Origin of the sequence: Candidatus Pantoea floridensis (assembly GCF_900215435.1) — a bacterium.
Taxonomy (GTDB): domain Bacteria; phylum Pseudomonadota; class Gammaproteobacteria; order Enterobacterales; family Enterobacteriaceae; genus Pantoea; species Pantoea floridensis.
Genome location: NZ_OCMY01000001.1, coordinates 342,209 through 572,894, shown reverse-complemented (window position 1 = coordinate 572,894; position 230,686 = coordinate 342,209). Strand labels below are relative to the sequence as shown.

Sequence of the window (230,686 nt, the reverse complement as noted above, 5' to 3'; positions counted from 1 at the left end):
TTCGCGATCGTTAGGCGCGGGCAGGGCGGCTACGCGGCAGGTTCGCGGATTCAGACGTTGAGTAATACGTTTGATCACGCCGCCTTTCCCCGCCGCATCGCGGCCTTCAAACAGAATCACCACGCGATGGCCGGTGCGCATCACCCAATCCTGCAGCTTCACTAGCTCGCCCTGCAGATGTAGCAGCTCGCGGAAATAGCGGCGGCGAAACGCTTTGTCGCCCTCGGCCTGCGTCTCACCGTTATCATTGAAGCGCAGGTCGTCCAGCTCCATTTCCAGCTCTTCGTCGTAGCTGTCGTAAAACTCCTGCAGCAGACGCTGATTAAAGGTCTCGCTGTGGAAGCTGTTGTCGTGTGTCGCCATCATTTTCTCCCATTACAGGTGGATAAACAGGGCGTAAAGGAGCCCCGAAAGTAAGACAGAAACCGGCAGCGTCAGTACCCAGGCCATCGCCAGATTGCGAATGGTGGCGAGTTGCAGACCTGAGCGGTTGGCGGCCATCGATCCGGCGACGCCAGAGGAGAGTACATGGGTGGTGGAAACCGGCAGGCCGAAGACGTCGGCTGCGCCGATGGTCGCCATTGCCACCAGCTCGGCGCTGGCACCTTGCGCGTAGGTGAGATGCGTTTTGCCGATGCGCTCACCCACGGTGACCACGATGCGGCGCCAGCCCACCATGGTGCCAAGGCCCAGCGCAATCGCCACCACCACCTTCACCCACATCGGGATAAAGCGCGTGGCGGCATCCAGTTCTTTTTTTACCGCCGTCAGATTGCGCGCGGTCTCTTCCGGCAATGCCACTTTGGCATTTTGCAGATGTTTAATGGTTTCCGACGCCAGATACATCTCGTTGCGCGTGTTGGTCACCGCCTGCACCGGGATGTTCTCCACCGCGCCATAGCGGCGAATCTGGTCACCGATATCGCCCAGCATCATGCCGAGTGCAGGTAATACCTGCGGACGGTTTTGGCTGGTGCGCACGAATTCGGTCAGTACCTCGCGCGGCGCAGGCATCGCGGCGGGCGCCGGTTGCAGCGTCAGCAGCTGCTGTTCGGTGACCTGTGTTAAGGCGGCGACGCGCGGGATTTGCTCCGGCGGCAGCGAGCGGTTCAGGGCATAGGCAATCGGCATGGTGCCGACCAGAATCAGCATGATTAAGCCCATGCCTTTCTGCCCGTCATTCGAACCGTGCGCGAAGGAGACGCCGGTGCAGGTGAGGATCAGCAAGCCGCGGATCCACACCGGCGGCGGCTGATTGCCTTTCGGCGCTTCATACAGTTGGCGATTGCGGATAAACGCTTTCATCGCCAGCAGCAACAACCCGGCGCAGATAAAGCCGACAACCGGCGACAGCAGCAGCGCGTAGCCCACTTTAATCGCCTGATCCCAATCGACACCGCTGGTGCCGCTGCGCCCGTGCAGCAACGCATTCGCCACGCCAACGCCGATGATCGAACCGATTAGCGTATGGGATGAAGAGGCGGGCAAGCCGAAATACCAGGTGCCGAGGTTCCAGATAATTGCCGAAAACAGCAGCGCATACACCATGGCAAAACCGTGGCCGCTGCCCGCTTGCAGAATCAGTTCTACCGGCAGCAGCGAAATGATGCCGAACGCCACCACGCCGCTGGAGAGCAGCACGCCGAGGAAATTACAAAAACCGGACCACATCACCGCCACGCCGGGCGACAGCGAATGGGTGTAAATCACCGTGGCGACGGCGTTGGCGGTATCGTGGAAACCGTTCACAAATTCAAAGCCGAGCGCAATAATCAGCGCCACGCCAAGCAGCAGGAATGGCGTGTAGCTGGTCACCGGTGCGCCAGTCTCTTCAACGTCGTTAAACAGGTTGATGCCCGCATACAGCAGGCCAGCCATCAGCAGCAGCACAAAGATCAGGCGTGAGGCAGGACCGTTGCCTCGATTAAGGTTCGGGCGTCCGTTATGGGACGAGGAGGTCGATGCGGGTAAACTGTTTTCAGCCATAAAACACCTCAGTGTTAAATCACGATGCTCGAACGGCACCCTTTGACTTCCAGTGTGATACGGGGTTTGTATGACAGAATGATGATGGTGAACGGCCAGTGTCATATTGCTGCAACATCCCTGTCGCACCCTGTGGATCTGACCGCTTCGGAATGACCTGCTGCTATGCTCCAGCCCGTGTTACCGCTTGCCTCCCTGCCGGACTTCAATAACGAAGTGGCCGGACTGATTCATGGTTATCTGTTTACCCCGGCGTCGCCGCCACAGCGGTTAAATGCGCGTGAAGCCTCACAATTGGCGCAGCAACAGCTGCCGGAATCGACCTTTCTTTGGCTGCACATAAATCTTAATCACGCACGTGCTGAACGTTGGGTTCAGGACCACTTTGGCGTAGACCGCGATTTTTTCGATGAGATACATTCAGCTTCACCGCGCACCCGTTTAGCCCATCAAAACGATGCGCTGCTGGCGGTGCTCAATGACGTCACCTTCAGTAAAGAGGAGCGCAGCACCCAGAATGCCACGCTGTGGATGTGGTGCTGCCCGCATGTGATTGTCACCGCGCGCTTTCGGCCCGTTGGCATGATTGAGCGTATGCATCAGCAGATCGACAAGCTGGTGTTTGCGGAGTCCGATGCGATGCTGCTGTGGCTGCTGGGCGAGCAGGAGGCGCAGCTGGAACAGGTGGTGCGTCGCTCCAGTCAGGCGGTGGACGCCATTGAAGAGCGCCTGTTGAGTGCGGCGATCAAAACTAACCGTCATGAACTGGGTCATTTACGCCGCATGCTGTTGCGCGTGCAGCGCCTGCTGGCACCCGAACCCGCGGCGCTGTTTCGTTTGCTAAATCGCCCGCCTCAATGGCTAAAGCGCGAACCGCTGGGTGAGCTGCGTATCTTCACCGAAGAGTTCAGCGTGGCGCTGAATGATTTGGCTGGGCTAATGGAGCGGATCCGTTTGTTGCAGGAAGAGATTGCCGCGCGTCTGATGGAGCAGAGCAACCGTACGCTGTTCTTGCTTACGGTGATAACCGTGCTGGCGCTGCCGATCAATATCGTGGCGGGTTTTTTTGGCATGAACGTCGGCGGCATTCCGCTGGCGAGCAATCCGCATGGCTTTCTGCTGCTGGTGTTAGTGGTGCTGGCGTTCACGTTAGTGGCGGGCTGGCTGGCATTTCGACGACCGCGTGATTGAGGTGGCCAGGTCGCCATAAATGGCGCCCCTACATAACCCTGATGATTTTTTCGTAGGGTCGCCATTCATGGCGACCTGGCTAATCGCACGCACAAAAAAGCCAGCCCGCAGGCTGGCTCATCACAACACGTAATTACAGGCTGGTAGCCGGCTGAGCAGCAGGCGCTGCGCCGTTAGCACCCTGCGGCGTCATCGGTTCTTCTTTCGGCGTTGCGTCAGAAGATTCTTGTACCGGCACCGGTGCTGGCTGGGCTTCACCTGCTGGGCCATTAATTTTGATCGGCATACCGTTACGCGCCTGGATTGCGTTATTCACCGCATCCTGGTTGGTGCTGGCATCGGCAATCACTTTGGTCACCGCAGACGTCAGGTTAATCGGCACCAGCTCACGAGAGTTGAACTGCTCTTCGGTGGTCGACAGCGGATTGTGGACTTCAATGTAGCGCGAACCGTCTGGCTCAACGCTCGCTTTCACCGGCTGATCGATGAACTGGACGCGGGTGCCGACTGGCACGTTGTCGAACAGCCATTTAATGTCGTCAGAGCGCAGACGCACACAGCCGTGGCTCACGCGCAGGCCGATGCCGAAGTTGGCATTAGTACCGTGAATGGCATACAGGCGGCCAATGTAGAGCGCATGCAGTCCCATCGGGTTATCTGGACCCGCCGGGAACACGGCTGGAATGCTTTCACCACGCGCTGCGTATTCCGCGTGCATCGCTTTGGTTGGCGTCCAGGTTGGGCCATCTTTCTTACGCTCAACCTTGGTGATCCAGTTCATTGGCGTATCTTTACCCAATTCGCCGATGCCGATTGGCAGCACGACCACGGTCTTGGTGCCTTTCGGGTAATAGTAAAGACGCATCTCAGCGCTGTTGATCACGATGCCTTCACGCGGCGCGTCAGGCAAAATCAGCTGCTGCGGGATGATCATTTTAGTGCCAGCTTTCGGCAGATAAACGTCAACACCCGGATTGGCTTCGAGCATATTGCTGAGGCCCATCTGATACTGCGCAGCAAAGGCTTCCAGCGGAAGTTTGCTGTCATCAGGAACGGTGATTTCAATATTTTCGCCGATCAGACGGCTATTAGCCGGCGGCAGCGGATAGACTACTGCAAATGCCGACTGGCTGAACGCCGCCAGTGCGAGGGCGAGTGAAGCGAACGCGCGAATGCTCATTTTCATGTTTTTCAAGTCGTTATGGCCATGTTTCAGGCTTGTCAGTGTGTCGAATCCATCGTGGTCAGTATGACCCGCTGCGCATTATATGTGCATTGGTGCATTGATGGAAATCAGGATTTTCGCTGGCTGAAGATACTTTACGCAATTCCTTGTGTTTACCAGACAATTCTCTTAGCTCCTCAGCCCAAAATGTGAATTTTTAAGGCTGCCACAGCGTCACTTCATTACTCAATTTACGATTGAGGAAAAAAGCGGCACTGATCAGCGCCAGATGCGACAGCGCCTGCGGCATATTACCCAATGCATTGCCGTGAGAGGTAAATTCTTCGGCGTACAGGCCAACCGGATTGGCGTAGCTCAGCAGCTTCTCAAACTCAAAATGTGCTTCATGCACCCGCCCGGCGCGCGCCAGACACTCTACGTACCAGAAGGAGCAGGCCGCAAAGGAGCCTTCTCCGCCACTTAATGCATCGGCAGGCGTCTCATGAATGTTATAGCGGCGCACTAAACCATCGCTCACTAAATGGGTTTTAATCGCATCCAGCGTGGCCAGCCAATCTGGATCGGTTGAGCTGACAAAGCGCACCAGCGGCATCAGCAGCATCGAGGCATCAAGGAAGTTTCCGCCACGTGTCGCGGTGAAGTGGCCCAGCTCAGGATTCCAGAAGTTTTGCCAGATATCATCGCGGATCTCGCTGCGCACGCGATCCCAGCGTTCATAGGGCATTGGCAGCGAACGCTTCATACCCAGCCGCAGTGCGCGATCGAGTGCCACCCAACACATTAAACGCGAATGCAGGAAATGCTCCGGTTCACCGCGCATCTCCCAAATGCCGGCATCGGGTTGATTCCAGTTCACGCAGACATAATCGATCATGTCGGAGACATACTTCCAGCCGCGCTGCGAAATCGCCTCGCCATATTTGTTGGCGAGATAAATGGCATCCATCAGCTCGCCGTAAATATCGAGTTGGGTTTGGCGCCAGGCATCATTGCCGATGCGCACCGGACGTGAATTAGCGTAGCCGGAAAGATTGAGCAGCTCGGTTTCATGCAGCTCGGTGCCGCTATCCAGGCGATACATCACCTGCAGATGTGGGGTGTCGTCGTGACTGTGCTCAACGCAGCGGCCGACCCACTTAGTGAAATCTCGCGCTTCTTCGGTGTAGCCAAGGCGCATCAGCGCATACATGCTGAACGAGGCGTCGCGAATCCATGAGGCGCGATAATCCCAGTTGCGCTCACCCCCCAATTCCTCCGGCAAACCAAAGGTGGCGGCGGCGGCAATCGAACCGTGCTGATGTGAGGTCAACAGCTTGAGCGCCAGCGCCGAACGCGTCACCTGTTCCTGCCAGCGCCCACGATACGAACTGTGGCTGCTCCAGCGTCGCCAATATTCCAGCGTGTCGCGGAAGCACTGTTCGGTGGCAATTTTCGCCACGTTTGGATCGTCATCGTTACCAAAAATAAACTCGGCGCACTCACCGGCTTTCAGGGTGAACTCCGCCACTGCGCTGTGGTTCTCGCGCGTCATCACCACCGTGGCGCTGAGGCGTAAAGCCGGTTGTCCTGCGGCCAGAAAAGCGATACCACCAGGACGCACTTCGGTGGTGGTTTCTGCGCGCGCATAATCGTGGCGCGGCGCGCACAGCAGATGGAACTTCGCCGTGCCGCGCACCATTTTCACGCGACGTACCAGACGCGGCACTTTGCTGTGCTCGTCGCAGATCGGCATGTAATCGGTGATCTCCGCCACGCCCGCATCGTCCAGCCAGCGGGTTTGCAGAATATTGGTATCGGGCAGATAGAGCTGCTGCTGGCGGGCATTTTTCCAGTCGGGGGCGAGAGAGAAGAGTCCGGCTTCGTCGCTATCGAGCAGCGCAGCAAATACCGAAGGGCTATCAAGCTCTGGCCAGCAGAGATAATCGATGGTGCCGTCGTTGGCGATCAGTGCGCAGGTGCGTAAATCACCAATCACACCGTGGTCGTCTATTCTGCGTTTAATGTCGCTCATCTTGCCCCCCTTTGCGGTATGTAATGGTTAACTATAGACGCAACGGCAGATTCGGCGGCACTGAGGCACAGAAGGATAACTTCTATACTGTTAAGACACCCTCAATCAGGAGAATGTTATGAGTTCAGGAAAACAGAAAGTCGCCGTGGTTACCGGTTCCAGTTCTGGCATTGGTCGCAGTTGTGCGGTGATGCTGGCCGAAGCGGGCTATACGCTTGGCATCACCTGGAGTTCGGATGAAGAGGGCGCCCAGGAAACCGCACGTATGGTGGAGAGTCGTGGACAGATGGCGCAGGTGCGGCAGGTTGCCCTTGCCGATCCGCAAGCCGGCGGGCAACAACTGGCGCAGCTGATCAACTCGCTGGGGCGCATTGACGTGCTGGTGTGCAACGCGGGCGTGATGACCAAAGCTGACTTTCTCGATGTCACTTTTGAGGATTGGCGCAAAGTGTTTAATGTGGATGTCGATGGTGCTTTTATCTGTGGGCAGATTGCCGCAAGGCATATGGTCGATCAGGGCGACGGTGGACGTATTATCAATATCACTTCGGTGCATGAACACACGCCGCTACCGGACGCCAGCGCCTATACCGCCGCGAAACATGCACTCGGTGGCCTGACCAAATCAATGGCGTTGAGCTTATTGCCGCACCATATTTTGGTCAACGCGGTGGCGCCGGGCGCAATTGCCACGGCGATGAATGATATGAAAGATGACGAGCAAGGCCGACGTATGCCGGAGATCCCGATTGGACGTCCCGGCGATACGCGTGAGGTGGCGAGCTTAGTGGCCTGGCTCTGCTCGGAATGGGCAACCTACACCACCGGACAATCTTTCATTGTCGACGGTGGTTTTATGCTGGCGAATCCGCAGTTTAAAGGTTATCACTCGTAATTAACCCGCGCGGCGGCGGTTCCAGTGGCGAATAATGTAGCGCAGCACGATGCCAAAAATAACCGCCGCCGCTAACCACAATACGGGTTTGAGGTGCTGATCGATCTTATGCAGCCACGGCGCAACGATCTCGCCAGCAAAGTAGCCGATAGAGACAAAAATCAGTGACCATAGCGCGGCGCCGATGACGTTAAGAATAAAGAAACGCAGCGGCTTAAGGCGGCTGGTGCCAATGATGATTGGCCCCACAATGCGGAAGCCATACATAAAGCGCACGCCGATGACGAATAAACTAGGGTGTTTCTGAATCAGCCGATTGGCTTTGCCAATGGTTTCCTGATGTTTGCGGAAACGGCGCAGAATGCGTGTACCGTAGCGGCGTCCCAGCCAAAACAACAGCTGATCGCCAATAATGCCGCCAATCATCGCGGCCAACACCACGCCGGTGAAGTGCAGCAAGCCTTCATGCGCCGCAACCCCGCCCAGTAAGGTGAAGGTTTCTCCTTCGGCGATACAGCCAATCAGCAGCGCCAGATAGCCGTATTGGCTAATTAATCCATTGATATCGAGATGCAAATCATCCTCCCTGTAAATGTTGAGACTGTTACCAGTTTATACGCCAGCGCCTTTATTTGTAGGGTTAGCCGCAAAAACAGCGGCGACGATTATACTTGAGAGACGCTGCCTGCGTTGTCGAGGTCTTTTGCTTTAGGGGCAGCCCCTTGCATTAGAGGAGTAACCGTATGAATCATGTCTGGGGTTTACTGGCGCATCCTGGTCAGGAAATGCGCGATATTAAACAGGAAAATGAGAGCGTTTCGCACCATTACACCCATCATGTTCTGCTAATGGCGGCGATCCCGGTGATCTGCGCCTTCATCGGCACCACGCAACTGGGCTGGAATCTGGGCGAAGGGCAGTTCGTACTACTCAACAGGCTGACCGGTATCGGTTTGGGCATTCTGTTCTACCTGATGATTCTTGGTGGCGTTGCCGTGATGGGGCGTGTGATTCACTGGATGGCGCGTAATTATCCGCAGCGCCCGAGCCTGCAACGCTGCACCGTGTTTGCGGGCTATGTGGCAACGCCGCTGTTCCTTAGTGGTTTGGTGGCGCTCTATCCGCTGGTGTGGCTGTGCGTATTGGTCGGCGCGATTGCGCTGGTTTACACCGGTTATCTGCTTTACGTCGGGATCCCGGTATTCCTGAGTATTGACCGTGATGAAAGTCTGCGCTTCTCCGGCTCAACATTGGCGATAGGGGTGCTGGTGTTCGAGGTGCTGCTGGCGCTGACGGTGGTTATCTGGGGATATGGTCCACGGTTATTCTGAGGCTATCCTGGTCGCCATGAATGGCGACCCTACAAAACCGCCCCCTTAAGGTCGCCATTCATGGCGACCGACAAACGAAATCGCACTCAACCCAAAAGGTCGCCATTCATGGCGGCCTTTTAACGCCTGGAAACAATCTCGTTAAGAAATTTCTCAGGGAAGTGCGTATGATACTGCAGCCAGCCCGCATCCCGTCTGGCTTGATGTGGGCGGCCTGTGTGTTTACACAGCGCAAAACTCCTGACCGGATTTTTTTGACACGATGTCTGCAAAAATGCGTATTTCCCTGCTGTCGCTGGCGCTGTTTGTCGCCGCGCCAGCCGCTGTGACACCCGCGCTCGCTGCGCCGGCCGTACTCTCAAACCTGGCGCCGATTGCCCAACCGCAAATCGCCTCCGGCAGCGCGATGATCGTCGATCTGGAAAACAACAAAGTGCTGTTTTCCAGTCATCCTAACCGCGTACGCCCAATTGCTTCGCTGACCAAGCTAATGACGGCGATGGTGGTACTGGATGCCAAACTGCCGATGGATGAAATGCTGTCGGTCGATATCAGCCACACGCCTGAAATGCGCGGCGTATTTTCCCGCGTCAAACTGAACAGTGAAATCAGCCGCCGCAACATGCTGCTGCTGGCGCTGATGTCGTCGGAGAACCGCGCGGCCGCCAGCCTGGCGCACCACTATCCGGGCGGTTACGATGCTTTTATTCGTGCCATGAATGCCAAAGCACGTGCGCTCGGTATGACGCATACGCGTTATGTGGAACCGACCGGCTTGTCGATTCAGAACGTTTCCAGCGCGGAAGACCTGATAAAGCTGGCGAAAGCTACACGTCAGTACCCGCTGATTGGTGAGTTAAGCACCACCAAAGAAGACACGGCGGTATTTAAACATCCGAATTATGCGCTGCCGTTCCGTAACACCAACCATTTGGTGTACAAAAACGACTGGCGTATCCAGCTGACCAAAACCGGTTATACCGATGAAGCGGGGCACTGCCTGGTGATGCGCACGGTGATCAATAACCGTCCGGTGGCGCTGGTGGTACTGGACGCGTTTGGAAAATACACCCATTTTGCCGATGCCAACCGTCTGCGTGACTGGCTGGAAACCGGTAAAGCCGCACCGGTTCCGGCCGCGGCGCTGGCGTACAAAAAGCAGAAGTCAGGCCTGACGGCCAGCAATAGCGAGGCGGAATAGCGCGCTTGTTTTGGTCGCCATGAATGGCGGCCCTACAGGTCATCGGCGGTATGTCGTAGGGTCGTCATTCATGGCGACTCCATTCACCTCGGTTTACCTGCAAAAACGCTTATCGTTAGCGCCAATGTTTTACACCTTCATTCCTATAGTTTCAGTGTCGGCAACGTCTTAAACTAGCCGCCATTCATCTGCACACGTGCGTTTATCGGCTGTTATTACGCTGGAATCTTATTAAACATGTTCAAGTTCCGTTCCTTACTTACGCCATTTTTACTGCTGCTGGTGCTGTTAACCCCGGCGCTGAGTTTTGCAGACGACAGCGCGGCCGCGAATCAGCAAGAGGACGCTGCCCCCAAAGTTAACGCCTTGGTCGAGCTGCCTAAAATGCAGAAAATCCTCGATAAAATTAAAGGCCAGGTCTCGGGCGATACCAACGAAAGCCAGCTCAACCAGCTCAATGAGATGGCGCTGGAGCTTTCGGGGAATGCCGAAACCCTTGGTCAGGCACTCATTCCGCAGCGTCAGCAGCTGGATGCACAGCTGGCGGTACTCGGTCCGGCGCCCAAAGCCGACAGCGGCGTGAAAGAGACGCCGGAGGTGACGCGCAAGCGTGCGGCGCTGGAGAACCAAAAAGGTAAGCTAGACGACCAAATCAAGCAGGCCGATGGCATCAAAAACGGTGCGCTGGTGCTGTCATCGCAGATCGTTAACCTGCGTCGTGACCAGTTAAAAAGCCAGCTGGCACTGAACTCGGGCAGTATTTTCGGCCCGCGTTTCTGGTCACCGATCTTCAGCAGCCAGGATCTCGACGCCGAGAAAATCAGTGATTTTCGCGATGAACTACAAGACACCGCCGCGCTATCGTGGGAATCGGGCTGGCGCTTTGGCACCATCGGTTGGCTGGTCGCCGCGATGCTGGTGATGACGCTCGGCCGTCGCTACGGCGAAGAGTTTCTGGCGTGGGTGAGCATTAACAAAATGCCGGAAGGGCGTTTACGTCGTAGCTTCCTGGCGGCCGCGATAGCCTTGACCACACTTGCGGCCGTTGTGCTCACCTTCAACTTCCTTGCGCTGGCCTTTACGCGCCGCGATGAGGTCTCTGGCGACGTGCAGGATTTTGTTGAGCGCCTGGTGCAGCTCAGCGTCTACTGCGGCTTAATTGCTGGATTGGGGCGGGCGTTTTTGTCTACGCGTCGTCCCAGCTGGCGTTTGCCTGCCATCTCCAATGAAGTGGCGCAGGCGCTGAAACCGTTCCCGCCCTTTACCGCGGCGCTGGTGTTTGTTTTCCAGACGGTTGAGGCGTTTAACTACAGCGTGGGAACCAGCCTCAATACCACGATTTTTGCAAACGGCTTGACCGCATTGCTGATTGGCTGCACCGGCCTTGCTATCAGCATGCGCGTGAACCGCGTGCGTCGTCGCATGGCGCAGGCCGGCCACCAGCCTGAAGCACGCTCCACTCTAGTTGGCTTAGTACAGCTGGCGTTGATGCTTACGGCGCTGGCGATCCTGATCTCTCTGATCATTGGCTACGTTACGCTGGCACGCTTCCTCAGCTACGAGGTGATTTGGTGCGGCATTCTGTTTGGCTCGTTCTACTTCCTCAGCCATCTGGTACAGGACGGCTGTGAAAGTCTGTTCTCCACCAGCAATGCAACGGGCAAGCGGCTGCAAAGCTCACTCAATATTGATGAGCGCCACTTGCAACAGGCGGCTACGCTGCTGAGCGCGTTGGGTAAAACCTTGCTGATTGCTATCCTCGCGCTGGCGCTGCTCAACGGCACCTTCGCCTCCTCAACGCCGATAGAGCTGATTCAGAAGGTGATTGAGTTCTGGGGCGGCAAAGGAATGGAGTCGCTGAACATTGTGCCGGCGCACATGGTTAACGCGATTCTCTGCCTGGTAGTGGGCATTTATGTGCTGCGCTCGGTGCGTCGCTGGCTGGATAAAGACTTCCTGCCAAAAACCACCATGGATGTCGGCATGCGCGTGTCGCTGGTGACGCTGTTCAGCAACATTGGTTACGTGCTGGTTATTCTGCTGACGCTGTCGATTATGGGCTTGCAGTGGAACAAGCTGGCGTGGATCGTCAGCGCCTTATCGGTCGGCATCGGTTTCGGCTTGCAGGAGATTGTGAAGAACTTCATCTCCGGTCTGATTTTGTTGACCGAGCGTCCGGTGAAGGTGGGCGATTTGGTGAGCATCAGCGGCATCGAGGGCGATATTCGTCGTATCAACGTGCGTGCCACGGAAATTCAGCTCAGCGATAAATCCACGGTGATTGTGCCGAACTCCCAGCTGATCTCGCAAAACGTGCGTAACGCCACCATGGGTAACGCGCAGGGCGTGGTGACCATTCTGCTGACGTTCCCATTGGATATTGATCCGGTGCGGGTGCGGGAAATTCTGCTGGAAGTGTATCAGGAGAACGAGCGCATCCTGGAAACGCCTGAGCCGTCCGTTTCGTTCAAAGATTTAACGCCAGCGGGGATCGTGTTGAGCGTCACCGGCAACGTTGCCAGCCAGCGCCAGATTTCCGGTGCCAAGAGTGATTTGCTGTTTGATATTCTCACGCGTCTGCGCAAGGAGGGTATTGTGCTTTCCACGCCGCAAACCATGATCATTGAACGCCGCGCGCTTCCGGCGGCCGCGCAAGAGCAGCAGGGCGAGCAACTGCCTTAATTTCAGCGCGTCATGTGACCAGGTCGGCATGAATGCCGACCCTACATGTAAGGTGGCCATTGATGGCCACTTTTTTAACAACCGCACTTAGATTTTTACCGCCCAACCCTTGTGCTTGCTGGTTTTACCAATTCCCGGATTGAAACTATTAGTAGGATCCAGCTGACGATAAAACGCCTGCAGCTGCGGTTTCGCCTGATACAGATGTCCAACGTTATGCTCAGCCGGATACTCCGCGCCGCGCTCGGCTAAAATCGCCAGCATCTTCTCTTTCAACGCATGCGCATCGACGCCCTTTCTGACGATGTAATCCTGATGGAACACATGGCAGAAGAAGTGGCCGTAATAGAGGCGGTGGCTGAGATCCTTATCAAACTCGGCGGGCAGGCGCTCAAACCACTCCTCATCGTTACGGCGCAGCGCAATATCCAACGCCAGAATATCTTCCACTTCGTCAGCATGCACCGCGTGATAGCGCACAGCCGCACCGGCAGCGGCAAAGCGATGCAGGAACGCGTGCGCGCCCTCTTTGGCATCGCAGGCGAAGAAGGCGCCGCCGCCTTCGCGGAAATATTCGGTCAGATACGCCTGCGCTTCAGCAACGCCGTCGCCGGACATCTTCAGCATCAGATGGTGTTCATATTTGTCGCGATACTGCTTAAGACGTTTGGGCAGATGCGCCGGTAACCAGCCGCTGACGCGCTGCAACAGGCGATCGGTAAGATGCGGTTTTACCCAACTCAGCTTGCTCAGCCAGGCATCAACGCGGCCCTTAAGGGTAAAAAACAGCGGCATTTTATCGGTGCCGAGCTTGTCGATCATCACGAAGGTATCTTTGCCATACACCTCAGCGATATCGAAAATGTCGCGGTGCATATATTCACCCGCCACCGGCAGATGCGTAAATTCTGCCAGAATATGACGGCGAATATCGCCCAGCTCAGCCGGATCGTTGGTGCCGATATAAAATACCTGCTGCTGCGGTTCGGTAGGGAAGGTGTCGAGACGCACGGCAAATACTGCCAGCTTGCCCGCGCAGCCAGACGCTTCGAACAGGCGGCGCTCATCGGCATTAAAGCGCGCCGGGGTGTCGGCAGTGATATCGCGCACGCGCTCGGCATATTCATGATCGGAGGCGTGGCGCTCATCCCAACGCACATCGTTCTGCTGCCAGCGATCGTCATCCAAACGCCCCAACATCTCCTCCGGCGAATGGCCAAGATCGATGCCAAGATGGTTTACCAGCTTGAGTTTGCCGCTGGCATCAATCTGCGCGTACAGGGCCATTTCACTGTAGGCCGGACCGCGTTTGATCAACGAACCGCCTGAGTTATTACAGATTCCGCCCATTACCGATGCGCCGATACAGGAGGAACCGATAACAGAATGCGGCTCACGTCCTAACGGTTTCAGCACTTTTTCCAACTGATACAGCGTGCTGCCAGGGAAGGCGAGGATCTGTTTGCCGTCATCGATCAGATGCAACTTATCCAGCCGCAAGGTGCTGATGATGACCACCGGACGATCGTAATCATTACCGTGCGGCGTGGAACCTTCCGTCAGACCGGTATTGGCGGCCTGCATTAAAATAATGGCATCGGCGCTAACCAGCGCTTGCAACGCACGCCATAACTCCAGCAGCGAGCCGGGAAAAATCACCGCCAGCGCGTCGCCTTCGCCCGAGCGAAAACCTTTGCGGTAGCGCGCGGTCTGTTCTGCATCGGTTAACAGGTGTGACGAACCCACCAGACGACGCAGTTCGGCGAGCAGAGTAGGGTGCGAAGTGTTGTTATTCATTGGCCTATCCTTGTCTTTAACATGGCGCTTCTACTGTAGCACGCGTCTGCGGTAGGGTCGCGGTGTGACATCGGCAGCTACCTGCTATCCTCATCTTGTGGCAAACTGCCCCGGTTATTTCGATATTGCGCAGTCACTTAAGAGAGCCCGACCTGATGAAATGGATTTACTCTGTTAGCCTCGCTGTTTCCTTAGCCATGCAACCTGCGTTTGCAGACGATTTGTTTGGCCCACATGCCATGACCGAGCAGGCGCGCGACGCCTTTGTTAATCAGCTGCTTAGCAAAATGACCCTTGATGAAAAAATCGGGCAGATGCGTTTGATTAGCGTCGGACCGGATACACCGAAAACGGCGGTTCGCGACATGATTCAACACGGTCAGGTCGGGGCCATTTTTAATACCGTAACGCGACAGGATATTCGCGCCATGCAGGATCAGGTGATGCAGCTCAGCCGCCTGAAAATCCCGCTGTTCTTTGCCTATGACGTGGTGCACGGTCAGCGCACCATCTTCCCGATTCCGCTTGGCCTGGCGGCCAGCTGGGATCTGGATGCGGTGGCGGAAGTCGGGCGCATATCGGCCTATGAAGCGGCGGATGACGGCCTGAACATGACGTGGGCACCGATGGTGGATGTATCACGCGAACCGCGCTGGGGTCGCGTTTCGGAAGGTTTCGGTGAAGACACCTTCCTGACGTCACAAATGGGCGGCACCATGGTGAAGGCCATGCAGGGCAAAAGCCCGGCGGATCGCTTCAATATCATGACCAGCGTAAAGCACTTTGCGCTTTACGGTGCGGTGGAAGGCGGGCGTGATTACAACACCGTCGACATGAGCCCGCAGCGCATGTTCCAGGATTATCTGCCGCCGTACAAAGCCTCGCTTGATGCGGGCAGCGGCGGCGTGATGGTGGCGCTTAACTCGATCAACGGCACCCCGGCTACGGCCGATAGCTGGTTGCTGAAAGATCTGCTGCGCGGTGACTGGAAGTTTAAAGGCATTACCATTAGCGATCACGGCGCGATCAAAGAGCTGCTGAAACATGGTGTGGCCAGCGATCCGCAGGACGCGGTACGCATCGCCGTGAAATCGGGCGTCGATATGAGCATGAGCGACGAGTACTACAGCAAATATCTGCCGGGCCTGGTGAAAAGCGGCGCGGTGAGCATGGCGGAAGTTGATGATGCCGCGCGTCATGTGCTGAACGTCAAATATGACATGGGGCTGTTTAACGATCCTTATAGCCATTTAGGGCCGAAAGGCAGCGATCCGCAGGATACTAACGCCGAAAGCCGTTTGCATCGCGCCGAAGCGCGTGATGTGGCGCGTAAAAGTATTGTGCTGTTAAAGAACTGGCATGAAACGTTGCCTCTGAAGAAGGACGCCACCGTGGCGTTAGTGGGGCCGCTGGCAGACAGTCAACGCGACATCATGGGCAGCTGGTCAGCGGCGGGCGTCGCCAAACAATCGATTCCGCTGCTGCAGGGCATGCGTAATGCGATGGCGGGCAAAGGCACCGTGCTGTATGCCAAGGGCGCAAACATCACTGACAACAAAGGCATTCAGGATTTCCTCAATCTGTACGAGCAGGCGGTGAGCGTGGATCAACGTTCGCCGCAGGCGCTGATTGACGAAGCGGTAGCACAGGCGAAAAAAGCCGATGTGGTGGTGGCTGCCGTCGGCGAAGCGCAGGGCATGGCGCATGAAGCCTCAAGCCGTAGCGATTTAGTGATCCCACCAAGCCAGCAAAAATTGCTGGCGGCGCTGAAAGCCACCGGCAAACCGCTGGTGATCGTGCTGATGAACGGCCGTCCGTTGACGGTGGTGAATGAAGATAAACAGGCTGATGCGATGCTGGAAACCTGGTTCAGCGGCACCGAAGGCGGTAACGCTATTGCCGATGTGCTGTTTGGTGACTACAACCCGTCGGGCAAACTGCCGGTTTCCTTCCCGCGTTCAGTGGGACAGATCCCGATTTATTACAACCATCTGCCAACCGGGCGTCCTTACAACTTCGCCAAGCCGAACAAGTATACGTCGCACTATTACGACGCCATCAACGGCCCGCTTTATCCGTTTGGCTATGGCCTGAGCTACACCACCTTTAGCGTATCGCCGGTGAAGATGTCATCGCGTACCATGCCGCGTAATGGCTCGGTGGAGGCGTCAGTTACCGTGACCAACACCGGTAAACGCGATGGTGCTACCGTGGTGCAGCTGTATCTCAACGATCCGGTCGCCAGCATCAGTCGCCCGGTGCAGGAGCTGCGTGGTTTCCAGCGCATTATGCTGAAAGCCGGCGAATCGCAGACGGTGAAGTTTAAGATCGATGTTGATGCGCTGAAGTTCTGGAATCAGAAGATGCAGCAGGTGGCGGAGCCAGGCAAAATCAACGTGATGATTGGCCTGGATTCGGTGCGTACGCAAGATGCGCAGTTTGATTATCTCTAAGTAAGGTTGTTGCGCTCTTTGGCCCGGTCAGCATGAATGCTGACCCTACGTGTTATGCTTCACTGATTTTGTAGGGTCGGCATTCATGCCGACCGGGTTAACGAGCACATAATTCAATGAACATCCGCGACCGCATCCAACAGCAAGTCTTCCGCCTCAACGGCTTATCCCTCAACGAATTTGATATCTCGCAGCCACCCGGCGATCCGGGATTATTTGGCCCAGACCACGTCATCTGGCGCGTGCATGGTGACTTTGCCTCGATGCTGTGCGGCGGCATCAGCGCTTTAATGCTGCAAATGCTGCATCCGGCTGCACTGGCCGGCGTATGGGATCACTCCAACTTCCGTCAGGACATGATGGGGCGTTTGCGCCGCACCAGCCAATTTATCGCCGTCACCACTTTCGGCAACACCGCTGATGCCCAAACCCTCATCGAACGCGTCAAACGTATTCATCTGCGCGTCACCGGCTGCGATAACGCGGGCAAGCCTTATGCCGCTAGCGATCCGCATCTGCTCACCTGGGTACACGTGGCGGAAACCAGCCGCTTTTTGGCGGCGCATCTGCGCTATAAAAATCCCCAGCTCAGCCAGGCCGAGCAGAATCGTTATTACCAGGAGGCGGCACGCGTTGCGGAAGCGCTTGGCGCTCAGCAGGTGCCGAAAAGCGTGCAGGCGGTAGAGGACTATTTACACATGATGCGCCCGGCGCTGATTTACGATGAACGAACGCGGGAAGTGTTGCAGCTATTAATCAACGCACCTGCGCCAAGCTGGCAGGCGAAACCCGCCATGCGCGTGATGCTAACAGCCGGTATGGGATTGCTGCCGCCGTGGGCGCAGCAGCAGATCCAGCGGCCGATTGGGCCAGCGCATCAATGGCTGGTGGATAAAGAAATGGCGGTGATTGGCGGGTTGCTGCGCTGGTCAATTCAGCGCGGCGCTTACTCACGCGCTATGCAGCGCATGGGGCGCTGAGCATCAAGGGTGCGCATGCACTTTGAGAGTTTTACCCTTGTGTCACATGGCGCGAGTGCCGATCCTGCTCTATTCTCGGGGAAAATGGATTCCTCCAGGTAATATCGAGGCGCTATGACCCACCAACCTCTGATTGCTGAGGTGCCGAATCAGCAACACACATTAACCGCGATCGTCGAGCAGGATGCGCGCACGGCCTATTTTTATATCTGGCCGAACGATCTGTTTCGCAGCCAGTATGCGGTGCGCGGCTGCTGGCTACGTAATCTACTGCCTGCGCCAGCGCAGGAGGATCGTGAAGCGATGGAGCAGGGCATTGCGCCGCTGCTGAGTGCCGAATATTGCCGTACGCTGGAAGCCGAGCCGATGCTCGATCCGGCCGGATTGCAGATTCTGTGGGAACCCAGTGATGACGGGGCGGCACTGTGGTATTACGGCCAGCTGCTGGCGGTGATCCCCGGCTGGAGCCTCTATCAGGACAAGCAGGTCAGTTTCTCCGCGGCCTGCATCAAAGAGAACCGCCTCACCGCGCCGCTCGGCTCCGCCTCCACCAATGATTACTACGCGCGTGCCGAACAGCAGCGCCACTTCTGGCGCGACTGGCACGATGGCCATCTATGGGATCGGGTGCAGCGCGAACTGATGCAGTGCTATCAGGCGCAGTTTGGCGAGTCGGTAAAATATTACGCCATCGATCAGGGCAGCTGGCCACCGATGGCCATTTCGCAGCACCTGCATCATGGCGTTTGGTACTTCGTGACCCTCGGCATGAGTATCCGGCCGATGCCGCAGGTGGATCATCTATTTGATGAGCTGGCACCGCAGTATCGTCGCGTTGAGCTGGCGATGGCGGTGGACGGCGAAGTGATGACCGAAGCCAATGCGGTGCAGATGGCCAGCGCGCTGGCGGAATTTGCACATTTACCGTGGGCGCGCCTCACCTGGATTGGTGAAGGGCATACGCTGGCGTCAGAAGTCGCGCCAGTGGGTTTTGAAAGCTTCCTGCTAGCCAATGATTTAGCGCCGGAAACCGCCCAGTTTCGTCTGCCGAAACGCGAGGGCGACCGGGTGAATCTGCTGTGGTCAACGCCGGTTACCGAAGCCGAACGCCAGTTTGCCCAGGCGGACGATCGCGGTGGCCAGCAGCTGTTACAGCGTTTGCTGACGGAAGGCAACAATCACGTGTTTCGCCCGCGCCAGGAAGTGGTAGCGCCGCCTGCACCGTAAACCAGGTCGGCATACATGCCGACCCTACAATTTTAAATTATCACTCAAATCAACTATTTCACTTCTTTGTGATCTCGCTCACCTCAAGATCCTCATTAACACGCCGTTAACCTCGATCAGGCAACTCGCCAACCAGGGTAAGGGCACACAACATGTTAAAAACGACACAATCCCGTTTCACCGCGACGCTGGTCGCCTTTTTTGCGGTGCTGATGCTGGTTACCGTGCTGGTGATCAATCAGTTTATCGCACCGCAGCTCACGCAAAACGAGAGCCGTTTAGTGCGTTACGAAGTGGATGGCCTGGCCGGACGCATCGTAGAGCAGATGAACCGCGTACAAGCGCAGCAGCGTGCTATCACCGAAGCCGCAGGCGTGATGGATAGCGCTGCCATCGACACCTTGCTGCCCGCCTTAGTTAACCAGTATCAGGATAGCAACGTGTTTGGCGGCGGCATCTGGCCGTTGCCCAACCGCCGCGATCCCGCCAAAGAGAAAAACAGCTCGTTCTTCGCGCGTAACGCCAGTAACCAGCTGCAGGTCAATACCTACTGGAACTCGGATGCCGCCGACAAATACTGGGAGCAATCCTGGTACAAAGACGGTTTAGCTGCGCCGAAAGGACAGTGTGCCTGGGCGAAAGCCTATCAGGATGCGGCCAGCCCGCAGCCGCGTACTAACTGCGCGATGGCGATCTATCGCGATGGCAACGCATGGGGCGTAGCGACAATTGACGTGACGCTCGGCTTCTTTAACCAGCTGGCAAAACAGATGGGTGAAGCGATTAAAGGGCGCGTGCTAATTGTTGAAGCCGACGGCAAAGTGGTTGGCAACGCCGCGCTGGTGGATGGCGCGCCGAAGCTGGAAAACCTTGCCGATACGCAGCTGCCGATGGCGGCGGCGCTGAAAGGTCTGTTAGCACAGGCGGGTAGCCAGCCGACGCAAACCACGTTTGCCGGTGAAGATGGCGAACACACGCTGTTCCTGCAGGCGATTGCCGGTAGTCCGTGGTATCTCGCCAGCGATGTGCCCTCCAGTTTGCTGGATGCGCAGACGCACAGCATGTTAACGCGCCTCGGCCTGGTGCAGATTCCGCTGGCGGTGATCCTGCTGCTGGTGCTGCTCGGTTTTGTGCGGGCGATGATGACGCGTCTTGCCTTGCTGCATCGCAACATTGAAACGCTTTCAACCGGCGGTGCCGATCTGACGCAGCGTCTGCCGGCCAGCAACAGCCCGGAATTTAACGCGGTGGCGCAAAGCTTTAACCAGTTCATCTCCTATCTGCAAGGGCTGATGCGCCAGGTGGGGGATAGCGCGCTGGCGATTACTGCGGCTTCACGTGAAATCGCCAGCGGCAACGCCGATCTCTCGGCGCGAACCGAATCTCAGGCCAGCTCTATTGTCGAAACCGCCGCGTCGATGGAAGAGCTCACCGGCACGGTGCGCCAGAACGCCGACAACGCCACTCATGCCAATCAGCTGGCGGATGGTGCGTCACAGGTGGCGGCGCGCGGTACCGAAGTGGTGCGTCAGGTGGTCACGACCATGGGCGCGATCAACCAATCCTCACGTAAAGTGGTCGATATCATCAGCGTCATTGATAGTATCGCCTTCCAGACCAATATCCTGGCGCTCAACGCCGCGGTAGAAGCGGCGCGAGCGGGCGAGCAGGGCCGTGGATTTGCCGTGGTGGCATCGGAGGTGCGTAATCTGGCGCAGCGTTCGGCCAACTCCGCACGTGAAATTAAGAAGCTGATTGAGGAGTCGGTGGCCAATATCGATACCGGCAGCGATCTGGTGCAGCAGGCCGGGCAAACCATGGATGAGCTGATGCAGGGGGTTAGCAGCGTTACCACGTTGATGAGTGAGATCATGTCGGCGAGCCGCGAGCAGAGCATGGGGATCGATCAGGTCAACGTGGCGATTACTCAGCTGGATGGCAGCACCCAGCAGAACGCCGCGCTGGTTGAGCAGGTTTCAGCCGCCGCTCAGGCGATGGAGCAGCAGAGCGTACAGCTGGAGCTGGTGGTGCAGAGCTTTAAACTTTAATCCTGTGCCAAACGGTGCGCATGGATGCGCACCCAACAATTGTAGGGTCGCCATTTATGGCATAATGTTGGGCAGTTAACAGATGAAAAACCTTCTTAACAAGCGCATATGCCGTAGCGGCGCAATTCATTGCGCGATAAATCGCGCCGCTACGGCATGTGCGGTGATTTGGTACCGTGCTTAACTGATTGATATTACGCCATGAATGGCGATCCGCTCACACTCTGCCCATATCTCCTCTGTTAACGCCTTTTTCCGCCTTTTTATGCTGAAACGCCCGCAGGCTGCTACGCTTTACGTTGCCCCCGTTAACGCACGGAATGTGCGCTATTTCCTCCATCAAACTTTTGGCGGTTGTGTACAATAGCTGCGAATTTTCCGAAGGAGTTGTCATGTCCGCCATTGAAGTTATTCTCGTTGACCACCTCGATCGTCCTATCGGCCAGATGGAAAAGCTGGAAGTGCATGAGAAAGGATTGCTGCATCGTGCGGTAACGGTTTACGTGTTCAATTCGCGCCATGAAGTGCTGTTACAACGCCGGGCCAGCGGTAAATATCACTGCGGTGGATTATGGAGTAACACCTGCTGCAGCCATCCTTATCCGCAGGAATCGACGCGCGATGCCGCCGAACGCCGTCTGCGTGAAGAGATGGGCATGAACCTGGCGCTGACGCCGGTGTTTGAGTTGAGCTATAACTTGCCGCTCAGCAACGGCTTAACTGAGCATGAGTATGGTCACGTGTTTTTTGCCATCAGCGATGAGCAACCGGAACTCAATCCGGATGAAGCCGATGCATGGTGCTATCGTTCGATTGCGCAAATTCAGCAGGAGATGGCAGAGAATCCCGAGCAGTTCACGCCGTGGTTCCTGCACACCTTCCCGCGCATCCCCAATACGCTCGGCGATTTCCGCCTGACCGCATAATGCTGGAGGTCGCCATCAATGGCGACCCTACGACGTGATGCAAGGTCGCCATTGATGGCGACTATGCGACGTGATGTAAGGTCGCCATTAATGGCGACTCTGCGACGTGATGTAAGGTCGCCATTAATGGCGACCTCTGTTAATCAATCACTGAAAATCTTCCGCATCCACGTCGTAACCCGACGGCTCCCAGCGAATCGCCAGCAGCGCCAGTAAGCCAATCAGCGGGGCGAGGAAAATCACCCAGAACACGCCGGTGCCAAAGGCGGCGACCAGCAGCGGGAAAGCAAACAGCGACACGGTTGAACTCCCGCGCATCAGCGTCTGATTGAAACCCACGCCAACGCCCCGCAGCGAAGCGGGATAGCTCAGCGAGGCAAAGGTCATCGTATGCGAGCCGGGACCAAAGCCCTGGCCAAACAAGAACAGCGCCAGCATGGCAATCGCCACCGCGGCCTGTTCGCCACCTTCTGGACGACCAATCAGCGCCAGGCCCAGCAGCGCTATGCACTGGCAGGCATAACCGGCAACCGACATTTTCCACGCGCCAAGCCGCGGCACCAGCCGCACCGCCAACAGACCGCCAACAAAAGCGAACAGCAGATTCAGCGCCAGCGACACCAGAATGGTGGTCAGCATCGATTGGGCAAAAAAGCTGGAGATTATCACCGGCAGGCCAAACGCCACCGCGTTATAGGCAAAGGAAGAAGCGATAGAGGTGACGGTCGCTAACAGGGTGCGACGGCGATAAACGCCCTGCAGCAGCGCGCCGTAGTTGCGCCAGCTGGCCTTACGCACCACCTTCTGCGGCGTTAAATCGGCATCCTCCGCCACCTGCGCGTTGATGTTGTAGGCGCTGCGCAGAATCTCCGCCGCACCTTTCAGGTTACCCTGATTGGCGGCCCAAATCGGCGATTCACTCATATAGCGGCTGCGAATGGCAATGATCAGTAGCGCGGGCACTGCGCCAAAACCCAGGATCAAGCGCCACAGCCAATCGGTGTGGGTTGCCGGCAGCAACGCATACAGCAGCAGTACCAGCAAATAGGAAATACTGATCGCCGCATACCATGTCGGGCACCACATCGCGATGCTGGCCGCTTTATTCCCTTGTCCGCGAAGCTTGGAGAACTCCGCCAGAAACGCCATCGCTACCGGTAAATCGATACCGACGCCCAGGCCCATCACGAAGCGCGCAGCGGCCAATACGTATTCGTTAGGTGCAAACGCACAGGCTAACGCCGCCACCACGAAGAAGAACATGTCGGCCATAAACACGCGATAGCGGCCAATTTTGTCGGTGAGATAGCCGCCGATCAAGGCACCGACTATCGCGCCAAATGTGATCGCCGAGGCCACCATGCCGGTGCCCGCTGGCGTGAGCTGGAACTCGCGCGTCACGTCTTTGATGCCAAAGGCGAGTGCGCCAAGATCGTAGGCGTCGAGGAACACGCCGCCCAGCGCAATGGCGATAACGATACGCGCATTGCTACGCGATTCGTTGCTGTTATTGACCAAACCAGAGACGTCGGCCGCGCTGCGGATCCATTTCGTCTCACCGCCTGGTGTATTCCCTGCCTGCGCGACATGCGCGGGAGAAGCTAAGTCGGACATGATGTTATGTAATTTATTGTAATGAGTGGGACTGTGAGAATAAGCCGCCGCCACGCCATTAAAAATTCCATTTGGTTATAAGTGCTGCGTTTGGGTTATAACCAGCGCGCTATTGATAGCAGAAAAAGAACGAAATGCAGCGCTTGACCGCACCCATCCGCTTTCGCCAGGCTACGCTTGATAGTCACACAATGAAAACAAATGAGGGAAGCACAATGATAAAGCAGGGGTTATTGGGGATGATGGCACTGGCGTTGAGCGTAAGTGCGGCACAGGCAGCGGACCCGGTAAAAGTCGGTTCCAAGATTGATACCGAAGGCTCGCTGCTGGGCAACATCATCCTGCAAGTGCTGGATAAGCATGGGGTGAAAACCGTCAATAAAATTCAGCTGGGGACCACTCAGGTGGTGCGCGGCGCCATTACGGCTGGTGAGCTGGATATCTATCCGGAGTATACCGGCAACGGTGCGTTCTTCTTCAACGATGAGAAAGACGCTGCGTGGAAAAACGCCCAGCAGGGCTATGAGAAGGTGAAAAAACTCGATAGCGAGAAAAATCACCTCGTGTGGCTGGCTCCTGCGCCCGCGAACAACACCTGGACGATTGCGGTGCGCGGCGACGTGGCGCAGAAGAATAACCTCAATTCACTCGACGATTTGAGCGCCTATCTGAAAAAAGGCGGCACCTTCAAACTGGCGGCCTCGGCGGAATTTATCGAACGCAGCGATGCGCTGCCAGCATTTGAAAAAGCCTACAACTTCAAGCTGGAGCAGTCGCAACTGCTGTCGCTGGCCGGTGGCGACACTGCGGTGACCATCAAAGCCGCTGCACAGCAAACCTCGGGCGTGAATGCGGCGATGGCGTACGGCACCGACGGTCCGGTGGCGGCGCTGGGCCTGCAAACCCTCAGCGATCCGAAAGGCGTGCAGCCAATTTATGCGCCTGCGCCGGTGATTCGCGAAAGCGTCCTCAAGCAATATCCCGACATTGGCAACTGGCTGCAGCCGGTATTCAGCAAGCTGGATGAGAAAACCCTGCAGCAGCTGAATGCGCAGATTGCTGTCGATGGCCAGGATGCCAGCCAGGTGGCGAAACAGTGGCTACAGCAGAATAAGTTGTTGTAAGCAGTGCTGTCGCTGTTACTCAGACCACGCCAGCAGCCGGTGCTGCTGGTGTTAACCACGCTTATCACGCTGGCGCTATTTGCCTTGCCGCTTCTGAGCTTTGCGGCCAATCGGCTGGTTTCCGGCCAGCCGCTGCTGTTTTGGCAGGTGTCGAACAGCTGGCTGGTATTGCTGCCGCTACTGTGGCTGTGGCAGGGATTATGGTGGCCCGCACGCCGCCTTAGCGCGGTGATGGTGCTGCTGGATGCCGAAATCCTGCTGGCGCTGCTCTTCTGGCTGGCGGGAAATCAGGCCACCGAGCTGGCCAACAGCGGCAGTCCGCTGGCGCGCACCGCGTTTGGCAGCGGCCTATGGTGCGCGGCTGCGCTGTCACTGCTGCTGGCGGCGGAAGCGGTGCGTCAGATCACGCGCAGTACGCCGTGGCGCATCGTACTCAACCTGCAACTCTGGCTGCTGCCGCTACTGCTTCTGCTCAGCGGTCATCTCGATCGACTCTCTCTCCTGAAAGAGTACGCCAACCGGACGGCGGTATTTGACGCGGCCTTCACTCAGCATTTGTGGCTGCTTGGCGGCACGCTGCTGCCAACAGTGCTCATCGGTTTGCCGCTCGGTCTGGCGATTGCTCGCCGTCCGCGCTGGCAAAATGCCGCCTTCAGCGTGCTTAATCTGATTCAGACTGTGCCATCGGTGGCGCTGTTTGGGTTGCTGATTGCGCCGCTGGCGGGCTTGGTGGCGCACTTTCCCGTGCTGGCGCGCTGGGGGATTAGCGGCATCGGCATTGCACCGGCGCTGATTGCCCTGGTGCTGTATGCGCTGCTGCCGCTGGTGCGCAGCGTAGTGGCCGGCTTGCAGCAGGTGCCGCAGGAGGTGCGTGAAACCGCACGCGGTATGGGCATGAGCGCGTGGCAGCAGTTCTGGCACGCCGAGCTGCCGCTGGCGCTGCCGGTGTGGCTTTCTGGCTTGCGCGTGGTCGTGGTGCAAACCGTTGGCCTGGCGGTGGTGGCGGCTTTGATTGGCGCGGGCGGGTTCGGTGCCATTGTTTTTCAGGGATTGCTCAGCAGCGCGCTGGATCTGGTGCTGCTTGGCGTGATTCCGGTTGTGGCGCTGGCGGTGATTTTTGATGCGCTGCTGCGTTTACTGTCGGCATTGCTGGAGAGACGTCATGATTGAATTTCACCAGGTGAGCAAAGTATTCGCCGGAAAAGAGGCGATACGTAACTTATCGCTAAAGATTGAGAAGGGCAGTTTTACCGTGTTGATTGGCACCTCGGGTTCCGGTAAATCCACCACGCTGAAGATGATCAACCGCCTGGTGGAGCACGATAGCGGGGAAATCCGCTTTGCCGGCGAACCCATTGAGCGCATGGATGCACGCGCCTTACGTCGCCGCATCGGTTACGCCATTCAGTCGATAGGCCTGTTCCCGCACTGGAACGTCGCCCGGAACATTGGCACCGTGCCGGCGCTGCTCGGCTGGCCGCAGGCGAAGATCAATCAACGCGTCGAGGAGCTGCTGGCGCTGCTCAATCTCGATAGCCATCTGGCAACGCGCATGCCGCATCAGCTTTCAGGCGGACAGCAGCAGCGCGTGGGGGTGGCGCGTGCGCTGGCGGCCGATCCGGAACTGCTGCTGATGGACGAACCGTTCGGCGCGCTCGATCCGGTCAATCGTCTGGCGCTGCAACACGAGATGCTGCGCATCCAGAAAATGACCGGCCGCACCGTGGTGCTGGTGACGCACGACATTGACGAAGCGCTCACGCTGGCCGATCAATTGGTGCTGATGGACGGTGGTGAAATTGTGCAGCAGGGCAGACCGATTGATTTGCTGACTCAGCCGGTGAATGACTTTGCCCGCGAATTCTTTGGTCGCAGCGAGTTGGGCGTACGTTTGCTGGCATTGGGGCGTGCAGGCAGTGCCGCCCGACGCGGCGAGTGGCTTGATGCCGAGCCGATAGCGGCATCACTGACGCTGCGTGAAGCGCTATCGCAGTTTATTGCGCGCCGCACCGACAAACTCCCGGTGGTTGATCAGCAGCAACAGCCGCTTGGCGTGCTGCACTTTAGCGATCTGCTGCGCCAGCGGGAGGCGAGCTGATGCGCCTGTTACGCGATCCGCTCTACTGGCTGCTGGCGGCCTTTCTGCTGTTGCTGTGGGGATTGCCGCACAGCGGTCCGCTGTTTGCGCACTGGTTCCCCCAGCTTGAGCGTCCACTCTATCAGCAGGAGAGTTTCTGGCGACTGGCACTGGCGCATCTGGCGCTGGTGGTGAGCGGCAGCCTGCTGGCATTGGTGGTGGGCGTGGGCTGCGCGGTGTTTGCCACTCGTCATGCCGGGCGCGCATTTCGTCCGTTACTGGAAACGGTGGCCGCGGCAGGTCAGACGTTTCCACCGGTGGCGGTGCTGGCGATTGCGGTGCCGGTGATGGGATTTGGCGCAACGCCCGCGATCATGGCGCTATTTCTCTACGCGCTGCTGCCGATCCTGCAGGGCACGCTGGCGGGATTAGATAGCGTTCCGGCCAGCAATCGCGAAATTGCCGTGGCCCTTGGCATGGGGCCGTGGCGACGTCTGTGGCAGATTGAGCTGGCGCTGGCTGCGCCGGTGATCATGGCGGGGGTGCGGACGTCGGTAATGATCAGCATCGGCACCGCGACCATCGCCTCCACGGTGGGAGCTGAGAGCCTGGGGTCGCCGGTGATTATTGGCCTGAGCGGTTTTAACACCGCGTACGTCATTCAGGGGGCGCTGCTGGTGGCGCTGCTGGCGTTGATTTGCGATCGCCTGCTAGAGCGCGTGCAGCGCAAACTTAGTTGGTATGCACAATAAGGCTGTAGCCGACCAGCATCATGCCGCCCATGCCGCCAATTGCCATAATGGCAAACAGAGAACCGACAAGCAGTTTATTCCAGTTCATAACGGGACCTGAAAAAAGAAATTGAGGGCGGCATGATAACGCGCACACCTGGCTAGGCAAAGGCCGTGTGTGCGATTTTTACTTACGCGGGATCGTGCAGGTGGATGGCAAAACCTTGTGCCTGCCAATGTTCAAACTGCTCAATCTGGCGACGCGTCGGCTTTTTACCGGTCCAGATAAACAGGTTTTGTCCGGGGAACAGTTCAGGCCGCGGCATGTCGAGCGGCTCTGCCAGCACATCCATACGCCAGCCCTGCTGCGACAAGCGCCAGGCCTCCAGCCAGATACGGGTGCGATCTTCCACGCCCCAGCCAATCATCAGCGCATCTTTTCCGGCTTTCTTGCGTGCGCCTGTCAAACAAAACGCCACATAATCAATCAAGGCGCCATCAAGCAGGCTGCACATTGTGCGCGCGGTGTTTTGATCTAAGCCCAGGCGCTGACGAACCGGCACGAACACGTGATCGATCAGCGCATCAACCGGATGTTCCCGGCCGATGGTGGCAATTTTCGCGCGCAGTTTTGCCGGACGAACGTGACGCAACACGCTCATCAACTCTTCCTGCAGGGCGCTCCAGCCGTCATGTGCATTAACGGTTTCGCCTTCCAGCAACGCTTTTACCTTGCCAACAGGCACGCCACTCTCTATCCAGCGTTTTATCTCTTCAATACGCTGAACATCTTCATCATCAAATTGCCGATGACCACCTTCGGTGCGCTGGGGTTTTAACAGACCGTAACGTCGCTGCCATGCGCGAAGCGTTACCGGGTTGATTCCACAGCGCTCGGCAACATCCCCGATACTGTATAAGGCCATAGTGCCCTCGAAAATTCTGACCTGCATTACAACACCTTAACCCCCCAATCTGGGTTGTACAACGATTTTTTAGTTGTACAACTTGACCGTGTGGCGGATTCGTAGTGTTATCTCATATATGAGATTTAATTCCCAAAAGTGAGAGGTTAACATGTCTGTGACGGATACCGACGACCGTTTGGCGTCGCGACTGGCCGAATTACGTGTACAACGCGGTTGGTCATTAGATGAATTAGCGATGGCGACCGGCATCAGTCGGGCATCATTGTCGCGCATTGAACGCGCCGAAACTAGCCCCACAGCCGCTTTGCTTAATCGGCTATGCGTGGCCTACGGATTGACCATGTCGCGCCTGCTAAGTGAAGTGGAAGAAGAGGCGGCGCTGCTGCTAAAAGCAGATCAACAGCCGGTATGGCATGACGATGCCAGCGGTTTCCAGCGCCGCAACGTATCGCCACCCGCCAACCACTTTAAAGCGGAGCTGGTGGAAGGCGTGCTTCGTCCCGGTGCGCGCATTGAATACGACGCGCCGCCGGTGCAGGGGCTGGAGCAGCATATCTGGCTGCAATCAGGCGAGCTTACCATCAGCATGGATGCTCAGCGCTGGACGCTACACGCGGGCGATTGCCTGCGCTTTCATCTCACTGGCAAATCCACCTTCGCAGCCCATCACGAAGGCGGTGCGCGCTACTTTTTAGTGGTATGCAAACCATGAATGATATCGAACTGTTAAGCGCCACCCAGGCGCAGCCGCTGCTGGCGGCATTGTGTGATGTATTACAGGCGTGCGTGGCCGATGGCGCCAGCGTGGGCTTTATTGATGCGCACGATCGCTCGGCGATTGAGCGCTTCTGGCAGGACAAAATCTTCAGCCTGGCGAGCGGCGACAATCAGCTGCTGGTGGCGTATCAGCAGGGTGTGATTATGGCAACGGTGCTGGTGGGTTTCAGCGCGATGCCAAATGGGCGTCATCGCGCTGAAATCAGCAAGTTGCTGGTGCATCCCCGCGCGCGACGTCAGGGCATTGCGCGTCGCCTGATGCAGCAGGCGGAACAGCTGGCAGCGCAGCAGGGGAAAACCCTGCTGGTGCTGGATACCCGCAGCGGTGACGTGGCAACCACATTGTATTTGTCGATGGATTGGCACATTGCCGGATCGATTCCGTTCTATGCGGAGTCAACCGAAGGTGTGCTGGATGCGACTACGGTGATGTATAAGGTGTTGCGCTGATTTTCCCCTCACCCTAACCCTCTCCCGCAAGCGGGCGAGGGAACCGATCGGAGCGAGCATGTGGCAGCATCTCCCTCTCCCTGTGGGAGAGGGCCGGGGTGAGGGCATCAGGCCGCACAATCCCAAAATGCACCAACTCAGTGCGCCGCATCCGCCTCAGCAATCCCCAGCGCCTGCATAAACAAACGGATAATCGGATTTATTTTGCGGCCCTTTTTCATGATCAAACAAAACGGGTTTTCGCGGCGAATCGACTCATCGCCCAGTTCGCACAATTGACCGCGCGCAATAAACGCGGCGGCATAATGCTCGGGTAAATAACCAATAAAATGGCCGGTTAAAATCAGCATTGCCACCGATTCAACCTGTACCGCTTGCGCACCGCTCTCCTGCAAAGGAATGATGCGACGATCGTCACGCGGGGTCACATATAAATGATTAATAATCTTCTGCTCACGTAATGTTTCCAGCGATATATTTTTATCATGTGATCCTGAATATAAAGGATGTGACATGGAGCAATATAATTTTGAATATTCCTTATAAAGCGGGAAGTAATCAAAGTCGCTTTTCATTTCATAAACCGGGGCAATGCCACAATGAAAACGACCTTCGCTGATGCCGCGCTCAATATCATCTAATTGCGCGGTTTGCAGGCGGATTTGTACCTTTGGCGCTTTCTGGTGCAGCTGTTGCACCGCCGCGGTGACCGGGGATTGCGCATCGGAAATGGTGTTATCGACGACGCAAATGGCAATATCGCCCAGCAGTTCGTTGCGGCTATTGTGCAGCCGCTCACGAAACAGATTCAGCGACACGAACAGCTCTAGCGTGGCTTGATACACGTTAATGCCGTATTGCGTCAGCTCAAAGCCTTCGCGCCCGCGGCTGCACAACGTCATGCCGAGACGTATCTCTAAATCGGAAACCTGTTTACTGATGGCCGCCAGACCAATATTCAATTCGTGACTGGCAGCGGTTAATCCGCCGGCTTCCACCACGCATTTAAATACGCGCAGCAATTTTAAATCGATATTACTCAGTGCCAGAACCGCATTATCACTACGATTATTTGCATTGTTTCCGGACTGGGAAACTTTACTTTCCATTTTTGCTATTCAACTCCGGAATAATTGCGGTAATTGTACAGTGAACCTGAAATGCGCGGTATTTACTAGTTTGTTCATAAAATAAGTTTTTATTATCGCTAGTGGCGCATTCATATCTTTTTCATATCGCTGATGATTATCTGTAAGGGGAAATAGCATGTCTGATAATGCCGAACTGTTATGGGGCGCGCGTTTTAAAGCGGCACCGGCGGCGAGTTTAACCGCGCTGTCTCGTAGCCCGGATTATTATTTTGCGCTGGCACCTTACGATCTGGCGGGCTGCCGGGCACATGCCCGTGAGCTGGCGCGCGGCGATCTGCTGAGCGCAGAAGAACTCAGCACCATGCTGGCAGCGATTGACGCATTGGATGCCGATTATCGTGCCGGTCAGCTGCATCCGATTGCCGCCGATGAAGATGTGCACACCTTTATCGAACGCGCGCTCACCGAACGCTTAGGGCCGCTCGGCGGCAAGCTACGCGCCGGACGTTCGCGTAACGATCAAACCGTTAACGATCTGCGTCTCTATCTGCGCGATAACGGCCGCAAGGTGGTGAGTGCACTGCTGGCGTTGCAGCAGGCGCTGGTGGAGCAGGCGGCAGCGCACACCGAAAGCGTCGCGCCCGGTTTTACCCATTTGCAGCAGGCGCAGCCGATTGTGTTTGGTCACCAGCTGTTGGCCCATGCGCAATCTTTTGCTCGCGACATCGAACGCATGCAGGATTGGGATCGCCGCAGCGCGCGCTGTCCGCTCGGCGCCGCCGCCATGGCCGGTTCCGCCATTGCGCGTCAGCCGGCGCAAGCCGCCGCCGATCTTGCCTACCTCGCGCCGTGCGAAAACTCGATTGATGCCGTTGCCAGCCGCGACTACGCCGCTGAATTCCTGTTTGTCACCAGCATGATCGGCATCAACCTGTCGCGCCTGTGCGAAGAGGTGTGCATGTGGGCCTCGCGCCAGTTCCGCTGGGTGGAGCTGCACGACAGCTACGCCACCGGCAGCTCAATCATGCCACAGAAGAAAAACCCGGATATCGCCGAGCTGACGCGTGGTCGCTCTGGCCGTTTGGTTGGCAACCTGATGGCGCTGCTGACCACCATGAAAGCGATGCCGCTCTCCTACAACCGCGATCTCAGCGATGACAAGCGCAACGTGATTGATGCGGTAGATACCCTGCTGCTGGTGCTGCCGGCGATGGCCGGGATGATGGCAACGCTAAAGTTCAATACCGAGGTGATGCGCGAGCAGGCGCCAGACGGCTTTACGCTGGCGACGGAAGTGGCCGACTGGCTGGCGATGCGCGGCGTGCCGTTCCGTGAGGCGCATGAAATAACCGGACAGCTGGTGCAGCTGTGCGAGCGCGAAAACTGCGGGTTGTCGGATCTCAGCGATGCGCAGCTGCAGACGGTAGACGCCCGCTTAACGCCCGAGGTGCGCCACGCCCTGACGCTGGAAGCCGCACTGGCGGCGCGCAGCGGTTACGGCGGCACCGCGCCGGCACGGGTGCGTGAGCAACTGGCGCGTCTGCAAACCCTGATGCAGGACCAGCAGCGCTGGACCGAAGATTACGCTGGCCCGCGCGCCTGAGGAGGCTTTTATGTCGTCAACGCCTATTGAGCCGAGTTTAAACAACAGCCGCGAGCAGACGCATTACGATCTCGATCGCTATCAGGTGGTGCCACGCCGCTACTACGGCCGCATAACGGCGTCGGCGGTGATTCTGATCCTGTTAGCGCTGCTGGTGAATGCGTTTGCCCACGGCAATATTGAGTGGTCATTTGTAGCGCAGTTCTTCACCGCGCAGGCGATTCTCAACGGCGTGGTGAATACGCTGATCATGTCGGTGCTGGCGATGGGGCTTGGCGTGCTGTTCGGCGTGATCACCGCCATCATGTATATGTCGCCGAATCCGGTGCTGCACTACATCGCCGTTGGCTATGCATGGATCTTCCGCGGTACGCCGCTGATTTTGCAGCTGCTGCTGTGGTTCAACCTCGCGCTGGTGTTTCCCACCATCAGCATTCCCGGTCTGTTCAGCGTGCAAACCGTCACCTTTATGACGCCATTCCTCGCCGCGCTGCTTGGGTTGAGCATCAATCAGGGGGCGTACACCTCGGAAGTGGTGCGTGCCGGATTGTTGTCAGTGGATACCGGACAGTACGAAGCGGCGAAAGCCATCGGCATGCCGCGTCTGCAGGCGCTGCACCGCATCATTCTGCCGCAGGCGATGCGCGTGATTCTGCCGCCGGTCGGCAACGAATTTATCAGCATGATCAAAACCACCAGTCTCGCCAGCATGATTCAGTACTCCGAATTGCTCTACAACACGCAAACCATCTACTTCGCCAACGCGCGCGTAATGGAGCTGCTGTTCGTGGCGGGCATCTGGTACCTGATAGTGGTCACGCTGCTGTCGTTTGGGCAAAGCAGACTGGAACGTTACTTCTCACGCGGCCATCGTCAGCGTCAGTAAGCAGGAGCCAAACATGAGAAACATCGTGCGCGCCGTGAAGGTGAACAAATATTTCGACCAGTTCCACGCCCTAAAGGATGTCAGCCTCGAAGTGAACTACGGCGAGGTGATGTGTATCCTCGGCCCGTCCGGTTCCGGCAAAAGCACCTTTTTGCGCTGTATCAATCAGCTGGAAAAGGTCGATAAAGGCGGGATTTGGGTCGACAACGAACTGGCGGGCTATCGCATCGCTGGCAACAAATTGCACGCCTTAAGCGACAAGCAGATTGCGCGTCAGCGCCTGCAAACCGGCATGGTTTTCCAGCGCTTCAATCTCTTTCCGCACAAAACCGCGCTGGAGAACATCATCGAAGGGCCGTGTCGCGTGCTGCTGCGCCCGAAGCGTGAAGCCTGCGAAGAGGCGATGGCGCTGCTGGAGCGCGTGGGCATGGCGCATAAAGCGCATGACTATCCGCAGTCGCTCTCCGGCGGCCAGCAGCAGCGCGTGGCGATTGCCCGCGCGCTGGCGATGAAACCCAAACTAATGCTGTTTGACGAACCCACTTCGGCACTGGATCCGGAGATGGTGGGCGAAGTGCTGGCGGTGATGCGTCAGCTGGCAAAAGAGGGCACCACCATGCTGGTGGTCACCCACGAAATGGGCTTTGCCCGTGAGGTGGCCAATCAGGTGGTGTTTATGGATGAGGGACGCATTATCGAGCAGGGCGCACCGGAAGACATTCTGCTGAACCCGCAAAATCCACGGATGAAAAACTTTATTAACGCGATTCTTCTTTAACGTGACCGGGGTGAATATGAAAAAGCTGTTATTGAGTGCCATCAGTGCCGCCGTGCTGCTGCAATCGTCTGCCTGGGCAGATATCGCCGTGCCTGCCGCCATCAAAGAGAAAGGGCTGACGGTAGCGATCATGCCGAACTATCCGCCAATGGATTTCAAAGATCCGGCCACTAACCAGCTAACCGGGGTGGATTACGATCTCGGCCAGGCGATTGGTGAAAAACTCGGTGTGAAGATCAACTGGCAGGAGATCGCCTTTGAACAGATGGTGAACGCGGTAGTAACCAAGCGCGTCGATCTGGTGATGTCCGGCATGACCGACACCAAAGAGCGCCAGCAGGTAGTGAATTTTATCGACTACTTCAAAACCGGCCCGCAGTTCTATACCCAAACCGCGCGCAGCGATATCAATAGCGCGATGGATCTGTGCGGTAAGAAAGTCGGCACCAGCCGTCGCACCACCTTCCCGTTAGAAATCGCCAACTGGTCTAAAGCCCACTGCGAGGCGGCCGGCAAGCCCGCCATCATCGTGGTGGGTGCGGAAGGTACCGCCGATGCGCGCACCCAGCTGCGTCAGAACCGTCTGGATGGCGTGGTGCAGGGCAGCGAAACCCTGCCGTACATCATGGATCTGGAGAAGGGCAAATATAAGCCGCTCGATAAAGCCTTCTCCTTCCAGTACACCGGCATGGCGGTGGGCAAAGATGCGGGCGAACTGACCACGGCAATTCAGGCAGCGATTGATGCCATGATCGCCGATGGCTCTTACCAGAAAATCCTCGGCAAATGGGGCCTGGCCGATAACGGCGTGACCAAGGCAACGGTCAACCAGGGCTAAAGGAGCGAGCAGATGCAACAACCGGGCGCAGTGCGCTGGCCGCAGGGAAAACGCGGCTGTATGGCGCTGGCGTTTGACCTCGACGGTCCCACCGGCGATGCCATGTTGAATGGCAGCCTGTGGTCAACGCCAGAGTATTTCACCTTTGGAGCCTACGGGCCGTACCGCGCGCTCGGGCGTCTGCTCGACCTGCTGCGCACCTTCCAGATTCCCGCCACCTTTTTCGTTCCGGCGTGGGTGGTGGAGCAGTGGCCGCAGCAGTGTCAGGCGATTATCGAACAGGGCCACGAAGTGGCCTATCACGGCTATCGCCACGAATCGTTCTGGTCAATCTCGCCGGATGAACAACGCGCAGTAATGGCGAAGTCCGCTGAGATTTTTAAACAGTATCTCGGCATCACCGCCTGCGGTTTTCGCACGCCATCGGGCGACTGGCATGCCGAAACGCCGCAGATTCTGCGCGACGCGGGTGTGATCTACTCCAGCAGCATGCGCGGTGACGATCGTCCCTACAGCATTCCGGTGGCGGGGTATACGCCGCTGGTGGAGATTCCCGGCAAGTGGGAGATGGACGATTACGCCTCGCTGGCTTATACGCGCCAGCCCGATTTCCCCAAAGGCGGCGATCGTATCGCCAGCTATGCGCACACGCGCGATAACTGGCAGCGCGAGTTTGATGGCGCGATGGATGAGGGCTTGTGCCTCACCACGCTGTTCCACCCGAAAATCTCCGGCCAGCCGGGACGACTTCTACTGTTGGAGCAGCTGTTTGAACAGATGACGGCGCGCGATGACGTGTGGTTTGCGCGCTGCGACGCAGTGGCGCAGTGGTATCTGCAGGAGCAACAGCATGACTGAACCTTCACGCTGGCCGCTGGGCTTCCAGTCGGCGGCGATCCTCACCATCGATTTCAACGATATCCACGGCATTCTCACCCAGGCACCGGCGGTGGCGGGGCGCGATAAAACCCTGTCGGTGTGGCGTTACGGCACGCTGCGCGGCGTCGATCGCCTGCTGGCGCTGCTGACGGAAAAGCAACTCAAAGCCAGCTGGTGCATGCCGGCGATGGTTGCCGAAGAGCAGCCGGAATTAGTGCAGCGCATGGTGGCGGATGGCCATGAAATCGCCTGTAGCGGCGATGGGCATGAAGATTTCTCGGCTTTAACGCTGGAGCAGCAGATCGCCAGCGTGACGCGCGGTTGTGACAAGCTGGCGCTGCTCACCGGTCGCGCCATCACCGGCTTTCGCACGCCCGCCGGACAGTGGAAACCGGGGCTGGCGCAGGCGCTGGTTGAGTGCGGCATTCGCTGGTCATCGAGCTGGCGCGGCGACGATTTGCCGTACTTCCATCCCGGCACGCGCTTAGTTGAGCTGCCGATGCACTACACGCTGGAAGATGAGCCGTACTTTGCTTTTAATCTCAGCCCGGCGATCCCGCCAGGCCAATCGCGCATCGCGCCCTACGGTGAAACGCTGGCGAACCTGACGCAGGATTTTCACGGCTTCCACCGCTTTGGTCTGTGCTATTTGCTGCGGCTGCATCCGGAAATCATCGGTACCGCCGGACGCATTGGCCTGCTGCGTTCGCTGCTCGACACGCTGCAACAGCATAACGTGTGGATCGCCACCGCTGAGCAGGTGGCGGCGCACTGGCAGACGCAGCCGGAGAACGATTTCTCGCATCCGGCGGAGGTGTTCAGCCGCATCATCGGAGGTACACATGGCGAGCACGCTTGATCAACTGGCAGCCTTTATCGCCGAAACCCGCTTTGCGCAATTGCCTGCGCCGCTGGTGGAGCAGGCGAAACGCCATCTGCTGGATACGCTCGGCGCTTCACTGGCGGGCTGCGATAGCCCGATTTGGCGTGAGTGTCTGGCACTGGTCAATGCTGAAGGGGGACGCGAAGAGGCGCAGGTTTGGGGCAGCGCGCAGCAGGTTAATGCGCGTCAGGCGGCGTGGCTGAACGGCGTGGCGGCGCACATGTATGAACTGGATGATACCGGCGGTTGCGATCACTCCGGTGCGGTGGTGATCCCGGCGCTGCTGGCGGCGCTGCCGCTGGCGACGCAGCCGGTGGATGGCCAGGCGCTGATCGTTGCGATGATAATTGGCTATGATGTTGGCCGCCGGGTGCTGGAAGCCTGCGGCGGCTATTCCGCCCACAACGGTGCGGGCTGGCATTCTACCGCCAGCTGCGGCGTATTTGGTGCGGCAGCGGCGGTCTGTTCGCTGCTGCAACTGGATCGCGCGCAGTGTGCTTCTGCGCTGGGCATTGCCGCCAGCTTTAGCGGCGGTTTATGGGGCTTTATCCACGACGGTTCGCACACCAAAAAACTGCATGCCGCGCGTGCCGCAGAAGGCGGCGTGCAGGCGGCATTGCTGGCGCAGCGCGGCATTAACGGGCCTGCCGCGGTATTCGAGGATCGCTGGGGCGGTTTTCTGCAAACCTTAGCGCCAGAGACGCAGCAGCCGCAGGCGCTGACGGCGGATCTTGGCGAGGTGTGGAAGCTGGCGCGCTGCTCAATCAAGCCGTACGCTTCGTGCCGTGGCACCCATGCGGCGATTGATGCGCTGAATATATTGCTGCAACAGCATGATGTGCGCGTGGAGCAGATTGCGCGCATCGTGGTGGGGGTGAATTCGTTCCTGCTGGAGATGTGCGGCGGACGCGAGCTGCGCAGTCTGGCAGCGGCGCAAATGAGCTTGCCCTATGCGCTGGCAGCGCGCGCGCTGTATGGCTCGGCGGAGCTGGCGAGCTATGACGACGCTAAACGTCTGCATCCGAATGTGGAAGCGCTGCTGGCGCGGATTGAGCTGGTGATTGATGAGCAGCAGAGCCGCGACGACGAGCCGTGGGTGAGGCTAGAAACGCAGCAGGGCGCACAGTGGCAGCAGCATGTACCGGTGCCATCGGGCGCGCCGACCAATCCGTTAAGCCTTGAGGCGCTGTTGACGAAGTACCGCAGTCTGGCGGGGCGCGTGCTGCCGCTGCCGCAGGTCGAACAGCTGGAAGCGGTGTGTCTGGAATTGGATGAGGTGGCCGACGTACGCGAAGTGGTGGGGCTGTTGGCGGTCAGGTAAAAACCAGGTCGGCATAAATGCCGACCCTACAACGTCAGCAATTACGTCAGTGCCGCCGACCCTACAATGACCGTAGGGTCGCCATTTATGGCGACCGCTATCAAATCCGTGCCGCCAACCTTTCAACCCGCTCAATCACCGCCAGCAAACGCGCCTCTGTCACCGCTTCGGCCATATTCGCCATATCCGGCGCGTGCACCGATTCACGTACAATCAGCGCCAGCTCACGCTCATCCAGTTCTGCAATCTCGCCCAGCGTCAGCGGCACGCCGCAGTCGCGCGCCAGGCGCATCTCATCCAGCACCTCTTCATCCGCGCGGTGCTCCAGCGCCAGCAAGCACAGGTTGCCGAAGCCCACCAGCAAACCGTGGCCAAATTCACGCGTTTTATCGCAGAAGGTGAAGCCTTCATAAATCGCATGCGAAGCCGCCGCGTGCGCGCCGTTGCTCATCAGCGAGGTCAATCCCGCCCAGGTAAAAATCGCATCCAGCACCTGATCCAGCGACGCGCTGCTCTCACTGCGCTGTACTGCGGCATAGGCCGCTGGGCCGTGTTCCGCAATCACGTCATAACAGATTTGGCTGTGCGCCAGAGAGGATAACGCATTGCCTGCGCGCGCCGGATGACGTGCACTGACCGCGCGGAACTCGTACCATTTCGCCAGCGTATCGCCCAAGCCAGCCGCCAGCCAGCGCGGCGGCGCGTTGGCCAGCAGTTCGCTGTCGATAATCACTGCCGCCGGTGCCTGCGGCAGCGGGAAGATATCGAAGAAATTGCCGTTATCGTCATAGCGAATACTCAGCGGCGTCACCGCTGAACAGGTGGCGGCGATGGTCGGCAGCGTCACCACCGGCAAGCCGAGCTGCGCGCCGACCGCTTTCACCGTATCCAGCGACTTACCGCCGCCAACGCCAATCAGTACCTCGGCGTGCAACTCGCTGGCGATGGCGGCCAGACGATTGATGTGTGTGATCGAGGTTTCGCCGCCAAACCATTCCTGTGCCAGCAGCGTGACGTTGGCCGTCAGCAGCTGCGCGCGTACCTGCGCTTCTACCGCCTGCAATGCCTGATGGCCGCCAATCAGCAGCGCACGCTGCCCGAGTCCGGCGCAAATCGCGCCCAGTTGATTGATCACGCCCGCACCGCGCAGCACGCGCGCCGGAAACACCAGATTCTGTTGTGTCATCACTTGTTCTCTGTGTAACGGACGCCGGGCAACACGCACAGCATCTCATAAAGGATATTGGCCGCCAGCTGTGAGGTCATGCCGCTGAGGTCATACGGCGGCGACACTTCCACCAGATCGCCGCCCACCAGGTTCAGCCCACGGCAGCCGCGCACGATCTCCAGCCCCTGCATTGAGGTCAAACCGCCCACTTCGGGCGTGCCGGTACCGGGCGCCCAGGCGGGATCGAAGCTGTCGATGTCGTAAGAGAGATACACCGGGCCATCGCCGATGCGCGCGCGCACCTCGGCCATCAGCGGCGTCATCGAGCGATACCAGCACTGCTCGGCAGGCACCAGATGGAAGCCTTGATCGACGCCCCATTGGAAATCGTCGGCGGCATAACCCTGCGCACGCTGGCCAATCTGCACCACGCGTTGGCAGTCAAGCAGCCCTTCTTCCACCGTGCGGCGGAAAGTGGTGCCGTGCGCGATCTTCTCGCCAAACATCTCGTCGTTGGTATCGGTATGCGCATCAATATGAATCAATCCCATTGGGCCATGCTTCTTCGCCAGCGCGCGTAAAATTGGCAGCGTTAGCGTGTGATCGCCGCCGAGCGTTAAGGGAATAATCGGCCAGTTATTCAGTTCGGTATAATAGTTTTCAATGATATCGACCGATTTCAGCAGGCTGTAAGTGTTAATCGGCACATCACCGAGATCGCCAACGCGCAGCGAATCAAACGGCGCTGCGCCGGTGGCCATGTTGTACGGACGAATCATCACCGAATCGGCGCGAATGGCGCGCGGACCATAGCGCGTGCCGCTGCGCTGCGAGGTGCCGATGTCCAGCGGGATACCGACAAAAGCGACGTCCAGATTGGCTGGGGACTCCACGGCGGGCAAACGCATCATGGTGCCGCGTCCGGCGAAACGGGGCATTTCATTGCCGCCTTGCGGCTGAGGGAAATCGGTCATCACGGGCTCCTGCGGCTAAGTGAAGCCCATCTTTACCCAGGCGTTGCGCAGGAAAAATCCTTGACAGCAGATAATCACTTCAGAGATTACTTAACTTTAGCCAGCAATCTCTGAAGGATAATCGGTGCAGACGCTTCCCAATCTCAAACTGCTGCAGGTGTTTGCCAGCGTGGTGGAACATCAGGGTTATTCGCGCGCGCAGCAGGCGCTGAACATGACCACCCCGGCCATCAGCGCCTACATGAGCGAACTGGAAACCCAGCTTGGTTTTATCATGTGTCAGCGCGGACGCGGCGGCTTTACGCTCACCAGCAAAGGCGAACAGTTTTATCGCTACAGCCAGGAGATGCTGGCGACGCTGGCGGGATGGCAGCAGCAGGTAGAAACGTTGAAAAGCGCGCAGGGCGGCACTTTTTCCCTTGGCGTAGTCGATGCGACCGTCACCGACGGCACGCTGGATCTGCCCGCCGCGATTGCCCGCTTCAACCAGCGCTTTCCGGCGGTATTCTTTAATCTGAGCGTGCGCGATCCCAATGAGTTGCAGCAGCAGTTGCTGGAAGATCGGCTCGACCTGGCGATTGGTCACTTTCCGCTGCGCGCCAGCAATCTGGTCACCGTTCCGCTGTATGAAGAGCAGCATTGGCTCTATTGCAGCCCTGAACATCCGCTGGCTGAGGGCCATCCAGATGTGCGTACCGTGCAGCAAACTGGCATGGTGACGCGGCGTTACTGGAATCAGCAGGAGCTGAACAAGCGCGGATTCCGCCAGAGCAACGCGTCGGTAGAGAGCATCGAAGCGCAGCTGACCTTAATACTCTCCGGTCGTTTTATCGGCTATTTGCCCGAACACTACGCACGCGGCTGGGAACAGCAAGGCGCGTTATGCCGCCTGTTGCCGCAGCATTTCCACTTCCGCGCGCCGTTTTCCTTTGCTTTTCGCCGCGGACGTGCGCGCGAAATGCTGATCCGCGCGATGCGTGAAATTCTGAATCCAGCGCGAAAAAATAGCAGCGAAAGCTGACGCTGCGCCAATACTGTGTAAAAATACAGGCCAATTCAGCAAACAGTAATGAATATGGCCCTGACAGCAGCGATAAAAAGCCAGATTGCGCAATGGTATAAGGCGCTGCAGCAGCAGGTTCCTGACTTTATCCCGCGCGCGCCGCAGCGCCAGATGATTGCCGAAGTGGCAAAAAGCCTGGCCGGTGACGAGGGGCGCCATCTGGCGATTGAAGCCCCAACCGGCGTGGGTAAAACGCTGTCTTACCTGATTCCCGGCATTGCGGTGAGTCGCGCCGAAGAAAAGCGCCTGGTGATCAGCACCGCCAATGTGGCATTGCAGGACCAAATCTTCAGCAAGGATCTGCCGCTGTTGAAGAAAATCATTCCCGATCTCACCTTCACCGCCGCCTTTGGCCGCGGACGCTATGTGTGCCCGCGTAATCTTGCGGCGCTGGCGGCCACCGAAGATCAACAGGGCGATTTATTGCTCTATCTTGATGAAGAGGCGGTGACCGGTTCGAAAGAGGAGCAGAAATTCTGCGCCAAATTAGAGAAACAGCTCAGTAGTTACCGCTGGGATGGCTTGCGCGATCACACCGATGTGAACATTGAAGACAGCTTATGGAAACGCCTCTCCACTGACAAAGCCAACTGCCTCGGCCATCACTGCCGCTGGTATCGCGAATGTCCGTTTTTCGTTGCACGTCGCGAAATTGAGCAGGCGGATGTGGTGGTCGCGAACCATGCGCTGGTGATGGCGGCGATGGAGAATGAATCGGTGCTGCCGCCGGCAAAAAACCTGATGCTGGTGCTGGACGAAGGCCATCATCTGCCAGAAGTGGCACGCGATGCGCTGGAGATGAGTGCAGAAATCACGCCGGGCTGGAGCAGTTTGCAGCTCGACCTGTTCGTACGGCTGGTGGAAACTATTATGGCGCAGTTTCGGCCAAAATCGCCGCCGCCGCTCACCAATCCGGAACGCCTCAAAGGCCACTGCGACGAAATGCGCGAGCTGTTGCAGATGCTTTGCGATGCCCTCAATCCTCTGCTGCCGGGCAACAATCAGCCGGGCGAATTCCGCTTTGTGCTGGGAGAGCTGCCCGAAGAATTGCTGACGATGTGCGCGCGGCTGTTCAAGCTTAGCGATGCACTGCGCGGCTTAAGCGAAGGCTTGCTTAATGAGCTCGGCGATCAAACCGGTAAAGCCGACATCATGCGGCTGCATAAAGCCATCATTCAGCTCAATCGCCATTTCGGCTGGTTCGAATCGATCAGCAAATTGTGGCGACTGGCGGCGATGGAGAAAGCCTCGAATGCGCCGGTATCGAAGTGGATCACGCGCGAAATCCGTGAAGGACAGGCGCATCTGCTGTTCCACTGCGCGGGCATTCGCGTTAGCGATCAGCTGGAAAAAATCCTGTGGCGCAAAATCCCGCACGTGGTAGTAACCTCGGCGACGCTGCGTTCGCTCAACAGCTTTAATCGATTGCAAGAGATGTCGGGGCTGAGCGAAAAAGCCGGCGACCGCTTTGTGGCGCTGGATTCACCGTTTAACCATATCGATCAGGGTAAGCTGGTTATCCCACAAATGCAGTTTGAGCCGCTGATGGCGCAGGAAGCCGAACACATCGCCGAGATGGCGCGTTTCTTCCGTCAGCAGATTGCCGAAGAGAAACACAAAGGCGTGCTGGTGCTGTTCGCCAGCGGACGCGCGATGCAGCAGTTTGTTAGCCACGTTACCGATTTGCGCTTGTCGATGCTGGTGCAGGGCGATCAACCACGTTCGCGCCTGGTGGCGCTGCATCGCGAACGTGTGGAAGCGGGCAAAACCAGCATTCTGGTCGGGCTGCAATCTTTTGCGGAAGGGCTGGATTTGAAGGGCGATCTGCTATCACAGGTGCATATCCACAAAATCGCTTTTCCGCCGGTGGACAGTCCGGTAATTTTGACCGAAGGCGAATGGCTGAAGAGCCTGAAACGTTATCCATTTGAGGTGCAGAGCTTGCCGAGCGCCTCGTTTACCTTGATTCAGCAGGTCGGGCGTTTGATTCGCAGCCACAGCTGCTTTGGCGAAATCGTGATTTACGATCGCCGCCTGCTCAACAAGGCTTACGGCAGTCGACTGCTGGCCGCATTACCGGTGTTCCCGATTGAGCAACCGCCGATGCCGGAAGCCAGCGGTGAAAAAGCAAAAAAACGCCGCAGTAAAAAAACCTAATTATCAATGTTGGCAGCCGCACTGCGGCGCGCCCTGGAAGCGGGAATGCCTGATGGAACTGAACAAAATCATTAAAGAGATTGGGCGTGGCAAAAATCACGCGCGCGATATCGATTTCGACACGGCGCAGGCGCTATACAGCGCGATGCTGGCGGGTGAAGTACCGGAACTGGAGTTGGGTGGCATCCTGATTGCGCTGCGCATTAAAGGCGAAGGTGAAGAGGAGATGCGTGGTTTTTATCACGCCATGCAGCAGCAGATGATGCCGCTGCAGGCGCCCGCTAATCGCCCAATGCCGATCGTCATTCCCAGCTACAATGGCGCGCGTCGTCAGGGCAATCTGACGCCGCTGCTGGCGCTGCTGCTGGTGAAACTCGGCTTCCCGGTGCTGCTGCACGGCGTGAGTGACGATCCGACGCGCGTCACCAGCGAAGCGGTGCTGGCGGCGCTGGATATCGCGCCCGTCACGACAGCAGAACAGGCGCAGGCGAAGCTGGATAACGGCGAGCTGGCGTTCATCACCATCGATCATTTGTGTGCGCCGATGGCGAAACAGCTGTCGCTGCGCTGGCGCATGGGCGTGCGCAACAGCGCGCATACGTTGGCGAAACTCGCTACTCCTTTTGCTGAGCGCGCCGCGCTGCGGCTGGCCAGCGTGTCGCATCCGGAATATGTGCCGCGCGTCGGTAAATTCTTCCAGGACATTGATGCACCGGCGATTTTGCTAAATGGCACGGAAGGTGAGGTGTATGCCAATCCGCAGCGCTGTCCGGCGATTAACCACATTCGCGGCGCAGGTGCCGAAGCGGAAGTGTGGGTTGAGCGCCAGCCGGAAGTGAGTATGGAGCTGCCGGAAAGTAAAAGCGCACCGGATACCGCCGCGTGGATCAAGCAGGTGTTAGCCGGTGAACGCGCCGTGCCGCAGGCACTGCGTTTGCAGCTGGCATGCTGTTTGGTGGCGACCGGTGAATCGGCCAACCTGGCAGACGCGGACGCGCGTTTACAATTGGCAGAGATTTAATCGAATGGGTGTCGCTGCCCGGTGCGCATTAATGCGCACCCTACAGGTTTCGTAGGGGCGCCATTTATGGCGCCCAAAAAACGTAATCATTGCTGTAGGGGCGCCATTTATGGCGCCCAAAAGGCGTAATCATTGTTGTAGGGGCGCCATTTATGGCGACCGCGATCAGGTTTTCGCCAGCACGCGCTCCACTAACTGCTGCCAGAAGGTAATACCAATCGGCAGCAGCTCATCATTAAAATCGTAATGAGCGTTGTGCAGTGGTGCGGACGGCGTCGCACCATCGGCACCCAGCCAGAAATAGGCGCCGGGGCAGGCTTCCAGCATGCAGGCAAAATCTTCTGATGCCATAGAAGGGTTAACCTGCCAGCTAACCTGCGCCTCGCCGAGCATATCCACGGCAACTGCGCGCACCTGCTCTGCCTGCTCGGCATGGTTGGCAGTAACCGGATAGCCGGGATACCAATGAATCTCGCCGCTGACGCCAAACGGGCGCGGCAATGTCGTCACAAAATCCTCAATCAGACCGCGCACGCGATTGCGCACGTCGGTCTGCAAACATCGCACCGTGCCGCGCAACACAATCTGCTCGGGGATAACGTTAATCGCTTCGCCACCGTGGATCTGCGTTACGCTCACTACCGCCGATGCCAGCGGCGACAGCCGACGTGACGGAATGGTTTGCAGCGCCAGAATCAGTTCCGCCGCCACCACCATTGGGTCGGCACCGCTTTCCGGCATCGCTGCATGGCAGCTTTTACCGTGCAGCGTAATTTCAAACGAGTCGAGTGACGCCATCATCGCATCAGGATTCACTGCCAGCGTACCCACCGGCATACCCGGCCAGTTGTGCATGGCGTAAACCGCATCCATCGGGAAGCGCTGAAGCAGACCTTCTTCCACCATCTTGCGCGCGCCGCCGAGATTCTCTTCGGCGGGCTGGAAGATAAAGTGAAGGGTGCCGCTAAAGTTACGCGTTGTCGCCAGATGACACGCCGCCGCCAGTAAGATAGCGGTGTGGCCATCGTGACCGCAGGCGTGCATCACCCCCGCTTGCTGTGACTTCCACTGGGGATCGCCTTTTTCGGTGATCGGCAGCGCATCCATATCAGCACGCAGACCAATTATTGGGCCGGGACCGTTTTCTAACGTGCCAATGACGCCGGTGCCCGCCAGGCCACGAAACACCTGTAATCCGGCATCAGCCAGAACGTTAGCGACCAGCTCGCTGGTTTGCTGCTCCTGGTAACCCAGTTCAGGATGTTGATGTAACTGACGACGCCAGTGCAGGGCGTTTTCCAGCAGGACAGCAGGCAGGCTCATAAGATAAGGCTCTCCATCAGCAGCAAGGGCTGCAAAATAATGTATTTACTGTAGTGGCAAGCGCATGGCGGCGTCTATCGTGGAGCGTAAGAATTTGGCTATAGGGTATAGCAGAATGGAATATAGCGAACGGGCTGTTACGCTCCTTCTCCCGCTTGCGGGAGAAGGCTGGGATGAGGGGAATGCTGCACAATGTTGAAAGGTGCGCGCTGTCCCTCACCCTAACCCTCTCCCGCAGGCGGGAGAGGGGATTGATCGGCGTGCGCGGGTTGGACGTTATTTCTGCATTGGCAGGTTCAGGCCGTGCTCATGTGCACAGGCCTGCGCCTGCTCGTAACCCGCATCCGCGTGACGCATCACGCCGGTCGCCGGGTCGTTCCACAGCACGCGTCCCAAGCGTGCATCGGCTTCTTTCGTGCCGTCACACACAATCACTACGCCGGAGTGCTGCGAGAAGCCCATACCGACGCCGCCGCCATGATGCAGGCTCACCCAGGTTGCGCCGCCTGCGGTGTTCAGCAGGGCATTCAGCAGCGGCCAATCCGATACCGCATCTGACCCGTCTTTCATCGCTTCGGTTTCACGGTTAGGTGATGCAACGGAACCACAATCCAGGTGATCGCGCCCAATCACGATAGGCGCTTTCAGCTCGCCGTTGCGCACCATTTCATTGAACGCCAGCGCCGCTTTATGACGTTCGCCAAGGCCGAGCCAGCAGATACGTGCCGGTAAGCCCTGGAAGGCGATGCGCTCCTGCGCCATATCCAGCCAGCGATGCAGGTTTTGATGGTCCGGGAACAGCTCCTTCAGTTTGGCATCGGTCTTGTAGATATCTTCTGGATCGCCCGACAGCGCCACCCAGCGGAACGGGCCTTTGCCTTCGCAGAACAGTGGACGTATATAGGCCGGTACAAAACCCGGGAAATCGAAGGCATTCTGCACGCCTTCTTCCAGCGCGACCTGACGGATGTTATTGCCGTAATCCACGGTTGGCACGCCCATATGATGGAAATCCAGCATCGCCTGCACATGCACCGCCATGGCGGCGCGCGCGGCTTTTTCTACCGCTTTCGGGTTGCTGATGCGCTCAGATTCCCAGCGTGCCACATCCCAACCGATCGGCAGATAGCCATTAATCGGATCGTGCGCCGAGGTCTGATCGGTAACAATATCCGGCTTCATGCCACCCGCCTTGGCGCGCTTAACCAGCTCTGGCACGATTTCAGCCGCGTTGCCCAGCAGGCCAACAGAAATAGCACGTTTCTCTTTATTTGCCTGATCAATCAGTTCCAGCGCGTCATCCAGCGTATAGGCTTTATGGTCGACGTAGCGAGTACGAATACGGAAATCGATGCGTGACTCCTGGCACTCAATCGCCAGCACGCTGGCACCGGCCAATACGCCCGCCAGCGGTTGGGCGCCGCCCATGCCGCCTAAACCGGCGGTGAGGATCCAGCGGCCGCGCAGATCGCTGGCGTAATGCTGGCGACCGGCTTCGGCAAAGGTCTCAAACGTACCCTGCACGATGCCCTGTGCGCCGATGTAGATCCACGATCCGGCCGTCATCTGGCCGTACATCATCAGGCCTTTTTTATCCAGCTCGTGGAAGTGATCCCACGTTGCCCAATGCGGCACGAGGTTGGAGTTAGCCAGCAGCACGCGCGGCGCATCGGCATGGGTGCGGAACACGCCAACCGGTTTACCAGACTGGATCAGCAGTGTCTCTTCCGGCTGTAATGCACGCAGCGAACGCAGAATTTGTTCAAAGCACTCCCAGTTACGCGCGGCTTTACCGATGCCGCCGTACACCACCAGATCTTCCGGGCGCTCTGCCACATCAGGATCGAGGTTGTTCTGGATCATGCGGTACGCCGCTTCAATCAACCAGTTGGCGCAGTGTAATTCATTACCGCGCGGTGCACGGATTTCACGGGCTACAGCCTGAGTCAAAGTTTCGCTCATCATCGATTCCTTAATTAACAGTCTTACGCTGACTTGGCAGCAGCGCGGTAAGGGAGTGTGGCCAGACAGAATCGCTGGCCCACAGGCGCATAGATTCAATATCCGGCGCCAGTAAACGGTCGTGATCGAGGAAGGCCACTTTTTCACGGATGCGGCTCATCTCCTGTTCCAGCGTCGGCGAACTCTGCAGCGGGCGATGGAAATCAATACCTTGTGCGGCAGCCATCGCTTCAATGCCCACCACGGCTGCGGTGTTGAAACACATGCTGCCGAGGCGGCGTGCCGCATAGGTCGCCATGGAGACGTGATCTTCCTGGTTCGCCGAGGTGGGCAGGCTGTCAACGCTGCCCGGATGCGCCAGCGATTTATTTTCGGAAGCCAGCGCCGCCGCGGTCACCTGGGCAATCATAAAGCCGGAGTTGACACCGCCATCGTGTACGAGGAACGGCGGCAGGCCTGAAAGACCGGTATCCAGCAGCAGCGCCAGGCGACGCTCAGAAATGGCACCGATCTCGGCAATCGCCAGGGCCAGAATATCGGCGGCAAAGGCCACCGGTTCGGCGTGGAAGTTACCGCCGGAAATCACATCGCCGCTGTCACTGAACACCAGCGGATTATCGGAGGCGGCGTTGGCTTCAATCTGCAATACCCGTGCAGCGTGCGTCAGGTTATCCAGGCAGGCGCCCATCACCTGCGGTACGCAGCGAATCGAGTAGGGATCCTGCACGCGACCACAGTGGGTGTGTGAGCTGAGAATTTCACTGCCGGATAATAAAGAAGAGACGGCGGCGGCGACGTTGATCTGTCCCACCTGACCGCGTGCTTCATGAATCCGCGCATCAAACGGTTTTACTGAGCCCTTGATCGCTTCCAGCGATAGCGCACCGGCCATCAAGCCCGCTGCGAACAGGTTTTCTGCTTCAAACAGACCGCGCAGCGCCAGCGCAGTCGAGACCTGGGTGCCGTTTAGCAGCGCCAGGCCCTCTTTAGGCCCCAGCACAATTGGCTGTAAGCCAACGCGCGCCAAACCTTCGGTGGCGGGGATCAATTCACCATTTACGCGCACCTGCCCTTCGCCCAGCAGCATCAGTGAAAGGTGTGCCAACGGCGCCAGATCGCCGGACGCGCCGACCGATCCTTTCTCCGGAATGCAGGGCATCACACCCGAGTTGAATAGCGCCAGCAGTGCTTCGATCAGTTCGATGCGCACGCCAGAATGGCCGCGCGCCAGGCTGATAATTTTGGTCGCTACCACCAGGCGTGCGACATTATCCGGCAACAAATCACCCAGGCCAACGCTGTGCGACAGCACCAGATTACGCTGCAGCTCCGCCAGCCGCGCCGAAGGAATCTGCGTCTGCGCCAGCTTGCCAAAACCGGTATTAATGCCGTACACCACGTTGCCGGATGCCACAATGGCATCAACGGTTTCATGGGCACGGTCGATGGCCGCACGCGCTTCATCTGCCAACGTAAGCGTCACCTTGCTCTGATAAATACTGCGCAAGGTCGCGAGGTCCACTTCACCGGGAATGAGGCGAATTTCCTGAACCGAACCTGACATGGTCTACTCCTGTCTATACAAGTGTGCTGGCAGGTATTGGACGCCGATACTTTGCGATGTAGCTGACCAATTTGCCGTGGATTGCGATGAGTGAAGCATAAGTGTCTAATCTTGTCTATACAAGTAGCAAGCGCTATGCCAGATTGATCGTATTCTGTGAAATGTGCCGCAATGCGCGATAACAGGCGAAACGGTAAACCGGTTGCACCAAACTGGATCGAAAGCTGCACCAGCGCTGGGCGCGCTGCACTATTGGATGTATATACATTTACGCCCTGAGACAGTAAACTTTAGACATTATTGGAAAAAGGAACAGGAAATGGCGGAGCAAACGGCAGTAGCACAGCTGGCTGCGGCGATGGGGGATGAACCCGCGCCAATTTACCAGCGGGTGAAGCAGGCGATCGTTAGCCAGATCCGTGAAGGTCACTGGAAAGCCAACCAGCGTGTGCCCTCTGAAAGTGAGCTGGTCAATGAGCTAGGCGTAAGCCGTATGACTATTAATCGCGCGCTGCGTGAGTTAACCAGCGAAGGTTTTCTGGTGCGCATGCAGGGAGTTGGCACCTTTGTCGCGGAGATGAAGGGCTACACCGCGATGCTGGAAGTGCACAACATCGCCGATGAAATTGCCCAACGTGGGCATCAGCACAGCTGCCAGATTTTGTCGATTGGGCAGATGAAGGCCGATCCGGAACAGGCGGCGGTGCTGGGCTTGTCTACCGGGCAAACGCTATTCCACTCGCTGATCGTGCATTACGAAAACGATCTGCCGGTACAGCTGGAAGACCGTTTGGTAAACCCGCTGGTGGCGCCGGATTATCTTAGCCAGGATTACCATCAGCTGACGCCCTATACCTATTTGATGCGCGTGGCGCCGCTGACGGCGGGTGAACATATTGTGGAAGCCGTATTGCCGGATCTGCGCCAGCGTAAGCATCTGGCGCTGGATGAGCACGAACCCTGCCTGCTGATTCGCCGTCAGACGTGGAGCGATAACAAGATTGTGACTTACGCACGTCTGCTTTATCCGGGCTCGCGCTATAAATTGCTGGGACGGTTTAGAGGTCACGGGTAAGCGCCACGAACAGCAGCCTGGCATCATGCGTTTGCGGTGCCAGCTGTAGCTTTTCATCCAGCCACCAAATCCCCTGATTCACTGCCAGCGTTTCCCCGGCTGGCGTTTGCCATGAGCCCGCTACCACCCACGCCACACCGTTTTCACCGCTGACCGCTGTTTGCGCAAGGCTGACCGCAGAGCGCCAGCTGCCGCGCCGCGTCATAATATTGAAGTCCTGACAGCTGCCGCTAATTTTGGCGTCAATCGCCCATTCACCGGGGAATGCCCACGGCTGCAGCGGCTGTAACCGCTGCTGAAGGTGGGCACTTTCCAGCAAGACGCTGTCGCCGTGCAGCAGGGTAATCACGCGATCAATGCCGGGGAAGGGGGAAAAGGGGCCGTCGGCGGAAATGGTCGCGATGCTGGCGCGCCACTCAAACTGCGCTTCGCCCGGCGGATAGCTGATAATTTCACGCGTCTCACCGCCGCCGTTGCGCCAGCGGCTCACCGGTAGCTGGTCATAGGCAAAGCGCGTTCTCATTGTAACGCCCTCATCGCTTCGGCAAAGTGCGCTGCCGCCTGGTGTTCTGCCGCATGATGGCCTTGATGAATGACCTGCTTGCCCGCCACAAACACGTCGCGAATCTGCTCGCGTTGCCCACCAAACAGCCAGCGATTCAGCAGCGAAGCGGTGCTAACGCTGCCGAGAAACGCATCTTCTGCCAGCACCAGCCAGTCGGCACGTTTGCCGATGGCTAATTCGCCAGCCTGCACGCCGCACGCCTGCGCGCCACCCTGCGCGGCTTGCTGCCACAGCAGATCGCCCACCGACGGCTGGTTCGGCAACGTAATGCGGTTGCGCCGACGATCGCGTAGTCGTTGGCCGTACTCCAGCCAGCGTAATTCCTCCAGCGCGCTAAGCGATACATGGCTGTCAGAACCAATGCCCCAGCGGCCACCGCGTGCAATGTACTCCACCGCCGGGAAAATGCCGTCGCCGAGATTGGCCTCGGTGGTTGGGCATAAACCTGCCACTGCGCCACTCATCGCCATGCGCTCAATCTCATCGTCATCCAGATGGGTGGCGTGAATCAAACACCAGCGTTGATCGACATCGAAGCGATTGAGTAGCCAGGCCACCGGACGTTCGCCGCTCCACGCCAGGCTGTCATTCACCTCTTTTTCCTGCTCGGCAACGTGGATGTGCACCGGCACATCCTGCGGGCAAGCGGCTAACACCTCGTGCATCTGCGCTTCATCCACCGCGCGCAGCGAATGGAAACAGATGCCATGATTAAGCAGCGGCTTATCCGCGCTCCAGCTCGCCACACGCTGCTGCTGTTGCAGGTAGGCCGCAGTTTGCTGGATAAAACGGCGCTGGCCGTCGCTGGCGGGCTGCGAACCAAAGCCGCTATAGCTGTACAACACCGGCAGCAGCGTTTGGCCAATGCCGGCGGTGTCGGCCGCAGCCATCAGGGCGAGCTGCATCGCATCATCAGCATAGGGTTGGCCGAGCGGATCGTGGTGCAAATAGTGGAATTCCGCCACCTGGCTGTAGCCACCTTTCAGCATATCGATGTAGAGATGGGTAGCGATAGCACCGACCTGCTCTGGCGACAGTCGCTGCACCATGCGATACATCAGATCGCGCCACGTCCAGAAGCTATCCTGCGGATCGCCCGCCACTTCGGCCAGCCCGGCCATCGCACGCTGGAAGGCGTGGGAATGCAGGTTGGCCATCGCCGGGATAACCGATCCAACCAGGCGCGTCGCCGTACCGGGCTCGCTGTTGGGTGTAAGGTCAGTGATGTGTCCGGTCGCGTTGGTGGCGATCAGCACGTGTTCGTGCCAGCCATCGGCCAGCAGCGCGCGGGGGGCAAAAAAAGTTGTCATGGTTGATCCTCCATGGCGGAAAGTTGTATATACATATACATACTTTGATGCGCAGTGTAAATCGCCGAACGTGAAGGGGAGTGGGATGGCAGAAACGAAGCAGATCGACAGCCTGTGGCTGGGGGCCGACATCGTTACGATGCGTGACGGGCACTACAATCTGATTGCCGACGGCGCGCTGGCGGTCGATCAAGGGAAACTGATTTGGCTAGGGCCGCGCAGCGAATGCCCGGCGTTTACTGCACGCGAAGAGCATGCATTTAGCGGCGGCATCATCACGCCCGGTCTGGTGGATTGCCATACGCATCTGGTGTTTGGCGGCGATCGCAGCCAGGAGTTTGAGCAGCGTTTGAATGGCGTAAGCTATGCGGAGATCGCGGCGCAGGGCGGCGGCATTCTCTCCACGGTGCGTGCTACCCGCGCTGCATCGCAGCAAGAGCTGGTGGCGAGCGCGCGCTGGCGGTTGGATCGGCTGCTGGCGGAAGGCGTGACCACGGTAGAGATCAAATCGGGTTACGGTCTTGATGAAGCCAGCGAGCTGACCATGCTGCGTGCCATCCGCGAGCTGGCGAAAACGGTACCCGCCGATGTGCAGGCCACCTGCTTAGCCGCGCACGGTTTCCCGCCGGAGTTTAAAGATAACCCGCAAGGCTGGATCGATATCATCTGCCAACGCCTGTTACCGCAGGTGAAAGCCGAAGGATTGGCGGATGCGGTGGATGCATTTTGTGAGCATTTAGCCTTTTCGCCGCAGCAGGTCCGCGCGGTATTTGATGCAGCTAAGGCACTGGATTTTCCGGTGAAACTGCATGCTGAACAGTTGTCGGCGCTGGGCGGCGCGGCGCTGGCGGCGCGTTACGGCGCGCTCTCCGCCGACCACCTCGAATACGCTACCGAAGAGGATGCGAAAGCCATGGCGCAGCACGGTACCGTTGCAGTACTGCTGCCGGGCGCGTTTTATCTGCTGCGTGAAACCCAGCGCCCGCCGGTGGAACTCTTCCGCCAGCACGGCGTGCCGATGGCGCTGGCCAGCGATGCCAATCCGGGCACTTCACCGGCATTATCGCTGCGCCTGATGCTCAACATGGGCTGCACGCTGTTTGGTTTAACGCCGGAAGAGGCGCTGGCAGGCGTGACCTTGTGGGGGGCCAAAGCGTTAGGACTTCAGCAGTCGCACGGTTCGCTGGAAGTGGGCAAGGTGGCGAATTTTGTCCACTGGCCGCTGGCGCGTCCGGCTGAGTTGGTTTATTGGCTGGGCGGCGAACTGCCGTGCCAGGTTATTTATCGTGGAGAAGCGCAATGACATCTTTTCATTTCACGGCCGGTAAGATTCCGCTGCTGGTCAGCATTCCGCATGCGGGCATCCAATTAACGCCAGAAGTGGAGGCCGGATTGAGCGACGCGGCGCGCGGTTTACCGGACACTGACTGGCATATTCCGCTGCTGTATGACTTTGTCCGCGATCTCGGCGCCAGCGTGTTAATTGGCCACTATTCGCGTTTTGTCATCGATCTTAATCGGCCGGCGGACAATCAACCGCTCTACGCCACGGCCACCACCGGTTTGTATCCGGAAACATTATTCGACGGCACGCCAACCTTTGCCGCCGGTAAAACGCCGAGTGCCGAGGCGCGGCAGGGCTATCTGGACACCATCTGGCAGCCGTATCACCAGCAGCTGCAGCAAGAGCTGACGCGCCTGAAAGCGCAGCACGGTTATGCATTATTGTTTGATGCGCACTCCATCGCTTCGGTGATTCCGCGCCTGTTTGAGGGACGCTTGCCGGATCTCAACATCGGGACTAATGATGGCGTCAGCTGCTCCAGCGCGGCGATCGATGCGATTAAACACGTGTGCAATGCGCAGAAGGATTACAGCTGGATCGTTAACGGTCGCTTTAAAGGTGGCTATATTACGCGCGCTTATGGTCAACCCGAGCAGGGCGTGCAGGCGGTGCAGCTGGAACTGGCGCAGCTCAATTATATGGATGAGACGCCGCCGTTTGCGTGGCAACAGGATCGTGCTGCGCAGCTACAGAAGGTGCTGAAACCGCTGCTGCAGGCGTTTATTGAAGCGGGTAAAACGGTTTAAACACGCTCCCAACATCTGTAGGGTCGCCATTTATGGCGACCGGTTTACCCTGTGCGTCATCCAGACGGTCGCCATGAATGGCGACCCTACGTGCACCATAGTGATGCGCGCCTCGCCTCCTTGTAGTGCACTATTTACGTTCATCGCGTGATTATCCCCCTGATTTTGCGGCTTTGCTATTTTGGCATAGCGCTTGCTAGGTTGTATGTACAAGTAAAGACCACGTAGCGATTATGTTTTTTTATAGTGGCTGGCTCACAAAAAGCTTATGCCGACAATGATCTGCCGCACGCTAACTTGTATATACATGAAAGGTCATCTGCAAATTCACCTTCAGCAGAGACCGCCTCATTCGATTAATGACCAGGAGAAGCCGCATGACGCACCGCGCTCAGATTCGCCGTTTTTGCCTCACGACCCTGTTTGCCAGCCTGATGATCAGCGGCGTTGCTGCACAGGCTAAAGAGTGGAAATCGATCACTATCGCTACCGAAGGCAGCTATGAACCCTGGAACCTGACGCTGCCGGGCGGCAAGTTAGGCGGTTTTGAACCTGAGCTGATGGAAGATCTGTGCAAGCGCATGGGTGTTCAATGCAAACTGGTGGTGCAGAACTGGGACGGTATGATCGCCGGCCTGAATGCCGGTAAATATGACGTAATCATGGATGCGATTGTCATCACGCCAGATCGTAAAAAAGTGGTCAACTTCACCGCGCCTTATGCTTCAACGCCCGCCACCTTTATCACCACTAAGGACAGCCCGCTGCTTCCGGCCGATCACAACATCATCAAGCTGCATGACGATGAAAAAGAGATCAACGCAGCAATTGCCCCGCTGAAAGCGGCGCTGAAGGGCAAAACCATCGGTATCGCCTCCGGCACCGTCTACACGCCGTTTATTGATAAGTACTTCAAAGGTGATGCCGACGTACGCGAGTACACCTCATCCGCGGATGCCATCCTCGATTTGCAATCAGGACGTATCGATGCGGTGTTTGATGACGTGACTTTTGCGCAATCGATGCTGGCGCGCAAAGAGAACAGCAACCTGATCTTCAGCGGTCCACAGCTCGGCGGCCCAATCTGGGGCGAGGGCGAAGCGATGGGCGTACGCATGGCGGATAACGATTTGAAAGCCAAACTCGATGAGGCCATTCATGCGGCGCTGGCTGACGGTACTGTCAAAAAGCTCAGCGAGAAGTGGTTTAAAACTGACGTAACCCCGTAAGTGAGGTGAAAGATGATGAGCCTGCTGAGTTTTGGTGCTGATGGCTGGGGCCGCCTGATCCTGAGTGCTGCCTGCACCACGCTGCTGCTGTCGCTGGCGGCGCTGATGATTGGTGCGGTAGTCGGTTCCGGGGTCGCGGCGGCTAAGTTATCGCCTCAGCGCTGGCTGCGCTGGTTGGGTGAAGGCTATTCGGTGGTGTTTCGTGGCATCCCGGAACTGCTGGTGATCTATCTGTTCTACTTTGGCGGATCGGGCCTGATTACGCTGGTGGGACAGATGTTCGGCGCGGATGGCTTCATTGAAGCGCCACCTTTTCTGATTGGTGCGCTAGCGATTGGGCTCATCTCCGGTTCATATCAGGGGGAAGTGTATCGCGCGGCACGTTTGGCGCTGGCCAAAGGTGAAGTTGAGGGGGCCGTGGCGATTGGTATGCCGCGTTGGCGTATTGCGCAGCGCATTCTGCTGCCGCAGGTGGTGCGCTATGCGCTGCCGGGCATGTCGAATGTGTGGCAGATGAGCCTGAAAGATTCAGCGCTGGTATCGGTGACCGGCATCGTTGAATTGATGCGCGCCAGCCAGGTCGCGGCCGGATCCACGCGCGATTACTTCACCTTTTATCTGGTCGGCGCTGCCTGCTATCTGGTGCTGACATTAGTGTCTAATCATGCGTTCCGTCGGGCGGAATCGCGCCTGGGTCGTGCGTGGCAAAGTCGCACTGCGGCACAGCATTAAGGAGCAGCAGCATGATCGATTTCGCCTTTCTCTCCGACACCTTTCTCAAGCTCAGTGCGGCGCTGCCGGTGACGCTCGGCCTGTTTATCAGCGCCTTTCTCTGCGGCGGCATTTTGGCGATTGGCATTTTGTCGCTGCGCATGAGTCGCTGGCGGGTGCTGAGCGGCTTTGCGCGCGGCTACATTTTAGTGTTTCGCGGCTCGCCGCTGATGATCCAACTGTTTCTGATCTATTACGGTCTCGGCCAATTTGGTGTGATTCGCCATAGCTTTGTCTGGCCGTTCCTGCGTGAGCCGTTCACCTGCGCGGTGCTGGCGTTGTCGCTGTGTACGGCGGCCTATACCGCGGAAATTCTGCGTGGGGCGCTGCTGGCAGTGCCTGCCGGACAAGTGGAAGCCGGGCTGGCCTGCGGCATGTCGCGCTGGCTGCTGCTGCGCCGCATCATCGCACCGATCATGCTGCGCTATGCGCTGCCGGCTTACTCCACCGAGGCGATTCTGCTGGTGAAATCCACCGCGTTAGCCAGCCTCGTTACCGTTTGGGACGTCACTGGCGTCGCACAGCAGATTATTCAGCGCACCTATCGCACCATGGAAGTGTTTATCTGCGCCGCGGCTATTTACCTGATTCTTAATTTTATTATCGTCCAGCTGTACGCGCTGTTAGAGCGCCGTCTGAGTGCGCAACATCGTGCCGCAAAAAAGCCGTTGCCCGCCGTTAAACCGCTTGCCGGAGAGTAATATGCACCACACATCACCCGTTACCTTATCCGCCACCGATATCCATAAATCTTTTGGCGCGATGGAAGTTCTGAAAGGCATTTCGCTGCAGGCCCATAAAGGCGATGTCATCTCGATTCTCGGTGCCAGCGGCTCGGGCAAAAGTACCTTGCTGCGCTGCATCAACCTGCTGGAAACACCGGATGCCGGTGTGGTGAGCGTCGGTGGTGAAACCATTGAGATGAAACACCATGCGCGTGGGCACCGCCTGGCGGCGAATCCCAAACAGATTGAGCGTCTGCGCTCGCGCCTTGGCATGGTATTCCAGAGTTTTAACCTGTGGTCGCACATGACGGTGCTGCAAAACGTCATTGAAGGCCCGCACTTTGTTCTGAAACGCGATAAGAAAAGCTGCATCGCACAAGCGGAGCAGCTGCTGGACCGCGTGGGTTTGCTGAATCGCAAAGATTTCTACCCGGCGCAGCTCTCCGGCGGCCAGCAGCAGCGTGTGGCGATTGCCCGCGCGCTGGCGATGGATCCGGAAGTGATGTTGTTCGATGAACCGACTTCTGCACTCGATCCTGAACTGGTAGGCGAAGTGCTGAAAGTGATGCGCAGCCTGGCAGAAGAGGGGCGCACTATGCTGGTGGTGACCCACGAAATGGGCTTTGCGCGTAATGTCTCTAACCGCGTGGTGTTTATGCATCAGGGCACCATTGATTGCCAGGGCGCGCCGGAAGAGATGTTTGGTGAACAGGGATCGCAGCGCTTCAAGCAGTTTATCTCCAGCCATCATGGCGCGGAGCCGCAAGCATGACCGTGGTGTGGGGCGATGGTCCCTTAACGTGGCAAGAACTGGTGCAGGTGGCGCGGCACGATGCGGAACTCGGTCTGAGCGTCAGCGCCTGGCAGCGCATCGCGCAAGGGCGCGCCATTGTTGATGAGATTGTGGCGAGCGGCCACATCGCTTACGGCATCAATACCGGATTGGGCGCACTGTGCAACATCACGCTGCCGGAAGATCAGCTCAGCCAGCTTTCACGCAATACGTTGCTGAGCCATGCGTGTGGCGTGGGCCCGCTGCTAACGCGTGAACAGGCGCGCGCCATTCTGTGCGCGGCGATTGCCAACTACAGCCATGGCAAATCTGGCGTGTCGGTAGCGCTGGTGCAGCATCTGCTGGCGCTGCTGAATCAGCAGATTACGCCGCAGGTGCCGTCGCAGGGATCGGTCGGTTATCTCAGCCACATGGCACATATTGGCCTGGCGCTGATTGGTGTGGGTGACGTGGAGTATCAGGGCCAGATTATGCCTGCCGCGCAGGCGTTGGCAACAGCAGGGCTAACGCCCTATCGCCCCGGCGCCAAAGAGGGGTTGAGCCTGGTCAACGGTACGCCGTGCATGACCGGTTTATCCTGCCTGGCGCTGGATGATGCGGCGCGTCTACTTGATTGGGCGGACGTGACCGGCGCGATGAGTTTTGAGGCGTTGCGCGGACAGCTGGTGGCCTTTGATGCCGAAGTGATTGCGCTGAAAGCCAGTCCGGGTATGCAGCTGAGCGGCCAGCGCTTGCGCCAGCTGCTCAGCGACAGCCCGCTGCTGGCGGCAAGCGTGGGTATTCGCACCCAGGATGCGCTGAGCCTGCGTTCCATGCCGCAGGTACACGGCGCCAGCCGCGATCAGTTCGATCACGCCGCGCGCCAGATTGCTACCGAACTCAATGCCTGCACCGACAATCCGCTGGTGCTCGGCACGCCGGATGCGTGGCGCGTGGTGTCGCAGGCTAATCCTCACGGTGAATCGGTGGCGATGGCGGCGGATCTGCTGGCGATTGCGATGGCGGAAGTGGGCAGCATCGCCGAGCGTCGCCTCGATCGCCTGGTCAATCCTTTGGTTAGCGGCTTACCGGCGTTTCTGGTGGCGCAGCCGGGCGTCAACTCCGGCATGATGATTGCGCAGTATGTGGCGGCGTCGCTGTGTGCGGAGAACCGTCAGCTAGCGCAACCGGCGGTGCTGGATAACTATGTCACCTCCGGTTTGCAGGAAGATCATCTCAGTCTCGGTACCGGCGCAGCGCTCAAGCTGCTGAAGCTGGTGGGCAATGTGTGGCAGATTCTGGCGATTGAGTATCTGCTGGCGGCGCAGGCGCTGGATTTCCACGGTGAAGATCAGCTGGCGCAGGGCACGGCGCAGGCATTACGCCGCCTGCGCGCGGAGGTCGCTAACTGGCAGGAAGATCGCTGGCTGGCACCGGAGATCGCGCGCGCGGTAGCGGTGTTGAAAAACGGGTTGTAACGCGTGGTTTTTAAGGCGGCCGCCATCAATGGCGACCCTACAAACCGCATGAGCCCATCGTAGGGTCGCCATTCATGGCGACCGGGCTTACGAGGAGCGGCGGGCGTCCGGGCGCACCAAATCAAAGCGCAGCGCTTCACTGATGCCGTAATAGGCCGACGGGCCACCGGCACGCAGGATCGGTTGCGCTTTGGCAGTTTGATAGATGCCATTTTCCAGCAGTGCTTCATCAATATGAATGGCGACGGCTTCTCCCAGCACCAGCCAGCTATCAATCGGGTTACCCTGCGCATCCTGCAGCTGAATCAGCTGTGTCAATTTACACTCAAAATTTACCGGGCTTTCCGCCACCATGCTGACATTCACGTGTGACGCCGCAAGCGGCGTTAATCCCGCCAGCGCGAACTCATCCTGATCCGCAGCCACCGAGGCGGAACTCTCGTTCATTGCTTCAGCCAGCGGGCGCGTTGCCAGGTTCCAGACAAACTCTTTGGTCTCTGAGATATTTTGTACGCTGTCTTTCCAGCCGCTGCTGGCAAAACCGATAATCGGCGGATGGTAATTGAAGCAGTTAAAGAAGCTGTACGGCGCCAGATTGCGCGTACCGCTGGCGCTTTGTGAGCTGACCCAGCCAATGGGGCGTGGACCGACGATGGCATTCAGCGGATCGTGCGGCAAACCGTGTCCAGCGCGTGGCTGATAAGAGTAACGTTGGCGTGTCATTTCTTCTGCTCCCGATGATGATCAATGTTTTATCTTAGCGGGTTAGCTTCTGCCACCATAGCCAGCAGTTGCGTACAGCGCACGCATTGCTCCCCGTTGTTTACCCAAGCGTAATGCGGCTAGTATGGCCTTTTCGTGAGGGCAGGGAGCGATAATGAAACATCCGGATTTAAATCTATTAATTGCGCTAGATATCCTGCTGGAAGAGGGCAGCGTGGCGGCGGCTGCCCGGCGCATGCATCTTAGCGCACCCGCCATGAGCCGCACGCTCGGCCGAATTCGCGAGACGTTGGGCGATCCGATTTTTGTTCAGGCAGGGCGCAAAATGGTACCGACACCGCGCGCGCTGGCGCTGCGTGAGCAGGTGCGCGCGGCAGTTGAACAGGCGACGCAGGTACTGACGCAAGGGGAGAATGCGCCTTTGGCGGAGCTCGAGCGCCGCTTTAATGTGCGCGCCAATGACACCTTCACCGGCTTTTATTCTGGTCGCGTATTAGAGGCGATGGCGCAGGAGATGCCGCGTGCGCTGCTGCATTTCGCTCCGGAAGAGGATGATGTGGATGTTGAATTACTGCGCAGTGGCCGTGTCGATCTGTTTATCAGCGCCGCTCGTCAACTGGGGCCAGAGATTCGCGTACAGCCGCTGTTCACCACGCGTTTTGTCGGCCTGGCGCGTAACGACCATCCCATTTTCGCCAGCGATATTTCCCCCGAACAGCTGACGCGCTGGGGACATATCAGCATTTCCCGGCGCGGTAAAGCCAGCGGGCCAATTGATAGTGCGCTGGAGCAGCAGGGGTTGCAGCGTCAGGTCTCGCTAATTGTTGCAACACCCTATAGCGCGATTTTTGCGCTGCAGGATTCGGATCTGCTGCTGCCGCTACCGGAACATCTGGCGCGCAGTGCCATTACCGCCGGAATGCGGGTGCGCATGTTTGAGCTTCCGGTGCCGCTAGAGACCGTGCTGCTGACGCAAGCCTGGCATCCACGCTTTCAGCAGGATGCGGCGCATCGCTGGTTGCGTCAGACCCTCCGCCAGTTATGCAGCGGCGACAGCTGAAGAGTGATTAACCCGTGCGTTTAACGCACTCATCAATTTAATAATCGTCACTTTTACGCATGGATTCCTTTCCCTACAGTGAGCCCAACTTTCACGGTTGAGGATCATCCATGCAGTCCCGTATTCTCTCATTTATCCACCGGCTCGTGTCGCAATGCGATTTCACGACGCCGCGCGCGACCTATGTATTGCGCGCCTTGCTGGCCGCCAATCTCGCGCTGGTGGTGGCCTACGCGCTGGAACTGGATATGCCGTATTCCGCGGCGACCACCGTATTACTGGTATTGAACCCCGTTCAGGGGGCGGTATTGGGTAAGGGAAAATGGCGTTTGATCGGCACGCTCGCCGGCATGGTGGTGGCGCTGGCGCTGATGGCCGCTTTCGCTCAGCTTCCCTGGCTATTCGTCCTGACAGAAAGCCTGTGGCTCGGCATCTGCGTACTGGCGATGAGCGTGCTGCGTCACTTTCGCGCCTCAGGCGCGGCGGTGGCCGGATACACCATTGGGCTGGCAACGCTTGGTGCCATGCAGCATCCCGAACTGGCCTTTGAACATGCGGTGGGGCGCGCCTCGACCGTCGCGATCGGCGTCATGTCGCTGGGTTTGGTGACGGCGCTGTTCAGTCGGCGCACGCTCAGCAGCAAACTTGATGCTTTACTCCTGCGGTTAACGCAACAAACCGCCGCGCTGCTGGCCGCCCAAGGGCCCGCTACGGCGCAACATCGGCTGATGACAGAAATCTACAGCGTTGATGATTTGCTGGCGGCGGCACGTCACGAGTCCGTCACGCTGGCGCAGCATACGCGCGCGATCCAACAGGCGATGGATGCGTTGGCTGAAATGGTGGCGTCTTGCCAACACTCGCAACAGACAGTCTGGCAGGATGTTGCCGCTGCGCTCGCGCAGGGCCGGGCGGGATTAGCGGCGGCACGACATCTGCTGCGGGAGGTGCGTGCCGATGAAGCGCAATCTCATCAGTCTCATATCATCGCCATGCAACGCGTGGTGCAGGTGCTCAGCTATTTGCCGTATACCTCTTCTTCGCCCCGCCTGGTTGCACCGAGTTTTCATCGTGACTGGAGCGGTGCGCGGCGCAATGGATTACGCGCTTTTGTAACCTTGCTAGCGGCATCATCTCTGTGGCTTGGCAGCGGCTGGCCAGCCGGGGACATCATGCTGCTGATCATTGCGCCTTATTGTGCGCTGCTCTCTACATCTCCTCATCCCGCCGCGGGTGCGCGCCAGTTTCTGCGTGGAACCTTCTATGCGCTGCCAATGGCATTGATCTGCGCCTTTGTGGTGCTGCCGCTGATTAATGGTTTGCCGCTGTTGTTACTGGTATTGAGTCTGTTCTGGCTGCCGGGCATTTATGCCACCAGTTTTCCACAGCATCTATTGAGCGGACTGGCGTATCTGGTGGGATTCAACACCTTAACTGCGGCCAGCAATCCGATGGTGTATGACATTTCCCAACTTCTCAATTGGTCGCTGGCGTGGCTGACGGGCACGGCCTTGACGCTGCTGGCCTTTCAGTTAATGCCCCGCAACCCGGCGCGGCATGTGCAGAGACTGCAGGCGCGGATTCGGCTCAGTAGCCTTGCACTGCTGGCAGGAAAGCCCGCCAGGCCGCTGCGCTGGCAGCAGCAACAGCAGCATCGATTGGCGCAACTTGGCGCACTGCTGCGCACGCACCCAGAAGAGCACGATCGCGTATTGCAGCAGGGATTAGCCAGCCTGCAATTAGGGCGTGAAATCCTGCGCCTACGCGCCCTGACGCTGAATTCTCAATGGCAGGCGCAAATGGTTCGCGCTCAACAGCGCATCGCACGGCGCGTTGGCAACCCGCGCAAGGCGGCAAAACATGCCCAACGCACGGCACGCATCCTGCGGGAAGATGCCGCCTCGGCGGCCTGTTTAACCGCCATCGCCCATGTTTTACAGCAGCATGCCGACTACTTCTCGCCGCAGCAGATAGGGGGATCGCATGTTAAGTGAGGTGTCGATTGCGGGCATCTATCTGCCGCCTTTCTTTATCTATCTCTGTGCCACGTTCCCGCTGTTCCTTGCAGCACGCGCGCTGCTGTTGCGTTGTGGTGTGCTGCGTTGGGTCTGGCACCCGGCGCTGTTCGAATTTGCTTTGTCGTTTCTCTTACTGGCGGTGTTCATTCTCTATGTCTGATTCAACATTCTCATGGAAGTCTTCCCTTAAGGTCTTAATGACGTTGGCCGTGGTGGTGGCGGCACTCTGGCTGGCGATGGTGTTATGGCGCGCCTACGTGCTGGCGCCCTGGACACGCGATGGTCGCGTCAGTGCGCAGGTGATTCGTATCGCCCCGGAGATCTCTGGCACGGTGCAGGCGGTGCCGGTAGCGGATAACCAGTTTGTCGCGCGCGGCACCACGCTATTTGTGATTGATCCGCTGCGCTTTCAGCTGGCGCTGGCGCAGGCGGAAGCCCAGCTCAGGGAGGCCAATGCCACGTTGCAACAAAAACGCGATGAGGCGCAGCGGCGGCGACAGATGGCTGCATTACTGGCGGCCGAGGAGGTCCAGCGCGCGCGCGAAGCGTTGCAGGTAGCGGAGGCGCAGCAGCAGCAGGCGAGTGCGGCGCTGGCCCTCGCGCAGCTGAATTTACAGCGATCTACGGTGCGGGCGCCGGTGGATGGCTACGTGACGCATTTGCGCTTGCAGGCGGGTGATTACGCGGTGGCCGGTACGCCGGAGGTGGCGCTGGTGGATGCACATAGCTTCTGGATCACCGGCTACTTCGAAGAAACCAAATTACATGCCATCCGAATTGGCGACCGCGTTGATGTTCATCTGATGGGCGATAGCCAAACGCTCAACGGCCACGTTGCCAGCTTTGGGCGTGGCATCAGTGACGCCAATCAGCAGGTTGATGCGCAGGGCTTGCCCGGCGTAGAGGCCACCTTCAGCTGGATTCGCCTGGCGCAGCGCATTCCGGTGCGTATCGAACTGGATGCGTTACCGAAAGATAAATTACTCACGGCTGGCATGAGTTGCAGCATTGCGGTGGCGGGTGAAACGCCCGCGCACGGGCGTCTGACAACGCTGCTGGCGAAATGGCTTTAATCCTTCTCAGGAGGTTGTATGTCTTTAAATCAAAACGATTTTTACGTCTATGATGTTCAGGATTTCCCGCTGGTTTATCTTAACCAGCAGGCCGTGCTGCCAGGTTACGCCAGCCAATGGGAAGCCGAAATGCTGGCGCTGCTACAGCAAGAGTCGCCGTTTGTGGTGGTCTATGATCATATGCGGGTAGAGGAAACCGAGGCCGACCGGCGGCAGCGGGGGGACTGGCTGATTCGCCATCGCCAACTGCTGAGTCAACGCTGCAAAGGAATGCTGAGTATTGAGAGTGAGGCATCGCGCTGTGCGGAATTGCGCAAGATGCGCAAAATGTTCGGCATTCCGCATCAGGTGGTGAGTTCACGCACTTATGCCCTGGCGCAGATGCAGCAATGGCTGGCTCGCGCACAGAAATAATGGCAAAAAACGGCGGCTGATAATTTCTTTTACGCGCGCAGCGGGGTATCTTACGCCCGCGCTATTTTCCGGAGAAACTATGAACAAGCCAGCCGCCACGTCACCTTTCCATCCGCGTAACCGCCATCAGGGCCGTTATGATTTTGCGGCTCTTACCGCAGCCCATCCGCCGCTGGCGGTGAAAGTGCGTCCCAACGGCTACGGCGAGTTGTCGGTGGATTTCGCCGATCCTGAAGCAGTGATGCTGCTGAATCAGGCGTTATTAAAACTGTTCTATAACCTGAACTGGCAGCTGCCGGCAGGTTACCTCACCCCGCCGGTGCCGGGCCGCGCTGACTATGTGCATGCGCTGGCCGATCTGCTGGCGAGCGATAACGGCGGCGTGATCCCGCGTGATTTGGATGTGATGGATATCGGCTGCGGCGCGAACTGCATCTATCCGCTGATTGGCAATGCCGAATATGGCTGGCGCTTTACCGGCACCGACATCACCGCGGAGGCCATTACCGCGGCGGGACAGATCGTGGCGAGTAATTCTGGCCTGCAGCGCGCAATTCGTTTGCGTCGACAAAAGGATGCGTCATCCATTTTCGCGGGCGTAGTGCATAAAAACGAACGCTACCATGCGGTGCTGTGTAATCCACCGTTCCACGCCTCTGCAGAAGAAGCAGCCAGCGTTGGCCAGCGTAAAACGCGTAACCTGGGCCTGGGCAAAAACGCGCCGCTCAATTTTGGCGGTCATCACAGCGAATTATGGTGCGACGGCGGTGAACGTAAGTTCGTGGGTCAGATGATCGATGAAAGCGTGGCGCACGCGGACCAGATTGTGTGGTTCACCTCGCTGGTCTCTCGTAAAGAGAATCTACCGGCGCTGCGTGACCAGCTGCGCGATCGGGAAGCCTATGAAGTGCGCATCATCGAAATGGCACAAGGGCAGAAGCAGAGCCGCTTTATCGCCTGGACATTCCAGCCGCCCGCGTCACGCGCGAAGCGGCTGAAACGCTAAGCTTATTGCGCCGGTGGCAACGCCGGTAAGCTGGCAGCCGAGGTGATATCGCTGCCGGTTTGCATCACCTCCACCGTTTGGTGCGGCGCTTTAATGCCGGCCGCATCAAAATGCTTCTTCACCTTATCATCCAGCGCAAAACGCACCGTCCACTGCTTCAGCGGTTGAGTGGTGAAGGAGACGCGCACGGTAAAGGATTGATTGGTTAATCCCACCAGGCCGGCAAAGCTTGGCTCGCCGATCACCATGCCGCGAATCTCCGGGTTCTCCAGCAACTCTTTTACTGCCGCTTGCAGCGTCGCGTTAACGCGTTCGGTATCTTCACTGCGATCCACATCATAGTTGGCGACGAATGAGCCGATGCCGCGCACAAAGTTGGCGAAGGTGGTGATCGAAGACCACGGAATAATGTGATAGGCGCCAGTATCCTGACGTACGCCCACCGAGCGAATCGACATGCGCTCCACCGTGCCGGTAATCGGCCCAATCGTCACTAGATCGCCGGTGTTCATGCCGTTTTCAAACTGAATGAAGATGCCCGTAATGATGTCTTTCACCAGCGTTTGTGAGCCGAATGAGACCGCCAGACCGAGCGCACCGGCACCGGCCAGCAGCGGCGCAATGTTCACGCCGACTTCTGACAGCAAAATCATGATGGTGATGGTGCTGATGACCACCGCCAGCGCATTTCGGAATAGCGTCAGCAGCGTACGGGTGCGCGCGCTGGGCATGGGACGACCATGCGAATCTGAGGCCAGGCGGCTCTCAATCAGGCTGGCCAATAGCGTCCAGCCTACCGCCGACAGCAGCACAATCATCACGATGCGAATCAGCACATCCACCATTTTCTGTCCGCTGCCGAGGGTCAGCCAGTGCCAGAGATCAAACAGATTCCACGCGTTCAGCAGCAGCAGCAGCGTGGCAAACACGGTGAGCACACGCGCCAGTTTCAGCAGCGCTTTTACCCAATCATTAACGCGCTTTTGCAATTCAGGGTAGTTGCGACGCAGATCCGGCGACAGCGTGACGGTTTTACCTATCCAGCGCGTGAGGATGCCGGAAATCAGTGCGGCAATCACGACGATCGCCAGGCTGCGCACCGTGGCGGACATCATAAATTTCAGACTGTCGCCAGGATTGAAGATCGAAAGGAGAAACAGCGTGAGAAAATAGGCGCTTGCCAGCCAGTGCCACACCACGCCAAAGGCGCGAATAAACAGCGCGAAAAACGTCATGCTGCGATCGGCCAGTCGCGACAGCTCATGCTGAATATTGCTTCTGTTGCGGAAAATCAGCCACAGGGCCCAGCCGGTCATGATGAACATAATCAGCATGTTAACCAGCGCAGCCACCTGAATGTTGACCTGATTGGCAACAATGGGCACCACGACTAATAAACCATAACCAATTATCCCGCTCAGCCAGCTTAACCGGGTATTCCAGTAGCTGGCGCGCGCGTCCGCCAGGTGGAAGAAGCGCAGCGCGGGAAAGTGCGGGCAGAAAATCAGGCGCAATACCGCTTTGAAAAATTCAATCAGCGCGAAGGCGTTGAGGAACAGCCCTTGCTGATAGGCGATGGTGCGGTTGCCGTTGTGATAGTTGTCGCTGATGATCTGGCCGACAAACAGCGTCAGCGCCAGCAGCAGGAGATCGAGGACAAAGGCCAGTACGATCATAGCGGGCAGGTGCAGCCATTTGGTGCGTTCAAGATTTTGCTTGCGTCCCCAGCGGCCCATGCGCTGCCAGACTGGCCACATCAAACGGCGCGTCAGCCAGTAGAAAGCAAACACCGCCGCGGCGAGGGCGGCGAAGTATTTCAGCGCATTGAAAAAGGTTTGCTGGTTAAAGGCCTTATGCGGCGCATTGGTGATGTTGTCATGCAGCTGAACGAATTGTGACGCCACCGCGCCGCCATATTCACGCGTGACGCTGGTGATACTCTCCAGCACCGTCGGATCTTCCTGATCCGCCTGCGGCGGCGCCAGCACCGGCTGTTCGCTGGAGGATTGGCTGTTGGCGGCCTGGCGCAGCTGATCGATCAGTTCCTGACGTGAGGCGTTGTTATCCAGAATATTGGCCAACGCGGCGTAAGCGGCTTTTTTCTCTTCTACACTGGGTTCGCCTTCGGCGGTGCTGCTCGCGGCCGGCGTTTGTGTCTGCTGTGCCGCGACGGCGGCCTGAGGCAGATTGACGGCCTGCGCTGAAGGCATGAGAAACAGGGTGAGCAAACTGAAGAGTAACCACAGAGTGGCACGACCTGGTGGGCTGGCAGACAACATCGCTTTCTCCTTGAACGGCACAAGAGAGAAGTATAGTCAGTGATGGAAGGTACAGATTCTGCAAGGAAAATTGATTTGCGCGCGAGGCGGTGGGGGAAGAAGGTCGTCATCAATGACGACCTTACAGAATCGGTCGCCAACGATGGCGACCAGGCTATCAGGAAACGTGCTGCAGGAACTCGCGCAGGCGATCACTTGGCGGGTTGGTGATCAGTTCATCCGGGTTACCGTCTTCAGCTATGGTCCCTTTATCGATGAAGATCAGACGCGAAGCCACTTTCTGCGCGAAACCGACTTCATGCGTTACGATGACCATGGTCATGCCTTCTTCGGCCAGATCCTGCATCACTTTCAATACTTCGTGACGCAGCTCAGGATCGAGCGCTGAGGTAGGCTCATCAAACAGCATCATTTTCGGCTTCACCGCCAACGCGCGCGCAATCGCGACGCGCTGCTGCTGACCACCGGATAGCTCAGAAGGGAAGTGGTGCGCGCGCTCGGCGAGGCCCACTTTACCCAGCAGCTCACGGGCCAGCTTGTGGGCTTCTTCTTTCTTCGCACCACGAACGCGGATGGGGCCAAAGGCAACGTTATCCAGCGCGCTCATCTGCGGGAACAGATGGAACTGCTGGAACACCATGCCCGCTTCCTGACGAATCAGGCGGTCATCGACTTTCGGATCATTGACCTTCATGCCATCGACAATCAGCTCGCCGGTCGTGATCTCTTCCAGCTTGTTGATGCAGCGCAGCAGCGTAGATTTCCCGGAGCCGGATGGTCCAATAATCACCACCACTTCGCCTTGATTAATTTTCAGGTTGATGTCGTGCAGAACCTGGGTCTGGCCGAAATTCTTCGAGACGTTTTTAAATTCAATCACAGGATTTTCACCCTTTTCTCAATACGGCGCAGCACAAAGCTCAACACCAGCGTAATAACCAAATAGATGATGGCAACGGCGCTCCAGATTTCTAACGCGCGGAAGTTACCGGCGATGATTTCCTGGCCCTGACGCGTCAGTTCAGCCACGCCAATCACGATAAACAGGGAAGTATCTTTAATACTCACAATCCACTGGTTACCCAGCGGTGGCAGCATACGGCGCAGAGCCAGTGGCATAATCACATAACGCAGCGTCTCGCGGCTCGATAAGCCCAGCGCCAGACCCGCTTCACGGAAGCCTTTGTTAATGGATAGCACCGCACCGCGTGTGATTTCTGCGATATAAGCACCGGAGTTGATCATGATGGTGACCACCGCCGCGCTGAACGGATCGATACGCAGGTCGGGGAAGGCCATCGGCAGGGCGAAGTAGATAAACATCACCTGTACCACGATAGGTGTACCGCGGATCAGTTCGATGAATACCAGGGCGATGTTATTCGTGATCCAGCCGCCGTAAGCGCGGGCAAAACCGGCGACCAGGCCGATAATTAAACCGCCGACCAGGCCGAGGACCGAGATCAGCAGGGTCATTTTGGCGCCTTCGATTAAAATCGGCAGTGCGGGCCAAATGACGCTCCAGTCAAACTCCATGGTGTGACTCCAAAATCTGTTGCGTGGAAATGTAAAAAGCAGGGAGGCAAAGCTCCCTGCTGGAATATCGACTTAAGCCGGCATTATTTTGGTTCAGTACCGAACCATTTTTTATAGATAGTGTTGTAAGTGCCGTTATCACGCAGCGTTTTCAGTGCGCCGTTCACTTTTTCACGCAGATCGTCGCTGCCTTTCGGGAAAGCAATGCCATATTGCTGCGCTTCAATTGACTCGCCTACCGCTTTGAAGCGGCCTTTACCGGCGGTATTGATGAAGTAAAGAATGTTTGGCGTGTCGTGCAGGACGGCGTCAGCGCGGTTGGTGCCCAGTTCCATGTAAGCGTTATCGATGTTCGGGAATTGACGCAGGTCTTTCGATTTGATGTGCGCTTTGGCGTAATCTACCGAACCGGTGCCGCTCTTCACTGCCACCACTTTGCCGTTCAGATCGTCGATACTTTTAACGTCTTTTTCATTCTCGCGCACCATCACCAGCAGGCCGCTTTTGTAATAGCCGTCTGAGAACTCAATGGCTTTCTTACGCTCTTCGGTGATGGTGATACCTGCTAATGCCAGATCCACGTTTTTAGTTTGCAGAGCGGGGATAATGCCGCTGAAATCCATCGGTTTGAAGGTGTAATCCAGCTTCAGTTCTTTGGCGACCGCGTCCCACAAATCGATATCAAAACCGACGTACTTATCGCCTTGTTTAAACTCGAAGGGAACGAATGCGGTGTCAGTGGCGACAATCAGTTTTTTATCTGCTGCGGTGGAGGAAAGCGAGAAGGCCAGCGCCAGCGCGGCCACGGAGACTTTAATCAATGACTTCATCATTATTTTCCTTATTACCCTTCAGGCCTGGTGGCCCGATGTACGGCTTATCATATGAAAAAATTATGCCAACTTTTCATTTTTCACGAAATCAGTCGTTTTAAGCACTTGCTGACACGATTTTGCGCAGAAGAAAAATTTTGCACCAGTGGTGGGCACCATAATGGTGCGTAGTGCCGTTGTGGTGCAGGAACAGTGTGCACCAAGGGCGTGGCAAGCGAAAGAAGGGATTAAGGAATTGTTAACAACGTCAAAAAAAGCACCAGAATGTTACAGGCATAAAAAAAGGCGGGATAACCCGCCTTCACTGTTACGCTGAAAATTATTCGATGTTGGATTCAATGAACCACAGGAATTTATCCAGATCGCGCGATGCCGCAGTAAAAATATCCGCAGTATCTTCATCGCTCACTTCAGTAATCGCTTTGCGCGTATCATTAGCGACAACGGCATAGCGATCGGCCAGCGCTTTCAGGTGATCCTGTACGCTATGGATGTTTAGCGGATAACTTTTCAGTGGTGTCTTATCGTTGACGATCTGAGTCGTACCCAGCGCCACACCGCCTAGCTGAACCACACGTTCAGCGATAGTGTCCTGGTGATCGGTAATTGCCGTACGGAAGCCATCAAGCATCTCATGTACGCCAATAAAGTTGGCGCCACGCATATTCCAGTGCGCCTGCTTGGTGATCAGCGACAGGTCAATAAATTCCACTACCAGACGGTTGAGCACCTCGATGGTCGCTTTTTTATCGCTGTCAGCGACGTCATTACGGGTGTAAATCAGATCAGACGATTTAGTTTTAACCAGTTTTGCGGTACTCATCATTAATGTCCTCTTATTGATGGTTGTCCTAATCAAGCACGGAAATAAGTATAGCAGCACATTTAAGTTCTGCAGGAATGATTGAATCAATGACAGGAATAGATAAACCTTGCTGTTGCTCAGGAATTGTGCGTTAGTATTTTTAAGGTTTATAAAACAACGAGTTAATCTATATGTTAATTATTTATTAATCGTGTTGCAAAATAATAATAAGCACCGGCGGTGTAACCAATGAAATGATAATGAGAACGCTTTTATATTCAACCTGCTATATAGCAGGCTGAATAATCACTTATTTATTACTGATGAGTAATATCTACTTCGTTTATTTGCGCGCTTTTTTGCTTCATGGTGAGAGTTGAACCGGCAGAGGCGATAATAATCGCCAGCAGCGCAATCCACTGCTGCAGCGTTAACAGTTCACCGAGGAACAACATGCCCGAAAGCGCTGCCATTGCCGGCTCCAGGCTCATCAGGGTGCCGAAAATACGGGCAGGAAGACGCGTCAGCGCCATCATCTCAAGAGAGTAAGGAATAGCGCTGGAGAGCAGGGCGATAAGCAGCGCCAGCGGCAGGATTTCCCAATGCCAGATGCCCGGCGCGGCAAATGTCAGGCCAAGAGGAACAAAGATTACGGAGGCGATGAGCGAGCCCATCGCCACCGTTGCCGGCCCATGTTCGGCACCAGCACGCTGGCCGGCAAGAATATAAACTGCCCAACAGGCACCCGCACCTACCGCCAGCAGCGCACCGAGCGGATCGATATGGCTCACACCATCACCGATTGGCAACAGGAACCATAAGCCCACTACCGCGAGCAGTACCCAAATAAAGTCCAGCGGACGGCGCGCGCCAATCAGAGCCAGCGTCAGCGGACCCAGGAACTCTAATCCGACCGCCACGCCAAGCGGCACGGTGCGAATCGCTAAATAGAAGAGATAATTCATGCAGCCCAGCGCAAGGCCATACATCAGCAGCGGCTTGCGCTGTTCACGTGTGAAACGTAAACGCCAGGGTTTAAAGATGACGCAAAGAATGAGGGTGCCTAAGCCGAGTCGCAGCGCGGTAATGCCTGGAGCACCAACGGTAGCAAACAGCGATTTCGCCAGTGAAGCTCCACCCTGCAGCGAAAGCATCGCAATGAGAAGAACAGCGATGGGGAACAAAACCGGGGCCAGATTTTTAGTCGTGAAAGGCGCAGACATCCTGTTATTCATTCCTTTATTTATTAACAGCGGAGCAACAAGAGCTCAGTGTAAAGGAATCTTCAGTAAATAAGGAGATACGATCCGGGGAAAAAAAACGTGATGAGTGGTTAGAATTTGGCCATTTTCAGGGCCATTTCCGTAAAGAAATGTCAGGTTAGTTTAGGAATTTACTTAAACGCATTTTTTGTGATCGAAATTTATGTTGCAGGAATATGAAGGTTTTTATAAGTAAAATGAATGACATAGGAAACTTCATTAACTTTCTGTTACACCAAACAATCTGTTAGACAACAAATTGCGGGCAGAGTTTCTTGCTGTTTTTTGTTATATTTATAGCGTTGTCAGGAGAGAAGTATATTCACATTTGAGGTGGTTATGAAAAAAATTGCATGTCTTTCAGCATTGGCTTGTGTACTTGCAGTTTCTGCAGGTTCTGCCATGGCACAAAGCACCGTTACCGGTGGTTACGCTCAGAGCGATTATCAAGGCGTTGCTAACAAAGCAAACGGCTTCAACCTGAAATATCGTTACGAAGACGGTACTAACCCACTGGGTTGGATCGGTTCTTTCACTTACACCGAGAAAGATCGTACTGACGCTGGCGTTTACAACAAAGGTCAATACTACGGCATCACCGGTGGTCCAGCTTACCGTCTGAATGACTGGGCAAGCATCTACGGTGTTGTGGGTGTAGGCTACGGTAAATTCCAGCAGAACGATACTGCAGTACGTTCTAAGTCTGATACAAGCGACTACGGTTTCTCTTACGGCGCGGGTATGCAGTTCAACCCAATCGAAAACGTCGCACTGGACGTAGGTTACGAGCAGAGCCGTATCCGCAGCGTCGACGTTGGCACCTGGATTGCTGGCGTAGGTTACAGCTTCTAAGTTTTTGCTTAGACCAGTTGCACAATAAACGGTCCTTCGGGACCGTTTTTTTATGGGCGCAATTCACCGTTCAGCAGGATTTACCACATTAAAAAGCACAAAGCCCGCGACAGAGGCGGGCTTTGTAGGAATAAGCGTGAGTAGGGAGAGCTTTAGCCGCGCCAGATCAGGTTTGGGCACGGACGTTCAACCAGCTGTTTGCCCGTGAGCTTTTCAATCAGCATCAAACGCAGTGCAAACGGCGAGCGAGTAAACAGGCACAGCAGCGATTTCAGCTCGAAAGCCGGTTTGCTCTGTTCTGTCTGGAAGCATTTACCACAGTCGAGGCAGTTTTTCATGGTAGTCATGTTCACCTCCCGAGTGAATTACGACATAAAACAAGCAGGAGCAGCGAAACGGTGTTCGTCTTTGCATCCTTTATAAGCTATTCGCTTACATTATCAACAAAGATAGCACTGGCTATACTCTTTAGCCAACACTATTTAGGAAAAATTTGTGCTTATTTGTGCCTGGTTTACAATGGGCGCAGCCAGACCGCATCGCAGGTACAGTGCGGCAGATAATAAAGAGGAAGTTGAATGAGTCGTCGTGCAAAAATCGCCACCAACATGCCCCAGGGGCCGCTGAAAGAAATTGAGGAGCATGTCGAAGGATTTCGGCAGGTGCGCGAAGCGCATCGTCGTGAGCTGATTGATGACTACGTTGAGTTAATCTCTGATTTGATTCGTGAATTTGGCGAGGCGCGTCAGGTGGACATGGCTGCACGCCTTGGCGTTTCTCAGCCGACGGTGGCGAAAATGCTTAAGCGCCTCGGTACCACCGGTTTAGTGGAGCAAGTGCCATATCGTGGTGTGTTCCTCACCGCCGAAGGTGAGAAGCTGGCTGAAGCGAGCCGCGTCCGCCACCACATTGTTGAAACCTTCCTGCTGGCGCTGGGTGTTAGCCCGGAAACCGCGCGCCGTGATTCAGAAGGCCTGGAGCATCACGTCAGTGATGAAACGCTGGCCGTCTTCCAGAAATTTTACGAGAGTCGCTAACCACAAGGCTTCCGCCATCATGCCCATAGTGCTTCGTTCCTTAATGCGCGATCGTATCTTGCATTTGCTGTTGCTGCTGGGCGTGATTATGGTGCCGCTGGCGAATTTCCATTGGTCGCAGCTGCCTGGCGCGGTTGACTGGCATACCATCATGACGCTTACCGGCTTATTGATGCTGACCAAAGGGCTGGAGAACAGCGGCTATTTTGATGTACTCGGCGCGCGTCTGATCCAGCGTTTCCAGCATGAGCGCGCGCTGGCGCTGTTTATGGTTTGCGCGGCCGCGTTGCTCTCAACCTTTCTCACCAATGATGTTGCGCTGTTTATTTTGGTGCCGCTAACGTTAACCCTGCGCAAATTTTCACGTCTGCCGATCTCACGCCTGATTATTTTTGAAGCGCTGGCCGTTAATGCAGGTTCGTTATTAACCCCGGTCGGCAACCCGCAAAATATTCTGCTGTGGAGTCATGGAGCGCTCAGCGTTCCCGCTTTTATTGCGCAGATGGCGCCGCTGGCGGCATTTCTGATGTTGACGTTAATGGCGCTCACCTGGTGGAGTTTCCCGGCCCGCAGCATTCAAAAGCATGAACAAGGCGAAAGCCAGCCGTGGCACAAGCCGCTGTTTCTGATCAGCGTGCTGCTTTATATCGTCTTCATTGTCGCTTTGGAGCTAAAAATGACCGGTTGGGCGCTGCTGCTCGTAGCGGCCTGCTTCCTGATCATGGCGCGCAGCGTGTTAATCAGTATCGACTGGAGTTTGCTGCTGGTATTTGTCGCGATGTTTATCGATGTCTTTCTGCTGATGCACTTGCCATGGCTGCAACCCCATTTTGCCGCCATTGGGCAGTTAGGCGAGGGCGGACTTTATCTGTTAGCCATTGGTCTGTCACAGGTCATCAGTAATGTGCCGGCCACCATCCTGCTTTTGCAGAAAGTGCCACCTTCCGATGTGCTGGCGTGGGCGGTCAACATCGGCGGCTTTGGTTTATTGCCGGGCTCACTTGCCAACCTGATTGCCCTGCGCATGGCGCAGGATGCGCGGGTGTGGTGGCGATTCCATCTGTTCTCCCTGCCAATGCTTGCCTGGTCGATGCTGGGTGGATGGCTGCTTTTGCACTTAATGCGTTAGACGGCCAGCCAGTGTCGGCTTGTGTAAAGTTGCATTGGCATTTGTCAATTTCCCATCTAAGGTTATGTTGACCGTTTTTGCCCGGGAATCGGGACAACCGCCTACGATGAAAAATTATGAGTGAAAACCAGAATCAGCCGTCCGAACGCGATCAGCAAGATCCGCAAAACTCTGCACAATCGAATCAAGATAACAACGAACCAGAACGTAAACGCCCTGGAAAGAAGCCCCTGATTTTTCTCGCCATCGTGGTGGTGATTATGATCGTGGTGGCATTATGGTTCTGGCTCACCACGCGCAACATTGAAAGCACCGATGATGCCTTTACAGAAGGTAACGCGGTGACCATCGCCCCTAAAGCCTCGGGTTATGTGGTGAAGCTGCTGGTAAGCGATAACCAGCGGGTGAAGCAGGGCGATTTGCTGGTGGAGATTGATACGCGTGACACCGCGGCACAGCGCGATCAGGCTAAAGCGCAGTTGGGCCTCGCAGAAGCTCAGCTGCATCAGGCGCAGGCGCAGTTAGCCTTATCACGCGTGCAGTATCCGGCACAGCGCGATCAGGCGCTTGCCGATCAGGCCAAAGCGCAGGCAAACCTGTTAAATGCCCAGGCCGATTATCGTCGCCAGCGCGGTGTTGATCCTCGGGCAACCTCGCAGCGCAATATTGATACCGCCGCCGCTCAGTTGCGTTCCGCCGAAGCACAGTTACAGAGCGCCAAAGCGCAGGTTGAAGTGGCTTCGCAGGTTCAGTTGCAAATTCGCCAGCAAGAAACCAACGTTGAAGCGCGCGAGCAGCAAGTTGAGCAGGCTAAAGCGCAGCTCAATACGGCCGAATTAAATCTCTCTTATACCCAGGTACGTGCGCCTTACGACGGCTTTGTGACCAAGCGAAATGTGCAGCTTGGCACCTTGGTTCAGGCTGGCAGCGCGCTATTCTCGCTGGTTTCACCGGAAATCTGGATTAACGCTAACTTCAAAGAGTCGCAGCTGGAACGAATGAAGCCGGGTAATAAAGTGGAGATCAGCGTTGATGCTTGGCCAGATATGAAGTTGGAAGGGCACGTTGATAGCGTACAGATGGGGTCGGGTTCGCGCTTCTCCACTTTCCCCGCTGAGAACGCCACCGGCAACTACGTGAAAATCGTGCAGCGCGTACCGGTGAAAATCGTTATCGATAAAGGTTTGGATCCGAATCATCCGCTACCGCTGGGCCTGTCGGTTGAGCCGAAGGTGACAGTGGAATGAGTGCGAGCGAAAGCTGGCGTCCGGCCAGCAACCCGTGGCTGGTTGCCATCACGGTGACGCTGGCGGTGTTTATGGAGATCCTCGACACCACTATCGTCAACGTGGCGCTGCCGCACATTGCGGGCTCGCTCTCCTCCAGTTACGACGAATCCACCTGGGTTTTAACCTCTTATTTGGTGGCCAACGGCATCGTATTGCCGATCTCGGCGTTTTTTAGTCGACTGTTTGGCCGTAAGCAGTTCTTCCTGATCTGCATTGTGATGTTCACCATCTGCTCATTCCTGTGCGGTATCGCTACCGAACTGTGGCAAATCATTTTGTTCCGCGTCCTGCAGGGCTTTTTTGGTGGTGGGTTGCAGCCGGTACAGCAATCGGTGCTGCTCGACTATTTCAAAGCGGAAGATCGCGGCAAAGCGTTTGGCCTGTCGTCGATTGCCATCATCGTTGCGCCGGTGATTGGTCCGACGCTCGGCGGCTGGATCACCGATAACTACAGCTGGCGCTGGGTGTTCTTCATTAATATTCCCGTGGGTATTTTAACGGTGATGGCGATTTATCAGCTGCTGGAAGATCCGCCGTGGGAACGTAAGTGGGCGAAAGGCCGGCTGAAGATTGATTACATTGGTATCAGCCTGATCACGCTTGGGCTTGGCTGTTTGCAAGTATTCCTCGATCGCGGTGAAGATGAGGATTGGTTTGCTTCGCACTTTATCGTCCTGTTCGCCACGCTGGCGCTGGTGGGTATTGTCGGCGCCGTGTATTGGCTACTGTATGCGCGCAAGCCGGTGGTCGATATCATGGTAATGAAAGACCGCAACTTCTGGGTAGCGGGTTTGCTAATGGCGGGCATGGCGATGATTCTGTACGGCAGCTCGGTGGTGCTTCCCCAGCTGGCGCAGCAGGATTTGGGCTACACCGCCACCTGGTCGGGGCTGGTGCTGTCGCCTGGCGCGATATTAATTGTGCTGACCATTCCGCTGGTACTGAAGTTGATGCCAATTGTGCAAACGCGCTACATCATTGCGTTCGGCTTTACCTGCCTTGCCTGTGCCTTCTTCTACTCCTCCACGCTTACGCCTGACGTCGATTTCAAAACGTTGGTGATGATGCGAAGCGCGCAGTCAATCGGACTTGGCTTCCTGTTTGTGCCGCTCACCACCATTGCGTTTATTACCGTGCCGCAACGGTTAAATGCCGATGCCTCGGCGCTGTTCACTATGTTCCGTAACGTCGCCGGTTCAATCGGGATTTCGCTCTCAACCGCGGGGATTACGGAACGCATGCAGACGCAATCGGCAAACATGGTGCACAACATGTCGCCGCTGAATGAGCCTTACAACCTCACGCTACAACACTGGGCCGATGCCATCCGTAACTTCACCACGGCGGTAGGCGACCCGCTGACGCTGGCGGGCGGACAGCTCTACCAGGAGATGATTGCCCAGGCGCGTATTCTGGCGTATATCGACGTCTTTATGGGCTTGAGTATCGTGGCTTTGCTATTGATTCCATTTTGTTGGTTGCTTTCGCCGATTAAGAGCGAAGGCGGTGCAGGAGCACATTAAAATGAACAAGTTTTCGCGATTTCAGCCGTCGCTGACGTTGCTGGCGCTGTCATTGCTGCTGGCCGGTTGCGCCGTTGGGCCGGATTATCAGCCACCGCAGGCGCATACGCCGGGCGGTTACCATGACTTACCTTCACAACAGGCGTCAAAGCCGCTGGCGGCAGCGACCAATCCGCTGTGGTGGAAAAGCTTTAACGATCCCCAGCTGGACAGCCTGATTGAGCGCGCCATTGCCGGTAATTTAACGCTGCAGCAATCCGTGCTGCGCATTGCCGGCGCACGCGAACAGCTGGCGCAAGCGCGCGGAGGGTTGTTCCCCTCGCTTAACGGCTCGGCAAAAGTCACGCGGCAGCAGTTGGGATTAAAAGGCCTGCTGAAGTCGAACGGCGTTTACGATCAGGTGGACAGCGATGTTGCTAATCAACTGAATGGATTAGATCACTCGGTCACCTTGTATCAGGGCAGTTTTGATGCCAGCTGGGAGCTCGATTTGTGGGGCAAAGTTCGTCGCCAGATGGAAGCGGCGGACGCACAACAGCAGGCGGCTATCGAGCAGCGTAACGATGCGCTGGTTTCACTGGAAGCCGAAGTCGCGCGTGCCTATCTCCAGTTACGTGGTTCGCAGGCGGTGTTAACGACCTTGCAGCAACAGATTGCGGTGGCGCAGCAAACCTGGGAACTGACGCAAAGCCAGCAGAGGAACGGTTTGGCGCCCACCACGGATGTGGAAAATGCCCGGGCACAGTTAGCCTCGCTTAACGCGCAGCTGCCGCAATACCAGGCGCAGCAGTTACAGGCGATGAACGGCCTGGCAGTGCTGCTGGGCAAAACGCCGGGGGCGCTGGATAACGAGTTAATGTCGGAAAAACCGCTGCCCGCGTTGCCGAAAATGGTGCCGGTCGGTATTCCTTCTACGCTGGCGCGGCGCCGTCCGGATATTCGTCAGGCGGAAGCCACGCTGCATGCACAAACGGCCAATATTGGCGTGTCGGTGGCCGATCTGTTCCCAAGCCTTTCGCTCACCGGGCAGCTCGGTGTGCGCAACACCGATGCCAGCTATCTGGATGACTGGAGCAGCCACTTCTTCAGCGTTGGGCCGTCACTCTCGATTCCCATCTTCCAGGGCGGGCGTTTAGTCTCCAGCGTTAAACTGGCGCGCGCTCAGCAGGCAAATGCGGCGCTGGACTATCGCCAAACGGTGTTAACCGCGCTGCAGGATGTTGAGAATGCGCTGGTGAGCTATCGCGCCGATCAGCAACAGGTCATCGCGCTGGATGAGACCACAGGTGCACTGCAACGCGCCTTCGATCTTGCCAGCGACAGTTATCGCCAGGGCATCTCAACCTTCCTTGATGTGTTAGATGCACAGCGTCAGCTGGCGCAGGCTAAAGCGCAATCGACGCAGGCGCGGATGCAAAGTGCGCTTGATCTGGTGGCGTTATATAAAGCGCTGGGCGGCGGCTGGGAGCCTTATCAAAACGTCAACCTTCCCGACTATTCTGTGTTTGGTCCCGCAACGGAAGTGCATTAATTTTTGTTTGATAGCCGGTTAACCACCGGCTTTTTTTCACCGCAACGAAAAAAAATGAGATTTCTCTCTCATCCTCCGCAATATAATAAACGCCTATATCATGGGGTTTTCCGTTACACCATTAATCCTTTTTTACCTTTATGCTCACTTATGCTGCAGCGCGCAATAGTAGCTAAATGGTTGTTTATAACCTGGGAATATTGGTTTGAAATCGATTCCAGTTCTGCTTAAGCAACAAAGGATGCGTGTTAATTCATGGTTAATTAAAGCCAACCTCGTCGGCATAACCCTCAACGTAAGTAATATGTAAGCGACTTCAGATTAATCCAGGCTATAAAATTAATTTATTTTTTTATTTGAATTAGGTAATCTTGCCACTACAGTTTATTTAACCCCTTAAGCAAGGACATTGTGATGAGTGATGCATTTAAAGTTCTGAACAACATTCGCACATTACGTGCGCAAGCTCGTGAGCTGCCATTGACCGATCTGGAAGAAATTCTGGAAAAATTAACCGTTGTTGTGACCGAGCGTCGTGACGAAGTTCATGCAGAAGAAGCGCAGAACCGCGAAAAAGAAGAGAAGCTGTCTAAATATCGCGAAATGCTGCTGGCTGATGGCATTGACCCGAACGAATTACTGGGCGCTTTAGAAGTTGGTAAAAAACGCGCTAAGCGTGCACCACGTCCAGCAAAATATTCTTACACCGACGAAAACGGTGAAGTAAAATCATGGACTGGCCAGGGCCGTACTCCAGCAGCGATTAAGAAAGCGCTGGATTCCGGTAAGAGCCTGGATACTTTCCTGATCAAATAATCCGCACAATCCTTGTAAGTGGGAGCCGAAGGCAAATGTCTTCGGCTTTTTTTATTTATTTAATTCACTTTATTCTTCACATTGCAGCTGCGTTAGCTGCAGATGCTCGCCCCTGTCGCTTACTGCTGCAAGCCCCCGGTGACTCACCTACGTTAACGCGAATTATTTTGTGTATCAGCTCAACACGTTCAGTGGATTACGCCCTCTGCTTCAGGCGCAGAGGTAGCGCCCAGGTGCCCGCTTCTGGCATAATGCCCGCTGTTTTTTCCTCCACTGCGTAACAAAGGTCAATGCCGTGTTAGTTTCCAGCAATATCACCATGCAGTTCGGCAGTAAGCCGCTGTTCGAAAATATCTCCGTTAAATTTGGCGGCGGTAATCGTTACGGTTTAATCGGTGCGAACGGCAGCGGTAAATCTACCTTTATGAAAATACTGGGCGGCGACCTGGTGCCGACGGGTGGAAATGTTTCCCTCGATCCGAATGAGCGTATCGGTAAGTTACGCCAGGACCAATTTGCCTTTGAGCAATATAGTGTGCTGGATACCGTTATCATGGGCCACAATGAATTGTGGGCAGTGAAGCAAGAACGCGATCGTATATATGCCTTGCCAGAAATGAGCGAAGAGGAAGGCTATAAAGTGGCCGACCTGGAAGTCGAATACGGCGAGATGGATGGTTACAGTTCTGAATCACGTGCCGGCGAATTATTACTGGGCGTGGGCATTCCGGTGGAGCAGCATTACGGCCCAATGAGTGAAATTGCGCCAGGCTGGAAATTGCGTGTGCTGTTAGCACAGGCATTATTCGCCAATCCAGATATTTTGTTGCTCGATGAACCGACCAACAACCTGGATATAGATACCATTCGTTGGTTGGAGCAAGTGCTCAACGAACGTAACAGCACCATGATCATCATTTCGCATGACCGCCATTTCCTGAATATGGTTTGTACGCATATGGCCGATCTGGATTACGGTGAGCTGCGCGTTTATCCGGGTAATTATGACGAATATATGACCGCGGCGACCCAATCGCGTGAACGTTTATTATCAGATAACGCGAAGAAGAAAGCGCAAATTGCCGATCTGCAATCGTTTGTGAGCCGCTTCAGCGCCAACGCCTCTAAATCGCGTCAGGCGACTTCGCGTGCCAAGCAGATTGATAAAATTAAACTGGAAGAGGTAAAAGCATCCAGCCGTCAAAACCCGTTTATCCGATTTGATCAGGATAAAAAGCTGTTCCGTAATGCGCTGGAAGTCGAAGCGCTGACCAAAGGTTTTGATAACGGCCCGCTGTTTAATAAACTTAACCTGATGCTAGAAGTCGGCGAAAAATTGGCGATTTTGGGTGCCAACGGTATTGGTAAAACCACGCTGTTAAAAACGCTGGTGGGTGAACTGGCACCCGATAACGGCACGGTGAAATGGTCTGAGAATGCGCGTATTGGTTATTACGCACAGGATCATGCGGAAGATTTTGCCAATGATCTGACGGTGTTCGACTGGATGAGCCAGTGGAAGCAGGAAGGCGATGACGAGCAGGCGGTGCGCAGCATTCTGGGGCGTCTGCTGTTTGGGCATGATGAGATCAACAAGCCCGCTAAGGTGCTGTCAGGTGGTGAGAAGGGCCGCATGCTGTTTGGCAAGCTGATGATGCAGAAGCCGAACATCCTGATTATGGATGAACCGACTAACCACCTTGATATGGAATCGATTGAGTCGCTCAACATGGCGCTTGAGATGTATGAAGGTACGTTGGTCTTCGTCTCACATGACCGTGAGTTTGTCAGCTCGCTGGCTACGCGCGTAATGGAGATGAAAGGTGATCGTATTGTCGACTTCACCGGCAACTATGAAGATTACCTGCGCAGTCAGGGTATTGTGTAAACCGTAAGAGCCAGGTGCGCAGAGATGCGCACCTGGCTATTGAATTATCGCCTCTTAACCCGATAAACGCGTTAACCGATTTGCCCAATATTCACATACTGGGTCTCAAGATACTCCTCCAGCCCAACGTCCGCACCTTCGCGTCCCAGCCCCGAGGCTTTCACGCCGCCAAACGGTGCCACTTCGGTGGATATCATGCCTTCATTCACCCCGACCATTCCGCTCTCCAGCTGCGGTGTAACGCGCAGCGCACGCGCCAGATCGCGGGTAAATAGATAAGCGGCCAACCCATAAGGTGTGTTATTCGCGCGCTTAATGACTTCCTCCTCCGTGCTGAAACGGAAACACGCGGCCACCGGACCAAAGGTCTCTTCCTGTGCCAAACGCATATTTTCATTCGCATCGGCTAGCACCGTTGGCTGGTAAAAATTGCCACCCAGCGCATGGCGTTCTCCACCGCAAACCAGACGCGCTCCCTGCTGTAATGCATCCTGCACATGTGCTTCAACCTTCTCGACAGCACGATGATGGATAAGCGGTCCCTGCTGCGCGTTGGGTGTCAGGCCGGGCGCGACCTTCAACGCACTCGCCGCATCAGCCAGCCGGGTGACGAAGCGATCGTAGATCCCATCCTGCAGGTAAAAGCGATTCACGCAGATACAGGTTTGGCCGCTGTTGCGGAATTTCGCCGCCATTGCGCTCTCCACTGCAGCATCAAGGTCGGCATCATCAAACACAATAAAGGGCGCGTTGCCACCGAGCTCGAGCGAGAGTTTTTTCACCGAACTCGCCGCATCACGCATCAGTAACTTGCCCACCGCTGTCGAGCCGGTGAACGATATCTTACGCACCACATCGCTATGGGTTAGCGTATGACCAATCTCCACGGTTTCGCCGCTGACTGCATTCAACACGCCCGGCGGCACGCCAGCCTGTTCTGCCAGTACCAGCAGAGCAAATGCCGAAAGCGGCGTTTCGTTGGCCGGTTTTACAACGGCGGTACAGCCAGCAGCCAGTGCTGGACCGAGTTTGCGCGTGAGCATCGCCAGCGGGAAATTCCACGGCGTAATCGCGGCGACAACGCCCACCGGTTGTTTCAGCGTCAGGATCAGGTTGCCCGGTTTGGTGGTGGGAATCGTTTTGCCGTTGGCCCGTTTGCCTTCTTCGGCAAACCACTCAATAAAACTGGCGGCATACAGCACTTCGCCACGCGCTTCTGCCAGCACTTTGCCCTGTTCCTGCACCACTAATTGGGCCAGCGCTTCCTGGTTTTCGACGATCAGCTGATACCAGCGCTGCAAAATAGCGGCGCGTGCTTTGGCCGTCTGCGCCCGCCAGGCGGGCAGGGCGGCGGCGGCAGCCTCAATGGCGCGCGTGGTCTCTGCTGCACCCACGCAGGCGACCTGCGCCACCCGGGTGTCATCGGCGGGGTTGGTCACTTCGTAAGTACGATCGCTCTCCAGCCATTGTCCATTGCAATACCAGCCGCTACGCAGCAGTGATGTTGTCATGCGAAACTCCTTGCAGATCGGGATTGGCAAACAGGGTGCGTGCTGCGCGGCTATGGCGCGCGATGCGTTTTCCTGCGGTGTAATCGTTGATGAGATCGCAAGGCGTATAATTGCGTTCCAGTTCAAAACGCTCCTCGCTATCCAGCGGGGTATGTAACGCCGCAATGGCGCTATCGAGTTGGGCGACGCTATCGGCTCCCACCAGCATCGCATCAACGCCGGGATGAGACAGCACCCACGCTTGCGCAACCTGCGCACTCGACATACCGCGCGCGGCGGCCACGCGAGCCACGGATTCTGCAATCTGCAACGAGGTTTCGTCGGCGTACATTTCGCGAGTGAAGAAGTCGGTTTGATTACGCACGGATTGCACATCGCCGCTGAGTAAGCCGCGCGCCAGCGGGCTGAACACCGACACGCCCAGTCCCTGATCGCGACAGAAGGGCATCATCTCGCGCTCTTCTTCACGGTAGGCGCAGTTAAGCTGTAGCTGCATATTGATTGGCTTGACGAAGCCGTTACGCTCGCAGCACCACAGAATCTTCGCCAGTTGCCAGCAATACATGGTGGAGACACCCACATAACGCGCTTTACCACTGCGCACGATGCTGTTCATCGCCTCCCAGGTCTCTTCAATCGGGGTATTCACGTCGAAATAATGCAGCATGTAGATGTCGACATAATCGGTGCCGAGGCGGCGCAGGCTGCCGTCGATGCTATCGAGAATGTGCTTACGTGAATGGCCCTGATTATTCTGACCACCGCCCAGCGGATACCCGACTTTGGTGGTCAGCACCAGCTCATCGCGCTGGGCGAGGCGTTTAAGTACGCGGCCTACCACTTCTTCACCCGCACCGCTGGAGTAGAAGTCCGCCAGATCGATAAAGTTGATGCCCTTTTCCAGCGCGTGGCGAATAATAGGCTCGCTTTGCGCTTCGTCGAAAATCCACGGTTTCCAGTTTTTACTGCCCATGTTCATGGTACCGAGGCAGAGGCGTGATACCTGTAAACCGCTGTGGCCCAGTTTGATATATTCCATGGTTGCAACTCCTGTCACTTCGGGGAATAGAATGGATTGCCCAGCTCGGGCAACGCGCGGATCAGCTGCTGACGCCCCGGCAGTTTCTCCATCGCCGCCGCAATCGCCACCGTGCAGGCGCGATAATTATTGGCGAACACTTCATCCAGATCGCTACAGCCGGGATTGACCCAGTTGGCGGTAACGATGCACCACTCATCTTCGGCTTCCGGCGGCAGCGTGCCCTGCAGCTGAGCTTCGGTAACCGCTTTCGCAATTGCCGCTTGCGATGCGCCCCACGTGGCGTTGCCGTGTAAATCACTGTCGATGGCCGCTTTGTTGACATACAGCGTCATGGGTTTCGCGGGGACGTTGGGTTTGATCACCACCATAAACGGACAATGTCCCTGCGATGGCGTGGCCAGACTCGTGGCGAACGCCTGGCCCACCACGCCATTGCGCGGTCCAATCATGATATTGATGTGTGAGGCATTTACGCCGTCGCCTGCGAAGCCTTCACCGATATACATTTCCATCATTGCCTCTCGTTACAGATGTTGCGTTGAAGTTGAAGGGGGTGGATTGAGCGTAGGCTCAGCCGCTGGGGTTTCCTGCGATGCATCGGTGAGCGTCAACCCTTTGGTTTCCGGCGCCCAGGCAATGGAAACCAGCGCACCCAGAACCAGAATGGCGGCCAGCAGCGCCATGGTGCCGGCAATGCCATAATTGACGATGGCAAGTGGCAGCAGCAGCGTACCCACGGCCGAGCCGAGTCGACTCATTGACGTGGCGAAGCCTACGCCACGGGAGCGAACATCGGTGGGGAAGCTCTCAGCCGGGAAGACGCCAACCAGATTGCTTACCGCCGACATCACCAGCGTGAAAGCGGCAAACAGCACAATCAGCCAGATGCCCGCGCTGTTATGCAGCAGGCTCAGAAGCAGCAGACAAGCCGCGAGAAACACAAATGAGCCAATCAGGAAACCGCGGCGAGAACAGAGCGCGGTCAGCACAATGCCAAGCACGGCACCAACCAGCAGCAGGCCGCTCAGCAGCAGATCGGTTGCGAAGCCCTGATCCAGTCCCATCTGGCGCAAAATGGCCGGCAGAAAGGTGTAGATGGCGAAATAGGGGATCACCAGGCAAACAAAAAACAGGCAGTTAAATGCGGTGCGGCGGCGATAGCGCGGACGGAACAGGGCGCTCAGGCTGCCATCCTGGGTCTGTTGGCGCTCCTCCTGGAGCGTGACGTTTGGGCCGAAAAGGCGATGCACAATTTTCACTGCTTCGTCTCGACGGCCGCGCCGCAGCAGCCAGCGCGGTGATTCTGGCGTACCAATACGCAGCAGCAAAATGGCAAAGGCGGGCAGCGCCGACGATGCCAGCAGCCAGCGCCAACCTTCTGCGTCGGTTTGCAGCGCCAGATGGCCGACAAAACTTGCCGCCACGTAGCCGACAGTCCACAGCACGCTAAACGCGCCAAGCAGCACGCCGCGATGTTTGCGTGGTGCAAATTCAGCCAGAATGGTGTGGCCCACGGCGAAGTCTCCGCCGAGCCCAAAGCCGATCAGCATGCGTAACAGGAAAAGCTGTTCTGCAGACTCGACGAAAAACTGCATACCGGATGCCAGCGTAATAAGGATAAAGCTAAAGCAGAAGATCTTCTGGCGACCGACGGTATCGGCGATCCAGCCCAAAATCAGGCTGCCGAGAAACAGGCCTAGCAGCGCTGAACTGCCGATCATGCCTTGCCAGAACGGGGTCAGGGCCATCTGCGGCGTCATTTGCGTCAGCGCGAAGCCAACCGAACCGAGAATGTAGCCATCAGTAAGATGGGCGCCAAACGTCAGCCCGGTGATTTTCAGGTGAAAGCGATTTAAGGGTACATCATCCATCAGAGTCGTTTGCGTCATGTTCCTTCCTCCTTCGGGGAGAGATGGTTGTTATTTTATTGTTATCTGGATGAGAAATTACTGTGACACTTGCTTAAGGGGCAGGCCAGTGCGAAAAAGTCATACCCCTATTCCGCAATTTCCTGTGATTGCACTCATAAAATTGCATGTCGGTTCTCCGTGTTAGTAAGGGCTGTGATTAGATTGGCGCTCTGTTTTGCTGCCATGTCTGCCGGAGGCAGGGATGAGAAAATTACCTTCTCTCAGTATGTTGCGACTGTTTGAAGAGACCTGCCGCACGTTGAGTTTCAGTAAATCTGCCGATGCGTTGTTCATGACGCAAAGTGCCGCCAGCCGGCAGATGCGGCAGCTGGAGACCTTTCTAGGTAAGGATCTGTTCGTGCGCAGCCACAGTGGTTTGCTGCTTACGCCAGAAGCGATCCAGCTGCTGCCGGTGGTACGCCAGTCTTTGGATCTGCTGGAGGAGGGCGTGCGCAACGTACAGCAGCACAATCCGCGTCAGCATCTGCGTCTGCAGGTTGCGCCGACTTTTGCCACCCGCTGGTTGGCCCCGCGCCTGGTTACGCTGCGGCAACAGCATCGCCAGCTGCAAATTATGCTGATCAGTGAGGCGCGCCAGAAATACAGCGATTTCGATTGCGCCATCCGCTTTGGATCGCAGGAGGAAGCGCACGCGGCGGGCACCACCGGTGAGTGGCTGTGCCATGAAACGCTGGTGCTGGTGGGCAGTCCGCTGTTGATGCTGGATGGCCTGTGGCCAGAGATCAGCCTGATGCCGCAGCTGCACGTGCTGAATGGCGACAGCCGTCTGGATAACTGGTCGCGCTGGTATCAGGCGTGCGGTGCAGCCCCGCCGCTGGAAGATAACGGGCTGGCTTTTAGCACGCAGGATCAGGTGATCAATGCCTGTGTGACCGGCGCCGGTTACGCGGTGCTCGATCGTGCGATGGTGCGCAATGAACTTAACAGTGGCGTGCTGGGGCTGGTATCGCCCCATTTGCTCTCCAGCGCCAATGGCTACTGGCTGGAAGTGCCGGGCGGCAAGCAAACGCTGCCGCGCGTCACGGTATTTCGCGACTGGTTGCTGGCGGAGATGCAGCGTTTTACCGCTGCGATGCCAGCGGCCAGTCTTACGCTTTAAACGAAAGGGTGGTGTGCAGTGGAGTTAATTGATTTGTTAAAGAACGCGCCAGTGGTGGCAGCGGTAAAGGATGCTCAGAGCCTGCAACTGGCGCTTGATTCACCCTGCCAGGTGGTCTCGGTGCTCTATGGCAATATTTGCAACATTGGACGCATCGTCGGCCAGATCAAACAGGCCGGGAAAATCGCTTTCGTTCATGTCGATCTGCTGGAAGGCAGCTCGCGTCAGGAAGTGGTCATCCAGTTTTTGAAAATCGTCACCCAGGCGGACGGCATCATCAGCACGAAGCCGGCGATGCTCAAAGCGGCGCGTCAGCATGGTTTTTGGGCTATTCACCGCCTATTTGTGCTGGATTCCATCTCGTTCAATAACATCGATAAACAGGTGGCGCAGTCGTCGCCGGATATCGTGGAGATCCTGCCTGGCTGTATGCCTAAAGTGCTGGGCTGGATCACTGAACGCATCAGCCAGCCAATTATTGCGGACGGTCTGGTGTGTGATGAAGAAGATGCGCGGCTGGCGCTGGCGGCCGGGGCGCTGGCGGTGTCTACCACCAACGCCAGCGTTTGGCCGCTGGCGCAGCGGCGCTAAACGTTAGCCAGCGGGCTTAAGCGCTGAAGCAGCGGATCGAGTACCGCATGCAGCTGCTGATAAACCTGCTGGTTAAGCCGTTGATAATGCGCATGATGGCGAGCATCTGGCGTAAAGGTCTCGCCAGGTTTCACCAGCGCCGCCACGGCATCCTGATAATTCTGCCAAACCCCAACGGCCATACCGGCATTGATGGCGCAGCCAATCGCCGCCGAGCTGCGCATGGCATTGCGCCGTGCCGGGACACCAAAGATGTCGGCAAACAGCTGCATAAACAGATCGCTGTTAGCACCACCACCTGAAATCACCAGTTGCGTTAACGGTCGATCAAGGGCTTGCATCATCGGATCCACATGGTTCTTCATCGTCAGTACAATGCCTTCGAGCAGCGAACGGAACAGATGCGCCCGCGTGTGGCGTCCGTCAAAACCGATGATGGCGCCCTTGCGCCAGGGAGCTTCTGCTGGCGCGGCCCAGTCGTGCAGGGTGATCAAGCCATCACTGCCAGGCGGCACCGTGCTGGCCTCAGCACTGAGCAGGCTTTCGATATCCACGCCCTTATCGCGCGCATCCTGTACCGCAGCGGCACCAAATTGATCGCGGAACCAGCTGACGGTCCACATGCCACGCCGCACGCCCATGCATTCATAAAGAAACCGCCCCGGCAGCGCGGCCTGGAAGGGCCAGAAGCGATCGCTGCTGCGCGGTTCTGCGTCGCCATGTACCATTGCGCCAATGTAGGTGCCGAGTGATATCAGCGCTTCATCGCCTGCCAACGCCCCGGAACCCAAAGCTTCTACCGCTTTATCATGCGCGGTGGCGATAATCGGTAACCCCGCGGGCAATCCACTGGCCTGCGCGGCGGCCGAGGTGACCTCACCCAGGATTTCGCCCGGTCGCACCACGTCGAACAGCTGAGCGCGCTGCAGGTTACACGCCGCCATTTTACCGGCATCCCAATCCTGGCGGAGATCGTCCATCGGCCACCAGCCAATGTAGTTGGCGCTGGTATCCTGCGTCTGGCCGGTTAAACGGTGTGTAATGTAACCTGAGGTGGTGGTCACCCAGCGCACGCTACCGTATTCATCGGCATGCTGATAAGGCTGATTAAGACGCGCATCCATCCAGTTGATGACCGGCCATGCCAGTTCGCCATCGGCACGCATTAATACGCGACAGCAACGAATGACGCATAATCCGGCGGCCAGCAGCTGATGGTCCTGGCCGCCCAGCTGATGAAAGCGAGCCATGGCTGCGCGACACGCCTGCTGCACCGCTGTCCAGAGATCGTCATCCGGATGCTCCGCACGGTTCGGCTGTGGAATTTCCAGCGTGCGAAGCGGCTGCTGCGCGCTGCACATCACGTCGCCATGAGTGTGGAAGATCACCACTTTGGCACTTTGGGTACCGACATCAATTCCCATTAAATAACGCGCTGACATAGTTACACTCCTTTTACTGGCGCGGTGCTAGCGGCGGGGCTTATCCGCTTAATCTGACCCATCAATAAGGCGGTAAACAGCAACACCATCAGGCTGGCAATGCCGCCCATCACCCACATATTTCGATAGGCGAGGGCGGGAGGCAATGCGTCCTGCCAGTAGCCAACGATGGGATAGACAAACACATCTGGCAAGAAGCCGATCACCGAGCAGATGCCAATGGTGGTGCCAAGAATCTGTTTTGGCGTATTCACTTCGCCGATGCAGGCAAAGTAAAGGCCACGTGAGGCGTAACAGGTAAATCCCATCAGCAGGATTAAACCAATCGCCAGCGCCAGGCTCACGGGTGTCCGCGTGACCATATATAACAGTGCCACCACGACAAGGCAGATCGCGGCGAAAAATTGGATCACTCGCGTAGGTGAACGCCAGCGGCTGTAGCTGGTGACCATGCCGCCAAGCGGGCCGCAGATAGCGCGAAACACTTTGTTGATAATGATGCCCATATAGCTTGCCGCCACCAGAGACATACCATAGATTTCAGAGAGATAGTTGGTGGAGTAGCTGAGAATGGCGTAGATGGTATACACGCCAAAGATGATCATGCTGCAGTACCAGGTGGTCGGCATTTTCAACACCTGCAGCGCGTGCTGCAGGCTAAAGGCCGAAGTTTCTTCCTGCTCATCGGGTACAAAACCATCGCTCACCAGAAACCAGCAGGCGATCCCGAGTGCAATGTAGGTACCGCTATAGATCAGAATGACCGCCTTTAAGCTGTTCGGATCGTCGGGATGAAACTGCGCGAAGACCCATACGGTAAACAGCGCCAGCCCCATGACGCCAACCCCACGCAGCCCCTCCATCCAGCCCATGATCTTGCCTTGCTCATCACGCGTGCCGAGTAACGATGCGGCTTTGATTGAGACCGCCCACAGCAGCAAAATGGTGGTAATGGCGAAGGCAACCTGAATTAACAACATTGCCCACAGCGGCGGATAGGTTGCCATCACCGCACCCAGAAGGCCGGTGGCGATCATCGCACCGGACATGACTTTTCGGTGCGAAAACTTATCGGAAATAATGCCGCCAGGCGCGTACAGCAAAATAGCGGTGATACCAAAGGTGCTCATAATGATACCGATTTCAGTATTCGAAAAGCCCATGAATTTTGCCATCGGAATCTGATAAATGTAGCGTAAATAGGCCAGGTCGAAGCTAATGCCGCCGCTGATGCTAATTACCGCCAACGTTAACCAGCGGGTAATATTTTGAGTTTGCATCTTCGATCCCCAAATTAAAAACAAAAAAAAGAGAAAAGCGTCCTCTCCACTTTCGCGGAAAGTTACTTTTCTCTTCGTCTCAGACAGTAACGGACCGCATTTTTAACACGGCAGCCGAGAAAGGTGTTGTGAAGAAAATCACAAATTAAAAGGAAGTGGATATTTCAGCTTTTTCTTATTTCGCTTAATAAAATCCCAGCATTATTTATGATTTTTATTCTGCCGGAATTTTGTGATGGCGATCGCTTTAAATTTAGAAAAGCCCATGTTAGCGTAATTAACAGTTACTCGAGATTAGGAGAAAAGTAACTTCTTCGCTTCACCGCGAAGGAGCTTGCTTTTCTCCTTTTTTATTGCCCGTTATTCAGCCAGGAGGTTAATAATGACGACGGAAGCGCTGGAGAGTTTTTCTCTCGACTTCTTTGGGTTGCATGGAAAAAGCGCGATTGTCACCGGTGGCAATAGCGGATTAGGCCAGGCATTTGCCGTGGCGCTGGCCAAAGCCGGCGCCAATGTGTTTATTCCTGACCTCGCCCCTGCCAATCCGGAAACACGCCAACTGATTGAAAATAGTGGTGTGCGTGCCGAATTCATGCAGGCTGATATCACTCAGGCCGGTGAACCGGCGCGCATTGTCGCGGAGTGTCTGGAGCGATTGGGTCAGCTGGATATTCTGGTGAACAATGCTGGGATCTGTAAGCTGAATTCCGTGCTGGAATTTGATCGCGCGGATTGGGATCCGATGATCCAGGTAAATCTTACCGCAGCATTTGAAATGAGCCATCAGGCCGCGAAAATAATGGTGCCGCAAAAGCACGGTAAAATTATTAATATTTGTTCCCTCTTTTCCTGGCTGGGTGGGCAAGGATCGCCCGCTTATGCGGCCACTAAACATGCAATTGCCGGCTTAACCAAAGCCTATTGTGATGAGTTGGGACAACACAATATTCAGGTCAACGGGATTGCTCCCGGTTATTACGCCACGCCTATTACGTTGGCGACGCGCAGTAATCCGGTTACTAATCAGCGCGTACTGGATCATATTCCCGCTAATCGCTGGGGAAATACGCAGGATTTAATGGGGGCGATGGTCTATTTAGCCAGTCGTGCATCAGATTATGTCAACGGCCATTTATTGGTGGTCGATGGTGGATATCGGGTTCGTTAATTTATACCCGTGATACTTGAAGATTTAGAGGAATATATTATGACGCTTTCACGTGAAGCCATTGTCGAGCAGTTAAAAGAGATCGCTGGCCCGCAGCAGATTATTACCGATGAGGCAGAGTTACGCCGCAGCAGCCATGACCGTTTTCGCAAATATGCCGATATTCACGGCGTTTATACCATGCCGATTCCTGCGGCGGTGGTGAAGTTGCAAAATACGCAGCAGGTCGCGGATGTGCTGGCGTTTATGAATCGTCACCAGATCAATGGTGTGCCACGCACCGGCGCCTCTGCCACCGAAGGGGGATTAGAAACGGCGGCACCGAATTCTGTGGTGCTGGACGGGTCCAGCATGAATAAGGTCATCAAGATCGACATTGAAAACATGCAGGTTACCGCGCAGTGCGGCGTGACGCTGGAGGTACTGGAGAATCAGCTGCGCGCGCAGGGCTATACCACCGGTCATTCGCCGCAGTCCAAACCGCTGGCGCAGATGGGCGGTTTGGTGGCAACACGCAGCATTGGTCAATTCTCAACGTTATACGGTGCGATTGAGGATATGGTCGTTGGTCTGGAAGCGGTATTCCCCAATGGTGATATCACTCGCATCAAAAATGTGCCACGTCGTGCGGCGGGGCCGGATATCCGCCATGTGATCATTGGTAATGAAGGCGCGCTGTGCTTCATCACCGAGGTCACGGTGAAAATGTTCAAATACCAGCCAGAGAACAACCGCTTCTATGGTTATCTGCTTGATTCAATGAAAACCGGCTTCTCAATCCTGCGCGAAGTGATGGTTGAAGGTTATCGCCCTTCGATTGCGCGTCTGTACGATCCGGAAGATGCCAATCAGCACTTTAGCCACTTCTCGCAGAATAAGTGCGTTCTGATATTTATGGCAGAAGGGACGCGCGGCATCAGTGAAGCGACGGGCAAAGGGATTGAAGCGATAGTGGCGCAACATAAAGCGTGTCAGCCGGTCGAGAGCACGCTGATTCAGAACTGGTTCGAAAATCTCAACTGGGGACCCGACAAAGTGCAGGCCGAGCGCGACGTCATCTTGCGTACCGGTAATATGGGCTTCACCACCGAGGTGTCGGGAGATTGGTCAACCATCAACGCGATTTATGAAAACGTACTAAAACGCATCCGTACTGAATTTCCGCATGCGAAAGATATCACCATGCTCGGTGGACACTCCTCACATAGCTATATCAATGGTACCAATATGTATTTTGTCTATGACTACAACGTGGTGGATTGCCGCCCGGAAGAGGAGATGGCGAAATATCATGTACCGCTGAACGGCATGATTGTGGAAGAGACGCTGAAGCTGGGTGGCTCCATGGTGCATCATCACGGCATTGGTAAACATCGCGTACAGTGGGCGAAAGAGGAGCACGGCAGCGCATGGCCTATTTTGCAGGCGCTGAAAACCGCTTTCGATCCGAATGGGATTATGAATAAAGGCACCATTTTCCCGCAGGAATAAAGATGAGCGAGTCGCTATGAATGGCGTAATGCTCGTCAGTTAAGCGTAAACCGGTCACCATCAATGGTGAGCCTACGTGGATATCGCCGGATTTTCGTAGGGTGCGCATTCATGCGCACCTGCATAAAAAGGCATTTTTTTGCTTAGGTGAGCGGCATTACGCCATGTCTGGCGACCTATTTGCCGCAAACCTCGCAATGCGTATCCTGCGCCACGTTCATGCTGCGAAATTCTGCACTCATTGCGTCGTACATCAGCAACTTCGCGCTCGCGGGGGTGCCAAATCCAGTCAGCACCTTTAAGGTTTCCATCGCCTGCATAGCCCCGACGATACCCACCAGCGGTGCCATTACGCCCGCTTCGACACAGCTCAATACCTGATCGCCGAATAAACGGCTGATGCAGCGATAGCAGGGCTCGCCGGGTTGCCAGGTAAATACGCTCAGCTGACCTTCCATACGAATCGCTGCCCCAGAAATCAGCGGCACCTTGTGCTGAAAACAGAGGCGGTTGATCTGCTCGCGCGTAGTAACGTTGTCAGTGCAATCCACCACCGCGTCGTGCCGTGCGATAAGTGCGCTTAGCTGTGCATCATCCAGCTGAGCATCAATCGCTTCCAGCTGGCAATGGGGATTGATGGCCGCCAGCTGCTGCTGCGCGGAGGCTACTTTCGCTACGCCAATTTTTGCATCGCTGTGCAAAATCTGGCGCTGCAGGTTACTCAGGCTGACGGTATCGAAATCGAGCAGCGTGAGATGGCCTACACCCGCCGAGGCCAGATAAGGTGCGGCTGCACAGCCCAGTCCGCCCAGCCCGACGACCAACACGCGTGCAGCCTTAAGTTTCTCCTGGCCGTCAAAATCGAAGCCGCGCAGCACGATCTGGCGGTTATAGCGCAGCATCTCTTCATCACTCAGCTCCATGTGCACTAGCCCTCCAGCAGACTGTTAAAGGCTTCAACCTCCACCCATTCGCCGGCTTCCACATCGCCGCGATCGCGCTCCAGCACCACAAAACAGTTAGCCAATGCAAACGAACTGAATACGTGTGAACCCTGCGCGCCGGTGCTGCGGACTTCCAGCACGCCGTCATCACCGCGGCTGAGAATCGCACGCTGGAAATCGAGACGACCCGGCGACTTTTTCAAACGCTGCGTGGCGCGCGCGCGTTGGCGCAGCGGCATGATGCGGGTGGTTTGCCCGGTCAGCGTCGCCAGCAGCGGCTGTACCAGCTGATAGAACGTCACTGCCGCAGAGACCGGATTTCCCGGCAGGCCGCAGAACCAGCTGTTTGCCAGCCGTCCAAAGGCAAAGGGTTTGCCCGGCTTCATGGCCAGCTTCCAGAAGGTGATAGCGCCGAGCTCTTCCAACATCGACCGCGTGAAATCGGCTTCGCCGACCGACACGCCGCCGGTGCTGATCACCACATCGGCCTGGCGATCGGCTTCTGTAAAGGCATTACGCAGCGCAGCCTGATCGTCGGCAATCACACCCAGGTCGATCACTTCGCAGCCGAGTTTATTGAGCATCAATGCCACGGTAAAACGGTTGGTATCATATATCTGACCCGCCGCCAGGGGGTGGCCAACGGCCTGCAATTCATCACCGGTAGAGAAAATGGCGACGCGCAATTTGCGCAGCACATTCACTTCGGCGATGCCCAGAGAGGCCAGCAGCGGCAGTTCAGCGGCGCCGAGGCGTACGCCAGCGTCGAGAACCTGTTTTCCTGCCTGGATATCTTCACCGATGCGACGGATATTCTGGCCCCGCTGCACGGGCGCGGTAATGACAATGCCACCGTCGCGCTGCTCAGTTTGCTCCTGCATGACCACGGCATCGCACCCGGCGGGAATGGGCGCGCCGGTCATAATGCGAATCACGCTGCCCGCTGGCCACTCGCCGCTAAAGGGGGCACCGGCGAACGCTTTGCCGGCAACCGGCAGCAGGCGCTCGGGTGCGATATCCGCCAGACGAACGGCGTAACCGTCCATGGCTGAGTTATCAAAAGAGGGCACATCGAGCGGTGAGTTAATCGGTTTAGCCGTGATGCGCCCGGCGGCTTCAAACAGCGAAACGTTGAGCGAATCGCTAATGGGCGTTAACTGCTGCAGCATCTTTTGCTGCGCGTCTTCGAGGGAGATTAATCCTGCGGTAAAAGGTTCCATGTCCATCTCTGCCTGGTTAATTTCAGATGCGGTCTATTATGGGTAATGCGTGGCCGTTAAGCGAGTGCGCACGTTACTCATTCACCGCCCATTCCGCAGCGGCGCGATTTATCGCGCAATAAATTGCGTCGCTACGATGCGTGCGATCTGTGATATCGCTTGTCTTGGTTTGCAACTATGCAGCGAGTAAACACATAGCGACCAAAAAAGCATAATCCACAATAAAAGGTTATGACCGTGAAGGCAGTTTCTGCTTTACAAGATGAGGGGGGCTTTCTATAGTCGAAAATTGCCAAAAAAAGATGAAAACCATTCTAAATCAGTGTTTTTGGTTCTGATTCCTTTACAGGGTACCGGTTATGGCCAGAGCAGTTATCGCAATTCACGGCGGCGCGGGCGCGATTACGCGTGCGGCAATGAGCGCCGAAAAAGAGCAGCACTATCGTCAACAACTGAACGCAATCGTTACCGCCGGCCAGCAGATTCTGGCGGCTGGCGGCAGTGCGCTGGATGCGGTGACAGAAGCCGTACGCCTGCTGGAAGAGTGCCCGCTGTTCAACGCGGGTAAAGGGGCGGTCTTCACGCATCAGGGCAGCCACGAACTGGATGCCAGCATCATGGATGGCCGCACGCGGGACGTGGGTGCCGTGGCGGGCGTCAGCCATATCCGCAATCCGATCCTGGCGGCGCGTAAGGTGCTGGAAAACAGTCCGCACGTTCTGTTTATTGGTGCTGGCGCAGAAGCGTTCGCCGCAGAACAGGGCTTAACGCCGGTTGAGGCCGATTACTTCTCCACGCCGGAGCGCTGGGAACAGCTGCAGCGCGCGCTGCACAGCCAGCAGATGGTGCTCGATCACGACGGCGAAGCAAGCAGTCACAGCGACGATCCGCTGGATCCGGATCGCAAATTCGGTACGGTTGGCGCAGTCGCGCTCGATCTTCAGGGTAATCTGGCAGCCGCCACTTCCACCGGCGGTATGACCAATAAACAGGCCGGGCGCGTTGGTGACTCACCGCTGGTCGGCGCGGGCTGCTATGCCAGTAACGACAGCGTTGCTGTCTCCTGTACCGGCACCGGTGAAGTGTTTATCCGTACGCTCGCCGCCTATGACGTGGCGGCGCAGATGCACTACGCCGGACGCTCGCTGCAGCAGGCCACCGCCAATGTCATTCACGACAAAGTGCAGGAACTGGACGGCAGCGGCGGGCTGATTGCGGTGGATGCCGCAGGTAATGTCGCGCTGCCGTTTAACAGCGAAGGTATGTATCGCGGATTCGCCTATGTTGATGGCGATGTTGAGGTAGCGATCTACCGCGACAGCTAAGGAGCAGGCATGACGGACCAACAGCTGCAGTTTGCGCCGGAGCAGGTTCTGGCGGTGCGCGATCTTAACGTGCGCTTTGAGCATGAAGGACGCATTACCGAAGCGGTGCGCAACCTGTCGCTCGACCTGCATCGCGGTGAAACGCTGGCGCTGGTGGGTGAATCGGGTTCGGGCAAATCCGTCACCTCACTGGCGCTGATGCGTTTAATTCAGCAGGCCGGTGGCGAGGTGAGCGGTGAAATCCAGCTACGTCGCCGTAATGGCGACGTGCTGGATGTGATGCGCGCTTCCAGCGGTCAGATGCGCAAGGTGCGCGGCGCTGATATGGCGATGATTTTTCAGGAGCCGATGACCTCGCTTAACCCGGTTTTTACCGTGGGCGAGCAGATTGCGGAATCCATCCGTTTGCATCAGGGCAAAAGCCACCAACAGGCGCTGGCGGAAGCGCGGCGCATGCTCGATCTGGTGCGCATTCCCGAAGCGCAAAATGTGTTATCACGCTATCCGCATCAACTCTCGGGCGGCATGCGACAGCGCGTAATGATTGCCATGGCGCTGTCGTGTAAACCGGCGCTGCTGATTGCCGACGAACCCACCACCGCACTCGACGTCACTATTCAGGCGCAAATTCTGCAGTTGATCCGCGTGCTGCAAAAAGAGATGCAGATGGGGGTGATTTTCATCACCCATGATATGGGCGTGGTGGCGGAGATGGCCGATCGCGTGCAGGTGATGTATCGCGGCGATGTAGTAGAGCGCGCGTCGGTGCAGCAGCTGTTTGCCGATCCGCAGCAGCCGTATACCCGCGCATTACTGGCGGCGGTACCAAAGCTCGGCGCCATGCACGGCCAGCCGTTACCGGCAAAATTTCCCTTACTGCATGCTAACGGTCGCGAAGAAATTGCTGCACCGCAGGATACGGTACGCCACGATCGACCGCCGATTTTACAGGTCCGTGATTTGGTTACGCGCTTTGATATTCGCGGCGGGTTGCTCAATCGCGTGAAGCGTCGCGTTCACGCGGTGGAGAAAGTCAGTTTCGATCTTTACGCCGGTGAAACGCTGGCGCTGGTGGGCGAATCCGGCTGTGGTAAATCTACTACCGGACGTTCACTGCTGCGGCTGGTAGCCAGCCAGGGCGGCACGATTACCTTTGATGGCCAGCGCATTGATGCGTTGCAGGGCAATGCGCTGGCGTCGCTGCGCCGTGATATTCAGTTTATCTTTCAGGATCCGTACGCCTCACTCGATCCGCGGTTAACCGTGGGTTTTTCCATTATGGAACCGCTGCTGGTGCATCAAACCATGGATCGCCGTCAGGCGGAGAAGCGCGTCGCCTGGCTATTGGAACGTGTTGGCCTGCTGCCGGAACATGCGCAGCGCTATCCGCACGAGTTTTCCGGCGGGCAGCGGCAGCGCATCTGCATTGCGCGTGCGCTGGCGCTCAATCCCAAAGTGGTGATTGCCGATGAATCGGTGTCGGCGCTGGATGTGTCAATTCAGGCGCAGATCATCAACCTGATGCTCGATTTGCAGCGCGAATTTGGTATCGCCTTCTTATTTATCTCGCACGATATGGCGGTGGTAGAACGTATCAGCCATCGCGTGGCGGTGATGTATCTTGGACAGATTGTGGAGATGGGACCGCGCCAGGCCGTGTTCGAACAGCCGCGTCATCCTTACACCAAAAAACTGATGGCCGCGGTGCCGGTGGCCGATCCGGCCCACCGGCATCGTGAGCGGGCGCTGATGGTGGATGAGATCCCCAGCCCGATTCGCCCGCTGGGTGATGAGCCGGAAGTGGCGCCCTTACTGGAAGTGGCACCGGGCCATTTTGTTGCCCGCCACGCAATTAGCGGCGCCTGAGCAGCAAATAACCGCACATCTTTGGATGTCGCGCATGACAGGGATTACAGGAGAACGATAACGATGCACCATATTATGCGAAAAGGGGTTATCACTGCCGGTTTGTTGAGTTCGGCGCTGGCGCTGCCCGCGTGGGCGGCGAAAGATGCGGTGATTGCGGTGGCCTCAACCTTTACCACGCTCGATCCTTACGATGCCAACGATACGCTGTCGCAGGCGGTAGCGAAGTCTTTCTATCAGGGCTTATTCGGCTTTGATAAAGACATGAAGCTGACCAACGTACTGGCGGAGAGCTATCAGGCGAGCAGCGATGGCCTGACGTACACCATCAAGCTGCGTTCCGGCGTGAAATTCCAGGATGGTACCGATTTCAATGCCGAAGCGGTGAAAGTTAACCTCGATCGCGCCAGCAATCCGGATAACCACCTCAAGCGCTATAACCTGTTCAAATATATCGCCACTACCGAAGTAGTTGATCCGAGCACGGTGAAGATCACCCTGAAACAGCCGTTCTCAGCCTTCATCAACAACCTGGCGCACCCGGCGGCGGTGATGATTTCACCGACCGCGTTGAAGAAATATGGCAAGGATATTGGCTTCCATCCGGTGGGTACCGGCCCGTTTGCCTTTGATACCTGGAATCAGACCGACTTCGTGAAAGTGAAGAAGTGGGATGGCTACTGGAAAAAAGGCTATCCGAAGCTGGATAGCATTACCTGGCGTCCGGTGGTGGATAACAACACCCGCGCGGCAATGCTGCAAACCGGTGAAGCAAGCTTTGCTTTCCCGGTACCCTTTGAGCAGGCCAAACTGCTGCAAGGCAACAGCAAGCTCGATGTGGTGACCACGCCGTCGATCATGCAGCGCTATATCAGCCTCAACGTCACGCAAAAGCCGTTTGATAATCCGAAAGTGCGTGAAGCGTTGGAGTACGCGATTAACCGTCAGGCGCTGGCGAAAGTGGCCTTTGCCGGTTACGCCACGCCAGCTACCGGCATCGTGCCGCCAACCATCGACTTTGCCCAGAGCTATCCGGCGATCAAATACGATCCGGCTAAAGCGCGTGAATTGCTGAAAGAAGCCGGCTTCCCGAACGGCTTCGAAACCACCTTGTGGTCATCGCATAACCACAGCACCGCGCAGAAAGTGCTGCAGTTCACTCAGCAGCAGCTGGCGCAGGTGGGCGTGAAGGTGAAGGTGACGGCGATGGATGCCGGTCAGCGCGCGGCTGAAGTAGAGAGCAAAGGGCAGAAAGAGAGCGGTGTGCGCATGTTCTACACCGGCTGGTCCGCTTCAACGGGTGAAGCCGATTGGGCGCTGACGCCGCTGTTCGCCACGACGTCCTGGCCGCCAGCGATCTTTAACACCGCGTTCTACAGCAATCCGCAGGTGGATAAAGATCTCGCCGATGCGCTGAAAACCACCGATCGCGATCAGAAGGCCAAACTGTATAAAGACGCGCAGGATCGCATCTGGAACGATCATCCGTGGATCCCACTGGTGGTCGAGCAACTGCTGTCTGCCAACAATAAAAACCTCAGCGGTTTTTATGTCATGCCCGATACCTCATTCAATTTTGATGAGGCCGATCTGAAGTAACAGACGCGGCCAGCCCTGCGGGGCTGGCCGATGCTGCGCAGGACTTTGCATGCTCAACTATTTTCTCAAACGATTACTGGGATTGATTCCCACGCTGCTGATTGTTGCGGTGCTGGTATTCCTGTTTGTTCACCTGCTGCCGGGCGATCCGGCGCGCCTGATTGCTGGCCCGGAAGCGGATGCCTCGGTAGTGGCGCTGGTGCGTCAGGATCTCGGCCTCGATCAGCCGCTGATCAAACAGTTCTGGCACTTCATGCTCAATGCGGTGCAGGGCGATTTCGGTCATTCGCTGGTCTCGAAGCGTCCAGTGATTGATGAAATTGCCGCGCGCTTTTTCCCTACGCTATGGCTGACGCTGAGCAGTATGGTGTGGGCGGTCATTTTCGGTATGGCGATTGGCATTACCTCCGCGGTATGGCGCAATCGCTGGCCGGATCGTATCGGTATGACGCTGGCGGTGTCGGGCATCTCGTTCCCGGCGTTTGCGCTCGGCATGCTGCTGATGCAGGTGTTTTCCGTCGAACTCGGGTGGTTACCGACCGTGGGCGCAGATAGCTGGAAACACTACATTTTGCCGTCAATCACGCTGGGTGCCGCGGTGGCGGCGGTGATGGCGCGCTTCACCCGCGCCTCGTTCGTGGAGGTGATGCAGGAAGATTATATGCGCACCGCGCGCGCCAAAGGGGTACGCGAATCGCTGGTGGTGGTAAAACATGGCCTGCGTAATGCGATGATTCCGGTGGTAACCATGATGGGCCTGCAGTTCGGTTTCCTGCTGGGCGGCTCAATTGTGGTGGAAGTGGTGTTCAACTGGCCTGGCTTAGGCCGCTTGCTGGTGGATTCGGTAGAGATGCGCGATTACCCGGTGATTCAGGCCGAAGTATTGCTGTTCTCGCTGGAGTTCATCCTGATTAACCTGATTGTCGATGTGCTGTACGCGGCAATCAACCCGGCAATTCGCTACAAGTAAGGAGTCGCAATTGAAGAACTGGCGACGTGCCGCGGCATTAAAAACTCTGCCGACCATCACCGAAAACCGGGTGCGCACGCCGTGGCGTGAATTCTGGCGGCGCTTTCGCCGGCAACATGTGGCGCTGCTGGCCGGACTGTTTGTACTGCTGCTGATTGTGGTGGCGTTTATTGCGCCGATGATTGCGCCGTTTGATGCGGAAAACTATTTTGATTACGACCGGCTGAATGAAGGACCGTCGCTGATGCACTGGTTTGGCGTCGATTCGCTGGGGCGCGATATCTTCAGTCGCGTGCTGGTGGGAACGCGCATCTCGCTGATTGCGGGCTTCTTCTCCGTGGCGATTGGCGCGCTGATTGGCACGGTGTTGGGTTTGCTGGCGGGCTATTACGAAGGCTGGTGGGATCGTATCACCATGCGTATTTGTGACGTGCTGTTTGCCTTTCCCGGCATTCTGCTGGCGATTGCGGTGGTGGCGATCATGGGCAGCGGCATGAGCAATGTCATTGTCGCGGTGGCGATTTTCAGCATTCCGGCGTTTGCCCGTTTGGTACGTGGCAATACGCTGGTGCTGAAACATCAAACCTATATTGAGTCGGCGCGCAGTATTGGCGCGTCGGATTGGACCATCATCATGCGACATATCTTACCCGGTACGGTGTCGTCGATTGTGGTCTATTTCACCATGCGTATCGGTACGTCAATTATTACTGCGGCGAGCTTGTCGTTTCTCGGCTTGGGCGCGCAGCCGCCTACGCCTGAGTGGGGGGCGATGCTCAATGAAGCGCGCGCCGATATGGTGATTGCGCCGCACGTGGCGATTTTCCCTAGCCTGGCGATTTTCCTCACCGTGCTGGCGTTTAATCTGTTGGGCGATGGTTTGCGTGATGCGCTCGATCCGAAACTGAAAACTTGATGTGAGATTGGGTCGCCATGAATGACGACCCTACAAAAACGTGCTGATTTCAGCCGCACAATACCTGCATCGATCATCCGTAAGGTCGCTATTTATGGCGACCTTTTCATCAACTGTAAGATAACTGCTTTAGAACGTTTCCCAGTTATCGTTACTGTGTGCTGCCACCGCAGGCAGCGCGCGGGTAGGAGTAAGTGCAGGTTTTACCGCTTTGGTAGCAGGTACCGTCGCTTGACGCGTGCCGGTATTGAAGCGCGAAACCGCAGAGGAGAGGCTGCTCGCCTGCTGCTCCAGAGATGCCGAGGCGTTAGCGGATTCCTGCACCAGCGTGGCATTCTGCTGCGTGACGCGATCCATCTCATTCACCGCCTGACCAATCTGATCAATGCCACGGCTCTGCTCATCAGACGCTGAAGCAATCTCGCCCATGATATCGGTGACGCGCGTGACGGCGCTGACGATCTCCTGCATCGTATCGCCCGCGCTGCTCACCTGCTGTGAACCGATATTCACGCGCTGCACCGAATTTTCAATCAGCAGTTTAATCTCTTTCGCCGCCTGTGCGCTGCGCTGCGCCAGATTACGTACTTCACCGGCCACCACGGCAAAGCCGCGGCCCTGTTCACCAGCGCGCGCCGCTTCTACCGCCGCGTTCAGTGCCAGAATGTTCGTCTGGAAAGCAATGCCGTCAATGACGCTGGTGATGTCGGCAATTTTCTTCGAGCTATCGGCGATGTCGCGCATGGTTTTCACCACGCCATCAACCACATTGCCACCTTTGTCGGCCGTTTCTGACGCTGTTTTTGCCAGTTGCGTAGCCTGACGCGCGTTATCAGCGTTCTGTTTAACGGTTGCGGTTAGCTCTTCCATGCTTGCCGCTGTCTCTTCCAGCGACGCCGCTTGCTGCTCGGTACGCGAAGAGAGGTCGTTATTACCGGTCGCGATTTCGCTGGCGCTGCCGAAAATGGCATCAGCACTATCACGTACGTTGTTGATGGTGTTGCGCAGCGCCTGCTGCATATGGTTAAGGCTGGCGGCGATCGACGCCATTTCGCTGCGTCCTTCCACCTGCAAGCTGGCGGAGAGATCGCCGTCAGCAAAACGCTCCAGCTGCTGCTGAACCTGTTTCATCGGGGCCAGCAGAATACGGCGTACCAGCACCCACACGGCAATCAGCAACAGCAACACCACGGCGATCATGACGCCCACCATCACCAACATCTGCTGATAGGTGCTATTGTTTTCTGCATTACGTTCCGCTAGCAGTTGAACATTCTGCTCGCGCCACTGTTTGTAAGCGGCTTCCAGATCGTCCTGTGCCTGCTGTGCATCCAGATTGCCGTAGGCGGCATAGTCATTTGCCTTCAGGAACACGGCGGACTGTTTCAGTATGTCAGCGAAAGCGGTGAACTTAGCCTCAATGACGCTGGCTGCGTCGGCGCTTTGTCCGGGCAGGCGCGGCATGGTTTTATACAGCTGATAGTGCTGATTAGCTTCATCAAGCGACGCGCCTGCGGACAGCAGCAGTTTATTGATCGCCGCAAGTGATGACTCATCAGTTTGATTTTTCAGAATACGAATAGCGACGCGGTTAATGATGACGCGCGTTTTCACCAGCGTTTGCCAGCCATCGGCCACTTCACGCTGCTGCTGTGACAGCTGATTGCTGGTTGTGAAATTATGCTGCCCGGCAATCAGGGATGATAAAAACAGCGAGCCGGAAATCGCCTGCATCGCGGTGAAAACCACCAGAATCATCATGATGGCGGTCACAATTTTCATTCGTTTAAACATAGGGGCATCTCTGAGGAAGTAGGCTGATAGTTATGTTATCGGTGTAAAAGCAAATCGCTTAAGCGCCGTCTGGAAATAATTACGTCACGGGACGATGAAAGGTGGGAAAAACAGATGAAACCGTTTGATTATGAGCAGGATTTCAAGCACATCGATTTTCGTCGCCAGCCCGAGTTATATCAGGTGGGACGCGGTGAGCAGGGCGTGCTGATGGTTGAGCCCTACAAAAGTGAAATTCTGCCGCACTGGCGTTTTCGCACCGTGGAGCTGGCGCAGCACTCTTCGCAGCAGATTATGCAGATGTTTGAGGCGTATCGCGCGCAGGACGATTTTGTCGGCATGGACATGGCGCGTAAATATATTCAAATGGGTTATACGCGAGCACGCCGCTACAGCAATCATCAGGGCGGACGCAAATATGATGGGGAGGGCAAGGTGTTGCCGCGCACCACAGAAAAAGAAAAGGCCGCTGCGGCGGCCGTTTTTAAAGCGTGCTGGGACAAGATAAGGGCAGATACTGACTATCTGGCGCGCAAACGCGCGCACCAACAGAAGTATGGTTAAACGCGCGTGCCCCAAAGATCGTATTCGTCGGCGTGTTCCACTTTAACGCGCACCACGTCGCCGACTTTTACCTGACGATCGCCATTCAGATAGACCGCGCCATCGATTTCTGGCGCATCCGCCATGCTGCGGCCAACTGCGCCTTCTTCGTCGACTTCATCGATGATCACCAGCACTTCGCGGCCAATTTTCTCCTGCAGACGTTCACTGGAGATTTTCTGCTGCAGCTGCATAAAGCGGTCAAAGCGCGCTTGCTTCACGTCATCCGGTACCTGGTCCGGCAGCTGGTTGGCGGTGGCGCCTTCAACCGGGCTGTACTGGAAGCAACCAACGCGATCGAGGCGCGCTTCCTGCAGGAAGTCGAGCAGCATCTGGAAATCTTCTTCGGTTTCACCAGGGAAGCCGACAATAAAGGTTGAGCGCAGCGTCAGCTCCGGGCAAATTTCGCGCCAGCGCTTGATGCGTTCCAGCGTACGTTCTACGGCGCCTGGACGCTTCATCAGCTTGAGGATGCGCGGACTGGCGTGCTGCAGCGGAATGTCCAGGTACGGCAGAATCTTGCCTGCTGCCATCAGCGGGATGACGTCATCCACGTGCGGATAGGGATACACGTAGTGCAGACGCACCCACACGCCGAGCTTGGCTAACTGCTCGCACAGGCTGACCATGCTGGTTTTCACCGGTGAACCGTTCCAGAAACCGGTGCGGTGTTTAACATCCACGCCGTAAGCCGAGGTGTCCTGCGAGATCACCAGCAGCTCTTTCACGCCGGCTTCCACCAGACGTTTGGCTTCGTCGAGTACCGATCCAATTGGGCGGCTATCGAGATCGCCACGCATCGAAGGAATAATGCAGAAGGTGCAGCGATGGTTGCAGCCTTCAGAAATTTTCAGATAAGCGTAATGGCGCGGTGTTAGTTTGACACCTTGCTCCGGCACCAGGCTGAGGAACGGGTTGTGTTCCGGCTTTGGCACATAAGTGTGCACGTGCGACAGCACTTGTTCGTAGCTGTGCGGGCCGGTGATCTCCAGTACCTTGGGGTGCACTTCGCGGATCTGATCCACTTTGGCACCGAGGCAGCCGGTGACGATCACTTTGCCGTTTTCGTTCAGCGCTTCACCAATCGCTTCCAGGGATTCCTGTACGGCGCTATCAATAAATCCACAGGTGTTAACGATGACAATCTCTGCATCGTCGTAGCGTGGTACCACGTCATAGCCTTCCGTACGCAGTTCCGTCAGGATGCGTTCAGAGTCGACAAGGTTTTTCGGACAGCCGAGGGAGACGAATCCCACGCGTGGTGGATTTTTGACATGGCTCATAAGGATAAAAATTCATCATAATTAGTGTGGATAGGGGGGCGATTGTACAGAGGTTGCGGAGGAAAATGTATAGGCTGTGTAAGAATCTCCTTATGGGGCAACCAATGTGCTGTGATTGTGCTTAACTCAATTGGCGAGGCGGCCAAATCGTTGTGGCACAGCGCTTAGATACCCGGCGGCAAACGGTCATCCGAGTTGTGTAAAGAGGCGTGTTTTGCTTAAATGTTGGGTCGGTGAATGTAAGTTGTTATCTTCACTGCAAATTTCAAATCGCGCTGACGGTGAATCCTCACTGCCAGGGCAGAAGTGGATAATGTGAGAGCAAACAAATGCAAGAGATCGTCAAAGGTTTTCTGAATTTTCAACAGAATGTGTTCCCTGAAAGGAAGGATCTTTTCAAAAGTTTGGCATCCAACCAAAATCCCAAAGCCCTGTTTATCTCCTGTTCCGACAGTCGTCTGGTGCCGGAGTTGGTCACGCAATCGGAGCCGGGTCAGCTGTTCGTGATCCGTAACGCCGGTAACATCGTGCCGCCGTTTGGTCCAGAGCCAGGCGGCGTGTCGGCCACCATCGAGTACGCCGTGTTGGCGCTGGGCGTGACCGAAATTATTATCTGCGGCCACTCCAACTGTGGGGCGATGAACGCGATTGCTTCCAATGCCGATCTCGAGACGATGCCTGCGGTCGATCACTGGTTGCACTACGCCAATGCGGCGAAAGCAGTGGTGGAAGAACGCAACTATGACTCCGTAGAGAAACGCCTCAATGAGATGGTGAAAGAGAACGTGATTGCGCAGCTGCACAATATCAAAACACACCCTTCCGTGGCAGTGGCGCTGCGTAAAGGCAAAGTGCGTCTGCACGGGTGGGTTTATGATATTGAGAGCGGCGGAATTATCGCCCTGACAAAAGGCGGTGAATCCTTCATTTCGCTGTCGGAAAACCCGGAAACCTGCTTCGAGTAATTCCCGCCTAACCACCTGCAATGCAGGTGGTTTTTCCTCGCATTTCGCGAAAATATCTCCCCTCGCTCATAACCAGCCTCTACACTTGAGAAGCAATTACCTCTATTAAGGGCTTTCTCATGCGATTTTCCCTTTCTGTTCCTGTCTTAACGCTGGCGTTGCTGGCGGCGGGATGTACCTCTCATGTTGCTGACAAAAAACAATATTCCGGCTTTCTCGGTGATTACAGCCAGCTGCAGTCGGCGCAATCACCGAGCGGCAAACCGACGCTGCGCTGGGTCTCTCCCGACTATCATGACGCCGATTACCGTGGCGTGGTGTATACGCCGGTGGTTTATTACCCGGTGCCGCATCCTACTGAGCGCGTTAGCCAGCAAACGCTGGATCAAATACGCGCCTATACCGATAGCCAGCTAAAGCGCGCAATCTCTGAGCGCAAACCGCTGGTGGCGCAAAAAGGCCCACACACGCTGGTAGTGAAAACGGCCATCACGGCAGTCTCTGCGGAAAATGAAGGCATGCAGTTCTACGAAGTGGTGCCGATTGCGGCGGTAGTCGCCAGCACCATGGCGGCCACTGGACATCGCACGCAGGAGAGTGCGCTGTTCCTCGAAGTGGAAGCGATAGATGGGCAAACTGGCAAGCCGCTGATCAAAGTGGTGCGTAAAGCCTTTGGTAAGCCGTTACCGAATAGCAGCGCGCCAATCACGCTCAACGATCTCCGCCCGGGGATTGATGAGATGGTGCGCGATGTGGTGGCGTTCTCCGCACCATAAAGTATGGCCCGGCTTAACGCCGGGCTTAATGTTTTGTAAATCCTGCACATCCTTTGTCACACGCTGACTACCCTTAACGGCAGACTGTGATCAAGGAGAATGCCATGCGTTTACTGCCCGCCGCGCTGCTGTTTGGCGCCTTAAGCTCTTCATTGCCGTTATTTGCCGCCGAAGTACAGGTCCAGGTTTTGCAGGATAAGCTCGATCATCCGTGGTCAGTCGCATTTCTGCCCGACAATCAAACGCTGTTAATTACTGAACGATCTGGTCAGCTGCGCAGTTGGCAGCTGGGCAAAGGCTTGTCACAGCCGATTGGCGGTGTGCCGAAAGTGTGGGCCAATCGACAAGGTGGTTTGCTGGACGTGGTGCTGGCGCCGGACTTTGCCCAGAGCCGTCGCGTATGGTTGAGTTATACCACCGCCGATAACACAGGGCGCGCGGGTGGCGTAGTGGGCTATGGGCGACTCAGTGATGACAATCGTCAGTTAAGCGATTTTAAGGTGGTACTGGAGCAAATGCCGAAGCTCTCGAGCGGCGCAAACATGGGGACGCGTCTGGCCTTTGATCATCAGGGTTTTCTCTATGTCGCGTTTGGTGACAACTTTGCCAGCAGCAGTGCGCAGCAGTTGGATAAGCTCTCCGGCAAAATCATCCGTCTGACCCAGGATGGCGCCATTCCTCAGGACAATCCGTTTGTTGATCGCAAAAATGCCCGCGCGGAAATCTGGTCATACGGCATGCGCAATCCGCAAGGTCTGGCGCTCAATCCGTGGACGCAGCAAATGTGGGAAAGCGAGCATGGTCCACGCGGCGGCGATGAGGTGAATATCCCGGAAAAAGGCAAAAACTATGGTTGGCCGCTCGCCACCTATGGTATCGATTACAGCGGTGAAAAAGTGCCAGAAGCGCAAGGTACGGCCGTTGAGGGCACGCAACAGCCGCTGCATTACTGGAAAGTCTCACCTGCCATCAGCGGCATGGCGTTTTACAACAGCGCACGTTTCCCGCAGTGGAAAAATTCACTGTTTATCGGTGCCTTGAAAGAGAAAAGCCTGATTCGTTTGCAGGTTAACGGTGAGAAGGTGATAGAAGAGCAGCGACTGCTGGAGGACCGCGGCGAGCGCATTCGCGATGTCCGTCAGGGGCCGGATGGCTATTTGTATGTGCTGACCGATGAAGCCAACGGTAAGCTACTGAAGGTGGGGCTGACGGATGATGCCAGCACCCCGCGCGGTTAACTCAGCGTACCCAGTTACACACTTCCCAACCGCGCTGCTGCGCTTCCTGCAGCAGAAGCGGGTTGGGATTAATCACCCAGGCATGATCGGCATGCGCCAGCAGCGGCAAATCATTCATTGAATCGCTGTAAGCCCAGGTGCGTTCGAAGTGCCGATCCTGCTGTAGCGCCTTCCAGTCACGCAGGCGTGTCACTTTACCTTCGCGGTAGGTCATGGTGCCGTAGGTTTGGCCGCTGTAGCGTTCATCGACCACTTCCACGCCAATTGCTAATGCACCGTGCACGCCAAGGCGATTGGCAATCGGCACGGCCAGATGATCGCCGCTGGCGGTGATGATCATTACCGTGTCGCCGCGCTGCTGGTGCCACTCAATACGCTCGCGCGCGGCAGGGAAGACGCGGGGCATAATGTCGCGATGAATAAAGCGTCGTACCCAACCTTCAACGGTTAACGTTGCCATGCCGGCTAACGGGGCCAGCGTGGTGTTCATATACTCTTCAATTGATAGCGTACCGGCATGATATTTTTCCATCAGGGTTTGCTCCTGCTGGATGATTGCTTCAGGGGCAAACCCCTGAGAAACCAGCCAGCGCAGCCATAGGCTGGTGCTGTCTTCACAAATCAGGGTTTCGTCCAGATCGAAAATGGCTAAGTCCATCGCGGCTCTCCTCAGGCAGACTGAAATCAGGTTAGCGGAAAAATGTGACTGGCTTAACTGTTCTGCGAAAAATCGGAATTACACGCAATTTTTATTGGCGGGTATTGGAGCAAAAGTGGCGACGCTACGCGGTTGGTGCCAGGGTTACTCTAATAAACTCTATAAAACTTTACGATTGGACGGTTTTTTTCGCTGGCGTGAACCGTTAGCGTTGGGCAAGACATGTCTTGCCTGCAAGAAAACCAAGATTTAACAAGGACAATCTGGTCACGCTCATGAGAAAAAACACCTTTGCTTCTGTCTGGCGGCCGCTGGCCGCCTCTTCACTGCTATTGCTTATTATTCCTGCCACCACGCTGGCTGAACAGGCGCCTGCGGCACCGCAAATTGATGCCAAAGCCTGGATTTTAATGGACTACAACAGCGGCAAAGTGCTGGCGGAGTCTAATGCCGATCAGCGTCTCGATCCGGCCAGCCTGACCAAAATGATGACCAGCTACGTGGTGGGCCAGGCGCTGAAATCGGGCAAGATAACTAACGACGATATGGTGACCATCGGCCAGGATGCCTGGGCAACCGGTAATCCAAAGCTGCGCGGTTCATCGCTGATGTTCCTGAAACCGGGCGATCGCATTCCGGTTTCGGAGCTCAATAAAGGTGTGGTGATTCAGTCCGGCAACGATGCCTGTATCGCTCTGGCCGATTACGTGGCGGGCAGTCAGGATTCGTTCATCGGCCTGATGAACAACTACGTCAAAGCCTTTGGCCTGCAAAACACGCACTTTATGACGGTGCACGGATTAGATGCCGACGGACAGTACAGTACCGCACGCGACATGGCGATCATTGGCCAGCGTCTGATCAGTGATGTGCCAGAAGAGTATGCGATTAACAGTGAAAAAGAGTTCACCTTCAATAAGATCAAGCAGATGAACCGCAATCGCCTGCTGTGGAGCTCTAATCTGAAGGTGGATGGCATTAAAACCGGTCATACGTCAGGTGCCGGCAATAATCTGGTGGCATCGGCAACTGAAGGTGATATGCGCCTGATTTCCGTGGTGCTGGGTGCGGCGACCGATGCGACGCGTTTCCGTGAAAGTGAAAAGCTGCTGACGTGGGGCTTCCGTTTTTATGAAACCGTCACGCCGATTAAAGCCGATAAGCCGTTTGCCCAGCAGCGCGTATGGTTTGGCGAGCATAGCCAGGTCAATCTTGGCGTCGCTAAAGACGCGGCCATTACCGTGCCGAAAGGGCAGATGAAAAATCTCAAAGCCAGCTTTACGCTGAATTCACCACAGCTGGAAGCACCGCTGGAGAAAAATCAGGTCGTTGGCACCATCGACTTCCAACTGGATGGCAAAACCATTGAGCAACGTCCGCTGGTGGCGATGGAAGCGGTGCCGGAAGGTGGGTTTATTGGCCGGATTTGGGATTTCGTGATGATGAAATTTCACGGCTGGTTCGGGAAATGGTTTAGTTAAGTGTCAGGAAATAAGCGGTGCGCATCAATGCGCACCTTTAACATTTGTAGGGTCGCCATTCATGGCGACCACATCGCTTACTCGCGAATCCAGCCCTTCTTAATCGGCATGGCGAACAGCGCGCGATACACCTGATGCGTAAACGCCAGCATCCGCTCACCATACAGCTGCCACGCCATGTGCGATGCCAGACAACCCAGCATGCCCACCAGGAATCCACCCAGCATATCCAGCGGCCAGTGCACGCCGAGATAGACGCGTGACCAGGCAATGGCGCTCCCCACCACTAACAGCAGCACACCCGACCACATGCGATGCCAGAAGATAAATGCCAGTGCAAACGTGAAAATAGTGGTGCCATGATCGCTTGGGTAGGAGTCATCGGGTCGATGTGACAGGAACTGATGGCCGAAACCAATGGCGAACGGACGCGGATGCGGCAGCAGTTGCCCAACGCACCACGAGATACTCAGCGCATAAAGCAGCGCCATACCGGTTTTCAGCACCAGCGCGCGCTGTGACTGCACCTGTTCGCGCGGTCCCCACAGCCAAAGCGTTACGATGAGCAGCGGCACAATGGCAATCACATCTTTGGCGATAAATGTCGCCAGAACGATCAGCCACTGCGGCGAATCCTGCGTGGCGTTGATCCATAAAAAAAGCGTGTGGTTAAGTGCTTCCATCACGATGGCGTATCCTCGACTTGTTTACCCAAACAACACCAGCATAAAAATTGCCAGCAAAATAAAACTGATAGCCTAAAAGCGCGCGCCTCTGGAATAAATAGTCGCGCTCTTAATCTTATTGCGGGTTGTTGGAGTGTTTAACTTTGATGAAAGTTGCATGAATATTGGAAAATAGCGTTAGCGGTGGGAAGGATGACAATTTTCGCTGAAGAGAACCTTAAGCCACAGGATCGAGAGCCATAAAAAAACCCGCAAGTCAGTGACCGGCGGGCTCCACAATTTGGGGATTTCAAAGAAAAGCAGTGGCACTTATTCAGACTGCGTCCCCTAAAGAAAGTTCTTTACGCTTGTAAATATATTTTTTAGAAGGGCAGCAGCGGCCAAACAATCACGATCAGCGTGCCTGCCAGTGTTAACAGCACATTGGCAATCGCGTAGGTTCCCGCATAGCCCAGAGCAGGAATGCTGCTTCGCGCAGTATCGCTAATGATTTCCATTGCAGGTGCACAGGTGCGGGCTCCCATGATGGCACCAAACAGCAGCGCCCGGTTCATGCGCAGTACGTAAGCGCCAAACAGATAGCAGATTACCACAGGCAGCAAACTCACCAGTAAACCGCTCAGCAACATCAGCGCACCCGCGCTGCCAAAACCATGCTGCAAGCCGCTGCCCGCGCTCAGGCCAACGCCGGCCATAAAGACCATCAGTCCGAACTCTTTCACCATGGTTAGCGCACCCTGCGGAATGTAGCCAAACGTGGGGTGGTTGGCGCGCATAAAGCCGAGCATGATGCCGGCAAACAGCAACCCGGCGGCATTGCCGATGCCGAAACTAAAGTTGCTGAACTGGAAAGTGATCATGCCGATCATCAGACCAACAATAAAGAAGGCGCAGAAGGCGAGAAGATCGGTAATTTGGCTATGAATAGCGATAAAGCCAATGCGATCGGCAAGGCGCTTCACGCGACGTGCTTCACCGCTTACCTGCAATATATCGCCTTTGTTCAACATGATGCTGTCGTCGATGGGCATCTCAATCTGGCTGCGGATCACCCGGTTGAGGAAGCAGCCGTGATCGGTCAGTTTAAGATGGCTCAGACGTTTGTTTACCGCATTGTGATTTTTCACCACAATCTCTTCGGTAACAATACGCATATCGAGCAGATCACGATCAAACACTTCTTTGCCGTTACGAAAGCTGGGATCAAGACGGGCGTGCGCATCGGGATAGCCAACCAGTGAGATATCATCGCCCAGTTGCAGCATCGCATCACCATCCGGGCTGGCAAGAATGCCATTACGGCGCAGACGCTCAATGTAGCAGCCGGTTTGACGATGAATGCCCAACTCGCGCAGATTTTTGCCCCCGCTCCACTCCACCAGTTCAGGACCGACGCGATAGGCGCGGATGACCGGTAGAAACACTTTGCGCTGACTGTCGGCATCCAGGCCGCGCTCGCGGGCAATTTGTTGCGCGCAGGTGGGCAGATCCTGATGCTGCAGGCGCGGCAGATAGCGCGCGCCAAAAATCAGGCTGACTAAACCGACCAGATAGGTGAGGGCATAACCGAGGCTGAGATTATCCTGCATCAGCGTAAGTTGATGGTTATCGGTGATGCTTTGCCGCAGTGTATCGCCGGCACCGACCAACACTGGCGTCGAGGTCATCGAACCGGCTAGCATGCCTGCGGTTAAACCAATGTCCCAACCGAACAATTTGCCAAGCGTCAGAGCGATTAATAACGCACTCACCACCATTACAATCGCCAAAAAGAAGTAGTTTTTACCGTCACGGAAAAATATGGAGAAAAAGTTTGGCCCGGCTTCTACACCGACACAAAAAATAAACAACATAAAGCCCAGACTTAAGGCATCGGTATTAATGGCGAAGTGCTGCTGGCCTAAAATCAATGAAACAACCAGGACTCCAATAGAATTACCGAGTTGAACTGAGCCAAGGCGTAATTTACCTAAGCAGAGTCCGAGCGCTAAAACGACAAATAATAACAGAACGTCATTTCCGCTTAACAATTCTGCGACGTTAATGTTCACTGTTTAACTTCTTCTTTACCTGTAACGGGTTGATGGGAGAGGCTTTTTTCGCTATCTTGTGCCGAACGCAAAGCGACGTGCAACAATATAGCGCAAGCAAATTCTAAAGCGGCGTATTCTAATCATAATTAACACCTTCAGCTATCGGCAGTTTTCATTCCTTCCACAGCCAGCTGTTTCTTTTTATTTCCACCTTGCGCATCAGGACAGTAAAAGTTTCATAATTGTTAACATCAAAGTTGAGGATAATTATGTTGCAGCGCAATAATCGCTGGCCAGCATCAGTTCTGGGCGTGGTGCTTTATACGCTGGTGTTTATTTATGCACATCATTTCTGGGGCGCAGCCAGTGAACAGGCGGTGCGTGGACAACCAGAATTGCTGCTATTTTTATTGCCGGGCATTTTTATGGCGCTATTACAGCCGGAAAGGCCGCTGCTTAGTACGTTATGGGTGGCATTGGGCGGTACGCTGCTGGGGATGGTGTGGTTAATACTGGCGACGCCAATGATACATAGCGGTTTGCTGATGGTAGCCTGGAGTTTAAGTGCGCTGTTTTGGGCGGGCTGCGGTGCGCTGCTGATCCGTTTGCTGCGGATTATGCTGGCGATGCGTGCCGGATAGCCGCATCAAAAACGGGCCCGCAGGCCCGTTATCTTATGCTTCGATACCCAGATTTTCTTTCGTCCAGGCAGCAAATTCGGTGTAACCACCGATGTGCCGATCGTCGAGGAAAATCTGCGGCACGGTGGTGACCGGTTTGCCAGCGCGCGCTTCCAGATCGGCTTTGGTGATGCCGGTGGCCTGAATGTCCACGTACTGATAGTTAAAATCGTCGCGCTCGCTGGTCAGCTTAGTAGCCAACTCTTTTGCACGTACGCAGTAAGGGCAGCTAGAACGGCCAAAAATCACTGCAATCATTGCTTCTCTCCTTCCGCTGCTGTTTTGTGACTAGAATCACATCACAGCGTGAATAATGCGTAACATCATGCCCGCCCATCCTGCTTAAAGGAAGAAGAATATACCTGTTACTGTAATACTTACCGCCTATACATTGGGTAAAAATGCGGTTAACGCTGATAGAACAACTGAGGAACCATCGCATGCGTAATCTCGCCACATTACCCAAACCCGTGTTACTGCTCGAAGTGCTCGGCGTGCTTGCCGTCATCGGTGCGCTACTGCTGACTAACGACTGGGTGAGCGCCCCCGATTTTATGGCGAAAAAGCCGCTGGCGACGCTACTGTTTTTTCTCGGTATTGCGTTGATGCTGCCAGCTGCATGGATGATGATGTGGCGGACGGCGAAGGCGATGGCACCGCAATTGTTTCATCAATCTAACAAAAAGAAGTAACCACCGGAGAGGATTATGACGCCGACTATCGATTTACTGTGCAGCCACCGTTCCATTCGCGCCTTTACTGAACAGGGCATTGAAGAGGCGCAACGCAGCGCCATTATCAGCGCGGCACAAGCGGCCTCAACCTCTAGCTTTTTGCAGTGTTCCTCCATTATTCGCATTACCGATCGGCAAAAGCGCGAGCAGCTGGTACAGCTAACTGGCGGCCAGCCATGGGTCAGCGCTGCGGCGGAATTTTGGGTATTCTGCGCTGACTTCAATCGTCATCAGCAAATCTGCCCGGATGCGCAGCTGGGACGTGCTGAACAGCTGCTGCTCGGCTGCGTTGATACGGCGTTAATGGCGCAAAATGCCATGATTGCGGCGGAATCGCTTGGCCTTGGCGGCGTGTTTATTGGTGGCATTCGTAATAGCATCGCTGAGGTAACCGCGTTACTCGAGCTGCCAAAGTTCGTGCTGCCGCTGTTCGGCTTCTGCATCGGCCATCCGGCAGATACGCCAGACGTTAAACCGCGTATGCCACAGGCGATGCTGGTGCATGAGAATCACTACCAGCCCGTCGATAAACGCGTGCTGGCACAGTACGATGAGCAACTGACCGCCTATTATCAGCAGCGCGACAGTAACCAGCGATCCGAAACCTGGAGCCAGCTGATACAGCGTCTGATTATTAAAGAAACACGTCCGTTTATGCTGGATTACCTGCATCAGCAGGGTTGGGCGACACGCTAAGCACAAGGAACTCTGCAATGAAGATGGCCATTCTCACCCGCGATGGATCGATTTATTCGTGTAAACGTCTGCGCGACGCCGCGGAAGAGCGTGGTCATCAGGTGCAGATCATCGATCCGCTCTCCTGCTACATGAATATCAACTCTGATTCCCCTGCAGTGCACTATCGCGGTGAGACGCTGGGACACTTTGATGCGGTGATCCCGCGTATCGGCACCGCCACCACTTTTTACGGCACGGCCGTTCTGCGCCAGTTTGAGGTGCGTGGCAGCTATCCGCTGAATGAATCGGTGGCGATCACCCGTGCGCGCGACAAACTGCGATCGCTGCAGCTGCTGGCGCGTGAAGGGATTGATATGCCGATTACCGGCTTTGCCTCCTCGCCGGATGATACCGATGATTTGATCGCCATGGTGGGCGGAGCGCCGCTGGTAGTGAAACTGGTGGAAGGCACGCAGGGCATTGGTGTGGTGCTGGCGGAAACGCGTCAGGCGGCGGAGAGCGTGATCGATGCTTTTCGTGGCCTTAACGCGCATATTCTGGTGCAGGAGTTTATCAAAGAAGCGCAGGGGCGCGATATCCGCTGTCTGGTGATTGGCCATGAAGTGGTGGCGGCCATTGAGCGCGAGGCGAAAGAGGGCGATTTTCGTTCCAATCTGCATCGCGGCGGCAAAGCCCGAGCGGTAGCCATTACTGATAAAGAGCGGGAAATCGCGGTGAAAGCCGCCAGCACGCTCGGCCTCGAAGTCGCCGGCGTGGATATTCTGCGTGCCCATCGCGGGCCGCTGGTGATGGAAGTGAACGCCTCGCCAGGGCTGGAAGGCATTGAGGGCATTACCGGTTTAGATATCGCGACGATGATGATCCAGTGGATAGAGCAGCATGCTTGCCCCGGCTATCGTCCTAAAACCGGCGGCTGACCTGCGCTTTTCAGCGGTTTTCGTGGCATCCAGATCGGTTTTTCCGTAAGCTAAGGCGCTCATTTCTTCACCCCACAGGATATAACGATGGATTCACTGGTCGTTCCGGACATTGACGTGCTGCGTCGCTGGCTGGATCAACAAAATATCACCTGGTTCGAATGCGATGCCTGTCAGGCACTGCACCTGCCGCACATGCAGAATTTTGACGGGGTGTTTGATGCAAAAATCGACCTGGTGGATAACGTTATCCTCTTCTCCGCGCTGGCAGAAGTAAAACCCACGGCGCTGATTCCGCTGGTGGGCGATCTATCGCAGATCAACGCCAGTTCGCTCACGATTAAAGCTTTCGTTGATATTCAGGACGACAATCTGCCGAAGCTGATTGTCTGCCAGTCGATCAGTACCACCGCCGGACTCACCTTCGGTCAGTTCTCGCACTTTATGAAGCAGAGTGAAGAGGGCGTTTCCATGGTGATTATGGAGGCCTTCGCTAACCACCTGCTGATTGTGGAAGAGGAAGAGGAGCGACAACCCAGCTCCAGCAGCCACGCGATGCTGCATTGAGTTCCCCGCCTCGCTAACTGCCGCTTTTTGCGGCAGTTTTCATTTTAGCCCCACCGCTTTTTATTCTGCACTTTGCCCTTTATTGCCAGATATTAGTCGTGCTTTATGCCGCTAATGCCAAACCCCATAGCAGAAACATGCATAACTTATCGCGAAAAGGCGTTTTTTAAGCTGGGATCTGGTGCGGTGGGTAAGGGGGGGCTATTCTTGCGGGGCTGCTTGGGACGTACCACTTCAGCACATGTATAGGTTTTTGCTATTAAACTCCCGCTGAATATTGATTCATTGTGTGCCTGTAATTTTTACAGAAAACGCAACGTTCGGATCGCGTGTATACAGCGTTGTAATGACCCGCTCAGGAGGAAGGAAAACATGTTCAACCAACGTCAAAAATGGTTGCCAGGTGTGGTTGCTGGTGTGCTGATGGCTGCGGCCGCTGGTGCTCAGGCAGAAGATAAAACGCTGCATGTATATAACTGGTCAGATTATATTTCGGCTGACACGGTGCCGAATTTTGAAAAATTGACCGGTGACAAAGTGGTCTACGACGTCTTTGATTCCAACGAAGTGCTGGAAGGCAAACTGATGGCCGGCAGCACCGGTTATGACGTGGTGGTGCCGTCGTCGAGCTTCCTGGCGCGTCAGCTGCAATCCGGTGTGTTCCAGGAGTTGGATAAGAGCAAGCTGCCGAATTACAAAAACCTCGATCCCGATCTGATGGCGAAAGTGGCCCAGCACGATCCGGGCAATAAATACGCGATTCCTTATCTGTGGGGCACCACCGGTATCGGCTACAACGTCGATAAAGTGAAAGCCGCACTGGGGGCCGATGCGCCAGTGGATAGCTGGGATCTGGTGCTGAAACCCGAAAATCTGGAAAAACTGAAAAGCTGCGGTGTCTCCTTCCTTGATGCGCCGGAAGAGATTTTCGCCACCGTGCTGAACTACCTTGGCAAAGATCCAAACAGTTCTGATGCGAAAGATTACTCTGGCGCCGCCACTGATTTGCTGTTGAAACTGCGTCCGAACATCCGTTACTTCCACTCGTCGCAGTACATCAATGACCTGGCCAACGGCAACATCTGCGTCGCAATTGGCTGGTCGGGCGACATCCTGCAGGCGAAAGATCGTGCCGATAAAGCCAACAACGGCGTGCATCTGGGCTACAGCGTGCCGAAGCAGGGCGCACTGGCCTTCTTCGACATGATGGCAATTCCAAAAGACGCGAAGAATCTGGACGCGGCTTACCAATGGCTGAACTACATCATGGATCCGAAAGTGATCGCTGATGTGTCCAATAAGATGAACTACGCCAATGGCAACAAAGCGTCGCTGCCGCTGATCAATGCTGATGTGCGGAATAATCCGGGCATCTTCCCGACGCCGGAGGTGATGGCGAAGCTGTTTGTGCTCAAGGTCCAGGATCCGAAACTGGATCGTGTGCGTACGCGCTCATGGACTAAAGTAAAAAGTGGTAAGTAACTCGTTCTGAACGAGTATTGCCTGAAGACGACGACAGAGGTGCTGTACTGGCCTCTGTTGTGCCATTTTTAGCGGCTGGCTGTGCCGCGCGATTGTAGCGCCGGAGAAATGTTAGTGAACGACGCGATTCCCCGCCCCCCAAATAAAACGGCTAAGGCGTTGACGCCGCTGCTGGAAATTCGCAACCTGACCAAATCGTTTGACGGCCAACACGCCGTGGATGATGTCAGTCTAACCATTTACAAAGGCGAGATTTTTGCGCTGCTGGGTGCCTCCGGCTGTGGCAAATCGACCTTGCTGCGCATGCTGGCGGGATTTGAACCGCCGACCAGCGGCCAGATTGTGCTGGATGGCCAGGATCTCTCGCACGTGCCACCCTATCAGCGCCCGATCAACATGATGTTCCAGTCTTACGCGCTGTTCCCGCACATGACGGTAGAGCAAAACATCGCCTTTGGCCTGAAGCAGGACAAATTGCCGAAAGGCGAAATCAATAGCCGCGTCGAAGAGATGCTGTCGCTGGTGCATATGCAAGAGTTTGCCAAACGTAAACCGCATCAGCTGTCGGGCGGTCAGCGTCAGCGTGTAGCGCTGGCGCGCAGTCTGGCGAAGCGCCCTAAGCTGTTACTGCTCGACGAACCGATGGGCGCGCTGGATAAAAAGCTGCGTGACCGCATGCAGCACGAAGTGGTTGATATTCTTGAGCGCGTTGGCGCCACCTGCGTGATGGTGACGCACGATCAGGAAGAGGCGATGACCATGGCGGGCCGCATTGCCATCATGAACCGCGGCAAATTCGTGCAGATTGGTGAACCGGAAGAGATTTATGAACATCCCACCAGCCGTTACAGCGCTGAATTCATCGGCTCGGTGAATGTGTTCGACGGGTTACTGCGTGAGCGTGGCGAGGATGCATTGATCATTGATGCGCCTGGTCTGGTACATCCGCTAAAAGTGCAGACCGATGTGTCCGTCGTCGATAACGTGCCGGTGCACGTTGCGCTGCGTCCGGAAAAAGTCATGCTGTGCGAAGAGGTGCCGGCCGATGGCTGCAACTTTGCCGTGGGAGAAGTGGTGCACATTGCCTATCTTGGCGATCTGTCGATTTACCACGTGCGTCTGCGCAGCGGCCAAATGATTAGCGCACAGCTGCAAAACGCCCATCGCTACCGCAAAGGCGCACCCACCTGGGGCGATGAAGTCCGCCTCTGTTGGGACGCCGACAGCTGTGTGGTTCTGACGGTTTAAGGGGGCGATATGAGCCAGATTTCTCAACGCAGCGCGCCAGAAGTGGTGGGCACGCCGCTGCAGCGCTGGGCCACACGCATTAAAATGCAGCACGGTCGCAAGCTGGTGATTGCACTGCCTTATCTGTGGCTGATTCTGCTGTTCCTGCTGCCGTTCCTGATCGTGCTGAAGATCAGCTTCGCTGATATCGCGCGCGCCATTCCGCCGTATACCGATTTGGTCACCTGGGCGGATGGTCAGCTCAATCTGGTGCTCAATCTCGGCAACTACTTTACGCTGACCGACGATCCGCTCTACGCCGATGCGTATCTGACGTCGCTGAAAGTGGCGGGCATTTCGACCATCATCTGCCTGATGATTGGCTATCCACTGGCGTGGGCGGTGGCGCACAGTAAGCCTTCAATGCGCACCATTCTGCTGCTGCTGGTGATCCTGCCGTCGTGGACCTCGTTCCTGGTGCGCGTTTATGCATGGATGGGGCTGCTCAACAACAACGGCATTCTTAACCGTTTCCTGATGTGGCTCGGCGTGATCGATCACCCGCTGGTGATTCTCTATACCAATACTGCGGTGTATATCGGTATCGTTTACTGCTATCTGCCGTTTATGGTGCTGCCGATTTATACCGGGCTGACGCGAATTGATTATTCGCTGGTAGAAGCCTCGCTGGATCTTGGCGCGCGTCCACTGAAGACCTTTTTTAGCGTGATTGTGCCGCTGACCAAAGGCGGGATTATTGCCGGTTCGATGCTGGTGTTTATTCCGGCGGTGGGCGAGTACGTGATCCCCGAACTACTCGGCGGTCCGGACAGCATCATGATTGGGCGTATTTTGTGGCAGGAGTTCTTTAACAACCGCGACTGGCCGGTGGCGTCCGCGCTGGCGGTGATCATTTTGCTGATCCTGATTCTGCCGATCATCTGGTTCCATAAGCATCAAAATCGTGAAATGGGAGAGAAGGAATGAGCCAGTTACCGACCATTCGCTCTCCGTGGCGCAGCGTGATTCTGGTGCTGTGCTTTATGTTCCTGTATGCGCCGATGCTGCTGTTGGTGGTGTACTCCTTCAACAGTTCGCAGCTGGTGACGGTGTGGGAGAGCTTCTCATTCCACTGGTACAACGTGCTGTTCCAGGATCAGGCGATGCTCGATGCGGTGGGGCTTAGCCTGACTATCGCCGCGCTTTCGGCCACCATGGCGGTGGTGCTTGGTACTATGGCGGCGGTGGTGATCGTGCGCTTTGGCCGCTTCCGCGGGCATAACGGCTTTGCTTTTATGCTGACGGCACCGCTGGTGATGCCGGACGTGATCACCGGCTTGTCACTGCTGCTGCTGTTTGTGGCGATGGGCAATACGCTGGGCTGGCCGAGCGATCGCGGCATGCTCACTATCTGGCTGGCGCACGTGACCTTCTGTACCGCTTACGTGGCGGTGGTGATCAACTCGCGTCTGCGTGAACTGGATCGCTCGATCGAAGAAGCCGCAATGGATCTTGGCGCCACGCCGGTGAAAGTGTTCTTCGTGATCACTGTGCCGATGATCGCACCCGCGATTGTTACCGGCTGGCTGCTGGCGTTTACCCTGTCGCTCGACGATTTGGTGATCGCCAGCTTTGTCACCGGCCCAGGCGCTACCACGTTACCGATGGCGATCTTCGCCACCGTACGTCGTGGTGTGAATCCGGAAATCAACGCCTTAGCTTCGCTGATTCTGTTTGTCGTCGGTTTAGTCGGTTTTATCGCCTGGCGCTTTATGGCGCACGAAGAAAAGCAGCGATTACGCGATATTCAGAAAGCAAAACGTGGCTGAACATCGTAACATTTGCCACCATAAGAACGGGCTGATTATTTCGGCCCGTTTTATTATGGTGACGGAGCTAAACCATGTCGGAAACCCTGAAAAACGGTTCAATGATTAACACTACGCCGGTGCCAGTGATGGTTGCGGGCTGCGCCATCATCATTACCCGCTGCCTCAGCGTGTTGATGCTGGCTAACGAACTGGGTTTCGACGAACTCGCCAACTTTGTGCATCGAAGCGCGCAAGCCTGGGATTCCACGCTGATTTTTATCGCCAGCCAGCTGATTTTCCTGTTTGAACTGCGCTGTGCCTTTACGCTGATGCGCGGCAGCAACCGCGGACGCTGGGGCTATGTTGCCACGCAAATCGTTGTGCTGATCTATATGTTGATGGCCTCCGTGGGGTGGATCTACCCGGAGATTTTTAGCATTCCCGGCGAAAGCAATGCGCAGATTATTCATCACACCCTGCTGCAAAAGCTGCCGGAGGTGCTGGTTCTGCTGCTGCTGTTTGTGCCTGCCAGCAGCCGCGCTTTTTTCCGAAACCGGTGATACAATCGCCCCCCATTTTTTCTCCCGATTCTGAATACAGGCCAAGCTATGCATTGCGCGCTTTATGATGCCGGCCGCTGTCGCTCTTGCCAGTGGCTGGAAAAACCCTACCCGCAACAGCTCAATGATAAGCAGTCGTTGCTGGAGCAGCTGCTGGCGGAAAGGCCAGTCGCCGAATGGCTGCCGCCGGTGGCATCCGGTCAGCAGGGGTTTCGTAATAAAGCCAAAATGGTGGTCAGTGGCAGCGTTGAGCGGCCCATTCTCGGCATGGTGGCGCGCGACGGTGAACCGGTTGATCTGTGCGCCTGTCCGCTCTATCCCGCTAGCTTTGGCGCGGTGTTTGAGGTACTCAAACCCTTTATCGCGCGTGCGGGTTTAACACCCTACAACGTAGCGCGCAAACGCGGTGAGCTGAAGTTTCTGCTGCTGACCGAAAGCACGCAGGGCGGCATGATGTTGCGTTTTGTACTGCGCTCCACCAGTAAGCTGGCACAGCTGCGTGCGGCACTGCCCTGGCTGCAGCAGCAGTTGCCGCAGCTGAAAGTCATCTCCGCCAATATTCAACCGGTGCATATGGCGATTCTTGAAGGGGATGAAGAGATTGCGCTGACGCCAGATCAGGCGCTGGCGGAAAAATTTAATCAGGTGCCGCTCTATATTCGCCCGCAAAGCTTCTTCCAGACCAATCCCCATGTTGCCGCGGATCTGTATGCCACCGCACGTGATTGGGTCGCACAGCTGCCGGTGAGCAGTATGTGGGATCTGTTTTGTGGCGTCGGCGGATTTGGTTTGCACTGCGCCACGTCTGAGATGCAGCTGACCGGCATCGAAATCAGCGCCGAAGCCATTGCCTGCGCGCAGCAGTCGGCGCAGCAATTGGGTTTGGAGAAGGTGAGTTTTGCCGCACTGGATTCAACGCAGTTTGCGACATCACGCGAAGCCGTGCCGCAGCTGGTGCTGGTCAATCCGCCGCGTCGCGGCATTGGTGCTGAGTTGTGTGCTTATCTCACTGAGATGGCACCCGATTACATTCTTTATTCCAGCTGCAATCCGGCCAGCATGGCGCAGGATATCGCGCGTCTGGCGGATTACGGCATTAGCCGCGTGCAGCTGTTCGATATGTTTCCGCATACCGCGCATTTTGAAGTGCTGTGTTTGCTCAGCAAATAACGCTTATTCCGGGAACCACTTCTGATTGATCTGCTGCCAGGTGCCGTTGGCCTTCAGCGCGACTAACGCACTATTCAGCTCGTTCAGCAGCGGTTCGTTGCCTTTACGTACCGCAATGCCTAAGCCGGTGCCGAAGAAGTCGGTATCGGTGATGTGCTCACCCACCGCACTGAGATCGTCATTGGCCTTCAGCCACTGATTGACCACCGCCGTATCACCAAACACGCCATTCAGGCGACCATTTTTCAAATCGAGAATCGCGTTTTGATAGCTGTCATAGGCCACCGCGATCACTTCAGGGTGTTTCTCCAGCAGGTATTTCTGATGCGTGGTGCCGTTCTCCACGCCGACGCGCTTGCCTTTCAGCTGGCTGAAGTCGGTGAACTGACCTTTATGGGCAATAACGATGGCGGAGTTAGCATAATAAGGCTGGGTGAAATCGACCTGCTTGCTGCGATCGGCAGTGATATCCATACCTGAAATTACTGCGTCATAGCGGCGGAATTTCAGCGAAGGAATCAGGCTATCAAAGGCGTTGTTGGTGAAGGTGCAATCCGCTTTCATTTGCTGGCACAAGGCTTTTGCCAGATCGATATCAAAACCCACAATCTGGTTGTCGTGATCGAGGGATTCAAACGGCGGGTAAGTTGCGGAAGAGGCAAAGCGGATTTTTTCGGCCGCATAAGCATTCATTGCCAGAGTTGCCAGTGCAGCAGCAACGATCCATTTTTTCATTATATAACTCCTGTAAACCATGCCAGAGACGGAACGGGTTACACGATGCCAGTAAATGAATTTGTATGCAATATTTTTGCTTAAAGATATCATTGGGCGGGTGCGTTAATTTGCACCCGCTTGGTACATCAGTTGCGGCGTTCAAACGCCAGCGCGCGCTTCTCTACCAGGCGCATCATCAGCGTCAGCAAACCGTTAACCACCAGATAGATCAGGCCCGCGGCAGCGTACACCGAGATATCGTAGGTGCGGCCATACAGCAGCTGCCCGTGCCCCATCACTTCCATCAGCGTAATGGTGTAAGCCAGTGAAGTACTTTTAAACACCAGCACCACTTCGTTGGAATAAGACGAAAGGGCGCGCTTGAAGGCGTACGGCAGCAGAATACGCAGCGTGTCTTTGCGATTCATTCCCAGCGCAGCGCAGGATTGCCATTGACCGGATGGAATGGCGCGCACCGCACCGTAAAACAGCTGGGTGGTGTAGGCGGCACTGTTAAGCGACAGCGCCAGCAGCGCACACAGCCAGGGTTGTGACAGCAGATGCCACAGCCACGGAATATTCTGGATGCTGGGGAACTGTCCGGGTCCGTAATAAATCAGGAAGATCTGCACCAGCAGCGGCGTGCCGGTAAACAGCGTGATATAGCCTTTCACCAGCCAATTCAGTATCGGGACTTTGAGTGCCAGTACAATGGTGCACAGCACGGACAGTACCAGCGCAGCAATCAACGAGGCCACGGTCAGCGTTAGGCTGGTATGCAGCCCTTTAAGCAGCTCGGGTAAATAATCCAGCATGCGTTAGGCCCCCCGCTCGAAACGCGTGGTGCGCAATTCAATACGGCGCAGCACTGCCTGACTGAACAGGGTAATAATCAAATAAATCGCCGCCGCCACCAAATACCAGGTAAAAGGTTCTTGCGTGCGCGTGGCAATGCTTTTGGTTTGTAGCATCAAATCGTTAACGCTGATCAGCGAGACTAACGCCGTATCTTTCAGCAGCACCAGCCATTGGTTACCGAGGCCAGGTAAGGCGTGACGCCACATCTGCGGCATAATCAGGCGCAGAAAAATTGCCGATTTTTTCATGCCGAGCGCCTGGCCCGATTCCCATTGTCCTACCGGCACCGCTTTAAGCGCGCCGCGCAGGGTTTGTGACGCATAGGCGGAATAGAGCATCGCCAGCGCAATCACGCCACACAGGAAGGGACTGACGTCGAAGTTCTCGATCTGCACCTGCACCGGGATGTTGAACAGGCCAAGATTAATGTGGAAGCCATCGGACAGGGTGAGCAGCAGCTGTGATGCACCGAAATAGATAAACAGCACCACCAGAATTTCCGGCAGGCCACGAATCAGTGTCACCAGGCCAGTACCAATCCACGCCAGCGGTTTCCAGCGCACCGATTCCCAGCCAGCAAAAATCATCGCCAGCACAAGGCCGGCGATCAGTGCACAAACGGCAAGGCCGACGGTCATGCCGGCGGCGCTTGCGAGTGGAATCATTTCATTCATTTGAAATTACTGCTGGAACCATTTGCTGTAGATGGTTTTGTAAGTGCCGTCCGCTTTGATCTTCTCAAGCGCGGCGTTGAACTTGCCCTGCAGCTCCGTGTTGCCCTGACGCACGGCAATGCCCAGGCCGGTGCCGAAGTACTCTTTGTCGGTGACTTTCTCACCCAGCGGTGCAAGATTGGTGTTCTGTTTTAGCCACTCATTCACGACGGCAGTATCACCGAAGACGGCATCGATACGGCCATTTTTCAGGTCCAGCACCGCATTCTGGTAGCTGTCGTAAGGAACGACGGTGATGTCGCTGTGCTTGTCAGACAGGTATTTCTGATGCGTGGTGCCATTCTGCACGCCAACACGTTTGCCTTTCAGCGCGGCTACGTCTGCCACTTTGCCTTTCTGCGCGATGAAGATGGCAGAGTTATCGTAGTAAGGCTTGGAGAACAGCACTTGTTTTTCGCGGTCTGGCGTGATGTCCATTCCGGCCATCACCGCGTCAAAACGACGGAATTTCAGGCTCGGAATCAGGCTGTCGAAGGCCTGGTTAGTGAAGGTGCAAGTGGCATCCATCTCTTTACATAGCGCGTTCGCCAGATCGACGTCAAAGCCCTGAATTTTGTTATCGGAATCGACAAACTCAAAGGGAGGATAAGAAGCCTCAGTAGCGAAACGCAGCGTCTGCGCAGCAGAAGCGCTCAGGCTCAGACCAGCAAGTAATGCAGCAAGTACAACTTTTTTCATTAGAAGCATCCTGACTTAATGCGAAAGATAATTAGCAAACGCGTCGGTTTGCGGCTGTGTAAAGTGGCTGGCATCGCCTTGCTCAACAATATGACCGTTTTCCATGTACACCACGCGGCTGGCGGTTTTACGCGCCACTTCCACTTCATGTGTCACGATCACTTGCGTGATGTTGGTCTGTGCCAGCTCACGAATAATGCTCACGATCTGGGCGGTGATTTCCGGGTCGAGCGCGGCAGTTGGCTCATCGAACAGCAGCACCTGCGGCTCCATCATCAGCGCACGCGCAATGGCGACGCGCTGCTGCTGACCGCCAGAAAGGTGCAGCGGAAAGCGATCGGCATAGGGCGTCAGACGCAGGCGATCCAGCAGCTTTTCAGCACGCGCACGCGCGGCATCCTTGCTGAGGCCGAGCACGCGGCAGGGCGCTTCAATCAGGTTTTGCACCACGGTAAGGTGCGGCCACAGATTGTATTGCTGAAACACCATGCCGACATTCTGGCGCAGTTCACGAATGGCGCTGTCAGAAGGTGGCTTGGCGAAATCGAATTGGTTACCGGCAATGTGCAGGCTGCCAGAGCGCGGCTGCTCCAGCAAATTAAGGACGCGCAGGAGCGAACTTTTACCCGCGCCACTCGGGCCGAGCAACACCAGCGTTTCTCCCTGCGGACAAGCCAGGTTGATATCGAACAGTGCCTGGTGGGCACCGTAAAAACAGTTTATGGCGTTTAGTTGAATACTCATGCGCAAAAAATGAATAGTAATTAGTGTCGTGAATCTTAACGTCACCAGAATAGTTATGCAATTGCGGTGGGTTAAAATTTATTTAACAGCAGTAAAACTCCCAAAGGGTAGCACATTATCGCGCCACTCACGGTGGGTAAGGGCTGAGGAGGCGAATGTAGTTCACAAAATATAAACAAAAAGCGCCGCAAGGATGCGGCGCGCTAATCATTAGAACTGAGTGCTGGAAAAGTGAACGACTACTTTTTCGCTTCCAGCAGCTGCGTCAATGAACCGCCATTGACGTGCGGTACATCACTGACATAACGCACATCATCAACCACCCAGCAGGTGCCTTCGTGGATCATCAGTACTTCGTCATGCCACTTTTTATCGTCGCGACTCAAATCCACGCGCAGCGGGATATTGCGCGCGTCGCGATTAGGAATGGTAGAGGCGCTGGCCACATCGGCCGACGTCGGGCCTTGCGCGAGGCTGGAGAACAGGTCGCCGCTGGTCCACGCCGCCGGTTTCGGGTTCTGGCTGCTGGCACTCAGCAGTTTCTGATACAAACGATCGCTCAGGTAAGGGCGGTATTTCGCCAGCTGGGTGCTATCTGGTAAGCCCTGTGTTGGCTGGCTGACGCGTAAATCGTAGAACTGCTGCGCCACGCTATCCGGGCCGCCATCAATACAGGCCGCGGTGCGCGGGCCATTATCCTTAATGACCGGTTCTACGGTGGTACAAGCACTTAGCAGCAACGCCGCGGGAATAAGCAGCGCAAAGGCATGGGTTCTCATCTCGATTTCCTTATTGTTCACTGGCAAAGCGCCATTTTTAGCATAGAGTATAGCCTTGCTTTTACGCCGTAAGAGCTATAACTCGCTGATTCAGAAAAGGAGAAGTTGATGAAGTTTTCCACTACGCCAACGCTGGAAGGGCACAGCATCAGTGAATATTGCGGTGTCGTCGCTGGTGAAGCGATTCTGGGGGCCAATATCTTCCGCGACTTCTTCGCGGGTATCCGCGATATCGTGGGTGGACGCTCGGGGGCTTACGAAAAAGAGTTACGCAAAGCGCGGCAGATCGCCTTTCAAGAGCTGGAAGAGCAGGCCAAAGCGCTTGGCGCCAATGCGGTGGTAGGTATCGATATTGACTACGAAACGGTAGGTAAAGAAGGCAGCATGTTGATGGTGAGCGTTACTGGCACAGCCGTGATTATTCGCTAATGCGCGGAGTGGTCCTGCTGGTGATGGCGCTATTGTTGAGCGCTTGTCACTCATCGATTGAAGCGCGTCACGGGTATTGGGTGGATACCGCTCATCCAGCCCAGGGCGCGCGGCCGCGCATTAAAGTGGTGGTCATTCATTACACCGCTGAGGATTTTTCCAGTTCACTGGCAACGCTGACCGATCGTGAAGTTAGCGCGCATTACCTGATTCCGCAGCATCCTCCGCAGAAAAAAGGCCAGGGCGTGATCTGGCAACTGGTGCCGGAGAGCCAGTTAGCCTGGCATGCGGGGCCCAGCTTCTGGCGCGGCGCAACGCGCATCAATGACACCTCGATTGGCATTGAAATGGTTAATAGCGGCTACCGCCGTACCTTAACGGGGTTACAGTGGCAGCCTTTCACTCCGACGCAAATCAGTGCGCTGGTGGCGCTGGTGCAAGATATCACTCAGCGCTACGGTATCACGCCGGAAAATGTGGTGGGTCACAGCGATATTGCGCCGCAGCGCAAGCAAGATCCGGGGCCACTTTTTCCCTGGCAGCAGCTGGCGGAACATGGCCTGGGTGCCTGGCCAGAGCCCGGAACGGTAAAGCGTTATCTGTATGGTCGTGCAGCGGAAGACGCAGTGGATCAAGCAGAATTACTGGATGCACTGCAGCGCTATGGTTACGACGTCTCGGCAGCGACAACGCCACAGATGCAGCGCAAGCTGATTGCGGCGTTTCAGATGCATTTCCGCCCGCGTGATTATCGCGGTAGCGCCGATGCCGAAACCCTGGCGATTGCCCGCGCGTTATTAGCGAAGTACGGTGCGGCGCAGTGATGTAGTGCAAGGGGCGCCATCATTGGCGACCCTTGCAGCATTGATGCGTACCAGGATTTACTGCTGCAGGAATGCCTGCCAGTGCGCCACCAGCCGTTGCAGATCCTCACGGCTGACATCCAGATGCGTCACAATGCGCGTTATGGGGCCCACGCTGATTAACACCTCGCCCGACTGCATCCAGCTCTTCAGTGCTTCAACGTTCTCTGCCGGCACTTTCACAAACAGCATATTGGTGTGCTGATTGACCACCTCAACGCCGATGGCGCTTAGCTGCTCGCCCAGCCACGCAGCGTTATCATGATCGTCCTTGAGACGCGCCACATTATGCTTTAGCGCATACAGCCCCGCTGCGGCCAGAATGCCGGATTGACGCATGCCGCCGCCGGTCATTTTGCGCCAGCGGCGCGCTTCTTCAATATAGGCTTCACTGCCACACAGCAGCGAACCGATCGGCGTACCGAGGCCTTTTGACAGGCAAATAGTTAAGGTGTCGCAATAGCGCGCAATCGCTTCCAGCGCAACATTCTGCGCCACCACGGCGTTAAAAATACGGGCGCCATCAATGTGCAGCGCCAGCTTACGCTCGCGGGTGAATTTCCACGCCTGCTCCAGATAGCTCAGCGGCAGTACTTTACCATGATGGGTATTTTCCAGGCTCAACAGGCGCGTACGGGCGAAGTGGAAATCATCGGGTTTGATGGCGGCAGCCACGTCGGCCAGCGGCAGTGACCCATCTTCAGCATGCAAAATCGGCTGGGGCTGAATGCTGCCAAGTACCGCTGCGCCGCCGGCTTCATATTTGTAGTTGTGCGCCTGCTGGCCAACGATGTATTCATCTCCGCGCTGGCAGTGACACAGCAGCGCAACCAAATTCGCTTGCGTACCGGTGGGGAAGAACAGGGCAGCGGCTTTGCCGCTCAAACGTGCGGCTTCAACTTCCAGTGCGTGAACGGTAGGATCATCACGGTAGACATCATCGCCGGTTTCGGCCGCCATCATGGCATCCAGCATGGCGGCACTGGGGCGGGTTACGGTATCACTGCGTAAATCGATCACGTCGCTCTCCTGAAATAAAAAAGCGGGCGAAGCGCCCGCGTTATCATCATATTTGGCTTGAATTGTTTTACCTTAGCCAGTTGGTTTTCGCTAGCTCCACGATCTCATCACCGCGCCCATTCAGAATGGCGCGCATCATGTACAGGCTGAATCCCTTGGCCTGTTCGGCTTTGATCTGCGGCGGCATCGACAACTCTTCCTTCGCGGTAATCGCGTCAATCAGCACCGGACCATCATGGGCAAAGGCTTCCTGCAGCGCGCCGTTCAGTTCGGAGGCTTTCTCCACACGGATACCTTTAATGCCGCAGGCGGCGGCAATGGCGGCAAAATCCGGGTTCTCCAGATCGGTGCCATCGGTGAGATAGCCACCGGCTTTCATCTCCATCGCCACAAAGCCCAGCACGCTGTTATTGAAAATCACCAGTTTCACCGGCAGTTTCAGCTGTGCCACTGAAATGAAATCACCCATTAGCATGCTAAATCCACCGTCCCCGCATAGCGCAACCACCTGACGCTGCTTATTCAGCGCTTGTGCGCCTAATGCCTGGGGCATGGCGTTGGCCATTGAACCGTGATTGAACGAGCCAATCAGGCGACGCTTACCGTTCATCTTCAGATAGCGCGCTGCCCACACGGTAGGCGTACCGACGTCGCAGGTAAAGATGGCGTCATCATCGGCATATTCACTGATTTGCTGTGCCAGATACTGCGGGTGAATCGGCAGTTTATCGTTGGCGGTTGCCAGCTCGTCGAGCCCTTTACGCGCATCGACATAATGCTCCAGTGCTTTGTCCAGATGCTGACGATCGGTTTTGCTGGTGAGCTGCGGTTGCAGCGCATGCAGGGTCGTTTTGATATCGCCGACGAGTGCCATATCGACATGGCTGTGCGAGCCGAGACTGCCAGGATTGATGTCAATCTGAATGATTTTGGCATCCGCAGGATAGAACGCGCGGTAGGGGAATTGTGTTCCAAGCAGCACCAGCGTGTCGGCGTTCATCATCGCGTGGAAGCCGGACGAAAAGCCGATCAGGCCGGTCATGCCGACATCATAAGGATTATCGTATTCAATGTGCTCTTTACCGCGCATTGCATGCACCACCGGCGCTTTCAGCGTCTCCGCCAGCTTAACCACTTCGGCGTGCGCACCAGCGCAACCGCTGCCGCACAGCAGGGTAATATTTTCCGCCGCGTTCAGCGTTTCGGCTAAGCGCGCCACTTCGCTGGCGGACGGCACCACATGCGGCAGCTGTGGCGGATACCATTCGCTACGTGCGCTTTCCGGCGCAGGCTGCAGCGCGACATCGCCGGGGATCACAATCACCGACACGCCGCGATTGAGAATCGCTTTACGCATCGCAATACCCAGCACCTGCGGCAGCTGCTCTGGATTGGAGACCAGTTCACAGTAATGACTACACTCGCGGAACAGCTCTTGCGGATGGGTTTCCTGGAAGTAGCCGCTACCAATTTCGCTGGAGGGAATATGCGCGGCGATCGCCAGCACCGGGACGTGGTTGCGGTGACAATCAAACAAACCATTAATTAAATGCAGGTTGCCCGGACCACAGGAACCGGCGCACACCGCCAGTTCACCGCTGATTTGCGCTTCAGCGCCGGCCGCAAAGGCGGCTACTTCTTCATGGCGTGTGGGCATCCATTCGATGGTTCCCATACGATTCAGGCTATCGCTTAGCCCGTTGAGCGAGTCACCGGTGACGCCCCAGATGCGTTTTACGCCAGCGCTTTCGAGTGTTTTCGCCAGCAGTGAGGCCACAGTTTGCTTCATCGTTTGCTCCTTTCTGGTGTTGAGCCATCCATGCCGATGGCGGAAACGTGTCAGTCAGAAAGCGTAGACGATGTCGCTGGGGCGCAGCCGTGAAAAAATGCGCTTCACTATTCAGGCTGAGAAAAGCGCAATCAGGATAGGGGCCAGCAGGCTCATAATAAAACCGTGCACAATCGCAGCCGGGACAATTTCTATACCACCGGTGCGTTGCAGGATTGGCAGGGTGAAATCCATTGAGGTTGCGCCGCTCAGTCCCAGCGTCATGCTGCGCTGGCGGGTGATCAACAGCGGGATGAATATTATGGTGATCAGTTCACGTAATAGATCGTTAAAGAAGGCCGCACTACCCACCACCGGGCCGAACGATTCGCTGATCAAAATCCCTGAAAGCGAATACCAGCCAAAACCGCTCGCCAGCGCCAGACCGGTTTTGATCGGCAAATCCAGCAGAAATGCGGCAAGGATGCCGCCAAACAGCGCGCTGCATAGCGACACCATTGCCACCACCATCCCGCGACGGTTAAGGGTGATTTGACGCAGCGTCATACCGCTGCTGCGCAGTTGAATACCGACCAGCAACAGCATCAGCATTAAAGCATATTCGCTGATGGTGGTGGCGTGACGCAGCGGATCCCATTGGCTCAACCCCAGAAGAAAACCCGCCAGCACCGATGCGCAAAGCTTGAGTGATTCCAGTGCCATATGCAGGCGCGACGGCAGCGTCTGGGGTTTGTGCTGATGATGCCACGGCCAGCGTCGTTCCAGTAGCCACAAAGCCAGCAGCGAACAGGCAAGAATGCTCATCATGCTGACGAGCGCGATGTGGAAAATAGTGAGCAAATTGCTGCTGAGGTTATCCAGAAAGGCCAGGCTGGTGCCCATGAAGAACAGAATGATATACACCAGCGCACTTAATGTGCGGGCGACGGCGTGCAAAAGGGTGGTATTCCGCAGCGGCAGCAGGTAGCCGAGAATCAGCGGCAAAAGGATGATGATCAATCCGTACATGTTGGGTTTCTATCCATGTGTGAAGGGTTGCCACGCTAGCGAAAAACAGTTGAAGTGTAAACCTTTTCCCCCGGTACTGACTTGACCAACGCCACGCGGCGGACCATGCTCAGGCAAAGCAGCGGATGGATTGTATGATGATTCTGGAACATATCGAAATTCACGGTTTTCGCGGTATTAATCGGCTGTCATTGCCGCTCACCGCTACCAATTTGTTGATTGGGGAAAATGCCTGGGGTAAATCGAGCCTGCTGGACGCGCTGACGCTATTGCTGGCACCGGCCGCTGAACCTTATCAATTCACCGAGCACGACTTTCATTTCCCGCCTGGCGATGTGGATGCCCGCATGCGGCAGTTGCAGCTGATATTTTGTTTTCGCGCCCAGAGCAACGAGGAAGACGCTGTGTTTCAGCCCTTCTGGCAGCGCGATGAGCAGGGACGCTTTATCCGTTTTAGTACGCGCGCTAAACGTCAGGATCAGGGGGTAAAAACCTCGTGGCGTTTTATCGATCAACGCGGTGATGTGTTACCCATGCCGGGCACCGACGCAGCGCTGGCACACCTGCGCGCTTATTATCCGGTGCTGCGGTTACGTGATGCGCGGTTTGGCCGCCGGGCCCGGCATACTGAACACGACGCTGAATATCGTGCCACAACGCTGACAGCGTTAGCGCAGGAAGTGGAAAAACTGACGCGAGATTTGGTCGTGCGGCCGCAGACTCTCAGTGATGATCTTCTTCGGCAGGGATTACACACCATGCAGCAACTGCTGGAGCACTATTTTCTGGTGCAGCAATCAAGTAGTAGCGCGGTAAGGGTTGCCCCGGAAATGCGGGAGGGGAGCCAGGGTTGGCGCTCACTCGACAAGCTCAACCATCTTATTGCGGGCACGGAATCGCGGAGCCGTCAGGTGATTTTGCTGCGCATGTTTTCATTACTTATTCAGGCACACGGTAACGAGGCGCTGCCCGCGGGTGCGCACCCGCTGCTGTTGGTGGAAGATCCTGAAACGCGGCTGCATCCTATTATGCTGTCAGTGGCGTGGAATTTACTGGAGCTGATGCCACTCCAAAAAATTGCGACCACCAACTCGGGTGAACTGCTTTCGCAAGTACCGCTGGAGAACGTGTGTCGCCTGGTGCGTGAACCTACCCGCGTGGCGGCATGGCGCATTGGTCCTGAAGGCTTGAGTGCTGAAGAGAGTCGTCGCATCGGTTTTCATATTCGTGTTAATCGTCCCTCCGCGCTCTTTGCCCGCTGCTGGCTTTTGGTGGAGGGCGAAACGGAAGTGTGGATCATTAATGAACTGGCACGGCAACACGGCTATCACTTTGCGGCGGAAGGCGTAAAAGTGATTGAGTTTGCGCAGTCGGGTCTTAAGCCTTTACTGAAGTTTGCCCAACGAATGGGCATCGCCTGGCATGTTCTCACCGATGGAGATCAGGCGGGCAGCAAATATGCTGCTACCGCCCGCAGTCAGCTCCCTTCGCACGGTCGCGAAGAGGAACATCTCACACAATTTCCGGCACCGGACATTGAACATTTTCTCTACAAGCAGGGTTTTAGCGATATTTATCATCAAATGGCGCACCTGCCGTTAAACGTCCCCATGAATCCGCGGCGTATTATTACTAAAGCGATTCAACACAGCTCAAAGCCTGAGTTAGCGATTGCCGTTGCCATGGCCGCGGCAGAACGTGGGCCTGGCGCCATCCCGCCTCTGCTTGAACAGTTGTTTTCCCGCGTAATGTGGTTAGCGCGTGGTCGAGCAGATTAAGGAAGGCGGAGTTCGCCAAATAAAAATGCCAGCGTCTGCGGCTGGCATTTTTTTTCGGGAGTGGTCAGAATACGTGAAACAGCATGCGCGTTAAGCGACCGCGGCTTGCGTGGCTTCACAGGGCACTATCAAGCTGGCGTGATTGCCTTTTGGTCCTTCATGGACATCAAACTGAACCTGCTGGCCAGCTTTCAGCGTTCTGTATCCCTCCATCTGGATCGTGGAGTAGTGTGCGAAGATATCGTCGCCGCCGCTAATCGGACAGATAAAACCGAAGCCTTTGGCGTTGTTGAACCATTTTACTGTACCCGTCTCCATGCTTTTACTTCCCTCGCAAGACATTTTGATAAGTAGGTGAGGTCATTGAAGCTGTGAGTCGAGCTTGTTTAAAACTCAATCAGCTTGTGTTAGTAGAATGTAGAGAAACGGACCTTATCGTCAAGCAAACGGCCCTGGCGGATGGGGATAAATTCATCAAAATTTGAGGCAGTTAACGCTATTGCAAATTTTGTGATACAGGTCGCGCATGTGCTTTTAGGGCCACTTTTTAGCAAGTAAAAGCCGGCTTGACAGGCATGTTAAACTTTAGGAATGGGCGCAGAAATGTGCACAACCGTAACGCAGAATTTCGACGGAACATTATGGCAAACACAAACGACTGGCTTAATTTTGAACATCTCGCCGAAGATAAAGTACGCGAAGGGTTAAAGCCGCCTTCAATGTATAAAGTCATTCTGAATAATGACGATTATACACCTATGGAATTTGTTATTGACGTTCTGCAAAAGTTCTTTTCTTATGATATTGAACGTGCAACGCAGCTGATGTTGAAAGTTCACTACCATGGAAAAGCAATCTGTGGTGTATTCACTGCAGAAGTGGCGGAGACCAAAGTAGCCCAGGTGAACAATTACGCACGAGATAATGAACATCCGTTGCTGTGTACGCTAGAAAAAGCCTGAGACCATCTCCATATAGGAAATAGGTTGTCAGAGCGATAATTGTGGGAGGTGCCAAATGCTCAATCAAGAACTGGAACTCAGTTTAAACATGGCTTTCGCCAGAGCGCGCGAGCACCGTCATGAGTTTATGACCGTCGAGCATCTGTTGCTGGCATTGCTCAGTAACCCGTCGGCCAGAGAGGCACTGGAAGCCTGTTCGGTGGATATCGTGGCTCTGCGTCAGGAACTCGAAGCCTTCATCGAACAAACCACACCGGTGCTGCCAGCCACTGAAGAGGAGCGCGATACCCAGCCTACGCTCAGCTTCCAGCGTGTGCTGCAGCGTGCAGTATTCCACGTCCAGTCCTCCGGTCGCAGCGAAGTCGCCGGCGCCAATGTGCTGGTCGCGATTTTCAGCGAGCAGGAGTCACAAGCGGCTTATCTGCTACGGAAACACGAAGTGAGCCGTCTCGATGTGGTGAACTTCATCTCCCATGGTACGCGTAAAGATGAACCCGGCCAGCCGCAGAACAATGCGGAGAATCCGGTTAACGAAGAGCAAGCAGGCGGGGAGGATCGTATGGAAAACTTCACCACCAATCTTAATCAGCTTGCTCGTGTCGGCGGAATCGATCCGCTGATCGGCCGCGATAAAGAGCTGGAGCGTGCCGTACAGGTATTATGCCGTCGTCGTAAGAATAACCCGCTGCTGGTGGGCGAATCGGGCGTAGGTAAAACCGCGATTGCTGAAGGTCTTGCCTGGCGTATTGTGCAGGGCGACGTGCCTGAGGTGATGAAAGAGTGCACCATTTACTCTCTCGACATCGGCTCGCTGCTGGCCGGTACTAAATATCGGGGTGATTTTGAAAAACGCTTCAAAGCGCTGCTGAAACAGCTGGAACAGGACAGCAATAGCATCCTGTTTATTGACGAAATCCATACCATTATCGGTGCCGGTGCGGCATCGGGTGGCCAGGTGGATGCGGCAAACCTGATCAAGCCATTGCTCTCCAGCGGTAAAATCCGCGTGATGGGTTCAACTACTTATCAGGAGTTCAGCAACATCTTTGAGAAAGATCGTGCGCTGGCGCGTCGTTTCCAGAAGATCGATATCACCGAGCCTTCTGTGGAAGAGACCGTGCAGATCCTCAATGGTCTGAAGCCGAAGTACGAAGCGCATCATGACGTGCGCTATACCGCGAAAGCGGTGCGTGCGGCGGTGGAGCTGGCGGTGAAATATATCAACGATCGTCATCTGCCCGATAAGGCAATTGACGTGATTGATGAAGCTGGTGCGCGTGCGCGTTTGGTGCCGGTGAGTAAGCGTAAGAAAACGGTCAATGTCTCTGATATTGAAACGGTGGTGGCGCGTATTGCACGTATTCCCGAGCAGAGCGTGTCACAAACCGATCGTGATACGCTGAAAAACCTCGGTGATCGCCTGAAGATGCTGGTGTTTGGTCAGGATAATGCGATTGAAGCACTAACTGAAGCAATCAAAATGAGCCGAGCAGGCTTGGGGCAGGATCGTAAGCCGGTGGGTTCGTTCCTGTTTGCTGGACCTACGGGTGTGGGTAAAACCGAAGTCACGGTTCAGCTGGCAAAAGCGCTGGGCATTGAGCTGCTGCGTTTTGATATGTCCGAGTATATGGAGCGTCACACCGTTAGCCGTTTGATCGGTGCACCTCCGGGTTACGTCGGCTTCGATCAGGGTGGTTTGCTGACCGATGCGGTGATTAAGCATCCACATGCTGTGGTGTTGCTGGATGAAATCGAGAAAGCACACCCGGATGTGTTCAACCTGCTGCTGCAGGTGATGGACAACGGTATGCTGACCGATAACAACGGCCGCAAAGCAGATTTCCGCAACGTGGTGCTAGTGATGACCACCAATGCTGGCGTGCGTGAAACGGAACGTAAGTCGATTGGCCTGATTCATCAGGACAACAGCACAGACGCGATGGAAGAGATTAAAAAGATCTTTACGCCAGAGTTCCGCAACCGTCTCGATAACATTATTTGGTTCCGTCACCTGTCACAGGAGGTGATTCATCAGGTAGTGGACAAATTTATCGTCGAGTTGCAGGCCCAGCTGGATGCTAAGGGCGTATCGCTTGAAGTGAGTGATGATGCGCGAGATTGGCTGGCTGATAAAGGTTATGACAAAGCGATGGGTGCGCGTCCGATGGCACGTGCCGTCCAGGAAAATCTGAAGAAACCGTTGGCGAATGAACTGCTGTTTGGTTCGCTGGTTGATGGTGGATCGGTGTCAGTCGCGCTGGATAAAGAGAAAAACCAGCTTACTTATCATTTCCTGAGTGCGGAAAAACGTAAAACCGAAGGTACCGTTCACTGATTGTGGCGTAGATATGAAAAAGGCCGGATGCGAATCCGGCCTTTTTTTCGCGCTAAATAAAGGTAACCAACGCGAGGTGTGAACAGTTACTTAGCGACTACGGAAGACAATGCGGCCTTTGCTCAGGTCGTACGGGGTCAACTCGACAGTCACTTTGTCGCCCGTCAGGATGCGGATGTAGTTTTTGCGCATTTTACCGGAGATATGAGCGGTAACCACGTGCCCGTTTTCAAGCTCTACGCGGAACATGGTGTTCGGTAACGTATCCAGTACGGTACCTTGCATTTCAATATTGTCTTCTTTGGCCATCGAATCCTCTGGGTGTACTACCAAACTGTTGAACCGGCAAGATAATGCCGAATTCCATGATTTATGTAAAGAACCGTTGATGATTTTGCCAACGCTTCGCCGTGCGTCGCGCCGTTGCGCGTGCAGTACGGATAAATTAGGGTGTTTTTTGACGTCTGCGGGGGATTAGCGGGCTAAGAATCTGTAGCAATCGGCATCAGGTGCACAATCAAAACAGCTTCGGGAAATGTGTGAGATTCCCAACCTGGCAATTCCGGCTCGCCACAGCGAAGCGCGGACGACATACCAAACTCGCTTATTGTATCACTTTTGTCGGGAATTGTGTGCAAAACATCTGGGAGCAATGTCAAAAAAGGGTTTGTGTTTGCCAGCAATGATCTAAAACGGGTTGCCACGCCAGCTTTTGCACGTACTGTAAGTAATCGACACGGGGGATTTCAACCGCTCCCAGCGAGGCAGTATGCGGATTCAGTACCTGGCAATCTATTAACCGCCCATGATGAGCAAGAAAATGCTGCGAGAACACCCAAAGCGCAGTTTTTGAGGCATTTTCCTGGCGGCTAAACATCGACTCGCCGCAAAAGATTTGTCCCAGCGCCAATCCATACATGCCACCTACCAGTTGCTGATCGTTCCACACCTCAATCGAATGCGCATGGCCTAATTCGTATAAACGTAACCAGGCGCGTTTCACTTCAAAAGTGATCCAGGTACCTTCCTGGCGATTGCTGGCGCAGCCTTCCAGCACCTGAGGAAAGGCATGATTCATGGTGACACGATAAGGCGATCGCTTATGGAAGCGCGCCATACTGCGGCTGAGATGGAATGATTCCGGCAACATCACTGCGCGAGGATCCGGCGACCACCAAAGTATGGGATCGCCAGGAGAAAACCACGGGAAAATGCCACGCTGATAAGCATTCATTAAACGGGCAGGGGAGAGATCGCCGCCCATCGCCAATAATCCATTTGGCTCGCGCAGTGCCATTTCAGGGGGGGGGAAATTTAATGAATCCCGTGAAAGCTGTATCAGTCTCATTGCATTAATCACACTCAGTGCTGTTGGCTAAGACTATAGCGTAAAGCGCTGATGGAAACGCCAGTAGCGGCCTGCTTTTGAGATTAATTCGGCGTGGGTACCGGATTCAACAATCTGCCCCTGATCCATCACGCAAATACGATCCATTGCGTCTAAACCGGTCAAGCGATGCGTCACCATAATCAACGTTTTACCGCTGCTCACGTGCCGCAACAGCGCAAGAATCTGCTGTTCGGTGCTGGCATCCAAACCTTCGGTGGGCTCATCGAGTAACCATAAATCGCCATCGTGCAGCAATGCACGAGCAATCGCCAGGCGACGCATTTCGCCGCCGGATAGCGGTCGGCCGCCATCACCCATCCATGCATTCAAACCTTCGCTCTGTTCGACAAGCTGTGGCAAACCAACGTGATGCAGCACCTCAACTAACTGCTCATCAGTGGCGTTTGGTTTGGCCAGCAACAAATTATCGCGCAATGTTTGGCTGAACAAATGTACGCGCTGCGTAACGACGCTAATGCGGCTTCGCAACGTTGCTTCATCCCAATCAGCCAGCGCGATGTCATTCAACGTGATTGAGCCTCGTTGTGCTTCCCATCCTCGGGTAATCAGGGCTAACAGACTCGATTTGCCGCAGCCAGTCGGCCCAAGGAGTGCCACATGTTCGCCAGCACGAAGTGATAAGGAGAAATGCTGTAATACGGGTTCTGGACGTTGCGGATAGCTGAAGCAGATGTTTTCCAGTTTTAAGTGAATACCCGCAGCGCTTTCAACCTTAACGCTGGGGAAACGAATGGCTGCGGGTTGTTCAATGATCTCCTGCACGCGCTGTGCAGCGCCGCTCACCTGCGCCAGAGGCAGAAAGGCGGCGGCAACCGGTGCAAGGGCTTCAAAGGCCGCTAATCCACAGAATACAAACAGCGCAATCAGTGCACCTGGAGCAGAATTATCGCCTACGCCGTTGGCAGAAATCCACAGCAGAAGCGTGACCGTAGCTCCACTGATCAGCATTAACAGACTTTGCGCCAGCGCCTGCAAACGATGCTGCCGGCGTTGTGCCTGTTGCCAGCGGAACTCTTCTAGATTGAGATGTTTGCGCCATAGCTGCGCTGCGCCATAGATCTTCAGCTCAGATAATCCGGTAAGCCAATGTGTTAATTGCATGCGCCAGCGGGATTGATGTTGCGCAATTTGATGTCCAGATGCCGTACCTAAACGCCAGAAAAGCGGTGGCATAAGTAGCAGCGTAAGTAGCATGACGCCTCCCAACAGCAGTGCTAACGGGACATCCAGCAGGGCTAAACCGCAGGTGAAGACCACGATGACGACGGCTGCGCCAACCAGGGGGGAAATCACCCGCAGATAAAGGTGATCTAGCGTATCCACATCGCTGACGAAGCGGTTCAGTAATTCACCCTGACGAAAACGCGCTAACTGTTCAGGTGCCAACGCAATAAGTTTGCTGAAGGTGAATACCCGCAAATGTTGTAGTACGCGGAAGGTGGCATCATGGCTTACCAAACGCTCAAAATAGCGTGCTGCCGTCCGCGTAATAGCCGCACCTCGCACGCCTGCGGCAGGCAGCATGTAATTGAAGCTGTAAAGTCCAGCGACACCCGCCAGGGAAGATGCGGCGAGAAACCAGCCTGATAGCGTTAGTAGTCCAATGCTAGCGAGTAAGGTGACGATCGCGAGAATAATGCCAAGTCCCAGTCGCCACGGGTGACGACGAAAAAGACGCAGAAAGGGCAATAAGCTGTTCATCATGCGATCTCCTTCAGACGATGTTTAACCATCTGGCGTAACGGTCCATCCTGTGCAATCAACTGCTGCCAATGACCTTGCTGGATCAACTGTCCCGCCTGCATGACCCACACTTCGTCCCAGTTCTCCAGATCGTTAAGTTGATGGGTGATCATGAGCGTGGTCTGTTGTGTTGCCGCCTCGTGTAATGCGTTGATAACGTGTTGTTCACTTTGACTATCAAGGCCAGATCCGGGCTCATCAAGCAGCAACAGTTGCGCGGGTTTAAGTAGCGCACGCGCAACAGCAACACGCTGCGCCTGACCAACGGAAAGGCCAATTCCTCCATCGCCCAGAACGGTATCTAATCCTTGTGGCAGACGGTCTAAAAACTCAGTTACTCCCGCTTTCTGAAGCACAGCTTTAAGCGTGACGTCATCCACATGGTTGTTCAGCAGCAAGTTTTCACGCAGCGTTAAGGCAGGTAAATGCGGATTTTGTCCTACCCATGCGAGATGGTGTTGCCAGCTATCGCGATTGATCTCCCGCAGTTCCTGACCATTTATCCACAGAGAACCCTGGTAAGGCAGGAAGCCCAGCAGTACGTTCATCAACGCCGTTTTCCCTGCACCGCTTTGTCCTACCAAGGCGACACGCTTACCGGCAGCAAGGGTGAAATTCAGCGGCTGCGATAATGCCTCGCCTCTGGCGGTCACCACGACCAAATTCTTCGCCTGTATCACCAGCGGTGCAGCGAGGGAAAGCACTGTCGAATCTTGTTCAGTGACGGTATCGGGGCTTTCGCGGAGAAACTGATCCAGCGCATCTGCTCCACCAATCGCCTGGGCTTTAGCGTGATAGAAGGTGCCTAAGTCGCGCAAGGGTTGGAAAAACTCCGGTGCTAAAATCAACGCCAGGAATCCGGCAAAGAGCGTTACGCCGGTACTGTAATGGCCAAAATTTAATTCGCCAAGATAGGAGAAGCCGAAATAGACCGCCACGACCGCTATCGCCAGAGAAGCGAAAAACTCCAGCACGGCGGAGGAGAGGAAAGCCAGGCGCAACACTTCCATGGTGCGCTGGCGGAAATCTGTAGTGCTATTGGCGAGTGCCTGCTCTTCGGCGGCGGCACGATGGAACAGGCGCAGCGTTTCACGACCCCGCAAACGATCGTAGAAATCGCCGCTAAGCCTTGCCAGGGCCAGGAAGTTACGACGATTCGCATCCGCTGCCCCCATACCGACCATTGCCATAAACAGCGGAATGAGCGGCGCGGTCACGAGTAGAATCAGCCCGGCTGCCCAATTGATTGGGAATAGGGCAATCAAAATGGCCAGCGGAATCAAGACAGCGAGTGACATTTGCGGCAAATAGCGCGCGTAATATTCCTGCATCTCTTCGATTTGTTCGAGCAGCAGTGTAGCCCAGCTACCAGCGGGCTTGCCCTGTATCCAGGCAGGACCTAATGCACTGAGCCGATCCAGCACCTGCTGACGTAGCGCACGACGAATCGCGACGCCAGCACGATGCCCTGCCATTTCGCGTGCATAGTGCAAACCTGCTCGTAGAACAAAGCACAGCAGTAATAGCAGGAAATCGTTGAGAAGCGTTGCGCGAGGCTGTTGCGCCACAATCAGATTTTGTAAAAGCGACGCCAGTAGCCAGGCTTGCGCGATAATCACTAATGCGCCAGCAAAACCCAACAGTGAAGCCACGCGTAAGCTGCGCGCACCATGATGCCGTTGCTGACGAAGCCAGCGGAGAAGTTCTTGTTGCCGTGATTTGTTCATGCGATGCCGTTTGGTAACTCAAAAGAGATATGAATCCCGGATGAAAACCCAGCAATGTCGGGCGCCTGAACTGTAGCATGCAGGTAACAAAAAAGGCGACCAAAACTGGCCGCCTCGTAGCGATTATGATCAGGTTATTAACAACTTACTTATCGTTTTTAACCAAGCCATCGAGGAAACGTTCGGCATCCAGTGCTGCCATACAACCGGTGCCAGCGGAAGTGATCGCCTGGCGATAGATATGGTCCATAACATCACCGGCAGCGAACACCCCAGGAATACTGGTTTGCGTGGCATTGCCGTGCAAGCCGGACTGCACTTTGATATAGCCATTTTCTAAATCCAGCTGACCATCAAAAATCGCAGTATTTGGGCTGTGGCCGATGGCGACAAAGAGGCCCGCGACGTCGAGGGACTCTGGTGCCTCGCCTTGAGTCGACAGCAGTTTTACCCCCGTTACGCCCATTTGATCGCCAACCACTTCGTCGAGTGTACGGTTGGTGTGCAAAACGATATTGCCACTGCGTACTTTTTCCATCAGACGATCGATGAGAATTTTTTCGGCGCGGAAGCTATCGCGCCGGTGAATCAGATGTACTTCAGCAGCGATATTTGCCAGATAGAGGGCTTCCTCAACCGCGGTGTTACCCCCGCCTATCACGGCAACTTTCTGATTGCGATAGAAGAAACCATCGCAGGTGGCGCAGGCTGAGACGCCTTTACCTTTGAAGGCCTCTTCAGAAGGTAAGCCGAGATAGCGTGCTGATGCGCCTGTCGCAATGATCAACGCGTCCGCGGTGTATTCTCCGCTATCTCCCACCAGACGGAACGGGCGGTTCTGTAGATCAACGGTATGGATATGGTCAAAAATGATCTCGGTGTTGAACTTTTCGGCATGCTCTTGCATGCGTTCCATCAGCGCTGGCCCCGTCAGGTCGTTGGGATCACCCGGCCAGTTTTCTACGTCGGTAGTGGTGGTGAGCTGGCCGCCTTTTTCCAGTCCGGTAATTAAAACCGGGTTCAGATTAGCGCGCGCTGCATAAACCGCAGCGGTATAACCGGCAGGACCGGAGCCCAGAATGAGCAGCTTACTGTGTTTGGCCGTACTCATACGTTCCTCAATTTTTTTTGACAACATAGTTTTTGATTGTAGGGAAATTAACGCTGCAAAAAAAGGTTTCAGCAATTTTGTTAACAATCACTGCAAATGGCGTAGACGATGAGCGGAGATTCTGCACGCGCGTTGCGCTAAAAGGGGGCAATGCTCGGCAATTAGTGGTGCAGCAGCATAAAAATTCTCATTTAAAAACAGCAACCCAGATCTCTATCTGGCATCTTGTACTGAATTTGGATGTTTTACTTTGACAATCGCCTGTGCTTTTGCGAAAACATTGGGAGAAGCAGAGAATATTTAGCGATTCGAGACAGAATTTCCTTTCTGTTTTGGGCTTTTTAGCCGAATAAACTCAGCCTGACATTGGTAATGACGCATGGTGTGGACAGACAACATGCGTCATACGGATGGATGCATCACTGCACAGGCTTAATGTCTTCACTTCAGTAAGGCCCTGAACAATGAGCGTTTTCAGGGTGTGGCAGGTAAAGGGAAGGAATTAAGAGAGACAATAATAATGGTAGACAATAAGAAACGCCCCGGAAAAGATTTAGATCGTATCGACAGAAATATTCTGAATGAGCTGCAGAAAGACGGTCGTATTTCCAATGTCGAGCTATCGAAACGGGTTGGATTATCGCCGACACCTTGTCTTGAGCGCGTGCGTCGCCTGGAGCGTCAGGGCTTCATTCTGGGTTACACCGCTCAGCTCAACCCACATTATCTGGACGCTTCACTGCTGGTATTCGTTGAGATTACTCTGAATCGTGGCGCGCCTGATGTGTTTGAACAATTTAACGCCGCAGTGCAAAAACTTGAGGAAACTCAAGAGTGTCACCTGGTTTCAGGTGACTTTGACTACCTGCTGAAAACGCGCGTACCTGATATGTCCGCCTATCGTAAGCTGCTGGGTGAAACCTTGCTACGCCTGCCGGGCGTAAACGACACCCGTACCTACGTGGTGATGGAAGAGGTCAAACAGAGCAATCGTCTGGTGATCAAAACCCGGTAGTGCAGGGCAGGTGCAAAGCTTGCAGGATTTCGGTACACTCCTGTGAATTCATACAGGACCAGCGTCGGGCATGCCCGACGTTGTTGCCTTCTTAATTTACAGGCACCTGGAGAGTTCTCTTGAGCCAGGAATATACAGAAGATAAAGATGTTTCGTTACAACCGCTGAGCAGTGGACGTCGTCTACTGGAAGCGTTGCTCATTCTTGTGGCCTTGTTCGCCATCTATTTGATGGTGTCGCTGGTTAGTTTTAACCCTTCAGATCCAAGCTGGTCACAAACCGCATGGCACGAGCCCATCCATAATCTGGGTGGCAGCGTCGGCGCATGGCTGGCAGATACGCTGTTATTCATTTTCGGCGTGATGGCCTACGCCATTCCTCCGGTCATTATTGGTCTTTGTTGGATCACTTTCCGTCAGCGTGACCGCCAGGATTACATCGACTACTTTGCCGTTGGTCTGCGCCTGATTGGTGTGCTGGCATTAGTCGTGACGACTTGCGGTCTTGCTGCGCTGAACGTCGATGACATCTGGTATTTTGCCTCAGGCGGCGTTATTGGCAGCCTGGTAAGCAATGCCATGGCACCTTGGTTTAGTTCAGCGGGCGGCACGCTGACGCTGCTGTGTGTATGGGCGGCAGGCATCACGCTGTATACCGGTTGGTCCTGGCTGACTATCGCTGAAAGAATCGGCGGTGTCGTGATGGGCGTTCTGACGTTTGCCAGTAATCGCTCACGACATGAAGAACCGTGGCAGGAAGAGGAGTATGACGACGAGGAGCAGTCTGATGATGTGCCGGTTTCATTGCCTGCAGCTCAGTTTGAAAGCGCAGACGATGATGTATTGTTGGCGAAACCCCGCAAAATTAGCGAACCCGTTACAGAAGCTTTAGGTGATGATCCGCTGCTGGCCAAAGCCAGTGCCGCAACTGCCGCTGCAATTGCTGTCACCACGCAAGCCGCACAACAAGCGCCAGCAGCCGCGCAGCCAGGGAACAGCGCGTCCGTAGAACCTGCACCTGTACCACGTTCTGTTGAACCCGTGCCAGCGTCGACTTTTGCTCCCGAGCCCGTTACTGCGACACCGGAACCGGTCGTGCAATCCTCGACACCGCGTTATCGCTTCGAAGTGCCAAATGAACCGGTGCCTTCACCCTTTTCACCTGCAGAGGATGACGAAGGCCCAAGCATGGGAAACTGGCAGGATGCAGCCCCGTCTTCAGCGCCATTAAATACCGCCGCTGCCGCATCATTGGCCGCGGGGGCGATAAAAACGGCGTCATCAACTTCGGCCTACTCGCCAGCATTTGATATCGTGCCCGAGCGTGATTACAACCCGCAAGTGAAGCAGGGCATTGGCCCAGAATTGCCGCGTCCGAACAAAGTCAAATTACCAACGCGTCGTGAATTGGCGTCGTATGGTATTAAGCTGCCTTCACAACGTATGGCGGAAGAGCAGGCAAAAGAAGCTGAACAGCAGCAGCCTGAGGTGACGGCCAGCTATAGCGCGACGTCGCATGAGGATGATGTTGCGTTACAGGAAGCGCAATTGCGTGAGGCCTTCCAGTCTCAGCAGCAGAATCGTTATGGTGAAAGCTGGCAGAATGTGGCTGAGCCCGAAGATGAAGATGCGTTGCAGCAAGCGCAACTTGCTCGTCAGTTTGCCGATCAGCAGCAGCAACGCTATAACGAACCTGCGGAAAAGGAGACTCCAGTCTTTAATCTGGATACGTCTTCTGCCTTTGATTTCTCACCAATGAAAGATTTGGTTGATGATAGCCCAAGCGAGCCGCTGTTCACGCTTTCTGCAGCTCCAGAGGCTGAAGAGCCAGCGCATTGGCAGCAACCTGAGCCGTCACAACCTAAACCGATGCCTTCATTGAGTGAAGAAAGCAGCCCCTGGTCTTCGCCCGAGCAGGAAGTGTATTCTGCGCCGGCGGCCCCCGTAAAACCTGCCGCGCCGGTTCAGGACAGTTTGTTCCACCCGTTCCTGGTTCGCCATGAGCAGCCGCTGGAAAGACCGTCTACGCCGCTGCCAACATTGGATTTGCTCACGCCGCCGCCATCAGAGGAAGAACCCGTTGATATGTTTGCGCTCGAGCAAACGGCGCGTTTGGTTGAAGCGCGACTGGCCGATTATCGTGTGAAGGCCGAAGTCGTTGGTATTTCACCGGGCCCAGTTATTACCCGTTTCGAACTCGATTTGGCGCCGGGCGTTAAGGCTTCACGCATCTCAAATCTGTCGCGAGACCTGGCCCGCTCACTCTCTGCCGTCGCAGTACGCGTAGTGGAAGTGATCCCCGGTAAACCTTACGTTGGGCTTGAGTTACCTAATAAACATCGTCAAACCGTTTATCTGCGCGAAGTGCTGGATTGCCCTAAGTTCCGTGAAAATCCTTCTCCGCTTGCGGTGGTGTTGGGTAAAGACATCGCTGGCCAGCCGGTCGTGGCTGATTTGGCGAAAATGCCTCACTTACTGGTTGCTGGTACTACCGGTTCCGGTAAATCAGTGGGCGTTAACACCATGATCATCAGTATGTTGTATAAAGCTACCCCGGAAGAGGTGCGCTTTATCATGATCGACCCCAAAATGCTGGAGTTGTCAGTCTATGAAGGCATTCCGCATCTGCTGACCGAAGTCGTTACCGATATGAAAGATGCGGCGAATGCGCTGCGCTGGAGTGTGGGTGAGATGGAGCGTCGCTATAAGCTGATGTCAGCATTGGGCGTGCGTAACCTTGCGGGTTACAACGAAAAGATTGAGCAAGCTGCAGCGATGGGCCGACCAATCCCCGATCCATTCTGGAAGCCGGGCGATAGTATGGATACCACGCCACCGGTACTGGAAAAACTGCCGTACATTGTGGTGTTGGTCGATGAATTTGCCGATCTGATGATGGCCGTGGGTAAGAAAGTCGAGGAGTTGATTGCTCGTCTGGCACAGAAAGCGCGTGCGGCGGGTATTCACCTGGTGCTGGCGACGCAGCGTCCTTCAGTTGACGTCATCACCGGTCTGATCAAAGCCAACATTCCAACACGTATTGCCTTTACAGTTTCCAGTAAGATTGATTCACGCACCATTCTTGATCAGGGTGGCGCGGAATCACTGTTGGGGATGGGTGACATGCTCTACATGCCGCCTAACTCCTCCATGCCTGTGCGTGTGCACGGTGCGTTTGTACGCGATCAGGAAGTGCATGCAGTGGTTCAGGACTGGAAAGCACGTGGTCGTCCGCAGTACATCGAGAGTATCACCGCCGGTGAAGAGAGCGAGGGCGCTGCGGGTGGGATGATGGGCGATGAAGAGTTAGATCCGCTGTTCGACCAGGCCGTCTCTTTCGTGGTGGAAAAACGGCGTGCATCAATCTCCGGAGTTCAGCGTCAATTCCGCATTGGTTATAACCGTGCAGCGCGCATCATCGAGCAGATGGAAGCGCAAGGCATTGTTTCTGAACCTGGACACAATGGTAACCGCGAAGTGCTTTCGCCGCCGCCACACGAGATGTAATTTCTGCGTACAGTTGTTTGCTCATGGGCCAGTTAACGCTGGCCCATTGTTTATCTGTTGGTCGATCCCCATATTTTCGGGAGCTTTCGGCTTTTTCTCCTGTCGAAGAGACAGGGCGGCAACTACGTTTAATGTTGTAAGTGTCGGGAAACAATGAATAAGGAATCGAATCAGATGAAATTACGCGTTATTGCCTGCGGCCTATTGGCCAGTTTTGTTTCCGCTTCAGCTTTGGCGGATGCGTCTAGCGATCTACAACAGCGTCTAAATAAAGTGAACAGCTTCCACGCCAGCTTTAGTCAGAAAGTGACTGATGGCAGCGGTGCGAATGTGCAGGACGGTGAAGGCGAACTTTGGGTCAAACGTCCGAGTCTGTTTAACTGGCACATGACTGCGCCAGACGAAAGCGTAATTATTTCTGATGGTAAGAATCTGTGGTTCTATAATCCATTCGTTGAGCAAGCGAGTGTCAGCCTGCTGCAAAATGCCGCGAGTAATACCCCGTTTATGCTTATTGCTCGTAATCAGCCAAGTGACTGGAAGCAATACAATATCTCGCAGAAAGGCGATAACTTCGAGCTGACCCCAAAAAGTAGTGACGGCAATCTTAAGCAGTTCACTATCAATGTTACCTCCTCCGGCACGATCAATAAGTTCAGTGCTGTTGAGCAAGATGGTCAGCACAGCGATTATCAGCTAAAAAGTCAGAATAATGGCGCAATTAGCCCGGATAAATTCACCTTTACTCCGCCAAAAGGAGTAACGGTGGACGATCAACGACAATGAGGTAATGGTGAGTAATCTGTCTCTGGATTTTGCCCCATCAAATGAGTTTCAACCGCTGGCCGCACGCATGCGGCCGGCTACGTTGCAACAATATATTGGGCAGCAGCATCTGCTGGCGCCTGGCAAACCACTGCCGCGCGCCATCGAGGCAGGACATCTGCATTCAATGATTTTATGGGGACCACCAGGGACAGGTAAAACAACGCTCGCAGAAATTATTGGTCATTATGGCAAAGCCGATGTGGAGCGCATCTCTGCCGTGACCTCTGGTGTCAAAGAGATACGTGAAGCCATTGAGCGAGCACGTCAAAATCGACAGGTGGGACGGCGTACTATTCTGTTTGTCGATGAAGTGCATCGCTTCAATAAAAGCCAGCAGGATGCTTTCCTTCCACACATCGAAGACGGCACGATAACCTTTATTGGTGCCACGACAGAAAACCCCTCATTTGAGCTGAACTCGGCGCTGCTTTCGCGTGCGCGCGTATATTTACTCAAATCTCTTACCACAGCCGACATTGAGCAGGTTTTGCTGCAAGCCATGCAAGATGACGATCGCGGTTACGGTAAGAGCGATATTCTGCTACCGGATAATACGCGTCGCATGATTGCCGAGCTGGTGAACGGTGATGCACGGCGTGCGTTGAATACGCTGGAAATGATGGCGGATATGGCAGAGAACAATGCGCAAGGCCAGCGTGAACTAACGCCACAACTGCTCAATGAAGTATCAGGTGAAAGGGCGGCGCGCTTTGATAATAAAGGCGACCGTTTCTACGATTTGATTTCCGCCTTGCATAAATCTGTTCGTGGCTCTGCACCGGATGCTGCGCTTTATTGGTATGCCCGTATCATCACTGCAGGTGGCGATCCTCTGTATGTCGCACGTCGTTTACTGGCTATCGCTTCGGAAGATGTCGGCAACGCCGATCCACGAGGCATGCAGGTTGCGCTTGCTGCCTGGGATTGCTTCACTCGCGTTGGTCCTGCTGAAGGCGAGCGAGCTATTGCACAGGCTATTGTTTACCTCGCCAGCGCCCCCAAAAGTAATGCCGTTTACACCGCTTTCAAAGCAGCGATGCGTGATGCGCGCGAATTTCCAGATTATGATGTGCCGGAACATTTACGCAATGCTCCAACCAGGTTGATGAAAGAGATGGGACTGGGCAAAGAGTATCGCTACGCACATGATGAAACCAACGCCTATGCGGCCGGGGAAGTCTATTTTCCACCTGAAATGGCTAAGACGCGATATTACCAACCTACCAATCGCGGGCTTGAAGGAAAAATTGGTGAAAAACTCGCCTGGCTCGCTGAGCAGGATCAAAATAGCCCGATAAAACGCTACCGCTGATAAACACCTTACGGTAAGGTGAGCAAGGATTTCATTGCATTCCATAGGGATGCGTCCCGCCTTTCATTCAATCAACCTTTTATTACACAGGATTAGCATGCTCGATCCCAACCTGCTGCGTAATGAGCCAGACGCAGTCGCAGAAAAACTGGCACGCCGAGGATTCAAACTGGATGTGGAAACGTTACGTTCGCTCGAAGAGCGTCGTAAAGTCTTGCAGGTAGAAACTGAAAATCTACAGGCTGAGCGTAACTCCCGATCCAAATCCATCGGTCAGGCCAAAGCACGTGGGGAAGATATCGAGCCGCTGCGTCAGGAAGTGAACGCACTGGGCGAACGCCTGGATGCGGCTAAAGCAGAACTGGATGTCCTGCAGAATGAAATTCGTGATTTTGCTCTCGCGTTGCCAAATTTGCCGGTTGATGAAGTTCCACTGGGTAAAGATGACAGCGAGAATCAGGAAATCAGCCGTTGGGGACAGCCGCGTCAGTTTGATTTCCCGGTAAAAGATCACGTCGAGCTGGGTGAAGCCGCCAAAGGCCTGGATTTTGCCGCAGCGGTAAAACTGACCGGCTCACGTTTCATTGTGATGCAAGGGCAAATCGCGCGTCTGCATCGTGCGCTGAGCCAATTTATGCTGGATCTTCATACGCAGCAGCACGGTTATCTCGAAACCTATGTTCCGTATCTGGTGAATCAGGAAACGTTATTTGGTACCGGTCAGTTGCCCAAGTTTGGTGAAGACCTGTTCCACACCAAACCTTTGGGTGAAGAAGCGGGAAGCAGTAATTATGCTCTGATCCCAACGGCGGAAGTGCCACTGACTAATCTGGTGCGTGATGAGATTGTTGAGGAAGAAGCGCTGCCAATTAAACTCACCGCGCACACGCCATGCTTCCGTTCAGAAGCGGGCTCATACGGACGCGATACGCGTGGTTTAATTCGTATGCACCAGTTCGACAAAGTTGAGATGGTGCAGATTGTTGCGCCTGAAACCTCAATGGATGCACTCGAAGAGCTAGTCGGCCATGCAGAGAAAGTGCTGCAGCTGCTGAATCTACCTTACCGCAAAGTGTTGCTATGTACGGGCGATATGGGCTTTGGTTCAGCCAAAACATACGACCTGGAAGTGTGGTTACCTGCGCAGGATACCTATCGCGAAATCTCATCATGTTCCAACATGGGTGATTTCCAGGCGCGCCGTATGCAGGCGCGCTGCCGCAGTAAAACCGACAAAAAGCCACGTTTGTTGCATACCCTTAACGGTTCAGGCTTAGCGGTTGGCCGTACCTTGGTTGCGGTGCTGGAAAATTATCAGCAAGCTGATGGCCGTATTGAGGTACCTGAAGTGTTGCGCCCCTACATGGGTGGCCTGGAATTTGTAGGCTAATTAACACTCTGATATACAAACCCGGCAATGCCGGGTTTTTTTATAACTTAAGCGGTAAAATAATTATTTTTTAGTCGAAATTAATCACAAATAAACGTTATCGACATTATTTGCATGCCAATGGCTAAAAACACTAAATTCAAGTAGATAGATATCCACTCAAGACCGTTCTTATCTCTTCTAACCTGCTGAAGATAAGAAAAATAAATTGTTCCGCAGCAAATCGTGCTGCGACTATTTTTTGCACGTTGACTTTACATTAGCGGATGGCAAACTGCGCGCAATTATCTTCATCTCTTTTGGTTTTACTCCCTATGTCAACCTGGTCGCGCCCCGTCATTTTGCTGCTCTGTGGCTTAATGCTTATGACGGTGTCTATCGCTGTGCTCAATACGCTGGTACCGCTATGGCTTACTCACGATCTGCTGCCAACCTGGCAAGTCGGTATGGCGAGCTCATCGTATTACACTGGTAATTTGCTGGGCACTCTGTTGGCTGGCTGGTTGATCAATCGTTATGGTTTTAATCGCTGCTTCTATCTGGCCAGTGTTCTCTTTGCCTTGGCGACCATGGGTATGGTGCTGCTTGATGGGTTCTACAGCTGGACGATGCTGCGTTTCACCGCAGGTGTAGGTTGTGCATTGATTTGGGTTGTCGTGGAAAGTGCTTTGTTGTGCAGCGGTACCGTACGTAATCGGGGCCAACTGCTCGCTGCTTACATGATCATCTACTATCTGGGTACTGTCGCTGGCCAGTTGCTGGTCAGCCGTGTCTCTACAGAGCTGCTGCATGTTATTCCGTGGGTTACTGCTCTGATTATCTGTGCTGTATTACCGGTGGTTTTTGTACAGGTTACTGTCACTGCGGCAACCGAAGAGGCATCAACTGGGCGCATCTGGATTATGCTGCGCCGTCGCAGTTCTCGTTTAGGAATTAATGGCTGCATCATTTCCGGTATCGTTCTGGGTTCTTTATATGGCCTGATGCCACTTTATCTGTCTCATCAGGGCATGAGCGATGCTACCGTCGGTTATTGGATGGCGCTGCTAGTCAGCTCAGGCATTATTGGCCAATGGCCGGTTGGACGTCTTGCCGACCGTTTCGGACGTCTGATGGTACTGCGCGTGCAGGTTTTTGTGGTCATTTTGGGGGCTATCGCCATGCTTAGCGGTGCCGCGATGGCACCGGCGCTGTTCGTACTCGGTCTGGCTGGCTTTACGCTCTATCCGGTGGCGATGTCATGGGCATGTGAAACTGTGGCCCACCATGAGCTGGTGGCGATGAATCAGGCCTTACTCTTCAGCTATACCGTAGGAAGCTTAGTGGGACCCGGGATGACAGCGCTGCTGATGCAGAATTACTCTGATCGTCTACTGTTTGTGATGATTGCTGCTGTCGCGCTGGTTTATTTGGTTATGCTGTTGCGTAAGGCCGATCATCAGGCAACGCCCGTTGCCCATGCGTAACGTAATCAACATATTAAAAAGGGGAGCCAATGTGGCTCCCCCTTTTATTATACGTTTAGTACATCACTTCGTGACCGTAGCTGGCGAGAATATTCTTTACTCGCTCCATAGTTTCTTTGCTCGGCGGCTTAACGCCGTCTAACTTGTACTCTTCACCCATGGCAATCCATTTGTGTTTGCCTAATTCGTGGTAGGGAAGGAGTTCAATCTTTTCGATGTTATCCATATCTTTGGTGAACTCGCCCAGACGGTGAACAGAATCATCATCATCGGAGTAACCGGGTACGACGACAAAACGAATCCAGGTGCGCTTACCCTTCTTCTGCAAATAACGTGCAAAATCCAGGGTGCGATGATTTGAAACACCGACCAGAATCTGATGCACATCATCGTTAATCTGTTTCAGGTCGAGCATCACTAAATCAGTGGCTTCCAGAAGTTCATCGATTACCGGGTCGTAACGGCGAACAAAGCCATTCGTGTCCAGGCAAGTATGGATCCCTTCTGCCTGGCAGGCGCGAAACCAGTCTCGTACAAATTCGGCTTGTAAAATCGCCTCACCACCTGATGCCGTAACGCCACCGCCTGATGCATTCATAAAGTGACGATAGGAGAGGACATCCTTCATCAACTCATCAACGGTGATTTCCTTACCGCCATGCGTATCCCAGGTGTCGCGATTATGGCAGTAAAGGCAGCGCATCAGACAGCCCTGGAAAAAGGTGATAAAACGGATGCCTGGGCCGTCAACGGTACCGCAGGATTCAAAAGAGTGGATACGACCGATGGTTGACATTGCGATGTATTCTCCAGGTAAGCCTGAGTATCAGGCAGCACAATCTTTGTTGTGCTTAAAGTGAAAGTCGATTTTGCCAGATTGCCGGAACAAGCAAGCTGGCAAAACAGACTTGTGAAGAAAAGGCCCCCGCAGGAGCCTTTAATCTTAGCGAAAAGCGATTACAACGACTGAGTGAAAGTACGAGTAATTACATCTTTCTGCTGCTCTTTAGTGAGCGAGTTGAAGCGAACAGCGTAACCAGATACACGGATGGTTAACTGAGGATAGTTCTCAGGATGTTCCATTGCATCCAGCAACATCTCACGGTTCATCACGTTGACGTTAAGGTGCTGGCCGCCCTCAATGTTGGCTTCGTGATGGAAATAACCATCCATCAGGCCAGCAAGGTTGGTTTTACGCACGTTATCATCTTTACCCAGCGCATTTGGCACGATGGAGAAGGTATAAGAGATACCGTCTTTAGCGTAAGCGAACGGCAGTTTCGCGACTGAAGTCAGTGATGCAACGGCACCTTTCTGGTCACGACCATGCATTGGGTTAGCACCTGGTCCGAATGGCGCACCAGCACGGCGGCCATCTGGGGTATTACCGGTTTTCTTGCCGTAAACCACGTTAGAAGTAATGGTCAGTACCGACTGGGTTGGAACCGCGTTACGGTAGGTTTGCAGTTTCTGAATTTTCTTCATGAAACGTTCAACCAGATCGCAAGCCATGTCATCTACACGCGAGTCATTGTTACCGAACTGCGGATATTCGCCTTCAATTTCGAAGTCTACCGCTAAGCCATCAGCATCACGGATGGTTTTAACTTTGGCATACTTAATTGCAGACAGGGAATCAGCCGCAACCGATAGGCCAGCGATACCACAGGCCATGGTGCGATAGACGTCGCGGTCATGCAGCGCCATGAGTGAAGCTTCATAGCTGTACTTATCGTGCATGTAGTGAATGATGTTCAGGGAAGTGACGTACTGTTTCGCCAGCCAATCCATGAAATGATCCAGGCGAGCCATTACGGTATCGTAATCGAGCACTTCGTCAGTGATTGGCGCTTCTTTCGGGCCAACCTGCATTTTCAGTTTCTCATCCACACCGCCGTTGATTGCGTACAGCAGTGTTTTTGCCAGGTTGGCACGCGCACCGAAGAATTGCATCTGTTTGCCGACAATCATCGGGCTCACACAGCAGGCGATAGCATAGTCATCGTTATCAAAATCAGGACGCATCAGGTCATCATTTTCATACTGCAATGAAGAGGTATCGATGGAGACTTTTGCTGCGTATTTTTTAAAGTTAACCGGCAGTTTTTCTGACCACAGAATGGTCATGTTAGGTTCCGGAGATGGACCCATAGTGTACAGCGTGTTCAGGAAACGGAAGGTACTTTTGGTGACCAGCGTACGGCCATCTACGCCCATGCCTGCCAGCGATTCTGTCGCCCAGATTGGGTCACCTGAGAACAGCTCATCGTATTCAGGGGTACGCAGGAAACGCACCATACGCAGTTTCATCACCAGATGGTCAATCAGTTCCTGTGCAGCTTCTTCGGTGAGCTTACCTGCTTGAATATCGCGATCGATGTAAACATCAAGGAAAGTGGATACGCGACCAAAGGACATTGCCGCACCGTTCTGCGATTTCACTGCCGCCAGGTAGCCGTAATAGGTCCACTGTACTGCTTCTTGTGCGTTCGTGGCTGGCAGAGAGATATCCGAACCATATTTTGCCGCCATCTCTTTAATCTGGCCCAGCGCACGATGCTGTTCAGAGATCTCTTCACGCAAACGGATGGTGGCTTCCAGATTAACGCCATTCTCCATGTCACTTTGCAGTGAATTGAACTGCGCTACCTTATCTTTCATCAGGTAGTCGATGCCGTACAGCGCAACGCGACGATAGTCACCAATGATACGGCCACGGCCATAAGCATCTGGCAAGCCGGTCAATACACCTGATTTACGGCAGCGCATGATATCTGGAGTATAAACATCGAAAACACCCTGGTTATGGGTTTTACGATAATCTGTAAAGACTTTTTTCAGCGCTGGGTCCAGCTCGCGGCCATAAACCTTACAGGAACCTTCAACCATTTTGATGCCGCCAAACGGTATGATGGCACGTTTAAGAGGCGCTTCAGTTTGCAGACCGACGATTTTTTCCAGCGATTTGTTAATGTAACCGGCGTCGTGAGAAGTAATGGTTGATGCCAGGTCGGTATCAAAATCAACCGGAGCATGGGTGCGGTTCTCAATTTTGATGCCTTCAAGCACGCTATCCCACAATTTAGTGGTTGCCGGAGTCGCACCGGCCAGGAAGGACTCATCGCCTTCATACGGTGTGTAGTTTTTCTGGATAAAATCACGGACGTTGACACTATTCTGCCATTCGCCGGCGCTAAATCCTTCCCAGGCTGACGCCATTTTTTCATTCAGTTCGGACATGATATACCTGCCTTATTTAGGGAGACTTTGACGATGGCGCGCTAACTCAGCACGCCCGTATCAATTAATTAATGCACCGACTCATTGCCACGCAGATAGATTACCCAGTAGGTCAAACCGACGAGCAATCCTCCGCCAATAATGTTGCCGATGGTCACTGGAATGAGGTTGTTAAGAATAAAATCGCTAATACTGAGTGCTGGAAATTGTGCTGCACTTGCCCCGGCCATTTGCCAGAACTCAGGGCTGGCAAAATCACGAATAACAATGGCCATCGGAATCAGGAACATGTTGGCGATACTATGTTCGAAGCCAGAAGCAACAAACATCGCGACGGGTAAGATCATCGCGAACATCTTATCCATTAAGCTGCGGCCGGAATAACTCATCCAGACAGCCAGACAAACCAATAGGTTAGCCAGCGTACCAAGACAGACAGCTTCAATAAAGGTGTGATGCATTTTATGGTCGGCCGTTTGCAGAACATTTAAGCCCCAGGCTCCATTCGCCACCATGTGTTCACCAGCGAACCAAATTAGCGCCACGAAGAACAACGCGCCAAACAGGTTGCCGACATAGACGTTTAACCAATGTCGACCCAGTTGCAGCCAGGTAATACGTCCGCTAGCTTTAGCCACCACGATCAGTACGGTCGAGGTGAAGAGATCCGCACCGCATACAACGACCAACATTAAACCTAATGAAAAACACACACCGCCGATGAGCTTGGCTATACCATAGGGTATCGCTCCACTACCGGTTGTCGCAGTGATGTAGAAAACAAAAGCAATTGAAATAAATACGCCAGCAGTGATGGCCAGGAAGAAAGTGGTTAAAGGGTGTTTTGTTGCTTTATAAATGCCGGCCTCTTCTGCAACTTTCGCCATGGCTGCCGGTAATAATGAATTAAAAGGGTTGTCAGCTTTCACACTAACGCTCTCCAAAAATTGCCTGTAAAGATACTAACAAAGGAGTATAGGTCAGAAATTGACATGGATCATATTTGCCCGAAGGGTGGGTAGTAAGCGAAGCGTTTTGGAGTGAAATTTTTGGTTAAGCACTTGAATATAAATGAATAAATAATTTTTAATTTATGCGAAATAAGTTGAATGGCTATCTATTCCTTACTGTGAATTGTTAAATTGCATTAATAAATGAAGCTCAGTTGTTATTTATTTTTCGGCAAAACGGCTGCTGAATTTGCATTATATAAAAATGGCACTGATTTCTTTCAGTGCCATTTACGTTTGAGCTAATCAGCATGTTTAAAAATTAAATAATGATGATTATTTTTGTGACCAATAACGACGCTTAGCGGCCTGCAGTTTTTCATAAGCTGCTAACAGTGATTGATGCGCAGGGAACGCTTTCAAATCCAGGTCTACAGCTTGCAATCCATAGAATGGTGCTTCGCCGCTGATTGCCGCGGAAGCCGCATCAACAGCTGATTCGCCATACATACGAATAAAGGCGCGATGATATTGAAGCGGATCGCGTTCTTCTTCCATCGCCAGCAGCAGCAGAGTTTGCAGGCAACGGTAATAGTTAGCGCGCTCTTCGCTGAAGATCGACTGATTGAATTCCATTGTCCATTCAGTCCAAATCAACGCCTGGTCCAAATCACCACCGGCCAGAGCCAGCATCGCTTTTAACTCACCAATACGCAGTGTGTACCAGCCATTGTCTTTGCCCGATGCCAGACCTAATAACTCGCGCACGCGGGTAAAATCATCGTGACCTTCTTCATCTAACTGCTCGATAAGCTCGAGGTAGGCTTCAGGTTCCCAGTGGCTTTCTGGTAATGCGATCAAGGTCTCACGCAGCGATGCGCCCATGCTGTTATTAGCTAATAAAAGATCTTCAGCAGGATAGATATCGGACATGCCAGGCACGATGATGCGACAGGCGTAAACGCTCAAATGCTCGTAATCAGCGATATACACTTCTTTATCTTCCGCACGGAAGATTGCCATTAGTGTATCGAACTCTTCCTGAGTTGTACCCGCAAAGCTCCAGTCGACAAAGGGATAATCCGCATCGTCTTTAAACAGATCCCAGGAAATCAGGCCGCTGGAATCGATGAAATGCGTTTCGAGATTCGCGTGCTCTGCAACTTCTTCATCATCAAAAGTAGGTGGCGTAAAGACATCGAGATCTTTCAGACCACGACCCTGCAATAGTTCAGTTACGGTACGCTCCAGCGCAACGCCGAAGTCTGGATGTGCACCGAACGAGGCGAAGCAGGTGCCGTTTTTGGGATTAAATAGCACAACGCAAATAACCGGATATTTGCCACCCAACGAAGCGTCATAGGAGAAGATGGGGAAACCTTCAGCTTCAAGACGTTCTATCGCTTCAATCACGCCCGGATAGCGCTGCATCACCGCTTCAGGAATCTCTGGCAGACTAATGGATTCAGCGATAATACGATTCTTGATATGGCGCTCAAACACTTCAGACAGGCCTTGCACGCGCGCTTCATTGGCGGTGTTACCCGCAGACATACCATTCGAAACGTACAGATTACCGATGATGTTCATCGGAATATAAACGGTTTGCTGATCTGATTGGCGGGTAAAAGGCAGGCCGCAAATACCGCGCTCGTTGTTGCCCGATTGCAGATCAATCAGTTCTGATGCACCCAGGCTCTCTTCAGGATCGTAGAACTTGCGCAGACGCGCATCCAGAATGCCTTCCGGCAAACTGTCATCTTGCGTGAGCGGGAACCATTTTTCATTTGGATAGTGAACGAAGTCACCGTTCGCAATAGATTTACCCAACCAAAAATCCGCGAAGAAATAGTTAGTTGAGAGGCGCTCAAAATATTCGCCCAGCGCTGAAGCCAGTGCCGCTTTTTTGCTGGCACCTTTGCCGTTCGTAAAGCACAGCGGGCAATCGCGATCGCGAATGTGCACTGACCAGACGTGTGGTACCGGGTTCAGCCAGGAAGCTTCTTCAATGTTGAAACCCAGGTCTTGCAGTTTCTGCTGAAAGCGGGCAATGGAATCTTCCAATGCGGCGTCTTTACCGGGGATAAACGTTTGCGTCATGATGGCGCTCTCTCAAGTCAATGGCAATGGGGTGGGCGTAAAGCGCGCAATAATACGGGTTTTACGCATGCTTCGCTATTCAGTCCGCCAAATTTATCTCGGCATGATGATGGCGTATACGCCATCTGCCCTTCTGATTTTGACTTCAGGAAGCCGCCTCACAAAATTCCAAAGCTTAATGCATTTATGACATAAGCTGCGGTGGAGCCGGCTCTGGAAATGTGATCGCTGCCGGATTAATGATTGCAGCCATTCGGAGGCAATGATAAAACCGGGGAAGTATTCATAACCGTTCGATATGACAGTGGTGAGGGGAAATGACGCAGGTTTATAATTTTAGCTCCGGTCCGGCTATGCTGCCGGTGGAAGTGCTCCGTCGCGCAGAACAAGAACTGACAAACTGGCATGGATTAGGCACCTCGGTGATGGAAATAAGTCACCGCAGTAAAGAGTTTATTGCTGTCGCGGAAGCGGCCGAACAAGATTTTCGCGATCTGCTAAAGATCCCAGCCAACTACAAAGTTTTGTTCTGCCACGGCGGTGCGCGTGCGCAGTTCGCGGCGATCCCAGGAAACTTACTGGGTGACGCCAAAACGGCGGATTACATCGACGGCGGTTACTGGGCTCATAGTGCCATCAAAGAAGCCGAAAAATTCTGCGTACCCAATACTATTGATGTAAAAACCACGCGTAGCGGCAAACGCGCTCTGTTGCCTATGCGCGAATGGCAGTTGAACGATGATGCGGCTTATGTTCATTTCTGCCCGAACGAAACCATTGATGGTATTGCTATTGATGAAGAACCCGATTTTGTCGATAAAGTTGTGGTCGCGGATCTCTCTTCAACTATTTTATCGCGTCCAATTGATATCAGCCGCTATGGCGTTATCTATGCCGGTGCGCAAAAAAATATCGGTCCGGCGGGTTTGACGCTGGTCGTTGTGCGTGAGGATCTGCTAGGTAAAGCACAGCGTTATGTGCCCTCAATTCTTGATTACAAAGTACTAGCTGAAAACGAATCAATGTTTAACACCCCGCCGACTTTTGCGTGGTATCTCTCTGGGCTGGTATTTAAATGGCTGAAAGAGAAGGGCGGTGTTGCTGAGATGGACAAGCTGAATCAATCTAAAGCCGATCTTTTATATGGCGTGATTGATAACAGTACGTTTTATCGCAACGATGTCGCAACCGAAAACCGCTCGCGTATGAACGTGCCATTCCAGCTTGCGGATTCGGCTCTGGATAAAGTGTTTCTTGAGGAGTCTCTCAACGCCGGTCTGCACGCGTTGAAAGGCCATCGCGTGGTTGGCGGTATGCGTGCATCGATCTACAATGCGATGCCGTTGGAAGGCGTTAAAACACTGACTGAATTTATGGTCGACTTCGAACGTCGCCACGGTTAATCCCTCTTTTCATGCCAGTCTGACTGGTATCAGGCCCCGTCACACGATGGGGTCTCGTATTTTCTGGAGATTTGGTTTCACATGCAGGACTCCCTGACTCTACAACCGATTACTCGCGTTGACGGCACGGTAAATTTGCCGGGTTCCAAAAGTGTTTCTAACCGCGCACTTTTGCTGGCTGCACTTGCAAAAGGCACTACGCGCCTGACCAATTTGCTTGATAGCGATGACGTCAAACATATGCTGAACGCGCTACATGCGTTAGGTGTCCAATTCACCCTCTCAGCCGATCGCACGGTGTGTGAAGTTGTAGGTAAGGCTGGACCTTTGCACGCAGAAAAATCGCTCGAGCTATTTCTCGGTAATGCAGGAACAGCAATGCGCCCATTGGCGGCTGCGCTGTGTTTGGGCCAGCAATCGGTAGTGTTGACTGGCGAACCGCGTATGAAAGAACGCCCGATTGGCCACCTGGTTGATGCACTGCGTCAGGGTGGGGCGAATATCGATTATCTGGAGCAGACCGACTATCCACCCGTGCGTCTGAATGGTGGATTTGTGGGCGGTGAAGTTAGCGTAGATGGCAGTGTTTCCAGCCAGTTCCTAACCGCATTGCTGATGACTGCACCGCTGGCAGAGCAAGATACTATTATCTCCATCAAAGGCGATTTGGTTTCCAAGCCCTATATCGACATCACGCTGCACCTGATGCGTAGTTTCGGCGTAGATGTTGATAACCAAAACTATCAGCGATTTGTCGTACAGGGACAACAGCAGTACCTGTCGCCGGGTGAATACCTTGTGGAAGGTGATGCGTCTTCAGCCTCATATTTTCTCGCTGCGGCAGCCATTAAAGGTGGTACGGTGCGCGTGACGGGCATTGGTCGCAACAGCGTTCAAGGTGACATCCGTTTTGCAGATGTACTTGAAAAAATGGGCGCAGTGATTGAATGGGGAGATGACTACATCTCTTGCACACGTGGTTCACTTAACGCTATCGACATGGATATGAACCATATTCCCGATGCGGCGATGACTATTGCCACAACCGCTTTGTTCGCTCAAGGCACCACCCTGATGCGTAACATTTATAACTGGCGCGTGAAAGAGACCGATCGTCTGGCTGCCATGGCTACTGAATTGCGTAAAGTCGGCGCTGAAGTGGAAGAGGGACACGATTTTATTCGCGTTACACCACCTGAACAACTGCAGCATGCGGACATCGGTACGTATAACGATCACCGGATGGCAATGTGTTTCGCTCTTGTCGCGCTTTCCGATACGCCGGTAACGATCCTTGATCCCGGCTGTACGGCGAAAACCTTCCCGGACTATTTCCAGCAGCTGGCGAAAATTAGCCACGCTTCTTAATGACCCAGCCCGGTGCATCGTACCGGGCTTCTTTGTTCTCACCTGGCCTTATCAGGCGGAAATTTCTCTGAATCTGTCTATATTTCTAGCGCTGTCTAAGCTAAAGGGTAACGAACCTCTCGCAGGCAGCGTATAATGCCGCGCAATCCAAGGCGGCCAAGAAGGCTGACAATAAGCACGCAGCAACAGGAGAGAACAATGACGGCAATCGCCCCGGTTATTACCATCGATGGGCCAAGTGGCGCGGGTAAAGGGACATTATGTAAAGCGATGGCGGAGTCGTTGCAGTGGCACTTGCTGGATTCAGGCGCCATTTATCGCGTTTTGGCGCTGGCTGCCCTTCACCATCAGGTTGATATCGAATCTGAAGAAGCATTGGTGCCGATGGCTGCGCACCTCGACGTGCGTTTTTTATCGGTAGAGGGTGAAATGCAGGTTGTATTGGAAGGTGAAGATGTCACTGGTGAAATACGTACGCAAGAAGTGAGTAATACCGCATCGCGGGTTGCCGCTTTTCCACGTGTACGTGAAGCGCTTTTGCGCCGCCAACGAGCCTTCCGCGAAGAGCCCGGTTTAATCGCCGATGGAAGAGACATGGGCACGGTGGTTTTCCCTGATGCTCCAGTGAAAATCTTCCTCGACGCCAGCTCGGAAGAGCGCGCGCACCGCCGTATGCTACAGTTGCAGGAGAAGGGCTTTAATGTTAACTTTGATCGCCTTTTATCCGAGATAAAGGAACGTGATGACCGCGATCGTAGTCGCGCAATCGCGCCTTTAGTGCCTGCCACAGATGCTTTGGTACTGGATTCAACCAGTATGTCTATCGAGCAAGTGATTGAAAAGGCACTTGATTATGCCAAAAGTAAATTAGGCATTTAATCGTCGGCAAATGAATTGCTGTAACCCTGTACCAAGGACCCGGTGCAGGGCATGTGAAACAACCCCATCCGACAATGAAGTCAGGTGGACGTTAAATTGAAGAATCCTAAGATTATCAATATGACTGAATCTTTTGCTCAACTCTTTGAAGAGTCCCTGAAAGAAATCGAAACCCGTCCGGGTTCCATCGTTCGTGGCGTTGTTGTCTCTATCGACAAAGACGTAGTTCTGGTTGATGCGGGTCTGAAATCTGAATCTGCTATTCCTGCAGAGCAGTTCAAGAACGCAGCCGGCGAACTGGAAATCCAGGTGGGCGACGAAGTTGACGTTGCGCTGGACGCAGTAGAAGACGGCTTCGGTGAAACCCTGCTGTCCCGTGAGAAAGCTAAACGTCATGAAGCTTGGATCACGCTGGAAAAAGCTTACGAAGACGCTGAAACTGTTACCGGTGTTATCAACGGCAAAGTTAAAGGTGGCTTCACAGTTGAGCTGAACGGTATTCGTGCGTTCCTGCCAGGTTCACTGGTAGACGTTCGTCCGGTTCGCGACACACTGCACCTGGAAGGCAAAGAGCTTGAATTCAAAGTAATCAAGCTTGATCAGAAACGTAACAACGTCGTGGTTTCACGTCGCGCGGTTATCGAATCTGAGAACAGCGCTGAGCGCGATCAGCTGCTGGAAAACCTGCAGGAAGGCATGGAAGTTAAAGGTATCGTTAAGAACCTCACTGACTACGGTGCATTCGTGGATCTGGGTGGTGTTGACGGCCTGCTGCACATTACCGATATGGCTTGGAAACGCGTTAAGCATCCGAGCGAAATCGTCAACGTGGGCGACGAAATCACTGTTAAAGTGCTGAAGTTCGACCGCGAGCGTACCCGCGTATCTCTGGGCCTGAAACAGCTGGGCGAAGATCCATGGGTAGCTATCGCTAAGCGTTATCCGGAAGGCACCAAGCTGACCGGTCGTGTAACCAACCTGACTGATTACGGCTGCTTCGTTGAAATCGAAGAAGGCGTTGAAGGTCTGGTACACGTTTCAGAAATGGACTGGACCAACAAAAACATCCATCCGTCTAAAGTTGTTAACGTAGGCGACGTGGTTGAAGTAATGGTTCTGGACATCGATGAAGAACGTCGTCGTATCTCCCTGGGTCTGAAGCAGTGCAAATCTAACCCATGGCAGCTGTTCGCAGAGACCCACAACAAAGGCGATCGTGTTGAAGGTAAAATCAAGTCAATCACTGACTTCGGTATCTTCATCGGCCTGGACGGTGGCATCGACGGTCTGGTTCACTTGTCTGACATCTCCTGGAACGCGACTGGCGAAGAAGCCGTTCGTGAGTACAAAAAAGGCGACGAAATCGCTGCCGTTGTACTGCAGGTTGATGCAGAGCGCGAGCGCATCTCTCTGGGCGTGAAGCAGTTGGCTGAAGATCCATTCAACAACTACATCACCCTGAACAAGAAAGGCGCTATCGTGACGGGTAAAGTCACTGCAGTTGACGCGAAAGGTGCTACAGTAGAATTAGCTGACGGCGTAGAGGGTTACCTGCGCGCTTCTGAAGCTTCTCTGGACCGCATCGAAGACGCAACTCTGGTTCTGAGTGTTGGTGACGACGTTGAAGCGAAATTCACCGGCGTTGACCGTAAGAACCGCGTTGTAAGCCTGTCTGTTCGTGCTAAAGACCAGGCTGATGAGAAAGAAGCTATCAACACTGTTAACACTAAACAGGATGAAGGCAGCAACTTCTCTAGCGCAATGGCTGAAGCGTTCAAAGCGGCTAAAGGCGAGTAATCGACCTAAAGCACCGGACGATGCAAATCGTCCGGTTTCGGTAAAAGCTGTCATACCTTTCCAAACAAGGATTAACCGGAGGTTACATGACCAAGTCAGAACTGATTGAAAGACTTGCTGGCCAGCACACTCATATTCCGGCGAAAGTCGTTGAGGATGCAGTCAAAGAGATGCTTGAGCACATGGCCACTACGTTGGCACAGGGCGAGCGCATTGAAATCCGGGGATTCGGCAGCTTTTCTTTGCATTACCGTGCACCACGTACCGGGCGTAACCCGAAAACGGGTGATAAAGTGGATTTGGAAGGTAAATACGTTCCCCACTTTAAGCCGGGCAAAGAATTGCGTGACCGTGCGAACATCTACGGCTAAGCCGTTACCGAACGATAAAACGACACTTTTGAGTGTCGTTTTTTTTGACTGTAACCAGGCGTGTGCTTTAGCTCCCAAAATGCTGTTGCAGCAAATGTAATATCTGAAAAACTTCTGAATCCCTCTCTGTAAGCCACTTTTTCACCAAAGCTAAATGTTCGTCTGCGATGCAAACTCTTACTCTTCTCAAGGAGAGTAACAATGCAGATGAGCTGGATAGTGCTGGCCAGAATAATGATAGTGGCAGTGTTGCCATTAGGAGTATTGCCGCATATACCGCAAACCAGCGTAATAATCGCCACCGTGGGATTTGCTGTTCTGCTCGGACTGATGCCGCAGCAATGGTTACGTCTGGCTGGCGTTGGCTTATTAATGCTGGCTTGGGCGCTGATGGAAGCCCGGCATATTATCAATACCATCGAGTATTTGGCTGCTGCCCCTGCAGACGCAACAGTACGTATCACCGACGTTCGCGAAGAAAAGCAGCAGTTAACCGTACAAATCATGCGTGTCGGCGAGCGTTATCAGTTTCCGCCAATATATGCCTCACTTAACTATGCCGCGGTGGAACAACCATTCTGCGCCGGTCAACGCTGGCAGATGAAGCTGCGATTACGTGCTATTCACGGCAGGCTAAACGAAGGCGAGTTCGATATTCAGCGCTTTGCATTATCCAACCATATACCGCTGCAAGGTCGAATTATCAGCAAGCGGCCAGAATCGCTAACTTGTAGTTGGCGAACGCGCTTAATCAATTATCACTTGCCTACTTTTTCTGCATTACAGCAACCTGCAATTGTGCAGGCCCTCGCATTTGGTATACGTGACAATATGACCGATGAGCAGCGACGGCTGCTGCGTGAAACCGGAACGGCTCATTTGATGGCAATCTCTGGCATGCATATCGCGCTTGCGGCTAGCGTGGGGTGGCTGTTGGCGCGTGTCATACAGGGGATCCTACCGGCACATTTAATGAGCTATTTGTTTCCGCTAGCAGTCAGCGCTTTTACCGCAGTAACTTATGGCTGGATCTCCGGCAACCATGCCCCGGCACAACGTGCGTTGATAGCCCTCATGCTCTGGATAGCAATCCGTGCTGCCGGTTGGCAAATGAGTGGATGGCAAGTTTGGACGCTCTGCATTGCGGGATTACTGTGGCTTGATCCGCTAACCGTGTTATCAGAAAGCTTTTGGTTATCGGCACTTGCGGTGGCAATGTTGATTGCATGGTATCAGTGGTTTGCTTTACCGCATCATTTTCGCAGTAAGCGACGATGGTTACCTCTGCAACTGCTGCACCTCCAGTTAGGCATGATGATCCTGATGGCACCGTTACAGATTTTTCTGTTCCAGGGAATTAGCCTAAGTGCTCTGATCGCGAATCTTATCGCGGTCCCTGTCGTCTCTTTTATCACGGTGCCATTGATATTGTTGGCCATGCTCTTTCCTTTGCCATCGATTTCGAATGGGTTGTGGCACCTGGCCGATTTTTCGGTAAGTAAAGTGATGCAAGGATTACAGTGGTTACCTGCGGGCTGGTGGGCATGGAGCGATACGTTGCCCGCTCTCATGCTGATTTGGGGGGGATTGCTGTTCTGGCGTAGCGGGTTGATTTATCGCAGCATAATGCCTTGTATTAGTTTGACCGTCGTCCTTTTCCTTTGGCGTAGTAATACACAGCGTGATGATTGGCAAATCGACATGATTGATGTAGGCCACGGTTTAGCGATTGCCATTACGCAGGGTGATGACGTGATGCTGTATGACACTGGCCCAGGTTGGAAGCAGGATGATGCGGGGGCGCGCGTTATTCTGCCGTGGCTGCACTATCACGGCCGCAAGCTGGATTCACTGATATTAAGCCACAAGCATCTGGATCACCGCGGTGGACTACACTCACTCGTTAGCGCTAATCCGAGCATAGAAATTCGTAGCGCCTTGCCAGAAGCGGGGCATATGCCTTGCCATCGCGGACAGCAATGGCAATGGGGTAAATTGCAATTCACCGCCATATGGCCGCCAGTTAATCAAACGGAAGGGCAAAATAATGATTCATGCGTGGTACGCGTCGACGATGGACGAGTGAGTCTTTTACTCACGGGAGATATTGAGTTAGAAGCGGAGAGAAAAATTGTCGCGCTGGAAAAAGAGGCGCTGAAAGCGACGTTGTTACAGGTTCCTCATCATGGCAGTCGCACATCTTCGGGACCATTACTGTTACGTAATGTTGCAGGGCAGGCGGCATTTGCTTCGGTGGCACGTTATAACGCCTGGCGTATGCCGGCACAAGCCGTAGTCCAGCGCTATCTTCAGCAGGGTTACATGTGGTTTGACACCGCTCAATCTGGGCAGATTCATATCAGTGTCAGGCAGGGGCATTGGCAAATTAAGGGGTTAAGAGAACAAATAAAGCCCCGTTGGTATCATCAGTGGTTTGGCGTCAAACGTGATTCCAGGTAGAATGAGCGGCTATTTCAAACAGCGTGAATAAATAATGCATCAAGATAAAGATCTCTCAACGTGGCAGACATTCCGCCGACTCTGGCCGATGATTGCGCCCCACAAGGCTGGCCTCTATGTGTCAGCAGTGGCGCTAATACTCAATGCGGCAGGCGACACCCTGATGCTCTCTCTGTTGAAACCTTTACTGGATGACGGCTTCGGTAAAGCTGACAGATCCGTAATGCTGTGGATGCCGCTGGTGGTGATCGGCCTGATGTTGGTCCGTGGCGTAACCAGCTATATCTCAAGCTACTGCATATCCTGGGTTTCCGGCAATGTGGTAATGAACATGCGCCGTCGTTTATTCGGCCATATGATGGGCATGCCGGTAACATTTTTTGACCAGCAATCAACGGGTACCTTGCTGTCACGCATTACCTATGATTCTGAACAGGTTGCCTCATCTTCTTCGAGCGCACTGGTCACGGTCGTGCGTGAAGGTGCTTCGATCATCGGCCTGTTCATCATGATGTTTTACTACAGTTGGCAACTTTCACTGATTCTCATCGTGTTAGCTCCAATTGTCTCCTTTGCGATTCGTACCGTTTCCAAACGCTTCCGCAGCATCAGCAAAAATATGCAGAACACGATGGGACAAGTCACCACCAGTGCCGAGCAAATGCTGAAAGGTCATAAAGAAGTATTGATCTTTGGTGGCCAGGAAGTGGAAGCTAACCGTTTTTCCCAGGTGAGCAATAAAATGCGTCAGCAGGGCATGAAACTGGTGTCGGCATCTTCTATCTCTGACCCTGTTATTCAGCTGATTGCATCGCTGGCGCTTGCTTTCGTGCTATATGCAGCAAGCTTCCCAAGCGTAATGGATACGCTCACCGCCGGTACCATTACCGTGGTGTTTTCTTCCATGATTGCGCTGATGCGTCCGCTTAAGTCGTTAACCAACGTAAACGCACAGTTCCAACGCGGTATGGCAGCTTGTCAGACCCTGTTCTCGATTCTCGACAGCGAACAGGAAATTGACGAAGGTAAACGTGAAATAGAACGTGCTCATGGTGATGTTGAATTCCGGAATGTGACCTTTACTTATCCAGGGCGTGAAATCCCCGCGCTGCGCGATATTAATCTGTCGCTGCCTGCTGGCAAAACAGTGGCGCTGGTTGGCCGTTCAGGTTCTGGTAAATCCACTATGGCCAGTTTGCTGACGCGTTTTTATGATATTGATAGCGGTGAAATTCTGCTTGATGGTCACGATCTGCGTGAATATACGCTGCGCTCATTGCGTAATCAGGTGGCTCTGGTTTCTCAGAATGTGCATCTTTTCAACGATACCATTGCCAACAACATCGCCTATGCCCGCAACGGTCAGTACACCCGTGAACAAATTGAACAGGCCGCAACCATGGCACATGCCATGGACTTCATCAAAAAGATGGATAATGGTCTGGATACAGTGATCGGTGAAAATGGTGTGCTGCTCTCAGGGGGACAGCGCCAGCGTATTGCCATTGCCCGTGCATTGCTGCGTGACTGCCCAATTTTGATTCTTGATGAGGCAACCTCCGCGCTCGATACCGAATCAGAACGTGCGATTCAGGCCGCGCTGGATGAGCTGCAAAAAAATCGTACCTCGCTTGTTATTGCGCATCGCCTGTCGACCATCGAAAAAGCCGATGAAATCGTCGTTGTGGAAGATGGTCGCATCGTGGAACGCGGCACGCACAGTGTGCTGTTAGAACAGAAGGGCGCGTATGCGCAACTTCACAAGCTGCAGTTCGGTCAATGATTGAACGCATCTGGAGCGGGCGCTCACCGTTATGGCTGCTGCTCTGGCCGTTGAGTGTATTGTATGGGGCGATCACCTGGCTGATTCGCCTCAGCTTTCAACGCGGCTGGCGCAAAAGCTGGCGTGCGCCATGCCCCGTTGTGGTAGTCGGTAATCTTACCGCAGGTGGTAATGGTAAAACACCGGTGGTGATCTGGCTGGTGCAGGCATTACAACAACGCGGGTTACGCGCTGGCGTAGTGTCGCGTGGTTACGGTGGTAAGGCAGATCGTTACCCACTACTGGTAACGGGGGAGACCTCTACGGCATTAGCCGGGGATGAACCGGTATTGATCGCGCAGCGTACTCAGGCGCCAGTTGCCGTTGCACCCCAGCGTCGGCTGGCTGTGGAAGGCTTGCTTGCTGTACACGATCTGGACGTCATCATTACCGATGATGGCCTGCAGCACTATGCATTGCAGCGCGATCGCGAAATTGTGGTGGTGGATGGTATGCGCCGCTTTGGTAATGGCTGGTGGTTACCGGCTGGGCCAATGCGAGAGCGCGCCTCTCGGCTCCGGGAAGTCAATGCGGTGATCGTTAACGGTGGGGAGGCGCAAGGCGACGAAATCGCTATGACATTGCAGCCGGGTCAGGCAATAAATCTCATGAGTGGTGCCACCGCATCGCTGGACCAATTACCTGAAATCGTGGCAATGGCTGGCATTGGACATCCTCCTCGCTTCTTCAATACGCTCAAACAGCAAGGCATCAAGGCAGTAGCAGAAATCGCCTTTGCCGACCATCACGCATACAGCGAAGACGAATTATCCCGGCTGACAGATGCTAAACAATGCCTGCTCATGACGGAAAAAGATGCGGTGAAATGCCGTCAGTTTGCCCAACCTAATTGGTGGTACCTGCCAGTAGATGCTCATTTGCAAGGTGCAACCGTTTCAACCTTGTTAGACGATATCGTCCAACTCTGTTCGATGGCGCGCTACGCCCGCTCGCACTAACCATTCGCAATGGGAAAAGAGTTATGAACCTCGCTGCTTCCCTGTCATTACAAACCGCTCGCCATTTGCACCTGGCTGCCCAGGGACTGTTACGTCCTTTGGGCCGGCGCGCACGTTTCACCGATATTCACGCTACCGTGCGCCAGATGTCCTTGCTGCAAATTGACACAATAAATGTTGTGGCGCGTAGCCCTTATCTGGTGCTGTATAGCCGTCTTGGCGCTTATCCTGCCCATTGGCTGGAGGAGGCGCTTGCAGCCGGTGAGTTGTTTGAGTACTGGGCGCATGAAGCCTGCTTTATTCCCTTCGAAGATTACCCCTTGCTTCGCCATCGAATGTTGCAACCGCAGCGACTTGGCTGGAAGTACAGCGCGCAATGGGTAGATGAACATCAGCAGGAAATTGCTGAGCTACTGGCGCACATTGCAGCTAATGGTCCGGTACGCGCCGCCGACTTTAGCCATGATAAACAAACCAAACCCGGCTGGTGGGCGTGGAAGCCTCACAAACGGCATTTAGAAAACTTATTTAGCGCCGGTGAGTTGATGGTGGTGGAGCGACGCAATTTCCAGCGGGTTTACGATCTGCATAGCCGCGTGATGCCAGACTGGGTTGATGAACAGCATGCCTTAAGCGAAGAGGAAGCGGTAATACAGATGTTGCATCACAGCGCGCGCAGTCTTGGCATTTTTCGCGTCAGTTGGTTAGCGGATTATTATCGTCTTAAACGTGCGCCGCTAAAAACGTGGCTGGCGGAAACTGCAGCGCGTGGAGAGATAGTTCGCGTTGAGGTGGAGCAGCTCGGGGAAATGTGGCTGCACCAAACACTGCTTCCGTTGCTGGAAAAGCCGCTGTCGGCAACGCATACCGTCCTGCTCTCGCCGTTTGATCCGGTGGTTTGGGATCGGCGGCGCGCGCTAGAACTGTTTAATTTTGATTACCGTATTGAGTGTTACACGCCCGCAGAGAAGCGCAAGTATGGCTATTTTGTCTTGCCGGTATTGCATCGCGGGGCACTAAAGGCTCGCATTGATGCCAAAATGGAGCGCCAGGCACAGCAGCTGGTCATTCGCGCATTCTGGCTGGAGCCGGGTGTGCGCCTGAGCAACACCTTTCTTAATGACGTAAAGAAGGCCATTAATCGCTTTGCTCAGTGGCAAGGTGCTACAGAAGTGATTATCGAAAATGCGCCTACTGAATTGCTGGCAGCGTGGTCAAGCCGCTGGTTGATTGGATGCTGAAGCCGTTGTGATACGGGCGTCGGTACGCCCATTTCGCGCACGCTATTATGATATGCTAATCGTCTGAATCGGTCCTGAAGGAGAAGATAATGGATCATCGTTTACTCGAAATCGTTGCCTGCCCGGTTTGCAACGGAAAACTGTATTTCAACAAAGAGCAGCAAGAGCTGATCTGTAAACCTGATGGCCTGGCTTTCCCGGTACGTGACGGGATTCCGGTACTGCTCGAAGTAGAAGCTCGTACGCTCTCTGTTGAAGAGATCCATCCATGAGTTTTGTTGCCATTATTCCGGCGCGTTTCGCCTCAACACGCCTGCCGGGTAAACCGCTGGTGGATATTCAGGGCAAACCCATGGTGCTGCACGTAATGGAACGCGCCCGTGAATCGGGAGCCGATCGGGTGATTGTCGCGACCGATCATCCTGATGTGGCTGCGGTCGTAACGGCAGCGGGTGGCGAAGTGTGCATGACGCGCGTGGATCATCAATCGGGTACCGAACGTCTGGCCGAAGTCGTTGAGAAGTATCAGTTTGCTGACGATACCATTATCGTCAATGTTCAGGGCGACGAGCCAATGATCCCGGCGGAAATAGTACGCCAGGTGGCCACCAATTTGGCACAGTCCGAGGCGGGCATGGCAACGCTGGCGGTACCGATTATCGATGCGGAAGAGGCATTCAATCCTAACGCCGTTAAGGTCGTCATGGATGCTAAAGGTTACGCGCTGTACTTCTCGCGAGCCACCATTCCATGGGATCGTGAACGTTATGCCCGTTCGCGTGAGCAGATTGGCGACACGCTGCTACGGCACATTGGTATTTACGCCTATCGCGCCGGTTTTATTCGTCGCTATATAGCATGGGAACCTTGTCCGCTAGAGCACATTGAGCTACTCGAACAGCTGCGGGTGCTATGGTACGGTGAGAAAATTCACGTCGCGGTGGCAAAAGCCATACCCAGTGTTGGGGTGGATACGCCGGAAGACCTTGAGCGGGTTCGCCTCGCGATGCAAGGTTAATCTCCGACCGGCCAGCGGCTCTCGCTGGCCTTAAAGTTTGATCTGGCGCTAAGTTTCTCGCCACCATCACCTCCAGCATATTCTAGCCTTTTGACTTCGGAGGATATCGCATGGAACAGCTCCGTTCAGAACTGGCGCTGGTGCTGGGTGAAAGCATCAGCCGCCTCGAAACTATTAGCGAGCAGGCGCATACGCGGCTGTACGCGCTTTACGATAACGCCGGCAAGCCGATGCCGCTGGTGGCGAAGTATTTTCGTCATCAGGGACGCGCCGCGCTGGAAGCGAAAAAACTCACGATGCTGGGCCATGATGGCTTGATCGCCGTGCCTGCGGTATTTGGATTGGTGCTTAGCCAGCAAAAACCCGCGCATGAGATGCTGCTAATGGCGCGTTTTAATGGCGTATCAGCGGAAGCCCCAACGCGCAACGCCGCGCGCTGGGAGCAATTATGCGAACAAATTGTGGAAGGCGTGCTGGCCTGGCACCGCATCGACAGTCAGGGTTTAGTCGGCAGCGTCGACAGCGTACAAGAAAATACCTGGCCTGCATGGTATCGCCAGCGAGTTGATGTGCTGTGGTCGACGCTAGGATATCTGACGCCGCCCTTTTTCACGCTGGAAGATCGGCAGATTTTGTTCCGCAGTCGCCAACTATTGCCGCGTTTTTTTAATGGATTTGACGATCCGTGCGTGTTAATTCACGGCAACCTTCGCCTCGCCAGCATGCTAAAAGATGCACATAGCGATCAGCTGATTGCGATGATGCAGCCTGGCAATATTCTCTGGGCTCCGCGCGAATATGAGCTGATGCGGCTGGCGGATAGCGGAGCCGAAGCGTCATTATTGCAACACTATTTACAGCGTGCGCCTGTTGCAGAAGGGTTTATCTGGCGACGCTGGTTATATCAGCTGTGGGATTGCGTCGACACGCTGGTGAGTAGCGGACAGTTTGACCGTCCGCGCTTCGATCACGCGCGCACGCAATTACTCCCCTGGTTGGGTTGAGCTGAGCTCGTCACCGCGCAGTTTCTGCCAGATTTGCCCCAGCGATTCATAGATCGCGCGCTCACTGTGGCCAAGCCACAATGGCGACGGGATTGCGCGTTCCCACCAGTTCAATGGCGAGGTTACCGCCAGTTGATTAGCCGGTGCTGCGAGCGGATTCATGCCGGCGCTTTGGAAGAACTGCATTGCGCGTGGCAAATGATTGGCAGAGGTCACGAGCAGAAAGGGATGTTCGCCAATGGTTTGTTTCACCGCCCGCGCTTCGCCAAGGGTATCTCGGGGCTGATCCAGTTGGATTATCGCGCTGCGTGGCACGCCAAGACTTTCTGCCACTTCAGCGGCAACGCTGGCGCTGCTGCGTGGATTCTCTCCTGCGGCCGCACCTGTAAAGATCATTTTTGCCTGCGGATAGCGTCGCCACTGGCGAACACCTTCGGCCACGCGCGGCAGGCTATTGCTGATTAAGTTGGAACTCGGCGCCCAATTCGGATTGAAGGTGTAGCCGCCACCCAGCACCACGATATAATCAACCGGCTCATGACCGTTCCAGGTCGCATAGTGCGTTTCCAGCGGCGACAGCAGGCGATCGGCCACCGGTTGCAGGCTCAGCAGCAGCAGCAGCAGCCAGCAGCAAGAGATGAGGATTTTACCGCTTTTTTGCCAGCGGCTGAACCAGAGCAGCAAAAGTCCCGCTGCCATCAGTAATAACAGCAGCGGCAAGGGTAGCAACATCCCACCAATGACTTTTTTTAATGCGAAAAACATTGAATATTGCTCCTTTTGTCCGAAAAAACAGCAGCCAGACAGTTACTGCGGCATGAAAGGTTCATTCTTGATGAGCCTGTGACAAAATAGCACAAGTTGAATGCAGCAAAGCGGAGCCATCATCATGCAGGATCGTAACTTTGACGATCTGGCGGACAAATTCTCACAGAACATTTATGGCACGCGCAAAGGCCAGGTACGGCAGGCGATTGTTTGGGACGAGCTGGAAGCCCTGCTGCCAACGTTGCCCGCCGGGCCGCTTTCGGTGCTGGATGCCGGTGGGGGCGTTGGACAAATCTCCAGCGGCTTAGCCGCGCGCGGTCATCAGGTGCTGCTGTGCGATCTCTCTGCCGAGATGTTGAAGCTGGCGGAAGCCCATGCACATAACGCGGGTGTGAGCCACAACATGCAATTCAAACAAATTAGCGCCCAGCAGGTGGGCGAACATTTGGATACGCAGGTTGATCTGGTATTGTTTCACGCGGTGTTGGAATGGGTCGCGCAGCCAGAAGAGGTGCTGCAGGCGTTATGGCATACATTAAAGCCCGGCGGCGTGCTGTCACTGATGTTTTATAACGCACACGGCTTAACCTTCCGCACCCTGACGCTCGGCAATTTCGGCTATATGCGCGCCAATATGAGCAAACGCAAAAAGCGTACTTTGTCGCCGGATTTCCCACGCGATCCTGATGATGTGACGCGCTGGCTAACACACTGCGGATTTGAAATTGAACGACGTGCGGGCATTCGCGTCTTCTGCGATTACATGAAGCCGCAACCCGGCGCAGGGAAGAGCGTTGAGGAAATCATTGAGATGGAACGGCGTTTCTGTCGCCAGGAGCCCTTTTTAAGTTTAGGGCGCTATATCCACGTGACCGCGCGCAAACCCAGCTAGAAGGATCAACTATGAGCGAATTTTCCCAGACGGTCCCCGAATTGGTGGCATGGGCGCGCAAGAACGACTTTTCGCTTGCGTTGCCGGTAGAACGTCTGGCCTTTTTGCTGGCTATCGCCACCTTAAACGGTGAGCGCATGGACGGCGAAATGAGTGAAGGCGAGCTGATTGACGCGTTTCGTCACGTTAGCAAGGCTTTCGAGCAAACCCACGAAACCGTGCAGGTGCGTGCTAACAACGCCATCAATGACATGGTGCGTCAGCGCTTGCTCAACCGCTTTACCAGCGAGTTGACGGAAGGGCACGCTATCTATCGCTTGACGCCGCTGGCCATTGGCATTACCGACTATTACATTCGTCAGCGTGAGTTCTCTACGCTGCGTCTCTCGATGCAGCTGTCGATCGTGGCGCAGGAGCTGAAACGCGCCGCCGATGCCGCCGAAGAAGATGGCGACGAATTCCACTGGCATCGCAACGTCTTCGCGCCGCTCAAATATTCGGTAGCGGAAATCTTCGATAGCATCGATATGACGCAACGCCTGATGGATGAGCAGCAGCAGGCGGTGAAAACCGATATCGCCGATCTGCTCAACAAAGATTGGCGCGCGGCGATCTCCAGCTGTGAAATGTTGCTGTCAGAAACCTCCGGTACCCTGCGCGAGCTGCAGGATACGCTGGAAGCTGCGGGTGATAAACTGCAGGCCAATCTACTGCGCATTCAGGATGCCACGCTCAGCAGCCCCGATCTCGGCTTTGTCGATAAGCTGGTGTTTGATCTGCAAAACAAGCTGGATCGCATCATCAGTTGGGGTCAGCAGGCTATCGATCTGTGGATCGGCTACGACCGCCACGTACACAAATTTATTCGTACCGCCATCGACATGGATAAAAACCGCGTTTTTGCGCAGCGTTTGCGCCTGTCGGTGCAAAACTATTTCGACCAGCCGTGGGCGCTGACATACGCCAATGCCGATCGTCTTTATGATATGCGCGACGAAGAGATGACACTGCGTAATGACGAAGTGATGGGCGAGCTGCCGCCGGAAATGGAATATGAAGAGTTTAATGAGATTCGCGAACAGCTGGCCGCGATGATCGAAGAGGCGCTGCAGATCTACAAGCTGGAGCAGAAGCCACTCCATCTTGCCACGGTGATGCGCGACTACCTGTCGCAGTATCCACGCGCGCGTCATTTTGATCTGGCGCGTATCGTCATTGATCAAGCAGTACGACTCGGCGTGGCCGAAGCTGATTTAGCCGGTCTGCCCGCGCAATGGCAGGCCATTAATGATTACGGAGCCAAGGTGCAGGCACATGTCATCGACAAATATTGAACAAGTGATGCCAGTTAAACTGGCGTTGGCCCTGGCAAACCCGATTTTCCCGGCGCTTGATAGCCAGTTACGCGCGGGTCGCCACATTGGTATTGAAGAGCTGGATAATCACGCTTTTCTGATGGATTACCAGGAATATCTTGAAGAGTTTTACGCGCGCTACAACGTGGAGCTGATCCGCGCGCCGGAAGGCTTTTTCTACCTGCGTCCGCGTTCTACCACGCTGATTCCACGCTCGGTGCTCTCCGAACTGGACATGATGGTGGGCAAAATTCTTTGTTATCTCTATCTCAGCCCGGAACGATTGGCGAATGAGGGGATTTTTACCCAGCAGGAGCTGTACGACGAACTGCTGTCGCTGGCGGATGAGAGCAAACTGCTCAAGCTGGTAAACCAGCGTTCCACGGGTTCCGATCTCGATCGCGCCAAGCTGCAGGAAAAAATGCGCGCCTCGCTCAGCCGCCTGCGCCGCCTCGGCATGGTGTGGTTTATGGGCAACGACAGCAGCAAATTCCGCATCACCGAATCGGTATTCCGCTTTGGCGCTGACGTGCGCAGCGGTGACGATGCGCGTGAAGCGCAGCTGCGCCTGATTCGTGACGGCGAAGCGATGACGCTGGAAAGTGCGCCAGCTGCGGCAGAAAACGATGAAGCGGATAATGATATTGACGCTGAAAGCGACGCGAGTGATAACGCGGAGGATGAGCAAGCATGATTGAACGCGGTAAATTTCGTTCGCTAACGCTGATTAACTGGAACGGCTTCTTTGCCCGTACCTTTGATCTTGATGAATTGGTGACCACGCTGTCGGGCGGTAACGGTGCCGGCAAATCCACCACCATGGCCGCCTTCGTCACGGCGATGATCCCAGACTTAACGCTGCTGCACTTCCGTAACACCACCGAAGCCGGTGCAACATCGGGTTCTCGCGATAAAGGTCTGCACGGCAAACTGCGTGCCGGCGTCTGCTATTCAGTGCTGGATGTGGTCAACTCCCGCCACCAGCGCGTGATAGTGGGCGTGCGTCTGCAACAAGTGGCAGGACGCGATAAAAAAGTCGATATCAAACCGTTCAGTATTCACGGTTTGCCGACCGATTCGCAGCCGACCGATATGCTGACTGAAATCCTTAATAGCCGTCAGGCGCGAGTGTTACCGCTGTCGGAAGTGAAGGAACGCGTTGAAGCGCAGGAAGGCGTGCAATTCAAACAGTACAACTCCGTAACCGACTATCATGCGGTGCTGTTCGAGCTTGGCGTGGTGCCGCGTCGCCTGCGTAACGCTAGCGATCGCAGCAAGTTCTATCGCCTGATCGAAGCCTCACTCTATGGTGGTATCTCTAGCGCTATTACCCGCTCGCTGCGCGACTACCTGCTGCCGGAAAACGGCGGCGTACGCAAAGCCTTCCAGGATATGGAAGCGGCGCTGCGCGAAAACCGCATGACGCTCGAAGCCATCCGCGTCACGCAGTCAGATCGCGATCTGTTTAAGCATCTGATCTCGGAAGCCACCAGCTATGTTTCCGCCGACTATATGCGCCACGCTAACGAGCGACGAATTCATCTCGACGGCGCGCTGCAGCTGCGTAATGAGCTGTTCACCAGTCGCAATCAGCTGATCTCCGAGCAGTATCGCCATATTGAAATGGCGCGAGAACTCTCTGAACACAACGGCGCCGAGAGCGATCTGGAAACCGATTATCAGGGCGCCAGCGATCACCTGAATCTGGTGCAAACCGCGATGCGTCAGCAGGAGAAAATCGAGCGTTACGATGCCGATCTGGAAGAGCTGACTTACCGCCTTGAAGAGCAGAACGAAGTTGTTGCCGAAGCGCGTGACGTGCAGGAAGAGAATGAAGCGCGTGCCGAAGCGGCTGAAATTGAAGTGGATGAGCTGAAAAGCCAGCTCGCCGACTTCCAGCAGGCGCTCGACGTACAGCAAACGCGTGCTATTCAATATCAGCAGGCCTTACAGGCGCTGGAAAAAGCGCGTACGCAGTGCCAGCTGCCTGACCTCAGCATTGATAACGCCGCTGAATGGCAGGAGACCTTCCAGGCGCGTGAAGAGGAAGCCACCGAGCAACTGTTGCGTCTGGAACAAAAACTGAGCGTTGCTGAAGCGGCACACAGCCAGTTTGAACAGGCGTTAGCATTAGTGACCAGCATCGCGGGTGACGTGAGTCGTCAGGATGCGTGGCAGGTAGGGCGCGAATTACTGCGTGACGCGGGCAATCAGCGCCACCATGCCGAACAACTCTCCTCGCTGCGTTTACGCCTCAATGAATTAGAAACGCGTCTGCGCGAGCAGCACGATGCCGAACGTTTACTGGCGGATTTTTGTAAACGTCAGGGACAGCAATACGATGCGGATGCGCTGGAAGGTTTGCAGCGTGAGCTTGAAGCGCAGATTGAACAGCTGAATGAGAGCGTATCGGATGCTGGCGAACGCCGCATGTTAATGCGTCAGGAGCTGGAGCAGCTGCGTGAACGGATTACCGCGCTTACCGCGCGTGCACCACACTGGCTGGCGGCCCAGGAGATCCTCACCCAACTCAGCGAGCAAACCGGCCAGGAGCTGACCAGCAGCCAGCAAATCACTGAATTTATGCAGCAGCTGCTGGAGCGTGAGCGTGAAACCACCGTTGAGCGCGATGAACTGGCGGCGCGTAAGCGTGAAGTTGAGCAGCAGATTGAACGCCTGAGCCAACCGGGCGGTGCGGAAGACGCGCGCCTGACGCAGCTGGCGGAACGTTTTGGCGGCGTGCTGCTCTCTGAAATTTATGATGATGTCACGCTGGATGACGCGCCTTACTTCTCAGCGTTGTATGGTCCTTCGCGTCACGCCATTGTGGTGCCGGATCTGTCGCTGGTGCGCGAACTGCTCGATGGTTTAGACGAGTGCCCGGAAGATCTCTACCTGATTGAGGGTGATCCGCAGGCGTTTGACGATAGCGTATTCAGCGTTGAAGAGCTGGAAAAAGCGGTGGTCGTCAAAGTGGCGGAGCGGCAATGGCGCTACTCCCGCTTCCCGAAAGTGCCGCTGTTTGGCCGTGCGGCGCGTGAAAATCAGCTGGAACTGCTGAACAATGAACGTGAACAGCTGGCTGAGCGTTATGCCACGCTGTCGTTTGACGTACAGAAAACTCAGCGTCTGCACCAATCCTTCAGCCGCTTTATCGGTAGCCATTTAGCGGTGGCTTTTGATGAAGATCCCGAAGCGCTGATTCGTCAACTCAACAGCCGTCGCGGCGAGTTAGAGCGGGCTTTGGCGCAGCATGAAAACGACAATCAACAGCAGCGCGCGCAGTTTGAGCAGGCAAAAGAGGGCGTCAGCCAGCTGAACCGCCTGTTGCCGCGCGTTAATCTGCTGCTCGACGACACGCTTGGCGACCGTTGTGAAGAGATCCGTGAGCGCGTGGAAGAAGCGCAGGAAGCCGCGCGTTTCCTGCATCAGCATGGCAGCAAACTCAGCAAGCTGGAGCCGCTGATTTCGGTATTGCAGAGCGATCCGGAGCAGCACGATCAGCTGCAGCGTGATTATCAGCAAGCCCAGCAGCAGCAGCGTGAGGCACGCCAGCAGGCCTTTGCGCTGACAGAAGTGGTGCAGCGTCGGGCGCACTTCAGCTACGAAAGTTCAGCGGGAATGTTAGGCGGTAATACCGATCTCAATGAACAGTTGCGTCAGCGTCTGGAGCTGGCGGAAGGCGAGCGCAGCCGCGCGCGCGAACGTCTGCGCGGACATCAGGCGCAGCTGACGCAGTATTCGCAGGTATTGGCATCGCTGAAAAGTTCTTACGATGCTAAACGCGACATGCTGAAAGAGCTGCAGCAAGAGATGCAGGACATTGGTGTGCATGCAGATGCCAGTGCGGAAGAGCGGGCGCGTATTCGTCGTGATGAGCTGTATACCGCGCTAAGCCACAACCGTGCGCGTCGTAACCAGCTGGAAAAACAGATCACCTTCTGTGAAGCCGAAATGGAGAGTTTGCAGAAGAAACTGCGCAAGCTGGAGCGCGACTATCATCAGATTCGTGAGCAGGTGGTGAGCGCCAAAGCGGGCTGGTGTACGGTGCTGCGCATGGTTAAAGAGAACGGCGTTGAGCGTCGTCTGCATCGTCGTGAACTGGCGTACCTCAGCGGTGATGAGCTGCGATCCATGTCGGATAAGGCGCTCGGTGCACTGCGTCTGGCGGTGGCGGATAACGAACATCTGCGCGATGTGCTGCGTATGTCAGAAGATCCAAAGCGTCCTGAACGCAAGATTCAGTTCTTTATTGCGGTGTATCAGCATCTGCGCGAGCGTATTCGTCAAGACATCATTCGTACCGACGATCCGGTTGAAGCGATTGAACAGATGGAGATTGAGCTGAATCGTCTGACGGAAGAGCTGACGGCACGCGAACAGACGCTGGCAATCAGCTCACGCAGCGCGGCGAACATCATTCGTAAAACCATCCAGCGCGAGCAGAACCGTATTCGTCAGCTAAACCAGGGCTTGCAGGCCGTGAGCTTTGGCCAGGTACGCAGCGTGCGTCTCAACGTGAACGTACGTGAAGCGCACTCCACGCTGCTGGATACGCTGTCGGAAGAGCATGAGCAGCATCAGGATCTGTTTACCAGCAATCGCCTCACCTTCTCGGAAGCGCTGGCGAAACTCTATCAACGTCTGAATCCGCAGATCGATATGGGGCAGCGTACGCCGCAGACCATCGGTGAAGAACTGCTCGACTACCGCAACTATCTGGAGATGGAAGTGGAGGTCAACCGTGGTTCGGATGGCTGGCTGCGTGCAGAAAGTGGGGCGCTCTCGACCGGTGAAGCGATCGGTACCGGGATGTCAATTCTGGTGATGGTGGTGCAGAGCTGGGAAGAAGAGTCGCGTCGCCTGCGTGGCAAAGATATTTCACCCTGCCGCCTGCTGTTCCTCGATGAAGCGGCACGCCTTGACGCACGCTCTATCGCCACGCTGTTTGAACTCTGCGAACGACTCGAGATGCAGCTGGTGATTGCTGCACCAGAAAATATCAGTCCTGAGAAAGGCACCACCTATAAGCTGGTGCGAAAGGTATTTAACAACACTGAACATGTGCATGTGGTGGGACTGCGCGGCTTCTCGGCAGATCCTTCGCCAGTGAAACAGGAAAATACGGGAATAGGACTCCAAACCGAAAATACCTAGCGCTGAATCTGGTTAAAAAACGGCACTGCGTTTAATCTGTAAGCGGCATTTGCACTCAGAGGCAGATGCCGTTTTTTATTCGTATACTCAATATTAAGAGTGTGGCTGTACATGGCGATTACAGGGCGCCGTGTCTTTGGTGAGAAGGGGGCAGGGATGTTGCTAAACAATAAGATCAAAATGAGTCGTGCTGCAGTAGCACTCGGTTTATCACTGCTGTTGTCTCCGTTAGCAGTAAGCTATGCGGCGATCACCTCAACGTTGCCGAAGTCAACGCACAATACCCTCTCGGTTGCTGCGAGCCAGCAGCAGATCCAGCAGGCGTTTAGCCCAACTGAACAACCTTTCTATTTACCTGGCCTTGCGGGCATTTATGCGGCGCGCGATATGGCGCCGTTATGGCAAGACCAGCAGGCAGTGCAGGTTTTCCAGCAGCAGCTGGCGGAAGTCGCACTCTCCGGTGTACAGCCGCAGTTTACCCGGTGGGTGGAGCGGTTAACGAATCCCAATATTAAAGGCTTAGCGCGCGATATCGTGCTCAGCGATGCCATGCTGGGCTACCTGCAATTTGTAGCGAATGTACCAACGCAGGGTGAAACCTGGCTTTACAGCAATGTGCCCTATAAGTTGACCATGCCAACGCTGGCGGCTATCAACCAATGGCAGAATGCGGTCAATGCCGGTAACAGCCGTACATTTGTCGTTTCACTGCAGCCGCAGCATCCACAATATGCGCCCATGCACAACGCGTTGAAAATGTTACTAACTGATAATCGTCCGTGGCCGCAACTACGCGACAGCGCTACGCTGCGCCCGGGGCAAATCAGTAATGACGTGCCTGCGCTGCGCGAGATTCTGCAACGTACCGGCATGTTAACCGCCAGCCACAGTACGACACCAACGCCGGCGGAAGATGCGGTGCCTACGGCGCCCGTTCCGGTGGGGCAAAGCAATCAGCCGGTGGCGGTCAGTCCGTCTGCCGCAAACTTTGATGATATTGATGCCGGTTCGGCGCTCGCCACAACACCTGAAGTGGCCAATAATGTTGCTGCAGATCCGACAGCATCCGGCCCTAACGTGTATGACACCGCGCTGGTGGAGGGGGTGAAACGCTTCCAGCACTGGCAGGGATTAGCCGATGATGGCGCGATTGGCCCGCGCACACGTGAGTGGCTGAATGTGCCACCACAGATGCGAGCATCGCTACTGGCGCTGAATATCCAGCGCCTGCGACTACTGCCGGATGATATGCATAATGGCATCATGGTGAATATTCCCAACTATTCACTCACCTACTACAACAATGGTGCCACTATCCTGTCGTCACGGGTGATTGTAGGTCGTCCCGATCGTAAAACGCCGCTAATGCGCAGCGCACTGAATAATGTGGTGCTTAACCCGCCGTGGAACGTGCCGACAACGCTGGTGCGTCAGGATATTGTGCCGAAGGTGAAGCAGGACCCCTCTTATCTGTATAAGCATGGCTATACCTTGTTGTCGGGCTGGAGTGCGGACGCCGAGGTGATCGATCCGTCGATGATTGATTGGCACATGGTGTCAGCCGCGAATTTCCCTTACCGCATTCGTCAGGCGCCGGGCGCGACCAACTCGCTGGGACGTTACAAGTTCAATATGCCTAGTTCGGATGCCATTTATCTGCACGATACGCCAAATCATGCGCTGTTCCAGCGTGATATTCGTGCGCTTAGCTCGGGCTGCGTACGCGTTAATAAGGCCTCGGAATTGGCCGACCTTCTGCTGCAGGATGTCGGCTGGAATGATGGTCGTATTTCAGACACGCTGAAACAGGGTGATACTCGCTATGTGCCGATTCGTCATCGCATTCCGGTCAACCTTTACTATTTAACCGCCTGGGTGGCAGATGATGGGCAACCGCAATATCGTACAGATATTTACAATTATGATAATCCTGCCCGTTCAGGCAGTCAGGCACTCATAAAAGCGGGGCAACTGCTGCTCTAGTGCTTGATTTGGCTGTTTTCTTAGCGGCGTAAACTCTTCAAAACCCGTGGCGAAAATTTGACTTCGCGCGGGTTTTGCTCATTCTGAGCCGTATTCCGGGTTGACTGAGATTTTGGCTGCGGTTAATGTTCGGCCTTGTGTACTTTTCGCACATATTTTATCCGCTTTAGATTAGGTAACTCCGCTTCATGGCTAATTTTGATTCTCAACGTCGTCGATTACTCCTGATTGGAGGGGCAGCAGCAGGCTTATCACTGCTTCCTGGCTCCGCACTGGCTTCGCTTTCCACCTCCCGCCCTCGAGTATTGACGCTTAGTAACCTTCACACCGGTGAAACCCTTAAAACTGAGTTTTTCAACGGTAAGCGTTATGACAAGGATGAGTTAGTCCGCTTAAATCACTTCTTCCGCGATTATCGTGCTAATCAGGTGAAGAACATCGATCCCCATCTTTTTGATCAGCTTTATCGCCTGCAGGCGCTGCTTGATACGCGTAAACCGGTGCAGCTCATTTCGGGATATCGCACGCTGGCAACCAATAATATGTTGCGTGAATCAGGGCCGGGCGTCGCCAAGCATAGTTATCACACCAAAGGACAAGCGATGGATTTCCATATTGAAGGGATTTCATTGAGCAATGTTCGCAAAGCGGCGTTATCTATGCGCGCTGGTGGTGTAGGATATTACCCGCGCAGCAACTTCGTACACATAGATACCGGGCCTGCAAGGCACTGGTCCTGATACCGGCAGCGCTGCGTGTGTCGGTCATGGAGCGCTATGAATTACCAAATTATTCCGGTTACCGCCTTTTCCCAGAACTGCTCAGTGATTTGGGATGACGAAACCCAACAAGCGGCCTTAGTCGATCCCGGCGGTGATGCGGAAACCATTAAAGCTGTGCTGGCAGAACGCGGTTTAACGCCGTCACAGATCCTGCTTACGCATGGACATCTCGATCACGTAGGTGCTGCTGCTGAACTCGCCGCACATTACCAGGTGCCGATTGTCGGCCCGCACCCGCTTGACGCCTTCTGGCTGGATAATCTGCCCACGCAAAGCCGTATGTTTGGTTTACCTGAATGCGCACCGCTTACTCCCGATCGCTGGCTGGAAGAGGGCGAAACCGTGCAGCTGGGCAACATCACACTGGAAGTGCTGCTTTGTCCGGGTCATACGCCGGGGCATATTGTGTTGCTGGATCGCGCGGGGCGTCTGCTCATTTCAGGCGATGTGATTTTCAACGGTGGCGTGGGACGTACCGATTTTCCACAGGGTAGCCACAGCGATTTGATCGACGCGATTAAAACCAAGCTGCTGCCGCTCGGCGATGACATCACCTTCGTGCCGGGTCATGGACCTATCTCAACGCTCGGCCGTGAACGTATCAGCAATCCGTTCCTGCAATAAAAAATGGGCCAATATGGCCCATTTATTCGCTGAAAAGGATTACAGCACCGCGACAATCGCCTCACATAGCGCAGACATATTGTCTGGCGTCATTCCCGCCACGTTAACGCGACCGGAGTTCACGGCGTAAACGCCGAACTCTTCACGCAAACGTACCACCTGATCTTTGGTCAGGCCGCTGAACGAGAACATACCGTTTTGCTTGATGATAAAGCTAAAGTCTTGCTTAGCACCTTTCTCCGCTAGCGTATTCACAAACAGCTGACGCATACGCTGGATACGCTGACGCATATCGGTTAGCTCTTGAACCCAGATAGTACGCAATGCCTCATTGCTGAGGATTGTCGCCACCACTGCCGCACCGTGTGAAGGCGGGTTTGAATAGTTGGCGCGAATGGTGTATTTCACCTGGCTGAACGCCGTTTTTGCGATGTCGCTGTTAGCTGCAACTAACGTTAACGCGCCTACGCGCTCGTTGTATAAACCAAAGTTCTTCGAGAAGGAGCTGGCAACAATCAGTTCCTGGTGAGAGGCGGCAAAAATACGCAAGCCTTCCGCATCTTCATCCAGACCACGAGCGAAACCCTGGTAAGCGAAATCGAACAGCGGTAGCCAGCCTTTCTCTTGCGACAGCTGCGCCAGTTGCTGCCACTGCTCTGCAGAAGGATCAACGCCGGTTGGGTTATGGCAGCAGCCGTGGAACAGCACCACGTCGCCCGCTTTGGCTTCCTGCAGCGATGCCACCATGCCATCGAAATCAAGGCTATGGCTTGCTGCGTCGTAATAGTGGTATTCGCACACTTCCAGACCGGCAGCGTTGAACACATTCTTATGGTTTGGCCAGCTAGGGTTGCTCACCCAAACGCGTTTTACGCTGGTTTGATTCGCCAGAAAATCGGCTGCAACGCGCAGGGCTCCGGTGCCGCCTGGCGTCTGTGCTGTTGTGGCGCGACCGTCAGAAATCAGCGAGCTCTCTTTTCCGAACAGTAGCTCCTGTGTACACCGCGCGAAATCTGCCAGACCATCAATGCTCAGGTAATTCTTGGTGGTTTCGTTTTCCAGCAGATACTGCTCGGCTTTCTTAACGCTGGTAAGCACCGGCGTTTTACCGGTTTCATCTTTATAGACGCCAATACCAAGGTTGATTTTATTCGGGCGGTCATCGGCGCGAAAAAGGTCAGCCAGTCCAAGAATAGGATCGGCGGGTGCGGCAGAGATCGATTCAAACATGAGTCAGTTCCGTTTGGGTGAACTTTAGCGAAATGAGCTATCAGGTTAGCGTCAGACGAGAAGATTTCCAACCGCTGAAATAAAAAAGAAATAACTCCCGTGTATAAAGTAGTGGCGCTAATTGAGAAGCCGATCACTGAATAGCAAAACGGAGCCCGAAGGCTCCGTTTTTAGGTAATCCGCGTTGCTAATCGAGTGATTAGAACTGGTATACCAGACCAACAGCCACTACGTCGTCGGTAGCCAGACCCAGTGGGTTGTTGTCATCCAACTGGTTGATTTTGTAATCAACGTAGGTAGCCATGTTTTTGTTGAAGTAGTAGGTTGCGCCCACATCGATGTATTTAACCAGGTCAGCATCGCCAACGCCTTCGATGTCTTTGCCTTTAGACTGAACGTAGGCGATGGACGGACGCAGACCGAAGTCGAACTGGTACTGTGCAACCACTTCGAAGTTCTGAGCTTTGTTAGCGAAGCCAGAAACGGTAGCCTGAGTGCCATCAGCCAATGTGGCTGTTGCACCTGAAATTGGCGTTGAGTTACGGGTTTCACCGTACATTGCGGCCAGGTAAACGTTGTTAGCGTCATATTTCAGAGCGGTTGCCCAGTTTTCAGCACGTTTACCAGCACCAACGCCAGTCGCTACAACATCACCATCGCTATTTACGACAGAACCAGCAGATTGGAGGTTAGTACGGTCGCTGCTGCTATATGCTGCAGCAATACCTACACCGATTGGTGAGGTGTAAGAGGTTGACAGGCCATAGCCGTCACCGTTTGCACGACGGATATCAGAGCGATCGTTTTTGCCCTGGTACTGTGCAGCGAAGTTCCAGCCGTCAACCAGACCGAAGAAGTTGGTGTTACGGTAGGTCAGCAGACCGGTGCTACGACCGTTCATGAAGTTGTCTGAGTAACCTGAGTCGCCACCGAATTCTGGCAGTACGTCAGTCCAGCCGATTGCATCGTAAACTACACCGTAGTTACGGCCGTAGTCGATTGAACCCGCATCGCCAAATTTCAGACCTGCGAAGCCCAGACGGGTTTTGTTGCCGTCTTGTGCATCAGAACCTTCAGAGTTGTTAGCCTGAACGTTGTATTCCCACTGGCCGTAACCGGTCAGCTGGTCATTAATCTGAGTTTCACCCTTGAAGCCGAAGCGAACATAAGTCTGGTCGCCGTCGCTGCCAGCGTCATCCGAGAAGTAGTGCAGACCAACAGCTTTACCGTACAGGTCCAGCTTGTTGCCGTCTTTATTATAGATTTCTGCTGCGTTTGCTGCGCCGGCAGCTAACAGAGCAGGGATAACCACTGCAAGAATGTTGCGCTTCATCATTTTTTATTACCCTCATTGGAGTTATTTGGACATCTGCCACTGCTGCCAAGAAATCTTTACAGAACCTTGAGAGAAGTTTGATGTCTCCTGTGTCTGCACGCATCTTTCCATCACGGGGTTGCTAATTCTAGCCCGAAGATGATTCAAATCTCGCAATTAAGTATCAAAAGGAAAAATTGTATGACAATTTGTAAAAATCCGGGAACTTTGTGAGAGAACTCTAAATTTACAAAAATAAAAAAAGGCCGGCTAAGCCGACCTCTTTATATATATGAATTACTTATAATTAATCGCGAAATTTAGAAATTCGCATTGCGTGGAGTACGTGGGAAGGGGATAACATCCCTTACATTTTGTACGCCAGTGACATAGGCGATTAATCGTTCGAAACCTAATCCAAAGCCAGCATGTGGCACGGTGCCGTAACGACGCAGGTCACGATACCACCAATAATCTTCTTTATTGAGGCCCATTTCTGCCAGTCGCGCATCTAGCACATCCAGACGCTCTTCACGTTGTGAACCACCGATGATTTCGCCGATACCCGGCGCCAGCACATCCATCGCCGCTACGGTTTTGCCATCGTCGTTCATACGCATGTAGAAGGCTTTGATGTCTTTCGGGTAATTTTTCACAACGACCGGCGCTTTGAAGTGCTGCTCTGCGAGATAACGTTCGTGCTCGGATGACAAATCCACACCCCATGAAACCGGGTTCTCGAAGGTCTGGCCGCTCTTCAGGAGAATCTCTACCGCATCGGTGTAATCCACCTGCGCAAAGTCGGTCTGAACGAAACGTTCAAGACGGGCAACCGCATCTTTGTCTACACGCTCAGCAAAGAACGCCATATCATCGGCGCGTTCATTCAGCACGGCCTGGAATACGTACTTCAGCATGGCTTCAGCCAGCGCGGCCGCATCATCCAGCGTGGCAAAAGCGACTTCCGGTTCCAGCATCCAGAATTCCGCCAGGTGACGACTGGTATTGGAGTTTTCCGCACGGAAAGTCGGACCGAAGGTGTACACCTTGGAGAGCGCGCAGGCATAGGTCTCAGCGTTGAGCTGACCCGATACGGTCAGGAAGGCTTCTTTGCCGAAGAAATCTTTGTCGAAATCTATTTTTCCCTGCGGGTCGCGCGGCAGGTTCTCCAGATCCAGCGTGGAAACGCGGAACATCTCGCCTGCGCCTTCGGTGTCCGATGCGGTGATCAGCGGGGTCGACACCCAGAAATAGCCGTTTTCATGGAAGAAGCGATGCAGCGCCTGCGCCAGCGTATGACGCACGCGCGCCACGGCACCCACGAGGTTAGTACGCGGGCGTAAATGGGCGACTTCACGCAGATATTCGATGCTGTGACGTTTGGCCGCCATCGGGTAGGTATCCGGATCATCAACCCAGCCGGTGACCTCAACCTGGGTCGCCTGCAGTTCAAACGCCTGGCCTTCGCCCGGGGATTCCACCACTTTGCCGGTAATGATTACCGAGCAACCGGTGGTCAGACGCAGGACTTCGTCCTGATAATTATTCAGAGAATTATTGACGACAGCCTGAACGGGATTAAAGCAGGAACCGTCATAAACGGCGATAAAGGAAAGACCGGCTTTTGAATCTCTTCGGGTACGCACCCAACCACGTACGGTGACTTCACTGTCAACCGCGACACGGCCGTGCAGTACATCCGCTACAGGCACTACGCTCATAAATTTCTCTCTTTATATAAGGAGGTTGATAAAAAGCCCCTTTTCCGGGGTTTTGCTATGTTACTTGTGAGCCAACAGGAAACAAGCAAAATTGGCAGGAGAAAGGGAGATTTGTTGACGAGGAGCAGGGTGCAAGCACCCTGCATTAAGAATTAGCTGGCTCTTTTGACCAGCGGGAGATCAAAGGCCTTACGCAGGGCGCGTACAAAGGCTTTATCCTGACAAATGGTTTTGCCGGGGCTGTCGGAAAGCTTTGCCACCGGTTTGCCATTGCAGCTCACCAGTTTAATCACGATGTTCAGAGGCGTAACGCCGGGAATGTCGCACGTCAGGCGCGTACCGATGCCGAACACCACATTCGCACGTTGACCAAAGTGGCGATAGAGCGCCAGCGCTTTATCCAGATTAAGATTATCTGAGAACACCAGCGTTTTACTTTTCGGATCAATATCCAAACGCTGATAGTGCGCAATGGCTTTTTCACCCCATTCCACCGGATCGCCGGAGTCATGGCGCAGGCCCTGATAACGATGGGCAAAGCCTGGACCAAAATCGCGCAAGAAGGCATCCATGGTGATGCAGTCGGTCAGCGCGATGCCCAATTGATCGTCATACTCATCCAGCCAGGATTGCAGCGCGGCGCGTTGGCTATTCGCCAGCACCGGGCTGATTTGCTGATGCGCCTGGAACCACTCATGCGCTTGCGTACCCACCGGATTGAGCTGCAGGCGACGAGCCAAATCGTAGTTGCTGGTCCCCACCAGCCACGGAAATTCGGTTTTCAGCGTGCTGACTATCGCTTCCTGCACCGCTTTGGAGTAGCGGCGTCGCGTGCCGAAATCCATCAGCTGGAAGCGCGACATATCCAAATCGCCAACCTGCTCACGGAAATCCACCAGCTTGCGCTGCAAATGCGATACCGCCTGCTCCACGCCCATTTGCGGGGTACGATGACGATGCACGACTTCACTGATCAACGCCAGCAGCGGGACTTCCCACAGGATGACTTCGCGCCATGGGCCATGAATCTGAATCGTCAGCCGGCCATGATCGTTACGCACATTAACCTGCGAAGGATCGAGGCGGAACTGGCGCAGCCAGTTAACGTAATCGGTTTGAAAGAAAGGGAGACCGCTGAGGTAGTGGTATTCATCGTCACTCAGTGCGAGCGCTTGCAGGGTTTCAATCTGTTCACGGATCTCGTCCGCATAGAAGCCCAGCAGTTCATCGCCACGGCAGCGAAATTCAGCCGTCACCGGGACATCGTAATAGCGATGATATACGGCCTGCTGCATATGAAGCTTGTACGCATCGGTATCAAGCAGCGTGGTTAAAATCGGGGAAGCATGTCCAGTCATGGTGCGTTTCAGCATCCTCTTCCGCGGAGCAGAGCCCGGTGTTCAACAAAGTCATAAAGACGCAGGAGTATAAAACAGTAATGACCGCGATCACACCATAATTGCGGGTGGCAGGTCGAGGGTCATTTGTGCCATTGTTAATGAATTGTAGCCTTTTCAACGAACGCACGCATTGTACGTGGCAACGAAGGCACAACCCGCTTAGACTTTGACGGGTCAACATATTAACGATTAAAAGATGCGAGAAGGATTTATGACGCAACAGCCGCAAATTAAATATCGCCACGATTACCGTGCGCCGGATTACACCATTACCGATATCGACCTGACTTTTGATCTGGATGCCGCCGCAACGCGCGTTACCGCGGTGAGCCAGGTGAAGCGACTCGGCGCGGCGGATGCGGATCTGCGTCTGGATGGTGAAGATCTTACGCTGGTATCGCTGGCAGTGGATGGCAATCCGTGGCCGCATTACCGCCAGGAAGAGGGCGCGTTGTTCATCAGCCAGCTGCCGGACAATTTTACGCTGGCCATCATTAATGACATCCACCCGGATAAAAATACCGCGCTGGAAGGGTTATACCAGTCCGGCGAGGCGCTTTGCACGCAGTGTGAAGCGGAAGGTTTCCGCCATATTACCTGGTATCTTGATCGCCCGGATGTGCTGGCGCGTTTCACCACCACCATTATTGCGGATGCCGCACGCTATCCTTATTTGCTGTCAAACGGCAATAAGCTGGAGAGCGGACGCCATGAAGATGGCCGCCATTGGGTGAAGTGGCAGGATCCTTTCCCGAAACCCTGCTACCTGTTTGCGCTGGTGGCCGGAGATTTTGACGTACTACGCGACAGTTTTACCACCCGTTCGGGCCGCGATGTGGCGCTGGAAATCTTTGTCGACCGCGGCAATCTCGATCGCGCCGACTGGGCGATGACGTCACTGAAAGCCAGCATGAAGTGGGATGAAGAGCGCTTCAATCTTGAGTACGACCTCGACATCTTTATGATCGTCGCGGTGGATTTCTTCAACATGGGTGCGATGGAGAATAAAGGCCTCAACGTCTTTAACTCCAAATACGTGCTGGCAAAAGCCGAAACGGCCACCGACAAAGATTATCTCGGTATTGAAGCGGTTATCGGTCACGAATATTTCCATAACTGGACCGGTAACCGCGTGACCTGCCGCGACTGGTTCCAGCTTAGCCTGAAAGAAGGGCTAACGGTGTTCCGCGATCAGGAGTTCAGTTCAGACCTGGGCTCACGCGCGGTTAATCGTATCGATAACGTGCGTGTGATGCGCGGCGCGCAGTTTGCGGAAGATGCCAGCCCGATGGCGCATCCGATCCGCCCGGATCAGGTGATCGAGATGAACAACTTCTACACCTTAACGGTGTACGAGAAAGGTTCGGAAGTGATCCGCATGATGCACACTCTGCTGGGCGAAGAGAATTTCCAGAAAGGGATGCAGCTGTACTTCGAACGCCATGATGGTAGCGCTGCAACCTGTGATGATTTCGTGCAGGCGATGGAAGATGCGTCGAATGTCGATCTGTCTCAGTTCCGTCGCTGGTACAGCCAGGCGGGTACGCCGATCCTGACGGTACGCGATGACTACAATCCTGAGCTGGAGCAGTACACGCTGCACGTCACGCAACGTACGCCAGCCACCGCCGAGCAGAAAGAGAAGCTGCCGCTGCACATTCCGCTGGATATCGAGCTGTATGATAATGAAGGCAACGTGATCCCGCTGCAGCACAACGGTCATCCGGTGCATCATGTGCTGAATGTTACCGAAGAGTTCCAGACCTTCATCTTCGACAAGGTGTATTTCCAGCCGGTGCCCTCACTGCTGCGCGAATTCTCCGCGCCGGTGAAGCTTGACTACAAATGGAGCGATGCGCAGCTCACCTTTCTGATGCGTCACGCACGCAACGATTTTGCCCGCTGGGATGCGGCGCAAAGCCTGCTGGCAACCTACATTCGCCTGAACGTCGCACGTCATCAGCAGGGCCAGCCGCTGTCGCTGCCGCTGCATGTCGCCGATGCGTTCCGCGCGGTGCTGCTGGATGAGCAGGGCGATCCGGCGCTGAAAGCGTTGATTCTTTCGCTGCCGTCTGAGAATGAAATTGCTGAACTGTTTGATGTCATCGATCCCCTGGCCATTGCTGCGGTGCGCGATGCGCTGGTGCGTACGCTCGCCACTGAGTTAAATGACGAGTTCTTTGCGCTCTATCTGGCCAACCAAAGTAGCGAATATAAAATTGAGCATGCAGAAATTGGCAAGCGCACGTTGAAAAATGTCTGCCTCGGTTATCTGGCCTTTGCCGATGCTGCCCAAGCGGACAAATTGGTGCAGGCGCAATATCAGCAGGCGAACAACATGACCGATGCGTTAGCAGCGCTGTCCGCGGCAGTTGCAGCAAATCTGCCATGCCGCGATACGCTGCTGGCCGCTTACGACGAGCGCTGGCATCAGGATGGTTTGGTGATGGACAAATGGTTTGTGCTGCAAGCCACCAGCCCGGCGGCGGACGTGCTGAGCAAGGTGCGCGAACTGCTGCATCACCGCTCGTTCACCATGGGCAACCCGAACCGTATTCGTTCGCTGATTGGTGCATTTGCTTCCGCTAATCCGGCGGCATTCCACGCCAAAGATGGCAGCGGTTATCAGTTCCTGGTGGAGATGTTGACCGATCTCAATACGCGCAATCCGCAAGTTGCTGCGCGCATGATCGAGCCATTAATTCGTCTGAAACGTTACGATGCCGATCGTCAGGCGCTGATGCGTAAGGCGCTGGAGACGTTGAAAGGGCTGGATAAGCTGTCGGGGGATTTGTACGAGAAGATCACGAAGGCATTGAACGCTTAATCATAGTGGTCGCCATGAATGGCGACCCTACGCGGATTTTACCGGGTGCGCATTTATGCGCACCTTTTTCAACTCTGCTGCGCAAACTTCAGCGGCTGCTCCGATGAACCCCGTTTCATCACGCGATCCAGCACTTCGGCTTCAAGTTCCGCCAGACGCGCAGAGCCGCGACGGCGCGGACGCGGCAAGTCGACGATCAAATCCAGACCAATCTTTCCTTCTTCAATCAGCAAAACGCGATCGGCGATGGCGACGGCTTCGCTGACATCGTGCGTCACCAGCAGCACGGTAAAGTTATGCTGCTGCCACAAGGACTCAATCAAGCCCTGCATTTCAATACGCGTTAACGCATCCAGCGCCCCCAGCGGCTCATCAAGCAGCAGCAAACCGGGACGATGAATCAACGCACGCGCCAGCGCCACGCGCTGTTTCTGGCCACCGGACAATGCTGCCGGCCACTCGTTAGCACGATCGGCAAGGCCAACGGCCTCCAGCGCTTCCAGGGCGGCGGCTCGCCATTCGCGACCTTTTAGCCCGAGCCCAACGTTATCAATCACCTTTTTCCACGGCAGCAGACGTGAATCCTGGAACATCAAACGCGTATCTTCACGTGCTTGCGATAACGGCGCGTTGCCCGCCAGCAGCGCACCGCGCGTAGTCGATTCCAGGCCAGCTAATAGGCGCAGCAGGGTACTTTTACCGCAGCCGCTGCGACCCACCACCGCGACAAATTGCCCGGACGGAATATGCAGATCAATATTGTTCAGGATGGTGCGATCGCCATATTGCTTGCTGACACCATTCACACCAACCGGCGTACCGCGATTCAAACGCGCCGGATTTAGGGTTGCGTTGCTCATGCGTTCTCCTTTAATTGGTAAGCCGGATGCCAGCGCAGCCACACGCGCTCAAGCAGTTGTGCCGCGACGTCGGCCAATTTGCCGAGCAGGGCATAGAGAATGATGGCTACCACCACCACATCGGTTTGCAGGAATTCGCGGGCATTCATCGCCAGATAACCGATGCCGGAGTTGGCTGAAATGGTTTCGGCCACAATCAGCGTCAACCACATCAGGCCAAGAGCAAAACGCACGCCAACCATAATAGAAGGTAGCGCACCCGGCAGAATGACCTGAATGAACAGGCTCCAGCCGGATAAACCATAGCTACGCGCCATCTCCACCAGGCCACGGTCAATATTACGAATACCGTGATACGTGTTCAGGTAAATTGGAAACAGGGTGCCGAGGGCCACGAGAAAAATTTTTGCGGATTCGTCGATGCCGAACCACAAAATGACCAGCGGGATCAGCGCCAAATGCGGCACGTTACGCAGCATCTGTACGGAAGTATCCAACAGGCGTTCACCCACACGTGATGTGCCGGTGATTAATCCCAGAATCAAACCAATGGAGCCGCCGATGGCAAAACCAATGGCGGCGCGCCAGCTGCTGATGGCCAGGTTCTGCCACAGCTCACCGCTCACCGTCAGTTTCCAGAAGGTGATGAGGATATTTTCCGGCGACGGCAAAATACGCGTCGACAGCCAACCCACCTGCGATGCCAGTTGCCACAACGCGATCAGCACCACCGGTAACACCCAGGGCAGCACGGCATTACCCAGCTGTTTTTTTACGTTTGCCATCCTCGGCTCCTTTAGCTCTGCGACACTTTTTGCGGCGTGAAATCATGGGCTACCGCTTCGCCGTGCGCCTGCATCACACGCGGCTGTGGCACTTGCGGAATCGCCAGATCGAGGTGCGGGAACAGCAGCTCACCCACGCGATAAGCTTCTTCCAGATGCGGATAGCCAGAGAGAATAAAGGTTTCGATGCCGAGATCGCTGTACTCCTGCATGCGTGCCGCCACGGTTGGGCCATCGCCCACCAGCGCCGTGCCTGCGCCACCACGAACCAGGCCAACACCGGCCCACAGATTCGGGCTGATCTCCAGCTTATCGCGCCGGCCACCGTGAAGTGCGGCCATGCGCTGCTGTCCAACCGAATCGGTACGCGCAAATGCGGCTTGCGCTTTGGCAATGGTGGCATCGTCGAGATGGGCGATGAGGCGGTCCGCTGCTTGCCAGGCTTCTTCATTGGTTTCACGCACAATCACATGCAGGCGAATGCCGAAGCGGACGGTGCGTCCCTGCGCGGCGGCTTTGGCACGCACTTGTTCAATCTTCTCCTTTACTAACGCCGGCGGCTCGCCCCAGGTGAGATAAACATCCACCTGCTCGGCGGCCAGATCCTGTGCCGCATCCGACGATCCGCCAAACCACAGCGGCGGACGCGGTTGCTGCACCGGCTTAAACATCAGGCGCGCACCGCGCACTTTGACGTGCTTGCCATCGTAATCGACGGTTTCACCTTCCGAAACGCGACGCCAGACGCGAGTAAATTCGGCAGACTCTTCATAGCGTTCACGGTGATCGAGAAACACGCCATCGCCAGCAAGCTCTTCCGGATCGCCGCCGGTCACCAGATTAAACAGCGCACGGCCATTCGACAGCCGATCGAGCGTGGCCGCCTGACGCGCCGCCTGAGTCGGCGAAATCACCCCCGGGCGCAGCGCCACCAGGAAACGCAGACGCTGGGTGACCGGGATTAATGAAGCCGCCACCAGCCAGGCATCTTCACAGGAGCGGCCGGTGGGAATCAGCACCCCGCCGAAGCCGAGACGATCTGCCGCCTGGGCAATCTGTTGCAGGTAACCATGATCAACCGGGCGCGCGCCTTCCGCGGTGCCAAGATAGTGACCATCGCCGTGAGTCGGGAGAAACCAAAATACGGATACGCTCATGATTAATTTCCTTTCGGCTGGGCAGATTGTGGCTGCCAGATGCGGTCAGCGATATTCACTTTCACCGGCATCAGATGATTGGCATAAAACAGATCGGCCGTTTGCTGTTGGGCCTGCGCGGTATGGGCGCTGACCGGCGTAATAGTGGTAGGCGGACGATGGTCGAGATAGCTGGCAATGACCGGTTTCGGCAAGCCCATCGCCTGTGCCAGTAAATCAATACTTTGGTCGCGTTGGCTGCGGGTTAATGCATCGGCATCGCTGAAGGTATTCAACACGTGCTGTACGAATGCCCCGTTCGCCTCGGTGTATTTGCGCGTCGCTAAATAGAAGGAGCCGGTTTGATTGAGTTTGCTGCCGTCAACCAGCACGCGTACGTTGCCTTGCAGCAGGGCAGCCGAGTAGTAGGGATCCCAAATCGCCCAGGCATCCACGTCACCTTGCTGGAACGCGGCGCGCGCGTCGGCGGGAGTCAGATAGGTTGGCTGAATGTCTTTAAAACTCAGCCCAGCTTGCTCCAGTGCGCGCAACAGCAGGTTGTGCGAGCTGGAGCCTTTCTGGAATGCCACTTTGCGGCCTTTGAGGTCGGCTACGCTGTGAATCGGGCTGTCCTTTGGCACCAGAATCACTTCTGCCTGCGGTTTAGGCGGCTCGGAGCCGACGTAAAGTAGATCCGCACCGGCGGCCTGCGCAAACAGCGGTGGAATATCGCCGGTACTGCCTAAATCAATACTGTCGACGTTGAGCGCTTCCAGCATCTGCGGGCCAGCCGGGAATTCCACCCATTTAATTTGCGTGTGTGGAAAACGCTGCTCCAGTAGCTTATGGCTTTTCGCTAATACCATGCTCACTGAACCTTTCTGATAACCGATGCGCAGTTGCTCGGGAGCATCAGCGGCGTGTGCAGTAATGCTTAAAGAGAGCAGAGCGACCATCGCTGGCATCAGCCAGCCCGTTACTATCCGTTTCATAACGCTTCCTTTATACCGCTTGTGCATAGGGTTGGTGGCGACGATGCAGCGCGTGCCAGAACGTATCTAACGCTTCATCTATACGTTGTGACAGCAGCGGATCTAACTGTGGTTGACGATCGTAATGGGTAATCTGCACATCCGTTGCAAATACGCCGTGCAGAACTTCCTGCGCCTTGAGCGCGTTGAGCACCGGCTTAAGCGCGTAATCAACCGCGAGCAAATGGGAAGCGCTGCCGCCGCTGGCCAGTGGCAGCACCACTTTATGCTCCAGCGCGCGCTCAGGTAGCAAGTCGAGCAGCGTTTTCAGCGCCCCTGAAAATGATGCTTTATAAATAGGTGTGGCGACGATTAAGCCGTCCGCCAGCGCTAAATCGGCTTTTAGAGCAGCTAATGCTGGAGAATCAAAACGCGCGTAGAGCAAATCTTCAGGCTGAAAGTTGTGAATATTCCACGGGATCACCTCAACACCGCGTGCTTCCAGCGCGTGCTGGCAGAGGCTTAGCAGCGCAGTAGAGCGTGAAGGGAAGCGAGGGCTGCCCGCCAGCGTAATAACCCGCATGGTCACTCCTTATAACTGAAAGTTATTGATTATCTGATATTCAGAACTGATAGCTTCAATACTGTCAGAGCAGGGGGGATGGCTTAAATGATTTATCCGGCAATCAAAAGGTGGAAAATGCAAAAAGAATAAGAGGGGATAAAAACAAGTCAGTTTTCAGCGCATACGCATTTACGATTAGTCTTAAAACCCGCCGTTAAGTCCATTAGCATTGATTACAAACCATGATTTAAAAACCGTTTTACCGTTACGCTTAACCCTGAACTGCGCGTCGGATGTAATTGTAACTGCGGTTACGTTTGGTCAAATTTGTCCTGTATTGGACAGCGAAATAGATTCAAGAGGAAATGTTGCTGAGCAACGTTAAAAAACAGTGTTAAATCAATTGAAGAACGCGTTTTTAAACGACGCTTTTATCTTCCAGGCAAAAAAGGTGCCGCAAAGGCTATCTCTTTATTTTTTATTAAGTAAACCCTCGTAAGATTTTCCGTGAAAAAATGTGTGTCATTATTCGCTGAGATGACACAAAGCTTAAGAGTGGTAATGTTTTTTTACGAAATCAAAGCGAAGTGTTTAGAGGGGGTAATGTATCTGCATTGATTTATTTTTCTTAATTATGATTGGTCCTGTGATTTAAAATAACAATCTGCTTAACTGAGAGCGAAATCAAAACTCTTGCCGTTTATATTGCGTTTAAATAATTGGCGTAATGTTTTATGCCGTGATGTCGGCAGCTTAAGACTTGCTTTTTTCTATCTACTCCAGGAAAGGTTTATGGCTAAAATCCTATTATCCATCATTATCCCTACCTACAACGTAGAGAATTATATTGTCGAGTGTGTGGATTCGTTATTGAAGCAAAAGGGGGCGTCCAGTGAGATCATTATTGTTAATGATGGTTCTACCGATGGCACGCTGGCTTTGGTGGAGCAGCACTATGGGCATCTACCGCAGGTAAAAATTATTACCACACGTAATGGCGGAGCCGGTAAAGCGCGTGATATCGGGTTAGATGCAGCACTCGGAGAATTTGTATTCTTCTGTGATCCCGATGATATCGTCGCCGACGGTTTCCTGGCTGAACTGCAGCAGGTTTATCAGGCACATCCGGAAATTGACCTGTTCTGCTTTAGCTCACAAATGTTTGAAGATGGACACCGTGAGCGCATCCGGCCCAAAGTGCGCCACGAGGTTTTTGGTCTGCAGCCGCCGCAAAAAGTCCTCTCAAGCCTGCTGCGTAATGGCTCGTACACTTCCGCAGCGTGGAACTATGCGCTGAAAAAGAGTGTGGCAACCCAGTATGATTTACGCTTTGTCGACCGCGTCCACGAAGATCACAAATACACGCTGTCTGCATTTGTCCGCGCTCGTCATGCATGGGTGAGTAAGCATGTTTATTACTACCAGCGGGTGCGAAACGGCTCATTAACTAACAGCCGCAAGAGTGAAGAGTACTTCCTACAGCGCTATAACGCCTTTATGCACGCTTTTAGTACGCTCAAGCATGCACTTGATACATCGCCGGCCAGCAAAGCGCTGGAGAAAGACTATCTCATGCACTCTTTCCGGTTGATGATTTATCTCTCGCTTTATAACGGTACGCCTGTACCTGAATATGTTATTAATGCCATTCGCTTTATGGGTGGGCAGCATGAGCCAGCAAATATTAAAGAGTGGTTGTTAATCAATCGGCCGCAAATATTTATCATGCTGCAAAATTTAAAAGTGACGAAAGAGTTGAAACGTGCCGCCTGATTCGTGATTATTCCATCAGTAACAAATAATGGTAGAAGCAGAAAGTGAATAGCGTTAATTGCATCTGTATGTAAAAAAGATCGTCACTTCTGCAAACTCTGTTACAGATGATGTTTGCCTCATATGCAGGCCACTTTTGATAATAAAAAGGTGGCCTGTTTTTTAGGATAACCGAAATAAGCGATTTACGGCTTGTAAACTAAGATTAGTTACTCGCCTCAGCACCACTGATAAATTTAAGATTAAGTCTGGTAGGCAGCTATGTTGTTCTGTGTCAGTCTTAGTTTTTCAGCTAATTTTTAGACGCCGCCATACTTATGTCAATAAAACGTAACGCGATTGCCAACTATGTTGGTCAGATTTACCTGACGCTATCGGGTATTCTGGTTGTACCGCTCTATATTCAACATTTGGGCATGGAGGCTTACGGTTTAGTCGGATTTTTTTCGATTTTATTAACCTGGCTTCAGCTATTAGACGCCGGTGTTTCAACCACCTTAATGCGGGAAGCGGCGCGTTATCGCGCTAATCAAGCCGAATTCATTTGGTTCCCTCCGCTGTTTGCCGCGCTGTCAAAATTCTTCCTGCTCTCAACGCTTGTACTGGTGGTCATTGGCTGGCTAGCAACACCGTGGATTGCACACAACTGGTTGGACGCACAGCACCTGCCTTCAGGTGATGTGGTTACTGCGGTTGCAATTATGGTGATTACTGCCGCGATACGCTGGCGGACCAGTCCTTATCGCAGCGTCATTGTCGGCTTTGAACATCAGGTATGGCTGAATGGTGTCAACCTGATCATCGTGACATTGCGCACCTTTGGCGCAGTGCTGGTGATTCAATTATTCTCCAACCCGGTGTTGAGCTTCTTTATATGGCAGCTGCTGGTCTCGATTGCCGAGGCGGCATGTCTTATCTACAAGTGCCTCCAATTGGTGCCGGCATCCGCGCGTAAAGAGAAACGTTCAGACCTTAAAGAGGTGTTAAAACCTTTTATTCGTTTTGCTCTGAGCGCCGCTTATGCCAGCGCAGTGTGGACGTTTATTTCGCAGATAGATCGCCTGGTTTTATCGAAAACCCTGCCGCTGAGTGAATACGGATCCTTTACCGTGGTCGCTACCGCGGCAACCGGCATTATTCTGTTGAGCAGCCCGATCATGCAGGCCATTGTGCCGCGTATGACGGGCATGAAAACCAAAAAAGAGGGCGATTCACAATCGCTAATCCTCTATCGCTATACCACGCAGGCGGTGTCCATCTTTATGGCGCCGCTTAGCATTACGATTGCCTGTTTCTCCGCCCCTCTGCTTTGGGCCTGGACGCAGAATACTCAGGTTGTCACTGAGATGTCGTTTGTTCTCAGCTTGTATGCGATAGGGAGCGGCGTGCAGGCGATTTGCGGTCTGCTTTATCATCTGCAATACGTTAATGGCAACCTTAAGCTGCATATCAAAGGTTTCTCCTGTTTTGCCATTGTGCTGGTGCCGCTGAATATCTGGGCGGCCATTCACTATGGGGCGCACGGCACGGGTTGGCTCTGGCTGGGTCAGAACGTCTTTTATCTGTTTGGCTGGGCGTGGCTGGTACATCGTCGCTTTGCACCGGGTATCCATTTCACCTGGTTGACGCGCGATGTGTTGCTGATTTGGCTGGTGGCGGGCGTTATCGTCGGCCTGGCAACCCTGCTACCGATTGCCTGGGACCAAAACCGCTGGCTCAATTTGCTGTGGCTGGGACTGATTGGCATGGTCAACCTTGCTGTATGCTGTCTGCTTCATAGTTTGGTCATCAAGCGTTTGCCGCGACCGTTTAATAAAGGCTTTAACGTTGAGGAAAGAGAATGATCGCACGGAATCACGCTGCATCCGCTGCAACCATCACGGTTATTGTCCCGAACTGGAACTGCGCACCCTGGCTGACGGAAGCGATGGCGTCACTGCTTGGACAATCCTCGCCACCCGAGCAGATCATCGTCATTGATGACGGTTCAACCGATAACAGTGTTGAGCTGCTGCGCGCCATGGCCGCCAAACATCCTGAAATCGTTCTGCTGCAAGCAGAGCGCGGGGGAGTAAGCGCCGCACGTAATCGCGGGCTGGAGATCGCTAGCGGTGACTTCATCTACTTTATGGATGCGGATGATTTCGTTGGCAACACGCTGTTCGCCGATTTCCGTAACGCCCTCGTGCAACATCCAGAGATGGAGATGTTCTGCTTTGGTGCCAAAATGTTCACTGATCTACCGGTTGAGCAGCGCGATTATCAGCTGTTTCATCAGCGCCGTATTAGCGGCGCCTTCGCGGGTGGCAGCGCAACGCTGCGCAAAATGATTGCCAACCAGTCGGCACATCGCGTGCTGTGGAGCAGCATCGTTTCACGCGCTCTGATTAAGCGTGTGGGCGTGCAGTTTCTGCCAATTCAGAACCATGAAGATGCGCCTTATATGTTTGCACTCTATATGCAGGCGAACACGGTGGTGCTCTCCAGTGAAAGCTATTACTTCAAACGCTTTATGGTCACGTCTTTGTCGCAGCGCAAAGCGACCTTTTCCTGGGTGGAGAATTACTTCATTGCGCGCGGCAACAGCGAGAGCTTTATGCAGCAGTGGGGCTTGCCCGCAGATGAGTCACTCCTTGATCGTTACTACGAACCGGTGATGTATGGCTGTCTGATTGAAATGCGCAAAAATAACATTGAGGTTCCGCAGGCGTGGCGCGTCACGATTGATCAGCTGATCCGCAAGGTGACGGGTGAAAGCAGGCGCATGAAATTGCAGTGGTATTACCCAACGTTGTACAACGGTTTGAAAGCCAGCCGCAGTTTGCTGGCGCGCTATACCGGCAAGCGCTGATTTCGATCAACTCTCCGTCTCTCAATAGAATTTACTTTTGCGCCAGAGCACCTTACCATTCTGGCGCACAAATTCCCGTGCACCCCGACTTCCCTGGTTCCCGTCATTGAGGAGAGTGCATGTTATATCCTATCGTCCGGCCGGCGCTGTTTAAGCTTGATCCTGAGCGAGCGCACGAACTCACCTTTCAGCAGCTGCGTTTTATCAGCGGTACGCCGCTTGAAGGGCTGATTCGCCAGTCGCTGCCATCACGTCCGGTTACCTGCATGGGATTGACGTTCCCGAATGCGCTCGGCTTAGCCGCCGGTCTCGACAAGAATGCCGAATGCATTGATGCCTTCGGCGCCATGGGCTTTGGTTTTGTCGAAGTCGGTACGGTGACACCCCTGGCGCAGCCTGGTAACGATAAGCCACGCATGTTCCGCCTGGTTGCCGCCGAGGGGATTATTAATCGCATGGGCTTTAATAATCACGGTGTTGATCATCTGATTGAGAACGTTAAAAAGTCGCGCTTTAAAGGCGTTCTTGGGATTAATATTGGCAAGAATAAAGACACGCCGGTAGAGAAGGGCAAAGACGATTATCTCATCTGCATGGAAAAGGTGTATGCCCATGCTGGTTATATCGCCATCAATATTTCCTCGCCAAACACCCCAGGATTACGCACGTTGCAATATGGCGAAGCGCTGGACGATCTTCTTTCTGCTATCAAATTAAAACAAAAAGAGCTGCAAGAACGCCATCTTAAATATGTGCCGGTGGCAGTAAAGATCGCGCCGGATCTTTCAGAAGAAGAATTGATTCAGGTTGCCGACAGTTTAGTGCGCCATGAAATTGATGGCGTGATTGCCACCAATACGACGCTCGATCGCTCGCTGGTGACTGGTCTGAAATATGCTGAGGAGATGGGAGGATTAAGTGGTCGTCCGGTCCAGTCGCGCAGCACTGAAGTGATTCGCCGCTTGTCGCAAGAGCTTCAGGGCCGCTTACCCATTATTGGCGTCGGCGGTATTGATTCCCTGGTTGCAGCACGCGAGAAAATCGCCGCAGGTGCAACGTTGGTGCAGATATACTCCGGATTCATTTATAAAGGCCCGGGTTTAATTAAAGATATCGTGACTCACCTCTAAGACATTTCCCACTTTACTGCGCCGAGGGGTTTATTTATCCCTTCGGCTCGTTTATATTTTGTCCTGCTGGTGTATTTTTCAGCCTTTTCTCAGATTTACTTTTTCTAATTTAGCGCTATTTAGCGCAGCGAAAAACTACAGGGCAGATCATGAAAATCAAACCTGATGACAACTGGCGTTGGTATTTTGACGCAGAGCATGACCGTATGATGCTGGATTTAGCCGATGGCATGTTATTTCGCTCGCGCTTCTCACGCAAAATGCTTACGCCCGATGCGTTTAATGTCAGCGGTTTCTGCGTTGATGACGCCGCGCTCTATTTTACCTTTGAAGAGCGTTGCCGTCAGAGTGGATTAAAAGGCGATCAGCGTGCTGAATTAGTATTAAATGCGCTGGTGGCGAGCCGTTTTCTTAAACCCTTAATGCCGAAAAGCTGGCATTTTACCAATCATGCGCACAGCTGGCAGCCTGCTGCGGGCGAAATGGTTGCTGTAACCCTGGCGGATAGCGGTGAACAGGCGCAGTTATTTGTGGTTGAAAGCGGTGAGAATGCGGCGCTGTGCTTATTAGCGCAAAACGCGTTAACCGTGGCAGGGAAGGGCATGCAGCTAGGTGATGCGATTAAGATCATGAACGATCGTTTGCGTCCGCAGCAGCAGGAACAAACCGCCCACTTTGCGCGGGCGGTTTAATTACTTCAGGCCAGTTCGATATCGCCAGCGGGAATACAGCTGCAGCTTAGAATGGTGCCATCGGCACGCACCGCGCTTTTCTTTAACGCCTTCACTTCACCTGCAACCAGTGTGACTTTGCAGCTGCCGCAAATACCGGCGCGGCAAGAGTAGGGAATACGAAATCCCTGCATCTCCAATTGTTCCAGCAACACCTGCTGATTATCACCGTTAAAGGCAGTGCCCTGATAATCAATAGTGACTGCGCGGTGGCTAGTGGTGGTTGGCGCCAGCGTCTCAACCACGGCGCCTGAGCCGTAAGCACGTGGCGACTGTTGCTGCAGAATCGTGACCGTATCGCCCACGCGAATAATGCCGCTATTCATCGCAATCAAATTCAGGCCGAAATCAATATCCCCGCTGCCATCCTGCGCGCTACGAAAACCTTGCAACGTGGTGAGCGGTTCGCCATCAGGATGTTTGCGTCCGCTTTCGGTACCCACGGTGGTGAACACGCAGCGACTGCACGGCTTGGGCATCTCAAAGACGATCTCGCCAATTTGCAGGCGTTTCCAGCTGTCCTCTTCCCATGCCGCCGCGCCGCTAACCACCAAATTGGGGCGGAACTGCTCAACGCGCACGCTGGCCGGGCAGCGCTGTTGCAGATCCTGCAGCGACGCCATATTCACCAGCAGGAAGGGAAAACCGTCGGCAAAACTCAGCGGCACATGATCAAATCGCTTCACTCGACGCGTGGGTTCTACACCGGTCCAGCGCAGCTGCACCGGACGCGGGAAGAACGCACTTAACCAGCTATTTATCTCGTCGGGCGCGATACGCGCGGTGAAATGGTTGCCCCACACTTCGGTTGGCGCCTGCTCAGGAGTGAAGTCGGCAAAGCGGATCAGCGCTTGTGTTCCATCGGGTGCCTGAAGAAACAGGCCGTCCGGCAGCAGCGCAGGCGTGAAGCGCACCATTTCTGGATATTGACGCGCGGTTACAAAGGTTCCATCCAGTTCAGTCACCATGAAGATGCGATCAAAGGCCAGACCGCTCTCCAGCACCTGCGCATGCGACAACTGCAGGCCGCGCATTGATTTAACGGGATGAATAAAAAGGCGAGATAACGTGATCATAGCGTTCCCGGTAAAGGTATTCGGCAAAAAGAAGCTAACTTTATGACATAGCACGCTGATTCGCTATAATGCGCAGCAATTTAAGCAAGAGTAAAAAGTGACGATATGAATTCTCTGTTTGCCAGTACGGCGCGTGGGCTCGAAGAGCTGTTGAAAAGTGAGCTGGACGCGCTGGGTGCGCAGGATTTGCAGGTGGTGCAGGGCGGCGTCCACTTTCAGGCCGACGACCGCGTAATGTACCAAAGCCTGCTGTGGAGCCGTTTGGCTTCGCGCATTTTGCTGCCGCTGGGAGAATTTGGCGTCTGGAGCGATCTCGATCTCTACGTGGGTGCGCAAAGTATTCCGTGGACCGACATGTTCGATAGCAACACCAGTTTTGCCATCCATTTTAGCGGCACCAACGAGGTGATCCGCAATAGCCAGTTTGGCGCGCTGCGCATTAAAGATGCCATCGTCGATAGCTTTACGCGTCAGGGGCTGGAACGTCCAAGCGTCGACCGTGAGCAGCCGGGCATTCGTATCAATGCGTGGCTGAATAAAGATCGCGTCAGTATCGCCCTGGATCTAAGCGGTGATTCACTGCATCAGCGTGGCTACCGCCAGCAAACGGGCGCCGCCCCGCTGAAAGAAACGTTAGCCGCGGCAATCGTAATGCGTTCCGGCTGGCAGAGCAGCACGCCACTGGTCGATCCGATGTGTGGCTCCGGCACGCTGCTGCTGGAAGCAGCGCTGATCGCCTGCGATCGTGCGCCAGGCTTACTGCGTACCCATTGGGGCTTTCATCGCTGGAAAAAACACAATCAGGCGATATGGCAAGACGTTCACGCTGCAGCAAAAGAGCGTGCTCGCGTGGGAACCGCTGCCGCGACGGCCCGTTTCTTTGGTTATGACAACGACAGCCGCGTGCTGGAGTCCGCGCGTGCCAATGCTCGTCGTGCAGGCGTGTTCGAGCTGTTCACCTTCACGCAGCAGGACGTGATCAAGCTGAAAAATCCGCTGGCCGGGCAGGACATTACCGGTACGGTATTGAGCAACCCGCCATACGGTGAGCGTCTGGAAAGTGAACCGGCGCTGATCGCGCTGCATAGCCAGCTTGGCCGCATCATGAAGCAGAATTTTGGCGGCTGGAATCTGTCCTTATTCAGCGCATCGCCCGAGCTATTAAGCTGCCTGCAACTGCGCGCCGATCGCCAGTTCAAAGCCAAAAATGGCCCGCTGGAGTGTGTGCAGAAAAATTATCAGCTGGCCGCAACCAGTGGCGAAGGCAGCGCGCAGATTGCCGAAGATTTTGCTAATCGTCTGCGTAAGAACCTGAAGAAGCTGGAAAAGTGGGCGCGTCAGTCGAATATCGACTGCTACCGTCTGTATGATGCCGATCTGCCCGAGTACAACGTGGCGGTCGATCGCTACGCCGATTGGGTGGTGATTCAGGAATACGCGCCGCCGAAAACCGTGGATGCGAACAAAGCGCGTCAGCGTTTATTCGATGTCATCAGCGCCACGCTGAGCGTGCTGGAGATTCCGGCCAATCGTCTGGTGATGAAAACGCGCGAGCGTCAGAAAGGCAAAAGTCAGTATCAAAAGCTGGGCGAGAAGGGCGATTTCTTCGAAGTGCAGGAATTTGATGCGCGCCTGCTGGTTAATCTCACCGATTATCTGGATACTGGCCTGTTCCTCGATCACCGTATCGCGCGCCAGATGCTGGGTAAAATGAGCGCAGGCAAAGATTTCCTTAACCTGTTTGCTTATACCGGCACCGCCAGCGTACACGCCGGCCTGGGCGGGGCGAAGACCACCACCACGGTGGATATGTCGCGCACCTATCTGGAGTGGGCTGAGCGCAACCTGCGTCTGAACGGGTTGACCGGACGTCAGCATCGGCTGATGCACGCAGATTGTCTAAGCTGGCTGCGTGAGAGTGATGAGCAGTTCGATTTAATATTTATCGATCCGCCGACGTTTTCTAACTCTAAGCGCATGGAAGATGATTTCGACGTGCAGCGCGACCATATGATGCTGATGCAGAATCTGAAACGTCTGCTGCGTCGCGGTGGCACCATTATGTTCTCTAACAATAAGCGCGGCTTCAAAATGGATCTCGACGGTTTAGCTCGTCTGGGTCTGCAGGCGCAGGAAATTACCCAAAAAACGCTGTCGCAGGATTTCGCGCGCAACCGTCAAATTCACAACTGCTGGCTGGTTAGCCACGCCGGTAAGGAATAAGTTTTATGTCACTGATCAGTATCCATGGCGCTTACCTCTCATTCAGCGATGCGCCGCTGTTGGATAACACCGAGCTGCATATCGAAGAAGGCGAACGCGTCTGTCTGGTAGGTCGTAACGGCGCCGGTAAATCGACGCTGATGAAAATTATCAACGGCGAACAGCCGCTGGATGACGGCCGCATCATTTATGAGCAGGATTTGGTGGTGGCGCGTCTGCAACAGGATCCGCCGCGTAATATTACCGGTTCTGTTTACGACTTCGTCGCAGAAGGCGTGGCCGAGCAGGCTGAACATCTCAAGGCTTATCACGCTATTTCCCATCTGGTGATGGAAGACCCGAGCGAGAAGAATCTTAACGAAATGGGCCGCCTGCAAACCATTCTCGATCATCAGAATCTGTGGCAGCTGGATAGCCGCATCAATGATGTGTTACAGCAGATTGGTCTTGATGCCGATACCGAGTTGTCTTCGCTCTCAGGCGGCTGGCTTCGTAAAGCAGCACTCGGTCGTGCGTTGGTGAGCAACCCGCGCGTACTGATGCTTGACGAGCCCACTAACCACCTTGATATCGAAACCATCGACTGGCTGGAAACTTTTTTAAAGACTTTCACCGGCAGCATTGTCTTCATCTCGCATGACCGTTCGTTTATCCGCAACATGGCGACGCGTATTGTCGATCTCGATCGCGGCAAGCTGGTTTCATGGCCGGGCAATTACGATCTGTTCCTGACCGGCAAAGAAGAAGCGCTGCGCGTGGAAGAGATGCAGAACGCCGAGTTTGATCGCAAATTGGCGCAGGAAGAAGTGTGGATCCGCCAGGGCATCAAAGCGCGTCGTACGCGTAACGAAGGCCGCGTGCGCGCCCTGAAAGCGCTGCGTAACGAGCGTTCGGCGCGCCGTGAGGTGATGGGCAAAGCCAACATGCAAGTCGGCGAAGCAGCCCGTTCAGGCAAAATCGTATTTGAGATGGAAGATGTCAATTACAGCGTGGGTGGCAAAATCCTGGTAAAAGACTTCTCTACTCAGGTACAGCGCGGCGACAAAATCGCCCTGATTGGCCCGAACGGCTGCGGTAAAACCACCTTGCTGCGCCTGATGCTGGATCAGTTGAAGGCCGATAGCGGCCGCGTGCATTGTGGCACCAAGTTGGAAATTGCTTACTTCGACCAGCACCGTGCTGAGCTGGATCCGGATCGTACCGTCATGGATAACCTCGCTGAAGGTAAGCAGGAAGTGATGGTTAACGGTAAACCGCGTCACGTGCTTGGCTATCTGCAAGACTTCCTGTTCCATCCGAAACGCGCCATGACGCCGGTGCGTGCGTTGTCCGGTGGTGAGCGTAACCGCCTGCTGCTGGCGCGTCTGTTCCTGAAGCCAAGCAACCTGCTGATCCTCGATGAACCGACCAACGACCTCGACGTCGAAACGCTGGAACTGCTGGAAGAGCTGGTGGATGGTTATCAGGGCACCGTGATGCTGGTGAGCCACGATCGTCAATTCGTTGACAACACCGTAACTGAGTGCTGGATTTTTGAGGGCAACGGCGAGATCGGCACCTTTGTAGGTGGCTATCACGATGCGCAACAGCAGCGCGCTGCCTACAAACAGCTGAAATCCGCGCCAGTAAAATCAGCCCCGGCGGCCAAATCGGTAGAGAAAAATGATGCCGCCAAACGTTCCGCCAGCAAGCTAAGCTATAACCTGGCACGGGAACTGGAACAGCTGCCGCAAAAGCTGGAACAGCTGGAAACACGCATCGGTGAGCTGCAAGCCAAAATGAGTCACCCGGACTTCTTCAGCCAGCCACATGATAAAACCCAACCGGTGCTGGATGCGTTAGCGCAGACAGAACAGGAACTGGAAGTGGCGTTTGAGCGTTGGGAAGAGCTGGAAGCGCTGAAGAACGGCGCATAATTGGAAGGAGTCAGCATGTGTGCAGCGGATCAGGCGCATCAGTGGAGTCTCTGTCCACAGTGTGATTTAACAGTAAAGCTGCCCGCAGTACCGGTAGGCAGCCGTGCGCGTTGCCCGCGTTGCCATACAACGCTGTTGGCCAACTGGCAGGAGCCGCGCAGACGACCTACCGGTTATGCCATCTCAGCGTTATTTATGCTGGTGCTGGCCAATCTGTTTCCTTTCATCAATATGCACGTGGCGGGATTAAGCAGCCAGATATCGCTGCTTGAAATCCCGCAGGTGATGGAACGCGAAGATTATCGCAGCCTGGCAACGCTGTTTCTGCTGTTTGTACAGGGAATTCCTGCCTTCTGCATGATCACCATTATCCTGCTGGTGAATAACGTACGCATGCCGCATAACCTGCGACTTGGCCTTGCGCGTATTTTGTTCCAGCTGCGTAGCTGGGGCATGGCTGAAATTTTTATGGCAGGCGTGTTGGTCAGCTTCGTTAAGCTGATGGCGTATGGCGAGATCGGCCTTGGCAGCAGTTTCTGGCCATGGTGTTTGTTCTGCGTGCTGCATCTGCGTGCGTTTCAATGTGTCGATCGCCGTTGGGTTTGGCAGCGCATCGATCCTATGCCGCCGTTATCAACGTTGCCGCAGGCCGGTATCAGCGGCCTGAAGCAAGGTTTGCGCAGCTGTCCATGCTGTACTGCCATTTTGCCTGCTGACCAACTTGCTTGCCCACGTTGTGGGGTGAAAGCGCATGCGCGCCGCAAGCACAGTTTGCAATGGACGTTGGCGCTGCTCATCACCTCGGTGATGCTTTACATTCCCTCCAATATTATGCCGATCATGGTGACCGAAACGCTCGGCTCGCAATATCCCTCGAACATTATGGCCGGGGTAATTTTGTTGTGGAGCGATGGATCCTGGCCGGTAGCGCTGGTGATCTTTATCGCCAGTATTATGGTGCCGTCGCTGAAAATGCTAGCGATTGCCTGGCTGTGCTGGCACGGCAGCGGACGAGGCGGGCGTGACGATGAAAAAATGCACCTGGTTTATGAGGTGGTTGAATTTGTTGGCCGCTGGTCAATGATTGATGTGTTTGTAATCGCCGTTCTCTCTGCGCTGGTGCGCATGGGAAGGCTGATGAGTGTGTATCCTGCGCCGGGCGCGCTGCTGTTTGCTATGGTGGTGATTCTCACCATGTTTGCAGCAATGACCTTTGATCCGCGCCTGCTTTGGGATCGACAACGGGAAACTGAACGTAAGGAGCCGCGTCTTGACGGACAACCATCACGAGACTGCTAAAGTCGACCAGATTAAACGCTGGTCACCAGTCTGGATTGTACCCATCGTTACGCTGTTAATCGGCGGATGGATTCTATTTTATCACTTCAGTCATCAAGGCCCGGAAGTGACGCTGATTACCGAGAATGCTGAAGGTATTGAGGCCGGCAAAACCACGATTAAAAGCCGCAGCGTTAATGTTGGCGTGGTGGAGAGCGCGGTGCTCACCGACGATCTGCATCACGTAGAAATCAAAGCGCGACTTAACTCCGGCATGGAAAAACTGCTGCAAGGTGACAGCGCATTTTGGGTGGTGAAGCCGCAGATTGGACGTGAAGGCGTTACCGGTCTCGGCACGCTACTCTCTGGCGCCTATATTGAGCTGCAGCCGGGTTCCAAAGGTGATAAACCTGAACGCTACCAGCTGCTGGATGCGCCACCTTTAGCACCGCCGGATGCCAAAGGCATTCGCGTGACGCTTGACAGTAAAAAAGCCGGTCAGCTTAATGCGGGCGATCCGGTGCTGTTCCGTGGCTATCGCGTCGGCTCGGTAGAGACCAGTAACTTTGATACCGATAAACGCATGATGACCTATCAGCTGTTTATTGCTGCGCCATACGATCGACTGATCACCACCAATGTCCGTTTCTGGAAAGATAGTGGTATTGCGGTGGATATGTCCGCGTCCGGTATGCGAGTGGAAATGGGATCGCTCACCACGCTGTTTAGCGGGGGCGTCAGCTTTGACGTGCCGGACGGCGCTGAATTGGGTCGAGCTGCGGAGAACAAAGCGGAATATCATCTGTTCGACGATCAACGCAGTATTCAGGATTCGCTGTATACCAGTCATACCGATTTCCTGCTGTTCTTCACCGATTCGATTCGCGGTTTGCAGGTGGGAGCACCGGTTGAGTTCCGCGGTATTCGCCTGGGTACGGTGTCGCAGGTACCGTATATGATTCCTGGCGTTAACCAGGCGCTGAATAATGACTACCGTGTGCCGGTGTTGATTCGTATTGAGCCGGATCGCTTTGTTAATCGTCTGGGTGGCGATTTCAATCTCGAGCAGCATCTGCAGGAAGGCAAAAAACGCGGCCTGCGTGCCACGCTGAAAACCGGCAATCTTTTGTCAGGTGCACTGTTCGTCGATCTTGATTTCTACGACAACGCCCCAGCCTATAAAGGGCCAAATGCTGTCGCAGGTTTAGAAGTGATCCCAACCGTTAGCGGTGGTCTGGCGCAGATTCAGCAGAAACTGATGGCGGCACTGGATAAGATTAACGGCTTGCCACTCAATCCTCTGCTTAACGAAGCGACCGGGACGTTGAAAGAGAGCCAGCGCACACTGCAGCAGCTGCAGAAAACGTTGGATAACCTCAATCAAATCACGGCCAATCCAGCGATGAAGACGCTGCCGGCAGATATGCAGCAAACCTTGCGTGAACTCAACCGCAGCATGAAGGGGCTGCAGCCGGGATCGCCAGCCTATAGCAAGCTGGTGGGCGATATGCAGCGACTCGATCAGGTACTGCGTGAGTTGCAGCCGGTATTGAAAACGCTGAATACCAAAAGTAACGCGCTGGTGTTTGAAGCCAAACCGGGCCAGGATCCACAGCCAAAGAGGGCGAAACAGTGAAAAAAGGGCTGATTATCGGTGCGCTGCTGCTGCTGGCAGGCTGCAGCAGCACCATTGAAAATACCTATTATCAGCTGCCTGCGGGCAGTGATGTGGCGCGCGTTGACAGTGCATCGTCTGGTAATCAACCGATGATTTGGGTTGAGCAGGTGACAGTGCCGGATTACATGGCGGGCAACGGTCTGGTTTACCAGACGAGCGATGTGAAGTACGTGATCGCGGCCAATAACCTGTGGGCTAGCCCGCTCGATCAGCAGCTCCAGCAAACGTTGATTAGCAATCTCAGCAAAGCGCTGCCTGGCCGCCTTGTTGCCGGTTCGCCTTTGGGCGAAACGCACTATACGCTCTCAGTTAACGTTACTGGATTTCAGGGGCGTTATGATGGACAAGTCGTCGTCAGTGGCGAGTGGCTGCTGCAGCATCAAGGACGTCTAATCAAACATGGCTTTAATCTGACACTGCCACAATCTGAAGATGGCTATGACGCATTGGTGCGTACTCTGGCTATGGGTTGGCAGCAAACGGCGCAACAAATCGCCAATAGTATCGTTTCGCTAAATTAAGATTTGTTCGATACTTATGATAAGTCCTTGATTTGCAGCAGTGTGATCGCAGTCAAATCAGGGGCTTTTTTTATTGCCGAATCAGCCAGATATACAATTAACTGACAATTTTACATGTCGATTTGACGTCAAAAACATGACATTGGCGTGAATTTTGCGCATTGACCTTTCTTCTGCGTCGGGTTAGAACATTACTGTGGTTGAACATTATATCGCCACTCTTTCTTTCCACCCAGATTCCACCAGACCTAAAATGAGGGAAACGAGGCATGAAGAGACAGAAGAGAGACCGCCTGGAACGAGCACATTCTCGCGGCTATCAAGCGGGTATTACGGGCCGCTCAAAAGAGCTATGCCCCCATCAAACGATCGATGCGCGGTCTCACTGGTTGGGAGGTTGGCGTCAAGCCATGGAGGACAGGTCGGCAGTGACCTAACATTGTCGAATGTCTATCGTTAAAGAAGAAACCTCCGCTACGCGCGGAGGTTTTCGTTTGGAGGATTAGAAAGCGGAGGTATCTTTGAACAGACCCACTTTCAAATCTGTCGCGGAATAGATCAAATTTCCGTCGACGAAGACTTCCCCATCTGCCACACCCATCACCAGCTTGCGATTGATAACGCGCTTGAAGTGAATTTTGTAAGTCACTTTTTTGGCGGTTGGCAGGACTTGTCCGGTGAATTTTACTTCACCCACGCCTAATGCGCGTCCTTTACCTTCTGCACCCAGCCAGCCAAGGTAAAAGCCTACCAGCTGCCACATGGCATCAAGGCCCAGACAGCCTGGCATTACCGGATCACCGATGAAGTGGCAATCAAAGAACCACAGGTCAGGGCGGATATCCAGTTCGGCTTCGACAAAACCTTTGTCGAATTTGCCGCCGTCCTCGGTCATTTTAACCACGCGGTCCATCATCAACATGTTGTTAGATGGAAGCGGCGGTCCATTTTCGCCAAACAGTTCGCCGCGACCCGAGGCAACCAGGTCTTCTTTACTATAGGATTCGCGTTTATCTACCATGTTCTCAATATGCCTTCTTTTAGTGAAGCCCGAATATTAGCGAACAGTTGTACGCTGAGCAATGTAATCAGCTGTGGTTAAACCAGTTGAGCCAACGTAATGGCCACGGACGCAGGCGTGCTTCCTGCTGATTCAGCTGTGTAATGCGCTCCTGAATCGCGCTAAGCAGCGACTCTCCACTTTCACTCTGCCAGGCAATGCCAGTCAGCAGTGGCAGTGCTTCATCCACGCTTTCAATCGCCCAGAGATGGAATTGGCCCGCCTTAACTGCCTCTACCACTTCCTGGTTTAGACTAAGGTGGCGAGCGTTACTGGCTGGGAAAATCACGCCTTGTTTGCCCGTCAGCTCACGTGAGTGACAGATGTGGAAGAAGCCTTCAATTTTTTCGTTGAGGCCACCAACCGGTTGTACATTACCAAACTGATCGACTGAGCCGGTCACCGCAATTTGCTGATTGACCGGCTGATTGGCCAGCGCACTGATTAATGCGCACAGCTCGGCAAGCGATGCGCTATCGCCATCTACTTCTGAATAAGATTGCTCAAACACCAGCGATGCGGAGAAGGGCAGTTGCTGCTCAAGTTCCAGTTCAGCGATCAGATAGGCTTGCATAATCATCATGCCTTTCGCATGGATGTTGCCGCCCAGTTCAGCTTTGCGTTCCACATCAGTGAATTCACCATCGCCAGGATGAACCACACAGGTAATGCGTGACGGTTCGCCCCATGGACGTGGATGACCAGGAAACTCAACAACCGAAAGGCCATTAATTTGCCCAACGACTTCGCCTTCGGTTTCAATCATGATCTGATTGAGCAGAATCTCATCGCGCATGCGATCGGCAAGGAAGCTCTCACGCCACTGGCGTGCTTCAAGCGCGTCTTTTAACGCTTCGCCGTTCAGGCTCTCGCCGTGCAGTGCGGCTTCCTGCAGCTGGCGACGCAGCCAGCGCGGGCACAACGGCAAGGTATCTTGATCACCTGTCATACGGGCCGCTTCCGTAATTAACACCGGCCAGAAATCGGCTTCAGGCGATGCTAAATTCGCTTGTTCGGCTTGAGTTAACGTCCATTGGCACCACGACGTCATGTCCTCTTCGTCCAGCACCTGCAGGCTCTCTTCAAACTCGCTATAAAGTGCCATCTCATGCACTTCAACATCCAGTTCCTGGAAAGCGGCCAGCGCATCACGATCGCCGCACAAGATCAGGCGCAGTTGCAACGGGAGTGGCGGGATCGCCACCGGTAACGGTTGCCGCTCATCCTGCGAATACCAATCGAAGCGGCCTTGTTCAATACACTTACGCAGGCGCAACCACAGCAGCGGCTGGGCCAGCAAGGTGTTGACGGCAAGGATTAACGTGCCGCCATTCGCGCGGTGCAACAAGCCGGGTTCAGGTTGAACACGATCTTTATACTGACGCACACAGCCAAACAGCTGCTCAGATTCAATCCAGTCGGCGAAATGTACGCCGCCCTGGCTGGTGAACGGACGATTGATATCGCTGGGAGCAAGTAAGCTGACGGTATCGCCCATAACATGGTAGTCACCACCGTACAGCGAGAGCTCTTCAGGCTGAAAACGTTGTGCCGCATCCGCGATGCAAGCAAGATAGTCGCTGTTTTCCTGACTGCGCAGCAACAGCAGTGGAAAACCCAGCGTTTGATGATGCAAATGCGCCAGCGCATTCAGCAGACGCGGCTGAACCGCGGCAAGACTATCGCAATCTTCCAGTGAGACGTTTGAGAAAATGGATTGGTAGCGGTCGCTATCCGGCTGCAGGGCTTGCCACGTAATTTGAGTGCTGGTCAAAATATTCGCATTAGTCTGATTTAGGAAAAGCGCGATTATACAGGAATCGACCTGGTTAATCACGGCGGAGTTCCGGGCCGGATTGTGACGGATACAACATGTTTTTCCTTGCTGCATCCAGGAAAAAAGCTGTTATTCTTAGTTTGTTACGTGATCACGATGAGATTCCGATGAAATACCAGCAACTCGAAAATCTTGAAAGTGGATGGAAGTGGAAATACCTGGTGAAAAAGCATCGGGAGGGTGAATTGATCACTCGTCATCTTGAATTAAGTGCTGCGCAAGCCGCGGTCGATATGCTGCTGGGAATGGAGAATAGCCCGGTTGAGGTTAATGAGTGGATCGCCCAGCATATTCACCCCGATTTGGAGAATCGTCTCAAGCAGACGATCCGTGCACGCCGCAAACGTCACTTTAATGCCGAGCATCAGCACACGCGTAAAAAATCGATCGACCTGGAATATTTGGTATGGCAACGTCTGGCGGGATTAGCGCAGCGTCGCAGTAGTACGCTTTCAGAAACGATTGTGCAATTAATTGAAGATGCTGAACGCAAAGAGAAGTATGCCAGCCAGATGTCGACGTTGAAGCAGGATTTGCAGGCGATTCTGGGAAAAGGCGGATCGGACAGCGAATAAAAAAGCTTTCGATATCGCAAAATTGCAGCATAAAAAAACCCCGCCGAAGCGGGGTTTTTATTGCGCGATAACTTAAGCCTGTGGCTGAGTTACAACGTCTTTGATACCTTTCACGTCGATTTCAACGCGACGGTCTGGCGCCAGGCAGTCGATCAGGGCATTGCGGCCTTTCACGCTGTCACAGGTGTTGCCAGTAACTGGGTTAGATTTGCCCATACCACGTGCAGAGATCTTGTTAGACGGGATACCTTTTGATACCAGGTAATCGACTACAGACTGAGCGCGTTTCTCAGACAGTTTCTGGTTGTACTGCTCTGAACCGATGCGATCGGTGAAGCCCAGTACGACAACAGAACCGTCTTTCGGATCCATTGAGCTCAGCTGGCTGTACAGCTGATCCAGAGCCTGCTGGCCTTCTGGCTTCAGGGTTGCTTTGTTGAAGGTGAACAGCACGTCAGACTTCAGGGTGAAACGCTTGGTTTCAACAACTGGAGCTGGAGCTGGAGCCGGAGCTACAACTGGTGCTGCATCTTCATCCTGACCGAAGCGGTAAGAAACGCCGACGCTCAGCATGCTGTTGTCAGGACGCGCACCAACGGTACCTGCGTCACCGATGTTGTTAACCCACTGGTAGTCCAGGCGAGTCGCCCAGTTTTTGGTCAGTGCGTATTCAACACCAACAGCAGCCAGCGGAGAAACGCCGGTGTCGTGATCGCTGTGACGAACGCCATCGGTGCTCTGAGTAGAGTCTGCACGCCATACCATGCCACCCAGACGGGTGTACACGTCGAAATCTTCAGTGATTGGGTAGCTCAATTTAGCAGCCAGCTGAACGCCTTGTGCTTTGAACGCGCCATTGGTCACGTTACCTTTGTTAGGCATACGGCCCAACCAGTCGTAACCCAGCTCGAAGCCCAGGTACGGGTTAGCTTGGTAACCTGCGAATGCACCAGCTCCCAGCTGAGATTCGTGGGTTGGACCGTCGTTGTTCTCGTAACCGTTACCGTAGTAACCAGTATCGTGATACTGAGACCAGCCCAGTTTAGCACCGGTGTACCAGGTGTTATCTTTAGGAGCGGCCTGCGCTACGGTAGCGAAGCCAGCCAGTGCCACTGCAATTGCGATAGCTGTCTTTTTCATTTTTGCGCCTCGTTATCATCCAAATAGGCAATGAGCAAAAAGGTTGCTCTTTGTGTTAATCCTTCGCCGGGTCTAAACGCTCGCTTTTGACTCTACCGAAAAAACGGAGGTTATTGAGCACCCTGGCGAGCTAAAGTCTACAACGAGATTGGAAAGTTACAAGTATGATGTGAGGTCGAGCAGTAAAAAAACAGGGATTTATACACACATTTTAACAAATGACGTGGCAAAATCTTCGGTACTGAAATGAAAAAAAGCAGCTAAGCCATTGTCATAGCTGGCGGGAAAAGAATCAGTGGCTTAGCTTCAACTTCTGCAAAAAAAATGCTGAGAAAATTCCTGGATTTACTTAATGAAACAAATCTGACGGAATTTTTGCTGCTTTAGGTTGTCTGGAATGAGCATATTGATGCCCCTGCGGACGCAAAATGAGCCCAAGAGCATCACCTTCTGCAGCTGCTTTTTCCAATTCTGCACGCTCTTCATCACTTAATTCGTACGGAATCCAGGCTAATACCACGCTATAATTGCCCGTGCGCAGCGCTTTAACCATACTTTCTACCGTATTGAATCGCTCAGATTCAGTAATATGCATACTCTTTTCTAACGGTAATCCTGACTGTTGCATCCAGCTACGATTCGGCTTTTGCGCAGGAGTTAGCCATAGCTGCCAACGTGATTGCTCACTCAACTGTTTTAGTACCGGTAGAAGCATGAGTTGCATCATTCCAGGTTGTTCGCTGGATCGCAGTTCAGTGATTCCACCCAGCGAAGGCTGCGCTAAGCTTGAAGAAGCAAAACGATGAGAACGATCAGCAGGGCCAGAGAAATGAGTACGCATATTTTAATCACTCAGTAATGAACTGTATGAATATACAGTAATGGCTTCCTGGATAAAGATCAACCTCATTTTCTGATAATGCCTCGCAATTTCTGCACAAGATCCCTCGCTTCTGCTTTTATTCATTGAACAGCTAAATCGTTTTTTTTATCTTCTAAGCAAATGAATCTGAGAGCTTTTCTAGGAAATTTCCCGTGCATGGACTGAAATGAGGGGGCGTTATGAAAAGAAATAATCCGGTTGTTGAGCAATCTAAAGCGCAGTTAGCAGCATTAGGTAAAATTGAGTCCCGTACGCAATTTGGTGGTTATGCGCTGACCGTTGAGAAGGTGGTTTTCGCCTATATCAATGAGGATGCACTCTATTTACGTGCCAGTGAGGCACTCCATCACTATAACGCGAAGCGTTCTCTGGAACCGCTGGTCTATCGTAAGCGCGGGATGCCGGTAACACTGAGCTATTTCAAAGTCGATAAGCTGCTTTGGCAAGACCCAGAACAATTACTGCATTTGTCGGCAAGCTCTCTACGTGCCGCTCAGGATGAAGCCGCGAGCAAATTAGTCTCATTGCGCTTGAAAGATTTGCCCAATCTTAGCCTGCGGTTGGAGTTGATGCTGCATAAAGTCGGTATCAGTTCGGTAAGGCTTCTGTGTGAAATAGGGTCACGCCAAAGCTGGCTGAAGTTAAGGGCGGTGAATAAGCATATTGGCTTGAAAACGCTACTGGCATTAGAGGGCGCGATTTCAGGACACCATGAAGCGGCATTGCCAAGCGCAATCAGGGAGGAACTTTATGCTTGGTATCTAAAAACGCTCCGCCAACATGCGGCGGCGGAGCATCTGCAACCTTAGTGGTTAATAAGTGAACGGCGCAGACGTGCAATCTCTGGCAGCAGTGCGATCAGCAAACCTAATTGTTGGACGACTAATGGTGCACGTCCATCTGAGCTGGTCTTCAACTCGCCTAAGCGCTGCATCAGGGCCTGCTGCATGTCTGTGGCCTGTGAATCTGTGACGCGTTCTACCTGCAGCACATCTTCAATAAAGCAGACCGCGTCATCCAGTAAGGTAAGTAATGTTCTATCCGCCAAACGCTCTCGATGTGCTCCAAGCGCCGAAATATAACTCAGGAAGGAGTGGTTCAGGCACAGCAGTCGAAACGCGTTTTCACGGAGCGGTTGCTGAAGCTTAAGTTCGCTACTGATGTTTGATACCACCGATGCAAGTTCTGCATCAGCATTGTGGGCATCACGGCGCGCCACGCGATAAGCCAGACGATTGTCCTTACCCTGGTGATATTGCTCCATTATCGCATCAAGATAACGGCAGTTCGCATCCAATGTCCGATCGGCCACCGCAGTAATTTTGCGGAAACGCCAATCCGGCCATACAAAGGCCACGGCTAGCCAGGCTAAACCACAGCCGAGTAAAGTATCTACCACGCGTGGCAATGCCACTTCAAATCCTTCACCCAGCAAATTAAAACAGAGCAGGACCAGCAAGGTGATAAAGAGAGTGGCTTGCGCGTATTGAATCTGTCGAAAGGCGAAGAAGAGAACACCACTCAACACAATCAATACCAGCTGACCCTCAATGGAGGGGACCAGCCACAACACGGGAAGGCCGATGGCAATACCTGCTAGCGTGCCGCCAATACGTAGGGCAAGCCGTCTGCGAGTGGCATGGTAATTGGGCTGGCAGACGAACAGGCTGGTAAGCAAAATCCAGTAACCACGCTCTACGCCGGTGATTTGAATAAATGCATAGCCAACACAAAGTACCAGTGACATTCGCACCGCGTGGCGAAACAGCGCGGAGTGGGGGCTGAGATGGCGGCTTAAACGTAAGCGAATATCCGCCCAGCCGCTAAGACCTTCGCGTGAGAGATGGTTATCGCTCTGGATTGCGGGCTCAGTAAGCAGTTGTTCCGATTCAATGGATGCCAGCTGCGCATCAATGGCGCGCAAATTACGCAGCAGCCAAAACAACGCGCGAATATGGGGATCCTGTGGCTCATTTTGCTGCAGACGCTGCAGAGCGGTTTCCAGCCGCTGGAAGGCCCGTTCAAAGTGGCTGTCATGATGCCAGGATTGACGCAGTAAAATCGTCTCCGCCAGTTTTCGGCACGCCTGCGCCTGCATATTCATCAATCGCTGGAAGCGGAACAGCACTTCGTTATAGCGCCAGTTATCACGCAGCAGGTGATATTGCAGATGTGAAGAGCTGGCCCGTTCATGGATATCCTGAGCGACAAAATAGTAGTGCAGGCTTCGACGTGTACTACGCGACCCACGATCGCCTCGTAGCCGGCTTTGAATAGTCGTTTTCGTGAGATTGAGCTGCGCGACTAATTGGCTGTTCACCATTGCCGTAGCGACAAGCGTGGCATCATCCTGTTCGCCGCCGTCGGGATCGAACAAGTTTGCTTTGGCTTCGAGATAGCGTGCCAGTTGGGAAAAGCTTCCCGCCAGTTGTTCCTGTACGGGACGCACCGGAAACATCAAATGACCGATAAACGTCAGTAAGTTATACCAGAGGGCGCCAATCAGTAGCAGCGAAGGTTGCAGCCACCACTGCGTAAACAGTCCTATACCGAGCATGGTATAGACTGCAATCAGCAGTGCGCCGAAGGCGATAGTGGCGTAGCGTTGTCCCAGTGCGCCGAGCAAAATAAAGCCCCAGCTGGAAAGCGCCAGGCCTAACCCAAATGCCCACGGATGCGGGAACAGAAGTTCGACCGAGACCGACGCGATGCAGAAACAGATAAGCGTAATCAAGAGATTGCGAACGCGCCCAATCCAGCGGTCGTCAAGGTCGGCCAGAGCCGCCGCTACCACGCCGAGCGTCAGCGGAATCGTCCACTCAATTTGGTGCAGCCACCACGGCACCGCCGCACATCCGGTCAAGGCAAAAAAGATGCGTAGCAGATAGCGTAAGCTGCTATTGAAAAAATAGCGGCGCCAGCCCGGCAAGGCGTTATGCATCATTGAACGGCCTCAGTAGCGACGACGCGCATTGGCTTCACGCGCTGCCTGCGCTTCTTCTACCGATACCACGCGACGGCCCACTGGCCACAGCGCAATTGCAGCAATTTTAAAATTGGCGATGCCAACAGGAATGCCAATGATAGTCAGGCATTGCACAATACCGGCTGAGATGTGGGCCAGACATAGCCACCAGCCAAACAGTATTAACCAGAAAATATTCAGGAAAGTGCCGCCGGTGTTCATCACATGGCTTTTGCTGTCAGGACGCAGTACATCAACATGTACCGCTTCGTTGCCGAATGGCAGCAGCGATAATTTGGTAATTTCCCAGCAGGAGCGCGTCAGCGGCAGCGTAAAAATCAACACAATGCTGATTAAGGTGGCAAATAGCCAACTCAATGTGGTGAAAAAACCACCGAGAATAAAATTCAGTATATTTAAAACAGTACGCATAACGCGATTTTCCTTTTGCAATCCGCAATATGTGGCGCCAAGTTTAGCGCTTTTTAAGGCTGGAGCGTCAAGTGTCTGACAGGTAAACTGCGCGATAATCGAATTCCATATGACGGTGCGGGAATGGAACTGAAAGCAACATCAATGGGTAAGCGCCTGGCACAGCATCCCTATAATCGGGTTCGACTGCTGGCTGCTGGCGTGGAAGTCAGTGGCGATCGCCACGAATATTTGATCCCGTTTAACCAGTTAATCAGTATTGCCTGCAAGCGTGGCATGGTGTGGGGCGAGCTGGAATTTCAGTTGCCAGATGAGAAAGTTGTTCGCCTGCACGGTACCGAGTGGCAGGAAACGCAGCGCTTTTTCCACTATTTACAGCACGCATGGCAGCAGTGGAGCCTGGAGATGAGTGACGTGAGCGCTGAGGTGCTTGTCGCGCTGGAACAGGAAATCCATGCTTTCATCCAGCAGGACCGCTGGTTGAAACGCAGTGAGCTGAATACGGTAAAAGAGAGCATCATGCGGCAGTTTTCCGCGTTACCGCTACCTCTTGCTCGCATTGCAGAATTCGATAATTGCCGTGACCGCTGGCACTTCTGCCAGCAATGGCTGGATCAAGGTGAAACGGCCATTCGCCAGCGCAATCGCGAATGGACCGCCAGGATCCTCAAGGATTATCACGAATTTTTCTCCACGGTAGAAACCACGCCGCTGAATTCCTCGCAGTGTGAAGCCGTGGTAAATGGCGAAGATGCACTGCTGGTGCTGGCGGGTGCGGGTAGCGGTAAAACATCTGTGCTGGTGGCGCGAGCGGGTTGGCTGCTGCAACGAAAGCTAGCGCAACCGGATCAAATTTTGCTGCTGGCGTTTGGGCGTCAGGCGGCTGAAGAGATGAATGACCGCATTCAGACGCGTCTGGGCGAGAGCGCGATTCAGGCGCGTACCTTCCATGCGTTGGCGCTACATATCATCCGCGAAGGCAGTAATAAACAGCCGGTAATCAGTAAGCTGGAAAGCGACAGCAAGGCGCGGCGGCATCTGCTGATAGAAACCTGGCGTGAGCAGTGCAATAGCAAAAAAGCGCAGGCCAGCGGTTGGCGCCAGTGGTTGCAGGATGAGCTTGAGTGGGAGATCCCCGAAGGACCGTTTTGGCAGGACGACAAACTGGCGCAGCGTGTAGCCTCACGCATGGAGCGCTGGCTCGGGTTAATGCGTATGCATGGCGGCGCGCAGGCAGCGATGATTGCAGATGTGGCAGAAGAACAGCGCGACAGCTTTAGTAAGCGCGTTAAGCTGATGGCACCTCTGCTTAAAGCCTGGAAAAGCGCCCTGAAAGAGGAAGGCGCAGTCGATTTTTCCGGGCTGATCCATCAGGCAATAGCCATTCTGGAAAAAGGCCGTTTCATCAGCCCGTGGAAGCATATTCTGGTGGATGAATTCCAGGACATCTCACCGCAGCGTGCTGCATTACTGACGGCTTTACGCCAGCAAAACAAACGAACCAGCTTGTTTGCCGTGGGCGATGACTGGCAGGCCATATATCGCTTCAGCGGCGCAGAGATGAGCCTGACGACAGCGTTTCATCACTATTTTGGTGAAGGGGATCGCTGCATACTCGATACCACATATCGTTTTAACGATCGCATTGGTGAAATTGCGAATCGTTTCGTCCAGCAAAACCCGCACCAGCTGCGCAAGCCGCTTAACAGCCTGATTAAAGGCAATAAGAAATCGGTGACGCTATTACCGCAGGATCAACTTGAGCCGCTGTTCGATAAGCTTAGTGGTTATGCAAAACCTCATGAGCGGGTGCTGCTGCTGGCGCGCTATCATCATCTGCGACCGGCTATCCTGGATAAAGCCAAAACACGCTGGCCGAAACTGCAGATCGATTTTATGACGATGCATGCCAGTAAAGGACAGCAGGCGGATTTCGTGATTGTGCTTGGTTTGCAGCAGGGACGTGACGGTTTTCCGGCCGAAGCGCGGGAATCGATCATGGAACAGGGGTTACTACCGCAGCCGGAAGATTTCCCGGATGCGGAGGAGCGGCGTCTGGCATATGTGGCGATGACGCGCGCACGCCAACAGGTGTGGTTAATGTTCGATAAAGATCGTCCCTCAGTCTTTGTTGAACACTTCCGCGAATTGGGCGTGCCGCAAAGTCGTAAGGCCTAATGATTATGATTTCAGGCGATCGGCGAGGTAACGCTGATAGTCTGGAATTTGGATCTCAACCTGCTCAGCAAACATTGGCGACTGGATAATAAAATTGGCGGTGGTGCGATTAGTGGCGACAGGGATGTTCCAGACGGTCGCCAGCCGAAGCAGCGCTTTTACATCCGGATCGTGCGGTACCGCATTGAGCGGGTCCCAGAAGAAAATCAGCACATCAATTTTCCCTTCCGAGATCAACGCGCCTACCTGCTGGTCGCCGCCCATCGGGCCGCTCAGCATGGCGTTGACGTCCAATCCCGTATGACGATTAATCAGATTTCCCGTGGTGCCGGTAGCGTACAGGACATGGGTTTGCAGCGTATTTTGGTTGAATTGCACCCATTCCAGCAGCGAGGCTTTACAGTGATCGTGCGCAACGAGGGCGATATGTTTTTGAACGTTAAGGGTACGAACGGTTTGCTCCATAGGGCTTCCTGATTCTTCTCATGCATTATTTGTTAATGCAGGAGTTTACCCCTGGCGTTTCATTACTATCAACTTGTGCGTAAGGTTTTCATCCAGCTAATAAAACGCAGACGTGTGGCAGCATCAAAACGCTTAAACCAGCCTTGCAATGCGGGCAAATCGCTGGCGTCCTGCCAGGCATAGTCAAGATCCGATTGCTCTGTAGTGATAGTTAACGAATGAACGGCAAAACGCGGCACGGAGGCGGTATGTGCATCGCGGTTATAGTTCAGCATCGCCTTTTCAAAATCGTTATCACTTTCCCGCGGTAAACGATCGCGCAGACTTGTAATTTCATTGCCACTTTCATCAATTAGCTGGAAGTTGAGTGTTTTATCAAAGACGTTGCGTTCGTGACGATTATTCAGTGCCGGTAAACGAATCGCAACGGAATGAGCATTGGCGGTAAAAGTGACAATCATTGGCACTGACTGAAAGTGAGTAGTATCTGCCACTGGTTTTTCAACCCGAAAGAGAAATTGATGCTGTCCTCGTTCTAGCTCAAGACTTCCTGCACCTTTTAACAGCGAACCCGAAATTTTACGTCCATCCAGCACCAGCAGTTCAATCTCAGGATTGAGCTTAAGGGTGATGGCATGGCAAGACGCCGATACGAGCAACACGAGTAAACTCGTAACAGTCCAAGACAGCTTCATTTCAACTCCCGGCAGCAGGGGGGATAAATCGATTATGTGTAGCAAATTATTACATTATGGCAGTTAATTTACATTTTAACATATTTATTCGTGCTGCTGCGCAAACTTCTCATGCAAGGCGCTTGCAGTGAAGATCGCATTGCCATCTACACTTAAGCGAATGAACCAGGAGAAAAAAGATGAATGATCAAACAATCCGCGATGTGCTAACCAAAACTAAACGTATCGCATTGGTAGGCGCCAGCGATCGCCCCGACCGACCAAGCTATGGCGTAATGAAATATCTGCTCGATCAGGGCTATGAGGTGATTCCAGTGAGTCCGAAACTGGCTGGGAAGCAGCTGCTTGGCCAAACGGCGTATGCCACGCTGGCAGAGGTTCCAGGAAAAGTGGATATGGTTGATGTGTTTCGCAATGCCGAAGCGGCATGGGGCGTGGCGCAGGAAGCGATCGCCATTGGTGCGGATACCTTATGGCTGCAGCTGGGCGTAATAAATGAACAGGCCGCGGTTTTAGCGCAGGATGCCGGAATGACGGTAGTGATGGACCGCTGTCCTAAGATTGAAATACCGCGACTGGGGATAACGCATTAAGTAGAAACGGCGACCTGAGTCGCCGCTTTCGTTAATGTCGCAGGCTTGGTGCCTGCAGCTGCTGCCGAATAGAAGCGGCTAACTCATCCATTGAGGGTTGTTCAGGATGCTCGAACGAGGTTTCACCCGCGAGCTGCACCTCAGCGACGTAAGTATGCACCTGATCGCCTTCTTCATCTTCCATCACCACGTGATACCAGGGCGCGGCGCGTAATGCTTCGCTAGAAGCAACATCATCGACTTCTGGCTCATCAAGCGAAAACTCCGGATCGACATCCACGATAACGCCGAGCACCCCGGAGAGACGATGCCGGACTTGCTGTCCAATTCCAAATTTAGTCGTAATCATTGTGACCTCCCAAAAGACTGCCCTGCTACCGATATGGAGGCAGGAACAGCGTTTTCAAGTCACAGCACGCGGCAGGCAAAACCTTTCAGATAAAGCCCTTCAGGATAGCTGGCGATCACTGGATGGTCGGCTGCCTGACGGAACTGCTCTATAAATTGTACATCACGACCAGCATCTACGGCGGCATCGGCGATGATTTTCTGGAATAAATCGGTCGGCATCAGGCCAGAGCAAGAGAACGTCAGCAGCACGCCACCGGGATTCAACAGCTGAATTGCCAGCATGTTGATATCTTTATAACCGCGACATGCACCCATCAGCTGGTTCTTGTTTTCGACAAATTTCGGCGGGTCCATCACGATTACGTCAAACTTCTCCCCGCTGTCGCGATAGCGGCGCAGCAGTTTAAATACATCGTCACGCACGAACTGCGCGCGCGACACATCCAGACTATTCAGCTCTACGTTTTGTTTCGCCACGTCGAGCGCATCCTGCGACGTATCAACGCTGATCACCTCGCGGCAGCCGCCCATAAGTGCTGAAACCGCAAAACCGCCGGTGTAGGAGAAGCAATTCAGCACGCGGGCATTCTCTGCGTAGCGACGTGTCGCCAGGCGGCTATCACGCTGATCAAGGTAATAACCGGTTTTATGACCGCCCTGAATATCCACCAACAGCTTCATGCCGTGCTCGGTGATAGGCAGCAGCGGTGGCGGCAGTTCACCTGAAACCGGCCCTTGCGCCAGTTCCAGTCCCTCTTTTTTACGTACCGCGACATCCGAACGATCGTAGATAGCACAATCCGGGAAGCACTGTTGCAACGCTGAGACAATGGCCGGACGCTGATACTCGGCGCCGGCTGACAACAGCTGCAACACGAGGAAGTTGCCGAAACGATCGATGGTAACGCCTGGCATACCATCAGACTCACCGGCGATCAGGCGATAGCTATCCAGCCCATCGCGTTTTGCCAGCCAGTCACGCCATAGCTGCGCTTGCTCAAAGCGGCGCACGAAGAAGGTGATGTCGATTGACTCATCCTGCTGCCAGCTCCAGACGCGTGCGCGAATTTGTGATTGCGGAGAATACGCGGCGCGAGCCAGCCATTTGCCATTGCTATCGCAGACATCAATGGTTTCACCAGACTGGGCTTTACCTTCCATACGTGCAACGGCACCCGAGAACACCCATGGATGGCGGCGGAGCAGGGATTTTTCACGCCCCTTTGCGAGAATCAATCGAACGGTCATAGTTTGCTATGCTTACCTGAAAAAATGAGGCGCCATTTTCCGGCGGATGGCGGCAAATTGCAACGCAAGGTGAGGGGAGAACGTAATGGCAACCACATGCTGTAAAATTTGGGTGCATGGCATCGTGCAGGGCGTGGGATTTCGTTATCACACACAAACCCAGGCCAGGGCATTGAATGTTAACGGCTATGCACGCAATCTGGCGGATGGCAGCGTTGAGGTTTTGGCTGCCGGTGAAGCGCAGCAGGTCGATGCATTAATCAGCTGGTTAAAAGCAGGTGGGCCGCGCAGCGCGCGCGTGGATAAAGTGCTGGTGGAGCCGCATCAGCCGACAGAGCACCCCACCCGTTTTACTACCGGTTGATTACAGGCACTTAGCCGGTTTTGGCAATCCCGCGATTTTGGTGGCTTGTTTTGCTGGACCTTCCGGAAACAGGCGGAACAGGTAGCGGCTGTTACCTTTCTCCTCGCCATATTTTTGCGCCATAGCCTTTACCAGCATGCGCACTGCGGGTGAGGTATTAAATTCCTGATAAAACGCCCTGACAAAGTGCACAACTTCCCAATGTGCTTCACTCATCACGATCGCTTCCTGCTCCGCAATAGCGGCGGCGAGCGGCTCGCTCCAGTCCGCGCTATTTTTCAAATAGCCTTCCGCGTCAGTGGCAATCTCTTTACCGGCAAAAATCACAGTTGTTCCTCATTACGTTAATCGACACATTGTAAGTTCGCCCGGCCACAAAAAGCAAAAACCCCGCCGAAGCGGGGTTTAACAACCGTTGCGTTAATTTAATCGCGGTTAGCGAAGCCCAACAGGCTCAACAGGCTAACAAAGATATTGTACAGCGATACATACAGGCTCACGGTCGCGCGAATATAGTTGGTTTCGCCACCCTGAATAATGTTGCTGGTTTCCCATAGGATGGCCCCAGCAGAGAACAGGATGAACAGGGCGCTAATGGCCAGATGCAGCGCAGGCAGCTGCAGGAAAATGTTGGCAACCACGGCTACCAGCAGTACCACAAAGCCCGCCATCATCATGCCGCCGAGAAAAGACATATCGCGGCGGGTCGTCAGCACATAGGCCGAGCAACCGAAGAACACCAGCGCGGTACCCCCCAGCGCCATGGCAATCACATCACCCATGCCTGCGGTAAGGAACGAGCTGAGGATCGGGCCAAGGCAGTAACCGAGGAAACCGGTGAAGGCGAAGGCCGCGAGAATACCTGCTGGGCTGTTGGCCAGGCGATGCGTCAGGAACATCAAGCCATAAAAACCAACCAGCATCAGAATTAAGCCCGGTGAAGGCAGGGCAAACACCGTACTGAGCGTGGCGGTCACTGCAGAGAATGCCAGCGTAAAGCCGAGCAGGAGATAAGTATTGCGCAGCACTTTGTGGGTGCTGATTAACGACTGCTGCGACGAGCTAATAACTCTTTCCATCACGCGCTCCTTAAAGAGAGAAACACCAAATATGGCAAGAGGATACGCAGCGTCTCAAAGAGAGAAAAGGCGTTTTACCCATCTTTACGCGATAAATTGCTGTTTCACTGAGCAGAATGGCGAATTTGACGCCGAAAAAATAGAATTTGGCTGTTTTTCAGCCGAACGATTCAATACGGGCTTTACATCTATCGGGGGGGTGTTTATAGTGCGCCTCGTTGCGGAGAGATGGCCGAGTGGCTTAAGGCAACGGTCTTGAAAACCGTCGATGGGAAACCATCCCAGAGTTCGAATCTCTGTCTCTCCGCCACTCACTCTTGCAGAGTGACGCAACAAAAAAACAATCCGGAGGGATGGCCGAGTGGCTTAAGGCAACGGTCTTGAAAACCGTCGATGGGAAACCATCCCAGAGTTCGAATCTCTGTCCCTCCGCCATATTAAAGAAGCCCGCAGCAATGCGGGCTTTTTGCTTTTCTGCGTTC

Annotated in this window: 201 protein-coding genes and 2 tRNA genes (1 of these 203 only partly in view); 122 read left to right on the top strand and 81 right to left on the bottom strand. The window is 54.6% G+C overall.

From position 1 onward, the window contains the following. A protein-coding gene (ppk2, locus tag CRO19_RS02725; protein WP_097097568.1) for a polyphosphate kinase 2 crosses the window boundary here: on the bottom strand, positions 1 to 363 show its 5' end (the start). 558 nt of this gene lie to the left of the window's left edge; only the first 363 of its 921 coding nucleotides appear in the window; it begins with the start codon at positions 361 to 363; its stop codon lies beyond the left edge, outside the window. A 12-nt stretch (positions 364 to 375) separates the two neighbouring features. Beyond that, complete coding sequence (locus CRO19_RS02720; protein ID WP_097094496.1) at positions 376 to 1,986, bottom strand: inorganic phosphate transporter; 1,611 nt, start codon at positions 1,984 to 1,986, stop codon at positions 376 to 378. A gap of 165 nt (positions 1,987 to 2,151) precedes the next feature. On the opposite strand from CRO19_RS02720, the gene CRO19_RS02715 reads away from it, so the two are divergent. Beyond that, positions 2,152 to 3,177, top strand: coding sequence for a transporter (locus tag CRO19_RS02715; RefSeq protein WP_097094495.1), 1,026 nt, complete (start codon positions 2,152 to 2,154; stop codon positions 3,175 to 3,177). Positions 3,178 to 3,310: 133 nt separating this feature from the next. On the opposite strand, the gene CRO19_RS02710 is transcribed toward CRO19_RS02715, so the two are convergent. Both CRO19_RS02710 and CRO19_RS02705 read right to left on the bottom strand, forming a co-directional pair. Then, a complete protein-coding gene (locus tag CRO19_RS02710) occupies positions 3,311 to 4,363 on the bottom strand; it encodes a L,D-transpeptidase family protein (RefSeq protein WP_097094494.1) in 1,053 nt (350 codons plus the stop codon). 196 nt (positions 4,364 to 4,559) lie between these two features. After that, the gene (locus CRO19_RS02705; RefSeq protein WP_097094493.1) at positions 4,560 to 6,374 is read right to left on the bottom strand and encodes a glycoside hydrolase family 15 protein; all 1,815 of its coding nucleotides are present in this window, start codon (positions 6,372 to 6,374) and stop codon (positions 4,560 to 4,562) included. 118 nt (positions 6,375 to 6,492) lie between these two features. Between CRO19_RS02705 and CRO19_RS02700 the strand changes: the two genes are divergently transcribed. Further along, complete coding sequence (locus CRO19_RS02700) at positions 6,493 to 7,269, top strand: SDR family oxidoreductase (RefSeq protein WP_097094492.1); 777 nt, start codon at positions 6,493 to 6,495, stop codon at positions 7,267 to 7,269. On the opposite strand, the gene CRO19_RS02695 is transcribed toward CRO19_RS02700, so the two are convergent. After that, on the bottom strand, positions 7,270 to 7,845 hold the full coding sequence (locus tag CRO19_RS02695) for a DedA family protein (protein ID WP_097094491.1): 576 nt from the start codon (positions 7,843 to 7,845) through the stop codon (positions 7,270 to 7,272). A 167-nt stretch (positions 7,846 to 8,012) separates the two neighbouring features. Here CRO19_RS02695 and CRO19_RS02690 point away from each other — a divergent pair, with 167 nt between their 5' ends. The 3 genes from CRO19_RS02690 to CRO19_RS02680 all read left to right on the top strand — a co-directional run bounded on the left by CRO19_RS02690 (position 8,013) and on the right by CRO19_RS02680 (position 12,483). Beyond that, positions 8,013 to 8,600, top strand: coding sequence for a Yip1 family protein (locus CRO19_RS02690; protein WP_097094490.1), 588 nt, complete (start codon positions 8,013 to 8,015; stop codon positions 8,598 to 8,600). Between the two features lie 262 nt (positions 8,601 to 8,862). Further along, positions 8,863 to 9,801 carry a D-alanyl-D-alanine endopeptidase gene (pbpG, locus tag CRO19_RS02685; protein ID WP_097094489.1) on the top strand — a complete coding sequence of 313 codons (939 nt, stop codon included), beginning with the start codon at positions 8,863 to 8,865 and terminating at the stop codon, positions 9,799 to 9,801. A 237-nt stretch (positions 9,802 to 10,038) separates the two neighbouring features. Continuing rightward, a complete protein-coding gene (locus CRO19_RS02680) occupies positions 10,039 to 12,483 on the top strand; it encodes a DUF3772 domain-containing protein (RefSeq protein WP_097094488.1) in 2,445 nt (814 codons plus the stop codon). Positions 12,484 to 12,570: 87 nt separating this feature from the next. Here the strand turns inward: CRO19_RS02680 and dld are convergent, their stop codons facing one another. Further along, positions 12,571 to 14,280, bottom strand: coding sequence for a D-lactate dehydrogenase (gene dld, locus CRO19_RS02675; RefSeq protein ID WP_097094487.1), 1,710 nt, complete (start codon positions 14,278 to 14,280; stop codon positions 12,571 to 12,573). Positions 14,281 to 14,435: 155 nt separating this feature from the next. Here dld and bglX point away from each other — a divergent pair, with 155 nt between their 5' ends. From bglX to idi, 5 genes are all read left to right on the top strand, one after another. Further along, positions 14,436 to 16,733 (top strand): beta-glucosidase BglX, encoded by a 2,298-nt coding sequence (gene bglX, locus CRO19_RS02670; RefSeq protein ID WP_097094486.1) that lies wholly within the window; start codon positions 14,436 to 14,438, stop codon positions 16,731 to 16,733. Between the two features lie 116 nt (positions 16,734 to 16,849). Further along, positions 16,850 to 17,713, top strand: coding sequence for an oxygenase MpaB family protein (locus tag CRO19_RS02665; protein ID WP_097094485.1), 864 nt, complete (start codon positions 16,850 to 16,852; stop codon positions 17,711 to 17,713). A 114-nt stretch (positions 17,714 to 17,827) separates the two neighbouring features. Further along, entirely contained in the window at positions 17,828 to 18,940 is a 1,113-nt protein-coding gene (locus CRO19_RS02660) for a suppressor of fused domain protein (protein ID WP_097094484.1), read from the top strand. Between the two features lie 152 nt (positions 18,941 to 19,092). Beyond that, positions 19,093 to 20,988 carry a methyl-accepting chemotaxis protein gene (locus CRO19_RS02655; protein ID WP_097094483.1) on the top strand — a complete coding sequence of 632 codons (1,896 nt, stop codon included), beginning with the start codon at positions 19,093 to 19,095 and terminating at the stop codon, positions 20,986 to 20,988. Between the two features lie 392 nt (positions 20,989 to 21,380). Further along, positions 21,381 to 21,914 (top strand): isopentenyl-diphosphate Delta-isomerase, encoded by a 534-nt coding sequence (idi, locus tag CRO19_RS02650; protein WP_097094482.1) that lies wholly within the window; start codon positions 21,381 to 21,383, stop codon positions 21,912 to 21,914. A gap of 147 nt (positions 21,915 to 22,061) precedes the next feature. On the opposite strand, the gene CRO19_RS02645 is transcribed toward idi, so the two are convergent. Continuing rightward, positions 22,062 to 23,528 (bottom strand): MFS transporter, encoded by a 1,467-nt coding sequence (locus CRO19_RS02645; protein WP_097097567.1) that lies wholly within the window; start codon positions 23,526 to 23,528, stop codon positions 22,062 to 22,064. 215 nt (positions 23,529 to 23,743) lie between these two features. Here CRO19_RS02645 and osmF point away from each other — a divergent pair, with 215 nt between their 5' ends. Genes osmF through CRO19_RS02625 form a run of 4 tightly spaced genes read left to right on the top strand, consistent with a single transcriptional unit; the run spans position 23,744 to position 27,481 of the window. Further along, the gene (osmF, locus tag CRO19_RS02640; protein WP_097094481.1) at positions 23,744 to 24,652 is read left to right on the top strand and encodes a glycine betaine ABC transporter substrate-binding protein OsmF; all 909 of its coding nucleotides are present in this window, start codon (positions 23,744 to 23,746) and stop codon (positions 24,650 to 24,652) included. Positions 24,653 to 24,655: 3 nt separating this feature from the next. Continuing rightward, on the top strand, positions 24,656 to 25,822 hold the full coding sequence (locus CRO19_RS02635; protein ID WP_097094480.1) for an ABC transporter permease: 1,167 nt from the start codon (positions 24,656 to 24,658) through the stop codon (positions 25,820 to 25,822). Further along, entirely contained in the window at positions 25,815 to 26,750 is a 936-nt protein-coding gene (locus CRO19_RS02630; protein WP_097094479.1) for an ABC transporter ATP-binding protein, read from the top strand. The genes CRO19_RS02635 and CRO19_RS02630 overlap by 8 nt, the downstream gene beginning before the upstream one ends. Further along, positions 26,750 to 27,481 (top strand): ABC transporter permease, encoded by a 732-nt coding sequence (locus CRO19_RS02625; RefSeq protein ID WP_097094478.1) that lies wholly within the window; start codon positions 26,750 to 26,752, stop codon positions 27,479 to 27,481. The genes CRO19_RS02630 and CRO19_RS02625 overlap by 1 nt, the downstream gene beginning before the upstream one ends. On the opposite strand, the gene CRO19_RS26560 is transcribed toward CRO19_RS02625, so the two are convergent. Then, a complete protein-coding gene (locus CRO19_RS26560) occupies positions 27,462 to 27,569 on the bottom strand; it encodes a YohO family small membrane protein (protein WP_494940189.1) in 108 nt (35 codons plus the stop codon). The two genes, CRO19_RS02625 and CRO19_RS26560, sit on opposite strands and share 20 nt — an antisense overlap. Before the next feature lie 82 nt (positions 27,570 to 27,651). Then, positions 27,652 to 28,386: a MerR family transcriptional regulator gene (locus tag CRO19_RS02620; protein ID WP_097097566.1), complete on the bottom strand. Its 735-nt coding sequence runs from the start codon at positions 28,384 to 28,386 to the stop codon at positions 27,652 to 27,654. 151 nt (positions 28,387 to 28,537) lie between these two features. Between CRO19_RS02620 and CRO19_RS02615 the strand changes: the two genes are divergently transcribed. Next, the gene (locus tag CRO19_RS02615; RefSeq protein WP_097094477.1) at positions 28,538 to 29,101 is read left to right on the top strand and encodes a helix-turn-helix domain-containing protein; all 564 of its coding nucleotides are present in this window, start codon (positions 28,538 to 28,540) and stop codon (positions 29,099 to 29,101) included. Further along, a complete protein-coding gene (locus CRO19_RS02610; protein ID WP_097097565.1) occupies positions 29,098 to 29,616 on the top strand; it encodes a GNAT family N-acetyltransferase in 519 nt (172 codons plus the stop codon). The genes CRO19_RS02615 and CRO19_RS02610 overlap by 4 nt, the downstream gene beginning before the upstream one ends. Before the next feature lie 137 nt (positions 29,617 to 29,753). Here the strand turns inward: CRO19_RS02610 and CRO19_RS02605 are convergent, their stop codons facing one another. After that, positions 29,754 to 30,725: a LysR family transcriptional regulator gene (locus tag CRO19_RS02605; protein WP_097094476.1), complete on the bottom strand. Its 972-nt coding sequence runs from the start codon at positions 30,723 to 30,725 to the stop codon at positions 29,754 to 29,756. A gap of 157 nt (positions 30,726 to 30,882) precedes the next feature. Between CRO19_RS02605 and argH the strand changes: the two genes are divergently transcribed. The 7 genes from argH to CRO19_RS02570 are packed head-to-tail and all read left to right on the top strand — an operon-like array spanning position 30,883 to position 37,895. After that, positions 30,883 to 32,310 carry an argininosuccinate lyase gene (gene argH / locus CRO19_RS02600; RefSeq protein WP_097094475.1) on the top strand — a complete coding sequence of 476 codons (1,428 nt, stop codon included), beginning with the start codon at positions 30,883 to 30,885 and terminating at the stop codon, positions 32,308 to 32,310. 10 nt (positions 32,311 to 32,320) lie between these two features. After that, positions 32,321 to 33,196, top strand: a complete 876-nt coding sequence (locus CRO19_RS02595; RefSeq protein WP_097094474.1) for an amino acid ABC transporter permease — start codon at positions 32,321 to 32,323, stop codon at positions 33,194 to 33,196. 13 nt (positions 33,197 to 33,209) lie between these two features. After that, complete coding sequence (locus CRO19_RS02590; protein ID WP_097094473.1) at positions 33,210 to 33,974, top strand: amino acid ABC transporter ATP-binding protein; 765 nt, start codon at positions 33,210 to 33,212, stop codon at positions 33,972 to 33,974. 16 nt (positions 33,975 to 33,990) lie between these two features. Then, positions 33,991 to 34,812, top strand: a complete 822-nt coding sequence (locus CRO19_RS02585; RefSeq protein ID WP_097094472.1) for an ABC transporter substrate-binding protein — start codon at positions 33,991 to 33,993, stop codon at positions 34,810 to 34,812. A 12-nt stretch (positions 34,813 to 34,824) separates the two neighbouring features. Then, positions 34,825 to 35,670 carry a polysaccharide deacetylase family protein gene (locus tag CRO19_RS02580; protein WP_097094471.1) on the top strand — a complete coding sequence of 282 codons (846 nt, stop codon included), beginning with the start codon at positions 34,825 to 34,827 and terminating at the stop codon, positions 35,668 to 35,670. Next, complete coding sequence (locus CRO19_RS02575) at positions 35,663 to 36,550, top strand: polysaccharide deacetylase family protein (protein WP_097094470.1); 888 nt, start codon at positions 35,663 to 35,665, stop codon at positions 36,548 to 36,550. Before CRO19_RS02580 ends, CRO19_RS02575 begins: the two co-directional genes overlap by 8 nt. Then, positions 36,534 to 37,895, top strand: coding sequence for an MmgE/PrpD family protein (locus tag CRO19_RS02570; protein WP_097094469.1), 1,362 nt, complete (start codon positions 36,534 to 36,536; stop codon positions 37,893 to 37,895). The genes CRO19_RS02575 and CRO19_RS02570 overlap by 17 nt, the downstream gene beginning before the upstream one ends. 100 nt (positions 37,896 to 37,995) lie before the next feature. Here the strand turns inward: CRO19_RS02570 and CRO19_RS02565 are convergent, their stop codons facing one another. Together CRO19_RS02565 and speB are read right to left on the bottom strand one after the other, a co-directional pair. Next, on the bottom strand, positions 37,996 to 39,081 hold the full coding sequence (locus CRO19_RS02565; protein ID WP_097094468.1) for an iron-containing alcohol dehydrogenase family protein: 1,086 nt from the start codon (positions 39,079 to 39,081) through the stop codon (positions 37,996 to 37,998). Beyond that, entirely contained in the window at positions 39,081 to 40,037 is a 957-nt protein-coding gene (speB, locus tag CRO19_RS02560; protein WP_097094467.1) for an agmatinase, read from the bottom strand. The genes CRO19_RS02565 and speB overlap by 1 nt, the downstream gene beginning before the upstream one ends. Positions 40,038 to 40,161: 124 nt before the next feature. Here speB and CRO19_RS02555 point away from each other — a divergent pair, with 124 nt between their 5' ends. Genes CRO19_RS02555 through ybiB form a run of 3 tightly spaced genes read left to right on the top strand, consistent with a single transcriptional unit; the run spans position 40,162 to position 44,278 of the window. Then, entirely contained in the window at positions 40,162 to 41,058 is an 897-nt protein-coding gene (locus CRO19_RS02555; protein ID WP_097094466.1) for a LysR family transcriptional regulator, read from the top strand. 54 nt (positions 41,059 to 41,112) lie between these two features. Further along, the gene (gene dinG / locus CRO19_RS02550; RefSeq protein ID WP_097097564.1) at positions 41,113 to 43,257 is read left to right on the top strand and encodes an ATP-dependent DNA helicase DinG; all 2,145 of its coding nucleotides are present in this window, start codon (positions 41,113 to 41,115) and stop codon (positions 43,255 to 43,257) included. Positions 43,258 to 43,309: 52 nt separating this feature from the next. Next, positions 43,310 to 44,278, top strand: a complete 969-nt coding sequence (gene ybiB / locus CRO19_RS02545) for a DNA-binding protein YbiB (RefSeq protein ID WP_097094465.1) — start codon at positions 43,310 to 43,312, stop codon at positions 44,276 to 44,278. Between the two features lie 165 nt (positions 44,279 to 44,443). Here ybiB and CRO19_RS02540 read toward each other — a convergent pair whose 3' ends face one another. From CRO19_RS02540 to hutH, 3 genes are all read right to left on the bottom strand, one after another. Beyond that, positions 44,444 to 45,601 (bottom strand): M20 aminoacylase family protein, encoded by a 1,158-nt coding sequence (locus tag CRO19_RS02540; protein ID WP_097094464.1) that lies wholly within the window; start codon positions 45,599 to 45,601, stop codon positions 44,444 to 44,446. Positions 45,602 to 45,877: 276 nt separating this feature from the next. Further along, the gene (gene hutU / locus CRO19_RS02535; protein ID WP_097094463.1) at positions 45,878 to 47,563 is read right to left on the bottom strand and encodes a urocanate hydratase; all 1,686 of its coding nucleotides are present in this window, start codon (positions 47,561 to 47,563) and stop codon (positions 45,878 to 45,880) included. A gap of 10 nt (positions 47,564 to 47,573) precedes the next feature. Next, entirely contained in the window at positions 47,574 to 49,127 is a 1,554-nt protein-coding gene (gene hutH, locus CRO19_RS02530) for a histidine ammonia-lyase (protein WP_097094462.1), read from the bottom strand. Between the two features lie 319 nt (positions 49,128 to 49,446). Here hutH and hutC point away from each other — a divergent pair, with 319 nt between their 5' ends. Further along, on the top strand, positions 49,447 to 50,202 hold the full coding sequence (gene hutC, locus CRO19_RS02525; protein ID WP_097094461.1) for a histidine utilization transcriptional repressor HutC: 756 nt from the start codon (positions 49,447 to 49,449) through the stop codon (positions 50,200 to 50,202). Here the strand turns inward: hutC and CRO19_RS02520 are convergent. Together CRO19_RS02520 and CRO19_RS02515 are read right to left on the bottom strand one after the other, a co-directional pair. Further along, positions 50,186 to 50,725: a HutD/Ves family protein gene (locus CRO19_RS02520; RefSeq protein WP_097094460.1), complete on the bottom strand. Its 540-nt coding sequence runs from the start codon at positions 50,723 to 50,725 to the stop codon at positions 50,186 to 50,188. The two genes, hutC and CRO19_RS02520, sit on opposite strands and share 17 nt — an antisense overlap. Next, the gene (locus CRO19_RS02515; RefSeq protein ID WP_097094459.1) at positions 50,722 to 52,077 is read right to left on the bottom strand and encodes a formimidoylglutamate deiminase; all 1,356 of its coding nucleotides are present in this window, start codon (positions 52,075 to 52,077) and stop codon (positions 50,722 to 50,724) included. Before CRO19_RS02515 ends, CRO19_RS02520 begins: the two co-directional genes overlap by 4 nt. 85 nt (positions 52,078 to 52,162) lie before the next feature. Here CRO19_RS02515 and hutI point away from each other — a divergent pair, with 85 nt between their 5' ends. The 7 genes from hutI (at position 52,163) to CRO19_RS02480 (ending at position 59,143) form a co-directional block, all read left to right on the top strand. After that, positions 52,163 to 53,380 carry an imidazolonepropionase gene (gene hutI, locus CRO19_RS02510; protein WP_097094458.1) on the top strand — a complete coding sequence of 406 codons (1,218 nt, stop codon included), beginning with the start codon at positions 52,163 to 52,165 and terminating at the stop codon, positions 53,378 to 53,380. Continuing rightward, complete coding sequence (gene hutG, locus CRO19_RS02505; protein WP_097094457.1) at positions 53,377 to 54,168, top strand: N-formylglutamate deformylase; 792 nt, start codon at positions 53,377 to 53,379, stop codon at positions 54,166 to 54,168. The genes hutI and hutG overlap by 4 nt, the downstream gene beginning before the upstream one ends. 377 nt (positions 54,169 to 54,545) lie before the next feature. Further along, the gene (locus CRO19_RS02500) at positions 54,546 to 55,397 is read left to right on the top strand and encodes a transporter substrate-binding domain-containing protein (protein ID WP_097094456.1); all 852 of its coding nucleotides are present in this window, start codon (positions 54,546 to 54,548) and stop codon (positions 55,395 to 55,397) included. 12 nt (positions 55,398 to 55,409) lie between these two features. Then, positions 55,410 to 56,129 (top strand): ABC transporter permease, encoded by a 720-nt coding sequence (locus CRO19_RS02495; protein ID WP_097094455.1) that lies wholly within the window; start codon positions 55,410 to 55,412, stop codon positions 56,127 to 56,129. Positions 56,130 to 56,140: 11 nt separating this feature from the next. Then, the gene (locus CRO19_RS02490; protein ID WP_097094454.1) at positions 56,141 to 56,869 is read left to right on the top strand and encodes an ABC transporter permease; all 729 of its coding nucleotides are present in this window, start codon (positions 56,141 to 56,143) and stop codon (positions 56,867 to 56,869) included. A 1-nt stretch (position 56,870) separates the two neighbouring features. Next, positions 56,871 to 57,665, top strand: a complete 795-nt coding sequence (locus CRO19_RS02485; RefSeq protein WP_097094453.1) for an ABC transporter ATP-binding protein — start codon at positions 56,871 to 56,873, stop codon at positions 57,663 to 57,665. Then, a complete protein-coding gene (locus CRO19_RS02480) occupies positions 57,662 to 59,143 on the top strand; it encodes an HAL/PAL/TAL family ammonia-lyase (RefSeq protein WP_097094452.1) in 1,482 nt (493 codons plus the stop codon). The genes CRO19_RS02485 and CRO19_RS02480 overlap by 4 nt, the downstream gene beginning before the upstream one ends. A gap of 87 nt (positions 59,144 to 59,230) precedes the next feature. Here the strand turns inward: CRO19_RS02480 and CRO19_RS02475 are convergent, their stop codons facing one another. Continuing rightward, complete coding sequence (locus CRO19_RS02475; protein ID WP_097094451.1) at positions 59,231 to 59,866, bottom strand: flavin reductase family protein; 636 nt, start codon at positions 59,864 to 59,866, stop codon at positions 59,231 to 59,233. A 154-nt stretch (positions 59,867 to 60,020) separates the two neighbouring features. Here CRO19_RS02475 and CRO19_RS02470 point away from each other — a divergent pair, with 154 nt between their 5' ends. From CRO19_RS02470 to rlmF, 6 genes are all read left to right on the top strand, one after another. Next, entirely contained in the window at positions 60,021 to 60,926 is a 906-nt protein-coding gene (locus CRO19_RS02470) for a LysR family transcriptional regulator (RefSeq protein ID WP_097094450.1), read from the top strand. 110 nt (positions 60,927 to 61,036) lie between these two features. Beyond that, a complete protein-coding gene (locus tag CRO19_RS02465; protein WP_097094449.1) occupies positions 61,037 to 62,920 on the top strand; it encodes an FUSC family protein in 1,884 nt (627 codons plus the stop codon). Next, positions 62,910 to 63,104 (top strand): DUF1656 domain-containing protein, encoded by a 195-nt coding sequence (locus CRO19_RS02460; RefSeq protein ID WP_097094448.1) that lies wholly within the window; start codon positions 62,910 to 62,912, stop codon positions 63,102 to 63,104. Before CRO19_RS02465 ends, CRO19_RS02460 begins: the two co-directional genes overlap by 11 nt. Further along, on the top strand, positions 63,097 to 64,017 hold the full coding sequence (locus CRO19_RS02455) for an efflux RND transporter periplasmic adaptor subunit (protein WP_320204455.1): 921 nt from the start codon (positions 63,097 to 63,099) through the stop codon (positions 64,015 to 64,017). Before CRO19_RS02460 ends, CRO19_RS02455 begins: the two co-directional genes overlap by 8 nt. A gap of 18 nt (positions 64,018 to 64,035) precedes the next feature. Continuing rightward, entirely contained in the window at positions 64,036 to 64,431 is a 396-nt protein-coding gene (locus CRO19_RS02450; RefSeq protein ID WP_097094446.1) for a hypothetical protein, read from the top strand. A 79-nt stretch (positions 64,432 to 64,510) separates the two neighbouring features. Beyond that, positions 64,511 to 65,437, top strand: coding sequence for a 23S rRNA (adenine(1618)-N(6))-methyltransferase RlmF (rlmF, locus tag CRO19_RS02445; RefSeq protein ID WP_097094445.1), 927 nt, complete (start codon positions 64,511 to 64,513; stop codon positions 65,435 to 65,437). Between the two features lie 2 nt (positions 65,438 to 65,439). Here rlmF and ybiO read toward each other — a convergent pair whose 3' ends face one another. The 6 genes from ybiO to rhtA all read right to left on the bottom strand — a co-directional run bounded on the left by ybiO (position 65,440) and on the right by rhtA (position 72,113). Then, a complete protein-coding gene (gene ybiO, locus CRO19_RS02440; RefSeq protein WP_097094444.1) occupies positions 65,440 to 67,716 on the bottom strand; it encodes a mechanosensitive channel protein in 2,277 nt (758 codons plus the stop codon). Between the two features lie 157 nt (positions 67,717 to 67,873). Further along, positions 67,874 to 68,596 carry a glutamine ABC transporter ATP-binding protein GlnQ gene (gene glnQ / locus CRO19_RS02435; protein WP_097094443.1) on the bottom strand — a complete coding sequence of 241 codons (723 nt, stop codon included), beginning with the start codon at positions 68,594 to 68,596 and terminating at the stop codon, positions 67,874 to 67,876. Then, positions 68,593 to 69,252, bottom strand: coding sequence for a glutamine ABC transporter permease GlnP (gene glnP / locus CRO19_RS02430; RefSeq protein ID WP_097094442.1), 660 nt, complete (start codon positions 69,250 to 69,252; stop codon positions 68,593 to 68,595). Before glnP ends, glnQ begins: the two co-directional genes overlap by 4 nt. Before the next feature lie 83 nt (positions 69,253 to 69,335). Beyond that, the gene (gene glnH, locus CRO19_RS02425; RefSeq protein ID WP_097094441.1) at positions 69,336 to 70,082 is read right to left on the bottom strand and encodes a glutamine ABC transporter substrate-binding protein GlnH; all 747 of its coding nucleotides are present in this window, start codon (positions 70,080 to 70,082) and stop codon (positions 69,336 to 69,338) included. A 322-nt stretch (positions 70,083 to 70,404) separates the two neighbouring features. Then, positions 70,405 to 70,908, bottom strand: a complete 504-nt coding sequence (gene dps, locus CRO19_RS02420; RefSeq protein WP_097094440.1) for a DNA starvation/stationary phase protection protein Dps — start codon at positions 70,906 to 70,908, stop codon at positions 70,405 to 70,407. 299 nt (positions 70,909 to 71,207) lie between these two features. Next, positions 71,208 to 72,113, bottom strand: a complete 906-nt coding sequence (gene rhtA / locus CRO19_RS02415; RefSeq protein ID WP_097094439.1) for a threonine/homoserine exporter RhtA — start codon at positions 72,111 to 72,113, stop codon at positions 71,208 to 71,210. A 378-nt stretch (positions 72,114 to 72,491) separates the two neighbouring features. Here rhtA and ompX point away from each other — a divergent pair, with 378 nt between their 5' ends. Further along, a complete protein-coding gene (gene ompX / locus CRO19_RS02410) occupies positions 72,492 to 73,004 on the top strand; it encodes an outer membrane protein OmpX (RefSeq protein WP_097094438.1) in 513 nt (170 codons plus the stop codon). Between the two features lie 152 nt (positions 73,005 to 73,156). Here ompX and CRO19_RS02405 read toward each other — a convergent pair whose 3' ends face one another. After that, positions 73,157 to 73,351: a hypothetical protein gene (locus tag CRO19_RS02405; RefSeq protein WP_097094437.1), complete on the bottom strand. Its 195-nt coding sequence runs from the start codon at positions 73,349 to 73,351 to the stop codon at positions 73,157 to 73,159. A 231-nt stretch (positions 73,352 to 73,582) separates the two neighbouring features. On the opposite strand from CRO19_RS02405, the gene mntR reads away from it, so the two are divergent. From mntR to CRO19_RS02370, 7 genes are all read left to right on the top strand, one after another. Continuing rightward, positions 73,583 to 74,041 carry a manganese-binding transcriptional regulator MntR gene (mntR, locus tag CRO19_RS02400; protein ID WP_008102536.1) on the top strand — a complete coding sequence of 153 codons (459 nt, stop codon included), beginning with the start codon at positions 73,583 to 73,585 and terminating at the stop codon, positions 74,039 to 74,041. A 19-nt stretch (positions 74,042 to 74,060) separates the two neighbouring features. Then, positions 74,061 to 75,170: an SLC13 family permease gene (locus tag CRO19_RS02395; RefSeq protein WP_097094436.1), complete on the top strand. Its 1,110-nt coding sequence runs from the start codon at positions 74,061 to 74,063 to the stop codon at positions 75,168 to 75,170. 116 nt (positions 75,171 to 75,286) lie between these two features. Further along, positions 75,287 to 76,417, top strand: coding sequence for an HlyD family secretion protein (locus CRO19_RS02390; protein WP_097094435.1), 1,131 nt, complete (start codon positions 75,287 to 75,289; stop codon positions 76,415 to 76,417). Then, positions 76,414 to 77,982 (top strand): DHA2 family efflux MFS transporter permease subunit, encoded by a 1,569-nt coding sequence (locus CRO19_RS02385; protein WP_097094434.1) that lies wholly within the window; start codon positions 76,414 to 76,416, stop codon positions 77,980 to 77,982. The genes CRO19_RS02390 and CRO19_RS02385 overlap by 4 nt, the downstream gene beginning before the upstream one ends. A 1-nt stretch (position 77,983) precedes the next feature. Then, positions 77,984 to 79,513 (top strand): efflux transporter outer membrane subunit, encoded by a 1,530-nt coding sequence (locus tag CRO19_RS02380; RefSeq protein WP_097094433.1) that lies wholly within the window; start codon positions 77,984 to 77,986, stop codon positions 79,511 to 79,513. Positions 79,514 to 79,927: 414 nt separating this feature from the next. After that, positions 79,928 to 80,329: an H-NS family histone-like protein gene (locus CRO19_RS02375; RefSeq protein ID WP_097094432.1), complete on the top strand. Its 402-nt coding sequence runs from the start codon at positions 79,928 to 79,930 to the stop codon at positions 80,327 to 80,329. A gap of 295 nt (positions 80,330 to 80,624) precedes the next feature. After that, positions 80,625 to 82,217 carry an ABC-F family ATPase gene (locus tag CRO19_RS02370; RefSeq protein WP_097094431.1) on the top strand — a complete coding sequence of 531 codons (1,593 nt, stop codon included), beginning with the start codon at positions 80,625 to 80,627 and terminating at the stop codon, positions 82,215 to 82,217. A gap of 71 nt (positions 82,218 to 82,288) precedes the next feature. Here CRO19_RS02370 and CRO19_RS02365 read toward each other — a convergent pair whose 3' ends face one another. The 4 genes from CRO19_RS02365 to CRO19_RS02350 are packed head-to-tail and all read right to left on the bottom strand — an operon-like array spanning position 82,289 to position 86,659. After that, the gene (locus tag CRO19_RS02365) at positions 82,289 to 83,728 is read right to left on the bottom strand and encodes an NAD-dependent succinate-semialdehyde dehydrogenase (protein WP_097094430.1); all 1,440 of its coding nucleotides are present in this window, start codon (positions 83,726 to 83,728) and stop codon (positions 82,289 to 82,291) included. Continuing rightward, positions 83,706 to 84,767, bottom strand: a complete 1,062-nt coding sequence (locus CRO19_RS02360) for an aldo/keto reductase (protein ID WP_097094429.1) — start codon at positions 84,765 to 84,767, stop codon at positions 83,706 to 83,708. Before CRO19_RS02360 ends, CRO19_RS02365 begins: the two co-directional genes overlap by 23 nt. A gap of 14 nt (positions 84,768 to 84,781) precedes the next feature. Continuing rightward, a complete protein-coding gene (gene fae, locus CRO19_RS02355; protein ID WP_097094428.1) occupies positions 84,782 to 85,282 on the bottom strand; it encodes a formaldehyde-activating enzyme in 501 nt (166 codons plus the stop codon). A 12-nt stretch (positions 85,283 to 85,294) separates the two neighbouring features. Further along, complete coding sequence (locus CRO19_RS02350; protein ID WP_097094427.1) at positions 85,295 to 86,659, bottom strand: MFS transporter; 1,365 nt, start codon at positions 86,657 to 86,659, stop codon at positions 85,295 to 85,297. A gap of 223 nt (positions 86,660 to 86,882) precedes the next feature. Between CRO19_RS02350 and CRO19_RS02345 the strand changes: the two genes are divergently transcribed. Together CRO19_RS02345 and CRO19_RS02340 are read left to right on the top strand one after the other, a co-directional pair. Beyond that, positions 86,883 to 87,800 (top strand): LysR substrate-binding domain-containing protein, encoded by a 918-nt coding sequence (locus CRO19_RS02345; protein WP_097094426.1) that lies wholly within the window; start codon positions 86,883 to 86,885, stop codon positions 87,798 to 87,800. A gap of 18 nt (positions 87,801 to 87,818) precedes the next feature. Beyond that, on the top strand, positions 87,819 to 88,391 hold the full coding sequence (locus CRO19_RS02340) for a glycerol-3-phosphate responsive antiterminator (RefSeq protein WP_097094425.1): 573 nt from the start codon (positions 87,819 to 87,821) through the stop codon (positions 88,389 to 88,391). On the opposite strand, the gene CRO19_RS02335 is transcribed toward CRO19_RS02340, so the two are convergent. Next, positions 88,388 to 89,833, bottom strand: a complete 1,446-nt coding sequence (locus CRO19_RS02335; RefSeq protein ID WP_097094424.1) for an FGGY-family carbohydrate kinase — start codon at positions 89,831 to 89,833, stop codon at positions 88,388 to 88,390. The two genes, CRO19_RS02340 and CRO19_RS02335, sit on opposite strands and share 4 nt — an antisense overlap. 2 nt (positions 89,834 to 89,835) lie before the next feature. Continuing rightward, on the bottom strand, positions 89,836 to 91,113 hold the full coding sequence (locus CRO19_RS02330) for an MFS transporter (RefSeq protein WP_097094423.1): 1,278 nt from the start codon (positions 91,111 to 91,113) through the stop codon (positions 89,836 to 89,838). Between the two features lie 382 nt (positions 91,114 to 91,495). Here CRO19_RS02330 and CRO19_RS02325 point away from each other — a divergent pair, with 382 nt between their 5' ends. Beyond that, on the top strand, positions 91,496 to 92,281 hold the full coding sequence (locus CRO19_RS02325; protein ID WP_097094422.1) for an SDR family oxidoreductase: 786 nt from the start codon (positions 91,496 to 91,498) through the stop codon (positions 92,279 to 92,281). Between the two features lie 39 nt (positions 92,282 to 92,320). Continuing rightward, entirely contained in the window at positions 92,321 to 93,772 is a 1,452-nt protein-coding gene (locus CRO19_RS02320; protein WP_097094421.1) for an FAD-binding oxidoreductase, read from the top strand. Between the two features lie 176 nt (positions 93,773 to 93,948). Here the strand turns inward: CRO19_RS02320 and moeB are convergent, their stop codons facing one another. Together moeB and moeA are read right to left on the bottom strand one after the other, a co-directional pair. After that, complete coding sequence (gene moeB / locus CRO19_RS02315) at positions 93,949 to 94,695, bottom strand: molybdopterin-synthase adenylyltransferase MoeB (protein ID WP_370659781.1); 747 nt, start codon at positions 94,693 to 94,695, stop codon at positions 93,949 to 93,951. A 5-nt stretch (positions 94,696 to 94,700) separates the two neighbouring features. Further along, entirely contained in the window at positions 94,701 to 95,936 is a 1,236-nt protein-coding gene (moeA, locus tag CRO19_RS02310; protein ID WP_320204507.1) for a molybdopterin molybdotransferase MoeA, read from the bottom strand. Positions 95,937 to 96,295: 359 nt separating this feature from the next. Between moeA and CRO19_RS02305 the strand changes: the two genes are divergently transcribed. The 5 genes from CRO19_RS02305 to gsiD all read left to right on the top strand — a co-directional run bounded on the left by CRO19_RS02305 (position 96,296) and on the right by gsiD (position 102,612). Continuing rightward, complete coding sequence (locus CRO19_RS02305; protein ID WP_097094418.1) at positions 96,296 to 97,261, top strand: isoaspartyl peptidase/L-asparaginase family protein; 966 nt, start codon at positions 96,296 to 96,298, stop codon at positions 97,259 to 97,261. A 9-nt stretch (positions 97,262 to 97,270) separates the two neighbouring features. Then, complete coding sequence (gene gsiA / locus CRO19_RS02300; protein ID WP_097094417.1) at positions 97,271 to 99,127, top strand: glutathione ABC transporter ATP-binding protein GsiA; 1,857 nt, start codon at positions 97,271 to 97,273, stop codon at positions 99,125 to 99,127. Between the two features lie 63 nt (positions 99,128 to 99,190). Continuing rightward, complete coding sequence (gsiB, locus tag CRO19_RS02295) at positions 99,191 to 100,726, top strand: glutathione ABC transporter substrate-binding protein GsiB (RefSeq protein WP_097094416.1); 1,536 nt, start codon at positions 99,191 to 99,193, stop codon at positions 100,724 to 100,726. A 49-nt stretch (positions 100,727 to 100,775) separates the two neighbouring features. After that, positions 100,776 to 101,696 carry a glutathione ABC transporter permease GsiC gene (gene gsiC / locus CRO19_RS02290; RefSeq protein ID WP_097094415.1) on the top strand — a complete coding sequence of 307 codons (921 nt, stop codon included), beginning with the start codon at positions 100,776 to 100,778 and terminating at the stop codon, positions 101,694 to 101,696. 10 nt (positions 101,697 to 101,706) lie between these two features. Then, a complete protein-coding gene (gene gsiD, locus CRO19_RS02285; protein WP_097094414.1) occupies positions 101,707 to 102,612 on the top strand; it encodes a glutathione ABC transporter permease GsiD in 906 nt (301 codons plus the stop codon). Positions 102,613 to 102,741: 129 nt separating this feature from the next. On the opposite strand, the gene CRO19_RS02280 is transcribed toward gsiD, so the two are convergent. Beyond that, entirely contained in the window at positions 102,742 to 104,406 is a 1,665-nt protein-coding gene (locus CRO19_RS02280; protein WP_097094413.1) for a methyl-accepting chemotaxis protein, read from the bottom strand. 114 nt (positions 104,407 to 104,520) lie between these two features. On the opposite strand from CRO19_RS02280, the gene CRO19_RS02275 reads away from it, so the two are divergent. Beyond that, entirely contained in the window at positions 104,521 to 104,970 is a 450-nt protein-coding gene (locus CRO19_RS02275; protein WP_097094412.1) for a DUF4385 domain-containing protein, read from the top strand. On the opposite strand, the gene rimO is transcribed toward CRO19_RS02275, so the two are convergent. Continuing rightward, positions 104,967 to 106,292, bottom strand: a complete 1,326-nt coding sequence (rimO, locus tag CRO19_RS02270; protein WP_097094411.1) for a 30S ribosomal protein S12 methylthiotransferase RimO — start codon at positions 106,290 to 106,292, stop codon at positions 104,967 to 104,969. The genes CRO19_RS02275 and rimO overlap by 4 nt on opposite strands. 329 nt (positions 106,293 to 106,621) lie before the next feature. Here rimO and CRO19_RS02265 point away from each other — a divergent pair, with 329 nt between their 5' ends. The 3 genes from CRO19_RS02265 (at position 106,622) to CRO19_RS02255 (ending at position 109,271) form a co-directional block, all read left to right on the top strand. Beyond that, complete coding sequence (locus tag CRO19_RS02265) at positions 106,622 to 107,257, top strand: carbonic anhydrase (protein ID WP_097094410.1); 636 nt, start codon at positions 106,622 to 106,624, stop codon at positions 107,255 to 107,257. Positions 107,258 to 107,376: 119 nt separating this feature from the next. After that, positions 107,377 to 108,033: a DUF3313 domain-containing protein gene (locus CRO19_RS02260; protein WP_097094409.1), complete on the top strand. Its 657-nt coding sequence runs from the start codon at positions 107,377 to 107,379 to the stop codon at positions 108,031 to 108,033. Positions 108,034 to 108,137: 104 nt separating this feature from the next. Next, positions 108,138 to 109,271 (top strand): PQQ-dependent sugar dehydrogenase, encoded by a 1,134-nt coding sequence (locus CRO19_RS02255; RefSeq protein ID WP_097094408.1) that lies wholly within the window; start codon positions 108,138 to 108,140, stop codon positions 109,269 to 109,271. Position 109,272: 1 nt separating this feature from the next. Here CRO19_RS02255 and CRO19_RS02250 read toward each other — a convergent pair whose 3' ends face one another. After that, positions 109,273 to 109,929 carry an HAD family hydrolase gene (locus CRO19_RS02250; protein ID WP_097094407.1) on the bottom strand — a complete coding sequence of 219 codons (657 nt, stop codon included), beginning with the start codon at positions 109,927 to 109,929 and terminating at the stop codon, positions 109,273 to 109,275. A gap of 275 nt (positions 109,930 to 110,204) precedes the next feature. Between CRO19_RS02250 and CRO19_RS02245 the strand changes: the two genes are divergently transcribed. Then, on the top strand, positions 110,205 to 111,410 hold the full coding sequence (locus CRO19_RS02245; protein WP_097094406.1) for a serine hydrolase: 1,206 nt from the start codon (positions 110,205 to 110,207) through the stop codon (positions 111,408 to 111,410). A gap of 77 nt (positions 111,411 to 111,487) precedes the next feature. On the opposite strand, the gene ybjG is transcribed toward CRO19_RS02245, so the two are convergent. Beyond that, positions 111,488 to 112,093 carry an undecaprenyl-diphosphate phosphatase gene (gene ybjG / locus CRO19_RS02240; RefSeq protein WP_097094405.1) on the bottom strand — a complete coding sequence of 202 codons (606 nt, stop codon included), beginning with the start codon at positions 112,091 to 112,093 and terminating at the stop codon, positions 111,488 to 111,490. A gap of 365 nt (positions 112,094 to 112,458) precedes the next feature. After that, entirely contained in the window at positions 112,459 to 114,147 is a 1,689-nt protein-coding gene (locus CRO19_RS02235; protein WP_097094404.1) for an aspartate:alanine antiporter, read from the bottom strand. 251 nt (positions 114,148 to 114,398) lie between these two features. Between CRO19_RS02235 and ybjM the strand changes: the two genes are divergently transcribed. Beyond that, the gene (gene ybjM, locus CRO19_RS02230) at positions 114,399 to 114,770 is read left to right on the top strand and encodes an inner membrane protein YbjM (RefSeq protein WP_097094403.1); all 372 of its coding nucleotides are present in this window, start codon (positions 114,399 to 114,401) and stop codon (positions 114,768 to 114,770) included. Between the two features lie 33 nt (positions 114,771 to 114,803). Here ybjM and CRO19_RS02225 read toward each other — a convergent pair whose 3' ends face one another. Further along, the gene (locus CRO19_RS02225; protein ID WP_097094402.1) at positions 114,804 to 115,067 is read right to left on the bottom strand and encodes a GrxA family glutaredoxin; all 264 of its coding nucleotides are present in this window, start codon (positions 115,065 to 115,067) and stop codon (positions 114,804 to 114,806) included. A gap of 182 nt (positions 115,068 to 115,249) precedes the next feature. Between CRO19_RS02225 and CRO19_RS02220 the strand changes: the two genes are divergently transcribed. The 10 genes from CRO19_RS02220 (at position 115,250) to rlmC (ending at position 123,976) form a co-directional block, all read left to right on the top strand. Beyond that, the gene (locus tag CRO19_RS02220) at positions 115,250 to 115,501 is read left to right on the top strand and encodes a DUF1418 family protein (RefSeq protein ID WP_097094401.1); all 252 of its coding nucleotides are present in this window, start codon (positions 115,250 to 115,252) and stop codon (positions 115,499 to 115,501) included. A gap of 15 nt (positions 115,502 to 115,516) precedes the next feature. Beyond that, entirely contained in the window at positions 115,517 to 116,239 is a 723-nt protein-coding gene (gene nfsA, locus CRO19_RS02215) for an oxygen-insensitive NADPH nitroreductase (RefSeq protein ID WP_097094400.1), read from the top strand. Positions 116,240 to 116,256: 17 nt separating this feature from the next. Continuing rightward, the gene (gene rimK, locus CRO19_RS02210; RefSeq protein ID WP_097094399.1) at positions 116,257 to 117,159 is read left to right on the top strand and encodes a 30S ribosomal protein S6--L-glutamate ligase; all 903 of its coding nucleotides are present in this window, start codon (positions 116,257 to 116,259) and stop codon (positions 117,157 to 117,159) included. An 87-nt stretch (positions 117,160 to 117,246) separates the two neighbouring features. Next, the gene (locus CRO19_RS02205) at positions 117,247 to 117,726 is read left to right on the top strand and encodes a YbjN domain-containing protein (protein WP_097094398.1); all 480 of its coding nucleotides are present in this window, start codon (positions 117,247 to 117,249) and stop codon (positions 117,724 to 117,726) included. 372 nt (positions 117,727 to 118,098) lie between these two features. Next, positions 118,099 to 119,208, top strand: coding sequence for a spermidine/putrescine ABC transporter substrate-binding protein PotF (potF, locus tag CRO19_RS02200; RefSeq protein ID WP_097094397.1), 1,110 nt, complete (start codon positions 118,099 to 118,101; stop codon positions 119,206 to 119,208). 114 nt (positions 119,209 to 119,322) lie between these two features. Further along, positions 119,323 to 120,456 (top strand): putrescine ABC transporter ATP-binding subunit PotG, encoded by a 1,134-nt coding sequence (gene potG / locus CRO19_RS02195; RefSeq protein WP_176519190.1) that lies wholly within the window; start codon positions 119,323 to 119,325, stop codon positions 120,454 to 120,456. 9 nt (positions 120,457 to 120,465) lie between these two features. Then, positions 120,466 to 121,422 carry a putrescine ABC transporter permease PotH gene (gene potH, locus CRO19_RS02190; RefSeq protein ID WP_097094395.1) on the top strand — a complete coding sequence of 319 codons (957 nt, stop codon included), beginning with the start codon at positions 120,466 to 120,468 and terminating at the stop codon, positions 121,420 to 121,422. Further along, complete coding sequence (gene potI / locus CRO19_RS02185) at positions 121,419 to 122,264, top strand: putrescine ABC transporter permease PotI (RefSeq protein ID WP_097094394.1); 846 nt, start codon at positions 121,419 to 121,421, stop codon at positions 122,262 to 122,264. Before potH ends, potI begins: the two co-directional genes overlap by 4 nt. A 74-nt stretch (positions 122,265 to 122,338) precedes the next feature. Beyond that, a complete protein-coding gene (locus CRO19_RS02180; RefSeq protein WP_097094393.1) occupies positions 122,339 to 122,806 on the top strand; it encodes a YbjO family protein in 468 nt (155 codons plus the stop codon). A gap of 48 nt (positions 122,807 to 122,854) precedes the next feature. After that, positions 122,855 to 123,976, top strand: coding sequence for a 23S rRNA (uracil(747)-C(5))-methyltransferase RlmC (gene rlmC / locus CRO19_RS02175; RefSeq protein ID WP_097094392.1), 1,122 nt, complete (start codon positions 122,855 to 122,857; stop codon positions 123,974 to 123,976). 3 nt (positions 123,977 to 123,979) lie between these two features. On the opposite strand, the gene artJ (CRO19_RS02170) is transcribed toward rlmC, so the two are convergent. From artJ (CRO19_RS02170) to CRO19_RS02145, 6 genes are all read right to left on the bottom strand, one after another. Then, complete coding sequence (gene artJ, locus CRO19_RS02170) at positions 123,980 to 124,711, bottom strand: arginine ABC transporter substrate-binding protein (protein ID WP_097094391.1); 732 nt, start codon at positions 124,709 to 124,711, stop codon at positions 123,980 to 123,982. A 128-nt stretch (positions 124,712 to 124,839) separates the two neighbouring features. Beyond that, entirely contained in the window at positions 124,840 to 125,508 is a 669-nt protein-coding gene (artM, locus tag CRO19_RS02165) for an arginine ABC transporter permease ArtM (protein ID WP_097094390.1), read from the bottom strand. 3 nt (positions 125,509 to 125,511) lie between these two features. After that, positions 125,512 to 126,225 (bottom strand): arginine ABC transporter permease ArtQ, encoded by a 714-nt coding sequence (gene artQ / locus CRO19_RS02160; RefSeq protein ID WP_007887649.1) that lies wholly within the window; start codon positions 126,223 to 126,225, stop codon positions 125,512 to 125,514. 6 nt (positions 126,226 to 126,231) lie between these two features. Then, a complete protein-coding gene (artJ, locus tag CRO19_RS02155; RefSeq protein WP_097094389.1) occupies positions 126,232 to 126,963 on the bottom strand; it encodes an arginine ABC transporter substrate-binding protein in 732 nt (243 codons plus the stop codon). A gap of 15 nt (positions 126,964 to 126,978) precedes the next feature. Further along, a complete protein-coding gene (artP, locus tag CRO19_RS02150; RefSeq protein WP_097094388.1) occupies positions 126,979 to 127,707 on the bottom strand; it encodes an arginine ABC transporter ATP-binding protein ArtP in 729 nt (242 codons plus the stop codon). Positions 127,708 to 127,946: 239 nt separating this feature from the next. Next, entirely contained in the window at positions 127,947 to 128,486 is a 540-nt protein-coding gene (locus tag CRO19_RS02145) for a lipoprotein (RefSeq protein WP_097094387.1), read from the bottom strand. Between the two features lie 108 nt (positions 128,487 to 128,594). On the opposite strand from CRO19_RS02145, the gene CRO19_RS02140 reads away from it, so the two are divergent. Then, complete coding sequence (locus tag CRO19_RS02140) at positions 128,595 to 128,915, top strand: heavy metal-binding domain-containing protein (RefSeq protein ID WP_097094386.1); 321 nt, start codon at positions 128,595 to 128,597, stop codon at positions 128,913 to 128,915. After that, positions 128,915 to 129,739: an N-acetylmuramoyl-L-alanine amidase gene (locus tag CRO19_RS02135; protein WP_097094385.1), complete on the top strand. Its 825-nt coding sequence runs from the start codon at positions 128,915 to 128,917 to the stop codon at positions 129,737 to 129,739. Before CRO19_RS02140 ends, CRO19_RS02135 begins: the two co-directional genes overlap by 1 nt. Positions 129,740 to 129,796: 57 nt before the next feature. Here CRO19_RS02135 and ltaE read toward each other — a convergent pair whose 3' ends face one another. The 3 genes from ltaE to CRO19_RS02120 all read right to left on the bottom strand — a co-directional run bounded on the left by ltaE (position 129,797) and on the right by CRO19_RS02120 (position 133,595). Next, the gene (ltaE, locus tag CRO19_RS02130; RefSeq protein ID WP_097094384.1) at positions 129,797 to 130,798 is read right to left on the bottom strand and encodes a low-specificity L-threonine aldolase; all 1,002 of its coding nucleotides are present in this window, start codon (positions 130,796 to 130,798) and stop codon (positions 129,797 to 129,799) included. 67 nt (positions 130,799 to 130,865) lie between these two features. Continuing rightward, positions 130,866 to 132,587, bottom strand: a complete 1,722-nt coding sequence (poxB, locus tag CRO19_RS02125) for a ubiquinone-dependent pyruvate dehydrogenase (protein WP_097094383.1) — start codon at positions 132,585 to 132,587, stop codon at positions 130,866 to 130,868. Positions 132,588 to 132,698: 111 nt separating this feature from the next. Continuing rightward, on the bottom strand, positions 132,699 to 133,595 hold the full coding sequence (locus CRO19_RS02120) for a LysO family transporter (RefSeq protein WP_097094382.1): 897 nt from the start codon (positions 133,593 to 133,595) through the stop codon (positions 132,699 to 132,701). 137 nt (positions 133,596 to 133,732) lie between these two features. Here CRO19_RS02120 and CRO19_RS02115 point away from each other — a divergent pair, with 137 nt between their 5' ends. After that, positions 133,733 to 135,373 carry a DUF2813 domain-containing protein gene (locus CRO19_RS02115; protein WP_097094381.1) on the top strand — a complete coding sequence of 547 codons (1,641 nt, stop codon included), beginning with the start codon at positions 133,733 to 133,735 and terminating at the stop codon, positions 135,371 to 135,373. A gap of 90 nt (positions 135,374 to 135,463) precedes the next feature. Here the strand turns inward: CRO19_RS02115 and cspD are convergent, their stop codons facing one another. Next, positions 135,464 to 135,691 carry a cold shock-like protein CspD gene (gene cspD / locus CRO19_RS02110; protein WP_007887624.1) on the bottom strand — a complete coding sequence of 76 codons (228 nt, stop codon included), beginning with the start codon at positions 135,689 to 135,691 and terminating at the stop codon, positions 135,464 to 135,466. A 323-nt stretch (positions 135,692 to 136,014) separates the two neighbouring features. Here cspD and clpS point away from each other — a divergent pair, with 323 nt between their 5' ends. Next, a complete protein-coding gene (clpS, locus tag CRO19_RS02105) occupies positions 136,015 to 136,335 on the top strand; it encodes an ATP-dependent Clp protease adapter ClpS (RefSeq protein ID WP_007887621.1) in 321 nt (106 codons plus the stop codon). Positions 136,336 to 136,390: 55 nt separating this feature from the next. Continuing rightward, entirely contained in the window at positions 136,391 to 138,670 is a 2,280-nt protein-coding gene (clpA, locus tag CRO19_RS02100) for an ATP-dependent Clp protease ATP-binding subunit ClpA (RefSeq protein WP_097094380.1), read from the top strand. Positions 138,671 to 138,760: 90 nt separating this feature from the next. Here the strand turns inward: clpA and infA are convergent, their stop codons facing one another. From infA to trxB, 5 genes are all read right to left on the bottom strand, one after another. Then, positions 138,761 to 138,979: a translation initiation factor IF-1 gene (gene infA, locus CRO19_RS02095; protein ID WP_002211347.1), complete on the bottom strand. Its 219-nt coding sequence runs from the start codon at positions 138,977 to 138,979 to the stop codon at positions 138,761 to 138,763. A 346-nt stretch (positions 138,980 to 139,325) separates the two neighbouring features. Next, a complete protein-coding gene (aat, locus tag CRO19_RS02090) occupies positions 139,326 to 140,018 on the bottom strand; it encodes a leucyl/phenylalanyl-tRNA--protein transferase (protein ID WP_097094379.1) in 693 nt (230 codons plus the stop codon). A gap of 33 nt (positions 140,019 to 140,051) precedes the next feature. Then, positions 140,052 to 141,782 carry a heme ABC transporter ATP-binding protein/permease CydC gene (gene cydC / locus CRO19_RS02085; RefSeq protein WP_097097563.1) on the bottom strand — a complete coding sequence of 577 codons (1,731 nt, stop codon included), beginning with the start codon at positions 141,780 to 141,782 and terminating at the stop codon, positions 140,052 to 140,054. Continuing rightward, positions 141,782 to 143,551 carry a heme ABC transporter permease/ATP-binding protein CydD gene (cydD, locus tag CRO19_RS02080; RefSeq protein WP_097094378.1) on the bottom strand — a complete coding sequence of 590 codons (1,770 nt, stop codon included), beginning with the start codon at positions 143,549 to 143,551 and terminating at the stop codon, positions 141,782 to 141,784. Before cydD ends, cydC begins: the two co-directional genes overlap by 1 nt. A 145-nt stretch (positions 143,552 to 143,696) precedes the next feature. After that, on the bottom strand, positions 143,697 to 144,662 hold the full coding sequence (gene trxB / locus CRO19_RS02075; protein WP_097097562.1) for a thioredoxin-disulfide reductase: 966 nt from the start codon (positions 144,660 to 144,662) through the stop codon (positions 143,697 to 143,699). A gap of 520 nt (positions 144,663 to 145,182) precedes the next feature. On the opposite strand from trxB, the gene lrp reads away from it, so the two are divergent. The 6 genes from lrp (at position 145,183) to CRO19_RS02045 (ending at position 154,179) form a co-directional block, all read left to right on the top strand. Continuing rightward, entirely contained in the window at positions 145,183 to 145,677 is a 495-nt protein-coding gene (lrp, locus tag CRO19_RS02070) for a leucine-responsive transcriptional regulator Lrp (protein WP_006118610.1), read from the top strand. 119 nt (positions 145,678 to 145,796) lie between these two features. Beyond that, positions 145,797 to 149,183, top strand: coding sequence for a DNA translocase FtsK 4TM domain-containing protein (locus tag CRO19_RS02065; RefSeq protein ID WP_097094377.1), 3,387 nt, complete (start codon positions 145,797 to 145,799; stop codon positions 149,181 to 149,183). Positions 149,184 to 149,357: 174 nt separating this feature from the next. After that, the gene (gene lolA / locus CRO19_RS02060; RefSeq protein WP_097094376.1) at positions 149,358 to 149,969 is read left to right on the top strand and encodes an outer membrane lipoprotein periplasmic chaperone LolA; all 612 of its coding nucleotides are present in this window, start codon (positions 149,358 to 149,360) and stop codon (positions 149,967 to 149,969) included. A gap of 7 nt (positions 149,970 to 149,976) precedes the next feature. Continuing rightward, positions 149,977 to 151,323, top strand: coding sequence for a replication-associated recombination protein A (locus tag CRO19_RS02055; protein WP_097097561.1), 1,347 nt, complete (start codon positions 149,977 to 149,979; stop codon positions 151,321 to 151,323). A gap of 97 nt (positions 151,324 to 151,420) precedes the next feature. Continuing rightward, the gene (gene serS / locus CRO19_RS02050; protein WP_097094375.1) at positions 151,421 to 152,713 is read left to right on the top strand and encodes a serine--tRNA ligase; all 1,293 of its coding nucleotides are present in this window, start codon (positions 151,421 to 151,423) and stop codon (positions 152,711 to 152,713) included. A gap of 314 nt (positions 152,714 to 153,027) precedes the next feature. Beyond that, positions 153,028 to 154,179 (top strand): MFS transporter, encoded by a 1,152-nt coding sequence (locus tag CRO19_RS02045; protein WP_097094374.1) that lies wholly within the window; start codon positions 153,028 to 153,030, stop codon positions 154,177 to 154,179. Between the two features lie 55 nt (positions 154,180 to 154,234). Here the strand turns inward: CRO19_RS02045 and pflA are convergent, their stop codons facing one another. From pflA to ycaO, 4 genes are all read right to left on the bottom strand, one after another. Beyond that, positions 154,235 to 154,975 (bottom strand): pyruvate formate lyase 1-activating protein, encoded by a 741-nt coding sequence (gene pflA, locus CRO19_RS02040; RefSeq protein ID WP_097094373.1) that lies wholly within the window; start codon positions 154,973 to 154,975, stop codon positions 154,235 to 154,237. Between the two features lie 161 nt (positions 154,976 to 155,136). Further along, complete coding sequence (pflB, locus tag CRO19_RS02035) at positions 155,137 to 157,419, bottom strand: formate C-acetyltransferase (protein ID WP_097094372.1); 2,283 nt, start codon at positions 157,417 to 157,419, stop codon at positions 155,137 to 155,139. A 68-nt stretch (positions 157,420 to 157,487) separates the two neighbouring features. Beyond that, entirely contained in the window at positions 157,488 to 158,348 is an 861-nt protein-coding gene (gene focA / locus CRO19_RS02030; RefSeq protein ID WP_097097560.1) for a formate transporter FocA, read from the bottom strand. 357 nt (positions 158,349 to 158,705) lie between these two features. Next, a complete protein-coding gene (gene ycaO / locus CRO19_RS02025; protein ID WP_097094371.1) occupies positions 158,706 to 160,469 on the bottom strand; it encodes a 30S ribosomal protein S12 methylthiotransferase accessory factor YcaO in 1,764 nt (587 codons plus the stop codon). A 317-nt stretch (positions 160,470 to 160,786) separates the two neighbouring features. Between ycaO and serC the strand changes: the two genes are divergently transcribed. The 12 genes from serC (at position 160,787) to CRO19_RS01965 (ending at position 174,791) form a co-directional block, all read left to right on the top strand. Next, positions 160,787 to 161,872 carry a 3-phosphoserine/phosphohydroxythreonine transaminase gene (serC, locus tag CRO19_RS02020; protein ID WP_097094370.1) on the top strand — a complete coding sequence of 362 codons (1,086 nt, stop codon included), beginning with the start codon at positions 160,787 to 160,789 and terminating at the stop codon, positions 161,870 to 161,872. 81 nt (positions 161,873 to 161,953) lie between these two features. Then, a complete protein-coding gene (gene aroA, locus CRO19_RS02015; protein WP_097094369.1) occupies positions 161,954 to 163,240 on the top strand; it encodes a 3-phosphoshikimate 1-carboxyvinyltransferase in 1,287 nt (428 codons plus the stop codon). 198 nt (positions 163,241 to 163,438) lie between these two features. Then, positions 163,439 to 164,119, top strand: a complete 681-nt coding sequence (cmk, locus tag CRO19_RS02010) for a (d)CMP kinase (protein ID WP_097094368.1) — start codon at positions 163,439 to 163,441, stop codon at positions 164,117 to 164,119. A 120-nt stretch (positions 164,120 to 164,239) separates the two neighbouring features. After that, positions 164,240 to 165,916, top strand: coding sequence for a 30S ribosomal protein S1 (rpsA, locus tag CRO19_RS02005; RefSeq protein ID WP_049851017.1), 1,677 nt, complete (start codon positions 164,240 to 164,242; stop codon positions 165,914 to 165,916). An 86-nt stretch (positions 165,917 to 166,002) separates the two neighbouring features. Next, positions 166,003 to 166,287: an integration host factor subunit beta gene (ihfB, locus tag CRO19_RS02000; protein WP_003849360.1), complete on the top strand. Its 285-nt coding sequence runs from the start codon at positions 166,003 to 166,005 to the stop codon at positions 166,285 to 166,287. 201 nt (positions 166,288 to 166,488) lie between these two features. Continuing rightward, positions 166,489 to 168,747, top strand: coding sequence for a DNA internalization-related competence protein ComEC/Rec2 (locus CRO19_RS01995; RefSeq protein ID WP_097094367.1), 2,259 nt, complete (start codon positions 166,489 to 166,491; stop codon positions 168,745 to 168,747). A gap of 34 nt (positions 168,748 to 168,781) precedes the next feature. Beyond that, positions 168,782 to 170,530, top strand: coding sequence for a lipid A ABC transporter ATP-binding protein/permease MsbA (gene msbA / locus CRO19_RS01990; RefSeq protein ID WP_097094366.1), 1,749 nt, complete (start codon positions 168,782 to 168,784; stop codon positions 170,528 to 170,530). Beyond that, positions 170,527 to 171,528 carry a tetraacyldisaccharide 4'-kinase gene (gene lpxK / locus CRO19_RS01985; protein ID WP_097094365.1) on the top strand — a complete coding sequence of 334 codons (1,002 nt, stop codon included), beginning with the start codon at positions 170,527 to 170,529 and terminating at the stop codon, positions 171,526 to 171,528. Before msbA ends, lpxK begins: the two co-directional genes overlap by 4 nt. A gap of 23 nt (positions 171,529 to 171,551) precedes the next feature. Continuing rightward, the gene (locus CRO19_RS01980; RefSeq protein ID WP_097094364.1) at positions 171,552 to 172,769 is read left to right on the top strand and encodes a winged helix-turn-helix domain-containing protein; all 1,218 of its coding nucleotides are present in this window, start codon (positions 171,552 to 171,554) and stop codon (positions 172,767 to 172,769) included. A gap of 89 nt (positions 172,770 to 172,858) precedes the next feature. Beyond that, complete coding sequence (locus CRO19_RS01975) at positions 172,859 to 173,041, top strand: Trm112 family protein (protein ID WP_039332435.1); 183 nt, start codon at positions 172,859 to 172,861, stop codon at positions 173,039 to 173,041. Further along, complete coding sequence (kdsB, locus tag CRO19_RS01970) at positions 173,038 to 173,787, top strand: 3-deoxy-manno-octulosonate cytidylyltransferase (protein WP_097094363.1); 750 nt, start codon at positions 173,038 to 173,040, stop codon at positions 173,785 to 173,787. Before CRO19_RS01975 ends, kdsB begins: the two co-directional genes overlap by 4 nt. Before the next feature lie 110 nt (positions 173,788 to 173,897). Beyond that, positions 173,898 to 174,791 carry a YcbJ family phosphotransferase gene (locus CRO19_RS01965; protein ID WP_097094362.1) on the top strand — a complete coding sequence of 298 codons (894 nt, stop codon included), beginning with the start codon at positions 173,898 to 173,900 and terminating at the stop codon, positions 174,789 to 174,791. On the opposite strand, the gene elyC is transcribed toward CRO19_RS01965, so the two are convergent. Beyond that, on the bottom strand, positions 174,771 to 175,556 hold the full coding sequence (gene elyC, locus CRO19_RS01960; RefSeq protein ID WP_097094361.1) for an envelope biogenesis factor ElyC: 786 nt from the start codon (positions 175,554 to 175,556) through the stop codon (positions 174,771 to 174,773). The two genes, CRO19_RS01965 and elyC, sit on opposite strands and share 21 nt — an antisense overlap. 124 nt (positions 175,557 to 175,680) lie before the next feature. Between elyC and cmoM the strand changes: the two genes are divergently transcribed. The 7 genes from cmoM (at position 175,681) to CRO19_RS01925 (ending at position 186,352) form a co-directional block, all read left to right on the top strand. After that, on the top strand, positions 175,681 to 176,451 hold the full coding sequence (gene cmoM / locus CRO19_RS01955; RefSeq protein ID WP_097097559.1) for a tRNA uridine 5-oxyacetic acid(34) methyltransferase CmoM: 771 nt from the start codon (positions 175,681 to 175,683) through the stop codon (positions 176,449 to 176,451). A gap of 11 nt (positions 176,452 to 176,462) precedes the next feature. Beyond that, the gene (gene mukF / locus CRO19_RS01950; RefSeq protein ID WP_097094360.1) at positions 176,463 to 177,785 is read left to right on the top strand and encodes a chromosome partition protein MukF; all 1,323 of its coding nucleotides are present in this window, start codon (positions 176,463 to 176,465) and stop codon (positions 177,783 to 177,785) included. Further along, positions 177,766 to 178,500 (top strand): chromosome partition protein MukE, encoded by a 735-nt coding sequence (gene mukE / locus CRO19_RS01945; RefSeq protein WP_097094359.1) that lies wholly within the window; start codon positions 177,766 to 177,768, stop codon positions 178,498 to 178,500. Before mukF ends, mukE begins: the two co-directional genes overlap by 20 nt. Next, positions 178,497 to 182,963: a chromosome partition protein MukB gene (mukB, locus tag CRO19_RS01940; protein WP_097094358.1), complete on the top strand. Its 4,467-nt coding sequence runs from the start codon at positions 178,497 to 178,499 to the stop codon at positions 182,961 to 182,963. The genes mukE and mukB overlap by 4 nt, the downstream gene beginning before the upstream one ends. Positions 182,964 to 183,119: 156 nt before the next feature. Continuing rightward, positions 183,120 to 184,946, top strand: a complete 1,827-nt coding sequence (gene ldtD / locus CRO19_RS01935; protein ID WP_097094357.1) for a L,D-transpeptidase — start codon at positions 183,120 to 183,122, stop codon at positions 184,944 to 184,946. Positions 184,947 to 185,134: 188 nt separating this feature from the next. Continuing rightward, a complete protein-coding gene (mepK, locus tag CRO19_RS01930; protein WP_097094356.1) occupies positions 185,135 to 185,686 on the top strand; it encodes a peptidoglycan L,D-endopeptidase MepK in 552 nt (183 codons plus the stop codon). Positions 185,687 to 185,722: 36 nt separating this feature from the next. Further along, positions 185,723 to 186,352 carry an MBL fold metallo-hydrolase gene (locus CRO19_RS01925; protein ID WP_097094355.1) on the top strand — a complete coding sequence of 210 codons (630 nt, stop codon included), beginning with the start codon at positions 185,723 to 185,725 and terminating at the stop codon, positions 186,350 to 186,352. Between the two features lie 39 nt (positions 186,353 to 186,391). Here the strand turns inward: CRO19_RS01925 and CRO19_RS01920 are convergent, their stop codons facing one another. The 4 genes from CRO19_RS01920 to pncB all read right to left on the bottom strand — a co-directional run bounded on the left by CRO19_RS01920 (position 186,392) and on the right by pncB (position 191,976). Further along, positions 186,392 to 187,582, bottom strand: coding sequence for an amino acid aminotransferase (locus CRO19_RS01920; protein ID WP_097094354.1), 1,191 nt, complete (start codon positions 187,580 to 187,582; stop codon positions 186,392 to 186,394). A 199-nt stretch (positions 187,583 to 187,781) separates the two neighbouring features. Further along, positions 187,782 to 188,918, bottom strand: a complete 1,137-nt coding sequence (gene ompF, locus CRO19_RS01915; RefSeq protein WP_097094353.1) for a porin OmpF — start codon at positions 188,916 to 188,918, stop codon at positions 187,782 to 187,784. A 299-nt stretch (positions 188,919 to 189,217) separates the two neighbouring features. Then, positions 189,218 to 190,618, bottom strand: a complete 1,401-nt coding sequence (gene asnS / locus CRO19_RS01910) for an asparagine--tRNA ligase (RefSeq protein ID WP_097094352.1) — start codon at positions 190,616 to 190,618, stop codon at positions 189,218 to 189,220. A gap of 152 nt (positions 190,619 to 190,770) precedes the next feature. Continuing rightward, positions 190,771 to 191,976 (bottom strand): nicotinate phosphoribosyltransferase, encoded by a 1,206-nt coding sequence (gene pncB, locus CRO19_RS01905; protein WP_176519189.1) that lies wholly within the window; start codon positions 191,974 to 191,976, stop codon positions 190,771 to 190,773. Between the two features lie 253 nt (positions 191,977 to 192,229). Between pncB and pepN the strand changes: the two genes are divergently transcribed. Further along, the gene (pepN, locus tag CRO19_RS01900; RefSeq protein WP_097094350.1) at positions 192,230 to 194,845 is read left to right on the top strand and encodes an aminopeptidase N; all 2,616 of its coding nucleotides are present in this window, start codon (positions 192,230 to 192,232) and stop codon (positions 194,843 to 194,845) included. A gap of 68 nt (positions 194,846 to 194,913) precedes the next feature. On the opposite strand, the gene ssuB is transcribed toward pepN, so the two are convergent. From ssuB to ssuE, 5 genes are read right to left on the bottom strand one after another with little or no spacing between them, the layout of a single operon-like run. Next, complete coding sequence (ssuB, locus tag CRO19_RS01895; protein ID WP_097094349.1) at positions 194,914 to 195,705, bottom strand: aliphatic sulfonates ABC transporter ATP-binding protein; 792 nt, start codon at positions 195,703 to 195,705, stop codon at positions 194,914 to 194,916. Further along, positions 195,702 to 196,490, bottom strand: a complete 789-nt coding sequence (ssuC, locus tag CRO19_RS01890; RefSeq protein ID WP_097094348.1) for an aliphatic sulfonate ABC transporter permease SsuC — start codon at positions 196,488 to 196,490, stop codon at positions 195,702 to 195,704. Before ssuC ends, ssuB begins: the two co-directional genes overlap by 4 nt. A gap of 11 nt (positions 196,491 to 196,501) precedes the next feature. Continuing rightward, positions 196,502 to 197,647, bottom strand: coding sequence for an FMNH2-dependent alkanesulfonate monooxygenase (gene ssuD / locus CRO19_RS01885; protein WP_097094347.1), 1,146 nt, complete (start codon positions 197,645 to 197,647; stop codon positions 196,502 to 196,504). 2 nt (positions 197,648 to 197,649) lie between these two features. Then, on the bottom strand, positions 197,650 to 198,618 hold the full coding sequence (locus CRO19_RS01880) for a sulfonate ABC transporter substrate-binding protein (RefSeq protein ID WP_141400222.1): 969 nt from the start codon (positions 198,616 to 198,618) through the stop codon (positions 197,650 to 197,652). Positions 198,619 to 198,628: 10 nt separating this feature from the next. Further along, positions 198,629 to 199,180, bottom strand: coding sequence for an NADPH-dependent FMN reductase (gene ssuE, locus CRO19_RS01875; protein ID WP_097094346.1), 552 nt, complete (start codon positions 199,178 to 199,180; stop codon positions 198,629 to 198,631). Positions 199,181 to 199,954: 774 nt separating this feature from the next. Here ssuE and CRO19_RS01870 point away from each other — a divergent pair. From CRO19_RS01870 to CRO19_RS01850, 5 genes are all read left to right on the top strand, one after another. Further along, the gene (locus CRO19_RS01870; RefSeq protein ID WP_097094345.1) at positions 199,955 to 200,935 is read left to right on the top strand and encodes a glycosyltransferase family 2 protein; all 981 of its coding nucleotides are present in this window, start codon (positions 199,955 to 199,957) and stop codon (positions 200,933 to 200,935) included. 317 nt (positions 200,936 to 201,252) lie between these two features. Continuing rightward, positions 201,253 to 202,779, top strand: coding sequence for a lipopolysaccharide biosynthesis protein (locus CRO19_RS01865; RefSeq protein WP_097094344.1), 1,527 nt, complete (start codon positions 201,253 to 201,255; stop codon positions 202,777 to 202,779). Next, positions 202,776 to 203,786: a glycosyltransferase family 2 protein gene (locus tag CRO19_RS01860; RefSeq protein ID WP_097094343.1), complete on the top strand. Its 1,011-nt coding sequence runs from the start codon at positions 202,776 to 202,778 to the stop codon at positions 203,784 to 203,786. The genes CRO19_RS01865 and CRO19_RS01860 overlap by 4 nt, the downstream gene beginning before the upstream one ends. Before the next feature lie 119 nt (positions 203,787 to 203,905). After that, complete coding sequence (pyrD, locus tag CRO19_RS01855) at positions 203,906 to 204,916, top strand: quinone-dependent dihydroorotate dehydrogenase (protein ID WP_097094342.1); 1,011 nt, start codon at positions 203,906 to 203,908, stop codon at positions 204,914 to 204,916. Between the two features lie 149 nt (positions 204,917 to 205,065). Next, entirely contained in the window at positions 205,066 to 205,608 is a 543-nt protein-coding gene (locus CRO19_RS01850) for a cell division protein ZapC (RefSeq protein ID WP_097094341.1), read from the top strand. Positions 205,609 to 205,613: 5 nt separating this feature from the next. Here CRO19_RS01850 and CRO19_RS01845 read toward each other — a convergent pair whose 3' ends face one another. Then, entirely contained in the window at positions 205,614 to 206,723 is a 1,110-nt protein-coding gene (locus tag CRO19_RS01845) for a YcbX family protein (protein WP_097094340.1), read from the bottom strand. Between the two features lie 105 nt (positions 206,724 to 206,828). On the opposite strand from CRO19_RS01845, the gene rlmKL reads away from it, so the two are divergent. From rlmKL to rmf, 6 genes are all read left to right on the top strand, one after another. Continuing rightward, complete coding sequence (rlmKL, locus tag CRO19_RS01840) at positions 206,829 to 208,946, top strand: bifunctional 23S rRNA (guanine(2069)-N(7))-methyltransferase RlmK/23S rRNA (guanine(2445)-N(2))-methyltransferase RlmL (protein WP_097094339.1); 2,118 nt, start codon at positions 206,829 to 206,831, stop codon at positions 208,944 to 208,946. A 5-nt stretch (positions 208,947 to 208,951) separates the two neighbouring features. Continuing rightward, positions 208,952 to 210,862 (top strand): ABC transporter ATP-binding protein, encoded by a 1,911-nt coding sequence (locus tag CRO19_RS01835; RefSeq protein ID WP_097094338.1) that lies wholly within the window; start codon positions 208,952 to 208,954, stop codon positions 210,860 to 210,862. 15 nt (positions 210,863 to 210,877) lie between these two features. After that, on the top strand, positions 210,878 to 212,161 hold the full coding sequence (gene pqiA, locus CRO19_RS01830) for a membrane integrity-associated transporter subunit PqiA (RefSeq protein ID WP_097094337.1): 1,284 nt from the start codon (positions 210,878 to 210,880) through the stop codon (positions 212,159 to 212,161). Continuing rightward, positions 212,133 to 213,776 carry an intermembrane transport protein PqiB gene (gene pqiB / locus CRO19_RS01825; protein ID WP_097094336.1) on the top strand — a complete coding sequence of 548 codons (1,644 nt, stop codon included), beginning with the start codon at positions 212,133 to 212,135 and terminating at the stop codon, positions 213,774 to 213,776. The genes pqiA and pqiB overlap by 29 nt, the downstream gene beginning before the upstream one ends. Beyond that, a complete protein-coding gene (gene pqiC / locus CRO19_RS01820) occupies positions 213,773 to 214,339 on the top strand; it encodes a membrane integrity-associated transporter subunit PqiC (protein WP_097094335.1) in 567 nt (188 codons plus the stop codon). Before pqiB ends, pqiC begins: the two co-directional genes overlap by 4 nt. A 269-nt stretch (positions 214,340 to 214,608) precedes the next feature. Further along, positions 214,609 to 214,776: a ribosome modulation factor gene (gene rmf / locus CRO19_RS01815; protein WP_097094334.1), complete on the top strand. Its 168-nt coding sequence runs from the start codon at positions 214,609 to 214,611 to the stop codon at positions 214,774 to 214,776. Between the two features lie 65 nt (positions 214,777 to 214,841). Here rmf and fabA read toward each other — a convergent pair whose 3' ends face one another. Together fabA and CRO19_RS01805 are read right to left on the bottom strand one after the other, a co-directional pair. Beyond that, entirely contained in the window at positions 214,842 to 215,360 is a 519-nt protein-coding gene (gene fabA, locus CRO19_RS01810) for a bifunctional 3-hydroxydecanoyl-ACP dehydratase/trans-2-decenoyl-ACP isomerase (protein WP_007887361.1), read from the bottom strand. Between the two features lie 67 nt (positions 215,361 to 215,427). Then, positions 215,428 to 217,290 (bottom strand): AAA family ATPase, encoded by a 1,863-nt coding sequence (locus CRO19_RS01805; protein ID WP_097094333.1) that lies wholly within the window; start codon positions 217,288 to 217,290, stop codon positions 215,428 to 215,430. Between the two features lie 53 nt (positions 217,291 to 217,343). Here CRO19_RS01805 and matP point away from each other — a divergent pair, with 53 nt between their 5' ends. Next, the gene (matP, locus tag CRO19_RS01800) at positions 217,344 to 217,811 is read left to right on the top strand and encodes a macrodomain Ter protein MatP (RefSeq protein ID WP_141400221.1); all 468 of its coding nucleotides are present in this window, start codon (positions 217,344 to 217,346) and stop codon (positions 217,809 to 217,811) included. Between the two features lie 72 nt (positions 217,812 to 217,883). Here matP and ompA read toward each other — a convergent pair whose 3' ends face one another. Together ompA and sulA are read right to left on the bottom strand one after the other, a co-directional pair. Continuing rightward, positions 217,884 to 218,951: a porin OmpA gene (gene ompA, locus CRO19_RS01795; protein WP_097094331.1), complete on the bottom strand. Its 1,068-nt coding sequence runs from the start codon at positions 218,949 to 218,951 to the stop codon at positions 217,884 to 217,886. Positions 218,952 to 219,300: 349 nt separating this feature from the next. Beyond that, positions 219,301 to 219,792 (bottom strand): SOS-induced cell division inhibitor SulA, encoded by a 492-nt coding sequence (sulA, locus tag CRO19_RS01790; protein ID WP_097094330.1) that lies wholly within the window; start codon positions 219,790 to 219,792, stop codon positions 219,301 to 219,303. Positions 219,793 to 220,013: 221 nt separating this feature from the next. Here sulA and CRO19_RS01785 point away from each other — a divergent pair, with 221 nt between their 5' ends. Next, complete coding sequence (locus tag CRO19_RS01785) at positions 220,014 to 220,643, top strand: TfoX/Sxy family DNA transformation protein (RefSeq protein ID WP_097094329.1); 630 nt, start codon at positions 220,014 to 220,016, stop codon at positions 220,641 to 220,643. Here the strand turns inward: CRO19_RS01785 and yccS are convergent. Beyond that, complete coding sequence (yccS, locus tag CRO19_RS01780; RefSeq protein ID WP_097094328.1) at positions 220,640 to 222,778, bottom strand: YccS family putative transporter; 2,139 nt, start codon at positions 222,776 to 222,778, stop codon at positions 220,640 to 220,642. The genes CRO19_RS01785 and yccS overlap by 4 nt on opposite strands. A gap of 9 nt (positions 222,779 to 222,787) precedes the next feature. Further along, a complete protein-coding gene (locus tag CRO19_RS01775) occupies positions 222,788 to 223,231 on the bottom strand; it encodes a YccF domain-containing protein (protein ID WP_097094327.1) in 444 nt (147 codons plus the stop codon). A gap of 123 nt (positions 223,232 to 223,354) precedes the next feature. Between CRO19_RS01775 and helD the strand changes: the two genes are divergently transcribed. Further along, positions 223,355 to 225,409: a DNA helicase IV gene (helD, locus tag CRO19_RS01770; RefSeq protein ID WP_097094326.1), complete on the top strand. Its 2,055-nt coding sequence runs from the start codon at positions 223,355 to 223,357 to the stop codon at positions 225,407 to 225,409. A 3-nt stretch (positions 225,410 to 225,412) separates the two neighbouring features. On the opposite strand, the gene CRO19_RS01765 is transcribed toward helD, so the two are convergent. Then, positions 225,413 to 225,874, bottom strand: a complete 462-nt coding sequence (locus tag CRO19_RS01765; RefSeq protein WP_097094325.1) for a methylglyoxal synthase — start codon at positions 225,872 to 225,874, stop codon at positions 225,413 to 225,415. A 68-nt stretch (positions 225,875 to 225,942) separates the two neighbouring features. Continuing rightward, on the bottom strand, positions 225,943 to 226,569 hold the full coding sequence (locus CRO19_RS01760; protein WP_097094324.1) for a YccT family protein: 627 nt from the start codon (positions 226,567 to 226,569) through the stop codon (positions 225,943 to 225,945). Positions 226,570 to 226,748: 179 nt separating this feature from the next. Here CRO19_RS01760 and CRO19_RS01755 point away from each other — a divergent pair, with 179 nt between their 5' ends. Next, entirely contained in the window at positions 226,749 to 227,162 is a 414-nt protein-coding gene (locus tag CRO19_RS01755; RefSeq protein ID WP_097094323.1) for a CoA-binding protein, read from the top strand. 31 nt (positions 227,163 to 227,193) lie between these two features. On the opposite strand, the gene hspQ is transcribed toward CRO19_RS01755, so the two are convergent. Further along, a complete protein-coding gene (gene hspQ / locus CRO19_RS01750; protein WP_097094322.1) occupies positions 227,194 to 227,511 on the bottom strand; it encodes a heat shock protein HspQ in 318 nt (105 codons plus the stop codon). A gap of 59 nt (positions 227,512 to 227,570) precedes the next feature. Next, on the bottom strand, positions 227,571 to 228,761 hold the full coding sequence (gene rlmI, locus CRO19_RS01745; protein ID WP_097094321.1) for a 23S rRNA (cytosine(1962)-C(5))-methyltransferase RlmI: 1,191 nt from the start codon (positions 228,759 to 228,761) through the stop codon (positions 227,571 to 227,573). 85 nt (positions 228,762 to 228,846) lie between these two features. Between rlmI and yccX the strand changes: the two genes are divergently transcribed. Further along, positions 228,847 to 229,125 carry an acylphosphatase gene (gene yccX, locus CRO19_RS01740; RefSeq protein ID WP_097094320.1) on the top strand — a complete coding sequence of 93 codons (279 nt, stop codon included), beginning with the start codon at positions 228,847 to 228,849 and terminating at the stop codon, positions 229,123 to 229,125. On the opposite strand, the gene tusE is transcribed toward yccX, so the two are convergent. Both tusE and yccA read right to left on the bottom strand, forming a co-directional pair. Beyond that, positions 229,126 to 229,452 carry a sulfurtransferase TusE gene (tusE, locus tag CRO19_RS01735; protein ID WP_097094319.1) on the bottom strand — a complete coding sequence of 109 codons (327 nt, stop codon included), beginning with the start codon at positions 229,450 to 229,452 and terminating at the stop codon, positions 229,126 to 229,128. Positions 229,453 to 229,550: 98 nt separating this feature from the next. Further along, positions 229,551 to 230,204 carry an FtsH protease modulator YccA gene (gene yccA, locus CRO19_RS01730; RefSeq protein ID WP_097094318.1) on the bottom strand — a complete coding sequence of 218 codons (654 nt, stop codon included), beginning with the start codon at positions 230,202 to 230,204 and terminating at the stop codon, positions 229,551 to 229,553. A gap of 222 nt (positions 230,205 to 230,426) precedes the next feature. Here yccA and CRO19_RS01725 point away from each other — a divergent pair. Together CRO19_RS01725 and CRO19_RS01720 are read left to right on the top strand one after the other, a co-directional pair. After that, positions 230,427 to 230,514: transfer RNA gene (locus CRO19_RS01725), tRNA-Ser, on the top strand. A gap of 37 nt (positions 230,515 to 230,551) precedes the next feature. Next, positions 230,552 to 230,639: transfer RNA gene (locus CRO19_RS01720), tRNA-Ser, on the top strand. Positions 230,640 to 230,686 lie beyond the last annotated feature (47 nt).

Coding starts and splice junctions, on each gene's coding strand:
- CRO19_RS02720 (WP_097094496.1), bottom strand. CDS start 1,986: ATGGCTGAAAACAGTTTACCCGCATCGACCTCCTCGTCCCATAACGGA.
- CRO19_RS02715 (WP_097094495.1), top strand. CDS start 2,152: ATGCTCCAGCCCGTGTTACCGCTTGCCTCCCTGCCGGACTTCAATAAC.
- CRO19_RS02710 (WP_097094494.1), bottom strand. CDS start 4,363: ATGAAAATGAGCATTCGCGCGTTCGCTTCACTCGCCCTCGCACTGGCG.
- CRO19_RS02705 (WP_097094493.1), bottom strand. CDS start 6,374: ATGAGCGACATTAAACGCAGAATAGACGACCACGGTGTGATTGGTGAT.
- CRO19_RS02700 (WP_097094492.1), top strand. CDS start 6,493: ATGAGTTCAGGAAAACAGAAAGTCGCCGTGGTTACCGGTTCCAGTTCT.
- CRO19_RS02690 (WP_097094490.1), top strand. CDS start 8,013: ATGAATCATGTCTGGGGTTTACTGGCGCATCCTGGTCAGGAAATGCGC.
- pbpG (WP_097094489.1), top strand. CDS start 8,863: ATGTCTGCAAAAATGCGTATTTCCCTGCTGTCGCTGGCGCTGTTTGTC.
- CRO19_RS02680 (WP_097094488.1), top strand. CDS start 10,039: ATGTTCAAGTTCCGTTCCTTACTTACGCCATTTTTACTGCTGCTGGTG.
- dld (WP_097094487.1), bottom strand. CDS start 14,280: ATGAATAACAACACTTCGCACCCTACTCTGCTCGCCGAACTGCGTCGT.
- bglX (WP_097094486.1), top strand. CDS start 14,436: ATGAAATGGATTTACTCTGTTAGCCTCGCTGTTTCCTTAGCCATGCAA.
- CRO19_RS02665 (WP_097094485.1), top strand. CDS start 16,850: ATGAACATCCGCGACCGCATCCAACAGCAAGTCTTCCGCCTCAACGGC.
- CRO19_RS02660 (WP_097094484.1), top strand. CDS start 17,828: ATGACCCACCAACCTCTGATTGCTGAGGTGCCGAATCAGCAACACACA.
- CRO19_RS02655 (WP_097094483.1), top strand. CDS start 19,093: ATGTTAAAAACGACACAATCCCGTTTCACCGCGACGCTGGTCGCCTTT.
- idi (WP_097094482.1), top strand. CDS start 21,381: ATGTCCGCCATTGAAGTTATTCTCGTTGACCACCTCGATCGTCCTATC.
- CRO19_RS02645 (WP_097097567.1), bottom strand. CDS start 23,528: ATGTCCGACTTAGCTTCTCCCGCGCATGTCGCGCAGGCAGGGAATACA.
- osmF (WP_097094481.1), top strand. CDS start 23,744: ATGATAAAGCAGGGGTTATTGGGGATGATGGCACTGGCGTTGAGCGTA.
- CRO19_RS02630 (WP_097094479.1), top strand. CDS start 25,815: ATGATTGAATTTCACCAGGTGAGCAAAGTATTCGCCGGAAAAGAGGCG.
- CRO19_RS02625 (WP_097094478.1), top strand. CDS start 26,750: ATGCGCCTGTTACGCGATCCGCTCTACTGGCTGCTGGCGGCCTTTCTG.
- CRO19_RS26560 (WP_494940189.1), bottom strand. CDS start 27,569: ATGAACTGGAATAAACTGCTTGTCGGTTCTCTGTTTGCCATTATGGCA.
- CRO19_RS02620 (WP_097097566.1), bottom strand. CDS start 28,386: ATGGCCTTATACAGTATCGGGGATGTTGCCGAGCGCTGTGGAATCAAC.
- CRO19_RS02615 (WP_097094477.1), top strand. CDS start 28,538: ATGTCTGTGACGGATACCGACGACCGTTTGGCGTCGCGACTGGCCGAA.
- CRO19_RS02610 (WP_097097565.1), top strand. CDS start 29,098: ATGAATGATATCGAACTGTTAAGCGCCACCCAGGCGCAGCCGCTGCTG.
- CRO19_RS02605 (WP_097094476.1), bottom strand. CDS start 30,725: ATGGAAAGTAAAGTTTCCCAGTCCGGAAACAATGCAAATAATCGTAGT.
- argH (WP_097094475.1), top strand. CDS start 30,883: ATGTCTGATAATGCCGAACTGTTATGGGGCGCGCGTTTTAAAGCGGCA.
- CRO19_RS02595 (WP_097094474.1), top strand. CDS start 32,321: ATGTCGTCAACGCCTATTGAGCCGAGTTTAAACAACAGCCGCGAGCAG.
- CRO19_RS02590 (WP_097094473.1), top strand. CDS start 33,210: ATGAGAAACATCGTGCGCGCCGTGAAGGTGAACAAATATTTCGACCAG.
- CRO19_RS02585 (WP_097094472.1), top strand. CDS start 33,991: ATGAAAAAGCTGTTATTGAGTGCCATCAGTGCCGCCGTGCTGCTGCAA.
- CRO19_RS02580 (WP_097094471.1), top strand. CDS start 34,825: ATGCAACAACCGGGCGCAGTGCGCTGGCCGCAGGGAAAACGCGGCTGT.
- CRO19_RS02575 (WP_097094470.1), top strand. CDS start 35,663: ATGACTGAACCTTCACGCTGGCCGCTGGGCTTCCAGTCGGCGGCGATC.
- CRO19_RS02570 (WP_097094469.1), top strand. CDS start 36,534: ATGGCGAGCACGCTTGATCAACTGGCAGCCTTTATCGCCGAAACCCGC.
- CRO19_RS02565 (WP_097094468.1), bottom strand. CDS start 39,081: ATGACACAACAGAATCTGGTGTTTCCGGCGCGCGTGCTGCGCGGTGCG.
- speB (WP_097094467.1), bottom strand. CDS start 40,037: ATGACCGATTTCCCTCAGCCGCAAGGCGGCAATGAAATGCCCCGTTTC.
- dinG (WP_097097564.1), top strand. CDS start 41,113: ATGGCCCTGACAGCAGCGATAAAAAGCCAGATTGCGCAATGGTATAAG.
- ybiB (WP_097094465.1), top strand. CDS start 43,310: ATGGAACTGAACAAAATCATTAAAGAGATTGGGCGTGGCAAAAATCAC.
- CRO19_RS02540 (WP_097094464.1), bottom strand. CDS start 45,601: ATGAGCCTGCCTGCTGTCCTGCTGGAAAACGCCCTGCACTGGCGTCGT.
- hutU (WP_097094463.1), bottom strand. CDS start 47,563: ATGAGCGAAACTTTGACTCAGGCTGTAGCCCGTGAAATCCGTGCACCG.
- hutH (WP_097094462.1), bottom strand. CDS start 49,127: ATGTCAGGTTCGGTTCAGGAAATTCGCCTCATTCCCGGTGAAGTGGAC.
- hutC (WP_097094461.1), top strand. CDS start 49,447: ATGGCGGAGCAAACGGCAGTAGCACAGCTGGCTGCGGCGATGGGGGAT.
- CRO19_RS02520 (WP_097094460.1), bottom strand. CDS start 50,725: ATGAGAACGCGCTTTGCCTATGACCAGCTACCGGTGAGCCGCTGGCGC.
- CRO19_RS02515 (WP_097094459.1), bottom strand. CDS start 52,077: ATGACAACTTTTTTTGCCCCCCGCGCGCTGCTGGCCGATGGCTGGCAC.
- hutI (WP_097094458.1), top strand. CDS start 52,163: ATGGCAGAAACGAAGCAGATCGACAGCCTGTGGCTGGGGGCCGACATC.
- hutG (WP_097094457.1), top strand. CDS start 53,377: ATGACATCTTTTCATTTCACGGCCGGTAAGATTCCGCTGCTGGTCAGC.
- CRO19_RS02500 (WP_097094456.1), top strand. CDS start 54,546: ATGACGCACCGCGCTCAGATTCGCCGTTTTTGCCTCACGACCCTGTTT.
- CRO19_RS02495 (WP_097094455.1), top strand. CDS start 55,410: ATGATGAGCCTGCTGAGTTTTGGTGCTGATGGCTGGGGCCGCCTGATC.
- CRO19_RS02490 (WP_097094454.1), top strand. CDS start 56,141: ATGATCGATTTCGCCTTTCTCTCCGACACCTTTCTCAAGCTCAGTGCG.
- CRO19_RS02485 (WP_097094453.1), top strand. CDS start 56,871: ATGCACCACACATCACCCGTTACCTTATCCGCCACCGATATCCATAAA.
- CRO19_RS02480 (WP_097094452.1), top strand. CDS start 57,662: ATGACCGTGGTGTGGGGCGATGGTCCCTTAACGTGGCAAGAACTGGTG.
- CRO19_RS02475 (WP_097094451.1), bottom strand. CDS start 59,866: ATGACACGCCAACGTTACTCTTATCAGCCACGCGCTGGACACGGTTTG.
- CRO19_RS02470 (WP_097094450.1), top strand. CDS start 60,021: ATGAAACATCCGGATTTAAATCTATTAATTGCGCTAGATATCCTGCTG.
- CRO19_RS02465 (WP_097094449.1), top strand. CDS start 61,037: ATGCAGTCCCGTATTCTCTCATTTATCCACCGGCTCGTGTCGCAATGC.
- CRO19_RS02460 (WP_097094448.1), top strand. CDS start 62,910: ATGTTAAGTGAGGTGTCGATTGCGGGCATCTATCTGCCGCCTTTCTTT.
- CRO19_RS02455 (WP_320204455.1), top strand. CDS start 63,097: ATGTCTGATTCAACATTCTCATGGAAGTCTTCCCTTAAGGTCTTAATG.
- CRO19_RS02450 (WP_097094446.1), top strand. CDS start 64,036: ATGTCTTTAAATCAAAACGATTTTTACGTCTATGATGTTCAGGATTTC.
- rlmF (WP_097094445.1), top strand. CDS start 64,511: ATGAACAAGCCAGCCGCCACGTCACCTTTCCATCCGCGTAACCGCCAT.
- ybiO (WP_097094444.1), bottom strand. CDS start 67,716: ATGTTGTCTGCCAGCCCACCAGGTCGTGCCACTCTGTGGTTACTCTTC.
- glnP (WP_097094442.1), bottom strand. CDS start 69,252: ATGGAGTTTGACTGGAGCGTCATTTGGCCCGCACTGCCGATTTTAATC.
- glnH (WP_097094441.1), bottom strand. CDS start 70,082: ATGAAGTCATTGATTAAAGTCTCCGTGGCCGCGCTGGCGCTGGCCTTC.
- dps (WP_097094440.1), bottom strand. CDS start 70,908: ATGAGTACCGCAAAACTGGTTAAAACTAAATCGTCTGATCTGATTTAC.
- rhtA (WP_097094439.1), bottom strand. CDS start 72,113: ATGTCTGCGCCTTTCACGACTAAAAATCTGGCCCCGGTTTTGTTCCCC.
- ompX (WP_097094438.1), top strand. CDS start 72,492: ATGAAAAAAATTGCATGTCTTTCAGCATTGGCTTGTGTACTTGCAGTT.
- CRO19_RS02405 (WP_097094437.1), bottom strand. CDS start 73,351: ATGACTACCATGAAAAACTGCCTCGACTGTGGTAAATGCTTCCAGACA.
- mntR (WP_008102536.1), top strand. CDS start 73,583: ATGAGTCGTCGTGCAAAAATCGCCACCAACATGCCCCAGGGGCCGCTG.
- CRO19_RS02395 (WP_097094436.1), top strand. CDS start 74,061: ATGCCCATAGTGCTTCGTTCCTTAATGCGCGATCGTATCTTGCATTTG.
- CRO19_RS02390 (WP_097094435.1), top strand. CDS start 75,287: ATGAGTGAAAACCAGAATCAGCCGTCCGAACGCGATCAGCAAGATCCG.
- CRO19_RS02385 (WP_097094434.1), top strand. CDS start 76,414: ATGAGTGCGAGCGAAAGCTGGCGTCCGGCCAGCAACCCGTGGCTGGTT.
- CRO19_RS02380 (WP_097094433.1), top strand. CDS start 77,984: ATGAACAAGTTTTCGCGATTTCAGCCGTCGCTGACGTTGCTGGCGCTG.
- CRO19_RS02375 (WP_097094432.1), top strand. CDS start 79,928: ATGAGTGATGCATTTAAAGTTCTGAACAACATTCGCACATTACGTGCG.
- CRO19_RS02365 (WP_097094430.1), bottom strand. CDS start 83,728: ATGACAACATCACTGCTGCGTAGCGGCTGGTATTGCAATGGACAATGG.
- CRO19_RS02360 (WP_097094429.1), bottom strand. CDS start 84,767: ATGGAATATATCAAACTGGGCCACAGCGGTTTACAGGTATCACGCCTC.
- fae (WP_097094428.1), bottom strand. CDS start 85,282: ATGGAAATGTATATCGGTGAAGGCTTCGCAGGCGACGGCGTAAATGCC.
- CRO19_RS02350 (WP_097094427.1), bottom strand. CDS start 86,659: ATGACGCAAACGACTCTGATGGATGATGTACCCTTAAATCGCTTTCAC.
- CRO19_RS02345 (WP_097094426.1), top strand. CDS start 86,883: ATGAGAAAATTACCTTCTCTCAGTATGTTGCGACTGTTTGAAGAGACC.
- CRO19_RS02335 (WP_097094424.1), bottom strand. CDS start 89,833: ATGTCAGCGCGTTATTTAATGGGAATTGATGTCGGTACCCAAAGTGCC.
- CRO19_RS02330 (WP_097094423.1), bottom strand. CDS start 91,113: ATGCAAACTCAAAATATTACCCGCTGGTTAACGTTGGCGGTAATTAGC.
- CRO19_RS02325 (WP_097094422.1), top strand. CDS start 91,496: ATGACGACGGAAGCGCTGGAGAGTTTTTCTCTCGACTTCTTTGGGTTG.
- CRO19_RS02320 (WP_097094421.1), top strand. CDS start 92,321: ATGACGCTTTCACGTGAAGCCATTGTCGAGCAGTTAAAAGAGATCGCT.
- moeB (WP_370659781.1), bottom strand. CDS start 94,695: ATGGAGCTGAGTGATGAAGAGATGCTGCGCTATAACCGCCAGATCGTG.
- moeA (WP_320204507.1), bottom strand. CDS start 95,936: ATGGAACCTTTTACCGCAGGATTAATCTCCCTCGAAGACGCGCAGCAA.
- CRO19_RS02305 (WP_097094418.1), top strand. CDS start 96,296: ATGGCCAGAGCAGTTATCGCAATTCACGGCGGCGCGGGCGCGATTACG.
- gsiA (WP_097094417.1), top strand. CDS start 97,271: ATGACGGACCAACAGCTGCAGTTTGCGCCGGAGCAGGTTCTGGCGGTG.
- gsiB (WP_097094416.1), top strand. CDS start 99,191: ATGCACCATATTATGCGAAAAGGGGTTATCACTGCCGGTTTGTTGAGT.
- gsiC (WP_097094415.1), top strand. CDS start 100,776: ATGCTCAACTATTTTCTCAAACGATTACTGGGATTGATTCCCACGCTG.
- CRO19_RS02280 (WP_097094413.1), bottom strand. CDS start 104,406: ATGTTTAAACGAATGAAAATTGTGACCGCCATCATGATGATTCTGGTG.
- CRO19_RS02275 (WP_097094412.1), top strand. CDS start 104,521: ATGAAACCGTTTGATTATGAGCAGGATTTCAAGCACATCGATTTTCGT.
- rimO (WP_097094411.1), bottom strand. CDS start 106,292: ATGAGCCATGTCAAAAATCCACCACGCGTGGGATTCGTCTCCCTCGGC.
- CRO19_RS02265 (WP_097094410.1), top strand. CDS start 106,622: ATGCAAGAGATCGTCAAAGGTTTTCTGAATTTTCAACAGAATGTGTTC.
- CRO19_RS02260 (WP_097094409.1), top strand. CDS start 107,377: ATGCGATTTTCCCTTTCTGTTCCTGTCTTAACGCTGGCGTTGCTGGCG.
- CRO19_RS02255 (WP_097094408.1), top strand. CDS start 108,138: ATGCGTTTACTGCCCGCCGCGCTGCTGTTTGGCGCCTTAAGCTCTTCA.
- CRO19_RS02250 (WP_097094407.1), bottom strand. CDS start 109,929: ATGGACTTAGCCATTTTCGATCTGGACGAAACCCTGATTTGTGAAGAC.
- CRO19_RS02245 (WP_097094406.1), top strand. CDS start 110,205: ATGAGAAAAAACACCTTTGCTTCTGTCTGGCGGCCGCTGGCCGCCTCT.
- ybjG (WP_097094405.1), bottom strand. CDS start 112,093: ATGGAAGCACTTAACCACACGCTTTTTTTATGGATCAACGCCACGCAG.
- ybjM (WP_097094403.1), top strand. CDS start 114,399: ATGTTGCAGCGCAATAATCGCTGGCCAGCATCAGTTCTGGGCGTGGTG.
- CRO19_RS02225 (WP_097094402.1), bottom strand. CDS start 115,067: ATGATTGCAGTGATTTTTGGCCGTTCTAGCTGCCCTTACTGCGTACGT.
- CRO19_RS02220 (WP_097094401.1), top strand. CDS start 115,250: ATGCGTAATCTCGCCACATTACCCAAACCCGTGTTACTGCTCGAAGTG.
- nfsA (WP_097094400.1), top strand. CDS start 115,517: ATGACGCCGACTATCGATTTACTGTGCAGCCACCGTTCCATTCGCGCC.
- rimK (WP_097094399.1), top strand. CDS start 116,257: ATGAAGATGGCCATTCTCACCCGCGATGGATCGATTTATTCGTGTAAA.
- CRO19_RS02205 (WP_097094398.1), top strand. CDS start 117,247: ATGGATTCACTGGTCGTTCCGGACATTGACGTGCTGCGTCGCTGGCTG.
- potF (WP_097094397.1), top strand. CDS start 118,099: ATGTTCAACCAACGTCAAAAATGGTTGCCAGGTGTGGTTGCTGGTGTG.
- potH (WP_097094395.1), top strand. CDS start 120,466: ATGAGCCAGATTTCTCAACGCAGCGCGCCAGAAGTGGTGGGCACGCCG.
- potI (WP_097094394.1), top strand. CDS start 121,419: ATGAGCCAGTTACCGACCATTCGCTCTCCGTGGCGCAGCGTGATTCTG.
- CRO19_RS02180 (WP_097094393.1), top strand. CDS start 122,339: ATGTCGGAAACCCTGAAAAACGGTTCAATGATTAACACTACGCCGGTG.
- rlmC (WP_097094392.1), top strand. CDS start 122,855: ATGCATTGCGCGCTTTATGATGCCGGCCGCTGTCGCTCTTGCCAGTGG.
- artJ (WP_097094391.1), bottom strand. CDS start 124,711: ATGAAAAAATGGATCGTTGCTGCTGCACTGGCAACTCTGGCAATGAAT.
- artM (WP_097094390.1), bottom strand. CDS start 125,508: ATGCTGGATTATTTACCCGAGCTGCTTAAAGGGCTGCATACCAGCCTA.
- artQ (WP_007887649.1), bottom strand. CDS start 126,225: ATGAATGAAATGATTCCACTCGCAAGCGCCGCCGGCATGACCGTCGGC.
- artJ (WP_097094389.1), bottom strand. CDS start 126,963: ATGAAAAAAGTTGTACTTGCTGCATTACTTGCTGGTCTGAGCCTGAGC.
- artP (WP_097094388.1), bottom strand. CDS start 127,707: ATGAGTATTCAACTAAACGCCATAAACTGTTTTTACGGTGCCCACCAG.
- CRO19_RS02145 (WP_097094387.1), bottom strand. CDS start 128,486: ATGAGAACCCATGCCTTTGCGCTGCTTATTCCCGCGGCGTTGCTGCTA.
- CRO19_RS02140 (WP_097094386.1), top strand. CDS start 128,595: ATGAAGTTTTCCACTACGCCAACGCTGGAAGGGCACAGCATCAGTGAA.
- CRO19_RS02135 (WP_097094385.1), top strand. CDS start 128,915: ATGCGCGGAGTGGTCCTGCTGGTGATGGCGCTATTGTTGAGCGCTTGT.
- poxB (WP_097094383.1), bottom strand. CDS start 132,587: ATGAAGCAAACTGTGGCCTCACTGCTGGCGAAAACACTCGAAAGCGCT.
- CRO19_RS02120 (WP_097094382.1), bottom strand. CDS start 133,595: ATGTACGGATTGATCATCATCCTTTTGCCGCTGATTCTCGGCTACCTG.
- CRO19_RS02115 (WP_097094381.1), top strand. CDS start 133,733: ATGATTCTGGAACATATCGAAATTCACGGTTTTCGCGGTATTAATCGG.
- cspD (WP_007887624.1), bottom strand. CDS start 135,691: ATGGAGACGGGTACAGTAAAATGGTTCAACAACGCCAAAGGCTTCGGT.
- clpS (WP_007887621.1), top strand. CDS start 136,015: ATGGCAAACACAAACGACTGGCTTAATTTTGAACATCTCGCCGAAGAT.
- clpA (WP_097094380.1), top strand. CDS start 136,391: ATGCTCAATCAAGAACTGGAACTCAGTTTAAACATGGCTTTCGCCAGA.
- infA (WP_002211347.1), bottom strand. CDS start 138,979: ATGGCCAAAGAAGACAATATTGAAATGCAAGGTACCGTACTGGATACG.
- aat (WP_097094379.1), bottom strand. CDS start 140,018: ATGAGACTGATACAGCTTTCACGGGATTCATTAAATTTCCCCCCCCCT.
- cydC (WP_097097563.1), bottom strand. CDS start 141,782: ATGAACAGCTTATTGCCCTTTCTGCGTCTTTTTCGTCGTCACCCGTGG.
- cydD (WP_097094378.1), bottom strand. CDS start 143,551: ATGAACAAATCACGGCAACAAGAACTTCTCCGCTGGCTTCGTCAGCAA.
- trxB (WP_097097562.1), bottom strand. CDS start 144,662: ATGAGTACGGCCAAACACAGTAAGCTGCTCATTCTGGGCTCCGGTCCT.
- lrp (WP_006118610.1), top strand. CDS start 145,183: ATGGTAGACAATAAGAAACGCCCCGGAAAAGATTTAGATCGTATCGAC.
- lolA (WP_097094376.1), top strand. CDS start 149,358: ATGAAATTACGCGTTATTGCCTGCGGCCTATTGGCCAGTTTTGTTTCC.
- serS (WP_097094375.1), top strand. CDS start 151,421: ATGCTCGATCCCAACCTGCTGCGTAATGAGCCAGACGCAGTCGCAGAA.
- CRO19_RS02045 (WP_097094374.1), top strand. CDS start 153,028: ATGTCAACCTGGTCGCGCCCCGTCATTTTGCTGCTCTGTGGCTTAATG.
- pflA (WP_097094373.1), bottom strand. CDS start 154,975: ATGTCAACCATCGGTCGTATCCACTCTTTTGAATCCTGCGGTACCGTT.
- pflB (WP_097094372.1), bottom strand. CDS start 157,419: ATGTCCGAACTGAATGAAAAAATGGCGTCAGCCTGGGAAGGATTTAGC.
- ycaO (WP_097094371.1), bottom strand. CDS start 160,469: ATGACGCAAACGTTTATCCCCGGTAAAGACGCCGCATTGGAAGATTCC.
- serC (WP_097094370.1), top strand. CDS start 160,787: ATGACGCAGGTTTATAATTTTAGCTCCGGTCCGGCTATGCTGCCGGTG.
- aroA (WP_097094369.1), top strand. CDS start 161,954: ATGCAGGACTCCCTGACTCTACAACCGATTACTCGCGTTGACGGCACG.
- cmk (WP_097094368.1), top strand. CDS start 163,439: ATGACGGCAATCGCCCCGGTTATTACCATCGATGGGCCAAGTGGCGCG.
- rpsA (WP_049851017.1), top strand. CDS start 164,240: ATGACTGAATCTTTTGCTCAACTCTTTGAAGAGTCCCTGAAAGAAATC.
- ihfB (WP_003849360.1), top strand. CDS start 166,003: ATGACCAAGTCAGAACTGATTGAAAGACTTGCTGGCCAGCACACTCAT.
- CRO19_RS01995 (WP_097094367.1), top strand. CDS start 166,489: ATGCAGATGAGCTGGATAGTGCTGGCCAGAATAATGATAGTGGCAGTG.
- msbA (WP_097094366.1), top strand. CDS start 168,782: ATGCATCAAGATAAAGATCTCTCAACGTGGCAGACATTCCGCCGACTC.
- lpxK (WP_097094365.1), top strand. CDS start 170,527: ATGATTGAACGCATCTGGAGCGGGCGCTCACCGTTATGGCTGCTGCTC.
- CRO19_RS01980 (WP_097094364.1), top strand. CDS start 171,552: ATGAACCTCGCTGCTTCCCTGTCATTACAAACCGCTCGCCATTTGCAC.
- CRO19_RS01975 (WP_039332435.1), top strand. CDS start 172,859: ATGGATCATCGTTTACTCGAAATCGTTGCCTGCCCGGTTTGCAACGGA.
- kdsB (WP_097094363.1), top strand. CDS start 173,038: ATGAGTTTTGTTGCCATTATTCCGGCGCGTTTCGCCTCAACACGCCTG.
- CRO19_RS01965 (WP_097094362.1), top strand. CDS start 173,898: ATGGAACAGCTCCGTTCAGAACTGGCGCTGGTGCTGGGTGAAAGCATC.
- elyC (WP_097094361.1), bottom strand. CDS start 175,556: ATGTTTTTCGCATTAAAAAAAGTCATTGGTGGGATGTTGCTACCCTTG.
- cmoM (WP_097097559.1), top strand. CDS start 175,681: ATGCAGGATCGTAACTTTGACGATCTGGCGGACAAATTCTCACAGAAC.
- mukF (WP_097094360.1), top strand. CDS start 176,463: ATGAGCGAATTTTCCCAGACGGTCCCCGAATTGGTGGCATGGGCGCGC.
- mukE (WP_097094359.1), top strand. CDS start 177,766: ATGTCATCGACAAATATTGAACAAGTGATGCCAGTTAAACTGGCGTTG.
- mukB (WP_097094358.1), top strand. CDS start 178,497: ATGATTGAACGCGGTAAATTTCGTTCGCTAACGCTGATTAACTGGAAC.
- ldtD (WP_097094357.1), top strand. CDS start 183,120: ATGTTGCTAAACAATAAGATCAAAATGAGTCGTGCTGCAGTAGCACTC.
- mepK (WP_097094356.1), top strand. CDS start 185,135: ATGGCTAATTTTGATTCTCAACGTCGTCGATTACTCCTGATTGGAGGG.
- CRO19_RS01925 (WP_097094355.1), top strand. CDS start 185,723: ATGAATTACCAAATTATTCCGGTTACCGCCTTTTCCCAGAACTGCTCA.
- CRO19_RS01920 (WP_097094354.1), bottom strand. CDS start 187,582: ATGTTTGAATCGATCTCTGCCGCACCCGCCGATCCTATTCTTGGACTG.
- ompF (WP_097094353.1), bottom strand. CDS start 188,918: ATGATGAAGCGCAACATTCTTGCAGTGGTTATCCCTGCTCTGTTAGCT.
- asnS (WP_097094352.1), bottom strand. CDS start 190,618: ATGAGCGTAGTGCCTGTAGCGGATGTACTGCACGGCCGTGTCGCGGTT.
- pncB (WP_176519189.1), bottom strand. CDS start 191,976: ATGACTGGACATGCTTCCCCGATTTTAACCACGCTGCTTGATACCGAT.
- pepN (WP_097094350.1), top strand. CDS start 192,230: ATGACGCAACAGCCGCAAATTAAATATCGCCACGATTACCGTGCGCCG.
- ssuB (WP_097094349.1), bottom strand. CDS start 195,705: ATGAGCAACGCAACCCTAAATCCGGCGCGTTTGAATCGCGGTACGCCG.
- ssuC (WP_097094348.1), bottom strand. CDS start 196,490: ATGGCAAACGTAAAAAAACAGCTGGGTAATGCCGTGCTGCCCTGGGTG.
- ssuD (WP_097094347.1), bottom strand. CDS start 197,647: ATGAGCGTATCCGTATTTTGGTTTCTCCCGACTCACGGCGATGGTCAC.
- CRO19_RS01880 (WP_141400222.1), bottom strand. CDS start 198,618: ATGAAACGGATAGTAACGGGCTGGCTGATGCCAGCGATGGTCGCTCTG.
- ssuE (WP_097094346.1), bottom strand. CDS start 199,180: ATGCGGGTTATTACGCTGGCGGGCAGCCCTCGCTTCCCTTCACGCTCT.
- CRO19_RS01870 (WP_097094345.1), top strand. CDS start 199,955: ATGGCTAAAATCCTATTATCCATCATTATCCCTACCTACAACGTAGAG.
- CRO19_RS01865 (WP_097094344.1), top strand. CDS start 201,253: ATGTCAATAAAACGTAACGCGATTGCCAACTATGTTGGTCAGATTTAC.
- CRO19_RS01860 (WP_097094343.1), top strand. CDS start 202,776: ATGATCGCACGGAATCACGCTGCATCCGCTGCAACCATCACGGTTATT.
- pyrD (WP_097094342.1), top strand. CDS start 203,906: ATGTTATATCCTATCGTCCGGCCGGCGCTGTTTAAGCTTGATCCTGAG.
- CRO19_RS01850 (WP_097094341.1), top strand. CDS start 205,066: ATGAAAATCAAACCTGATGACAACTGGCGTTGGTATTTTGACGCAGAG.
- CRO19_RS01845 (WP_097094340.1), bottom strand. CDS start 206,723: ATGATCACGTTATCTCGCCTTTTTATTCATCCCGTTAAATCAATGCGC.
- rlmKL (WP_097094339.1), top strand. CDS start 206,829: ATGAATTCTCTGTTTGCCAGTACGGCGCGTGGGCTCGAAGAGCTGTTG.
- CRO19_RS01835 (WP_097094338.1), top strand. CDS start 208,952: ATGTCACTGATCAGTATCCATGGCGCTTACCTCTCATTCAGCGATGCG.
- pqiA (WP_097094337.1), top strand. CDS start 210,878: ATGTGTGCAGCGGATCAGGCGCATCAGTGGAGTCTCTGTCCACAGTGT.
- rmf (WP_097094334.1), top strand. CDS start 214,609: ATGAAGAGACAGAAGAGAGACCGCCTGGAACGAGCACATTCTCGCGGC.
- fabA (WP_007887361.1), bottom strand. CDS start 215,360: ATGGTAGATAAACGCGAATCCTATAGTAAAGAAGACCTGGTTGCCTCG.
- CRO19_RS01805 (WP_097094333.1), bottom strand. CDS start 217,290: ATGCAGCAAGGAAAAACATGTTGTATCCGTCACAATCCGGCCCGGAAC.
- matP (WP_141400221.1), top strand. CDS start 217,344: ATGAAATACCAGCAACTCGAAAATCTTGAAAGTGGATGGAAGTGGAAA.
- ompA (WP_097094331.1), bottom strand. CDS start 218,951: ATGAAAAAGACAGCTATCGCAATTGCAGTGGCACTGGCTGGCTTCGCT.
- sulA (WP_097094330.1), bottom strand. CDS start 219,792: ATGCGTACTCATTTCTCTGGCCCTGCTGATCGTTCTCATCGTTTTGCT.
- CRO19_RS01785 (WP_097094329.1), top strand. CDS start 220,014: ATGAAAAGAAATAATCCGGTTGTTGAGCAATCTAAAGCGCAGTTAGCA.
- yccS (WP_097094328.1), bottom strand. CDS start 222,778: ATGATGCATAACGCCTTGCCGGGCTGGCGCCGCTATTTTTTCAATAGC.
- CRO19_RS01775 (WP_097094327.1), bottom strand. CDS start 223,231: ATGCGTACTGTTTTAAATATACTGAATTTTATTCTCGGTGGTTTTTTC.
- helD (WP_097094326.1), top strand. CDS start 223,355: ATGGAACTGAAAGCAACATCAATGGGTAAGCGCCTGGCACAGCATCCC.
- CRO19_RS01765 (WP_097094325.1), bottom strand. CDS start 225,874: ATGGAGCAAACCGTTCGTACCCTTAACGTTCAAAAACATATCGCCCTC.
- CRO19_RS01760 (WP_097094324.1), bottom strand. CDS start 226,569: ATGAAGCTGTCTTGGACTGTTACGAGTTTACTCGTGTTGCTCGTATCG.
- CRO19_RS01755 (WP_097094323.1), top strand. CDS start 226,749: ATGAATGATCAAACAATCCGCGATGTGCTAACCAAAACTAAACGTATC.
- hspQ (WP_097094322.1), bottom strand. CDS start 227,511: ATGATTACGACTAAATTTGGAATTGGACAGCAAGTCCGGCATCGTCTC.
- rlmI (WP_097094321.1), bottom strand. CDS start 228,761: ATGACCGTTCGATTGATTCTCGCAAAGGGGCGTGAAAAATCCCTGCTC.
- yccX (WP_097094320.1), top strand. CDS start 228,847: ATGGCAACCACATGCTGTAAAATTTGGGTGCATGGCATCGTGCAGGGC.
- yccA (WP_097094318.1), bottom strand. CDS start 230,204: ATGGAAAGAGTTATTAGCTCGTCGCAGCAGTCGTTAATCAGCACCCAC.